General features: G+C 38.0%; 177 protein-coding genes, 2 tRNA genes and 4 pseudogenes. 75 read left to right on the forward strand and 108 right to left on the reverse strand.

Features of this window, described 5'->3' with window-relative positions:
* The 5 genes from CRO15_RS19865 to CRO15_RS13980 all read right to left on the reverse strand — a co-directional run.
* Window positions 1-205, reverse strand: a 205-nt coding sequence (locus tag CRO15_RS19865; protein ID WP_207763894.1) for a hypothetical protein, incomplete at its 3' end; no start/stop codon positions are given.
* Window positions 206-374: 169 nt separating this feature from the next.
* Complete coding sequence (gene fabD, locus CRO15_RS13965) at window positions 375-1,256, reverse strand: ACP S-malonyltransferase (RefSeq protein WP_097046453.1); 882 nt, start codon at window positions 1,254-1,256, stop codon at window positions 375-377.
* Window positions 1,257-1,342: 86 nt separating this feature from the next.
* Complete coding sequence (locus CRO15_RS13970; RefSeq protein WP_097046454.1) at window positions 1,343-1,852, reverse strand: gamma carbonic anhydrase family protein; 510 nt, start codon at window positions 1,850-1,852, stop codon at window positions 1,343-1,345.
* Window positions 1,853-1,867: 15 nt separating this feature from the next.
* Complete coding sequence (locus CRO15_RS13975) at window positions 1,868-2,599, reverse strand: LytR/AlgR family response regulator transcription factor (RefSeq protein ID WP_097046455.1); 732 nt, start codon at window positions 2,597-2,599, stop codon at window positions 1,868-1,870.
* Window positions 2,599-4,803: a tetratricopeptide repeat-containing sensor histidine kinase gene (locus CRO15_RS13980; RefSeq protein ID WP_097046456.1), complete on the reverse strand. Its 2,205-nt coding sequence runs from the start codon at window positions 4,801-4,803 to the stop codon at window positions 2,599-2,601. Before CRO15_RS13980 ends, CRO15_RS13975 begins: the two co-directional genes overlap by 1 nt.
* 207 nt (window positions 4,804-5,010) lie before the next feature.
* Between CRO15_RS13980 and CRO15_RS13990 the strand changes: the two genes are divergently transcribed.
* Entirely contained in the window at window positions 5,011-6,180 is a 1,170-nt protein-coding gene (locus CRO15_RS13990) for a VWA domain-containing protein (protein WP_097046458.1), read from the forward strand.
* Window positions 6,181-6,232: 52 nt separating this feature from the next.
* Here the strand turns inward: CRO15_RS13990 and CRO15_RS13995 are convergent, their stop codons facing one another.
* Window positions 6,233-7,228 (reverse strand): PorP/SprF family type IX secretion system membrane protein, encoded by a 996-nt coding sequence (locus CRO15_RS13995; RefSeq protein WP_097046459.1) that lies wholly within the window; start codon window positions 7,226-7,228, stop codon window positions 6,233-6,235.
* A gap of 126 nt (window positions 7,229-7,354) precedes the next feature.
* Between CRO15_RS13995 and CRO15_RS14000 the strand changes: the two genes are divergently transcribed.
* From CRO15_RS14000 to CRO15_RS14015, 4 genes are all read left to right on the forward strand, one after another.
* Entirely contained in the window at window positions 7,355-8,251 is an 897-nt protein-coding gene (locus tag CRO15_RS14000; RefSeq protein ID WP_097046460.1) for a NifU family protein, read from the forward strand.
* 70 nt (window positions 8,252-8,321) lie between these two features.
* Window positions 8,322-8,522, forward strand: a complete 201-nt coding sequence (locus CRO15_RS14005; protein WP_073178959.1) for a dodecin family protein — start codon at window positions 8,322-8,324, stop codon at window positions 8,520-8,522.
* Window positions 8,523-8,589: 67 nt separating this feature from the next.
* Window positions 8,590-10,692 carry a thioredoxin domain-containing protein gene (locus CRO15_RS14010; protein WP_097046461.1) on the forward strand — a complete coding sequence of 701 codons (2,103 nt, stop codon included), beginning with the start codon at window positions 8,590-8,592 and terminating at the stop codon, window positions 10,690-10,692.
* 66 nt (window positions 10,693-10,758) lie between these two features.
* Window positions 10,759-11,580: a mechanosensitive ion channel family protein gene (locus CRO15_RS14015; protein ID WP_097046462.1), complete on the forward strand. Its 822-nt coding sequence runs from the start codon at window positions 10,759-10,761 to the stop codon at window positions 11,578-11,580.
* Here the strand turns inward: CRO15_RS14015 and tsaB are convergent.
* From tsaB to cyoE, 17 genes and pseudogenes are all read right to left on the reverse strand, one after another.
* Window positions 11,577-12,254 carry a tRNA (adenosine(37)-N6)-threonylcarbamoyltransferase complex dimerization subunit type 1 TsaB gene (gene tsaB, locus CRO15_RS14020; protein ID WP_097046463.1) on the reverse strand — a complete coding sequence of 226 codons (678 nt, stop codon included), beginning with the start codon at window positions 12,252-12,254 and terminating at the stop codon, window positions 11,577-11,579. The two genes, CRO15_RS14015 and tsaB, sit on opposite strands and share 4 nt — an antisense overlap.
* Before the next feature lie 16 nt (window positions 12,255-12,270).
* Window positions 12,271-13,620 (reverse strand): TolC family protein, encoded by a 1,350-nt coding sequence (locus tag CRO15_RS14025; protein ID WP_097046464.1) that lies wholly within the window; start codon window positions 13,618-13,620, stop codon window positions 12,271-12,273.
* Between the two features lie 146 nt (window positions 13,621-13,766).
* Window positions 13,767-14,774, reverse strand: a pseudogene (locus CRO15_RS14030) (efflux RND transporter periplasmic adaptor subunit); the annotation flags it as partial.
* 26 nt (window positions 14,775-14,800) lie between these two features.
* Window positions 14,801-16,000, reverse strand: a complete 1,200-nt coding sequence (locus CRO15_RS14035; protein WP_243396973.1) for an ABC transporter permease — start codon at window positions 15,998-16,000, stop codon at window positions 14,801-14,803.
* A gap of 59 nt (window positions 16,001-16,059) precedes the next feature.
* Window positions 16,060-17,289, reverse strand: a complete 1,230-nt coding sequence (locus CRO15_RS14040; RefSeq protein WP_097046467.1) for an ABC transporter permease — start codon at window positions 17,287-17,289, stop codon at window positions 16,060-16,062.
* Complete coding sequence (locus CRO15_RS14045) at window positions 17,282-17,983, reverse strand: ABC transporter ATP-binding protein (protein ID WP_097046468.1); 702 nt, start codon at window positions 17,981-17,983, stop codon at window positions 17,282-17,284. The genes CRO15_RS14040 and CRO15_RS14045 overlap by 8 nt, the downstream gene beginning before the upstream one ends.
* A gap of 97 nt (window positions 17,984-18,080) precedes the next feature.
* Window positions 18,081-19,193: an efflux RND transporter periplasmic adaptor subunit gene (locus CRO15_RS14050; protein WP_097046469.1), complete on the reverse strand. Its 1,113-nt coding sequence runs from the start codon at window positions 19,191-19,193 to the stop codon at window positions 18,081-18,083.
* A 36-nt stretch (window positions 19,194-19,229) separates the two neighbouring features.
* Window positions 19,230-20,489 carry an ABC transporter permease gene (locus CRO15_RS14055; protein WP_097046470.1) on the reverse strand — a complete coding sequence of 420 codons (1,260 nt, stop codon included), beginning with the start codon at window positions 20,487-20,489 and terminating at the stop codon, window positions 19,230-19,232.
* Window positions 20,490-20,516: 27 nt separating this feature from the next.
* Complete coding sequence (locus CRO15_RS14060) at window positions 20,517-21,761, reverse strand: ABC transporter permease (RefSeq protein ID WP_097046471.1); 1,245 nt, start codon at window positions 21,759-21,761, stop codon at window positions 20,517-20,519.
* Window positions 21,762-21,877: 116 nt separating this feature from the next.
* Window positions 21,878-22,090, reverse strand: coding sequence for a hypothetical protein (locus CRO15_RS14065; RefSeq protein WP_097046472.1), 213 nt, complete (start codon window positions 22,088-22,090; stop codon window positions 21,878-21,880).
* 10 nt (window positions 22,091-22,100) lie between these two features.
* Complete coding sequence (locus CRO15_RS14070; protein ID WP_097046473.1) at window positions 22,101-22,637, reverse strand: DUF420 domain-containing protein; 537 nt, start codon at window positions 22,635-22,637, stop codon at window positions 22,101-22,103.
* Window positions 22,634-23,380 (reverse strand): SCO family protein, encoded by a 747-nt coding sequence (locus CRO15_RS14075; RefSeq protein WP_097046474.1) that lies wholly within the window; start codon window positions 23,378-23,380, stop codon window positions 22,634-22,636. The genes CRO15_RS14070 and CRO15_RS14075 overlap by 4 nt, the downstream gene beginning before the upstream one ends.
* Window positions 23,361-23,999, reverse strand: a complete 639-nt coding sequence (locus CRO15_RS14080; RefSeq protein WP_097046645.1) for a hypothetical protein — start codon at window positions 23,997-23,999, stop codon at window positions 23,361-23,363. The genes CRO15_RS14075 and CRO15_RS14080 overlap by 20 nt, the downstream gene beginning before the upstream one ends.
* A 174-nt stretch (window positions 24,000-24,173) precedes the next feature.
* Window positions 24,174-24,557, reverse strand: coding sequence for a cytochrome C oxidase subunit IV family protein (locus tag CRO15_RS14085; RefSeq protein WP_097046475.1), 384 nt, complete (start codon window positions 24,555-24,557; stop codon window positions 24,174-24,176).
* A 48-nt stretch (window positions 24,558-24,605) separates the two neighbouring features.
* On the reverse strand, window positions 24,606-25,580 hold the full coding sequence (locus tag CRO15_RS14090; protein WP_097046476.1) for a cytochrome c oxidase subunit 3: 975 nt from the start codon (window positions 25,578-25,580) through the stop codon (window positions 24,606-24,608).
* Between the two features lie 92 nt (window positions 25,581-25,672).
* Window positions 25,673-26,254 (reverse strand): cytochrome c oxidase subunit 3, encoded by a 582-nt coding sequence (locus CRO15_RS14095; RefSeq protein WP_097046477.1) that lies wholly within the window; start codon window positions 26,252-26,254, stop codon window positions 25,673-25,675.
* A gap of 6 nt (window positions 26,255-26,260) precedes the next feature.
* Window positions 26,261-27,163, reverse strand: coding sequence for a heme o synthase (gene cyoE, locus CRO15_RS14100; RefSeq protein WP_097046478.1), 903 nt, complete (start codon window positions 27,161-27,163; stop codon window positions 26,261-26,263).
* Between the two features lie 125 nt (window positions 27,164-27,288).
* Between cyoE and CRO15_RS14105 the strand changes: the two genes are divergently transcribed.
* Window positions 27,289-28,176 carry an MBL fold metallo-hydrolase gene (locus CRO15_RS14105; RefSeq protein WP_097046479.1) on the forward strand — a complete coding sequence of 296 codons (888 nt, stop codon included), beginning with the start codon at window positions 27,289-27,291 and terminating at the stop codon, window positions 28,174-28,176.
* A gap of 84 nt (window positions 28,177-28,260) precedes the next feature.
* Here CRO15_RS14105 and CRO15_RS14110 read toward each other — a convergent pair whose 3' ends face one another.
* The 10 genes from CRO15_RS14110 to ruvB all read right to left on the reverse strand — a co-directional run bounded on the left by CRO15_RS14110 (window position 28,261) and on the right by ruvB (window position 44,768).
* Entirely contained in the window at window positions 28,261-28,965 is a 705-nt protein-coding gene (locus tag CRO15_RS14110) for an energy transducer TonB (protein WP_097046480.1), read from the reverse strand.
* Window positions 28,966-29,017: 52 nt separating this feature from the next.
* On the reverse strand, window positions 29,018-29,419 hold the full coding sequence (locus tag CRO15_RS14115) for a VanZ family protein (protein ID WP_165769959.1): 402 nt from the start codon (window positions 29,417-29,419) through the stop codon (window positions 29,018-29,020).
* Window positions 29,412-29,792 carry a glycine cleavage system protein GcvH gene (gcvH, locus tag CRO15_RS14120; protein WP_097046482.1) on the reverse strand — a complete coding sequence of 127 codons (381 nt, stop codon included), beginning with the start codon at window positions 29,790-29,792 and terminating at the stop codon, window positions 29,412-29,414. Before gcvH ends, CRO15_RS14115 begins: the two co-directional genes overlap by 8 nt.
* A gap of 112 nt (window positions 29,793-29,904) precedes the next feature.
* A complete protein-coding gene (gene sov, locus CRO15_RS14125; RefSeq protein ID WP_097046483.1) occupies window positions 29,905-37,026 on the reverse strand; it encodes a T9SS outer membrane translocon Sov/SprA in 7,122 nt (2,373 codons plus the stop codon).
* A 5-nt stretch (window positions 37,027-37,031) separates the two neighbouring features.
* The gene (gene ruvA, locus CRO15_RS14130) at window positions 37,032-37,613 is read right to left on the reverse strand and encodes a Holliday junction branch migration protein RuvA (protein WP_097046484.1); all 582 of its coding nucleotides are present in this window, start codon (window positions 37,611-37,613) and stop codon (window positions 37,032-37,034) included.
* A gap of 51 nt (window positions 37,614-37,664) precedes the next feature.
* Window positions 37,665-39,962, reverse strand: a complete 2,298-nt coding sequence (locus CRO15_RS14135; protein WP_097046485.1) for an NADP-dependent malic enzyme — start codon at window positions 39,960-39,962, stop codon at window positions 37,665-37,667.
* A 91-nt stretch (window positions 39,963-40,053) separates the two neighbouring features.
* The gene (locus CRO15_RS14140) at window positions 40,054-41,364 is read right to left on the reverse strand and encodes an MFS transporter (RefSeq protein ID WP_097046486.1); all 1,311 of its coding nucleotides are present in this window, start codon (window positions 41,362-41,364) and stop codon (window positions 40,054-40,056) included.
* Between the two features lie 137 nt (window positions 41,365-41,501).
* The gene (queG, locus tag CRO15_RS14145; protein ID WP_097046487.1) at window positions 41,502-42,419 is read right to left on the reverse strand and encodes a tRNA epoxyqueuosine(34) reductase QueG; all 918 of its coding nucleotides are present in this window, start codon (window positions 42,417-42,419) and stop codon (window positions 41,502-41,504) included.
* A 4-nt stretch (window positions 42,420-42,423) separates the two neighbouring features.
* Window positions 42,424-43,746 carry a cytochrome P450 gene (locus CRO15_RS14150; protein WP_097046488.1) on the reverse strand — a complete coding sequence of 441 codons (1,323 nt, stop codon included), beginning with the start codon at window positions 43,744-43,746 and terminating at the stop codon, window positions 42,424-42,426.
* Window positions 43,746-44,768 carry a Holliday junction branch migration DNA helicase RuvB gene (gene ruvB / locus CRO15_RS14155; protein WP_097046489.1) on the reverse strand — a complete coding sequence of 341 codons (1,023 nt, stop codon included), beginning with the start codon at window positions 44,766-44,768 and terminating at the stop codon, window positions 43,746-43,748. The genes CRO15_RS14150 and ruvB overlap by 1 nt, the downstream gene beginning before the upstream one ends.
* A 130-nt stretch (window positions 44,769-44,898) precedes the next feature.
* On the opposite strand from ruvB, the gene CRO15_RS14160 reads away from it, so the two are divergent.
* On the forward strand, window positions 44,899-47,163 hold the full coding sequence (locus CRO15_RS14160) for an acyl-CoA dehydrogenase family protein (protein ID WP_097046490.1): 2,265 nt from the start codon (window positions 44,899-44,901) through the stop codon (window positions 47,161-47,163).
* Window positions 47,164-47,165: 2 nt separating this feature from the next.
* Here CRO15_RS14160 and CRO15_RS14165 read toward each other — a convergent pair whose 3' ends face one another.
* The 9 genes from CRO15_RS14165 to CRO15_RS14205 form a co-directional block, all read right to left on the reverse strand.
* Window positions 47,166-47,990: a GIN domain-containing protein gene (locus tag CRO15_RS14165; protein ID WP_165769960.1), complete on the reverse strand. Its 825-nt coding sequence runs from the start codon at window positions 47,988-47,990 to the stop codon at window positions 47,166-47,168.
* 114 nt (window positions 47,991-48,104) lie between these two features.
* The gene (locus CRO15_RS14170) at window positions 48,105-49,910 is read right to left on the reverse strand and encodes a cytochrome c oxidase subunit I (RefSeq protein WP_097046492.1); all 1,806 of its coding nucleotides are present in this window, start codon (window positions 49,908-49,910) and stop codon (window positions 48,105-48,107) included.
* Between the two features lie 41 nt (window positions 49,911-49,951).
* Entirely contained in the window at window positions 49,952-51,010 is a 1,059-nt protein-coding gene (locus tag CRO15_RS14175; protein WP_097046493.1) for a cytochrome c oxidase subunit II, read from the reverse strand.
* Between the two features lie 27 nt (window positions 51,011-51,037).
* On the reverse strand, window positions 51,038-52,375 hold the full coding sequence (locus tag CRO15_RS14180; RefSeq protein WP_097046494.1) for a quinol:cytochrome C oxidoreductase: 1,338 nt from the start codon (window positions 52,373-52,375) through the stop codon (window positions 51,038-51,040).
* Between the two features lie 17 nt (window positions 52,376-52,392).
* Window positions 52,393-52,962 (reverse strand): c-type cytochrome, encoded by a 570-nt coding sequence (locus CRO15_RS14185; RefSeq protein ID WP_097046646.1) that lies wholly within the window; start codon window positions 52,960-52,962, stop codon window positions 52,393-52,395.
* Window positions 52,963-52,966: 4 nt separating this feature from the next.
* Window positions 52,967-53,494 carry a DUF3341 domain-containing protein gene (locus CRO15_RS14190; protein ID WP_097046495.1) on the reverse strand — a complete coding sequence of 176 codons (528 nt, stop codon included), beginning with the start codon at window positions 53,492-53,494 and terminating at the stop codon, window positions 52,967-52,969.
* A 2-nt stretch (window positions 53,495-53,496) separates the two neighbouring features.
* Window positions 53,497-55,224, reverse strand: coding sequence for an NrfD/PsrC family molybdoenzyme membrane anchor subunit (nrfD, locus tag CRO15_RS14195; protein ID WP_097046496.1), 1,728 nt, complete (start codon window positions 55,222-55,224; stop codon window positions 53,497-53,499).
* Between the two features lie 32 nt (window positions 55,225-55,256).
* Complete coding sequence (locus CRO15_RS14200; protein ID WP_097046497.1) at window positions 55,257-58,388, reverse strand: TAT-variant-translocated molybdopterin oxidoreductase; 3,132 nt, start codon at window positions 58,386-58,388, stop codon at window positions 55,257-55,259.
* Window positions 58,389-58,420: 32 nt separating this feature from the next.
* Window positions 58,421-59,779: a cytochrome c3 family protein gene (locus CRO15_RS14205; RefSeq protein WP_097046498.1), complete on the reverse strand. Its 1,359-nt coding sequence runs from the start codon at window positions 59,777-59,779 to the stop codon at window positions 58,421-58,423.
* Window positions 59,780-60,014: 235 nt separating this feature from the next.
* On the opposite strand from CRO15_RS14205, the gene CRO15_RS14210 reads away from it, so the two are divergent.
* Entirely contained in the window at window positions 60,015-60,386 is a 372-nt protein-coding gene (locus CRO15_RS14210; RefSeq protein ID WP_097046499.1) for an SPOR domain-containing protein, read from the forward strand.
* A 56-nt stretch (window positions 60,387-60,442) separates the two neighbouring features.
* On the opposite strand, the gene infB is transcribed toward CRO15_RS14210, so the two are convergent.
* The 4 genes from infB to CRO15_RS14230 form a co-directional block, all read right to left on the reverse strand.
* Window positions 60,443-63,211, reverse strand: coding sequence for a translation initiation factor IF-2 (gene infB / locus CRO15_RS14215; RefSeq protein WP_097046500.1), 2,769 nt, complete (start codon window positions 63,209-63,211; stop codon window positions 60,443-60,445).
* A gap of 43 nt (window positions 63,212-63,254) precedes the next feature.
* Window positions 63,255-64,487 carry a transcription termination factor NusA gene (gene nusA, locus CRO15_RS14220; protein ID WP_097046501.1) on the reverse strand — a complete coding sequence of 411 codons (1,233 nt, stop codon included), beginning with the start codon at window positions 64,485-64,487 and terminating at the stop codon, window positions 63,255-63,257.
* Window positions 64,488-64,500: 13 nt separating this feature from the next.
* Window positions 64,501-64,962 carry a ribosome assembly cofactor RimP gene (gene rimP / locus CRO15_RS14225; RefSeq protein WP_097046502.1) on the reverse strand — a complete coding sequence of 154 codons (462 nt, stop codon included), beginning with the start codon at window positions 64,960-64,962 and terminating at the stop codon, window positions 64,501-64,503.
* A gap of 159 nt (window positions 64,963-65,121) precedes the next feature.
* Window positions 65,122-66,708 carry a sulfatase family protein gene (locus CRO15_RS14230; RefSeq protein ID WP_097046647.1) on the reverse strand — a complete coding sequence of 529 codons (1,587 nt, stop codon included), beginning with the start codon at window positions 66,706-66,708 and terminating at the stop codon, window positions 65,122-65,124.
* 304 nt (window positions 66,709-67,012) lie between these two features.
* Here CRO15_RS14230 and CRO15_RS14235 point away from each other — a divergent pair, with 304 nt between their 5' ends.
* Window positions 67,013-67,849 carry a DUF5694 domain-containing protein gene (locus CRO15_RS14235; RefSeq protein ID WP_097046503.1) on the forward strand — a complete coding sequence of 279 codons (837 nt, stop codon included), beginning with the start codon at window positions 67,013-67,015 and terminating at the stop codon, window positions 67,847-67,849.
* Between the two features lie 24 nt (window positions 67,850-67,873).
* Here the strand turns inward: CRO15_RS14235 and CRO15_RS14240 are convergent, their stop codons facing one another.
* Window positions 67,874-69,487, reverse strand: coding sequence for an alanine/glycine:cation symporter family protein (locus tag CRO15_RS14240; protein WP_207763908.1), 1,614 nt, complete (start codon window positions 69,485-69,487; stop codon window positions 67,874-67,876).
* Between the two features lie 114 nt (window positions 69,488-69,601).
* On the reverse strand, window positions 69,602-70,705 hold the full coding sequence (locus tag CRO15_RS14245; protein ID WP_097046505.1) for a hypothetical protein: 1,104 nt from the start codon (window positions 70,703-70,705) through the stop codon (window positions 69,602-69,604).
* A 529-nt stretch (window positions 70,706-71,234) separates the two neighbouring features.
* On the opposite strand from CRO15_RS14245, the gene CRO15_RS14250 reads away from it, so the two are divergent.
* The 10 genes from CRO15_RS14250 to CRO15_RS14295 all read left to right on the forward strand — a co-directional run bounded on the left by CRO15_RS14250 (window position 71,235) and on the right by CRO15_RS14295 (window position 84,848).
* Window positions 71,235-74,864: a DUF1592 domain-containing protein gene (locus CRO15_RS14250; RefSeq protein ID WP_097046506.1), complete on the forward strand. Its 3,630-nt coding sequence runs from the start codon at window positions 71,235-71,237 to the stop codon at window positions 74,862-74,864.
* The gene (locus CRO15_RS14255) at window positions 74,861-76,204 is read left to right on the forward strand and encodes a DUF1552 domain-containing protein (RefSeq protein WP_097046507.1); all 1,344 of its coding nucleotides are present in this window, start codon (window positions 74,861-74,863) and stop codon (window positions 76,202-76,204) included. The genes CRO15_RS14250 and CRO15_RS14255 overlap by 4 nt, the downstream gene beginning before the upstream one ends.
* Before the next feature lie 23 nt (window positions 76,205-76,227).
* On the forward strand, window positions 76,228-77,553 hold the full coding sequence (fucP, locus tag CRO15_RS14260; protein WP_097046508.1) for an L-fucose:H+ symporter permease: 1,326 nt from the start codon (window positions 76,228-76,230) through the stop codon (window positions 77,551-77,553).
* Complete coding sequence (locus CRO15_RS14265; RefSeq protein WP_097046509.1) at window positions 77,543-79,492, forward strand: PQQ-binding-like beta-propeller repeat protein; 1,950 nt, start codon at window positions 77,543-77,545, stop codon at window positions 79,490-79,492. The genes fucP and CRO15_RS14265 overlap by 11 nt, the downstream gene beginning before the upstream one ends.
* Window positions 79,493-79,706: 214 nt before the next feature.
* On the forward strand, window positions 79,707-80,819 hold the full coding sequence (locus CRO15_RS14270; protein WP_097046510.1) for an alkaline phosphatase: 1,113 nt from the start codon (window positions 79,707-79,709) through the stop codon (window positions 80,817-80,819).
* Between the two features lie 55 nt (window positions 80,820-80,874).
* The gene (locus CRO15_RS14275; protein WP_097046511.1) at window positions 80,875-81,192 is read left to right on the forward strand and encodes a hypothetical protein; all 318 of its coding nucleotides are present in this window, start codon (window positions 80,875-80,877) and stop codon (window positions 81,190-81,192) included.
* A gap of 71 nt (window positions 81,193-81,263) precedes the next feature.
* On the forward strand, window positions 81,264-82,343 hold the full coding sequence (locus CRO15_RS14280) for a serine hydrolase domain-containing protein (protein WP_097046512.1): 1,080 nt from the start codon (window positions 81,264-81,266) through the stop codon (window positions 82,341-82,343).
* A 7-nt stretch (window positions 82,344-82,350) separates the two neighbouring features.
* Window positions 82,351-82,797 carry a hypothetical protein gene (locus CRO15_RS14285; protein WP_097046513.1) on the forward strand — a complete coding sequence of 149 codons (447 nt, stop codon included), beginning with the start codon at window positions 82,351-82,353 and terminating at the stop codon, window positions 82,795-82,797.
* Window positions 82,798-82,855: 58 nt separating this feature from the next.
* On the forward strand, window positions 82,856-83,728 hold the full coding sequence (locus CRO15_RS14290; protein WP_097046514.1) for a glycoside hydrolase family 16 protein: 873 nt from the start codon (window positions 82,856-82,858) through the stop codon (window positions 83,726-83,728).
* Between the two features lie 16 nt (window positions 83,729-83,744).
* Window positions 83,745-84,848, forward strand: a complete 1,104-nt coding sequence (locus CRO15_RS14295) for a serine hydrolase domain-containing protein (RefSeq protein ID WP_207763897.1) — start codon at window positions 83,745-83,747, stop codon at window positions 84,846-84,848.
* A 164-nt stretch (window positions 84,849-85,012) separates the two neighbouring features.
* Here CRO15_RS14295 and CRO15_RS14300 read toward each other — a convergent pair.
* Window positions 85,013-85,084, reverse strand: a tRNA-Gln gene (locus CRO15_RS14300).
* 169 nt (window positions 85,085-85,253) lie between these two features.
* Here CRO15_RS14300 and CRO15_RS14305 point away from each other — a divergent pair.
* Window positions 85,254-88,583, forward strand: coding sequence for a glycosyltransferase family 117 protein (locus CRO15_RS14305; RefSeq protein WP_097046516.1), 3,330 nt, complete (start codon window positions 85,254-85,256; stop codon window positions 88,581-88,583).
* A 201-nt stretch (window positions 88,584-88,784) separates the two neighbouring features.
* Here CRO15_RS14305 and CRO15_RS14310 read toward each other — a convergent pair whose 3' ends face one another.
* The 3 genes from CRO15_RS14310 to CRO15_RS14320 form a co-directional block, all read right to left on the reverse strand.
* Window positions 88,785-89,081: a thioredoxin family protein gene (locus tag CRO15_RS14310; RefSeq protein WP_097046517.1), complete on the reverse strand. Its 297-nt coding sequence runs from the start codon at window positions 89,079-89,081 to the stop codon at window positions 88,785-88,787.
* 91 nt (window positions 89,082-89,172) lie between these two features.
* The gene (locus CRO15_RS14315) at window positions 89,173-90,408 is read right to left on the reverse strand and encodes a metallophosphoesterase (RefSeq protein ID WP_097046518.1); all 1,236 of its coding nucleotides are present in this window, start codon (window positions 90,406-90,408) and stop codon (window positions 89,173-89,175) included.
* A 54-nt stretch (window positions 90,409-90,462) separates the two neighbouring features.
* Window positions 90,463-91,185, reverse strand: coding sequence for a copper homeostasis protein CutC (locus tag CRO15_RS14320; protein WP_097046648.1), 723 nt, complete (start codon window positions 91,183-91,185; stop codon window positions 90,463-90,465).
* A gap of 40 nt (window positions 91,186-91,225) precedes the next feature.
* On the opposite strand from CRO15_RS14320, the gene CRO15_RS14325 reads away from it, so the two are divergent.
* The 3 genes from CRO15_RS14325 to CRO15_RS14335 all read left to right on the forward strand — a co-directional run bounded on the left by CRO15_RS14325 (window position 91,226) and on the right by CRO15_RS14335 (window position 96,095).
* Complete coding sequence (locus CRO15_RS14325) at window positions 91,226-92,221, forward strand: isoaspartyl peptidase/L-asparaginase family protein (protein WP_097046519.1); 996 nt, start codon at window positions 91,226-91,228, stop codon at window positions 92,219-92,221.
* 161 nt (window positions 92,222-92,382) lie between these two features.
* Window positions 92,383-95,220, forward strand: a complete 2,838-nt coding sequence (polA, locus tag CRO15_RS14330; protein WP_097046520.1) for a DNA polymerase I — start codon at window positions 92,383-92,385, stop codon at window positions 95,218-95,220.
* A gap of 14 nt (window positions 95,221-95,234) precedes the next feature.
* Window positions 95,235-96,095: a YihY/virulence factor BrkB family protein gene (locus tag CRO15_RS14335; RefSeq protein WP_097046521.1), complete on the forward strand. Its 861-nt coding sequence runs from the start codon at window positions 95,235-95,237 to the stop codon at window positions 96,093-96,095.
* Between the two features lie 10 nt (window positions 96,096-96,105).
* Here the strand turns inward: CRO15_RS14335 and CRO15_RS14340 are convergent, their stop codons facing one another.
* Window positions 96,106-96,564: a MarR family winged helix-turn-helix transcriptional regulator gene (locus CRO15_RS14340; RefSeq protein WP_097046522.1), complete on the reverse strand. Its 459-nt coding sequence runs from the start codon at window positions 96,562-96,564 to the stop codon at window positions 96,106-96,108.
* Window positions 96,565-96,768: 204 nt separating this feature from the next.
* Between CRO15_RS14340 and hppD the strand changes: the two genes are divergently transcribed.
* The 5 genes from hppD to CRO15_RS14365 all read left to right on the forward strand — a co-directional run bounded on the left by hppD (window position 96,769) and on the right by CRO15_RS14365 (window position 102,480).
* Complete coding sequence (gene hppD / locus CRO15_RS14345; protein WP_097046523.1) at window positions 96,769-97,902, forward strand: 4-hydroxyphenylpyruvate dioxygenase; 1,134 nt, start codon at window positions 96,769-96,771, stop codon at window positions 97,900-97,902.
* 69 nt (window positions 97,903-97,971) lie between these two features.
* Complete coding sequence (locus CRO15_RS14350; RefSeq protein ID WP_097046524.1) at window positions 97,972-99,129, forward strand: homogentisate 1,2-dioxygenase; 1,158 nt, start codon at window positions 97,972-97,974, stop codon at window positions 99,127-99,129.
* 92 nt (window positions 99,130-99,221) lie between these two features.
* The gene (fahA, locus tag CRO15_RS14355; RefSeq protein ID WP_097046525.1) at window positions 99,222-100,442 is read left to right on the forward strand and encodes a fumarylacetoacetase; all 1,221 of its coding nucleotides are present in this window, start codon (window positions 99,222-99,224) and stop codon (window positions 100,440-100,442) included.
* A gap of 32 nt (window positions 100,443-100,474) precedes the next feature.
* The gene (locus tag CRO15_RS14360; RefSeq protein WP_097046526.1) at window positions 100,475-101,386 is read left to right on the forward strand and encodes a flavin reductase family protein; all 912 of its coding nucleotides are present in this window, start codon (window positions 100,475-100,477) and stop codon (window positions 101,384-101,386) included.
* A complete protein-coding gene (locus tag CRO15_RS14365; protein WP_097046527.1) occupies window positions 101,386-102,480 on the forward strand; it encodes a pyridoxal phosphate-dependent aminotransferase in 1,095 nt (364 codons plus the stop codon). Before CRO15_RS14360 ends, CRO15_RS14365 begins: the two co-directional genes overlap by 1 nt.
* A gap of 8 nt (window positions 102,481-102,488) precedes the next feature.
* On the opposite strand, the gene CRO15_RS14370 is transcribed toward CRO15_RS14365, so the two are convergent.
* On the reverse strand, window positions 102,489-105,140 hold the full coding sequence (locus tag CRO15_RS14370) for a DUF5916 domain-containing protein (protein WP_243396976.1): 2,652 nt from the start codon (window positions 105,138-105,140) through the stop codon (window positions 102,489-102,491).
* Between the two features lie 248 nt (window positions 105,141-105,388).
* On the opposite strand from CRO15_RS14370, the gene rplM reads away from it, so the two are divergent.
* From rplM to tsf, 4 genes are all read left to right on the forward strand, one after another.
* Complete coding sequence (gene rplM, locus CRO15_RS14380; RefSeq protein ID WP_097046529.1) at window positions 105,389-105,844, forward strand: 50S ribosomal protein L13; 456 nt, start codon at window positions 105,389-105,391, stop codon at window positions 105,842-105,844.
* Window positions 105,844-106,230 (forward strand): 30S ribosomal protein S9, encoded by a 387-nt coding sequence (gene rpsI, locus CRO15_RS14385; protein ID WP_097046530.1) that lies wholly within the window; start codon window positions 105,844-105,846, stop codon window positions 106,228-106,230. The genes rplM and rpsI overlap by 1 nt, the downstream gene beginning before the upstream one ends.
* Window positions 106,231-106,475: 245 nt before the next feature.
* On the forward strand, window positions 106,476-107,630 hold the full coding sequence (gene rpsB / locus CRO15_RS14390; RefSeq protein ID WP_097046531.1) for a 30S ribosomal protein S2: 1,155 nt from the start codon (window positions 106,476-106,478) through the stop codon (window positions 107,628-107,630).
* Between the two features lie 80 nt (window positions 107,631-107,710).
* A complete protein-coding gene (tsf, locus tag CRO15_RS14395) occupies window positions 107,711-108,535 on the forward strand; it encodes a translation elongation factor Ts (RefSeq protein ID WP_097046532.1) in 825 nt (274 codons plus the stop codon).
* 73 nt (window positions 108,536-108,608) lie between these two features.
* Here tsf and CRO15_RS14400 read toward each other — a convergent pair whose 3' ends face one another.
* Genes CRO15_RS14400 through CRO15_RS14415 form a run of 4 tightly spaced genes read right to left on the reverse strand, consistent with a single transcriptional unit; the run spans window position 108,609 to window position 111,664 of the window.
* A complete protein-coding gene (locus CRO15_RS14400) occupies window positions 108,609-109,424 on the reverse strand; it encodes a DUF4097 family beta strand repeat-containing protein (protein ID WP_165769961.1) in 816 nt (271 codons plus the stop codon).
* 4 nt (window positions 109,425-109,428) lie between these two features.
* On the reverse strand, window positions 109,429-110,292 hold the full coding sequence (locus CRO15_RS14405; protein ID WP_097046534.1) for a DUF4097 family beta strand repeat-containing protein: 864 nt from the start codon (window positions 110,290-110,292) through the stop codon (window positions 109,429-109,431).
* 45 nt (window positions 110,293-110,337) lie between these two features.
* The gene (locus tag CRO15_RS14410) at window positions 110,338-111,132 is read right to left on the reverse strand and encodes a HEAT repeat domain-containing protein (RefSeq protein ID WP_097046535.1); all 795 of its coding nucleotides are present in this window, start codon (window positions 111,130-111,132) and stop codon (window positions 110,338-110,340) included.
* 4 nt (window positions 111,133-111,136) lie between these two features.
* The gene (locus CRO15_RS14415) at window positions 111,137-111,664 is read right to left on the reverse strand and encodes an RNA polymerase sigma factor (RefSeq protein ID WP_207763899.1); all 528 of its coding nucleotides are present in this window, start codon (window positions 111,662-111,664) and stop codon (window positions 111,137-111,139) included.
* Between the two features lie 188 nt (window positions 111,665-111,852).
* On the opposite strand from CRO15_RS14415, the gene pyrH reads away from it, so the two are divergent.
* The 6 genes from pyrH (at window position 111,853) to CRO15_RS19950 (ending at window position 119,255) form a co-directional block, all read left to right on the forward strand.
* Window positions 111,853-112,560 (forward strand): UMP kinase, encoded by a 708-nt coding sequence (gene pyrH / locus CRO15_RS14420; protein ID WP_097046537.1) that lies wholly within the window; start codon window positions 111,853-111,855, stop codon window positions 112,558-112,560.
* A 42-nt stretch (window positions 112,561-112,602) separates the two neighbouring features.
* Window positions 112,603-113,157 (forward strand): ribosome recycling factor, encoded by a 555-nt coding sequence (frr, locus tag CRO15_RS14425; RefSeq protein WP_097046538.1) that lies wholly within the window; start codon window positions 112,603-112,605, stop codon window positions 113,155-113,157.
* A 75-nt stretch (window positions 113,158-113,232) separates the two neighbouring features.
* Window positions 113,233-115,629 carry an efflux RND transporter permease subunit gene (locus CRO15_RS14430; RefSeq protein ID WP_097046539.1) on the forward strand — a complete coding sequence of 799 codons (2,397 nt, stop codon included), beginning with the start codon at window positions 113,233-113,235 and terminating at the stop codon, window positions 115,627-115,629.
* A gap of 87 nt (window positions 115,630-115,716) precedes the next feature.
* On the forward strand, window positions 115,717-117,150 hold the full coding sequence (asnS, locus tag CRO15_RS14435; protein WP_097046540.1) for an asparagine--tRNA ligase: 1,434 nt from the start codon (window positions 115,717-115,719) through the stop codon (window positions 117,148-117,150).
* Window positions 117,151-117,192: 42 nt separating this feature from the next.
* The gene (gene rpoN, locus CRO15_RS14440; protein ID WP_097046541.1) at window positions 117,193-118,650 is read left to right on the forward strand and encodes an RNA polymerase factor sigma-54; all 1,458 of its coding nucleotides are present in this window, start codon (window positions 117,193-117,195) and stop codon (window positions 118,648-118,650) included.
* 266 nt (window positions 118,651-118,916) lie between these two features.
* Window positions 118,917-119,255, forward strand: a complete 339-nt coding sequence (locus CRO15_RS19950) for a hypothetical protein (protein ID WP_243396977.1) — start codon at window positions 118,917-118,919, stop codon at window positions 119,253-119,255.
* Here CRO15_RS19950 and CRO15_RS14450 read toward each other — a convergent pair.
* The 11 genes from CRO15_RS14450 to CRO15_RS14500 all read right to left on the reverse strand — a co-directional run bounded on the left by CRO15_RS14450 (window position 119,250) and on the right by CRO15_RS14500 (window position 126,231).
* Window positions 119,250-119,939 (reverse strand): porin family protein, encoded by a 690-nt coding sequence (locus CRO15_RS14450; RefSeq protein WP_097046543.1) that lies wholly within the window; start codon window positions 119,937-119,939, stop codon window positions 119,250-119,252. The two genes, CRO15_RS19950 and CRO15_RS14450, sit on opposite strands and share 6 nt — an antisense overlap.
* A gap of 71 nt (window positions 119,940-120,010) precedes the next feature.
* Window positions 120,011-120,490, reverse strand: coding sequence for an ExbD/TolR family protein (locus CRO15_RS14455; RefSeq protein WP_097046544.1), 480 nt, complete (start codon window positions 120,488-120,490; stop codon window positions 120,011-120,013).
* 11 nt (window positions 120,491-120,501) lie between these two features.
* A complete protein-coding gene (locus CRO15_RS14460) occupies window positions 120,502-121,122 on the reverse strand; it encodes an ExbD/TolR family protein (protein WP_097046545.1) in 621 nt (206 codons plus the stop codon).
* 183 nt (window positions 121,123-121,305) lie between these two features.
* Window positions 121,306-121,788 (reverse strand): ExbD/TolR family protein, encoded by a 483-nt coding sequence (locus tag CRO15_RS14465; protein WP_097046546.1) that lies wholly within the window; start codon window positions 121,786-121,788, stop codon window positions 121,306-121,308.
* A gap of 12 nt (window positions 121,789-121,800) precedes the next feature.
* Complete coding sequence (locus CRO15_RS14470) at window positions 121,801-122,406, reverse strand: ExbD/TolR family protein (RefSeq protein ID WP_097046547.1); 606 nt, start codon at window positions 122,404-122,406, stop codon at window positions 121,801-121,803.
* A gap of 12 nt (window positions 122,407-122,418) precedes the next feature.
* Window positions 122,419-122,856: a hypothetical protein gene (locus CRO15_RS14475; RefSeq protein ID WP_097046548.1), complete on the reverse strand. Its 438-nt coding sequence runs from the start codon at window positions 122,854-122,856 to the stop codon at window positions 122,419-122,421.
* Window positions 122,857-122,882: 26 nt separating this feature from the next.
* Complete coding sequence (locus tag CRO15_RS14480; RefSeq protein WP_097046549.1) at window positions 122,883-123,617, reverse strand: MotA/TolQ/ExbB proton channel family protein; 735 nt, start codon at window positions 123,615-123,617, stop codon at window positions 122,883-122,885.
* Window positions 123,618-123,695: 78 nt separating this feature from the next.
* Window positions 123,696-123,783 (reverse strand) — tRNA-Ser (locus tag CRO15_RS14485).
* 66 nt (window positions 123,784-123,849) lie between these two features.
* Window positions 123,850-124,881, reverse strand: coding sequence for an asparaginase (locus CRO15_RS14490; protein ID WP_097046550.1), 1,032 nt, complete (start codon window positions 124,879-124,881; stop codon window positions 123,850-123,852).
* 1 nt (window position 124,882) lies between these two features.
* Window positions 124,883-125,650: a TatD family hydrolase gene (locus CRO15_RS14495; protein ID WP_097046551.1), complete on the reverse strand. Its 768-nt coding sequence runs from the start codon at window positions 125,648-125,650 to the stop codon at window positions 124,883-124,885.
* Between the two features lie 5 nt (window positions 125,651-125,655).
* Window positions 125,656-126,231, reverse strand: coding sequence for a hypothetical protein (locus tag CRO15_RS14500; protein WP_097046552.1), 576 nt, complete (start codon window positions 126,229-126,231; stop codon window positions 125,656-125,658).
* Window positions 126,232-126,283: 52 nt separating this feature from the next.
* Here CRO15_RS14500 and CRO15_RS14505 point away from each other — a divergent pair, with 52 nt between their 5' ends.
* Window positions 126,284-126,727: a retropepsin-like aspartic protease gene (locus tag CRO15_RS14505; RefSeq protein ID WP_097046553.1), complete on the forward strand. Its 444-nt coding sequence runs from the start codon at window positions 126,284-126,286 to the stop codon at window positions 126,725-126,727.
* An 82-nt stretch (window positions 126,728-126,809) separates the two neighbouring features.
* Here CRO15_RS14505 and odhB read toward each other — a convergent pair whose 3' ends face one another.
* From odhB to CRO15_RS14535, 6 genes are all read right to left on the reverse strand, one after another.
* Window positions 126,810-128,033: a 2-oxoglutarate dehydrogenase complex dihydrolipoyllysine-residue succinyltransferase gene (gene odhB, locus CRO15_RS14510; protein WP_097046554.1), complete on the reverse strand. Its 1,224-nt coding sequence runs from the start codon at window positions 128,031-128,033 to the stop codon at window positions 126,810-126,812.
* A gap of 27 nt (window positions 128,034-128,060) precedes the next feature.
* Window positions 128,061-130,856, reverse strand: coding sequence for a 2-oxoglutarate dehydrogenase E1 component (locus tag CRO15_RS14515; RefSeq protein ID WP_097046555.1), 2,796 nt, complete (start codon window positions 130,854-130,856; stop codon window positions 128,061-128,063).
* A 98-nt stretch (window positions 130,857-130,954) separates the two neighbouring features.
* Window positions 130,955-131,287 (reverse strand): hypothetical protein, encoded by a 333-nt coding sequence (locus CRO15_RS14520; protein WP_243396978.1) that lies wholly within the window; start codon window positions 131,285-131,287, stop codon window positions 130,955-130,957.
* A 57-nt stretch (window positions 131,288-131,344) separates the two neighbouring features.
* Window positions 131,345-132,622: a metal-dependent hydrolase family protein gene (locus tag CRO15_RS14525; RefSeq protein ID WP_097046557.1), complete on the reverse strand. Its 1,278-nt coding sequence runs from the start codon at window positions 132,620-132,622 to the stop codon at window positions 131,345-131,347.
* Between the two features lie 125 nt (window positions 132,623-132,747).
* Window positions 132,748-133,764, reverse strand: a complete 1,017-nt coding sequence (gene galE, locus CRO15_RS14530) for a UDP-glucose 4-epimerase GalE (protein ID WP_097046558.1) — start codon at window positions 133,762-133,764, stop codon at window positions 132,748-132,750.
* Between the two features lie 2 nt (window positions 133,765-133,766).
* The gene (locus CRO15_RS14535; protein ID WP_097046559.1) at window positions 133,767-134,903 is read right to left on the reverse strand and encodes a DegT/DnrJ/EryC1/StrS family aminotransferase; all 1,137 of its coding nucleotides are present in this window, start codon (window positions 134,901-134,903) and stop codon (window positions 133,767-133,769) included.
* A 79-nt stretch (window positions 134,904-134,982) separates the two neighbouring features.
* On the opposite strand from CRO15_RS14535, the gene CRO15_RS14540 reads away from it, so the two are divergent.
* Together CRO15_RS14540 and CRO15_RS14545 are read left to right on the forward strand one after the other, a co-directional pair.
* The gene (locus CRO15_RS14540) at window positions 134,983-136,227 is read left to right on the forward strand and encodes a 3-deoxy-D-manno-octulosonic acid transferase (RefSeq protein WP_313788823.1); all 1,245 of its coding nucleotides are present in this window, start codon (window positions 134,983-134,985) and stop codon (window positions 136,225-136,227) included.
* Between the two features lie 30 nt (window positions 136,228-136,257).
* A complete protein-coding gene (locus CRO15_RS14545; RefSeq protein ID WP_097046560.1) occupies window positions 136,258-137,649 on the forward strand; it encodes a sugar porter family MFS transporter in 1,392 nt (463 codons plus the stop codon).
* Between the two features lie 445 nt (window positions 137,650-138,094).
* Here CRO15_RS14545 and CRO15_RS14550 read toward each other — a convergent pair whose 3' ends face one another.
* From CRO15_RS14550 to CRO15_RS14570, 5 genes are all read right to left on the reverse strand, one after another.
* Window positions 138,095-138,406, reverse strand: a complete 312-nt coding sequence (locus CRO15_RS14550; protein WP_313788825.1) for an HPF/RaiA family ribosome-associated protein — start codon at window positions 138,404-138,406, stop codon at window positions 138,095-138,097.
* Between the two features lie 92 nt (window positions 138,407-138,498).
* Window positions 138,499-139,815, reverse strand: a complete 1,317-nt coding sequence (locus tag CRO15_RS14555) for an ATP-dependent 6-phosphofructokinase (RefSeq protein WP_097046561.1) — start codon at window positions 139,813-139,815, stop codon at window positions 138,499-138,501.
* A gap of 12 nt (window positions 139,816-139,827) precedes the next feature.
* On the reverse strand, window positions 139,828-141,456 hold the full coding sequence (gene pckA, locus CRO15_RS14560) for a phosphoenolpyruvate carboxykinase (ATP) (RefSeq protein WP_097046562.1): 1,629 nt from the start codon (window positions 141,454-141,456) through the stop codon (window positions 139,828-139,830).
* A gap of 16 nt (window positions 141,457-141,472) precedes the next feature.
* A complete protein-coding gene (locus CRO15_RS14565; protein WP_097046563.1) occupies window positions 141,473-143,308 on the reverse strand; it encodes an SLC13 family permease in 1,836 nt (611 codons plus the stop codon).
* Window positions 143,309-143,327: 19 nt separating this feature from the next.
* A complete protein-coding gene (locus tag CRO15_RS14570; RefSeq protein ID WP_097046564.1) occupies window positions 143,328-144,119 on the reverse strand; it encodes a universal stress protein in 792 nt (263 codons plus the stop codon).
* A 283-nt stretch (window positions 144,120-144,402) separates the two neighbouring features.
* On the opposite strand from CRO15_RS14570, the gene CRO15_RS14575 reads away from it, so the two are divergent.
* The gene (locus CRO15_RS14575) at window positions 144,403-145,110 is read left to right on the forward strand and encodes a DUF2490 domain-containing protein (protein ID WP_097046565.1); all 708 of its coding nucleotides are present in this window, start codon (window positions 144,403-144,405) and stop codon (window positions 145,108-145,110) included.
* A gap of 103 nt (window positions 145,111-145,213) precedes the next feature.
* Window positions 145,214-145,939, forward strand: coding sequence for an energy transducer TonB (locus tag CRO15_RS14580; protein ID WP_097046566.1), 726 nt, complete (start codon window positions 145,214-145,216; stop codon window positions 145,937-145,939).
* 24 nt (window positions 145,940-145,963) lie between these two features.
* Here the strand turns inward: CRO15_RS14580 and CRO15_RS14585 are convergent, their stop codons facing one another.
* Window positions 145,964-147,184: a succinylglutamate desuccinylase/aspartoacylase family protein gene (locus CRO15_RS14585; RefSeq protein WP_097046567.1), complete on the reverse strand. Its 1,221-nt coding sequence runs from the start codon at window positions 147,182-147,184 to the stop codon at window positions 145,964-145,966.
* Between the two features lie 2 nt (window positions 147,185-147,186).
* Entirely contained in the window at window positions 147,187-149,031 is a 1,845-nt protein-coding gene (locus tag CRO15_RS14590; protein WP_097046568.1) for a glutamate-cysteine ligase family protein, read from the reverse strand.
* Between the two features lie 157 nt (window positions 149,032-149,188).
* Here CRO15_RS14590 and hemN point away from each other — a divergent pair, with 157 nt between their 5' ends.
* Both hemN and CRO15_RS14600 read left to right on the forward strand, forming a co-directional pair.
* Window positions 149,189-150,547 (forward strand): oxygen-independent coproporphyrinogen III oxidase, encoded by a 1,359-nt coding sequence (gene hemN, locus CRO15_RS14595; RefSeq protein ID WP_097046569.1) that lies wholly within the window; start codon window positions 149,189-149,191, stop codon window positions 150,545-150,547.
* 18 nt (window positions 150,548-150,565) lie between these two features.
* Window positions 150,566-151,387 (forward strand): universal stress protein, encoded by an 822-nt coding sequence (locus CRO15_RS14600; RefSeq protein ID WP_097046570.1) that lies wholly within the window; start codon window positions 150,566-150,568, stop codon window positions 151,385-151,387.
* Window positions 151,388-151,467: 80 nt separating this feature from the next.
* On the opposite strand, the gene CRO15_RS14605 is transcribed toward CRO15_RS14600, so the two are convergent.
* The 11 genes from CRO15_RS14605 to CRO15_RS14655 form a co-directional block, all read right to left on the reverse strand.
* A complete protein-coding gene (locus CRO15_RS14605) occupies window positions 151,468-151,965 on the reverse strand; it encodes a ClbS/DfsB family four-helix bundle protein (protein WP_097046571.1) in 498 nt (165 codons plus the stop codon).
* Window positions 151,966-151,977: 12 nt separating this feature from the next.
* Entirely contained in the window at window positions 151,978-153,249 is a 1,272-nt protein-coding gene (locus tag CRO15_RS14610; RefSeq protein WP_243396980.1) for an acetyl-CoA hydrolase/transferase family protein, read from the reverse strand.
* A gap of 11 nt (window positions 153,250-153,260) precedes the next feature.
* A complete protein-coding gene (locus CRO15_RS14615) occupies window positions 153,261-153,971 on the reverse strand; it encodes a sulfite exporter TauE/SafE family protein (RefSeq protein ID WP_097046573.1) in 711 nt (236 codons plus the stop codon).
* A gap of 3 nt (window positions 153,972-153,974) precedes the next feature.
* Window positions 153,975-154,421 (reverse strand): FixH family protein, encoded by a 447-nt coding sequence (locus tag CRO15_RS14620; RefSeq protein ID WP_097046574.1) that lies wholly within the window; start codon window positions 154,419-154,421, stop codon window positions 153,975-153,977.
* Between the two features lie 10 nt (window positions 154,422-154,431).
* Window positions 154,432-155,841, reverse strand: a complete 1,410-nt coding sequence (ccoG, locus tag CRO15_RS14625; protein WP_097046575.1) for a cytochrome c oxidase accessory protein CcoG — start codon at window positions 155,839-155,841, stop codon at window positions 154,432-154,434.
* Between the two features lie 100 nt (window positions 155,842-155,941).
* A complete protein-coding gene (locus CRO15_RS14630; RefSeq protein ID WP_097046576.1) occupies window positions 155,942-156,826 on the reverse strand; it encodes a cbb3-type cytochrome c oxidase N-terminal domain-containing protein in 885 nt (294 codons plus the stop codon).
* A gap of 4 nt (window positions 156,827-156,830) precedes the next feature.
* A complete protein-coding gene (locus CRO15_RS14635) occupies window positions 156,831-157,016 on the reverse strand; it encodes a CcoQ/FixQ family Cbb3-type cytochrome c oxidase assembly chaperone (protein ID WP_097046577.1) in 186 nt (61 codons plus the stop codon).
* Between the two features lie 2 nt (window positions 157,017-157,018).
* Complete coding sequence (gene ccoN, locus CRO15_RS14640; protein ID WP_097046578.1) at window positions 157,019-159,217, reverse strand: cytochrome-c oxidase, cbb3-type subunit I; 2,199 nt, start codon at window positions 159,215-159,217, stop codon at window positions 157,019-157,021.
* 2 nt (window positions 159,218-159,219) lie between these two features.
* Window positions 159,220-159,429 carry a cbb3-type cytochrome oxidase assembly protein CcoS gene (gene ccoS, locus CRO15_RS14645; protein WP_097046579.1) on the reverse strand — a complete coding sequence of 70 codons (210 nt, stop codon included), beginning with the start codon at window positions 159,427-159,429 and terminating at the stop codon, window positions 159,220-159,222.
* A 58-nt stretch (window positions 159,430-159,487) separates the two neighbouring features.
* Window positions 159,488-159,943 (reverse strand): hypothetical protein, encoded by a 456-nt coding sequence (locus tag CRO15_RS14650; protein ID WP_097046580.1) that lies wholly within the window; start codon window positions 159,941-159,943, stop codon window positions 159,488-159,490.
* Window positions 159,924-162,341: a heavy metal translocating P-type ATPase gene (locus CRO15_RS14655; protein ID WP_097046581.1), complete on the reverse strand. Its 2,418-nt coding sequence runs from the start codon at window positions 162,339-162,341 to the stop codon at window positions 159,924-159,926. The genes CRO15_RS14650 and CRO15_RS14655 overlap by 20 nt, the downstream gene beginning before the upstream one ends.
* A 119-nt stretch (window positions 162,342-162,460) precedes the next feature.
* Here CRO15_RS14655 and CRO15_RS14660 point away from each other — a divergent pair, with 119 nt between their 5' ends.
* The 5 genes from CRO15_RS14660 to CRO15_RS14680 all read left to right on the forward strand — a co-directional run bounded on the left by CRO15_RS14660 (window position 162,461) and on the right by CRO15_RS14680 (window position 167,605).
* Window positions 162,461-163,150: a Crp/Fnr family transcriptional regulator gene (locus CRO15_RS14660; RefSeq protein WP_097046582.1), complete on the forward strand. Its 690-nt coding sequence runs from the start codon at window positions 162,461-162,463 to the stop codon at window positions 163,148-163,150.
* 83 nt (window positions 163,151-163,233) lie between these two features.
* Window positions 163,234-164,142, forward strand: a complete 909-nt coding sequence (locus CRO15_RS14665; RefSeq protein ID WP_097046583.1) for a universal stress protein — start codon at window positions 163,234-163,236, stop codon at window positions 164,140-164,142.
* 91 nt (window positions 164,143-164,233) lie between these two features.
* Entirely contained in the window at window positions 164,234-165,169 is a 936-nt protein-coding gene (locus CRO15_RS14670) for a pyridoxal-phosphate dependent enzyme (protein WP_097046584.1), read from the forward strand.
* A 35-nt stretch (window positions 165,170-165,204) separates the two neighbouring features.
* Window positions 165,205-166,341, forward strand: a complete 1,137-nt coding sequence (locus CRO15_RS14675) for an aldose epimerase family protein (RefSeq protein WP_097046585.1) — start codon at window positions 165,205-165,207, stop codon at window positions 166,339-166,341.
* A gap of 136 nt (window positions 166,342-166,477) precedes the next feature.
* The gene (locus CRO15_RS14680; protein ID WP_097046586.1) at window positions 166,478-167,605 is read left to right on the forward strand and encodes a sialidase family protein; all 1,128 of its coding nucleotides are present in this window, start codon (window positions 166,478-166,480) and stop codon (window positions 167,603-167,605) included.
* A 60-nt stretch (window positions 167,606-167,665) separates the two neighbouring features.
* On the opposite strand, the gene pdxR is transcribed toward CRO15_RS14680, so the two are convergent.
* Window positions 167,666-169,171 carry a MocR-like pyridoxine biosynthesis transcription factor PdxR gene (gene pdxR / locus CRO15_RS14685; RefSeq protein WP_165769962.1) on the reverse strand — a complete coding sequence of 502 codons (1,506 nt, stop codon included), beginning with the start codon at window positions 169,169-169,171 and terminating at the stop codon, window positions 167,666-167,668.
* 107 nt (window positions 169,172-169,278) lie between these two features.
* On the opposite strand from pdxR, the gene CRO15_RS14690 reads away from it, so the two are divergent.
* The 3 genes from CRO15_RS14690 to CRO15_RS14700 all read left to right on the forward strand — a co-directional run bounded on the left by CRO15_RS14690 (window position 169,279) and on the right by CRO15_RS14700 (window position 172,885).
* Complete coding sequence (locus CRO15_RS14690) at window positions 169,279-170,274, forward strand: NAD(P)H-dependent amine dehydrogenase family protein (RefSeq protein ID WP_097046588.1); 996 nt, start codon at window positions 169,279-169,281, stop codon at window positions 170,272-170,274.
* A 35-nt stretch (window positions 170,275-170,309) separates the two neighbouring features.
* Window positions 170,310-171,182, forward strand: coding sequence for an aminotransferase class IV (locus CRO15_RS14695; RefSeq protein WP_097046589.1), 873 nt, complete (start codon window positions 170,310-170,312; stop codon window positions 171,180-171,182).
* Between the two features lie 131 nt (window positions 171,183-171,313).
* Entirely contained in the window at window positions 171,314-172,885 is a 1,572-nt protein-coding gene (locus tag CRO15_RS14700; RefSeq protein ID WP_097046590.1) for an N-acyl-D-amino-acid deacylase family protein, read from the forward strand.
* Window positions 172,886-172,986: 101 nt separating this feature from the next.
* Here the strand turns inward: CRO15_RS14700 and CRO15_RS14705 are convergent, their stop codons facing one another.
* From CRO15_RS14705 to CRO15_RS14735, 7 genes are all read right to left on the reverse strand, one after another.
* Window positions 172,987-174,408 carry a SusD/RagB family nutrient-binding outer membrane lipoprotein gene (locus tag CRO15_RS14705; RefSeq protein ID WP_097046591.1) on the reverse strand — a complete coding sequence of 474 codons (1,422 nt, stop codon included), beginning with the start codon at window positions 174,406-174,408 and terminating at the stop codon, window positions 172,987-172,989.
* A 13-nt stretch (window positions 174,409-174,421) separates the two neighbouring features.
* Window positions 174,422-177,655: a SusC/RagA family TonB-linked outer membrane protein gene (locus tag CRO15_RS14710; RefSeq protein WP_165769963.1), complete on the reverse strand. Its 3,234-nt coding sequence runs from the start codon at window positions 177,653-177,655 to the stop codon at window positions 174,422-174,424.
* 23 nt (window positions 177,656-177,678) lie between these two features.
* On the reverse strand, window positions 177,679-178,929 hold the full coding sequence (locus CRO15_RS14715) for a M14 family metallopeptidase (RefSeq protein WP_243396981.1): 1,251 nt from the start codon (window positions 178,927-178,929) through the stop codon (window positions 177,679-177,681).
* A gap of 479 nt (window positions 178,930-179,408) precedes the next feature.
* Window positions 179,409-181,217 (reverse strand): arylsulfatase, encoded by a 1,809-nt coding sequence (locus CRO15_RS14720; RefSeq protein WP_097046593.1) that lies wholly within the window; start codon window positions 181,215-181,217, stop codon window positions 179,409-179,411.
* A 72-nt stretch (window positions 181,218-181,289) separates the two neighbouring features.
* Window positions 181,290-182,609 (reverse strand): sulfatase-like hydrolase/transferase, encoded by a 1,320-nt coding sequence (locus tag CRO15_RS14725; protein ID WP_097046594.1) that lies wholly within the window; start codon window positions 182,607-182,609, stop codon window positions 181,290-181,292.
* A gap of 21 nt (window positions 182,610-182,630) precedes the next feature.
* Entirely contained in the window at window positions 182,631-184,097 is a 1,467-nt protein-coding gene (locus tag CRO15_RS14730) for a sulfatase family protein (RefSeq protein WP_207763900.1), read from the reverse strand.
* A gap of 178 nt (window positions 184,098-184,275) precedes the next feature.
* Window positions 184,276-185,631, reverse strand: coding sequence for a sulfatase family protein (locus CRO15_RS14735; protein ID WP_097046595.1), 1,356 nt, complete (start codon window positions 185,629-185,631; stop codon window positions 184,276-184,278).
* A gap of 295 nt (window positions 185,632-185,926) precedes the next feature.
* Here CRO15_RS14735 and CRO15_RS14740 point away from each other — a divergent pair, with 295 nt between their 5' ends.
* The 8 genes from CRO15_RS14740 (at window position 185,927) to cls (ending at window position 192,299) form a co-directional block, all read left to right on the forward strand.
* Complete coding sequence (locus CRO15_RS14740; protein ID WP_133067251.1) at window positions 185,927-187,009, forward strand: glycoside hydrolase family protein; 1,083 nt, start codon at window positions 185,927-185,929, stop codon at window positions 187,007-187,009.
* Window positions 187,010-187,157: 148 nt separating this feature from the next.
* Window positions 187,158-187,592, forward strand: a complete 435-nt coding sequence (locus tag CRO15_RS14745) for a MarR family winged helix-turn-helix transcriptional regulator (protein ID WP_097046597.1) — start codon at window positions 187,158-187,160, stop codon at window positions 187,590-187,592.
* A gap of 105 nt (window positions 187,593-187,697) precedes the next feature.
* Window positions 187,698-188,477, forward strand: a complete 780-nt coding sequence (locus tag CRO15_RS14750; RefSeq protein WP_097046598.1) for a hypothetical protein — start codon at window positions 187,698-187,700, stop codon at window positions 188,475-188,477.
* A 9-nt stretch (window positions 188,478-188,486) separates the two neighbouring features.
* Entirely contained in the window at window positions 188,487-189,017 is a 531-nt protein-coding gene (locus tag CRO15_RS14755; protein ID WP_097046599.1) for a cytochrome b, read from the forward strand.
* Window positions 189,018-189,128: 111 nt separating this feature from the next.
* The gene (locus tag CRO15_RS14760; RefSeq protein ID WP_165769964.1) at window positions 189,129-189,686 is read left to right on the forward strand and encodes an HdeD family acid-resistance protein; all 558 of its coding nucleotides are present in this window, start codon (window positions 189,129-189,131) and stop codon (window positions 189,684-189,686) included.
* Window positions 189,687-189,721: 35 nt separating this feature from the next.
* Window positions 189,722-190,195: an anthrone oxygenase family protein gene (locus CRO15_RS14765; RefSeq protein ID WP_097046601.1), complete on the forward strand. Its 474-nt coding sequence runs from the start codon at window positions 189,722-189,724 to the stop codon at window positions 190,193-190,195.
* Between the two features lie 82 nt (window positions 190,196-190,277).
* Window positions 190,278-190,817, forward strand: coding sequence for a hypothetical protein (locus tag CRO15_RS14770; protein ID WP_133067252.1), 540 nt, complete (start codon window positions 190,278-190,280; stop codon window positions 190,815-190,817).
* A 78-nt stretch (window positions 190,818-190,895) separates the two neighbouring features.
* Window positions 190,896-192,299 carry a cardiolipin synthase gene (gene cls / locus CRO15_RS14775; RefSeq protein ID WP_243396982.1) on the forward strand — a complete coding sequence of 468 codons (1,404 nt, stop codon included), beginning with the start codon at window positions 190,896-190,898 and terminating at the stop codon, window positions 192,297-192,299.
* Window positions 192,300-192,306: 7 nt separating this feature from the next.
* On the opposite strand, the gene CRO15_RS14780 is transcribed toward cls, so the two are convergent.
* On the reverse strand, window positions 192,307-192,648 hold the full coding sequence (locus CRO15_RS14780) for a hypothetical protein (protein ID WP_133067253.1): 342 nt from the start codon (window positions 192,646-192,648) through the stop codon (window positions 192,307-192,309).
* Window positions 192,649-192,743: 95 nt separating this feature from the next.
* Here CRO15_RS14780 and CRO15_RS14785 point away from each other — a divergent pair, with 95 nt between their 5' ends.
* From CRO15_RS14785 to CRO15_RS14815, 7 genes are all read left to right on the forward strand, one after another.
* Window positions 192,744-193,784: an AI-2E family transporter gene (locus CRO15_RS14785; RefSeq protein WP_097046605.1), complete on the forward strand. Its 1,041-nt coding sequence runs from the start codon at window positions 192,744-192,746 to the stop codon at window positions 193,782-193,784.
* 98 nt (window positions 193,785-193,882) lie between these two features.
* Window positions 193,883-194,251, forward strand: coding sequence for an antibiotic biosynthesis monooxygenase family protein (locus CRO15_RS14790; RefSeq protein WP_165769965.1), 369 nt, complete (start codon window positions 193,883-193,885; stop codon window positions 194,249-194,251).
* A 244-nt stretch (window positions 194,252-194,495) separates the two neighbouring features.
* On the forward strand, window positions 194,496-196,472 hold the full coding sequence (locus CRO15_RS14795; RefSeq protein WP_097046607.1) for a heavy metal translocating P-type ATPase: 1,977 nt from the start codon (window positions 194,496-194,498) through the stop codon (window positions 196,470-196,472).
* A 263-nt stretch (window positions 196,473-196,735) separates the two neighbouring features.
* Window positions 196,736-197,164, forward strand: a complete 429-nt coding sequence (locus CRO15_RS14800) for an antibiotic biosynthesis monooxygenase family protein (protein WP_207763902.1) — start codon at window positions 196,736-196,738, stop codon at window positions 197,162-197,164.
* Window positions 197,165-197,247: 83 nt separating this feature from the next.
* Window positions 197,248-198,081, forward strand: coding sequence for a UbiA prenyltransferase family protein (locus tag CRO15_RS14805; RefSeq protein WP_097046608.1), 834 nt, complete (start codon window positions 197,248-197,250; stop codon window positions 198,079-198,081).
* 14 nt (window positions 198,082-198,095) lie between these two features.
* Window positions 198,096-198,557 (forward strand): hypothetical protein, encoded by a 462-nt coding sequence (locus tag CRO15_RS14810; RefSeq protein WP_097046609.1) that lies wholly within the window; start codon window positions 198,096-198,098, stop codon window positions 198,555-198,557.
* Window positions 198,558-198,868: 311 nt separating this feature from the next.
* Complete coding sequence (locus CRO15_RS14815) at window positions 198,869-200,092, forward strand: site-specific integrase (protein ID WP_097046610.1); 1,224 nt, start codon at window positions 198,869-198,871, stop codon at window positions 200,090-200,092.
* Between the two features lie 52 nt (window positions 200,093-200,144).
* Here the strand turns inward: CRO15_RS14815 and CRO15_RS14820 are convergent.
* From CRO15_RS14820 to CRO15_RS14835, 4 genes and pseudogenes are all read right to left on the reverse strand, one after another.
* Window positions 200,145-201,023 (reverse strand): annotated as a pseudogene (locus CRO15_RS14820) (IS982 family transposase).
* 272 nt (window positions 201,024-201,295) lie between these two features.
* Window positions 201,296-201,922, reverse strand: coding sequence for a NeuD/PglB/VioB family sugar acetyltransferase (locus CRO15_RS14825; protein WP_097046611.1), 627 nt, complete (start codon window positions 201,920-201,922; stop codon window positions 201,296-201,298).
* Window positions 201,919-202,758 (reverse strand): annotated as a pseudogene (locus tag CRO15_RS19955) (sugar-transfer associated ATP-grasp domain-containing protein). Before CRO15_RS19955 ends, CRO15_RS14825 begins: the two are co-directional and overlap by 4 nt.
* A 166-nt stretch (window positions 202,759-202,924) precedes the next feature.
* Window positions 202,925-203,536, reverse strand: a complete 612-nt coding sequence (locus tag CRO15_RS14835; protein ID WP_097046612.1) for a sugar transferase — start codon at window positions 203,534-203,536, stop codon at window positions 202,925-202,927.
* A 291-nt stretch (window positions 203,537-203,827) separates the two neighbouring features.
* Between CRO15_RS14835 and CRO15_RS14840 the strand changes: the two are divergent.
* The 3 genes and pseudogenes from CRO15_RS14840 (at window position 203,828) to CRO15_RS14850 (ending at window position 207,377) form a co-directional block, all read left to right on the forward strand.
* Window positions 203,828-204,677, forward strand: a pseudogene (locus CRO15_RS14840) (IS982 family transposase).
* A 996-nt stretch (window positions 204,678-205,673) separates the two neighbouring features.
* A complete protein-coding gene (locus CRO15_RS14845; RefSeq protein WP_097046613.1) occupies window positions 205,674-206,558 on the forward strand; it encodes a DUF488 domain-containing protein in 885 nt (294 codons plus the stop codon).
* Between the two features lie 180 nt (window positions 206,559-206,738).
* A complete protein-coding gene (locus CRO15_RS14850) occupies window positions 206,739-207,377 on the forward strand; it encodes a hypothetical protein (protein WP_243396983.1) in 639 nt (212 codons plus the stop codon).
* Window positions 207,378-207,454: 77 nt separating this feature from the next.
* On the opposite strand, the gene CRO15_RS14855 is transcribed toward CRO15_RS14850, so the two are convergent.
* Window positions 207,455-207,796, reverse strand: coding sequence for a YegP family protein (locus CRO15_RS14855; protein ID WP_097046655.1), 342 nt, complete (start codon window positions 207,794-207,796; stop codon window positions 207,455-207,457).
* Between the two features lie 64 nt (window positions 207,797-207,860).
* Window positions 207,861-208,037 (reverse strand): hypothetical protein, encoded by a 177-nt coding sequence (locus tag CRO15_RS19785; protein WP_165769966.1) that lies wholly within the window; start codon window positions 208,035-208,037, stop codon window positions 207,861-207,863.
* A gap of 176 nt (window positions 208,038-208,213) precedes the next feature.
* Here CRO15_RS19785 and CRO15_RS14860 point away from each other — a divergent pair, with 176 nt between their 5' ends.
* From CRO15_RS14860 to CRO15_RS14875, 4 genes are all read left to right on the forward strand, one after another.
* A complete protein-coding gene (locus CRO15_RS14860) occupies window positions 208,214-208,873 on the forward strand; it encodes an RNA polymerase sigma factor (protein WP_097046615.1) in 660 nt (219 codons plus the stop codon).
* A complete protein-coding gene (locus CRO15_RS14865) occupies window positions 208,870-209,172 on the forward strand; it encodes a hypothetical protein (protein WP_097046616.1) in 303 nt (100 codons plus the stop codon). The genes CRO15_RS14860 and CRO15_RS14865 overlap by 4 nt, the downstream gene beginning before the upstream one ends.
* Window positions 209,159-209,974 carry an ImmA/IrrE family metallo-endopeptidase gene (locus tag CRO15_RS14870; protein WP_097046617.1) on the forward strand — a complete coding sequence of 272 codons (816 nt, stop codon included), beginning with the start codon at window positions 209,159-209,161 and terminating at the stop codon, window positions 209,972-209,974. The genes CRO15_RS14865 and CRO15_RS14870 overlap by 14 nt, the downstream gene beginning before the upstream one ends.
* Before the next feature lie 64 nt (window positions 209,975-210,038).
* Window positions 210,039-211,376: an ATP-binding protein gene (locus CRO15_RS14875; RefSeq protein WP_097046618.1), complete on the forward strand. Its 1,338-nt coding sequence runs from the start codon at window positions 210,039-210,041 to the stop codon at window positions 211,374-211,376.
* Window positions 211,377-211,755: the final 379 nt, after the last annotated feature.

Below are 211,755 nucleotides of genomic sequence, written 5' to 3' on the forward strand. Positions count from 1 at the left end.
CATATGTCGAACCTATCTCCGCTCCGGCAAAGGTGAAGCCCACAGATGTCTCGTTGCCCGCGTTGATGGGGTCCTGGTCGATCGTCGCGGTATAGCCTGATGGAACTTGCCCAAACCCAAAACTACAAGTAAAAAGGGTAAATGCTATAAACAGTAATGTGTTGTATCCATAGCTGGAAAACTGTTCTAATGAGGTTTTTTTCATGAAGGGCAACATTACCTGTTCAAATAAATTTGAATATCGTTTTTATTCCATTTGGATTGGTGATTTGGGAAGAATCAATATTACTAAAAATTAAAGGAACACCACAACTTAACGGATTAAATCTAAGTTTCTCGGGTGAAATGCCCGGAAGGTCAGAAAAATCTTATTTTTATAGCGCTGCAGAAGAAGTTTCTGCTCCAGAATCAATCTTTCTGACCAATCCTTGAAGTACTTTTCCAGGGCCAACTTCAACAAAAGACCTCCCTCCATCTTTGACCATCTGCTGAACGCTTTGTGTCCATTTTACGGGAGCAGTCAATTGTGAAATTAAATTGGCTTTAATTTCATTGGCATTTGTGACAGCTGTGGTTGGAACATTTTGATAAATTGGACAACTTGGTTCACTGAAATTTGTGGCTTTAATAGCAGCAGCCAACTCTTCTCTTGCCGGCTCCATTAAAGATGAATGGAAAGCCCCTCCAACAGGAAGCAACAATGCTCTTCTTGCTCCTGCTTCCTTTAATTTTTCACAAGCTGTATTTACCGCCTCTATCTCTCCTGAAATCACTAATTGACCCGGGCAATTATAGTTTGCCGCTACTACAATTCCTTCGGTTTCATTGCATATTTTTTCAACAACCTCATCTTCCAATCCTAAAACAGCCGCCATTGTACTTGGTTGTATTTCGCATGCTTTTTGCATGGCCGAAGCTCGTTGGGAAACCAATTTTAGTCCATCTTCAAAATTTAAAGTTCCGTTGGCCACCAAGGCGGAAAATTCGCCCAAAGAATGACCCGCAACCATATCAGGCTTAAAATTATCCCCAAGAACCTTGCTCAAAATTACCGAATGCAAGAAAATTGCAGGTTGGGTAACTTTGGTCTGTTTCAAATCTTCAGGAGTGCCCTCAAACATGATATCCGTTATGGAAAACCCTAAAATATCATTGGCTTTTTCAAATAATTCTTGGGCCAAGGGATGGTTTTCATAAAGATCGAGTCCCATACCTACAAATTGAGCTCCTTGTCCGGGAAAAATATATGCGTTCATTAGTTCAGGTTTTAGTGCTGCAAAAATAGCCAATATTAGATAATTGGATTATTGAATAATCAGATTATCTAATCTCTTAAAAAAGACTACTTAAACCAACTGGAATAGGTAACATAATTATTGGCGATGCGGTCTATCTCCCCAGAACTCAATTCAGGGCTTACATCTTTTATTTTTTTAGCAGGCATTCCAGCATAAATGCTACCTGCCTCTACATGGGTGCCTTGGGTCACCACAGCACCTGCAGCTATTATAGAATTGCTCTCTACTACGCAGTCATCCATAATAATGCTGCCCATTCCAATGAGCACATTGTCTTTTACTGTACAACCATGCACAATGGCATTATGGCCTATGGAAACATTATTACCAATTATAGTTGGTGCTTTTTTATAAGTGCAATGGATAATGGCTCCATCTTGCACATTGACCTTGTCACCCATTTTAATAAAATGTACGTCTCCCCGAATTACGGCATTGAACCATACACTACATTGATTTCCCATTGATACTTCACCAACAATAGTTGCATTTTCGGCAATAAAGCAATCTTCGCCAATTTCTGGGGATTTCCCTTTTACTGATTTAATAATCATTTGTGATTCTTGTATTTATTTAAAAAAGGATAGCAATGCAGCTTTCTTGGATGCTGAAACGGATAGTTCCTTACCATTGGAAAGTACAACACTCCCGCCTTTTCCTTTTTTATATTTTACGACCTCGCCCACGTTCACCAAATACGACTTGTGGATTCTGGCAAAAGCATAGCTTGACAAGGCATCTTCAAAATATTTAAGGGTTTTGCTTACCACAATTCTTTTGTTCTCCAGATAAATTTCCGTGTAGTTGTCATCTGCCTTGCAAAAATAAATATCACTTACATCCAAAACCTGAAAACCATCTTGTTGCGGCAAAGTTATCTTGCCTTCTGTTCTTATGGTCTTGGCTTCCAAAACCTGCCCTTCCAATGCATCTTCTTTTTCTTTTATTTCTTTTACATAATCCACAGCCTTTATCAATTCATCAATATTGATGGGTTTCATCAAATAATAGGCGGCATGGTTGTTTAAGGCATCCATGGCATATTGATTATAGGCTGTAACAAAAACAGTTTCAAAAGTACGATCAGGCACCTTATCCAATAGATCAAAGGCATTACCAAAAGGCATTTCTACATCCAAAAAAACCAAATCTGGTTGCTGTTTCTGAACCAACTCCAATCCTTCTGTAATATTGGAAGCTTCCCCTAATAGTTTGACCCCGTTACAGTACTTGGCCAAATAATTACGGAGTATTTCCCGGCTATTTGCCTCATCTTCCACTATGATAGCGCGTAATTCCATTAATCTTTTTTGAGTTTTAGGGACACTTTGGTTCCTGTTTGGTCATCGTACAAATCTGAAATGGAAACATCAACCTTATTTTTATACATATCATTAAGGATTTGAATTCGTTTTTTGATGTTCCCCATTCCTTTTGATTTTTGTTTCTTCTGATTGGCAGTTTTAAGTTCCGCCGATCTCTTTCTGCCCACACCGTTATCTTCAATGTTGATTTCCAATGTTTCTGCATTGATTTGGTCAATCTTTATTTTCAGGAAGCCTTTTTCTTCTTTATATCGTAAACCATGCCAAATAGCATTTTCAATATAGGGTTGAAGTAACATAGGTGGTATTTCAAATGCTTCGATATCAATTTTGTCATTTATGTCTATTTCAAAATCGAACTTATCCGAAAAACGGGAATGTTCCAATTTTACATAGAGCTCCAATAATTCCAATTCTCTGGAAAGTGGAATAAAATCTTCCTCAGAATTTTCCAGTACGCTACGCATTAAAACTGAAAAATCGCTCAAAAATCGGTTTGCGCTTCGTTCGTCACTCTTGGCAATATAATTATTGACAGAATTGAGGGCATTAAAAATAAAATGTGGATTCATTTGAGTGCGCAGTGATTTTAGTGCCAACAGATTGTTGGCCAATTTCTGTTGTTTGCCATTGCGGTAGTATAAAAACGTGATCAATGTCATCAACACAATCCCAAAAATCAAGGAATAAATAATCCATTTTTGCCTTTTACTGGTTTCTTCAAACAATTGCTGCTCTGTCAACGCTAAACTATACTTGCTCTGTGACAGTTCCCTTTCCTGTTCCAAACTGGAAATTCTATTTTGTTTGGTAGCTATTTCTCTATTAAATCTGGCAGCTCTTGAGATTTCCTGCTCTTTTCTAACATATAAACTGTCAACTACAGCAACATAGTCTTGATATGATTCCAATGCCTTGGTAAAATCACCTTTATAGCGGTATACTTCGGATAATTTCCTTGTCGCATCTTTTTGAACCACCAAATCATCTTCATTATCTGCCTCTACAATACTGCGCTCCAAATATGGGATGGCCTCATCCAATTTATCCTGTGCTATATAAGCATTGGCTATTTTGTAGTTAATACGTTGAGAAGTTATGGAGTCTGGCCTCCCTAAACCTTTGTTCTCTGTGGCAACGGATTGTATGGGCAATTGCTGTAGTTCGTTCAAGCTCTTTTTGCGTAATTGGATTTCATCATCGTACCTATTTTCATCATTATAAAAATCAGCGACTTTTTCATTCTCTTCTATTAACCGTTCTGGAGCAACTGCTTTGGACAAATTCAAAGAGTTGTTATAAAAACCTTCTGCCTCAATAAAACGATCTTCACTGGCATAGGCATCTGCAATTTTAGAATTAAGGTCAATGACTTTTGGGGAGATTTGATTTTTTTGGGCGATTTGGAGTCCTTCTTGATAAAAATCCAACGCCTTCTTTAAATCTGATAACGCTCTATATGTATCCCCCAATCCTTCATACAATTCTACGCGTTGATAGGGCACCATGTTTTTGACAGACACCAAAGGTAAAAGTGAAGATTCTGCCTTTTGAAAGTCGTTGTTCAATATATAAGCCTTGCCCAACAACAATGTTGGTTTTATTGATTTTTGTGTGGCCAATGCATCCTCAAAATTGGTTATGGCCAAATCATATTGTTTATGGTAAAGGTAAATTTCCCCTAAAGTGGTAAACGAGGAAGCCAGTTCCTTTTTGTTCCCACGTTTTCCTAAAAGCGTTATGGACTGGGCAATAAAATCTATACTCTTTTCAAGATCAGTTCTTTTATAAAAATCCGCAGAATCCAATAGTTTTTGATGATTGATCATGTTTCTAGAACTTGACCGCTTTTCTTTTTTGGACGTTTCATATTCGTATCCAGCAACTCTGACATCTACATCTTCATCCGATTTTATGCGATGTCTCACGGTTTCAAACTCAGGACTCTCAAAAATGAGATAATCCCCTATGGAAGCCTTTATCTTAAATTCTCCTAGTCCATTGGTGGTTGTAAAACTTCCTGTATCGGTTGACACTTGAACCCCAGATATTGGCACAAAATTCTCCTTGCCTTTTACCGATCCTTTGATCTCTACCTGAGAACTATTATTGTTCACCTGAGAAAACCCTGAGTAAAGTGCAATTAAAAAGAGAAATACAACGTGCCTTTTTTTAATCATGGCTTTAAATGTTCAGGTAAACTTAATTCATCTAAGGCGTACTAAAAAATGGCCTTTCATTGAATTTCCATTAAAATTTAGATCATACTACCACTTCACAAAACCAATTGGTCCATTCACTCATTACAACTCCTTGTTCGCTCATTCCAGGTTTTTATTGAAAAAAGTTGGGAATACTTTTAGCCCATATTTTAAAAACATTGAACTATGAAATCTTTTAAACACCTATTAGGAATTGCACTTTTCACCATGATAACTGGAACAGCATATGGTTGCGATTTAAAATCAAAGGAATCTCAAAACACAGCTCTAGTTACAAAATCCATTATTCACAAGCCTGCCAAGCAATATGTAAAGATTGCTCTGTTATTGGATACCAGTAATAGTATGGACGGGCTCATTAACCAAGCAAAAGCACAGCTTTGGGATATTGTGAACGAGTTTACCCACGCCAAATGTGGAAATGAGTCTAGGCCTTCATTACAAATAGCACTCTATGAGTATGGCAATGACAATCTATCCTCCAATGAAGGATACATTAGACAAGTAATCAATTTTAGCAGTGATCTAGATGAGATTTCTGAAAAACTATTCTCCTTAACAACAAATGGGGGTGAAGAGTATTGCGGAGAGGTTATCCAAACTTCTTTAAAACAGTTAGATTGGGGCAAAAGTGCGGATGATCTCAAAATGATTTTTATTGCAGGAAACGAACCTTTCACACAAGGCAAATTGAATTACAAAGATGCTACATCCAATGCCAGAGAAAAAGATGTCATTGTTAATACTATTTTCTGTGGAAATTATGAGCAAGGTATCTCAACCAGTTGGAAAAATGGGGCCACTCTTACCGGTGGAGAATATATGGCCATAGATCACAACAGGCAGGTAGTTCATATTGAAACTCCTTATGACGATGTAATTATCAAGCTTAACTCACAATTGAACAAAACCTATATTTCTTATGGTGCTTTGGGTAGAGAGAAAAAAGCAAAACAGAGCATGCAGGATAGCAATGCCCAAGAGATGGCAGCGGCCGTGGCAGTAAAAAGAACTGTAAGCAAGGGTTCCAGACTCTATAAAAACTCTACATGGGATTTGGTAGATGCTGTTGAAGATAATGAAGAAGTACTTGAAGAGCTAGAGGTAGAAGACCTTCCTTCCGAACTTAAAGAAAAATCAGAAGGTGAGATCAAAAAATACCTTAAAGAGAAAAAAACGGAGCGTGAAAAGATTCAAAAACAAATTCAGGAGTTGAACAAAAAACGTGAGGCCTTCATCGCCAAAAATCAAAAAGAGGAAACTGGTGAATTGGAAAATGCACTATTATCGGCTATAAAGGCTCAAGCCTCTAAGAAAAATTACAAGTGGGATTAACTTCTATCTTGAAGATTTAAAATCTGGTCTATCCTTAAAAGGATAGGCCTTTTTAATTGTTGGCAGCAGGGCAATAGCAATCATATCGTTTTCCTTGGTCACTCTGTCCCCAATCATACCCTAAAGTAATTTGATGGAACCCTCCATTATCAAAACGTATATCACCAGATTGATAAGAATAATTGTAGGAGAACATAAATTTATTGACATTAACTCCAATTATAGGCGTAAAAAGCTGTAAGCGTTGTTCCCCAAAACCTCCGTTGGTTTGGAATTGAGCGCCGTCAAAGCTCCTTCGGTAGGATAATCCTGCCCATACGGTACCAAAACTTACATCTTTGTACACTTTTGCATTAAAGTCAATGGTTTTTTCCTTGGTAAGGTCCGTCATCTGCAATAGTATGGAAGGTTCTATTCTTGTCTTTTTCCCAAAAACGTAACCAGCAGATAGCAAATACCTCCTAAGGTTATCAAATCTTGCAACAGTATATAAATCACGTCCACTTCCCAGCACATTCAAAACTGCAGCATGTGCATAGAACTCAAAAAGGTTATAAGATGCTCCAAAATCCACGTTAAAATAGCTAGCTGTATTCTTGGTACCTGTTATAATTGGGTCAGGTATTACAGATCTAAATTCTGTTTCATCCAAACTGCTCAAAATTACTCCTGCACTAAGACCAAACGATATTTGATTAAGGGTTCTAAAATCTCCTGCTAATTGTAAATGATGTGCATAGGTAGCCTTAAATCCAGTTTGAGAATGATATCCATTGGAGTCGTTAAACAAAATAGCACCAACACCACTGCGTTCACCTGCTCTAAAGTTAACATTCAAAGTCTGTAAGCTGGGTGCCTCATCAACATTAAACCATTGTTTCCTGGCCGTTAATCTAATTTTGCCTCCTTCGGCAATACCTGCCATAGATGGATAAACTAAATAATAGTTATCGGCTAAATAATCAAAATATACAGGTATTCCCTCTTGGGCCTTAGCTGTCAGCCCAAAAACTAGGGTTATGATCAATGGGGTTAAATAGCGTCTCATGCAACGATTTTGGGCTCTAGTTGAGATTTAAAGGTAATCAAACATTTAGATAACGGTTGTAGCGGTACATTATTATATATTTTGCCCCTCATTATTACTTTGGTATTTTTGCACCAAATTCCTGCTATGAAAGAATTCAATATTACAGTTGTTCCAACAAACAACTCCAAAATACTAAAATTTGAGGCCAATCATTTTTTGGTCAAAGGCAATTATGAGCTAAAAAACATCGATGAGGCCAAAAACTCTCCGCTAGCACAGCAGTTATTCTACCTACCATTTATCAAAACAGTTTACATTTCTGGAAATTTTATAGCCCTTGAACGTTTTGATATTGTAGAATGGGATGATGTTAAAGATGAAGTGGCTCAGCAGTTGGTTGAATACCTGAATGCCGGGCAACCGGTAGTTAACGAAGATGACACCAAAAAAAAGGAACCCATTACCGTTTATGCAGAAGTAACACCAAATCCGGCGGTAATGAAATTTGTTTCCAACAAACGTATTGTTCCAACCACATACGAATTCAAGAATATTGATGAGGCCAAGGATTCACTATTGGCCCAAGAGCTTTTTCATTTCCCTTTTGTAAAAGAAGTATTTTTTGATGAAAACTATGTTTCAGTATCAAAATATGATGTTGCCGAATGGGAAGGAATTACTATGCAGTTACGGGAATTTATCCGGGATTTTTTGGCAGATGGTAAAGAAGTAGTCTCACAAGCAGCAATTCAGAAATCAAAAGAAACGGAAGAACAGAATAGTGCACAGGTACATTATGATGACACTTCCAAACAGATTATTGATATTTTGGACGAATATGTTAAACCGGCCGTGGCAAGCGACGGAGGCAATATTCTTTTTCAATCTTACGAAGAAGACACCAAAACCGTAAACGTGATTTTGCAGGGTGCCTGTAGTGGATGTCCTTCCTCAACATTTACCCTTAAAAATGGTATTGAGACCATGCTCAAAAACATGATGGGGGACAAAGTCAATGAAGTAGTGGCCATTAATGGTTGATTTCTAGCCTTTATACTGCCCTTATGCTCAATTTTTCATAAATTGGATAAATTTAAAATCATTAACTATTATGGCAGTATTAAAAGTAATCGAAGTGTTGGCAAACTCGGACGAAAGTTGGGAGCAAGCCGCAAAAAATGCATTGGACCAAGCCTCCAAATCTGTTAAAAACATCCGTTCGGTATACATCAATGAGCAAAGTGCCTCTGTAAAAGATGGTAAAATAGATGATTACCGAGTCAATGTAAAAATCACCTTTGAAGTAAAATAAACCAAAGGGTGTCAAATTAAAAAATGCGCCCAAAAAAGGGCGCATTTTTATATTCTAAACAATTAGTATGATAAAAAGAATTTCCTTTTTATGGGTTTTTTTGACCTTAACCCATGGTTGTACCCAAAAATCAAATAAAGTGACTCATAAACATACCAATGCACTGGTTCATGAAACCAGTCCCTATTTGTTACAACATGCGCATAACCCGGTAAATTGGGAAGCTTGGAAACCGGAAGTTTTAGAACGTGCAAAAAAGGAAGACAAACCATTGCTCATAAGCATTGGATATGCAGCTTGCCATTGGTGTCATGTAATGGAAAAGGAATGTTTTGAAGATGAGGAAGTGGCCCAAATGATGAATGAAAACTTCATCAATATTAAAATAGACCGAGAAGAAAGACCTGATGTAGATCAAATATACATGGACGCCATCCAAATGATGTCCGGAAATGGCGGCTGGCCCTTAAATATTGTTGCCCTACCCGATGGACGACCTTTTTGGGGCGCTACCTATGTTCCAAAAGACAATTGGATCAAATCCTTAAAGCAACTGACCGACCTATATAAAAACGATAGAAACAAGATTGTGGAATACGCCACAAATCTTTCCAATGGAATCAACGCTATCAATTTGGTGGAAAACAAAACCGATTCCGGCATATACAATCTTGAACAATTGGATGAAGCCGTTACCAATTGGTCACAGTACTTCGACAATTATTTGGGAGGGCACAAACGCGCACCAAAGTTTATGATGCCCAATAACTGGGATTTTCTGTTGCATTATGCTACTGCGAACACTAAACCTGAGTTATTGGAGCAAGTGAATACCACATTAAAACGTATGGCCTACGGAGGTATATATGACCATGTGGGCGGAGGGTTTTCAAGATATGCCGTGGACACCAAATGGCATGTACCCCATTTTGAAAAAATGCTTTACGACAATGGGCAATTGGCAAGCCTTTATGCCAAGGCCTATGCCGTAACCAAAAATGAACTTTATAAAAATGTTGTTAAAGAGACCATTGGTTTTGTAAAAGAAGAGCTCCTAGACAAAAGTGGAGGGTTCTATTCCTCTTTGGATGCAGACAGTCTGGATGAACATGGAGAATTGGAAGAGGGGGCATACTATGTTTGGACCAAGGAAGAATTGGAACAATTGCTGGGCGATGATTATAAAGTTTTCAAGGATTACTACAACATAAATTCATATGGCCATTGGGAAGAAGGGAATTATGTACTCATCAGGGATAAAACCAATGAGGAAATAGCCCAAAAACATAATATTTCAGTTACAGATTTAAAGAAAAAACTGAACAACTCCCTTTCTACCTTAAAAAAAGAAAGAGCAAAACGTTCCAAACCTAGATTGGATGATAAAATACTCACTTCATGGAACGGATTGATGCTTAATGGACTCGTAGATGCATATCGCTATTTAGGGAATGAGGAATACCTTCAATTGGCGTTGAAAAATGCAAAATTTATTGAAAAGGAAATGATAAAAGATGATCATGCCCTATTCCGTAACCATAAAAAAGGAGAAAGTAGCATCAATGCCTTTTTGGAAGATTATGCAACAGTAATTGAAGCTTATCTTGGACTTTATGAAGTTACCTTTGATGAAAAATGGCTAAACCACTCCAAAAGACTTTTGGATTATGCCAAAATACACTTCTTGGACAAGGAATCCGGAATGTTCTTTTTTACATCAGATGATGACCATTCATTAATAAGAAGAAGTATAGAGACCAATGATAATGTTATTTCCGCCTCTAATTCCATCATGGCCAAAAATCTATTGAAGTTCCACAAACTGTTTCCAGATGATGGTTATGGTGATATGGCCAAACAGATGGTCAAAAATGTCCAGGACGATTTTGCCGAAAGTGCACAGGGTTTTACCAATTGGATGCATTTAATCCTTTATGAAAACCAGAATTTTTATGAAATAGCGGTGGTTGGTGACAACTACAAAGGAATTGGAAAAGAAATAAGCAGCAACTATTTACCCAATAGCATATTGGTAGGTTCTAAAAAAGAAGGAGGTATTGATTTATTGAAAAGCAGATATAATGAAGGGCAAACCTTAATCTACGTCTGTATTGAAGGGACTTGTAAACTTCCTGTAACGTCTGCCAATGATGCACTTGGACAACTATAAAGATTAACCAAAAACCACGGGGCTGCAGGTAAAAGGAATTTACTTTTGCTTTTAATCCAAAACAATATGGAAGAGTTACGCAATTTTGAAAAGCATTTAGAGAATGCCATAGATTGGTTCTGGGGCTTTATGCCCGATTTAATCCTGGCAGTTGTCATCTTTTTTGTTGGATTATGGATTGTACGATTCATAAACAAAATGGTTCATCGCTTTTTTGAAAGAAAAGATTATGACCCAACCTTGGAAAGTTTTCTGCAAAGCTTTATAAGTGTAGCATTAAAAGTGCTGTTGTTTGTTATTGTCGTTACCCAGTTAGGAGTAAAATCCTCGTCATTGGTAGCTATGGTAGGTGCGGCCGGTTTAGCTATCGGACTTGCACTTCAAGGCTCCCTAGCCAATTTTGCAGGTGGTGTACTGATACTCATTTTTAAACCTTTTAAAGTTGGTGATTGGGTTTCCGCCCAAGGTGTGGAAGGTAGCGTAAAGCAAATAACCATATTCAGCACCAAACTGAACACTTTTGGAAACCAAGTGGCCATTATTCCAAATGGGCAACTTAGCAATGGTAGTATTATAAACTACAACCAAGAAGACACCCGAAGGGATAAATTTGATGTTGGTATTGGGTATGGCTCCAATATAAAAGAGGCCAAAGAAATTTTATTACAGATTTGTGCAGATAGTCCAGATATATTAAAAGAGCCCATTCCTGAAGTCTATGTAGGTGAATTGGGAGATAGTTCTGTGAATATTACACTACGTTTTTGGGCTAAAAACGAGTTTTTTTGGCCCGCACATTTTTATGTGATCGAGGAAACAAAACTACGCTTTGATCAAGCTGGAATTGAAATTCCGTTCCCGCAAAGGGTGGTACATGACCCAGACTAACCTTTCTTCTTTGTTTGAAGAACAAAATCCTTTAGATAATAAGGTTCAAAATAAGCCACATCTTCAAATAGGCCTTCTTGAAACTTCTTAAAGGAAAGTTGCGCCATTTCCTTGGCCGAAGGAATAATGGAAGTGTCAAAATTCATGTTGGGATGGTTCAAAACTTCAATGCATTTTTCTGCTCCACTGCCTACAAGATGGACTTTTGAACCAGCCAGAAATTTATCAAAGGAACTTTCATCTATGATTTCAGCCCTAGTTTCTCTTACCACCTCGTAGTTTGCATTAAAAACACAAGAATATACTTCCATCCTTCTAGCATCCAAAACGGGAATAACAATTTCTCCATCCAAAGCTTTGATTTGACTGGCCATACTTTGCAATGTTGGAACGGAAATTAAAGGTAGGTCCAAAGAAAAACAGAGTCCCTTGGCCGCCGACACACCAATTCGGAGTCCTGTATAAGACCCTGGCCCCTTACTCACAGCCACGGCATCCAAATCTAAAAATGACAAAGAAGCCTCATTCAAGGCTTCTTTTATAAAAACATGTAATTGTTCTGAATGCGAATAGTTCATCGCATTGTTTTCCTTCAAGGATACAATCTCATTGTCCTCAGATATGCTTACAGAACAATTTGTAGTTGCTGTTTCTAAATTTAGTATTCTGGCCATAGCGGCCACAAAGATACTAGTTTAATGAAATGGGAATACCAAAGTAGAACTCCAATATTTTCAATCGGAAAATATAATCGTACTTGGTCCGTATTACATCTGCTTCTGCATTATCCACTCTAGATTGTGCCTGACTAAAGTCAAAAGCATTCATCAAGCCAACGTCAAAACGTTCTTTGGCATAATTGTAGGCCAACCTTCTTGCCTCTGCAGTTTTTACTGCTGCCTCATAAGCTTTAAAAAAGGTGGTAACATCTACATAAGCCTGTTGAATATTCGTCTCCAAATCCAATTTGTCTTGTTCAAATTGCAGTTTGGCCTTCTCCAAGCTTATTTTTGATCGCTTGACATTATTTCGGGTACTCCATCCATTAAAAATAGGTACGCTTAGGCTTGCTCCATAAGAAACTCCATCAAAGATCCAAAGTTGGTCAGTAAAACTTGGAGTATAAAGAACATTGTTGGCATCCGGAATTGAGGTTGCATCTGAATACCTGGTTCCATAGTTAAAGTTTGCTGACAGGGTTGGATATCTTGCTCCTTTGGCTATCTCCAAATCTTTTTCTGCGAGTTCTACATTAGATTGGGAAAACTTAATATCATTTCTAAAAGTCAATGCCTTATCAAAGATAACTTTAGCTGAATTTTTTAGAATATCAGATGGTGGAATATCAAATTGCTCGTCAGCTATATCAAAATTTTCATAATCTGTTATCTGTAACAATTGTGCTAAATTGATTCTTGAAATTAAGACCAAGCTTTCACCGTTAACAATCTGCTGTTCTTGATTGGCCGCAGTGGCTTCAATCTCCAACAAATCCCCTCTTGGAGAAACTCCTGACTCTACCAACTCTTTGGTACGCTTTAAATCTTGTTCAGTGACCGCATATTGGGCCCTGAATGTCTTAAGCGACTCTTTATTGGAAAGCACTCGCAAATAAGCATTGGCCACATTTAAGCGAATGTCATCTTTTAAATCGTCCAACCTATATTGACTGGCAATAGCATTAAGTTTAGCCCTATTAAACCTGTGCACATTACGCATTCCATCAAAAATGGTCACACTTGTACTAAATCCACCATTTACACTAAAATTGGTTTCATTTGTAGGCTGATTAGTGGTAGGATTAATGGAAAACCCTGTGCTGCTTGAAATACTAGTTGATGCATTTAAATTTGGTAAAAAGTTGCCCAAAGCATCTGATTTGTCAATTTTGTCATTTTCCAAATCCAGTTCAAATTGTTCAATGGTCAAATTATTATCAACAGCATAGGTAACACATTCTTGGAGTGTCCATTTTTTCATTTGTGCGTTTGTGATGAACATGGCACAAATTATCATGAATAAAGTGATTCTATATTTCATTCGTTTTTTGATTTTTGTTTGTTATTAGGCTTGTTCTGTTAAGAATCTTCATCATCACTTTTCTTCTCCAATTTATTCCAAACCTTGATTTTAACGTCTTCTTCAAGTCCAGACAGTACCTCTACATCAATTCCATCGCTCACCCCTAATTCTAGTTCTTTTCTTTCAAATTCATTTTCACCGATCTCAATTTCAACATAGGGCTTTTCAGTTTCCTTATCAAACTGTAATAAAGCTTCTTTTATAGCCAAAACATCCTTTTTTTCTTCCAAGACTATAGAGGCATTGGCACTATATCCTGCTCTTACATACGTGCTGTCGTTCATTACCAAGTCGCCCTCAATCTTAAATTGGACAGCTCCTTCTTCCTCTATTCCTTTTGGGGCAATGAATTTAAGTTTAGCCTCAAATTTATTTTTTTCCAACGCTCCCAAACTAATCTCCAAAGGCATTCCTTCATGAAGTTTCCCTACTTCTGCCTCATCAACTTCACCTTCAAAAATCATTTTGGTCATATCTGCAATAGTAGCTATTGTGGTACCATCGTTAAAATTATTACTCTGGATTACCTGATCTCCCTCTTCTACTGGAATTTCAAGAATTGTCCCAGAAACTGTGGCCCTAATATTGGTGTTGGCACTTGAAGAACCTCCTGCAGAACCTTTTCTTATAATTTGATAATCGGCTCTAGAATTCTTCAATTCCTGCTGAGCTTGATCATAGGATAACTGCTGGTTGTTAAAATCTTGACTTGAAATAACTCCTTTATCAAACAATGCCTTGTTTCTATCGTATTCTACTTTTGCATTGTTCAACGCCAATTCCGCATTTCGAACCCTTCCAGCGGCCTGATTCAATGATTGTTCATTAGGAACCACCTTGATCACTGCGATTAAATCGCCTGCTTTTACATCTACTCCTTCTTCCAAGAGCACCCTATCTATAATTCCTGAAATTTGGGGTTTAATGTTAATCTCATCCTCAGGGATAACCTTTCCAGTAACAATTACCTTGTTGACAATATCCTTGCGTTCTACTGTTTCTGTTTTATATAGTTGTTGGGGTGTACTATTTTGTTTCAAGAAATAGACAGTAGCCGCCAAAATACCTATCACGACTATCCCTATCAATCCATACTTTACATATTTGTTCATTGCTGTTATTTATTAATTCTGATTGATTATTCTTCTCTCAATGCTTCAATTGGTCTTACTCTTATTGCTTTATTCGCCGGTAGTAACCCAATTAATACGCTTAGGGTTATCATAAGCAAAAATGAAATCACAAACTGGGGTATGTTTACCATGGGGTTGACAAAAGGAAAATCTTCTCCACTGCCCCATATTGAATTGAGTATCGCCAAAATTCCTACAGAAATAGCAAAACCAATGAGTCCCGCAAATGCGGTCAAAACTATGGCCTCTACCACGATCTGCCTTTTTACCACAACCGGTGTGGCCCCTAAGGCTCTCCTTACTCCTATTTCCTTGGTCCTTTCTTTTACTGTTATCAATAGAATATTACTAATGGCGATAACACCCGCTAACAGTGTAAATATTCCAATGAAAAATGAAAACCCTTTGAGCACATTGGTAAATGCGGAAATGTTGTTGAAGATTTCAGACATATTGAAACTTCCAATTGCTCTTTCATCATCTGGATGAATATCGTATTTGTTTTTAAGAATGGCCTTTATTTGTTTCTCAACAACGGCTACTTTGGTGTTGGGCTCTACAGCTATAGCCATCCATCCCATTCTGTCACCAGTATTAAAAGCCTTTTGAAAGGTCGTAAATGGAATAAATACTGCATTTTCTCCATCAATATTGATGTTTTTACTTGGTTTGTATATACCAACAACCGTAAAGAAAACACCATTGATTCGAATTTCACCGCCTATGGCATTCTCACCTTTTTCAAATAAAAGCTTATAGGTTTCCTCGCCAATAACACAAACTTTCTTTGAATGCTCTATATCATTGTTGTTCAAAAACCTTCCTTCAACCAGCTTCTTTTTGGTAATGTTATCAATCTCAGGATAATCTCCATAAACTGATGAGCCACTGGTCTGACCTTTCCTATAAACTGTTGTGACCGCCCTGTGGCTGCCCAGTTCTATTCGTGGAGCTAAAACCTCTATTTCAGGAATCTGTTCTTTTAAAATATGAGCATCTTCAATTTTATATCGAATCCTACGACCACGTTCAAAACCTTTATAGGGTTCTGAGGTGCTTTGCCCCCAAACAAAAAGACTGTTTGAGGCAGTACCAGCAAAAATCTTGTCAAATCCATTGCTCATTCCATTGGCAGAACCTAACAAAAGCACCAATATCAACATGGCAAAAATAACTCCGAGCATGGTCAAAAATGTTCTGAGCATATTTTTGCCCAGTGTATGAAAAATTTCAGACCATAAATCTTTATCTAATAACCACATAATTATTTATCACTTAATGCCACTATGGGTTTCACATTTGCTGCCTTTATTGCAGGTATCAATCCGGCCATTACGCCAGCAACTATCAAAACTATGGTCGCCGTAATAACTGTTGAAGCACTTACATTAGGGTTACTGAAAGCAGGTGTTTCTATATTAGGCCCAATTGCCGCCAGTATTATCCATGCAAACATCAACCCTATAAATCCTGAAAGAGTCGTTATAAAAATTGACTCTAAAAGTACTAGGTTAACTATCTGTCTTGGCCTTGCGCCCAAAGCTTTTCTAACCCCAATTTCCTTAGTTCGTTCCTTAATGGTAAAGACCATAATATTCCCAATGCCAACAATTCCCGCGATCAAAATCAAAAAGCCAACTCCAATTCCGATTGCCCTTAAAACAGCCGAAAAACTGCTTATGTCGTCAAAGGCTTCGGCATAATTCCAAACAAATAATCCAGATTGGTCATCCGGAGCGATTTTGTGTCTTCGTTTCATCAAATCTTCCAATTTTCCTGAAAACTCCAGTGCTTGAGTAAGATCATAGGTGGGGTTATAGGTAAGGAGAATTTGACTGATATAATTTGTGTTCCCGTAAATCCTTTGATAGGTACTAACAGGTGCGTAAATTACCCGTTCCGCATTATCATCGCCTTCATCTATAAAAACACCTATTACTTTAAAGGGTAGGTTGTTAAACTCCACAAACTTGCCAAGTGGATCTTCATTTTTAAAAAGATCTTCCGCAACCTTTCTTCCAATTACTGCAACTTTTGCCTTATTTATAAGGTCCGCTTCATTAATATATCTTCCGTTTGTGACTATTGTCTTTTCAATAACCTGATGATCCGGATGTACCGCTTGAACCCTATAAGATCCCGTTTCACTTTGATACTTGGCTGAAGTATTGGTATAATATCTAGCACTTATATATTCGATATCGTCCGGAAAGCTTTGCTTTATATAATCAATATCATCATTTTTGAACTGGATTCTCCTTCCGGCTTCAAAGCCCGCGTGCGCTTTTGCTGTAGTACCCGGGCGCACAAAAATGGAGTTCGTGGCATCATCATTGAATTGCCCCGTAAACCCATTTTGCATACCATTGACGGAAGCCAACAGCATTACCAAAATAAAGATGGCCCAACCAACGGAAAAGCCTGTCAAAAAAGTACGAAGCTTGTTCTTTTTGAGTGTGTTGAATATTTCTTGCCAGATATCCCTATCAAACATATTGTTCGGCCCTAACTTGGTTTACCTTTTTATCCTCAACAATTACCCCATCTTTTAAATGGACAATTCTTTTGCACATGTGCGCTATGTCTTCTTCGTGAGTTACCACTAGAATGGTGTTTCCTTCGTCATTGATTTTTTGTATCAAATCCATGACCTCATAAGAAGTTGTACTATCAAGAGCTCCTGTCGGCTCATCAGCCAAAAGCACCTTGGGTTCAGCTGCCATGGCCCTTGCGATAGCCACACGCTGTTTTTGACCTCCAGAAAGTTCACTTGGCAAATGAGTCGCCCATTCCTTTAAACCAACTCTTTCTAAATATTGGAGCGCCTTTTCTTGGCGTTCCTTTCTTGGAACTCCTTGATAATAAAGTGGCAACGCCACATTTTCCAATGCGCTCTTGTAATTAATTAAATTAAAGGATTGAAAAATAAAACCCAAAAACTTATTTCTGTACTGTGCCGCTTTGGTCTCACTCAAATCTTTGATCGGAACTCCATCCAAAGTATATTCGCCACTATCTGCTCCATCGAGCATCCCTAAAATATTCAATAAGGTGGATTTTCCAGAGCCCGAAGACCCCATAATTGCCACAAGCTCTCCTGCTTCGGCCTTAAAGTTGATTCCTTTTAAAACATGAAGGGAATTACTGCCCATTTGATAGGACTTGTGCAGATCTTTGATTTCTATCATGATTGGTGATGTTAGCTATCCGATGATTTAACTCTTGTAATATGACTTACAAGTTGTTAAAATGTTACAAGATTAATTGAAATATTTTGTTAAATAATTAATTAGCGTTTTCTTCTCCTGCTATTGCATTCCAAATTTTGATTTTATCATCGGCATTAAGACCGGATTTTACCTCAACAAAAATGCCATCGCTAACACCCAATTCTACATCTTTACGTTCAAATTGTTGTTCTGAGGTTTCTATTTCAACGAAAGGTTTTTTGGTTTCATCATCAAACTGCACCAAAGCCTCTTTCAAAGCCAAGACACTATCGGCTCGGGCCAAAATAATGGATGCATTGGCACTCAGGCCCGCACGGATAAAAACAGTGTCTTGTTTTTTTAGTGTACCTTTTATTTCAAATTGGATAGCTCCATTTTCTTCTTTTCCTTTAGGTGCTATATAATCCAAAACAGCATCAAAAACTTGGTTTTCAATGGCACCAACGGTAATCTCCAATGGCAAATCTTCTTTAATTCTCCCCACTTCTGATTCATCCACTTTGCCTTCAAAAATCATTTTTTCCACATCGGCAATTGCAGCAATGGTAGTCCCTTCATTAAAGTTATTACTTTCAATCACTTGATTGCCCACCTCAACCGGTACTTCTAGGATCATTCCACTAACTGTAGACCGAATAAGGGTATTGGCAGCATTCCTAAAACCACTTGTTGTTCCAGTTTTCACAATATCAAAGCGTTTATTAGCCGCTCTATACGACTGTTTTGCTTGATCAAAGGTTACTTGCGCACGATCCAAATCGGCTTGGGAGATTACGCCTTTATTAAAAAGGGACAATTGCCTGTCATAGTTTCTTTTTTGGTCATCCAAATTAATCTTGGCTTCATCAATTCCATTTCTGGCATCATTCAGTGCATTAAGATTGGGAACCACTTTTATTTTGGCCAACAAATCTCCCGATTTTACATAATCGCCTCCTTCAACATAAATCTCTTCTATTACTCCAGAGATATTAGGCTTGATCAATACTTCTTCCAAAGGAAGAATGCTTCCTGTGGCTACTGCTTTTTTTACAATAGTTTGTTTGGAAGGCTTCTCTGTTTCATAAACGATTGGGTCTTCTGAATTTTTCTGATACAAATAATACATGGAGCCACCGAATACGATAACGATGAGCAACAGGATGATAATGGTAACTGACTTTTTCATTTTATTCTATAATGGTTATTTTGATTGACTTTTGTTTTATTCGGTTCGTAATGCTTCTATGGGGCGCACCCTAATGGCACTGTTGGCTGGAATGAATCCCGCCAATAATCCCGAAGCCATCAATATGGTCAAGGCTCCGCTTACCACTCCCACACTTACACTAGGATTCAAGAACATATCCACAGGCCCTACACTATCCAACAGAGAATTGATTCCATAAATGACCAGAGAGCCAAAAATAATTCCTGTCATTCCCGAAATAAGGGTGAGAAAAATGGATTCCATCAGTATCTGTTTTTTGATAGACCATGGTTTCTCCCCCAACGCTCTTCGAATCCCAATTTCTTTGGTGCGTTCCTTCACTACTATAAGCATGATGTTGCTAACTCCAATAATTCCAGATAGTAATACCATAATTCCAACGATATAAGCGACTCCTTTTAAAGCCCCGAACAAACTCTCCACTCGGTTGTATTGCTCATATAAGTCAAAATATCCAATAGCGCGTTTGTCTTCCGGATGCACCTTGTGCCGCTCCCGCATTACATTGATAATATTTTCTTTAAGCTGTGATATGGAACTGCCGTCATGAGCAGTAATGGCCATCCATCCTACATCTTCACCTCTATTAAACGCTTGTGAAAAAGAAGTGAAGGGCACATAGATTTCTTTCTGGGCCTCCTCCCCGTCCCCATCACTATTGTTCTTTTTATAGGTTCCGATAACAAAGAAGTTAACTCCTTGTATTTTAATATAGGTTCCAAGTGCATCCTCTCCTTTTTCATAGAGGTCATTTTTAACTCCCTGTCCTATAATGGCTACTTTTCTTTTTTCACGAATGTCGTTGTAATTCAAAAAACGCCCAGAAGTAACGGACATGGGGTCTTGATTAATGATTTCCGGATAATCCCCATATACATTGTATGCTCCTGTTCTGATACCTCTTACCACATTTCCTCCTCCTCTAAATCCACCCAACTGATTTCTTGGTGACACGAACCTCATATTAGGCACATTGTCTTTAATGGCCTGCACATCATTTATCTTGAACTCAAAACTCCTTCCTTTGGGTAATCCTTCATAGGCCTTTGTGGTACTTCGGGTCCACATAAACATGGTATTGGTAGCTATATCGCCAAAATCTTTTTTAATTCCATTTTCCAAGCCCTTACCAGCTGCCAAAAGAACAATTAGGATGAAAATCCCCCAACAGACCCCAAACGCCGTAAATATGGTGCGCCAAACATTGGTGGTGAGCACCTCTATAATTTCTCTCCATCTATCTCTGCTGAACATAATTATATTTTGACAATGGATATTTGTTTATTCATCTCTTAGCGATTCTATAACTTGAACTTTAGCCGCCCTCCATGCAGGCACAAAACCAGCTAGGGTTCCTGCCAAAATCAACACCACTACTGTGGTAAATGCAACTTGAAAATTCACAGAGGGATTCAGAACATAATCAACTTCTATATGGGGGCCAACCAATTCCAGTAGTCCCATACTAAAAATTAGTCCTGTAAAACCAGAGATTGCGGTAACAAAAATGGATTCATGCATAATCATTCCCACAATGGACCACGGTTTTGCCCCTAAGGCTTTTCTTATTCCTATTTCCCTGGTACGCTCCTTTACCACAATAAGCATGATATTACTCACTCCAACCACTCCAGCTATAATGGTACAGATTCCCACAAACCAGAAAAACAGTTTTATATTTCCTGTTAGTCCATAGTATCGTTTGGCCTCTTCCATGGCACTCCAAACTTCCATAGCTCCATTGTCATTCGGTGCTACGGTATGTGCCTGTTGAAGATATGTTCTAAGGTTATTTTTAAAGTTTACTGCTTGTGCAACTGCCTGGTCAAAATTTTCAACAGGTGGAAGTGTATAGGAAAGACTATTCAATCTATCTCCACCATTAAAAACACGTTGAGCTGTTGTAATAGGTATATAAATCCTTTCCTCTTCACGATCTTCCATTTCACTAAAGACCCCAACAATCTTAAAGGGTATTCCAGAAATATCTATAAACTCACCTAACGGTGTATCAACTTTATTGAAAACATCTTTTTTAATCTTCTTTCCAATAATGGCCACTTTTCCAGTAGAGGTTTCATCTTGATAATTTATAAAACGACCTTCTATCATTTTTGGGCCTTCAATAAATTGAAATTCAGCTCCTACACCTTGAATACTGTAGACAAGTGCTTCTTTTCCGTAGTTTACAGTTATACCACGTACAAATATTCGAGGAGATTCATATTCAACGGTTTCCTTGAACATGGAACTGGCAGTTTCAAAATTATCATTGTTGAATTGTATGCGTCTTCCCGGGTTCAACCCCTTAAACTCTTTTGAGGTTACCCCTGGCCAAGCCCAAACACTGGTAGTCGCATCTTGTTTAAACTCATGCTCAATACCATTTTGCATTCCCTGCCCAAAGCCCAACAAAATAACAAGTATGAAAATACCAGAGGCCACGGAAAGCCCCGTTAAAAAAGTGCGTAATTTGTTCTTCCGGATGGTGTCAAATATTTCCTGCCATCTTTCAATGTCGAACATAGTGGTTGGTGTTTGATGATTGATGAAATACGTTAACGTACTTCTAATGAGACATAAGCTACACCAGATTGTTACACTTTTATGTTAAAAAAAATGTTAAAACTTAAGAAATACCTTTAACCGCGCATTTTTTTGTAAACAAAATAAAACAGCCCCCCAACCAATATGTAAGGTATAGCCATTAAATAGACAATTCCGTTGTTTATACCTTCAGCCGTTTTTCCATCGGCTTCACTTTCTACCACAGCACGACACATAGCGCATTGGGCATCGGCCATCTGAGGAAATGCTATAAAAATTAAAAGAAGTATAAACAGCTTTGTTCTCACTTTCTTGGGTTCAATATTGATAGTACGGGGAAATCATTAGATATACAATAACCCCAGTAACGGCAACATACAACCAAATAGGAAAAGTATACTTAGCCCACTTTCTATGTGCTTTATAATTTTCCAGATAGCCTTTTGAAAAGGTAATCAACACCAAGGGAATAACCGCTACTGAAAGTAGGATATGTGTAAGCAAAATAAAATAATATAGATACCGTACCGTTCCTTCACCCCCGAAAGGAGTACTTTGGGATGTCATATGATATGCCACATACATGATTAAAAAAAGAGCGGAAAAAACAATACAAGTAGTCATCAATCTTTGATGGAGTTTCTTCTTTCCATTTTTAATGGCCCATACCGCCACAATAAGAAAAATGGCCGTTAACCCGTTTATCGAGGCATAGATCGGAGGTAAAAACTTTAATGGTTTTGCATTAGGTATCTTGTACATAAATAACAATACCACTAGCAATGGTACAACGATAGATACTGCTACCACCCATTTTTTAAATTGCTTTTCACTTGCGGAAAGTACTTCCTTCATTTTTCCAACAATAATTTTTTAATATCTTCTTTTAACATGGTAATCTGTTGTGGTTCTCCCTCAGAGTTTACACCTTGTTTTTCCGTGATAGTTCCTCTATAATAGATCAATGGATTTCCATTTTCATCATATCTTGAGCGTATATAGCCATTTTTATCCACCAAAGCGAACATTCCAGAATGTTCAAATCCTCCTGGGGCATCTTCCACCTCGCTAGCTACTATGTAAAAACCTTCTTGTGCCAGTTTGTAGATTTCACCTTGATCACCTGTCATTAAATGCCAATCCGGATCGGTAATTCCATAGCGTTCAGTATACTTTTTCAACACAGTTGGTGTATCATACCTTGGGTTTATAGTGAACGAGGCAACACCAAAATTCTCAAACTCAGTAAACGTATTCTGTAACTCCACCAAATTTTTGGTCATAATTGGGCAAATGGTAGGACAGGTGGTGAAGAAAAATTCAACAACATATACCTTTCCCAAATAATCTTCATTTGAGATCAACAAACTATCCTGATCCAAAAAAGAGAATGGAGGTACTTTCCTTTTTTGCCCGTTGGCCAATATAAAGGATAGATCGTTGATTGACGAAGCTCCTGTTAACCTATCATCCTCAACCACTGTTCCTTCCTTAAGTCTTTTGGTGATTTCATAAACTGCAAAGATTCCAAAAACCAGAATAATGGTCGACACCCAAACATAGGTATATTTTCTCTTGCTACTTGCTCCTGTCGGCATTGTTTTTCTTTAAAGCGAGACGATATTCTGCTAGGATAATTTTTACATCGTCTTCCATTTTGTTATTAAGGTCCGCTACTGAAGTTGAATTGAAACCATATTTCATGCCCTCATCTTCATCATCCGTACGTCCTCTAAGATTAAGGTCCTTATCTATGATAAAAACATATGGGGTCCCTAAATTCTCATCCAAAGCTTTATCTGTTTTTAGTTGTTGAAAAAAGGATTTTACCTCTGAGTCTTCTACAAAAACAAAATACCATTTTTCAATATCAGATAGAGTTCCCAATTCAGCTTTTAATGATGTTACTTTCTCTTTATTACCATTTCCCTTGGGAACAATCATTACTATTTGAAAATCTTTAAACTTTCCAAATCGTTTGTAAATTTTTTGGTTGAGATTAAACGCATTTCCCTTTTTGAATTCAACTTCGTTACCCAAAAATCCCAAAATGGTAATTTTCCCATCAAGGCTTACATTGGTATCAAAACGTTCCAGATTGGAAATATTTTCGGTGAGAACCGGTAACCTTCCAAAATTATTTACACCTGAGGCAAAAAACAGATAGGCCACTAAGGGGAAGATGAACAAAACAACTAAAACAAAGGCCTTTTTCATGTGCTCATTTTTATCGTTTTTCAAAAGTCCCATGTAACCTTTGATGGACAAAAAATAATCATTCTCCTATATGTTTAATGATATTTTTGACCATGTCGGTTTCATTTTAATCTTACTATTGCAAAAATAAAAAAGACGGTTTAAAAACCGCCTTTTATACTTGTTAATACTTTATTAGAAGTTCCATGCTAGGAATCCATCTTTGAATACATTGTAGATATAATCCGCTTCAAAAAGCAAAATGAATATCAGGTAGCAAATCAAAAATACTGGCGTCCAGACTATTGCTCTGCGCAAAGAACTCTTTTCATCTCTTAAGTGCATAAAATCCCAAGCAATATAATAGGCCTTTACTAAGGTCAAGATGATGAAAATCCAATTCAGGAGCTTCATTCCGATAAAATAGTTCTTGGTCAGGAATTCTGGCTTATATATTCCAAGAATAACCTCTACAGCGGTAACCAAGGAAAGAAATGCCAATACTCCCCAAATTTTTTGCACATTGGATTTAAATTTCCAAAGTCCTCTAAAAATTTCCAGTTTATGTTCGTGTGCCATTTATCAGTTATGTTTGACTTCCATTTTTATGGAAGTGAAATTTAAAATTTATACCAAATAGAAGAATGTGAATACAAATACCCATACTAAATCAACAAAGTGCCAATAGAGTCCTACTTTCTCCACCATTTCATAATGTCCCCTACGCTCATAGGTACCAATAATGATATTGAAGAAGATAATGATATTGATCAATACTCCTGAGAATACATGAAAACCGTGGAATCCTGTAATAAAAAAGAAAAAGTCTGCAAAAAGTCGGCTACCATATTCATTACGGATAAGGTTTGCCCCTTCTACCACAAGTGCCGCATCTTTAAGCTTGGCCAAAGATTCTTGACGGGACAACAAAGTCTTCTCTCCCTCTTCATTTATGGTCTCAGTTCGAATCAAAATATTTGGAGTGGCCTTAAATCCTTCAACCACCTCATTTAAAGAAAAGGATGTTTTATAACCTTCTTTTTCAAACCAAACTCCTTCACTACTCAAATGCTTTACTCTGTCTTCTGGCAAAGTTGTGGAAAAATCGGCCAAAGCGGCACGTTTTCCTGTCTCGGCATTTACAAACTGAAGTATTCTTCCTCCTTTTGTCTCTATAGCTCCATAGTCTCCTTTAATAAACGTTGCCCATTCCCATGCTTGGGAACCAACAAAAATAGCACCACCAATTATAGTAGCGAACATATACCATATAACCCTGTTCTTCTTCATTTTATGTCCTGCATCCACAGCTAACACCATGGTAACCGAAGACATAATCAAAATAAAGGTCATAAACGCAACATAGATCATTGGATAGTTGCCGTGGAAAAAAGGAACGTGTGTAAATACCTCATCGGCTATAGGCCAAGTTTCAATAAACTTGAACCTTGAAAAGCCATAAGACACCAAGAACCCAGAGAAGGTCAAAGCATCCGAGACAATAAAAAACCACATCATCATTTTTCCATAGCTAGCATTTAGGGGCCTATTTCCGCCTCCCCAAACACTTTCTTCTGTACCGGTAGTCACCGTTGTATTCATAAAAAAGGACGTTTTAATAAAACTTTCACAAAAATACACCTTTTGGTGTATTGGAAAAGACAAAGTTTAATGAAAACTTTTTCTTCAAAAATTTATTTCACGAAATACATAAATAGTATTAGATACACCCAAAGAAAATCCAAAAAATGCCAAAAAGTGGCACCTAATTCAATTCCCAAAGTATTCCCAGGCTCGTATTTTTTTCTAAGCTGCTGTATCAAAACCACTAATAGTGAAATTAACCCCGCCACCACATGAACAATATGCACGGCTGCAATCAAAAACACATAGGACATTTTTATACTACTGGTAGGGCCGGTAAAATAGTATCCGTTCTCCAGCATTTGTGAAAATCCCATGAATTGCAAAACAATAAAGGAAATGCCCAAAACCAATGTAATCAACAAAAAAATGGTTCCTTGCTTTTGATTATTTTTTTTGACCGCTTGTTTGGCCATGAAATATGTTAAGCTGCTCAAAATAATGATGGCCGTGCTAACAAAGAATGCCTGCGGAAGTTCCAAGTCACTAATCCAATCTTCTCGCTTACTACTAACAATATAAGCGCTCGTCCAACCTGCAAAGCCCATGATCAGGCTCACAATACCAAACCACAGCATCATCTTTTTAGCCCGTTTGTTCTTCTCTTCAATATCTATTTGGGTCAAATCCATTTTTTATCAACTAATAAATTTATCTACAACATATATTATCTGAATCAACGAGATATAAGTGACACTGGCCAACATCAATTTTCTTGCCGATGGGTTGTCCCGCTTTTCATATAATTTAAATCCAAAAAAGAGCATTCCCAATCCTGCCAATAACACAATTATTGCAGCTGGAATGGATAAATGCAACCTTCCTGTAAACCCAAAAGCCGGCATAACAGAGATTACGATCATCCATATGGTATAAAGTATAATCTGAAATGCAGTTCCTGCATCTTTTCGTCCGGTTGGCAACATTTTAAACCCGCCCTTTTTATAATCTTCATCCAACATCCACCCCAAAGCCCAAAAATGTGGGAATTGCCAAAAAAACTGAATCATGAACAAGGTTCCAGGTTCTATACCAAAATCGTTAGTTGCAGCCACCCAGCCCAACATGAACGGTATGGCCCCGGGAAAGGCTCCAACAAATACAGCAAGTGGTGTTTTTGTCTTTAATGGGGTATACACACTGGTATAAAGAAATATGGAAATAGCTCCGAACATTGCCGTTTTTGGGCTCAATATGTACAATGACACTATCCCTAAAATGGTTAAAACTATAGCTATCGCCATTGCAGTAGCCACCGACATTCTTCCAGATGGAATAGGGCGGTTTTTAGTGCGGTTCATAAGGGCATCCAAATCCTTTTCTATAACTTGATTAAAGGCATTGGAAGCGCCAACCATGCAATATCCACCAAAACCGAGTAAAAAAAGAGAGCTTAAATCAATTTGATAAGCCCCTAAAAAATATCCGGCAATTGATGAAAAAACCACACTAACAGCCAATTTGGCTTTGGTGATTTCCTTAAAATCTGTAAAAATCAAGGACAAGGATGTACTTTTTACGGAACCTATGGCAGATTTCATCCACGTTTATATTGGCTGGCAAAGATAACGCCGTCATATTTCTTTTCCAACCTATTGAAGGTCTTTATGTTATTTTTGAACAAACGATACGTCTTACAGTTACATAAACTTATAAAAGCAACAGCATGCGTTACATTCTCATTTTTACACTTCTATTTGCCACTTTTGTCCAAAGTCAAGAACAAGAAGTAGTTATTTCTATTGACACGCTGTCCCAAAAAGTATATATGCTTACCGGAAGAGGTGGTAATATTGGTATATATATTGGAGAAGAAAAGGTGTTTATGATCGATGACCAATTTGCACCTTTGAGCAATAAAATAAAAGTTGCCATAAAAACATTGACCAACAAACCCATTACCTATTTGGTAAATACACATATGCATGGGGATCATACGGGAGGCAATGTAAACTTTAACACTGAAACCACAACCTTAGTAGCACAGGATAATGTTAGAAAACGATTGATGCAAAAAGGCCTTGCAAATGTAAAAGCCAACAAATTGAGCCAGCAAGATTATGAAAAAACACTCCCGGAGATAACGTATTCAGAAGATCTTACTTTTTATGATGGTGATGAGACCATAATGGCATTTCATGTACACAATGCTCATACCGATGGAGACACCATGATTTATTTTGTCAATGAAAATATACTGCATATGGGTGACACCTACTTTTCTGGACGCTATCCTTACATTGATTTAAATAGCGGAGGCAGCTTGAATGGATACATTGCAGCTCATAAAAAAGCATTGTTGGTGATTGATGAAAATACCAAAATAATCCCAGGGCATGGAAGGCCCTCCAAAAAAAGTGAATTGGAAACTTATGTGATCATGCTTGAAGATATTAGGGCGAGCATACAACAAGAGATTAACGGCAAAAAGTCTTTGGACCAAGTTAAGAATAACTCAGGTTTAACTGTCAAATATGATACCACGCATGGTAATGGTTATATCAATCCTGAGAAAATGCGGGAGCAGGTGTACAAAAGCTTAACAAAAAAGTGATCAATACAACAGTAGAAGAATAAAAAAAGCCCTGACGTTTCCATCAGGGCTTTTTCATTCCTGCCTCAACAGGAAGTATATATTTTATTGTAGTTTAAACGTAATAGGAATACTAAAAGGTACTTTTACTGCTCTTCCCCTTTGCTTACCCGGGGTCATCTTTGGAAGTTTGCTAATAATTCTCATTGCTTCCTTCTCTAAATTTTTGTCTGGCCCACGCATTCTAATATTCCCAATACTACCATCCTTTTGGATAACAAAAACTACACTAACCCTACCTTGAACACCCATTTCCTGAGCAATTTCAGGGTAACGGAAGTTTTTACGTATGTGCTTTTGCATCATTTCTTGGAAACATTGCTTTTTGTTACTTGATTTTTCACAACCAGGGAATACAGGCACATCTTCAATCACGGCAAAAGGAACTGAAATATCTTCTTCAACTTCCTCTACCTCCACTTCTTCAACTTCCATAACCTCTTCTTCCTGGCTGGTTTCAGTTGATTCAATTACAGTTTCTTCAACTTCCTCTTCATCTTCAACAACCTCTATAACTTCTGGTGCAGCTGGTGGCGGTGGCGGTGGCGGTGTTTTAATCTGCTCAGTCATCGGCACTTCTTCATCCAACTGATCTTCAACGTTCATTGAAATATCATAATCGTTGGACTTATCATATTTTTTCCACTCCATAGCTCCATAAACCAACCCCAAAACAGCGGCCAACCCTATTACAAAATAGAGCGTACTGTTTTTACCTACATCTGCTTTTGGATTCTTTTTTAGTTCCATCGTTTTGATTTTAGTGTTTGCTAATTTAATTATTAATTGATTAAATAAACAATTAAAATTTCCATTTTAACGGCCTTTCTTTAGAAAAATACCATTTAATTAAGCCAACTCCTACAAATGCCCCAAAAGTATTGGCAATAACATCGCCAAATTCTGCCATGCGATTTGTAGTAAGTGTATGTTGTAGTACCTCAATAAGCATACCATAAAAAACAGCAACAAAAACCATCAAGTTGATAGCTTTGTTAAGCCCTAAATTCCCTTTAGTGCGTTCTCGCAAAAACAGACATCCTAAAATGGCAAACATGGCATAAAAAGAAAAATGGGTAATCTTATCGGCATAAGGAATATTCACCCTACCTGTATCCAAATCTGAAAATGAAAATAAGCTGAGCACTGTAACAAACAGTACCCAGCTTATAAATAATAAGGTAAATATATAGTTTTTAAGCACCAATCAATGCCTTGTAATCTTCATCGCTCATCAAACCTTCAACTTCAGAGGTATCACTCATTTTGATTTTGATCATCCAACCTTCACCATAAGGGTCCGTATTCACTTTTTCTGGTTCATCTTCCAAAGCTTCATTGAATTCAATGATTTCACCACTTAACGGCAAAAACAAATCTGAAACAGTTTTTACTGCTTCTACTGTGCCAAACACCTCTTCTTTGTCCAAAGTTTCATCCAAAGTTTCCACTTCCACATATACAATATCTCCCAATTCGCCTTGGGCAAAATCCGTGATTCCAACTGTGGCTACATCACCATCAATTTTAATCCATTCATGGTCTTTAGTGTATTTTAGTTCCGCTGGTATATTCATTATTGTTTTTTGTTTTAGTAAAGTGACAAATGTAATGGATTGGATTTTGCTTTTCAAGCAAATTTTACAAGAAAATAATTGGCAATAAAAACTTTAAGTTACCCCATTGGAGTTAATTCCCAAAATTATACCTAATGGTGAAACCGGTATTGATTGTGGTTTGAGGGAAGGCTGTGGATACGGCAAACTGAGAAAATGAATGGTCATAAAAGAAAAGGGCATTTAAACTTTTACTAAGGGCATAATCTGCCGTGAACTTGACTGACATTAATTTTTGACCTGATGTTATTTGATTATTATCAATATCAAGATTGCGGATAATGGTAATGTTATCTCTCAGAGACACATCCGCTTTTAAGTTAAGATCTCCTTTCAATCGAGTTTTCTGCCCTCCAATATTGGTTACAAACTTCACATCCTTAAAACGATATCCTAATCCCAAGGTATATTCTTTTCCATTGATTTCCGTAAGCAGGTTATTATCAAAACTTAAGGACATTGTTCTATCTGTTCGCACCTCAGCCAAAAAACTAAAGGAATTCTTCATTTCAAAATCCATCCGCATTAACGGATTGAACTCATCATTAAGTACTACGTTATTGATAATGTTCTCTGGAAGGAAATCTCCAGTTTCTGGATCAGTAGCTGTGTTCTGACGCTCTAAGTTTGTTTGAAAAGAGTTAATACTGTATGCTGCACGGTACCCATGACTTAAAGAGAAACGTTTGAATTTCTTTTTAAACCATCTGTTTTTCATCAACCCGGTATACTTAACAGTCCAGTTGGGAATAGGTATCTCACGAAAGGCATCTAAATTGACCCTGTTCACGTCCTGACCTGTATAAGCAGCGAAGAACGCTGGCAACAACACTTCTTGCTGGGTCTTTCCATATCTCTCCGGGAATCCATCTTCATCCGGAGTCCCAGGGCTTTGCCCTCTATCCGAAACCAATCTGTTGGCTATGGTAATCCTGTTCTCCTTGAATTTTTCAAAAGTTTCTGAATTAAACTCGTCGCTTTTACTAAAAACGGTTCCTATCATCATTGTTGAGATACTGAAAGTACCAAATGTATTCCCTAGTAAATTCTCATATTCAAATTGCCCACTGCCTACATCATTAACGCGGAAATTTTCTTGATAACTATCCGACATCAAACGGTCAGCAGAAAGATCGATTGTTAAGTGCTGAGTTGGTTGGGCCGTAGCCGTAATATTCAATTGCTTTCTTGAATTCTGCATGTATTGCGAATTGAATTCTGGGAAAGTTGTCAACCAACCATTCCTTGCAGCTTCAAAACGAACATCTGCCTGACTTCCAAAGACAAAACCAAGATTTGGACGCGTAGTTCCAATAAACCCTATAGATTGGGTATAACCTGGCAAAACTTTTCCACTGTTCTCATTATAAGTTACATTAACCCGCTTTACCATGGTCAAAACATCAACCAAAGTATTAAAAGCTTTGCTTGTTTTTTTAGGTGAATTTTGATCTTCAGCTCCGGAAGCAGGGTTTCCAGCCTTGTCCCTTCTCACCTGAACTTGATTTGCAGTTACTTTACCGCTTCGCTTTTTCAATCCTAAAAAGTCATAAAAACGTTGCATGGTCAAATTAGCCGTGATACTATGGGTATTGGCATTTTGAACAGTATTAATGCTTTCTCCTGCAACTTCAATGAGTGCATCGCCGCCACGTTGCCAATCAAAATTACTGGTGTACGTATAATTTGCATCAATAAAGTTTAAAAATGGAAATTTATCAAAAGGCAATTTATAACCTATTTCCATTTCCTGATGATGGCGATTGGGTTCACCCACGTCAAAGAATCCATCCCAAAGATCCAACGCTTTGTCAATTCCTGAATCGGGATCATCATCCACATTGAAATAATTACGGACAATATTATTATTGGTAGCTGTCAACCTCAACCGTAACGATTTGGAAATACTATAATTTAATGCATATTGCCAATTGAACAGGTAATTGCGCTGTTGCAGTAAAGGCAGCTCCAAGGCTTCTACTCCAGGCTCCAATACATCTCTAAACCTTTGCTGGTTGAATGACCTGTTGTAGTTGGCATTTACAGATAAACTTGTGGGCAACACATTAAAATTGAGTTCTTTGAGCCATCGCCAATACTTACTCATAAAAAGCGAGTCTTTTTTAGCAAAAGGAGCAACCGGGGCTGGCTTAAAATTGTGATTATACACAAAACCCGTATTCACATTTTGATCGCGAAGGTTAGCCACTTCAAAATCCCGATGGTTTGTTTCATTATAGGAATAGTTAAAGGTGAAATTCTCTACATCAAAGAAGTTCTCTTTCGCTTCCTCTCCTCTATTTTTTCTTACTCCAATAAGATTGATGCTTGTTCTTTTGGTATAATCCTCGGCCTGTTTTTTAATGGTTTCTGCATCTTCTGAAGTTGCCGCTGCAGCAATCCGGTCGTCCAATTTTAAATCGTCATACACAGGATCAAATTCCGGAGTGATCAAACTCTCTGAGATTCCATAATTGAATGGAATCTGAATTCCCCATTTTTCGGGCAACAACTGACCTACATTAACATTGGTGACCACGTCATATGAAATAGCATCTTCCCTTGAACGCTCATTGGGCATTTGATCAATAGACCCAAAACCTGAAGTGCTACGACTTCCAGTTGCCGTTACATTTGCAAAATCAGCCATATTTGCATCCATAGCTGCTATGGCTGCCCAGCCTCCGTTATTGTCCAGTCCAGCTAAGCGAAGCTCATTAAACCAAACTTCTCCTCTTGCTGGCAGGTCATCAATATTTTTAATTCCCACCATCATTCCGCGTATGCTCCCCAAAGAAGGGTTACCTCGAATTCCAATACGAAGCCTACCCAAGGTTCTCGGAGCAAATTCGTCTACAAGGACCGCTTCACCGTCCACAATTTCATAATAGTTGATTTGGTTCAGTGTCTGCTCTGCTATTCCCTTGGATTTTACTTTGTTTAAATCACTTAAAGCAACATCTATCTGGTTTACATCTGGCCAAATCTCATCTGCCGAAGTAACATTGAAGGATGTTAATTGTAAGGGAAGTTCTATTTGGTAAAAATTTTCTGAAAAATCTGTTCCAATTCTAAGAAACCCAACCAAAGGAGTATCACTATCGGAATAATCACCATTCATTATTTTTTCAGCATGCATAAACATTTTAATACGTTCATACTGTCGCACATCAATATTTACATTTTTGAAAACGCCACGAGCATCTTGTGGTTCCAAATTCTCAACCACAAAAGAAAGTGATTGTTCATTCTGCCTGATAATGGTGTTGTTGTTATTGAGCTGTTCCCTAATTACTCCAGGAGGCAAAACATAAGGAATAGGTTGCCTACCAAAATTCTCTTCTATATTTACAGTATTCACATCGGTCACTGTACCATCATCTAAAGGATCGTTGTCCACATCTGGTTGTAAAGAGTTGGTATATGTTCTCCAATCCCCTCTTACCAAATCCAAGGTAGCAAAACGAAGCACTACGTCATCGGAAAATCCGGTCAGGTACATCCGCATGAAGCTTATGGAGCGAAAATCAGTTATTCCTCCAACAGCATCGGTAAAATCACTCAATGGAATCTTATATTGAATCCACCTTCTGTTCAACTGGCCACCGTTGGGAAGTGTTGGCGTAAGACCTTCACGAATATCCGTCACATATTGATCATTTATAGTGGTATTTGGTTTTATCTGAATTCGATATTCAAAATAACTATTGACCGTGTTCATGGTCAAGTCACGATCAATATCCTCCACATCTGGCAATGTGGTAGACCCTCTATTGGTATTGCTTACAGCTACAGGCGAGTTACCATCTGGATTATTAAAGTCCTGATACCGTTCCAAAATACTTCCCTCTCTATTCAGGTAATATTGGTAGTTATCCAATGCGGGATCTTCACTTGGGCCATTATAAATTGTTTGTTCGTTGGCATCATCCAAGCCGTCCAATCCAACATCTTGCAGAGCCCTGTTTCCTTCATCTGCATCAAAGGCATAAACCAATGACTGGGTTGAAGGTACCTGACCCCAAATTGTAGGTCTTGGTGTTTCATTATTTGTACTTGCCGGCAGACCATTTTCATATTGCTTGCGACCATCCCTTAATATATCCTCAGAGATATTCCCCAAATTAAATACAAGTTCACCTGCATTAGCACCATTGGTTTGGCCATCTACATATGGATCTAAAACCCAAAATTGCACAAACTCAACATTAGATTGCTCAAAATTGGTACTGCTCAGTGGGCGCATGATCCCAGCCCATTTATCTTCTGAAGTTTCCGTTGCAAAACTTGGATTTGCATTATAAGGTCCCTTTTGGTTGGGATAATAGACCATGTCCAACGTTCCTTGAACCTGCGTTTGTCCCTGCGCAATATCCGTTTCCGTAAATACTTCATTTATAAATACCCTACGAGTAGAGTTCAACGAGACATCATTATCCGATAATCCTGACGGTCTTTGGTTAGTATAAAAAATGGGATCTATGGTATACCATGCCATTTTTGCCCTTTCATAACCCACACTAATATCTGTTCTATCATCCAAAAATTCAACTGGCGGACTAGCCAAAGACCATCCCAAAGATGAACGGATATCTATCAAAGCCTGCGCTCCTTCAAAATCATCCAAATAGGTAGTAGTCTCACCCTGAAAATCTGCATTTTTGGGTGAGTTTGGCTTTAAAAAGGCCACTTCTCCACGTAAAGACAGGTTAGATGGCACGTCTGTATCTATATTTGGAAGCTTGTTCGCCAATCTTGTCAAGAAAGGAATCTCCGTACTAAAATTTCCGTTAAGCCCAAAAATGGTATTATTCACCGGCTCAACCCCAAAGTTTGATTTTTGTGTAAGCGGTCTTTCATTCAGGTTCAATAAAGTTCCTCCAAGTACAAAATTTTCATTGAATTTGTGTTCAACATTTATCCCTGTGAACCTTCTTGTTTGCTGCCCAAAAACAGCGTTGTTCTCTACCGAGATATTAATCGGGGTATTGGATGCCGCCAAACTAGGGTCCAAAATTTGTACCGTTCCAGCTTGGTAGTTCACCGTATAATCTATTCCTTCTTGCAATTGTCTTCCTCCAGCCGTTACTCTAACTGACCCTCTTGGCACATTAAATGCTCCAATTGGGATACCATTGTTTCCTTGGGATTTGTAACGTCCTTTTATTTGGAATCGGTTTTTTTCTGCATCTTGTAAAGAGGCAGCTTTAGTTTTGGCGTACATGTTTCGAAATACGTAACGCTGTTGATTGGCATTGTATCCTGCATCATTTTCCACGTCATAGGTTCCTCCTCCTAATTGTTCAAACAGAAATTTCCCAAAGGGTTCCACTTTTGTAAAAATGATTCGTCCAGATTGAGCATCTACCGTAATTCCAGGAACATAATCAAAGAAACCATCGCCACCGGGTTGTACATCATTGTAGATATTCAATCTATCCAGATTGAATACATCCAAAAGAATACGCTCTTCCAAACCTGTAGGCCAACCAATATTGGGATCAACCGGGGATATATAGTTTCTAGGAGTCGGGTCAGAATAAAGAATGTTCAGTTTAAAATCTTCTTGGCTCAATTGGAATGCACCTGTAGCATAAATATTTTTCATCATCAAATCCCAGATAGGATCTTCTACATTGGTGATGTTACTTTTTAGTAATTTCAAGATCAGGGTATTGTTTTCAATAATTGGGTTTACACCTCCTGACACTGTAGTTGCATCAACCCCTCCATTGGCAAATTCTCCTACTTGAAAAACCTCTCCATTTACGGTATACTGGAATGCCACACCTAAAACCTCGTCATTGCTCAATCGTTGATTCAAGGAAATATAGCCTAATTGGGGGTCGAACTGATAATCCCTTTGTTGTTCCAATTTTCTGGCGTTTTCCAGAATGGCATAATCAAAGCCTTGATTGACGGTATATCCTGGAACATTAAAACCTTGCTCTACCGTAGCTATATCTCTAATGGATTCTGTCAATGCACCAGTCCCAATTTGACCGGGATCAAAATTGTTGGCCCTGTTTTGAGGAAAGCCGGAAGCTATTGCCGCAGCATCAAAAAATCCGGCGGGGGCTCCTCCATTTATTCCAATTCGGGTTTTATTCTCCAATGCCTCACCCAAATCCTGAATGGCCACCACATTTCGCACATTCAAGGTCTGTTGGTTTCGGTTGGTAACCCAAACTTCCAACCTTGTTATCTGTACTTGACTTTGTATAAATGGATAATTTGTTAATGCGCGATCATAATTATCCCTAAAGTATTGGGCCAAGAAAAAGTGTTTATCCTCATCATAATCTAAAGCGGTCAATGCAAATTCATTAAGAGTACCTCCGCCTTGGGCCACAACGGTATTGTTTTGAGAACGTTGTTCCGAAAACACTGCCGTCACAGTTGTCTTTCCAAACTGCAATTGTGTCTTTACCCCAAAAAGGCTTTGTGCCCCGGTAATAAGAGAGCTGTTCAACGGCATGTTTACATTACCAATTTCAATCTTTCGTAGAATATCGTCTTCTGTTGGGGTATAATCCAACTTTACCAAATTCTGAAAATCAAAAGTGGCTTCAGTATCATAATTCGCTGTTACCTGAAGTCGTTCACCCACCTTTCCCAATAAACTCAAACTGATTCGTTGGTCAAAATCAAAAGACAGATTGGTTCGATTTCTAGGAGAGAGAGCTGGATTATCATTTTTTTGCCATAAAACCCCCAAGTCCATGGCCACAGAACCTTGTGGAATTACTTCTATGGTATTTCCGCCAAAAATTGATTCAAAAAAGTTGCTGTTCACATAAAAATTGGGCAATAAATTCTTTCGAGCTTCTTCACTTCCTGCTTTCTTTCCAGTAAAAGCATCTATTTTTTCCTTGAAATAGGATTTCATTTGCTCCTTGCGAACGAGTTCAAAATATTGTTCTGGGGTAAGTACAATGGGGTAATTTACATCAAAATCACCAACGCTTTCTGTATAGATATATCTATCAATTTTTGCGTCATATGTGTATTTTGCTATGATGCTATCAGGATTCTCCAATATCAACTTACCAAGCGCAACACCTGTTTTCACAGAATCTTGAGCTTGCTCATTGGTTTCTTGCCCCACCAAGGAGGTGGCCATCAGAAAGCATATAAAAAAGAAAAAATGCTTAAATCTTATCGATTTAAGTATTGATTTTGCCCCTCTTTTCAAACTAGTTACAAATTTTTCAGCGCCTGTTTAATAATGTTCTCAACGCTTAGTGAAGGATCATTGGATAACACCTTGTCCACAACCTTTTCTGATTGTCTCCGGACAAAACCAAGAACCTCTAAAGCAGATAACGCTTCTTCTTTGCTAGTATTGTTTGATTGGTAGGAAACTTCGCCCATATCGTAGACTTTTAAAATCTTGTCTTTCAAGTCCAATATAACACGTTGCGCCGTCTTGGCTCCTATTCCCTTGATTGCCTGTATAGAAGGGACATCACCATTAGCAATTGCATCCCTAACTTGAATGGGAGACAGTGAAGATAACATGGTACGGGCAGTGCTAGATCCTATTCCAGAAACCGAAATGAGCAGTCTAAATATTTCCCGTTCCGTTTTTTCAACAAAACCAAACAAGGTATGCGAATCTTCTTTTACTTGTAAATGGGTAAAAAGTAGAACATTCTCCTCATCCTTTAATTGTGAATATGTGTGCAGTGAAATATTCAAAAAATATCCAACTCCATTGCATTCGATGATAACATAGGTTGGGTTCTTTTCTACTAATTTTCCTTTTAGGTGGGTAATCATATCTACTTGGATATTGGATTATTAGATCAGTGACTTTTAGGATTTAAGGCCCTACTCTTTTTCCAATTTTGCTTTTCGTCTTTTTTCACGTTCTTGGGCATCAATCACCGCAACAGCTGTCATATTCACCATTTCATCAACACTGGCGCCCAATTGAAGGATGTGTGCCGATCTCCTTAAACCAACCATGATTGGCCCAATAGATTCAGCATTATGCAATCCCTTGAGTAATTTATAGGTAATATTCGCTGAATCCAAATTAGGAAATATCAAAGTATTGACCTTTTTACCTGCCAGCTTGGAAAATGGAAAGTTGTTATGACACAATTCTTGATCCAGCGCAAAATCGGTTTGAATCTCTCCATCTACCAATAACTCTGGATTACGGTCATGTAAAATTTTAACCGCCTCTCTTACTTTTTGTGCATTAGGATGGCTTGATGATCCATAGTTAGCATAGGACAGCATAGCCATTACCGGGTTAAACCCAAAAGTACTGGCAACATTTGCAGTCATTTGGCCTATTTCTGCCAGTTCCTCTGCATTGGGATCAACATTGATTGAGGTATCTGCTAAGAACAATGGTCCTCTGTCTGTAATCATTATGTTCACAGTTGAGGCATTGGTTACTCCTTTGGCACGTCCCAAAACTTCAAATACGGGTTTCAAAACTTTTGGATAGGATCTAGAGTAACCAGAAATCATCCCATCTGCGTCACCTTCCAAAAGCATCATGGCTCCAAAATAATTTCGTTTGCCCATATTGACCCTAGCGCTATATTGAGTCTCTCCTCTTCGTTTTCTTATTTCCCAAAGCTTAAGTGCGTATTTTGTTCTGACTTCACTAAACTCGTCAGCACGTGGGTCAATTATAGGTACCTCAGCATCAAAATCCAGTTCTTTCTTCCAATTTTCGATAATCTCTTTGTTACCAAGCAAAATGGGAGTTGCAATGCCTTCTTCATAAACAATTTGGGCAGCTTTCATCACATCCAACAACTCAGCTTCTGCAAAAACAATACGTTTGGGGTTAAGTTTAGCTCGATTGTGCATTAAACGCACCACCTTGTTATCGTTCCCTGATCTTTGATAGAGTTCTTCCTCATATCTTTTCCAGTCCTTAATTGGAGCTTTGGCCACACCACTTTCTATAGCTGCTTTGGCTACTGCAGGTGGAATTTTGGTAATCAATCTTGGGTCAAATGGCTTGGGAATGATATAATCTTTACCAAAAGCCAGTCTAGTGGTATCATAGGCAATATTCACCTGTTCAGGAACAGGCTCCTTGGCCAAATCTGCCAATGCCCGCACTGCTGCCATCTTCATTTCTTCATTGATCTTGGTAGCCCGCACATCTAAAGCTCCCCTAAAAATAAATGGGAACCCCAAAACATTGTTTACCTGATTTGGGTGATCTGATCGCCCCGTGGCCATGATAATATCTTTTCTTGTTTTGCACGCTAGGTTAAATTCAATTTCCGGATCTGGATTGGCCATAGCGAATACAATGGGGTCTTTGGCCATAGATTTGAGCATTTCAGGGGTCACTATGTTTGCAATGGACAAACCTATAAAAACATCGGAACCTTTCATGGCCTCTTCCAGGGTATCTATCTTCCTGTCCGAAGCAAATTCCAATTTTTCTTTAGAAAGGTTTTCCCTATCGCTTCGGATTACCCCTTTACTATCCAGCATAACAATATTTTCTGCTCTAGCTCCAAAAGCTTTATAAAGCCGCGTACAAGAAACCGCAGCAGCTCCTGCCCCACTGACCACAATTTTGACTTCCTCTATTTTCTTATCAGCTATTTCTATGGCATTCAACAAAGCGGCAGCAGATATTATTGCTGTTCCGTGCTGATCATCATGCATCACCGGAATATCCAGTTCCTCCTTTAAGCGGCGTTCAATTTCAAATGCCTCCGGTGCTTTTATATCTTCTAGATTGATTCCACCAAAGGTGGGTGCAATGATTTTTACCGTTTCCACAAACTTATCTACGTCCGTAGTATCCAGCTCAATATCCATTCCATCAATATCCGCAAAAATCTTGAAGAGCAGACTTTTCCCTTCCATTACAGGCTTAGATGCCTCTGGACCTATATTTCCCAGTCCCAAAACTGCAGTCCCGTTGGAGATTACGGCAACAATGTTTCCTTTAGCCGTGTATTTGTATACATCTTCCTTATTCTTTTCAATCTCCAGACAAGGCTCTGCAACTCCGGGGGAGTAGGCCAAGGCCAAATCCCGTTGAGTAGCATAGGGTTTGGTAGGAACAATTTTTATCTTACCTGGTTGGGGTTTAGCATGATAATGTAATGCTTCCTGACGTTGTTTTTCTTTGCTCATACCTTATAATTGAATGGGCAAATTTAATAGTATTATATCGATATGTGCTATAAAAATCAATCTGCTTTACCAGCGACACTCTTTAGCTGTACTAGCCACTATTTTCTTCTTTGGAAACATTCAACCTCATTGCCAAAATTGAAGCAATGGCAAAGAACACTCCTGCAAACAAAATAGCATTAACAGAGTTTGCGCCCAAAAGATTCTTAAAAATAGAACCAAACGTCAACGTTTGTATTCCCATTGGGATAACAATCATCATATTTAAAATACCCATATACACTCCTCTTCTCTCTTGGGGAACAATTTTGGAAACCATGCTATATGGGATTCCCATCATAGCTGCCCAACCAATACCGAATAAAACCATTGGAATCAATACATAAACTGGGTCCGAAATATGGGGAATGGCAAAAAGAGCCAATGCTGTACCAAAAAGACTCAGGGCATAAATTTTCTTTCCTCCATATCTTACCGTCAATGGCACCAATATTAAAGCTACTACTGCTGTTACAATGTTATAGGTAGTACTCATTTTTGCAGCTTGAGCTGCGGCTTCGGAAGTATCATACCCCATTGTTGCTTTAAACAATGGAGTAATAAATTGCCAATAAATGAACAATGCATACCATTGAAATAGATAAACCGCGGAAAGTTTCCACATAAATTTTGGCATTTCCTTGACTGCCTGGGAAATCTCAATAAATGGCATCTTAAAACGCTCTATAAAAGGCAATGCTTTATGTTTATTTATTTCTTTGAGTTCTTCATCACTTGGAGGAATCTCCGGTGTTTTTAAAACGGACCATAAAATAGTAGCCACAGACAGAAAAGAACCAATGAAGAATGAATAATACAACCATTTGGGAATGGTTCCTTCCACTTCTTGGCCTCCACCAAACCAATCCTGAAATAAAAAGATAGATGCATTAGCTAAAAGAATTCCTGCACCAACAAACAAACTTTGCATCTGATACCCCATACTCAATTGTTTATCGGGTAATTTATCCCCAACAAAAGCCCGGTAAGGTTCCATGGCCATATTGTTGCCAACATCTAAAATCCATAACAAGCCAACTGCGAACCACAATGCTGGACTCAGTGGAAAAGCAAACAAACATAAGCTACCCAAAACGGCACCTATCAAGAAAAAAGGCTTTCTCCTACCCCATTTTGCTGACCATGTTTTATCAGAAATAGCTCCAATAAGAGGTTGAACAATTAAACCAGTAACCGGTCCGGCTATGTTTAAAATGGGAAGGATTTCCTCTTTTGCCCCTAAAAACAAAAAGATAGGATTGATGGCACTCTGCTGGAGTCCAAAACTATATTGGATTCCCAAAAATCCAACATTCATGTTCCAAATCTGCCAAAAGCTTAGTTCAGGTTTTCTAATCTTCATAAGATGATCGGTGGTAAAAGTTAGTTATATATACACTGTACATCTCATCAAGATACTGTTTTCTTTCTTGTTATGATAAAAAATCCAAGCGCAAAACAATCAAAATGGAATGGCAATCGATTTCGATGTAATAAGATTTATTTTAGAAATTTGATGTTTCGCTGCAAACCAGCGAATTTGGTTCGCTTAACTGCTGATTTTTTGAAGATTTGCCTAAAAACATCCTCTGTGATTTCTTCCCAATCTTTTTTATCCATGGAAAGTAATTCTGGGTGAGGGTTAAAAAGTGGTTGGCTATGGGGTTTTGAAAATCTGTTCCAAGGACAAACATCTTGACAAACATCACATCCAAACATCCAATCATCAAATTTCCCTTGAAACTCGGTAGGGATTTCATTTTTTAACTCTATAGTGAAATAAGAAATACACTTGCTGCCATCCACAACATAAGGTTCCACAATGGCTTCGGTAGGGCAAGCATCAATGCAGGCGGTACAGGTGCCACAGTGGTCTGTTACTGGAGCATCGTATTCCAATTCCAAATCAATTATCAATTCGGCGATGAAAAAAAACGACCCCACTTGTTGTGTAAGTAGGTTACTATGTTTTCCAATCCAACCCAATCCACTACGTGCAGCCCAAGCTTTGTCCAAAACAGGAGCGGAATCCACGAATGCCCTTCCATGTACCTCGCCTATTTCTTCTTGGATAAAATTCAAAAGACTTTTGAGTTTATCCTTTATCACAAAGTGATAATCGGTCCCATAAGCGTATTTGGAAATCTTGTAAGCTTCTGGGTTCTGTTCTTTCGCCGGATAATAATTCAAAAGCAAGGAAACCACCGATTTTGAACCTTCCACCAATTTTGTAGGGTCCAATCGTTTGTCAAAATGGTTCTCCATATACTGCATTTCACCATGCATGTTTTGGTTCAGCCATTTTTCCAGCCTGGGGGCTTCTTCTTCCAAAAACCCAGCTTTGGATATACCACAAGACAAAAAACCGAGGCGTTTTGCCTCAGCTTTTATGAGTTTTGTATTTGAATGGATACTCACAGATTTATCTTGGATTAAAGCTAGCAAAAACCTCTTTGGGCTTTAGGGTTATCATAGGGTTTATCTCAACCTCGCCCATTTCAGTGGAAAGATTATACTTTCTAATTATTTCAACTACAGCAATAATCATTTCATAGGTAGCAAAAGCATTTCCAATGCACATTCTTGGACCAGCGCCAAAAGGATAATAATAATGATTGTATTCCTTAGGGTCAAGTCCAACAAAACGATCTGCCACATATTTTTCTGGGTCCTTCCAAAACTTAGGATGTCTATGAAGTTCATAAAGGGAAAGCAGTACCATGGTATTTGTTTTAAGCTCCAACCCATTTAAATCGTGTGCTTCCAATGCCACTCTATCAATAAAATATGCAGGTGGGTATAAACGCATCGCTTCTTTGATACAGGAAGTAGTCAAGGGTAATTTTGCCAAATCTTCCCAATCATAATCCTCATTTTCCAGCGACTTTACTTCAATGAGCAATCGCTCCTGCAACTTTTTGTCCTTTGCAATAAAGTAAAGTGTAAAAGCAAGTGCATTGGCTGTTGTTTCATGTCCAGCAGTGAACAAAATCATCAATTCGTCGATCAATTGTTTTCTTGGCATGTTGGTTCCATCTTCATAGGTTGTGGACAGCAACATATCCAACAAGTCATTCCCTCCACTGTCCTTTGAAAGTCGTTGTTCAATCAAGTCATTAAGAATGTTCCTGGCCTTATCCCCTTTGCTTAACTGTTTAGATATCTCTCCTGACAATGCAAACCACCATTTCAAATAGGGCTGTCTCATCTCTTTGACCAACATTTCCTGATTTTCCTGGGTAATCTGTTTGAGTCCCGCCATGGGTTCCCTGATATCATTGTTGCTAAATAAAGATTTTGCAACCACCTGAAAAGCCAAATCCCCCATTAAGGTAAAAACATCTTGGTTGGTACTTGGCACAATGCGATTTAATTCCTCCTTGACTGCATTTCGCATAATCTCAAAAAGCCCTTTCAACTTTTTCATGTGAAAGGCTGGCTGAATCATTCTACGATGTGTACGCCAGTGGTCTCCTTCAGAAGTCAACAGTCCATGACCTATATATTTTGCCAAATCCCTGGTCTGCAACTTGGATTTGGAATAATACCTGTGTTTCTTTTGAAGTACCTGCTTAACCAATTTGGGGTCTCTTGAAAAAATCACTTTTCCCTCAGCAGGAATGGAAACACAAAAGGTATCTCCCAACTTTTGAAAGTTCTCGTGATGAAAGGGCAAAGGATTCTTCTTTATTCTTTTTCGGTTGGCAATCACCTTAAGGGTAGAAATGTGGGGCAATCGCTTCATTAAAAAAGTCCTTCCTGAATCCCTCCTTTTAATTTACCCAGATGTTTATAGGCCAATTCTGTCACTTCACGTCCGCGAGGGGTCCGCATGATGAATCCTTGTTGAATCAAAAAGGGTTCGTATACTTCTTCAATGGTTTCAGCACTTTCCGAAACGGCAGTAGCCAATGTTGTAATCCCAACTGGGCCTCCTTTGAATTTATCAATTATGGTACTCAGTATTTTGTTGTCCATCTCGTCCAGGCCATGCGCATCCACATTCAAGGCTTTGAGTCCAAACTTTGAAATATCAAGATCTATATTTCCATTACCTTTTATTTGCGCAAAATCACGAACCCTGCGTAAAAGTGCATTGCAGATTCTTGGAGTCCCCCTACTGCGGCCCGCAATTTCAATTGCAGCATCATTTGTGATAGGTACTTTCAGAATCTCGGCACTTCGCTCAACAATGGTTGAAAGAAGCTCATTATTGTAATACTGTAATCGACTTTGAATACCAAATCTTGCTCGCATTGGAGCTGTCAACAATCCAGAGCGTGTTGTTGCCCCCACCAAGGTAAATGGACTTAGATTGATTTGCACCGTCCTGGCATTGGGGCCAGTTTCTATCATGATGTCAATTTTGTAATCCTCCATAGCGGAATAGAGATATTCTTCCACAATAGGGCTTAGCCGATGAATCTCATCAATAAACAGTACATCCCGCTCTTCCAAATTGGTCAGGAGTCCGGCCAAATCCCCTGGTTTATCCAAAACAGGACCTGAGGTGATTTTTATACCCACCCCCAATTCATTGGCCAAAATGTGCGCGAGCGTTGTTTTACCAAGTCCGGGAGGGCCATGAAACAAGGTATGGTCCAAAGCTTCCCCTCTAAGATTTGCCGCTTGAACGAAAACCTTTAGGTTTTCCAACACCTGTTCCTGACCGGTAAAATCATCAAAAGTAATGGGCCGTAAGGCTCTTTCAATATCCAGTTCTTCTTGTGAAAAATTATCCTGTGTTGGATCTAGGTTCTCATTCATATCCTAACAAATATAGTTGAAACCCGATGCACTTGAAACCAATTTGAATAAAATAAGCCACCATATTAGGTCTTAAAAATCTAAAGCTTAAATTAGTTACATAAAAACCAATTCCTCAATTACCTGCATAATGGCATTACCCAATTATACCATAGGTATTTTACAGTATATACCTTTTTTTTATGTAATCTGGTCAGATGATTTGCTTTCTGCTTCTGAAGTTTCCGTTGTTAAAAAAACAATCGAAGATGATTCAGTATTAAATTCAGATGAAAAGAAACAATTATTGTCTTGGTTAAATAAGGGACAGCCACCATCGGATACTGAATTTAAGCAGTGGAAACAAACCATCACCTCTTCACAGGTAAAACTAGTTGAGAGCGACATCTACCCCTTGACATCTTTCAGTCAACGGTTGGGGAATTTGTATTGCGAACAATGTGATCATAATGAGCATTTAAAGCATATTGAAATCAACCTTGGTATACAGCCCAATCATTACAATCATTTGTTTAATGTGGAAGTGGTTCATGAGAAAACCTCTAATCATTATGCTTCCAAAAACTTAGATGCTTTGCTTAAAGGTGCTCACGCGTCAGAAGTTGATTCCTTCCGTTCTTTTCTTAATCAAGATATTTTTAAATGGACCATATCACGAAACAAGGAAGAATTCAGGAACAAGGTTTTAAGACAAGTTTCCCTTTTAGGTGAGAAAGGATATGGCGCAATGGCTTATCCAAAAGCGTACGGAGGCACCAATAATATGCCGTCTTACGCGGCCATATTTGAACATTTGATGTTTATTGATGGTAGTCTCGCCGTAAAATTTGGAGTACAGTTTGGGCTTTTTGGGGGAAGTATTCAAAAACTAGGTACAAAAAAGCACCATGACCAGTATTTGGGAGATACAGGAAAAACAAAATTATTGGGCTGCTTTGCGATGACAGAGACGGGGCATGGTTCCAATGTAAGGGGTGTAAAAACAACAGCCACTTATGATAAAGAAACGGATTCCATAGTAATACATACACCTGGTAAAAATGACAATAAGGAATACATAGGTAATGCCCTGCACTCAAAAATCGCTTCGGTTTTTGCGCAACTTATTGTTGATGGAAAAAATGAAGGAGTCCATGCCATTTTGGTTCCTCTGCGGAATGAGAAACATGAGTTGCTTGATGGAATTATTGTTGAAGATAATGGCTACAAGCTTGGATTAAATGGTGTGGACAATGGAAAAATATGGTTTAACCAAGTTAGGGTTCCCCGTGAAAATTTATTGGACAAGTATGGGGAAATTAAGGACAATGGCACTTATTTTTCTACCATTAAAAATCCCAATAAACGTTTCTTCACCATGTTGGGAACTTTGGTGGGCGGACGAATCTGTGTGGCCAAAGGTGCTCTGGGAGGAGCAAAAATGGCGTTGAGTATAGCTGTAAAGCATGCACTGAACCGAAGACAGTTCAATGATAGTGTCAAAATCCAAGAAGATTTAATCATGGATTATCCTACACATCAACTTCGGCTAACGCCAGCTATTGCCAGCGCCTATGTTTACCATTTCACACTTGAAGAAATGATGAGTCGATACAGTGATGACTCCCAACCCGACAAAAGAAAGGTAGAGACTCAAGTGGCTGGGCTAAAAGCGGTAATCACATGGTTTGCCAACAGTACTATTCAAGAATGCAGGGAAGCGTGCGGCGGAAAAGGGTATTTATTAGAAAACCGCATTGCAGACCTGAAAGGAGATGTGGATATTTTTACCACTTTTGAAGGAGACAACAATGTATTATTACAACTTGCCGCCAAAGGAATTCTGTCTGATTTTAAGGCTGAATTCAACAGTGCAGGGTTTGTTTCGGTCTTAAAGTTATTAAGCACACAATTGTCCGATAAAATAAGCACTCTTAATCCTATTTATTCGAACAAAGTTGATTCGGAACATTTGTACAATCCAAAGTTCCACAAGCACGCCTTTAACTACAGAACACGCAGATTAACCTACACCTTGGCGATGCGTATTCGAAATTATATTAAAAAAGGGGTTCCGTCATACCAAGCCTTTTTAAAGGTTCAAACTCATTTATTGGCTTTGGGAAAGGCATACAGCATTGAACTTTCCTATAAAATATTTGCAGAGTATTGCGCAACAATAACCGATGAAAAATACAGGGTTCTAATGGAAAAATTGGGAACATTATATGCGTTGCACCAGTTGCACAATGATTCCAGATGGTATTTGGAACAAGGCTATTTTGGAGGCACTAAGTCCAAAGCCATTCGACAACGGGTAGAACGTTTATCAACCGAATTTCGTCCGCATATTGAGGTTTTGGTAGATGGATTTGGGATTCCGGAGCATTGTCTCAGTGCACCCATTTCAAAATAGAATTACTCCATTTTCTTTATCAATTGCGAAGTATCCAAAAACTCCAATACAGTAATTTTTGGGTTTCCAAACAGGTAAGTTTTTGAATTTCCTTTCGCGCTAAGTTCTAAATCTCTAAACGCATAGATTCGGGCATTGGCCGCATTCTCTAATCTCGCCTTTATAACTGCAGCTTCCATTTTTTCCGCTTTTAGCTTGGCATTTCCTGTTAGATTAGTTTGAATGGTATCCGAAGTACCCTCAAAGGTCAGAGAACCATTTCCATCTATATCCACCAAACTGGTTCCGTTAACGGCATAAATATAAGCCTCAGACCGGTTACCCAAACTAACATTCAAAGAATCCACATCCACATTAAAATCTCCCTTGCTTGTGTCCTCCATATTAATATCCATTACAGCAGCACTTGCTTTCAAATTCAACCGTGTATTTGCAAAAGCATCAACAAAGAGTTCATCACTGTTGATTATATCATCAGTAACAATACTACCATCTTTTAAAGTGATGGCCCTTAACTCCGTATAATTTATTGTGATATCGAATTGTTTTTTTGCAGTGACATTATAAAATGAGCTAACAACCAAAGTACTGTCCTCAACCTTAAATTTTAATATATCAATGAGGTTATCATCTGCAGTAATTTCATAACCTGGTCCAAATGATTTTTTAAGTACAATATCTAAATTATCATTAAGCTGCACGGCATTAAACGCTGGAAGCTCCTCATTGACCTCGGTAACGATTCGACTCCCTTTTATTTTAGGTTTACGTTGGGCCAACAGAGTGATATGGCATAGCAAGAGAAGAAGTAATATTAGATTTTTCACAAGTGTTTGCTTTTGGGTTATTAAAGATATTACAATTACGGCTAACAATTGCCGTACCAAACTGCGCAAACAAAAAACCCATCCTGATTGGGATGGGTTTCAACATTCTTTTAATTAATGATGGAGTTCTTCCTCATTATCTTGTAGCGGAATATGTTGAGGGACAAAATCTTGTCCAGGCAAAATATAATCGCCATTTTCATAAGTTTTGCTGTAATCGTATGCCCATCTGTGTACATGAGGAATAGCACCAGGCCAGTTCCCGTGTATATGCTCTTGCGGTGCAGTCCATTCTAAGGTGGTAGCTTTCCAGGGGTTTAAAGGTCCCTTCTTTCCGTAGAAAATGCTTCGGATAAAGTTGAAAGCAAAAACCAACTGAACAGATGCTGTTATTATGGCAAAAACTGTCATTAATACCTGTACATTGGTCAAGTCATCAAACATTGGAAAGGCAGTATTTTCATAGTATCTACGTGGAACACCCGCCATACCTACAAAATGCATTGGGAAAAATATTCCGTAAGAGCCAACTGCTGTTACCCAAAAGTGAACATACCCAAGGTTTTTGTTCATCATTCTACCCTGGAACATTTTAGGGAACCAGTGGTATACTCCAGCAAAAAGTCCATATAGTGCTGATATACCCATTACCAAATGGAAGTGAGCCACAACAAAATAGGTATCGTGCACATTAATATCAAGTGTACTATCTCCTAATATAATTCCGGTAAGACCTCCAGTAATAAAGGTTGATACCATACCTATGGAGAAGAGCATTCCCGGATTCAGTTGTAGATTTCCTTTCCACAAAGTCGTAATCCAGTTAAATGCTTTTACTGCCGATGGAATAGCTATCAATAAGGTTGTAAAGGTGAAAACCGATCCTAAAAATGGATTCATCCCTGAAATGAACATATGGTGACCCCATACAATGGTAGATAAAAACGCAATTGCCAAAATTGAAGCAATCATAGCCCTGTAACCAAAAATAGGTTTACGTGCATTAACTGCCATTACTTCCGATACAATACCCATTGCAGGTAGAATAACGATATAAACTTCCGGGTGACCCAAGAACCAAAACAAGTGTTCAAACAATACCGGAGATCCCCCTTGGTAATGTAATACTTCACCTTGAATAAAGATATCCGAAAGGAAAAATGATGTTCCAAAACTTCTATCCATAATCAACAACAAAGCTGCTGAAAGTAATACCGGGAAAGAAATCACACCAATCACAGCTGTCACAAAAAATGCCCAAATAGTCAATGGTAGACGTGTCATGGACATTCCTTTTGTTCTAAGGTTAAGAACGGTTACTATATAGTTCAACGAACCTAATAAAGAAGATGCAATGAATATTGCCATGGAAACCAACCACAATGTCATACCTGCACCAGATCCAGCTTGTGCCATTGGCAAAGCACTTAAAGGTGGGTAGATTGTCCACCCTGCAGATGCGGGTCCAGCTTCAACAAAAAGTGAAATGACCATGATTACAGCCGATACAAAGAACATCCAAAAGGAAAGCATGTTCAAGAAGCCTGAAGCCATATCACGGGCGCCAATTTGTAATGGAATCAATAAGTTACTAAAGGTACCACTTAGTCCCGCTGTAAGAACAAAAAATACCATAATGGTTCCATGCATGGTCACTAAAGCCAAATAGATATCGGCATCCATTACACCATCAGGGGCCCATTTCCCAAGCAACGCCTCAAAAACAGGAAAAGATTCACCTGGCCAGGCCAATTGCATTCTAAACAGCAATGACATTGCTATCCCAATGAATCCCATAATCAAAACACCGGTGATAAGATATTGCTTGGCAATCATCTTATGGTCTTGACTAAAGATATACTTGGTTATGAAAGTTTCTTTATGATGATGTCCGTGATCGTCGTGTCCAGTAGCTGACATAATCTCTTTTAAATTTTTAATTTAGTTTTCTTGCTCAGTTTTTATTCAACCGAAGCAATGGTTTCTTTAAATGTTGCCTGTTCAGCAATCCACTTGTTATACTCTTCCTCCGTCTCCACAATAATTTTCATCTGCATGTTATAATGGGACTTTCCACAAATTTTATTACAAAGTAGTACATAATCGAACTCCCATGGATCTGAATTTGGTTCTCCCTTGGCCGCTTTTTTTGCGCGTATCCCGTTTATCCTTTTCACTTTTTCCACTACATCTGGGTTCAACCTCATTTCTGCGGTGGTGACAGTTGGCGTAAACGAAAATTGTGTAATCATACCTGGCACACAGTTCATTTGCGCTCTAAAGTGTGGCATGTAGGCTGAATGCAATACGTCTTGTGAACGCATCATAAAGTTCACTTTTCTACCTACAGGAAGGTGAAGTTCCTTAACAAGAATATCATCGGCAGCATTAGGATCAGATTCATCCAAACCAAGTACATTGGCGCGATCAATATCAATCAAACGCACACTTGCATCTCCAAGAACATTATCATCTCCACCATAGCGCGCTGTCCAGTTAAACTGTTGAGCATAGAGCTCAACAATCAATGGATCATCCTCATCATTTATTTCCATGATGTTGGTCCAGGTATATAAACCCCAAAGAATCAATCCTGCAAGAACTATAACTGGGATAATGGTCCAAATAAATTCTAATCGGTCATTGTCAGCAAAGAAAAGTGCTTTCTTTCCTTCTTCTCCACGATATTTATATCCGAAGTAGTGCAATAAAGCTTGGGTGATGAACTGCACAAAAAAGATAATGGCGAATGACACCCACATTAATTGGTCGTACTCTCCACCATGCGCAGACGATGCTTCTGGCAACAATACTTTTGAATACTTGGCAAAGCTAAATATGGTAATGCCGTAGATAAAAATCAGGAACCCAAATAATAGATAGCCATTGTACTTGTTATCAGAATCAGTTGCTATCTCAGCGTTTTCTGCTTTTAGTTGGGACAATTCGAAAATCTTGGTCATTTGCCAGATCGCAATTGCTACCAGTACTAAAACAGTCAATGTTAATAATGCAGTCATTGTATATCTTTCTAAGACTTAATCGTATTAATAATGAAATTGTCTACTTTCCTCAATAAATGGGTTTCTTTTGGGTTGCAATGGCGCTTTTGTAAGTGCGTTGAACACCCAGTACACAAATAGCCCTCCAAAAAACAATATTCCTCCAATTTCAGGTAATCCTATATACCATTGATCACCTACAGTTGCAGGCATGATCATATTGAAAACATCCAAATAATGCCCCAAAAGCACTATTATACCAGCCATAATTACAAACCAATTGACTCTTTTATAATCACTGTTCATCAGCACTAACAATGGAAATATGAAATTCATGGCCAGCATTCCAAAGAACGGCAATCTATAGTCTTCCAGTCTGGCAACAAAATATGTTACTTCTTCCGGAATGTTTGCATACCAAATTAACATGAACTGGGCAAACCATAAATAGGTCCAAAAAATACTGATACCGAACATGAATTTTGCCAAATCGTGAATGTGACTATCGTTTACATTCTCCAAATATCCTTTGGATTTAAGGTAAATGGATATCATGGCAATAACAGTTATTCCTGAAACAAACATACTTGCAAACACATACCATCCAAATAGGGTACTGAACCAGTGTGGATCCACACTCATAATCCAATCCCAAGACATCATTGATTCCGTAACCAAATAGAATACCAAAAAGGCGGCGGACCATCTAAAGTTCTTTACAAAATTGGTGTTGTCCTCAGATTCGTCTTGTGCCAAAGAAAGTTTTCTGGAATATTGTCTGTAGAATATCCAACCACCCAAGAAAATGGCCGCTCTTACCAAAAAGAACGTTGGATTCAAATATCCTGCTTTTCCTTGTAATAATTTATCATGTGCCACTACATCGGCATCCATCCAGACAAACATGTGGTTCATGTGCAATACGGAAAGCACCAATATTACAAATACAATGATTCCACCTGGAACCAAATAAGCGGTTATTCCTTCCATAACGCGGAACAGCAATGGGGACCAACCGGCCTGTGCAGCGCGTTGGATTGCATAAAAGGCCAAAACACCCAATGATATCATGAAAAAGAAAAAGGCTGCAACGTATAGAGCAGACCACGGCCTATTCTGAAGTTGATGCAATAAATGTTCATCATGTGCGGCATCATGGCTTTCATCATGTGAAGCTGCAGCTCCGTGAGCATCCTCTTCGGTATGACCGGTAGCTTCTTCTCCATGACCTCCACCGTGACCATCGTCATGTGCTGCTGCTACAATTGCCTTAGCTTCTTCAACAGTGCTTGGAGCAGTTACAAAACCAATTGTTAAGCAAATGAATCCAACTGCCATTGCAATAAAAGATCCTATTTTTAGATTGTTTGAAAACGTGTACATAGTATACTCTTATCCAATTATTTTGTTAGGTCTTCCTTTAATTTCATTACGTATTCTGATACTTGCCACATCTCTTCTTCATTAGCAAATTGAGATGCGTAAGAGCCCATTGAATTTAATCCGTAATAGACTGTATGGTATGTGCTACCCACGGTAATGTTACGTGCAACATCCGCATAACTGGGAACACCCAATATTTTTTCCCTTTTCACCAAAGTTCCCTGGCCCTTACCTTTTGATCCATGGCAAATGGCGCAATAGATATCATATAACTCCTTACCTTTTGTCAAGTTGGCCTCACTTTGAAGTGAATCTAAAGGGCTTGGTTGTAATCTCGCCAATTCTTTTCCTTCCAATGTGTTTTCAAATTGATATGGCATATAACCTCTGGCAATGGTGTTCTCCGCTGGAAGCATAGCTTCAGTACCTTGTGGGAACAATCCATTATCCACTCCTTGATAGGTTTCGTATCCAACAGGTTCGTACATGTTGGGCATATACTGATAGTTTGGACTGTTCTTATCGGCACAGGATGCCATAGACAGAACCAAAACCAGAACAATACTTAATTTACCTAAATGCTTCATATTTTTACGACTCCTTTTCTGTAACATTTATTTCCACAGCTCCAGTACCCCACAATAAATCTGTAAGTTCTTTTTCATTATCATGAATTCCTATTTCCATTAAAAAATGGTCATCTGTAGTTCTAACATCTGGGTTTTCCGCTTTTTTAAACGGCCACATCCTACTTCTTAGATAAAATGTAATTACCATTAAGTGAGCTGCGAAGAATACCGTTAACTCGAACATTACCGGAACAAACGCCGGCATATTTTCAATGTAGCTAAAACTTGGCTTACCTCCAATATCCTGCGGCCAATCATCAATCATAATGAAATTCATCATCACAATGGCCACTGTCAATCCCAAGCAACCATATATAAAAGAGGTGATTGCTATGCGAGTATCTTCAAGACCCATTGCCTTGTCCAAACCATGCACGGGAAAAGGGGTGTACACTTCCTCTATATGATGGTGTTCTGCCCTTACTTTCTTTACAGCATGCATCAACACATCATCATCCGTATAAAGTGCCTGTATAACTTTTGATGCCATAACTATTTTTTATCGTTTAATTTTTTTGCTTGCCCCGCCCAATCGTCTCGTTGTGCCCTTCCTGGGAACGAACCGGTGATTGAATCCAACAAATCATATTCTTTTTCGGTCATTTTGCTTACTTGTGCAAACGTAAATATTCCTATTTGATTCAACGTCTGTTCCATTTGTGGACCAATACCTTTTACTTTTTTCAAGTCATCGGCTGTCTCTTTGTCTGCATCAAATGTTCCTATTGAACCTAGTAATGAGGAAACCTTTTCTTGATCAACTTCTTCCTTTTCTTCTTTAGAGGCGGTTTTTTCCTTTTTAGCTCCACCATTAGAAGGCATTTCATACAAAGGCCTTCCAGCTTCACGTAGTTTCTTGTATTTCTCTCCTGATGCTTTCAATATGGATTTCACCTCGGCTTGTGCTATTACCGGAAAAGTCCTAGAGTATAGCAAGAACAGTACAAAGAAGAAACCTATTGTTCCAATAAATATTCCAATATCAACAAAGGTTGGAGAAAACATGGTCCATGAGGATGGTAAGTAATCCCTATGCAATGAGGTGACTATAATTACAAATCTTTCAAACCACATTCCTATGTTCACCACAATTGAGATAAAGAATGAGAACATGATACTGGTACGTAATTTTTTGAACCACATAAACTGTGGAGAGAACACATTACAAGTCATCATTGACCAATATGCCCACCAATAAGGCCCTGTTGCCCTGTTCAAGAAAGCGTATTGTTCGTATTCAACTCCTGAATACCATGCAATGAACAGCTCAGTAATATAGGCACACCCTACAATAGAACCCGTGACCATGATCACAATATTCATCAATTCAATATGCTGTACGGTGATATAAGCTTCCAGACTGCACACTTTTCTCATAATAATGAGCAGTGTGTTCACCATGGCAAATCCAGAGAAAATAGCACCTGCAACAAAATAAGGTGGAAAAATGGTCGTATGCCATCCCGGAATTACCGATGTAGCAAAATCAAAAGATACAATAGTGTGTACTGAAAGTACAAGCGGTGTTGCCAAACCTGCCAAAACCAAAGATACTTCTTCAAAACGCTGCCAATCTTTAGCCCTGCCTGTCCAACCGAAACTCAATAAGCTATAGATTTTCTTTTGGAATGGCTTAATCGCCCTATCTCTGATCATCGCAAAATCGGGTAATAAACCAGTCCACCAGAATACCAAGGAAACCGATAAATAGGTAGAAATCGCAAATACATCCCAAAGCAGGGGTGAGTTAAAGTTTACCCATAAAGAGCCGTATTGATTTGGAATTGGCACTACCCAATAAGCCAACCAAGGACGACCCATGTGAATAATCGGGAACAATCCTGCCTGGATAACCGAAAATATGGTCATCGCTTCGGCAGAACGGTTAATGGCCATTCTCCATTTTTGTCTAAACAATAACAAAACCGCAGAAATCAATGTTCCTGCGTGACCAATACCTACCCACCAAACAAAGTTTGTAATATCCCAAGCCCAGTTTACAGTTTTATTAAGACCCCAAACTCCAATACCTGTAGATACGGTATAAATAATACATCCTAAACCCCAAAGGAATGCAACCAAAGCTATGGTAAACACAATCCACCAATGCTTATTGGCTTTTCCTTCCACAGGAGCTGCAATATCAACGGTAACATCGTGATATCCTTTATCTCCGAGTACTAAGGGCTTTCGAATAGGTGCTTCGTAATGCGACGCCATAATTTATCTTCTAATTACTTCTTATTTATTGATTAAGCCTCGTTGGTGTTTCTCACCTTAACATGATAGAACACATTTGGTTTTGTTCCCACATGCTCCAACAGGTGATACATTCTATCATCTTCCTTCAACTCAGAAACTTTGCTATCCTTGTCATTAACATCTCCAAATACCATTGCCCCACTACTACATGCTGCGGAACAAGCTGTTTGGAATTCGCCATCTTTAATGGCACGTCCATCTCGCTTAGCATCCAAAATGGTCTTTTGCGTCATTTGAATACACATAGAGCATTTTTCCATTACCCCTCTTGAACGAACGTTAACATCTGGGTTAATGACCATTTTACCTAGATCATTATTCATATTGAAATCAAACTCATCATTATCAAAATACAAGAACCAATTGAATCTACGTACTTTGTAAGGACAGTTGTTAGCACAGTAACGAGTACCAACACAACGGTTATATGCCATCTGGTTTTGACCCTGTCTACCATGCGATGTTGCCGCAACAGGACAAACTGTTTCGCAAGGAGCATGGTTACAATGCTGGCACATTACCGGCTGAAATGCTACTTGAGGGTTTGCAGATGCATCTTCCATCTCCCTAAATCCACCCAAGGAGCCGTTATCTCCCCAAAGACCATCCATTCCTTCTTTTTTCTCATCATCCTGCTCAAAGGTCTCTTCAGAAGAATAATACCTATCAATACGCAACCAATGCATATCTCTAGATTTTCTAACTTCTTCTTTCCCTACTACCGGAACATTATTTTCAGCATGACATGCTATTACACAAGCACCACAACCGGTACAAGCATTTAAGTCAATGGATAAATTGAAATGATGCCCAATAGAACGATCAAACTCTTCCCACATATCTGCATCTGGAGAGGTAACCGGAATTTCCTGGTGGTTTAAGGTAACCTGAGGCATATGGTTCCACTCTTGATGGTCTTTTGTATTGAAGATTTCCAAGGTAGTTTCCTTGATAATATCCCCTCTACCCATCAATGTTTTATGCAATTGAACACATGCAAATTCATGTACACCCTCCGCCTTTTCAATTTTTACAGATTGTACATCGGAAAAATTCTTATATAAGGTATAGGCATTTACACCTGTTGCCATTTCATATTGCATTCCGGCTTGCTTGCCATAACCAAATGAAAGACCAACAGTATCTTTTGCTTGACCAGGTTGAATAATAACCGGAACATTATCCAAAACCACACCATCAACAGTAAGCTTTGCATAACTTCCATTTAAACCACCATCAGCCACATTAAAGTTTTCCATTTCCAGTGCTTCCGCATCAGCTTTGGAGATTGTCATATAGTTATCCCATGATACTCTAGAAATTGGATCAGGGAATTCCTGAAGCCATGGGTTATTGGCCTGACGACCGTCTCCCATACCCACTTTGGAATACAAAACCAATTCAGTTCCGGAACTGGTTGAATTTACCAGGGAGCGAATTGCTGATGCAATAGGAGCAATTCCCGATTGCACTTCCTCAACTTCACTGGAATCAATAGTAGCTTGCTCAGCATCATCAGAAGCAACCTCCGTTATAGCCCCTATAAAAACTCCATCTTGGAGCGCTTTATTCCAATCCGAACCTTGCAACAGAGATGTGCTCCAAGTTTCCTTAATATAATCGTAGTAGGTTTGCTCACTACCCATCCAAGTTAGTAACGCATTTTGAAACTGTCTTGTATCAAAAAGCTCACGGATAGCAGGTTGCATTAAACTATAATGTCCCTTCTTTAATTGCGCATCACCCCAAGATTCCAAATAATGGGGAGCGGCAGCAATATAATCGGATGACTGTGCAGTTTCATCATTATTAAAAGCAAAACTTACAGATATACCTACCTTATCAAGTCCCGATACAAAATCAGCAGAGTTTGGCAGCGAATAGACAGGGTTCACACCATCCATAATCAATGCACCTACACGCCCAGCATTCATATCAGCAACCAATTTATTCACTTTGGCCACATCTCCTTGACGCACATATTTTGGATTCTCCGTATCAAAAGCCTCACTTGCCAATAATTCATTAATGGCCAATACTACAGCTTGTGCGTTCACATCATTAAGTCCAGTGACCACTACCGCTTTGTTTCTAGCTTTCTTAATTTGGGCTGCAATATTTTCTACAGCAGCATCAACATCAGAAGTACCTCCACCTACATTGCTTCCGTTTAATTTGCCATACAATTTGGCCAAAGCAATTTTTTGCTGTGTTGGAGTCATTGGATAACGCTTATCTGCATTACCTCCTGTAAGGGTCATATTGGACTCCAGTTGAATATGCTTGGACATTTTTCCATTTTTTGGAACTCGCCCTTTAGCATATCCTCCATCATATCCTCCCCCTTGCCAATCTCCTAAGAAATCAGCTCCAAAAGAGACAATTACATCTGCTTTTTCAAAATCATAATCTGCAAGGGCACGCTCACCATAAGCGGCATTAAATGCATTTAGAGCTGCATCTTCAGAAATGGCATCATAAACAACATGGTTTACATTGCCACCATACTCAGCTTTAAAATCAGCAATCAGCTTATCTGTAGAAGGACTTGCATAGGTTTGAGTCATCAAAACAATCTGTTTACCAGACCCTTTCAAGCTCCTTAATTTTGCTTTTACAGCATCATCCAATTCTTTCCAGTCAATTGGCTCACCATTAGCCATTGGCCCCTGAACCCTCTTGCTATCATACAACGTAAGCACTGAAGCCTGAACACGGGCATTAGCACTTCCGCCTACTTTAGCCTCTGTGTTGTTTTCTATTTTTATTGGTCTTCCCTCACGGGTTTTTACCAAAATACTTGCAAAATCATACCCATTAGCAATAGTAGTTGCATAATAGTTAGCAACTCCTGGCACTATATTATCTGGCTGAACCACATAGGGTATAGACTTATGAACAGGCCCTTCACAGGCAGCAACGGTAGCTGCCGCAGTACTGAACCCAACATACTTTAAAAAGTCCCTTCTATTGGTAGTTGTAGCTGAAAGGTTTTCTTTATCACCCAAAAACTCATCTACTGGGATTTCCTCTGCAAATTCATTTTGTCTTAGCGCCTCAACAATGGAATCGTTCGGATTTAACTCCGCTTCGCTTTTCCAATATTTTTTGTTTGATGCCATACGATATATCTCAGATTATCTTCTTTAAATTCTTAATAGTGACACTTACCACATTCCAAACCACCCATCATTGCAGCGGTAAGTTCCTCAACACCATATTTCTTGGAAAGTTCTGCATGAATAGCTTCGTAGTATTCATTGCCTTCCATTTTAACATTGGTCTCCCTGTGACAGTTGATACACCATCCCATCGTCAATGGAGCAAATTGTTCCATGATTTCCATTTCCTCTACCGGACCATGACAGGTTTGACATTCGATTCCAGCAACTGAAACATGCTGAGAGTGGTTGAAGTAGGCAAAATCGGGAAGATTATGCACCCTCACCCAAGCAACAGGCTGTGTCTCACCAGTATATTTTTGATTTTCCTCATCCCACCCAACGGCTTTGTATAATTTCTTGATCTCTCCGGTATAGAATTCATTGGTGTAGCCATTGGCTATATCCTCAGCACTAGGTCCTTCAGGATTACCTTTATACTCATATATGGACTTGTGACAATTCATACAAACGTTCAAGGACGGTATCCCTGAAGTTTTTGACACCCTAGCAGATGAGTGACAATACTTGCATTCTATTTTATTGTCTCCTGCGTGAATTTTATGAGAGTAATGAATGGGCTGAACAGGAGCATACCCTTGATCAACTCCTACTTGCATCATCCACCCGTAAGCAAAATAAGCACTTGCCAACAGCAAGAAAATAGCGCTCACTAACACCAAGAATTGGTTTTGGGCAAAAGCCTTCCATACAGGAGTTCGTTTTTCTGCTTTTTCTTTTTCCAGAATAACACCGTTGGCCTCTGCTATCCTTCTAAGTGTGCTATTGACCAAAATCAACATAACCACCAACAAACCAAACACAAGCGCAAGTGCACCAAGTATGATTTCATTGGAAACCCCTCCTTCTGATCCAGCACCTTCACCAGTAGCATCTGCAGCAACTGCCACTACAGGAGCAGGAGGTGGAGCCGCCGTATACGCCAAGATATCATCAACATCAGTATTGGACAACGTAGGAAAAGCCGTCATTGCCGCCTGATTGTATTCTGCGTAGATTTTATTGGCATAAGCATCTCCAGCCTTAATCATTCCCGGACTGTTCTTAATCCACTCATAAAGCCATTCCTTATCCAATCCTTCATCTTCAGACAGCCTGGCCTCAACATTTGCCAGTGCAGGCCCGGTCATCTTACGATCTAGCGAGTGACAAGCAGCACAGTTTTGATTGAACAATTGTTTTCCTTTTGCCGCATCTCCTCCACCTGAAGCTTCAGCAACAACTTCAGCCGAAACTGCTTCTTCCTCTTGAGCATAAGATGAAATGGAAAAAAATAGGAGGGAAAGACCTAAAACTTTAGAAAATAGATGGCGGTATAAAACCTTTTTCATATTAACGAAATTTCTATCGAAATTTTTGGCACGATATTTACTTCTGATACTGAGAACAATAGGGTTCCAACGTGCTAAAATCGGTGACAAAAATACAACATAGACTTATTTTTTTAAATGTTAAGGTATTTATAATAACTAATTTATAAACATTCTAAATAAATAGAGGCCAAGCTCCTTAATACATAAAAAATTACATTTGTATATCAACAAAACAAAAAAGCATCAATATATCATGAGAACCCCTGCATTTATAGCACTTTTGATTGGTTTAACATTTCAGGTTTCTGCTCAGGAAGGCAGTGTCACCATTGAGCAAGACCCTCGGATTGAAGAGCTGGTCGCACTATACACTGAGGTAAATTCCAAATCTGATTTTTACCAAATCCAAGTAGGTTTTGGAAGCTATCAGAGAGCTCAAAACCTTAAAACGAAAGTAGATATAGATTTCCCTGGATGGCAGTCTAAAATTGAATTTGAATCTCCTACGTACCGTGTACGATTAGGTAAGTTTAAAACAAAACTGGAGGCAGAACGGAAATATTTAGAGGTTCGCAAAAAATACCCTGACGCAATGCTCTTAAAACCAGAAAAGAGCTCTAGGTAAAAAAATAAAAAAAAGCCGCTTAAGCGGCTTTTTTTATTTTTTGGACACCTTCTTTTCTATAGCTTTTTCTTAACTGCTACTTCCTGGAAGGCCTCAACAATATCTCCTTCCTTAATGTCATTATAGTTTTTAATCTGGAGTCCACAGTCATACCCTTTGGATACTTCCTTAACATCATCTTTAAATCGTTTTAAAGAAGTTAACTCCCCTGTAAAGATTACCACTCCATCACGTATCAATCTAATTCGTGAATTCCTGAATATCTTACCACTGGTAACCATACAACCTGCAATGGTTCCAATCTTGGATATTTTAAAGGTCTCTCTTATTTCCGCATTACCAGTGATTTCCTCCTTCATTTCTGGTGACAACATACCCTCCATGGCATCTTTAAGGTCATTGATAGCATCATAAATAATTGAGTACATTCTGATATCTATCTCTTCCTTATCGGCAACCGCTCGAGCATTACCCATTGGCCTAACATTAAATCCAATAATAATGGCATCAGATGCACTAGCCAACAGAACATCAGATTCTGTTATGGCACCAACACCTTTATGAATGATGTTTACCTGAATCTCATCAGTAGATAATTTTTGGAAGGAATCCGTCAATGCCTCCACAGAACCATCAACATCACCTTTAAGGATAATATTGAGTTCTTGGAAATCACCCAAAGCAATCCTTCTACCTATTTCATCTAAAGTAATATGACGTTGTGTTCTTACTGATTGCTCACGTTGTAATTGCGAGCGCTTGGTTGCAATTTGTTTTGCCTCCCGCTCATCATCCAGCACATTGAACCTATCTCCTGCTTGTGGAGCTCCATCCAATCCTAAAATAGAAATTGGTGTTGCGGGACCAGCTTTTTTGATATTTTTTCCACGTTCATCCTGCATGGCCTTTACCTTACCACTACAAGTTCCCGCCAGTACATAATCTCCAATTTTCAAGGTTCCGGTCTGCACCAATATAGTGGACACATATCCCCTACCTTTATCCAAGAAAGCCTCTACAACAGTACCTGTGGCCAAACGATCTGGATTTGCCTTTAGCTCCAATAATTCAGCCTCTAACAAAACTTTCTCCAACAGCTCATTTATACCTTGCCCCGTTTTTGCAGAAATATCATGGGACTGAATCTTACCTCCCCAATCTTCTACCAATAAATTCATGGAAGCAAGACCTTCTTTAATCTTATCTGGATTGGCCGTAGGCCTATCAATCTTATTTATAGCAAAAATGATTGGCACATTTGCAGCTTGGGCATGACTGATAGCTTCCTTGGTTTGCGGCATAATATCATCATCTGCCGCAACCACAATAATTGCAATATCAGTCACCTGAGCACCCCTGGCACGCATTGCGGTAAACGCCTCGTGACCCGGTGTATCCAAAAAGGTAATTTTTTGCCCATCTTCCAATGTAACACCATAGGCACCAATGTGCTGGGTAATACCCCCACTTTCACCTGCAATTACATTTTCTTGTCTTATATAATCCAGCAACGATGTCTTACCGTGGTCTACGTGACCCATTACCGTTACAATAGGCGCTCTTGGTTTTAAATCTTCCGGAGCATCTACCTCTTCCTCAATAGATTCTTCAATTTCAGCAGTAACAAACTCCACCTCATATCCAAACTCCTCCGCAACAATAGAAAGTGTTTCTGCATCCAAGCGCTGGTTCATAGTAACCATGATTCCCAACGACATACATGCCGAAATAATCTGTGTAGTGGAAACACTCATCATGGTAGCCACTTCATTAACAGTAACAAACTCTGTTACTTTAAGGATTTTGCTTTCCAATTCTTGCTGTTCAAGATCTTTTTCTGTCTGCTGACGATGCTGATCTCTTTTCTCCCTACGGTATTTGGCACCTTTACCTTTACTGGATTTACCCTGAAGTTTTTCAAGAGTCTCCCTTACCTGTTTTTGTACTTCTTCTTCGGTAGGCTCAACTTTAGGAACGGATGATCTCTGACCACCTCTCCTTCCGGCAACATTATTACCTGCTCTATTACCAGGACGGTTTCCTCCTCCTTGCGAAGGGTTTTTGCTAACAATCCGCTTTCTACGTTTTTTCCTATCCGCAGATTCAGCAGGCTTTTTAGGCTCTTCTTTCTTCTTCTTAGGTTTATTGAATTTGGAAAGATCAATTTTATCCCCAGTAATCTTTGGACCACTAAGTTTTTTATATTGTGTTTGAATCGCCTCTGGTTCCTTAGGCTGTTCAACCACTTCCTGTTCTTTTTTAACCTCAGCAGGCTTGACCTCTTCTTTTTCCTTTGCCTCAACTTTGAGCTGTGTAGCAGGTTCTTCCTCAACCTTTGGCTTTTCTTCAACCTTTGGTTGCTCCACCTCCTGTTTAGGCTGCTCTACTTCTTTTGGCTCTTCAGCATTTTTCGGTGCTTCCACAGTTTTAGGCACTTCCACAGCTTTAGGCGCTTCCGGCTTTTTATCCAGATCAATCTTACCAACTGTTTTAGGGCCTGAAAGCTCCGCTTTGGCCTTGATCACCTGCTCTGCACTTCTTCGTTCCCGGGCAAGTCTTCGTTCTTCCTGTTCTTGTTCAATTTGGATTCTGAGTGCTTCTTTCTCCTTACGTTTTTCCTCTCCTACTTCTTTGGAAGCTACCTTTTTACTCTTATCCGTTTGAAACTCATCCAACAGTACTTGATACACTTCACCTGTTATTTTAGTTGTAGGCCTCGCCTCTACCTCATGCCCTACGGATGAAAGGTAGTCTACAGCCCTATCCAGTGAAATGTTCAATTCTCTGAGAACTTTATTAAGTCTTATTGTTGGGTTTCCTGCCATAAATTGTATTTCCTTGCCCTAAAATTCGCTGCTAATATATAGCTTAATCTTCAAATTCTTCTTTAAGAATTCGTACCACATCTTTAACGGTTTCCTCTTCCAAATCAGTTCTTTTGATCAGGTCGTTCACATCTTGCTCCAGAACACTACGAGCTGTATCCAATCCAATTTTCTTGAACTCATCAATAACCCATGCTTCTATTTCATCCGAGAATTCAGTTAATTCCACATCTTCCTCAACACCCTCTCGGAACACATCAATCTCATAGCCAGTTAATTGACCAGCCAAACGAATGTTATGACCACCTCTACCAATTGCTTTAGAAACTTCTTCCGGCTTAAGGTATACCTGAGCCGTTTTCTTTTCATCATTCAACTTAACAGATGATACTCTTGCAGGACTCAAAGCCCTTGTCACCATCAATTGTGAATTATTGGTCCAGTTGATCACATCAATATTTTCATTGCCCAATTCACGAACAATTCCATGTATTCTAGATCCTTTCATCCCCACACAAGCACCTACAGGATCAATTCTATCATCATAAGAATCCACGGCCACTTTAGCTTTCTCCCCAGGAATTCTTACCGCTTTTTTAATAGTAATCAACCCATCAAAAACTTCAGGAATTTCCTGAAAGAACAACTGCTCCAAGAAAATCGGTGATGTTCTTGACATGATAATTGCTGGCTTGTTCCCTTTCAATTCCACGCTTTCAATTACCCCGCGAACATTGTCTCCCTTACGGAAAAAGTCGGACGGAATCTGTTTTTCCTTCGGGAGAATGATCTCATTCCCTTCGTCATCCAACAAAATGATCGCCTTGTGACGAATATGATGCACTTCAGCAGTGTATATCTCACCCTCCAAGTCCTTAAATTGCTTGTAGATGGTAGTATTATCATGCTCATGGATTTTAGATATCAGGTTTTGACGCAACGCCAAAATAGCCCTTCTACCCAAATCCATAAGTTTCACTTCCTCAGACACATCCTCTCCAACCTCAAAATCAGGCTCTATTTTCCTGGCTTCAGTCAATGATATTTCCTCGTTGGGCTCTTCCACTTCGCCATCTTCGACCACAATCCGGTTTCTCCAAATCTCTAAATCTCCTTTATCTGGGTTGATAATGATGTCAAAATTCTCATCAGAACCAAATTTCTTCTTAAGTGCATTTCGGAATACATCTTCCAAAATTGCCATAAGGGTTACCCTATCTATAAACTTATCGTCCTTAAATTCTGAAAAGGATTCGATGAGCGCTAGGTTTTCCATTTTTGAACTACAATTAAAATTTTAATATAACTTTTGCTTCATGGATATCAGAAAACGCAATCTCTTGTTTCTTCTGAACTGTAACTTTTCCTTTACCCACGGGTTTGGGCTCGCGTGCCTTCCACTCCAGGGTAATACTATCTTCGGTGGCTTGGGTCAGGTTTCCCTCTAATTCTTCTTCACCTGTCCTAACCTTTAATTTTCTTCCAATATTTTTTTTATACTGACGTGGCAATCGCAATGGTGATGAAGCACCTGCAGAGGTAACTTCTAAAGAAAAATCCTCTTCCTCCCGATCCAAATTGTGTTCAATGGCCCTACTAACATTCATACAATCTTGAAGATTGACACCTTCGTCACCATCTAAAACTACTCGAATCGTATTATCTCCACCTACAGTAAAATCAATTAAAAACAAAGATGGATACTCATCCAAAGCCTTGTTCAATAATGATGTTACTTTCTCCTTTAACATAAAACCAAGTAATAAAAGAGGGGACTAGAAGTCCCCTCATGAATACTTTTATATCCGTTCAGTGGCGCAAATATACAATAATTATGGAGTTTGCAAAACTGAAAGAAGCATTGCAACCCTTTATTTCAATGAGATTTTTTTTTGATACTTTAATTAAGGTCAATTCTCATTATCCATCCACCACAACTGCTTCCAAATTGCATCTTCACCATCGTTCCTTTGGGCTATTCCTTCCGTACTTCTACCTTCTATGATATATTTGGTGAGCAGCCTTCTGAGTTCTTCTACTTTTTCGGTATTTGATGCCTGTAGATTGTTAGATTCAGCAGGGTCATTCTTTAGATTGTACAACTGCACTTTGGGCAACCCATCCAAAGCCTTTTTATTGTTTGGTGTTGGAAAACTCCATCCACCAGAATCTGGACACATAATCAATTTCCAATCTCCTTTTCTAATAGCAAAGCTACCATTGATGGAATGATGCACCGTAGCTTCCCTAAAATCACCCTTAATAGGCTCTTGATTCAAAAGCGGTAGCATGTTATAGCTATCCTCTGCTTCATTTGCTTTTAGCTCATACCCTACAATGGCCGCACAAGTTGCCGCAAAATCTGTTGTACAAATAGTTTGAGGGTTAACGGAGCCTTTTTTTACCTTTTCTGGCCATTTCACTATATAAGGTACACGGTGGCCTCCTTCAAATATATCCGCTTTATGCCCCCTGTAAATATAGCTAGGGTAATGGCCTTTTTCCGTAAGTTCTTCAATTTTTGCGGCAGGAGAACAACCATTATCACTTGTAAATACAATTATGGTATTATCTTCAATTCCAGCATTCTTTACAGCGTCATTTAATTTACCCATGTAGTCATCAATCATCATCATGAAATCTCCATAAGGATTAAGACCACTTTTTTCTTGCCATTCTTTGGTTGGCAAAATGGGAGTATGCGGTGATGGTAATGCCAAATAGAGAAAAAATGGATCTTCTTTATCAGCTTGCTCTTTTACATATTTAATCCCCCTTCGGAAAAAATTAGGCGTAACGTCTTCATGGATAAAATCTTTGGAAGTAGGTCCTTTTCTCCACCAAGAGTATTTCCCAGTATTAACTGTTGTAGAATCTGGTATTTGAGTGGCCATACCATTTTCCACATATACATAGGGAGCCATATCCAAAGAACCACTATGCCCATACGCATAATCAAAACCAAGGTCATTTGGAGAATTCTTTACAGGTTTGGTATAATCAATATTGGTAAAGGTGGTGTCTTGCCAACCAGTAGTAGCTTCCAAATCAGGGTTTTTCAATGCCCAGTCCCATCCTAAATGCCATTTTCCAATAAATGCAGTACTGTATCCATTCTTTTTAAGAATAGAAGCCACAGTTGTTCTTGTTTTTGGAATCAACGCTTTAGAAGCCCCAATTAAAACTCCTTCTTTTAAAGTGCTCCTCCAATTATATCTTCCCGTCATAATTCCATATCGCGTTGGGGTGCAAACGGCGGAGGAAGTATGGGCATCAGTAAATCGCATTCCTTCTTCTGCAAGCTGATCCAAATATGGGGTACTTATTTTACAATCGTTATTAAAGGCTGATATGTCACCGTAGCCTAAATCATCAGCTAGAACAAAAATAATATTAGGGTGTTGTTTGGGTTGTACTTCTTTGGTCTTCTTTTTAGAACAACTGAGAGCAAAAAGTGCTAAACAAACAAAAAGAAAGGTTTTTTGGGAATTCTTCATAACCATTTATCAGTTTACAGGCGGAATGTACCCAAATAACCTTAAATAAAAAACCTTGATTTTGTTTAAAATTGGAATTCCATTCTGTATTTGGACTAAGGTTGATTCACAAAAACCTACGAAAAAACCATATCTTTTTAAAAAATAATATTGGCCAGACAACTATTCCATGAAATATTGCGTCCATATGTGTAACAGAGTATCACAAAAAAACAATGGAACAAGATTCTCCATTTCATTTACCAAACTATAACACCCTAAGATAATTATCCCTGAAATGGATATTCACCAAATTGCTTCGATAATGAAACACTTAATTTTTATAACGGCACTATTTGTGTTAAGCTGTAATGAGAAAACACAACATACTGCTCAAGGAAATCTCCAAGAGGACTCACAAGAATCCGATAAAATAAAAGTACTGAATTTTGCAACCTTCCATATGGGCAACACATCAGATTCCAAGAGCGTCGAATTTGATGAGCAAAACAGAAAAAACCAAGAAGACGCCAAGAAAATTGCACAAATGATTTCAGCTTTCGGGCCCACTGTTATTTGCGTAGAGGTTCCTGCAAGTGAAAGTGAAGAATTGAATACCGAATACACGAAATATCTAAAATCCCCAAATAAGGCATCTACATATTATGGGGAGGTTGGACTGGTTGCTTTTGAGGTTGGCCGTATCAATAACGTAGAAAAACTTTATGGTATTGATTACCGATTAGAGTATAATTACAATATCAACAACGATTTGAAAAATGAAATTGATTCGGCAACATTTAATAATTTCCAATCCAATCCATTTGCATCAATTCCAGAATTGAACATATTTGAAGAGGGGTTGTCCTTGGCAGAAAAACTATCAAGGATGAACCATCCTAAATTTTTAGATTTTCTGATTACCGCCAACGCAGACATATTGACCTATGTTGGTTCCAAAAATGGTTATGAGGGCGCCGATGAAGCTGCAGAATACTATAAAAGAAACCTAAGAATCTATTCAAACTTAAATAGGCTCCCACTAACAAAAAAGGATAGGGTCTTTATTTTATCTGGAGGAAGTCATACTGCATTTTTAAATGAGTTTATGCAACGGAGCCTTAAGTATGAAGTTGTAAACACTTTTGATTATTTAAAATAAGCATTGCATTTCATGGACATTTTTTTAATCCGATTTGTTTTTTGAAATAAGAACAATGTATTTCTTGAACTCATTCTTCACATTAGGGAACAGAATAAGCAGACCTATCATATTTGGAAAAACCAATGCCAATATCATGGCATCTGAAAACTTTATAACGGCATCCAAAGTAATTGCAGCTCCTAAAACCGTAAACATGAGGAACAACACCTTATAAGTTAAATCAGTGAGTTTTTCTCGCCCAAAAAGATACTTCCAAGCTTGAAGGCCATAGTACGACCAAGATAAAATAGTAGAAAATGCAAATAAGCATACTGCGATCATCAAAACATAAGAAGAGCCCTTTATTGAATTTTCAAAAGCTAGGGATGTAATGTTCACCCCTCCTAAACGGCTTCCATCCTTAAATAGCGCTTGTCCATCCAACACATCTCCATATATAAATGCTCCATCCATGTTAAAAAGGATAATAACAACCGCAGTCATTGTACATATCAATACAGTATCAATAAAAGGTTCCAGTAGCCCAACCAATCCTTCAGAAGCTGGATATCCAGTGCTTACTGCCGAGTGAGCAATGGCAGCTGACCCAGCACCAGCTTCGTTAGAAAATGCAGCCCTCCTAAAACCCTGTATCATGACACCTACAAACCCTCCTGTAATTGTTGCTTTAGGAGTGAACGCTTCAGAAAAAATCTGTCCAAAGACTTCACCCATCAATTCAATTTTGGAAAAAATAATGAACAGCGCGGCACCCACATACAAAATTGCCATAACAGGGACTACTTTTTCAGTCACCTTGGCTATCCTTTTGATTCCTCCAATAATCACAATTCCGGCCAAAATAGCAAACACCAACCCTATTATGCTTCCCGTAGCAGAACCAGAAAACTCAAATAAACCTATTATCTGTGCTGCTGCCTGATTACTTTGAAAAGCATTGCCACCGCCAAAAGATGCTCCAATGCATAGCACAGCAAAAACAACAGCCAAAAACTTCCCCAAATATCCAAGTCTTTTCTCTTTAAGCCCTCTAGATAAATAGTACATAGGCCCTCCAAAAACGGTCCCATCTTTATCAATATCACGGTACTTTACGCCAAGGGTGCACTCCACAAACTTGGTGGACATCCCTAATAAACCGGCCAACACCATCCAAAAAGTAGCTCCAGGCCCACCAATGGATATAGCCACTGCCACCAGCGCTATATTACCAAGGCCAACGGTACCGGACACTGCAGTTGCCAAAGCTTGAAAATGATTCACTTCACCTAAATGCCCCTCATCCTTAATAGTTCCTTTTAAATCCCCGTCAACTTCATGAACAATAGTTTTTAGCTTTACGCCAGCGTTCTCTAGTTCATCATATTTTCCACGAACCACTTGTATGGCTGTAGGAAAATGACGAACGTTTACAAATCCAAAGTAAAGGGTAAAAAACAAGGCCCCTATGATCAAAACTATTAAAACTACAGGAATTCCATAACCCAATATGGATATTTCCGATAAGATCAAATTTTCCCACCATACCGCAAAAGGCATAAAGGCATTATTGATTCTTTCATCCAGTCCTTGCGCTGATGAAAAAGCAACTACAGATGTAATTGAAAACAGTTGAAAATTCAAAAAGTAAAGCATTCCCATAATCCAAAAAGTTTCTGAAATTTCATTAGCAGAATTGAATTAATGGGGTAATGTCGGAATGAATCTGAAAATGTCAGTAGTTCAAAAACTGACAAATTATGGAATACATCAGTTATCCTCAATGATGATGCTCTCTTTTGGCAATAGCAGCCTTATTCTCCTCTCTCTATTTTCTGACATTTCAAATAACGCGTCTTTCAAGGGAACATAGTGCATATCTTTGGTCCAGCATTGTTTGCCAAACAAACTATCCAACATGGATACAATCAGCCTTTTTAGCTCATTATGATCATTAATATCGTAAGTTTTGGATACATCAAAGTTTTTGGGTTTAATCTCTAACCATCCATTTTCCGAGCTAAGTCTGCGCTCAGCAAAAAGCCTTAACAATTTATAAAGTGCTGGTGTAAGTTGAACAATTCTGTCCTTAGTTCCTGAAAAGCCTTGTACAGAAACCTTAAAATTATCCTTGTTCCCTAATTTATCACTTTTAAAGAAATAAAGCTTTAGTTGGTGAGGGTTTGGAATTAAGGTCTCAGTAAGTTCTTTAACCCAACTCAAGGCAAGCGCAAAAAACACCATAATCAAGGATGTCTTAAATATAGCAGAGAACAACAATAGATTAATTGTATCATCCAAAAGCTTATACATTTGGGCCAATAAGGTCACAAAAACCGTGATTATTGATAGCCAACCCAACAAAGGAAGCCTTCTTTTAACAAATGATTCCCACAAAACAAAGCCCAAAAAAAACAATGTCAGCAAAGCATAATAAACATCCAGTTCACTTATTGTTGAAGCTGCTTTTGCAAGAAACATTTTATGAAGTGTAGGGAAAAGGGCAAACACAAATGGTATACCAATCACATAAGGCCAAAAATTGGACTTTATCAAAGGTTCAAGTGGCTTGGGGAGGTATCTGAACCATGGCAAGGACAGGAGAATAAAAAGACTGTTCAATAGTGAAAATACACTTGTAAATCCTTCTTTGAAATGTATATCCAATCCAATGTCCGCTTGGTATAGTATTTCAACTAAACCGGACAGAGACCAACAAAGAATTGAAAGTGCCAACCATACTTGACCAAAATCATCTTGTTTTTTGCCAATATGATACCAAATAGACAATAAAGCAAGAAATGCAAAAAGACATACTGAAAACTGCCACCAACCGTAGAAAGTTGAAACCTGGGTTAAAAAAACAATATCCAAATTGTAATAGATTAGTTTAAGGTGAAGCTAATTTACTTGACTTCAAAACGATAAAGGTATTTGTTAAAAATAGTAAAAGTTTAAATAAACAATTTGGCGCGTGCTATTCTTAAAATTCGTTTTGTTCACGGCAACAACAATGATGTTTAAAATAACCACAAGAAAAACAAAAGAATTAGATCCTTCCCCAGTATTTTGACCTGTTTATTTGACATAATACCCCCATCTTAGAAGCTCCTTTTTTTGGTAAATCCGGGTTTTCTGTTAAAAAAACCACTTCATTTTGCTTTTTACCGTCAAATTCGCAAAAATAGTATCAATATCAGTCAGATTTGGTGGAGATTTTATCTTTCTTAATTTATAATATTGTTTTTTGAGTGATAATAATCTCTCAGAAATCAAGCAAAAAAATCCTGTTGAATTCATTGATTTTGAGGGATGTTTGAAAACATTAGTGCTTATATCAAGAAAGATTGCCACTAAAAATTGGTTTTAAAAAGATAAATATTATAAAACTATTTAAGTTTTTATGAAGCATAAACTAACAATTGTAATTGTTTCCACAATAATACTCTTTGGACTTCTTTTTATCCCAATGTTTGGTGAAATTGAAAATACCTCGGTTTCTTTTCTTGGTCGTTTTCACCCTTTGATATTGCACCTTCCCATAGGTGCTTTGATCGCCTTGTCCTTAATGGAGTTTATCAACATACGCAGACCAAATTTGAATTTAGATTCTGCATGTGCCATTTTACTTTGGTTTTCAGTTTTGACCATCGTTCCAACCGTTATTGTTGGGTTCTTTTTGGCTTATAGCGGCAATTACAATGATGAGGCCTTGGGCCGTCACCAATGGCTTGGTTGGTTTACTGCGTTAATATGTGTTTGGCTGCTTGTTTTACGCCAGAAAAAAACATCAAAAACAGGCAATAAAGCAGGTAAACTGTATAGAGTGTTTTTATTTGTCAATGTTGTTTTATTGTCAGTTGCAGGGCATTATGGGGGAACTTTAACCCATGGTTCAAATTACTTAACCAAATACATGCCATCTGGATTGAAGACTTTTTTGGGAGTGACCCCTTACGATGGATACATGGCAATTAACAAACAAGGAGATTCAACCTCTATAGAAGCCCAATACTTTGCCAAGGAGGTAAAACCTATAATGGACAAGTATTGTTTTGAATGTCATGGCCCCGAGAAAGAAAAAGGAGGTATTCGTTTGGATGTTTTAAGTTGGGATATGATCAACGGACCGGACGCAGAGGGATGGCACTCAGCTTTAGATATGATAAATTCTGGTGAAATGCCTCCAGAAGAAGAACCTCAACTGAAAGATGATGAACGTAGAAAAATAGTTGAGTGGATGACCAATAATTTGGAACAAGCAGCTATTGCCAAGCAAGATGCGGACAAAGGTATCATGCGAAGGTTAACAAAAGAACAATACACAAACACATTAAATCAATTACTTGGTGTTGCAGTCAATTTTGGAGATGTTTTACCAGACGATGGAAAATCAAAAATGGGATTCAGCAACAATGGCAATGTATTACAAGTATCATCTTTACATATAGATTATTATCAAAAAATAGCCCGTGAAGCTTTGGATAAAGCCATAGTTTTTGGAGAAAAACCTGAATCAAAAAGGTACAAAGTCACTTTGGGAAAACAAATTGATAGTAATGAAACTGGGGCCGAATACGGAGGCTATCAAACGGCCGCTATCAAAAAAGGAGATTTTTTGATTGAAGTACTGGATGACGATGGAAAGCAAGTTGAGTATATAACAACTCAAGAAAAAGACACCTTAATTGCCCTAAAAAATAAGATAGGAATCGGTATGAGAGGTTCGGCGAGTAATCGTTATACCATTGTAGAGGAAGGATTGTTATTAAATTCTGCATTGCCAGCAAAGGAAGTAGCCCCAAAATCATGGCAAGGGCCATCCCCTAATTTAAAGATGTTGATTAGAGAGGATTTTCCTCGAATCGGAGATTTTGTTTTTAGGGTTGAGGCATCTCGAGGTTATAGCTCTTGGTCTCCAGACGATGAACGTTTAATAGATTTAAGAAAAAACGATGTAGCACCTCAATCCTCAGAAACCATACATATCTCTGCTAAAGATGTTGAAAGGTCCCAAAATTTGACATTGGATAGTAATAAATGGTTAATACCAGAGAATGTTGCTGATAATTCATTTGCTCAATTCAGATACAACGTTCCCAAAACTGGAATATACCAAGTTGATTTAATTCACCCATATGCATCAGAAGATGGCATGCCATCTTACCAATTAAACCTTTTTGGAGGAAACAAAAATGGCATGGTGAGTAAGCGTTTGTATATGGATAAAACCCAAAATGCCGTTGATCAAGTTATCACTCCGGTTACATTGGCATATTTGTCCGAGGGAGACCATAGAGGCTTTATTGGAGGTAAGTTTTTTGTTGGATTTAGTGATATATTGATCACTCCATTATCAAAAGATGATCTGTCTCCAAAAATTCTAGAAGAAGAAGCAAAGAGAAATGATTTAAAATATGAGTCCATCAACCCTTCCATTCAGGCATTTGCCGGTTCCAGAACAGATGATGGAATGGACTATAAAACCTTTGACCTTAGCAAAGAAGTAACTGCACCCTTGGGAGAATCTCAGTTTTTTGAATTTAAGGGAAGATTGGAGAATTTGCCAATTCCGTTAGCCGCTTCCCAAGTAAGTGGTGATCTTGCCAATATGATGACCATTGGGCTTTGGAACAACCACTTGGTAAAAGAAAGTAATTTTAGCGGTCCTCCGTTACTTATCAAATCAGTAGAATTTGAAGCTCCATACCACCCAGTTTGGCCTCCAAAAAGTCATACGGACATCTTTTTTGATTCACCAAATAAAGCAAATGAAGAAATCTATACGCAGGAAGTTTTGGGCAATTTCATAGAACGGGCTTATAGGCGTAAACTTAATGACGGTGAATTATCACGTTACATGGATTTTTGGAGGAACATCAAAGATGATTTTGATCGCTACGAGGATGGTGTCAAAGAAGTTTTGGTTGCCATTTTGTGTTCTCCCAACTTCATTTATATCTATCAACCAGAAAAACATGAAGAAGAAAACTTCGAAAATGAGTTCTTTTTAGCATCGCAACTATCTTACTTTCTATGGAACTCGCCCCCAGACGAAACATTGATTGCTTTGGCAACCGAAGGTGAACTGTACGATGAATTGCCAGAGCAAATTGAACGCATGATAAAAGACCCAAGAGTGTCCAGAATGGTACGCTCATTTGCCTATGAATGGTTGCGATTGGATAGGCATAAAATGATGGATACGGATGTTGGCGAGTATGAAGATTACACCAGGTTTGTAAAAGAAGACATGACCAAAGAAACCTATGAGTTCATCAATTACGTCTTAAAGAATAATATGAGTATTTTGAATCTTATAGATTCAGATTTTGCCATGCTCAATCAAAATCTAGCGGAATTTTATGAAATTGAAGGAGTGCAAGGGAATGCATTTCGCCCAGTAGCAGTAACAGAAGAAATGAATAGGGGCGGGTTACTTTCACAAGGAGCTTTTTTAAATGGGCACTCTGATGGTGTACAGGCCCATCCAATAAAACGAGCTGTTTGGTTAAAAGAAAAAATATTAGGGGATGTACCGCCACCGCCACCGCCAAATGTTCCAGAATTGGATCCAGAAACCCCTGGTTTTGAAGACCTGACCTTAAAAGAACAGCTATTTTTACACAGAAATAAGGCATCCTGTTTAGATTGCCACCGTAAAATTGATCCTTTTGGGGTTGTTTTTGAAAATTATGACGCAGTTGGTAGATTTCAATTAACTTCCAAAGGAAAGTCCATAGACACTAAATCCAAATTACCTGATGGAACCGAAGTTGAAGGCATTCAGGGAATCAAGGATTATATTTTAGAATTGAAGAAACAAGACTTTACAAGATCTTTGGTAGAACATCTTTATGCATATGCATTGGGACGGGATGTTAGTTTTGCCGATGAAAAAGAGATTGATCATATAGTAGAGGAAGTTATGGAGAATGATTTCCGCTTTCAGACGGTTATAGCTCAAATCATTCAGAGTCCGTCATTTTATAAAAAAGAACAAAACTGGTTTCAAAAAATATTTGGGTCATGAGCAAAAAACCTTGGCATTTAGATCGTCGTACTTTTTTAAAAGGATTGGGAGTAACATGTATGCTTCCGTATTTTGAAGGCATGGGAATGAGTAGCATTTCAAAATTTATGGATCCCATGTCCCCAAAACGTCTATGCTTTCTTTATTTTCCAAATGGTGTAGGGTTGCCACCTGTTGAAAGTCCGTATCACAAAGATTGGAGCTGGTTTCCAAATGGCGAAGGCACCGATTACAAATTGACCAAATCATTATCACCCTTAACACCCCATAGAAATGATATTTCAATTATGGGAGGCCTTAGCCACCCCTATAGTCGCCAAGTATTGGGACACATAGCTGGAGACACATGGTTAACTGGAGGAGATTTAAGAGGGGAATACAGAAACAGTATTTCCGTAGACCAGGTAGCCGCAAAGAAATTGAGTCGCTACACCCGTTTTCCATCACTTTCATTATCAACAGATGGTGGGGTTGGTTACAAATCAAGGGTGTCAACCTTATCATTCAATTCATCAGGAAGACCTATTCCTTCAGAACATAGGCAACGTGAAATTTTTGAGCGTTACTTCTCTCCTGGCGGAGGAGCCTCAACCAATGAGCGACGAAAAAGTTTGCATCAAGGCAAAAAAATAGTTGATTTGGTTTTGGAAGACAGTAAAAGTCTTCAACATCGTTTAGGATCAAATGACAAGGCAAAATTGGACGAGTACTTAACATCTTTGAACCAGGTAGAAGAACAATTGAGTCGTAATGAAAAATGGCTGGATGTCCCTATGAAAGATTTTGATGCCAGTTTAATCAATCTGGATGTAGATCCAACTTCGGCACCTCAAGATTACGTGCGTTCCATGTTAGATTTAATTGTACTAGGGTTTCAAACAGATTCAACCAGGGTAATTAGTTACATGATGGCAAGGGAAGATGGTATGGGGTTTGGTGATAGTTTTTCAAAAATAGCTCTGGGGCTGAAAAGACACCATGGTATTTCCCATGATAAAAGCAGGGGACATTGGGAAGAATGGGGACGCTATGATCAATGGCTGTCCAAGCAGTTTGCATATTTTATTGACAAAATGAAAAACACTTCAGATGAGCATGGTTCATTATTGGACAATACGCTTATTCTATATGGTAGTGCTTGTAGTTCAACACACAATGCAAGGAATTACCCTCTTGTTTTAGCTGGCGGTTCCAATTTAGGGGTAAATCATGGTAGCTACACCAAATTTGATGAAAAACATGTGCCTTTATCCAATCTATTTGTAAGTATGTTAAACAAAGTAGATGTTGAAACAGAACAATTTTCGGATAGTACTGGCCCCCTACCCTCAATTCTTTAAACATCAGTTATACAAAATAGTGCATGAGCAATACTAAAAGAGTACCTATAGTAAGTAAAGACCTATTATTTCCATTTATAATAATTACATCACTATTTGCCTTATGGGGAATTGCCAATGATTTAACAAACCCCATGGTATCCGCTTTTAAAAAGGTAATGCCAGAGTTGTCAAACATTCAAGCGTCCTTAATTCAGTTTGCATTTTATTTTGGGTATTTTTTTATGGCTCTTCCTGCCGCTCTCTTCATTAGACGTTTTAGTTATAAGTCTGGCATTCTTTTAGGTCTTGTGTTATACGCAATTGGAGCATTTTTGTTCTACCCAGCTGCCTTGTACGAAGAGTATACATATTTTTTAATCTCATTATGGGTAATTACATGTGGATTGGCGTTTCTGGAGACAACAGCAAATCCTTTGATTTTGGCATTGGGAGACAAAAGAACTGCTACACAACGTCTAAATCTATCTCAAGCCTTCAATCCGGTAGGTTCGTTAACGGGAATGATCATTGCACAAGTATTTGTTCTTGCTGCTTTGCGTTCAGACGACTATACTACGGAAGCCTATAGCGCTTTATCGGTAGCTGAATTGGCTGTAATCCGTGAAAATGACCTCAATATTATCAGTATTCCATATTTGAGTTTGGGAGTTTTGGTTTTAATAATAATGACTATTATTTTCTTTACTAGAATTCCAAAAACATCAGTTGAGGATAAAATGACTTTGTCCCTATCCTTTAAAAAGTTGTTTGAGAACAAAATTTATTTAAAAGGCGTTTTGGCGCAGGCGGCATGCGTAGGATCTCAAATAATGTGTTGGACCTATATATTTCAATACGTAGATAATTTAAATGAAAGTACGGGATGGAATATAACAGCAACAAATTATAACATAGCTGCAATGGTATTGTTTTTAAGCGGCCGTTGGATAGGCACAGGCATAATGAAAAGAGTTAACCCTTCAAGGGTTTTGATGCTTTTTGGTACAGGTGGTGCTATTGCTAGCATTGGCGCCATAATACTACCTGGCATTGCCGGATTGATTTCTTTAGTGGCTATTTCTGTATTTATGTCCATTATGTTCCCAACAATTTATGGTATTGCTTTAAAAAATATGGGAGATGAAGCCAAAATTGGTTCGGCAGGACTGGTAATGGCAATTGTTGGAGGTGCTTTGATGCCCATTGCCCAAGCAGCCATTTTAGATCTTGGAGGCGATGGTTTTGCTGATATAAAACTATTGGGTTACATTCCTGAAGTTAACTTCTCTTTTATTCTTCCCGCTCTGTGTTTGGCCTTTGTTGGATATTATGGATATAGCACTATAAAAACCATAAATGGCAATTAATTTTATGAAATTCAATAATACCAAGAGAACCTACTTTCCGAATGCCATAAATTTTGCATTACTTATCATATTTTGTTCTGTATTCATTTCCTGTGGTGAAGATCATAGCAGTATAGTTAAGGTCGAAAATAGTGATAATCAATGGCCAATGTCAGGTGGGCCAGATGGTAGTTGGAAAATAAAGACTTCTTCAAAAGTACCCACAAAATGGTCAGTTCGTACAGGGGAAAACATTAAATGGAAAAAAGCTCTGCCTGCTGGAGGTCAAAGCGGCATCGCAGTTTGGGGCAAGAAAATATTTTTTACCATAAACCCCCCATTGGATACGCCTTCTTTTTCAGAACTACAGAATCAACATAATAAAGCAAAGAATGCGTATGATACGTACTATGATGTTGTGCTAAATGATTTAAAAAAAGAAAGGGACCCAGCATTTCAAAAAACACTGAACACTTATAGCACTGCTAACAAAAAATGGACAGCTTTTTTAGAAAAGGACGAAAACTATCAAAATGCTTCCAAAGAAAATAAAAAAGGTATTGCTAATAAATTGAAAAGAGAGAATGAGTTAGGTAAAAACCTTTCAGCAACTGCACAAAGCCTCGTTGATTTTGTTCACTCAACATCTGACAAATTGATTGAATACCATAACAAACTGAATGAGACCTCTGATGCTTTAAAGACCAGAGCATATGGAGCGGACATTATTCTTTATTGTATGAATGCCGATAATGGAGAAACTCTTTGGACCAAAAGGATTAAGGGAGAACTTCCCAGTGAATATAATTATGGTTTTAGTGATTCAACATCACCCTGCCCCATAACGGATGGAGAGCATGTTTGGGCAATTAATGCAAGTGGAGGCATGGCATGCTTTTCCATGGATGGAGATTTAATTTGGGAAAGGACTTGGATGCCCACAGTGGGTAGACCATTCAATAAACAATTTGATTCTGCTTTGTACGATGATTTAATTTTAAATGTAGAACCTCCTGAAAAAAATGATTCAACGAGAATACAAGAATGGAACTATCTACATGCTTTTGACAAAAACTCAGGAAAACGCCTTTGGGTAACAGAGGAAGCCATAACACATTACAATACACCAATATTGGGTGAGACAATTGATAAAAAACCTGCAATATTAATTGGTCGAGGAGGGCCTCACGGGGTTCCAGAACGCCCTGTAGGGTTAAGTTTGATCGGTTTAGAGGGGGAAAAAGCGGGTGTTGCCCTATGGAACTGGGAATCCAAAGTTCCAAATGAAATCTCTGGCTATGGAGCACTTAACACACAGCATTGGGATAAACATAAAATCTCTTGGACCAACAAAGGAGAAGATAATGTGGTCATTGATTCAAATACAGGGGAACTTATTGGACAAAATCCGCTCAACTTTGTAAATCAATATATCTATGATGAACAAACAAAACAGCATGTTTTAAAAGAAAATGTGGAGCTAAAAAATTTAGAAAATGAGTTTCATTGTAACATGTCTGTGAATGACCATACATTTTATATGGTTATGCACCAACCCTTTGTTGCTCGTCATAATATTGAAACAGGCAAGAACGAGCATTTAGAATTGCCTCGTGAAATAAATCCAGATGGTAGTTTTATTTGGAAAACACCTCAAAAAAATGATGGCCTAAATTCAAGAGGGCAACTTCATAGCACTGACTCCAGAATTTTGGGAGACGGGTTTCAAAGATCCTTTTTGGGCTCTCCAACCATGATCAATGATTATCTATTTTTCACAAATGCTTTGGGGATTGTTTATGTAATTGATACAACCACTGAAAATTTTGACGAAACTGCGATAGTGGCAATTAACGATTTAGGGGAAAAGGGAAAAACTTGGACGGTAAATTCTTTAAGTTTTGCAAATGGAAATATATACCACAGAACTCTTAAAGAAATCATTTGTATTGGCAAGTAAGACCAAGAAACATAACACTTTTTTTAGAGAAGTTATCCTATTCATTCATTAGTCCGTATCACTTCCTTTGGTTCTCCTGAGCTATTTATCTAAAACATTTTTAGGTAGATATTCGAAAAAATTAATTCCCAAAACATATTTGCCCCTTAAAACAATTCAATGAAGTTCTTATTACCTTGTAAAAAAATTAAACGAACCATAAATTGAAAATCGAATGAGCTTTGGAAAAATTGTTTTAGCTTTTATTGCAACCACATTTCTTGCTTGTAAATCTGATACTACAATAAACAAGGAAGTTACCACTCCCAAAAACGTTATCTTACTGATTAGTGATGGTACGGGATTATCGCAGATTTCCTCTGCTTTCTATTTCAAGGAGTCTGCACCAAACTATGCTCGATTCAAGAGTATAGGTCTTATAAAAACCTCATCATCTAGGCAAGACGTAACAGATTCTGCCGCCGGAGCTACCGCTTTCGCCTGTGGGGTAAAAACATACAATGGGGCTATTGGCGTTGCAGATGATTCCACAGATGTAAAAAATTTAGTGGAGATTGTTTCCTTAAAAAACATTAAAACCGGAATGGTGGCAACATCCTCCATTACGCATGCCACTCCTGCAAGTTTCTTTGCTCACACCTTAAATAGAGGATTGGCAGAGGAAATAGCTTTGCAATTGACGCAATCTGAAGTGGACTTTTTTGCAGGTGGAGGTTTGCAATTTTTCAATAAACGTAAAGATGGTCAAAACTTATTGAATGATTTAACTGATAATAAATTTACAATTGACACCACCTCTCTCGGGAATTTTTCCAAAATCAAATCAAGTGAAAAAGCAGGATATCTTTTAGCTCCAGATGATATGTTACCAGCAGCTGAAGGTCGAGGGGATTTCCTTGCCAAAGCAACTACATTGGCCATTCAATTTTTAAGTAAAGATGATCATGGTTTTTTTATAATGGCCGAAGGTTCCCAGATAGATTGGGCCGGACATGAAAACAACGGACCATATTTAGTATCCGAACTAATTGATTTTGATGATACTATAGGCAAAGCGTTGGATTATGCCCAGAAAGATGGAAATACTTTGGTTATTGTAACCTCTGACCATGAAACAGGTGGTTTTACCTTGTCCGCAAAAAAGAAGAAAAGAGAAGATGGAACCGAGTATAGTGATTACAGTGAGGCGGGCATGACATTTTCAAATGGCGGGCATTCTGCCACTTTAATTCCCGTATTTGCCTTTGGGCCTGGCTCAGAAGAGTTTGAAGGAATTTATGAGAACAATGATATTTTTCAGAAAATACTAAAAGTCACTAATTGGTGATGGCAAGACTTTCTTTAAAAGGGTGTTTTCTTTTTAATAATAGTTCAAATAGACGATGAAAAAACTCTGGTGTTGGAGATGTAAAATGGAAATTCCAATGTTGAATGAAGAGGAGTATGCAATCGCCCACAAACTGTATCTTAAATCATTCAAAAGAAGAATATCCGGAATGACGAGAGAGGAAGGGTTTAAACCATTGCTCGATTATTACAGAGAAATAACTGGATTTGAAGAAACAGAGCCAAATGCGATTATGCATCATAGAATTGCTCAATATGGACCTTCGTGCCAGAACTGTGGTAAGCCATATAGAACTCCAGAAGCAAAAATGTGTGCAGATTGCGGAAATAAAAGGTCACAAAAAAATCAATAAAACAATCTCCCAATTTGGGTATATGACGTATCTTGTTAAACTCCTCACTTTCAGCAACATCAAATAATCTAATGAACAACCATTTTTTTAAACTAATTCTCCTTTTGGCATTCCATATTGGAAATGGTCAAGTTGACCTTACAACTGAATTAACTAAGGAACAATCTGATTTAATATTTGAAAAGGTCAAAGGATTTCCAAATAAGGCACAAATTTCAATAGCGATCATTAGTAACGGGAAGGCCAAATATTATGGGGCAAAACGGGCAAACGACTCTATTTTGACTATTGAAAATCACAAAAGTGTATTCGAAATTGGGTCTATTACCAAAGTATTTACCGCGACACTTCTTGCGGACTTTGTCATTGAAGGTAAAATAGAGCTAGACGATAATATCAATGATTTTATAGATTTCACAATTAAGGACAATGTCCCAATCTCCTTTAAACAACTTGCCACCCATACGTCCGGACTACCTCGGTTACCGGAAAGTTTGAGCTCACCTTCCATCGATTTGACAAACCCCTACAAAGATTATAATGAAGAAAAGTTAAAACTAGATCTCTCAGAAAAACTGGTTATGTCTGAGAAACCAGGAACAAAATCTGAATATTCAAATTTAGGAGTTGGATTACTTGGTTGCGTATTGGGTGAAATTGACAACTCGACCTATGGTGATTTGGTTCAAACCAAAATATTTGACAGACACCAGATGTCCAACTCAACTACTATTAGATCCAAAGTAATGGACAAGCTCGTTTTAGGTATTAACGAAAATGGGCAAGAAGTTTCCAACTGGGACATGTCCATATTAATGGGTGCAGGGGGAATTTTATCTACAACTGAGGATTTAACCAAGTTTGCCATCGCCCATTTCGATGATAACAATAAAGATCTTGGCTTGACCAGAACCCCTTTTCATAAAGCAACAGATAACTTCTCTACCGGATTGGCATGGGGCATCATAACAACAGAATCAGAAGCCATTTGGTATTGGCACAATGGAGGAACAGGAGGATATACCTCTTCTATGATAATTGATACTGAAGAAGAAAATGGGGTCATTATTTTATCCAATATTTCTGCTTTGGGTACAATGGCCAATAATGTCATGAGTTTGTGTCCTGAGCTTATGAAGACACTAGAATAAAAATGAGATGAAAAAACTAAAACTGTTGGTACTGATAAACCTAGTGTTGTTCCCACAATTTTTAAAAGCTCAAGAAGTGTCTAAATCAGAAAGAGCAAAAAGTATTGTAAGGGCTGTTAATCAAAAAGATGCCATGCTATATGTTGAGAATTTCAGTAAAGATGTAAAAGTTTATATGTATGGTGAGAACAGCAAATTTACACTTAGGGTTGATGGCATTCAAGCTCTTTACAAGAACAGAGCGGAACATCTCCAAAGATATCCCCATATTAGAAATGAAATCCAACACTTGGCTGAAATAGATAACAGACTGATTATGCATGATAAAGTTTGGCTTACTCCAGATCAAGAAGAAGGAAGTTCTGTGGTAGAAATTTTCACTTTTGACGAAACAGGAAAAATTATGCGTGTTGATGTCATACAGCAAAAAAATCTTTTCAATCAAAACGACTAGGGCACAAATAGTCCAGTTTAAACGATTAGCATAGCAGAATACTTAACATTTGACAACAATGAAACGGGGATTATTAATTATTGCGATAACGATAGGGATAGTACTTTTTTCCTATACAATTTTCAACAAGAACCTTCCCAATGATAATAATTTAGCCGGTACTACAACTGATTCTAGGGACTCTAAATTTAACACGCTGGTTTGGGCAGATGAATTTGAGGGTGAAGGAATGATCGATTCCAACAAATGGTTTCACCAAACTCAGCTTCCCCCAGGAGGTAATTGGTGGGGAGGATTGATTCAACATTATACAGATAGAGAAACCAATACCTATTTGAAAGATGGATATCTACACCTTGTTGCTAAAAAAGAAGAATATGAGGATCAGGGAAAAATTAAGCAGTATACAGCTGCCAGACTTAATTCAAAATTTGCTTTTACCTATGGAAAAGTAGAAGTCAAGGCGAAATTACCAACAGGAACGGGCACTTGGCCTGCTATTTGGATGTTGAATAAAAATATTAATGAAGATGGAGCCTATTGGGACAATAAAGGGTTTGGCACTGTTAACTGGCCTAATTGTGGAGAGATAGATATCCTAGAACATTGGGGGAAAAATCAAGACTATGTATCCAGTGCTGTCCACAATGGGTCAAGTTATGGTGATATAGTAAAAAACCTAGGTGGCCAAAACATAAAAAACGCTTCAACTGAATTTCACATTTATACGTTGGAATGGACCAAGGAGAAAATGATTTTCAGTATTGATGGGGTTGAACATTTCCAATACAATCCATCTACAAAAAATATTGATACCTGGCCTTATGATTCTGATTATTACTTGCTATTTAATATAGCAATAGAGCCAGATATTGACCCAGAGTTTACTGAAAGCTCTATGATAGTGGATTATATCAGGGTGTTTAAATAAATTTAGCTTTATCGAAGTGAAGAAATATTACTATCTCAAAATCATCACACTAGTATTTTCGCTTTCCTTTGCAAGTTGTTTTTCTCAGGATGACATTGAAATAAAGTCATATATCGGAGTCTATGTTCCAAAAGATTCATTGGATAGTTATATCTTATCAAAAATGAAAGAACTGGATATTCCAGGGGTATCTTTTGCAATAATCAATGACGGGAAAGTAGCATATCGCAATACTTTCGGATATGCTAATAAAGAAGAAAAAATAGCAGTTTCAGATAAAACCATATTTGAAGCCGCCTCGTTATCAAAATCCGTTTTCGCATTTTTCGCTATGAAATATGTTGAGGAAGGTAGGTTGGATTTGGATAAACCTCTATTTGAGTATTTACCTTATCCTGATATTGAGCATGATGCAAGATATAAGAAAATAACCGCTAGAATGGTGTTGAGTCATCGGTCAGGTTTTCCAAATTGGAGAGAAAATGAAACTGATCGCAAATTGAAGATAAAGTTTGATCCAGGGACAGGTTATGAATACTCTGGAGAAGGTTATCAATACTTGGCCAAGGTTTTAAAGCATCTGGACAATACCGATTGGATGGGGCTCGAAAATTCATTCCAAAATATGGTGGCGAAACCGTTGGACATGAAACACACCGTCTTTGTCCCGAACTCATACATAATGAAAAAAAAGGCGGAGCCTTATAATAAAAATGGCAAACGGGTAGATTGGAAAAACAGTTATTGGTATAAAAAAGATAAAGATAAGTTTGTAGCTCCATCTTCAATGCACACAGAGTCCCTTGACTTTTCAAAATGGATGATTGCCATTATGAACAAAGAACTATTATCCTTGGAAAGTTATGACGAACTGTTAAAACATCATTCAAAAACAGCTACAACAAGTACTGGAATGAATATTTATTACACTCTGGGCTTCCTTAACCCAGATGGAAAATACAGCACCACATATATTCATGACGGCAACAATGAAGGCTTTACGAGTTGGTTTCTGATAGATACTGAAAAAGATTGGGGATATGTTCTTTTCACAAATTCGGATAATGGCGGAGGATTAGGAAATAATTTATGGAATTACCTTGAAAAGGAAAAGTACTAAGTAAAGGTATGATCCAACAATTATAAACTTCAGGACATAAAGAAATTTCCAATGCAGAGAATGCTGTTTTAGTTTTGGGAATAAGAACTCTAGCCACTTCAACAGTTTTTTTTATAATAAAAAATCCCTATCTAATTGAAAATCAACTATCAAGGGATTTCTTGTTGACCCACTAGGACTCGAACCTAGAACGACTGGACCAAAACCAGCTGTGTTGCCAATTACACCATGGGTCATTTACCAATAAGAGGGTGCAAATTTAAAACAAACTTTGGTTTCGACAAATAATTTAATAAGAATCCAGACATATTTTTCTCAAGCCCCATTGTTAAAGCTTTTCCAAAATTCAATAGTCGTCTCTACTATATTTACTAAATTCGCCCCAACTTGGTAAACGCCATCTTTATGTTTGCAAAAGACTTCAAGAAATGGGATACCATCTTAGGATGGGCTTCCTTTGCCATTGCATTTATTGTTTATGCCCTAACCGTTGAACCTACAGGAAGTTTTTGGGATGCTGGGGAATACATTACCACCTCTGCTAAATTACAGGTAGGCCACCCTCCCGGAGCTCCACTTTTGCAAATGATAGGTGCCTTCTTTTCTATTTTTGCCTTTGGAGACGAAACCAAAATTGCCTTAATGGTGAATGCCGTATCAATTGTTTCAAGTGCATTTGCCGTACTTTTTACTTTTTGGACAATTACCAATTTGACCAAAAAGATGATTTCAAAGAAAAAAGCCATAACCAATAGTAAGGCCATTGCAATTTTTGGAAGTGGACTGGTTGGAGCTTTGTCCTTTACATTTTCCGATAGTTTTTGGTTCAATGCCGTAGAAACGGAAGTGTATGCTATGGCCAGTTTAATCATGGCTCTTTTGCTATGGCTGGGCCTAAAATGGGTGGACAATCTAGATGAATCAAGAGGTAATCGCTGGTTATTGCTTATCTGTTTTTTGATAGGATTGACCTTTGGAATACAGTTTATGGGCTTTTTGGCCATTCCCTCCATAGGGCTTCTGTTCTATTTCAAAAAATATAAAACAACTACTGTAAAAAACTTTTTACTGGCCAACATTTTGGTTATTGCCCTTTTAATGCTGGTCTATAAATTCTCATTGACCTATGTGTTAAAACTGTTTGGTTGGAGTGAAGTGTTCTTCATCAATAGCATAGGCCTACCATTTAATTCAGGAACCATCATAATGGGACTGCTTTTTATTGCAGCCTTTTACTTTGGACTGCGCTATACAAGAAAGAACAATTTCCAGACCGGAAACACTATAGTATTATGCATAATGTTTCTGATTCTTGGTTTTTCTTCATGGTTAATGCTCCCCATTAGGGCCAATGCAAATACCGTAGTGAACGAAAATGACCCATCAGATGCACGTTCCCTTTTGGCCTATTACAATCGTGAACAATATCCCGGAGTGGAGAGTCCTTTCTATGGAGCCTATTACTCAGATGCATTTGCCCCGGCAGGTGAAGACAAAGATGATCGTCCAAAGTATGAAAAGGACCTAAAGCTGGGCAAATATGTAATTGTCAACAATTATAAAGATGCAATGCAGGGGCCCAACAAAAAGCATGTTGGACTACTTCCAAGACTATGGAGTGACCAGCATGCCGAAAACTACATGCGCTATTTTGGAGTTTTGGAGTTTCGGATAAAATCAGAATACATCTCCAACAATGACCTTAGAGAGGCGGTGGCACAGTTTAAAAATGCTTATGGCCAAGGTGAGCTGGACTCTGAGCAATACATTCGCTTTTTACGAGAATTTGGGGAGTATATTGAGGTAGAGCCTCCTACCTTAGGCCAGAACCTTCGCTACATGTTCGAGTTTCAGTTTGGCTACATGTACATGCGCTACTTTATGTGGAATTTTGTAGGCCGACAAAATGATATGCAGGGCAGATATGATGAAAACGGGAACTGGCTAAGTGGTATTGGTTTTATAGATAGTTTGCGGTTAGGAAGTCAAAATAACCTTCCAAGTGATTGGGAGAATAACAAGGGAAGGAATACATACTTTTTCTTGCCATTATTGTTAGGAATCATTGGAATGGTATTCCAAATCTCCAAAAATCCAAAACATTTTTGGGCGCTATTTGTTTTTTTCCTATTTACTGGACTCGCCATTCAATTTTACACCAATCCCTATATTTTTCAACCTAGGGAAAGGGACTACTCTTTAGTGGGTTCTTTCTATATTTTTTGTATCTGGATCGGAATTGGGGTTTATGGACTTTTTGATGAGTTTAGAAAACTTTTATCGGCAAAAATAGCTGCTCCGGCAATTACCACAATCTGCCTATTGGCTGTTCCACTGCTAATGGCTTTCCAAAACTGGGATGACCATGACCGTTCTGGAAGATATACTGCAAATTCTACCGCAAAAGCCTATTTGGATTCCTGCAAAGAAGATGCCGGCTCCATTTTATTCACCATAGGAGACAATGATACATTTCCATTATGGTATGTTCAAGAAATTGAAGGACACCGAACTGATGTCCGTACTGTGAACACCAGTCTCTTTGCCACAGATTGGTATATTGATCAAATGAAACGCAAAGCGTATGAAAGTGACCCTATTCCTTCGCAATTAACGCATGACAAATATCGATATGGTTCAAGAGACGCCGTTTATTATCAAGGGGTAACCGAAAACAGATGGAATATCAAAGATTTCATTAACTGGATTGGCAGTGACAAACCTCAGACCAAGTATAAATATCTTTTAGAAAAACAAGGAGCGGATATCAGTGAAGTTCCAGAGGGCACTTTGAATATCATTTACTATCCTACCAATAAAATCAGGATTCCCGTAAATAAAAAGAATGTTTTGGAAAGCGGATTGGTCAAAGAACAAGATTCTGCCTTAATAGTGGATTACATAGACATTGACCTTCCAAAAACAGCTTTGCCCAAAAATAGAATCCTAATGTTGGACCTTATTGCCAACAATGATTGGAAAAGACCTATTTACTTTTCCGGAGGTAGTTTTGACAATGCCGAATATATTTGGATGAAAGATTATCTTCAACTGGATGGATTAGTGTACAAACTTGTCCCTATAAAAACAAAAAATGAGAGTTCATTTGAAATGGGGCGCATTGATACCGAACTCATGTACGATATTGTAAAAAAATGGGATTGGGGCAATTCATCAAGTGATAAAATCTATCATGACCCACAAACGCGTTCGCAAGGATTATCATTTAGGAGTAATTTGGCCAGATTGATGGAAACCTTGATCAACGAGAACAAAATTGACAAAGCCAAGGATGTTATTGATATAACCATGACCAATATGCCCGTTGAGCATTATGGCTTTTATGCATTTGTTGAGCCATTTGTTGATGGATATTATAAAGTAGGCGAAACCGAAAAGGCGAGGTCACTTTATGAAAAACTAAAGAAGGTATATCAGGAACGGTTAGAGTATTATTCTCAAATACCACTGGATGAGCAATATGAAAAAATTGATGATATTTTGACGGACATGCAGGCCTATCGAAGAAACATCGATATTCTTATTCAAAACCGAGATAGAGAACTTGCCGAATCAGAGACCATCATCTTTAATGAATACATTGACAAGTTCTCACAGTTTGTTGGAGAGGAAGAAGATTCTTTTGAAGAAACTATTCCAGACCCAGATATGGGAGACTCCATACCATTGGATACCATTCCTGAGGTAATCGATTCGGCAACTGAAATTCAATAATACGAATAGATTCCCAGATTGTTGGGTATTTGGAACTTGGATAATCCGCATTTTTTTACCATTCTGAAATAAACGAAGTGATTAAAAAATCCCAAAAACAGACTGGAGGTTTTTCGATTTGCCCTAAAATGACAGTTCTATCTAAATCCAAAGAAAGCCTCCTTCTTTTTAAGAGGAAGTTGTTTTTGACAAAAAAACTTGTTAAATATATTCGTTCAGAATACCTATAAGTGTATTGGCATCTTGCTCCCCACTCTGACGCCAGACCATCTCCCCTTTTTTGTAGATCATTAAGGTGGGAAGACCTTTTATCCTAAGTGCCTGCGAAAGCTCTTTATTTTTATCAACATCAATCTTGATTACTTTTCCTTTGTCACCAAGTGCAGCGGCAACATCACGCAACACAGGGTGCATGGAAGTGGATTGATCGTTCCATTCTGCATAAAAGTCCAGCAACACTGGTACTTTTAAATCTATAAGTTCACCAAATTTGGACATGTATACTTCTTCAGTTTACCTATCAAAAGTAAGAAAATTTGTTAAAATTTGAATTACCTCAAATTTCTAAGGGAAAAGAACGGCGTTAAATTTAGGTTAAACCTTTCTTTTTGAGAGTAATCACAGAAATTTCTGGCCAAATCCCCACACGTCCAGGATAGCCAATAAACCCGAAACCACGATTGACATTGATAAACTGTCCCAGTTCCTCATAGATGCCCGCCCAATACTTATATCTCCATTTCACCGGACTCCATTTTACCCAACCCGGTATTTCCACCCCAAACTGCATTCCATGGGTATGTCCACTCAAGGTCAAGTGAAAATGATAGTCATCTTTAAGTACTATGTCCTCCCAATGAGACGGATCATGACTCATCAAAATCTTAAAATCGTCTTTAGAAATCCCTGTTTTGGCCTTTTCAAGATCTCCTGCTTTTTTAAAACCTCCGCGGCCCCAATTTTCAACTCCAAGCAGCGCTATTCGCTGTCCGTTTTTCTCTAGATATTTATGGGTATCCAATAATAGGTCAAAACCCATTTCTTTCTGTAGGTTTTTAAGATCTTCCAGGTTTTGGGCTTTAGCCTCATCAGACGGCCACGAAGTGTAATCTCCATAATCATGGTTGCCCAAAATGGAAAACTTACCATCTTTGGCTTCCAAAGTGGAAAATAAATCTGCCCAAAGTTCCATTTCAGAGCTTTTGTCATTCACCATATCACCAGTAAACAAGATTACATCACTTTGTTGCTTGTTGATCAAATCAATACCGTAAGCTACTTTTTCCCTATTATCAAAACTTCCGCTGTGCACATCAGAAATCTGGGTAATCTGGTATCCGTCAAAAGCATCAGGGAGATCATCAAACTCCAACGCGTATTTCAGTACTTTATAATTGTATTTTCCTTTGTACATTCCATAGAGCAAAGCTCCAAAAGGTAATGCCGCAATTCCTAAGGCAATACCACTAATAAATTTTCGGCGGGAGGGAAAAAATTGGGTCTGTGTTTCGGAAAGGCCGGCAATTTTGTTATAACCAAATACAAACAATCGCACAATATCTTCAAGCAACAAAAAGATTCCAAAAACCAATCCCAACAGCAAGAAAGCAAAGAAAATACCTCCAGCATTGGCTACTTGGCCTCGTACTCCATCCCCTGGAACATAATTTATAACACGGATGATAAAGTTGGTCAATGCCGCCAAAAATAGCAGTCCATATGCCCAGTGGAACCACACATTCCTAAAGAGTGTTTTAAAGCCCTGAAAACCATAAAAGGCAGAAACAATGTAAATGATTGATATGATGATCAAAAATCGGGTCATGCAGTTTTTTTAACAAAGATATTTCTTTAGTTCTGGAACTGAACTATTTAGTGATTATTTAACGCTGCGTACAATTTGACGAACCTTTTCTAGATTTGTTACAGCTATCTGGTCTTCTCGTAGATGGGTTGACGAATTCATTGGGATTTTTTCCGAAATAGGAAGTTCATTTCCAAATGACGTCCCAGAAAGGTGAATAGCTCGCAATCCAACTGCCTTAAACTTTTCGCAATTATCTAGTCGAATTCCTCCACCAGCCATTACAATGTTTTTTTCTGAGATAGCATTCAGCTCATTAAGCAAATCCAATCCTTTTTCAGCAGAAGTTTCTAGACCAGAAGTCAAAATGTAATCCACTCCCAATGCCTCCAGTTGCTGCAACGTTTTCTTTGGATTTGGAACCCAATCAAAAGCGCGGTGGAAAGTAAATTTCAATGGTCTCGATGCTCCAATCAAAGCTTCGGTCCGTTCCTCATCCAAATTGCAATCGGCCAGAAGTACACCTGAAACAATTCCATCCACACCATTTTCAACACAAAAAGCAATGTTTTTTAACATAACTTCAAACTCCAAATCGGAATAGGTGAAATGACCACTTCGTGGCCTAATCAAAACATGGACTGGGATATCCAATCTTTCACGTACCATCTGAATCAATCCATAAGAAGGGGTTATCCCTCCAACGCCCAATTCACTGCAAAGCTCAATTCGGTCGGCTCCAGCCTCTTGCGCAACAAGAGCAGATTCCAAAGAATTGGCACAAACTTCTACAAGCATATTGCTATCTTTAGCGGGATTAAAAATAAACATCCAAATCATGCAAAGACGCAAATTCCTTAAAAAATCTGGCCTTACCACTGCTGGACTTATGTCAGCCTCCGTTTTGGCCTCATGTAAAACCGAAAACAAACCTGAAAAAGCTGCAACCCCTACCCCTCCTGCAATAAAACCAATTGCCATTTGCACTTGGAATTTCATGAATGCAACGGCCAAAGCTTGGGAAGTGCTTAACAAGGGAGGAAATTCACTTGATGCCGTTGAACAAGGTGTTATGATAGAGGAAGCAGATGTAACCAACGAAACTGTGGGCAAAGGTGGTCGCCCGGACAGGGATGGCAATGTGACTTTGGATGCGTGCATCATGGACAAAGATGGCAATTGCGGTTCTGTAGTGTATTTGCAGAACATTGTGCATCCAATCTCCGTAGCAAGAAAAGTAATGGAGGAAACCCCTCATATTATTCTAGCAGGAAAGGGTGCTGAGCAATTTGCCTATGAGCAGGGTTTTAAGAAAGAAGATCTCTTCACGGAAAGCACCCGAAAACAATATGAAGAGTGGAAAAAAACTTCCAAGTACGAGACTACCATCAATATTGAAAACCACGATACCATTGGCATGTTGGCTATTGATGAAAAAGGTGATATTGCCGGAGCATGTACCACAAGTGGTATGGCTTACAAGGTTGCCGGACGTGTGGGTGATTCTCCAATCATTGGAGCAGGACTTTATGTGGATAACGAAGTTGGAGGAGCCACTGCAACCGGTGTAGGGGAAGAAGTCATTCGCACCGTGGGCAGTTTTTTGATCGTGGAACTGATGCGACAAGGAAAAAGTCCGCAAGAAGCCTGTGAGGAAGGAGTAAAAAGAATCATGAAAAAGAATGAAGGTCGTAAAGACTTCCAAATTGGATTTTTAGCCATTAACAAACAAGGCGAAACCGGAGGGTATTGCGTACATCCCGGATTTACTTATCGGGAATATTCCGAAAAAGGGCATGAAAATAGGCAGGTGGAGAGTTTTTATAAGGGCTAGGTTTGAGATGTTAGCCTTGAGATATGAGACTCAAGAATTTACAAGTTCAACACCTCACATCTAAAAGCAAAGCGATCTCAATTCTAACATCTTTTTTCTACTTTTAAAGACTGTACGCTGAAAAGCCTATACTTCTAATATTATACTTCTAATTTTTAACCATGTCTGACCAGAAACGACTTTTTCTTCTTGATGCCTATGCCTTGATATTCAGAGGTTATTATGCCCTTATCAAAAACCCAAGAATCAATTCCAAAGGAATGGACACCTCGGCCATTATGGGATTTGTGAATTCTCTTTTTGATGTAATCAAGCGCGAAAAACCAGACCATTTAGCGGTATGTTTTGATAAAGGGGGCAGTGTGGAACGCACCGAACTTTTTGAAGAATACAAGGCCAACCGAGATGAAACTCCGGATGCCATCAAAATTGCGGTGCCTTATATTCAAGATATTTTAAAGGCCATGCAAATTCCCGTGGTTGAATTGGCCGGATATGAAGCTGATGACATTATAGGAACCTTGGCCAAACAGGCCGAAAAAGAAGATTACAAAGTCTTTATGGTAACTCCAGACAAGGACTTTGGCCAATTAGTCTCTGAAAACATTTTTATGTACCGCCCGGCGCGAATGGGCAACGGAATTGAAATTTGGGGCATCCCTGAAGTACAAAAACGTTTTGGCGTGGAGCGCCCAGAGCAGGTAATAGACTATTTGGGGATGATGGGAGATGCCAGTGACAACATTCCCGGGCTTCCAGGAGTTGGTGACAAAACAGCCAAAAAGTTTTTGGAACAATTTGGCGATATGGAAGGCCTTTTGGCCAATACCGACAAGCTCAAAGGAAAAATGAAGGAGAAGGTAGAGCAAAATGCAGAGCTGGGTCGACTTTCAAGAAAATTGGCGGAAATTAAACTGGACTGTGAGGTCACTTTCAAAGCAGATGACTATGAAATGTCCGAACCTGATGGTTCAAAAGTCCAAGAGATTTTTGAGGAGCTAGAATTTAGAAGGTTAAAAGATCAGTTTATTAAAATCTTCTCTGAAGAAACTGCAGAAGTACCAGAAACGAATTCAGCAGCGCCAAAAACTCCTGAAAAGCCTCAAGTGGCAGGCAGCGGGCAATTCAGCCTATTTGGTGGAAGTCCGGCTGATGCTCCTGCAACCATCAAAGATGCCAACAGCAGAGACACCATTTCCGATGTTTCCCATTTATACCAAAACATTCAACCTGGACTGGGACTAAAACTTTTTATTGAAAAATTGATGCAACAAACCTCGGTCTGTTTTGACACGGAGACCACCTCAATAAATCCGTTGGAAGCAGAGCTTGTGGGCATTGCCTTTAGCTGGGAAGCAAAAAAAGGGTTTTATGTTCCAATTCCGGAAGAGAATGAATCAGCAATGGAAATTTTGGAACAACTACGTCCATTCTTTGAATCTACCGCCATTGAAAAAATAGGTCAAAACCTGAAGTACGACATTAAAGTGATGAAAAATTACGGAGTCGAGGTTAAAGGAAAACTGTTCGACACCATGCTGGCTCACTACCTCATCAATCCCGACATGCGCCATAACATGGATGTATTGGCAGAAACTTATCTGAACTATACTCCTGTTTCCATTACTGAACTTATTGGCAAAAAAGGTAAAAACCAGCTCAGCATGCGTCAGGTTCCTTTGGAAAAACAAACGGAGTATGCTTCTGAGGATGCTGATATTACCCTACAACTGGCCCAACATTTTAGACCTGAACTGGAAGCGGCCAAAACTAATGAACTTTTCCAAAGTATTGAGATTCCTTTACTCCGGGTATTGGCTGATATGGAAACCGAAGGCATCAATCTTGACAAAGGTTTTTTGAATTCCCTTTCTGAGGATTTGAACAACGATATCAAAAATCTTGAAACTAAAATATATAAAGAAGCAGGACAAGAATTCAATATAGCTTCGCCAAAACAATTGGGCGAAATTTTGTTTGACAAGCTAAAATTGGTAGACAAGCCGAAAAAAACCAAAACGGGTCAGTACTCTACCGCTGAAGATGTGCTTTCCTATTTGGCCAAGGATCATGAAATTATTCAAAACGTATTGGACTTTAGGGGACTTAGCAAGCTAAAAAGCACTTATGTGGATGCCCTGCCCAATGAAGTACAGGAACATAGCGGCCGTGTGCATACAGATTATATGCAAACCGTGGCGGCAACGGGTAGATTGAGCAGCAACAACCCCAATTTACAGAACATTCCAATCAGAACAGAGCGTGGACGACAAGTACGCAAAGCTTTCATCCCTCGAGATGAAAATTACACCTTGTTAGCTGCAGATTACTCTCAAATTGAGCTTCGTATTATTGCGGCCTTAAGTGAAGAAGATACCATGATCGAGGCTTTTAAAAATGGGGAGGATATTCATGCCTCCACCGCTTCCAGGGTTTTTAACGTACCCATTAATGAAGTGACACGGGAGCAACGTGGCAATGCAAAGACCGTAAATTTCGGAATCATTTATGGGGTTTCGGCCTTTGGACTGAGCAATCAGACCGATTTGAGTCGTTCCGAAGCCAAAGAACTCATTGAAACCTATTACAAAACCTACCCGAAATTGCGCAATTATATGGGGGAACAGGTCGACTTTGCTCGGGATAATGGTTATGTGCAAACCGTTTTGGGTCGAAGACGATATTTAAAGGATATCAATGCGGGCAATCAAGTGGTGCGAGGTGCAGCTGAACGAAATGCCGTAAATGCACCAATACAGGGAAGTGCCGCAGATATCATTAAAATTGCAATGATCAACATCCATAAAAAACTTACCGAAGGTGGATACAAGACCAAAATGTTGTTACAGGTACATGATGAATTGGTGTTCGATGCCTATAAACCCGAGTTGGAAGAAGTAAAGGAACTCATCAAATCCGAAATGGAAAATGCATATAAATTAGCGGTTCCATTGGATGTTGAAGTGGGGATCGGTGACAATTGGTTGGAGGCGCATTAATTTAATCGCCAGATATGTTTAAATTTTTTAAGCAAGTTTTCAATCATTTTTTTAATAGCAATACCTTTCAAAAAGGTGCAGCTTTGGCTTATTATGCAGTGTTTTCCATTTTTCCCATCATCATTGTTTTAATTTCGGTATTGGGAATGGTCTTTGGAAAACAAGCGGTTGCAGGAGAGATTTTTGGACAATTAAAAGATATTTTGGGCGGTGATGCTGCTTTACAGATTCAGGACATGATAAAAAATCAACATGTCCAACATAACTCACTTTGGACCACCATAATAGGATTTGTGACCCTTGCATTAAGTGCTTCGGGTATGCTTAATCAAATACATAATGCTTTTAATGATATATGGGAAATCAAAGCAAAACCTAAGAGCAGTATCATTCGATACTTCACCAAACATTTGGCCTCGTTCGCAGTACTTATTTCTCTATTTTTCATTTTGTTGATAAGCACCTTGGCAAATTCCTTTCTGGTTAAATATGGAGCAAATCTCTATCCTGATTATAAATTTTCGTTGCTATTTGAGCATCTAACCTCCTTTTTTATTATCTCTCTCATATTTGCCATCTTGTTCAGATTTTTGGGTGATACCAAAGTGCATTGGAAACCTGCTTTAATAAGTGGCTTGTTTACCGGACTCCTCTTTGTATTTGGAAAAATTGGAATAGGAATGTATTTAGGGAAGGCCCATCTGACCACAACCTTTGGTTCAGCCAGTGTTTTGGCACTAATCATGCTTTGGGTCTATTATACCTCTCAAATCATATTTTTGGGAGCTTCCTTTGTGAAAATTTTGAGCGACAAAATGAATTATGAAATCTTACCGAATAAAAATGCGGTTAAGGTTCAAAGCAAAGAGATTTAATCCAAATAGCCTATTTGTCTTCAAATAGATTATCGTAGTTTTCCCCAATTTGGTTCAATACCTTAAGAAAAATCTCAAACTCCTCCGTACCCAACCCTTTAATTGCCTGTTTACGCAGAATTTGAGCGTGTGGTTCAATTACTGCTATCACTTCTCTTCCTTGAGGAGTAAGCTCCAGCTTAAAACGTTTCAAATCACCTTCAAAACGGGTTTTGGTAATCCAGTCCTTCTTTTCCATTCCACCAATAACACGTGAAGTAGTGGCACGATTTCTAAAGTTCGATCTCACAATATCAGATTGCGAAACATTATCTCCTAGCTGGTAAATACGATAAAGAATCACCCATTGCTCTATAGTGAGGTCAATCTCCAACTCTTTAAATTTCCTCAGGTAAGCATCCTGAACTTTGCGAAGCACTAGATCCAAATGCAATCCAATTCCAGATATTTCATCAATTCTGTTGAGCATAAATCTATTCTTTATGTAATGCTGAATCCGTCAAAGCATGAATGTCTATATATCACACTTCGGAAAGCTAAGTGTAACAATAACCAGCTTCACATAACAATTTTAACAAAAATTTGCGCCACCCCGCCCAAAAATCATTTCAAAATTACTATTTTTGTTGCATCAACAACAATAATTTGATTAAACAATTAAACTATAGCATCCATGGAAACATCTGCATTACCCAAATTGCACAAAACAGCGAAAGATTTTATGCCGATCAATGGCACCGACTATTTGGAGCTTTATGTGGGCAATTCTAAACAGGCTGCACATTTTTATAAGACCGCCTTCGGGTTTCAGTCCATGGCCTACGCAGGTCTGGAAACAGGTCTAAAAGACAGGGAAAGCTATGTAGTGGTTCAAGACAAGATTCGCCTGGTCTTAACTTCACCTTTAAAAAGCGGTACTGATATTGGACGCCATATTGATCAACATGGCGATGGAGTTAAGGTAGTAGCTCTTTGGGTTGATGATGCAACTTACGCCTATGACACAGCTATGGAAAGAGGGGCTAAATCTTATATGGAACCACAAATTGAGGAAGATGAAACTGGAAAAATAGTCCGCTCAGGTATTTACACCTACGGTGAAACAGTGCACATTTTTGTTGAACGCAAAGAGTATAATGGTATTTTCATGCCTGGATTCAAAAAATGGGAAACCCCTGATTATAATCCTGAACCCACTGGTTTAAAATATGTAGACCACATGGTAGGTAACGTTGACTGGAACAAGATGAACTATTGGGTAGAGTTCTACGAAAACGTAATGGGCTTTGTGAACATTCTTTCCTTTGATGATGATGACATTTCAACCGAATATACAGCTTTGATGAGCAAGGTCATGAGTAATGGCAACGGGCGAATCAAATTTCCCATTAACGAACCTGCAGAAGGAAAGAAAAAATCTCAAGTAGAAGAATATCTTGATTTTTACGAAGGTGAAGGCGTCCAGCACATTGCCGTGGCAACAGATGATATCATTTCAACCGTAAGGCAACTAAAAAGTCGAGGAGTTGAATTTTTAAGGGTTCCTGACACTTATTATGATGCCGTTACGGATCGCGTAGGTAAAATTGATGAGGACATCGCCCCTCTAAAAGAATTGGGAATTTTGGTGGATCGGGATGATGAAGGGTATTTGCTTCAAATTTTTACCCGTCCTGTGGAACCTAGACCCACCATGTTCTTTGAAATTATCCAAAGAAAGGGTGCACAATCATTTGGAAAAGGTAACTTTAAGGCACTGTTTGAAGCCATTGAGCGCGAACAAGAGGTACGAGGCACGCTTCATTAGAGTATATTTTATGATTTAAGATTTATTGAACTTAGTTTTTAAACCTGAGTTTGAACTTAAAAAACAACTATGCCTATTTATCATAAACTCGGAAAAATTCCGCAGAAGAGACATACCCAATTCACCAAACCCGATGGGAACCTTTATTATGAACAATTGTTTGGCACCATCGGTTTTGACGGAATGTCATCTCTGCTTTATCAAAACCACAGGCCTACCCAAGTCAAAGAAATTTGTGCAGCTATTGATGTAAGACCCAAAATTGCTGTGGAGAAAAATATAACCTCTAGAAAACTGATCGGGTTTGATGTGGCGCCAAAAGACGATTTTCTGAATGCCCGTGAACCACTCTTGGTAAATAATGATATCATTATTGGGTTGGCAGCACCGAAAAAATCATTGACATCTTACTTTTACAAGAATGCAGATGCCGATGAGATGCTGTTCATTCATAAAGGGTCAGGAACATTACGAACTTTTGTTGGAAACATCCCATTTGAATATGGAGATTACTTGATTATTCCCCGTGGTATGATCTATCAAATCGAATTTGATACAGAGGACAACCGAATCTTGTATTCAGAATCTTTCCGCCCAATTTATACCCCAAAGCGATACAGGAATTGGTTTGGGCAATTGTTGGAACACTCACCTTTTTGTGAACGAGACTATAAATTACCACAAGACTTGGAGACCTATGATGAAAAGGATGATTTTTTGATTAAAGTAAAAAAACAAGGAATGTTGCACAACATGGTTTATGCAACGCACCCTTTTGATGTTGTGGGTTGGGATGGATACAATTACCCCTATGGATTTTCCATTCATAATTTTGAGCCCATTACAGGCCGTGTTCACCAGCCACCTCCTGTGCACCAAACATTTGAGACGGATGCCTTTGTTATCTGCTCCTTTTGCCCAAGATTGTACGATTATCATCCAAAGGCCATTCCTGCTCCATACAATCACTCCAACATAGATTCAGATGAAATGCTCTATTATGTGGATGGGGATTTTATGAGTAGAACCAATATTGGTCCTGGTCATATTTCCTTGCATCCGGCCGGAATTCCCCATGGGCCACACCCTGGAACCTATGAGGCAAGCATTGGTAAAAAGGAAACCTTGGAACTGGCTGTTATGATAGATACATTCAAACCACTGCAAGTAACCGAAAATGCCCTAAAGATTGATGATGGCAGTTACTACAAGTCATGGGTAGAATAAAATCGAAGCACAATGTCACCTCGAGCGCAGTCGAGAGGTCTTAAACAGTTCTCGACTGCGCTCGAACTGACAAATTTCATATCCAAACAAAAATGATTATAAACATACCTGAAAATTCAGATTTTTCAATTCATAATATTCCCTTCGGGATTTTTTCAACTGCTGACAGAAGTCCAAGAGCGGGGGTGGCCATTGGCGAACATATTTTGGATTTGGTCGCCGTAGCTGAACTTGATGTTTTCGATTTCAACACAGCAGTACTTGAAAAAGAAGTACTCAACGATTTTATTTCCTTAGGAAAAACCATAACAAATAGGGTTAGAAAGGATATTCGACATTGGCTGCAAGATGAAGATTCGGTTTTGGCAGGAAAGCCAGAGCTTTTTGTCCTCCAATCAGAAGCTCAAATGCATATGCCAGTCTATATTGGTGATTATACCGATTTTTATTCCAGCATAGAACATGCCACCAATGTAGGCACAATGTTTCGTGATCCGGCCAAGGCACTGATGCCCAATTGGAAGCATATCCCAGTAGGATATCACGGTAGGGCAAGCTCTATTGTGGTAAGTGGGGAAGCCATTCACAGACCAAAAGGCCAAACACTTCCCAAAGATTCTGACGCTCCTGTTTTTGGCCCTTCACAACGTTTGGATTTTGAGCTGGAAATGGGATTCATCACAGGAAAAAACACTTCTCTCGGCCAATCTGTTTCAACAGACGAAGCAGAAGATTATATTTTTGGAATGGTATTGCTCAACGATTGGTCAGCTCGTGATATACAAAAATGGGAATATGTCCCTTTAGGCCCATTTTTAGCCAAAAACTTTGCGTCGCACATCTCACCATGGATCGTAACCTTGGAAGCTCTAGATCCGTTCCGCGTTTCTGGCCCAGAACAAAATCCAAAGGTGCTGCCTTATTTGGAATTTGAAGGAACCAAAAATTACAACATCAACTTAGAGGTTGGGATAGCTCCAGAAAATACTGAAGAGCAAATTGTCTGTAACTCCAACTTTAAATATATGTATTGGAACATGGCACAGCAATTGGCTCACCATACCATAAACGGTTGCAATATCAATATTGGAGACCTGTATGGTTCTGGCACCATTTCTGGAAAAGATGAGAATTCCTATGGATCTATGTTAGAATTGGCATGGATGGGCACCAAACCATTGAAAATGAATGATGGTTCAGAACGCAAGTTCATTCAAGATGGAGATACTGTGATTATGAGAGGTTATGCTGAAAAAGATGGTAAACGGGTAGGTTTTGGTGAAGTTTCTGCAAAGGTGCTTCCTGCAAAATAGGTTTTATCTTTACACAAACTAAAGAACGTTTAATGTCTGCAACAAAAACAATAGATCCAACAGCCATTCCGCAATCCGATTTGCACGCATGCTTGCTCTCCGCGGTGGCACCACGCCCTATTTGCTTTGCAAGTACAATTGATGCTGAAGGGAATGTTAATTTGAGTCCTTTCAGTTTTTTCAACGTGTTCAGTTCCAATCCACCCGTGATGATTTTCTCACCAGCTCGAAGCGGCAGGGACAATTCGCTGAAACATTCCCACCAAAACGTAAAGGAAATACCGGAAGTGGTCATCAATATTGTAGACTTCCCTTTAGTGGAGCAAATGTCCCTTTCTAGCACTGCATATGAGAAAGGAGTAAATGAATTTGTAAAATCTGGATTGACAGAGGTGGCCAGTGAGAAGGTACGCCCTCCGCGAGTGGCCGAAGCACCAATTTCTTTTGAATGTACTGTAACCGAAATTATTGAACTGGCTGATACACCTGGAGCAGGAAATCTAATTTTAGCCAAAGTAGAACTCATTCATATAAATTCTGGATTTTTGGACAACAGTGGAAAATTGGACCCCAAAAAGTTGGATTTGGTAGGCAGAATGGGAGGTAGTTGGTATACCCGAGCAAGTGGAGATTCACTTTTTGAAATACCAAAACCCATCAAAAACAAGGGAATAGGTGTTGACCAATTACCCAAAGGTATTCGCAACAGTTCGGTATTGACAGGAAACAATTTAGGACGACTAGGAAACATGGAACAGCTTCCTATAAATGGTCAAATTGAAGAAATTGCCAAAGATGATGAAATTAAAATGCTCACCAAAAAGTTAAAAGACAATCCAAGTAAATTGAAAAAGGAATTACATTGGGTGGCGCAGCAGATTTTAAACGAAAACAACACTGAAAAAGCATTGGCTATATTGATGTATGCCGAAAAATTAGGTTAATGAGCAAGGAAATCGAATCTATTTTCAAATCCTATTTACAACCCAAAAAAGCTTACGAAGGGGGCAAAGGGATTCCTTCCAAAGGTGAAAAAAAAATTTATAAACTTTCTTCCAATGAGAATCCTTTGGGTCAGTCGCCCAAGGCTACATCAGCTTTAATCAACGCTGCCAAAAACATCCATATTTATCCTGATCAAACTGATATTCGATTACGCAAAGCATTAGTAAGGGACTTCGATGAACAACTTGCCGAAGATCAGTTCATCTGCGGAAATAGTGGTTCAGAAATCATAGATATGATTCTGAGGGCTTTTGTAAATGAAGATGATGAGGTTATTTTTTCCAACCCGTGTTTTTTGCCCTATTCGGTTTTTTCAAGATGGTATGGTGCCGAACAAATAGATGTTGCCTTAAGGGAACCTGACTATTCATTGGATGTGGAAGGTATTTTGGCTGCAATTAATAATCGAACAAAAATCATTTTTCTGACCAGTCCCAACAACCCGACCGGAACATATATTCCAGAAGCTCTTATGAATGATTTCCTATCCCGAATCCCAAAAAACATAATTATTGTTTTGGATGAGGTCTATCGTCATTTTGCAGATGCAGAAGATTTTGTTTCAGGTTTACCTTATGTAAAAAAAGGTCATAACATCATTGCCGTCAATAGTTTTTCAAAAACCTATGGTTTAGCTGGACAACGAATTGGATATTGTTACACCACACTCAAAATAGCACAATATATTAGGCAAATCCACAAGCCATTTCTATTACCGCACACCTCAACGGAAGCTGCGATTGGGGCATTAAGCGACATTGAATTCATCCAAAAAACTGTACAAACCGTATTGGATGGTCGTAAATTTCTTTCTCAAGCTTTTGATAGACTTGGAATCAAGTATTGGCCCACTCAAGCGAATTTCTTTTTGGTTGATCCTCCGCTACCAGAGTTTGAATTTACCGATTTCTTAATGCAACAAGGTGTTATGGTCAGGCCAGTTTCCCAATTTGGCGCACCAGGAAAAGTCCGAATTACTATTGGGGATTCAGAAGCCAATGAAGCATTGATTCAAGCTCTTGAAAAAATGTAAGACCAGTCTTATAACACAAATCTATAGGTAGCCTTCAAAAGGAAAATATTCTGAGGTTTTTGACCAAAAATATTATCTCCTAAACTGGATAATAACCCTTCAGAAGGATTTCCATCTTGTGAAACATCTTGTGACCATACCAAAAAAATCTCCGACCCTGGTATATACTCCCAACGTATTACCAAATTGGAGCGAAATTGCACAAAGGAAAAATCTGGGTTATCAAAACTAAAATCTTCTATTCCATTTAAATTTTCGTCAACAGAATAGGTATCATCCACTAACGATACTTGATTCTCATTATAAAGTTGAAATCTATCATCAAATTGCTTCGCTATAGGATTGGTGACTTGTTTAAAATTAGAATACCTGCCTCTTGATATGAACGGTTGTCCCCAATATTGAATGGTTAAATTGGGGTTAATGGTATAATTCAACCGGAAAGACATACTCAAAGTTCGCTGCTCTATTTCTCCGTTGAGGTATCTTGGCGAACCATTCACATCGTCAAAGTTATCTATAAACTGTAGCTTATCATTATTAAGGCTTAATGAGGGAAAAGCGGAAACACTTAAAGCATTGATCGGTTGATAGGTAGCTCCAACTTCTACGTAATGGAAATGACGTGAATTATCAATGGCCCGATTCCCTCTTTGAAACATGTTGAACCTAAGCTTCTTTCTTCTATCTGTGCTTATGCTATTCCAAAAATTAATCCCAGGTGATTGCCGTAACCTTGGCCCTCCCCTAAGCGCAAAATTGGAGTGCTGAACAATCGTATAGGTAGCTCCCAGATTGGAAAACCAATTATTCTTCCAGTTTTGCCAGCTATTGGTATTAAATCGCAATGCATTATGATTTCCATCAAAGTCCCATGCACTCCAATGGTTATAATTGATTCCAACCCTTCTGAAAGTATTATCCGGTTTCAAGGTTTGATACCCAATCCATGTGTAATGGCGAATATCATCTGCCTGACGTTGAAACCCAATATCGTTCAACTCCAATTCCGGTGATCTCCATGTAGCTCCAGATTCAAATTTCCAGTGACCATTCCCTACTTTCCCAATTTGGATGTTACCCCCACTCCCTGTCAAGGAAGTTCTGGTCGAATCCAAGGTAACATGGTTGGCCCCCACACGTTGAAACAGGTGTGTAATGGATTCCTGTGTGTTTTTTATAGCTTCTTCACTTCCTATTACATGACTCAATGTCACATTTCCTGCAACGTACCAATCTCTATTGTTCCATTGATGTTTAAAGTCAACTCCACCTGTGAAAGCAGATTTATGAAGAAAATCCAATTCCGTTGTCAGATTATCCCTGTTGGTTGCTGTAAAAATCCCGCCAATATATGAGTTGCGGTCGTTAAAGTCTTTTTGCAGTCTTCCCACAAAATAATTCGTTAGCGGCTCCACCAACTCTCTTCGCCTATCACCATTTTCTTCACTTATCACCGCATATCGTTTTGCAGTGACGCTTTCCAATACTCCAATGGCCCATCCATTCTTGGTTTTACCACTAAACTTTGCTGCTCCAATAATTGGGGTATTATCTGGCTGATCCACAAACTCATTATCTTCGGTATCCGGAGAACCTTGTGGACTTCTTCCAATACGTCTGGAATAAAAAATGTTATCAAAACTAAAGGTATCCCCTGCTTCTGATTGTGAAACCCTGAAATCAAAAATATTCTTGTTCTCCACAAAAAAGGGCCGTTGCTCTCTAAAGAAAATCTGAAAACCATCCAGCGCAATTGCGGAAGGGTCCGCCTCCACTTGACCAAAATCGGGATTGACCGTTAAATCCAAAGTTAAATCATTTGTCACTCCAATTTTAGCATCTAAACCCACAGTAATGTCATTTTCACTACCATCTCTAAACGGATTCCCTTCTTCGGCTTCATATGTTTCCGCACTAGTAACGGTATACGGTTGAATTTCCAATTGGTTTTGGGGCTCTATGTGCTTGAGTCCATGAAGTTCCCCAAACTCACTAACCCACCCTGGCGTATCAACAGGTTTTCGTTGCCAAAGTGAACGCTCCTCTGCCCTAAAAAATCTTCGTGTGGATTGCAATCCCCAAACTTGCTCATCTCCTTTCCCAAATTTTAACTGACTAAGAGGTATACGCAACTCAGCTGTCCAGCCTTCTTCATCAATATTTGATTTGGTGTACCAAATGGGATTCCAACTTTCATCCCAATTATTACCATTGTTAGAAATAAACTCATCACCTTTTACCCCAGCTGCGGTTACGGTAAAGGAAAATGCTGTTCGCTGATCATGATAGCTATCAATATTGAATTCAATCCAATCTCCATCAAAATCATCTCTTCTGGATAAGCGCTCAACTATTTCATCTGGTTCAGAATCATAACATCTTACACCTATATACAGGTTTTTCTCATCATAGACAATTTTAAACTTGGTCTGATGGCTTGGTGGAGTATTCTCATCAGGCCTAAACTCAATAAAATCCCCTCCCCATTCAACTAGGTTCCATACCTCATCATTAAGAAGGCCATCGATCAAAGGAGGCCCACCTTTCTCAATTGATTTTGTAACATAGATTTTTTTAGTGACCACTTCGGTAGAATCTTGTCCACTTACATAGATTGAGAATAATATAAGTGTATAAAAAATGATTAATTTTTTCACTTAGTTTCGTTTTTTGATTTGATTAGCCACCCTAAAGACCTCAAAAAAATCAAACAGTTACACTCCCGTATGGTTCTGTTCCATTTTTTAACATTTTACCACAAAAAAGCCACGGTTGTTTTTGTCACAATGACCATAATTGAAAAAGTGAAAAATATTCCCAACCAACCATTTGTAATTCAATCTAATAATTGTACATTTGCAGCCCGTTTATCGGGATAGGTATTTAAATCAATAATATTCTAGAAGTGGATACATTAAGTTATAAGACTATTTCTGCCAATAAATCTACCGTTGACAAACAATGGTTGTTGGTTGACGCTGAGGGACAAACGCTGGGAAGATTGGCATCAAAAGTAGCTAAGTTACTTAGAGGAAAACATAAGCCCAATTTCACCCCTCACGTTGATTGTGGTGATAATGTAATCGTTATCAATGCCGAGAAAATCAATTTGACCGGAAACAAATGGGCTGACAAAACCTATTCAAGGTATACAGGTTACCCTGGTGGACAACGTTCCACTACGGCCCAAGAATTATTGGAAAAGCATCCAGAACGAATCGTTGAAAAATCTGTAAAAGGAATGCTTCCTAAAAATAAATTAGGAGCAGATTTGTTCAGAAACCTGAAAGTATATGTTGGCGCTGAGCACGGTCAAGAAGCTCAAAAACCAAAGGCAATAAACATAAACGACTACAAATAATGGAAGTGGTTCATAAGATAGGTAGAAGAAAAACTGCGGTAGCAAGAGTTTATGTTTCTGAAGGAAAAGGAAACATTACCATAAACAAGAAAGATTTAAAAGAATATTTCACAACTGCTACATTACAATATAAAGTAAAACAACCTTTTGCATTGACTGACACTGAAGATAGTTACGATGTAAAAGTGAATGTATACGGAGGAGGAATAACCGGTCAGGCTGAAGCTGTTCGTTTAGCATTGTCCAGAGCAATGTGTGAGATCAATGAGGAAAACAGAGCTGCCCTAAAACCTGAAGGATTATTGACAAGAGATCCAAGAATGGTGGAGAGAAAGAAATTCGGTCAGAAGAAAGCCCGTAAGAAATTCCAGTTCTCTAAACGTTAATATTATACTGGATTTATTTTCAGTATCTATTATAAAAACATCCTGAATTTATTTTCAGGATTAAGTTCATTGAAAACCCTGAAACAATTTCAGGGTTAAATTTTTAACCAAGTTGTCGTTGTTCCAAAGAGCAAAACATATCGACTTTTTGGAATTTAGTTTAGCATCTAAATGGATAGGGCGCGCAAATTTTGCAACCACCAATCCATTGCTACTACAACGGAACGTAAACTAATTACAAAAAAATGGCAAGTAAAATTGAAGTCAAAGACTTATTAGAAGCAGGTGTGCATTTTGGACACCTAACAAGAAAGTGGAACCCAAACATGTCTCCTTACATCTACATGGAGCGTAATGGGATTCACGTAATCAATCTCTACAAAACTGTAGCAAAAATTGAAGAGGCCAACGAAGCTCTTAAAAAAATTGCTGCATCCGGAAGAAAAATTCTTTTTGTAGCTACAAAAAAACAAGCAAAGGATATTGTTGCAGAAAAAGTTTCCAATGTAAACATGCCCTACATCACTGAAAGATGGCCAGGTGGCATGTTGACCAACTTTGTAACTATTCGTAAAGCTGTTAAGAAAATGGCAGCTATCGATCGTATGAAGAAGGATGGTACATTCAACACCCTTTCTAAAAAAGAACGATTGCAGGTTGACCGTTTACGTGCCAAGTTGGAAAAAAACTTAGGTTCCATTGCAGATATGACCCGTTTGCCAGGTGCAATCTTTATCGTAGACACTATGCGTGAGCATATTGCAGTAAAAGAAGCTCAAAAATTGAACATTCCAATTTTTGCGATGGTAGATACAAACTCCGACCCAAGACCAATCGACTATGTGATTCCTGCAAATGATGATGCCGGTAAATCCATTGAGGCGATTATGACAGAAGTTACCAAAGCTGTAGCTGAAGGTTTGGCAGAGCGCAAGAACGAAAAATCAGCTGAAGCAAAAGAGGCTCCCGCAGCAAAAGAGGAAACTCCTGCCAAGGCAAAAAAAGAGTCTGCTAAAAAAGAAGAAAAAACTCCTGCTAAAGAAGTAGCAGCAAAACCTGCTGTTGAAAAAACCGAAGAACCGGTTGCAGAGAATAAAGCTGAAGCCAAAGAGGAGCCTAAAGCCAAAAAAGCTGATGCTAAAGCAAAAGTCGACGACCTAACAAAAGTTGAGGGCGCTGGACCAAAAGCCGCTGAAGCATTAGTTGCAGCTGGCATTGATACTTTTGCCAAACTTGCAAAAGCTGATCCTGAAAAAATCAAAGAAATCTTGACTGAAGCTAGCTCAAGAATGGCACATTTAGACCCAACTTCTTGGCCAAAACAAGCTCAAATGGCAGCAGATGGCAAATGGGACGAGTTGAAAGAATGGCAAGACAACACCAAAGGAGGAGTTGAGTAGTCAATATTTGATTTAACATTCACCAAAAACAAAACACTCCACAGTGTTTTACTTTATATAAATTTTTAAATAGAGAAAAAATGGCAAAGATTACCGCCGCAGAAGTAAATAAATTAAGAAAGACCACGGGAGCTGGAATGATGGATTGCAAGAAAGCTTTGGTTGAAGCTGATGGTGATTTTGATAAGGCAATAGAAATCCTAAGAAAAAAAGGTCAAAAAGTAGCAGCCAAAAGAGCGGATAGAGATTCATCTGAAGGTGCAGCTATCGCAAAAGTAAACGCGGATAACTCAGCTGGAGTAATCATTTCTTTAAATTGCGAAACTGACTTTGTGGCCAAAAATGAGACCTTTGTAAGTCTAGCAAACGATTTGGCAGACCTTGCACTTGGTTTTGACAGCAAAGATGCTTTTCTAGCCGCTTCATTCAATGGAATGACAGTAGCAGAAAAACTTACTGAGCAAACTGGCGTAATTGGAGAGAAAATTGAAATTGGAGGTTTTGAAAAATTGAACGCTCCTTTTGTAGGTTCATACATTCATGCAGGTAATAAGATTGCCACCCTAGTTGGTTTATCAGCGTCAGTTGACGGAGCTGCTGTTGCTGCAAAAGATGTTGCTATGCAAGCTGCTGCAATGAACCCAGTTGCACTTAACGAAGAAGGTGTTGACCAATCTGTTATTGACAAGGAAATTGAGATTGCAAAAGATCAGCTGCGTCAAGAAGGAAAGCCAGAAGCTATGTTGGAAAACATTGCTAAAGGAAAATTGAAGCGTTTCTTTAAAGACAATACTTTGGTAAACCAAGCTTTTATTAAAGATAGCAAGCAAAGTGTTTCCCAATATGTAAAATCTGTAGATTCTAGTTTAGAAGTAACTGGATTTTCAAGAGTAGCTTTGGGATAATAAAAAGCACATAGAATAAAATTAAAAAACCGCTACTTACCGTAGCGGTTTTTTTATACCAATAACCTTTTTTTTACTTTGATTTAATCAAAATATCTCCATTAAAAGTCTTGAACAACATTTCAGGTCCACCTCCATTAATCTTACCCCTTACCCACTGCTCTATCTTCACCTTATAGGTCCCTGAAGAACTGTTTTTATTTACTTCAGGTTGATTGGAAGAAATTTGCATATCAAAATCTGTATAAATTTCACCCATATCCGTCTTAGCTTTAACATCTGCTTTTAAAGTACTTGGAAAAGTAATATCCAAATCCCCGTTCAAACTACTGAAAGCCATGTTCGCATCATTAGCAATACTATTAAAATCAACTTTGATATCACCATTTACCGTATCGGTAGAAGCTGAGCCACTTACCGATTCCAACGTAATCTCCCCATTAACATTACTAATTTCCATCTCGCCACTAACTCCTTTTACATAAATATCACCGTCGTTCACGGTAGCTAGTTTAAGTGAAAAATTCTTAGGAACATTCACTTGCAGATTAGTTGCCCTATTCCATTGCTCATTGATTACACGTACCACGTTATTTTTCTCCTCCGCACTAATATCCAAGGATGAATTTTTTATTTTTTTCATCCCATTCCGTTTGTGATCTTTTCCATAATGCTCCTTCCTATTCTCAAAAGAGGCCTTAATCACCACCTCTTTTCCATCATATGCCACTACATCTATAGATCCTGAGAGTTGGCTTATAATTAACTTCCCAGGTACGGAAGAATCACTTAAAGGAATTGAAAATAAATCTATATTCGTTTCTTGAGCAGTTAAATTGCCCGTTAAAATTGACACTATCAATACTATACCTAATTTTAAGCTTTTCATGACTTTATATTTTTTTGATGAATACATTTCCGTTTAGTGTTTCAAAATCAAAATCTACTTGACCATTGCCTATCTGCACTATTGGCCGGGCCTCATACTTATACTTTGGTTTATTTTCTTCGCTTGACTTTTTCTGAGCTCTCATATATTGCTTATTAATGTCAAAGTCCGTAAACATTTCTCCATTCATACTTTTAAAGGAAATATTGGCCGATAGTGATTTCTGGTACGAAATATTGATATCACCATTTAACGAATAATACTCTGATGAACTTGTAGGATTGTTGGCATAGGATATGTTCACCGGTCCATTTATACAATTTACAAGGGTTTTCCCTGTAACATTCTTCAATGTAATACCCCCATTGATATTCCGGGCTTTAATTGAGCTTCCTCGAGTATTTTCCACCAAAACCTCGCCATTGTTAACAGTACCCACATCAATCTTTGCATTATAAGGAACTTTCACACTATAAGTTAACTTGTGTTCATAGGGTAGTTCTTCATTATTGTTACACCAGTTATACCTTAGATTATTTTTATCAAACTCCATATATGGTGCGTCTGGATATAAAATCACGCCTTTTTTATCCTGAACAATCTTTAATTGAAGTTCTTGCTTTCCCAATTCCAGTCCTTCCAAATCATCTGAGGTGATTGTCCTATCCACTTCAACCAAAATTTTGTCCCCATTATATCCTTCTACGGATATGGACCCAAAAATATTTCTGATTATCACACTGTTCTCTGATTCTCCCGAAAAGGAGATTTCCTTTTTAATTTTTTCTGTAAACTTTTTTTGTTGCGCTCTTAGACCAGGTTTCCCCACCAAAAAAGCAATACATGCTATTGCAATTAACTGTTTCATCTTTTTAAATTTGACTGTTCGTTTTTTGATTAATGATTGATTTATCTAGATAATAGATTCTATAGAGTTTTTGATTTTCTTCCGCACTGTGGTATCTAATTTCTTTTCTTGCATCAATTGTTTAAAAGGCTCAATAGATGACTTTTCCTGTAGGGCAACCATCAAATTAGCCAAAGTAACCTGTAAAATCGGTGATTCTTGATATGGAATTGATTTCACCAATCCCTGTCTCACCAATGGATTGTGAACATAATTGGTCAAAGATTCAACCGCCGCCAACCTAACATTCACATTAGCATCGTTATTTAAGGTTTGAAGCAGGGCCGTAATCACCTTCTCATCAACTCCCTCAAACTTGTTTGCCTCACTAACACCTTGCAATCTCTGATTTGCAGAAGGCTGCTCCAAGAGTGTCAAAACCAATTTTTGACGCATATCCCCTGTTTCCTTACTTACTATCGCAGCATTTACACCTGTTGCATCTCCACCAAAATTCATATAGTACCCAATTGCTACACCAACCCCCAGCAACATCATTCCATAAACAAGTTGTGGTCTAAAAATCATTGGAAACCACCCAGCAAAAACCTCCCAAGTACTTTCTTTTTTAGTTTTCTCTATTTCCGAGGAAAGCATTGAAAAGAAGGTTTCATCCATTCTCGCAGATACTTCGGGAGCATCCAAGCTATTCACCATTTTCCAGGTATTCGACAATGCTATAAATTCAGATTCATATTCAGGGTTTTTATCAAGAAAGTCTATAAAAACTTTTCTTTTATCTTCAGACATTTGCCCGGATATGAAATCCATTGCTTCTATTTCAAACTGCTCTTTATTCATAATTTCATGCAACTTCTAATTGTAAAAAAATCGCCCTTAAATCCTTAAGGGCACGATGCACCCTAACCTTGGCTGCACCCTCAGTACATCCAACAATTTTGGCAATCTCACTAAATTTTAGCTCTCTGTATTTACTCAATACCAACATTTCTCTTTTTTCATCTGGCAGTAATGACAAAGCTTTTTGGAGCAAAACCTTGTTCCCTTCATTTTCGTAACCATCATTTAAATGATCCTCCGCCCCAACTTTCATATCATCTGGAGACATGCCAAGTGAAATACTTTGTTTTGCCATTGCTTTATGGTAATCATAGTTAACATTCCTTGCCATCCTAAACATCCAAGCAGCAAACGAACCATCACCAGAATAAGATTTTCTATATTTTAAAACCCTTACAAAAACATTTTGAACCAAATCTTCGCTCACCGATGGGTTGTTTCCAAGATTGTAGAAAAATCCAAAGAGTTTTTTCTTATGTCTCTCATATAGCAACCCCAACTTATCCAAGTCTCCACTTTTTACTTTCATCATTAATGTATTATCGGTTAGGCTATGCAATTGGATGCTATTTTTGGATGTTTGTAGGGTATACCTTTGTTTTTGAAAAAGGTTACAGAATGTATGGTTTTTTTAACCATTTTATTCTTTAGAGATCTCTTTTTTCAGTAGTTCGCCATAAATAATTTTGATTATTTTTGTCCGGACTTCAAATATCCTCAATGCAATACAAGAGAATTTTATTAAAATTAAGCGGAGAAGCTTTAATGGGCGAGCAACAATATGGTATCGACCCAAAACGATTATCTGAATACGCCGAAGACATTAAAGCAGTTATTGAGAAGGGTGTTGAAGTAGCCATTGTAATAGGTGGAGGCAATATATTCAGAGGATTATCAGGTGCCAGTCAGGGAATGGATCGGGTGCAGGGAGACCATATGGGCATGTTGGCAACCGTTATTAATGGCCTGGCCCTACAAAGTGCCTTAGAAATCCAAGATGTGGAAACGAGATTACAATCTGCCATTAAAATCAATGAAGTTGCAGAGCCCTTCATAAGAAGAAGAGCTATTAGACACCTTGAAAAAGGTAGAGTGGTAATTTTTGGTGGCGGTACAGGTAATCCATATTTTACAACAGATTCCGCAGCTGTTTTAAGAGCTATTGAAATAAAAGCCGATGTTATCTTAAAAGGGACCCGAGTAGATGGGATTTACACCTCTGACCCTGAGAAAGATAAAACTGCCACTAAATTTGATAGCCTGTCCTTTAACGATGTACTCTCAAAAGGGTTGAAAGTAATGGACACAACAGCTTTTACATTAAGTCAGGAAAACGAGCTTCCCATTGTTGTTTTTGATATGAACACAAGAGGAAATTTGATGAAAATAGTATCTGGAGAAAATATTGGAACAGTAGTCAATATATAGATTGGCATACGTCTTGATTCCGTTTATTAAATTTTTAAAATTATGGAAGAAGAAGTAACATTTATACTTGATAGTGCCAAGGAAAGCATGGATGGCAGCATTTCCCATTTAGAAAAAGCCTTGGTTAAAATCCGAGCTGGAAAAGCAAGTCCCGTAATGCTATCAACGGTTATGATAGAATATTATGGGTCACTTACTCCCCTTTCTCAGGTTTCAAACATCAATACTCCCGATGCAAGGACAATTTCCGTTCAGCCATGGGAAAAGAATATCCTTGCAGATATTGAAACTGCCATTATGAATTCCAACTTGGGGTTCAATCCTATGAACAATGGTGAAATGATAATTATAAATGTCCCACCATTAACGGAAGAACGGAGAATACAATTGGTAAAACAGGCCAAAGGAGAAGCAGAAGATGCAAAAGTAAGTATAAGAAGTGCGAGACAAGAGGCAAACAAAGAACTTAAAGCACTGGAAGTATCTGAAGATCGGCAAAAAAATGCAGAGGTAGATATTCAGGAACTCACCGATAACTATAGTAAAAAAGTAGATGCCATTCTCTTGGTTAAAGAAGCTGAAATCATGAAGGTTTAAATCTTAAGATTTACTCCTTGCATTCCTTAGGAACACAGCCAATCATTTTTTACCTTTGCGCCCAATTAAACCCATATGGTAGCTAAGCTTACTAAAGGATTTTGGCCTAAAGTTGCACGTATTATCCTTAGAAACAGAATCCTTATTCTTCTAGGGGTTGCTGCTTTCACAGTTTTTTTGGGACTTCAGTGGAAAAACATGCAATTTTCCAATACTGAAGCAAACATTCTACCTGATGACCATCCTGCAACCGTTCAGTATAACGCGTTCAAAAATATATTTGGAGAAGAAGGAAATGCCATTGTTCTGGCCGTTAGGGATTCATCGCTCTTTACCCCAAGTAAATTTAATCGCTGGAACAAGTTGAGCAAACAACTGGAAGCGTTTCCAGAAATAGATTTTGTAGTATCTACCGACAACCTTAAGGTTTTGCTCAAAGACAATGACAAACAAGAGTTTGTCATGGAACATTTTGTAAAAAATCCTCCTAAAACCAAAGATGAGGTTGAACAATTAAAAAACCATCTATTTAAAGAACTTCCCTTTTACAACAACCTTATTTATAATGCTGAAAGCGGCACCATACAGACCATAGCCTATTTGGATAAGGACATTATGAACACAGCCGTGAGGAATGAATTTATTCTGAACGACCTGGGAGATTTAGTAAAGAACTTTGAAGAAGAGACCAATCTTGACGTTAGGGTTTCCGGAATGCCATACATCCGTACATGGAACACTAAATCCATAGTAGATGAAATAGGAATATTCATAGGTGCCGCGCTATTGGTCACCTCCATTATTTTCTTTTTCTTTTTTAGAAGCTTTAGGGCCACCTTTATTTCGATGGTCGTTGTAATTATTGGAGTAATGTGGGCTTTTGGAATATTAGGTCTTTTCAGGTATGAGATTACCATCCTAACAGCACTCATTCCACCATTGATTATTGTAATTGGAATCCCAAATTGTGTTTTCCTAATCAATAAATACCAGCAAGAAGTCAAAAAACACGGAAACCAAGCTTTGTCATTGCAACGTGTTATTTCCAAAATTGGAAATGCCACCCTTATGACAAACATAACCACAGCTTCAGGGTTTGCAACCTTTATTATTTTGGATAGTGATTTGCTTAAAGAATTTGGCATTGTAGCATCCATAAACATTATCGGGATTTTCATCTTGTCTTTATTGATCATCCCTATCATCTATAGTTTTATGCCGCTTCCCAAAACCAAGCACTTAAAACACTTGAATAAAAAATGGATTGATATTTTTGTTAGTTGGATGGAACGTATGGTGAGGCATCATAGGATTGCCGTCTATATAACCACTCTTTGTGTTTTGATTCTGAGTATTATAGGTATCTACCAAATCAAGATTACGGGAAGTAGAATTGAAGATCTGCCAAAGGACACTCATTACTTTAAGGATATCCGTTTTTTTGAAGAAGAATTTGATGGTATCATGCCCATGGAGATTGTAGTGGATACAAAACGGAAAAATGGAGCCATAAAACCCTCTACTTTAAAACGAATGGATCAATTGGGAACAGTAATTGACGAAACCCCAGAGCTTTCCAGACCCATATCACTCGTTAATTTAATCAAATATTCAAAACAAGCTTTTTACAACGGAATCCCCAAATATTATCAATTGCCCACATCTCAAGAGAATACATTTATTATGGATGTAGCACGGAAGTCACAGAATGATGGCAACCTTTTGGATAGTTTTGTGGACAGTACCGGCCAAACTGCTCGTATAACCACCTTTATGCGCGATGTGAAAATTGACCGTATGGAAGAGATTGAGAAGGATATGCAACAAGCAATTGCCAAATTCTTCCCTAGCGAACGTTATAATGTCTTCATGACTGGAAAAGCGCTATTGTTTTTAAAGGGCACTAAATATCTGGTCAAAAATCTTTTGTTGTCCCTAGCCCTCGCCATTGGACTCATTTCTCTCTTTATGGCCTATCTGTTCCGTTCATTTAGAATGATTATAATATCTCTCGTTCCTAACCTATTACCTTTGGTGATCACAGCGGGTCTGATGGGTTATTTGGGCGTTCCAATAAAACCTTCTACAATTCTCGTGTTCAGTATCGCATTTGGAATTTCTGTGGATGACACTATTCACTTTTTAGCTAAATACAGACAAGAGCTCGCTACCCATAAATGGCATATAAAAAGATCTGTATACGCAGCACTTCGTGAAACTGGGGTGAGTATGTTCTATACTTCCATTGTGCTTTTCTTTGGTTTTTCGGTCTTTATCATTTCTAGCTTTGGTGGAACCAAGGCATTGGGCGGATTGGTTTCCGCAACACTTCTTTTTGCCATGTTGGCCAATCTTATCCTGTTGCCTTCACTTCTTCTTTCTTTAGAAAGAAGCATAGCCAATAAAGAAGTACTCAAAAAGCCGCAAATTGATATTTTACCCAAAGAAGAGGACAATATCAAGGACAAATAGCTCTTTATACCACCATAAATCCTGGTTCTATTGCTATCATTTTTCGCCAAAAACCTATCTTTACCGCTTAATTTACGATAGCCTAAAATGAATTCTTATTCTATTAAAGAACTGCTTAAAAAGCAACCGACTGGAGATACAGTTGAAGTAAACGGATGGGTAAAAACCTTTAGAAGCAACCGCTTTATTGCATTGAACGATGGGTCAACCATACATAACCTACAATGCGTCGTAGATTTTGAGAACTTCGATGACACCTTGCTTAAGCAGATTTCCACAGGTGCAGCCTTGAGGATTTCAGGTACGCTCGTAGAAAGTCAAGGAAGAGGACAAAGTGTAGAAATACAGGCTAACGATATTTTTGTTCATGGTGAAGCTGACCCAGAAACATATCCAATTCAGCCAAAAAAGCATTCTTTGGAATTTTTAAGAGAGAAAGCACATTTGAGGGTACGTACCAATACCTTTTCCGCAGTAATGCGAGTGCGCTCTGCTTTGGCATTCGCAATACACAGCTATTTTCAACAGAATGGATTCTATTATATGCATGCTCCCATTGTTACCGGTTCAGATGCTGAAGGTGCCGGTGAAATGTTTAGAGTGAGTACATTGGATTCCAAAAATCCTCCTTTGACTGAAAATGGAGAAGTTGATCATTCGCAAGACTTCTTTGGTAAAGAAACCAATCTTACAGTATCTGGCCAATTAGAGGCTGAAACATATGCCATGGGATTGGGAAAGGTATATACTTTTGGCCCCACATTTAGAGCTGAAAACTCCAACACTTCCAGGCATTTGGCCGAGTTTTGGATGATTGAACCAGAAATGGCGTTCTATGACCTGGATGCCAACATGGATCTGTCCGAAGATTTTATTAAATGGATCCTACAATACGTCTTGGACAACTGCCAAGATGATTTGGAGTTTTTAGAAAAACGCCTTTTGGATGAAGAAAAATCCAAACCTCAAGCTGAAAGGTCTGAAATGCCCTTGATAGAAAAACTCAAATTTGTTGTGGAAAACAACTTTAAAAGGGTATCCTACACTGAGGCCATTGATATTTTACGAAACAGCAAGCCCAACAAAAAGAAAAAGTTTCAGTTTCTAATCAATGAATGGGGTGCTGATCTGCAAAGTGAGCATGAACGCTTTCTTGTGGAAAAACATTTTAAGTGCCCAGTAATCCTGTTTGATTATCCTGCCGACATCAAAGCATTTTATATGCGATTGAACGAAGATGGGAAAACAGTTCGCGCTATGGACGTCCTCTTCCCTGGCATTGGCGAAATTGTTGGCGGATCTCAGCGTGAAGAACGCTTGGAGGTACTCCAACAAAAAATTAAGGCCCTGGATATTGATGAAAAAGAACTTTGGTGGTATTTAGACCTCCGAAGATTTGGCACAGCAGTTCACAGTGGCTTTGGGCTTGGTTTTGAGCGCATGGTTCAATTTGCCACTGGTATGGGAAACATTAGAGACGTAATTCCTTACCCCAGAACCCCCCAAAATGCCGAGTTTTAAATTGATTGCTTAAATTTAACTAAAGGAAGATCGTAAGTCTTTATGCTAAAACAACATCTACAGTTTAAGCTTTCCCAAAAACTGTCGCCGCAGCAGATACAGCTCATGAAGTTGATACAGTTGCCAACGCAGGCTTTTGAACAACGTTTAAAGCAAGAGCTAGAAGAAAATCCTGCCCTTGAAAGCGGTAAAGATGAAAGTGACACACTGGATGATGGGTATGAAGATGTTTATGATGATTCTACGGATAGTGAAACCATTGCCGCAGATGAAATCAATATAGATGATTATCTGAGTGATGATGAAATTCCGGATTATAGAACACAAACAAGTAACTATAGTCCTGATGATGATGAAAAAAGTATTCCATATGCTTCCGGAACTTCCTTTAACCAATATTTGATCAACCAGCTCAATACCATTTATTTGGATGACGAAGAATGGGCCATTGCTGAGTTTTTAGTAGGAAGCGTGGATGAAAGTGGGTATATACGTAGACCATTGTCCGACATTATGGATGACTTGGCCTTCACCCAAAATATTTATGTAGAAGAGGATAAGATTGAAAGTGTTCTTAAAACAGTTCAAGAACTTGATCCACCAGGTGTGGCAGCCAGGTCTTTGGAAGAATGTCTTACCATTCAACTAAAGCGGAAGGAAAAATTTCCTGCCATTGAACTAGCTATCTCGATCTTAGAAAAATCATTTGAGCAGTTTACTAAAAAACACTATTCCAAATTGCAGCAAAAGCATCACATAAGTGAAGAGGAACTTAAAGATGCCATATCAGAAATAGAGAAGCTCAATCCTAAACCAGGCGGGTCATATGCTGGAAACACTAGAATAATTGAACATATTGTTCCAGATTTTTCCATTAAAATTGTTGAAGGTGAGTTAGAACTCACCCTTAATGGAAGAAATGCTCCTGAACTTCATGTTTCCAGAGATTATAACAATATGTTGGAAGGTTATAAAAACGCTAAGGAAAAATCAAAGTCGCAAAAGGATACTGTCCTCTTCATCAAACAAAAATTAGATGCTGCAAAATGGTTTATTGATGCCATTAAGCAACGCCAGCAAACACTCTTCATTACCATGAGCACTATCATGAACTACCAAAGAGAGTATTTCTTAACTGGTGATGAGCGTAAATTGCGCCCCATGATCTTAAAAGACATTGCTGATCAAATCCACATGGATGTATCCACAGTTTCAAGGGTTGCAAACAGTAAATATGTAGATACACCATACGGGACCAAATTGATCAAGGAATACTTTTCCGAAGCCATGAAAAATGAGCAAGGTGAAGATGTCTCCACGAAAGAGATCAAAAAGATACTGGAGACCGTTATTGGCGAAGAGGAAAAGAAAAAGCCCTTAACAGATGATAGATTGGCAAAAATTCTGAAGGAACGTGGCTACCCCATAGCTAGGCGTACTGTTGCCAAATATAGGGAGCAGTTGGGAATCCCCGTTGCTAGGCTAAGAAAGCAAATTTAATGCGCCATCTCCTAAACATCATTTCCTATATCTTTCATCCATTGTTCATACCCATTGGTGGCACTGTTCTTTATTTTTTGGTAACACCAAAGTTTAGTTCATTGGAAATACAAAGCGGAAATATTCTTCCCATTTTTATTCTCACTGTGATTATTCCTATTATTTTCTTCCTGATCCTTAAAAATTTGGGGGTGATAAGCTCAATATTTCTACCCAGCGTACAAGAGCGAAAATATCCACTTTATATTAGCTGCATATTGTTGTTAATGATTTTGTACAAAGTAATCCCAAACAACTATATCCATGAACTTTTTTTCTTCTTTGTTGGTCTTTTGACCGCGACAGGAGCCGCACTCATCCTTCTTTTTTTAAAATTTAAGGCAAGCATGCATCTTCTTGGAATGGGCAGTCTTTTAATGTTCATGATTGGGTTGAGCATCCATTTTGAGATAAACATTACATTGGCCATCAGTGTATTTACTTTGCTCAGCGGATTGGTAGCTACATCGAGATTATATCTAAGAGCCCACAGCAGAATTGAACTGCTCATTGGTTTTCTAATTGGAATTTGCTCCCAATTGATTACATTAAAGTATTGGTTATAGAATATAGAAAATGACCCCAATTCGTAATGGCCTAATATTTATTGGAGACCCATTTTCCATACTTGTGCCATCTTTCAATATTGGGTTTAAACCATAATAAGCATGTAGGTTCCACGTGTTATAACCAAAGCTAAGTGTGAGTCCATACTGTAAGTTTTCAATGTCATCATTTGAAAACCCTTTAACTTCCATTTCACTTACCAATTTAGATCTTCCAGAAAATACATAACCCAGTTTAGCTCCCGCATAAACTCGCCAAAATTTGTATTCATCTGAAGTGGAAGTTCTCCATCTTAATTCAAAAGGCATTTCAACAGTATGGATTTCAAACTTGCTTCTTTTAAGTTCTTCATCATTCTTAATTTCATAGGTAATTTCATCACCGTTTTCCTTAGCCTCTATATTACTGTAATAAGAGTTTGCTGCATACCCCAACCCTAAACCAAAACCAAAATTTCTTCTTTTGTTCAGTGGCACATCTTTTATAAAACCAACTTGCAAATTGTAGGACAGATTTCTTTGAACAGCATTATCAGGTCTTTTCAATAAAATATTATACCCCACACCAATATAAAATTGATCTTCAAGGTATTTATCCAAACTTGACTGATCACCAAGGGTTTCCTGCGCCATTAAGCCCTTGCATGAAAAAATCAATACTACAAAAACCAAAAAAAACTTCATCTAATACACTATAACTTAAAAACAATCCAAATTAAGCATTTGGATTGTTTTTAAGCTAACTCTGTTATAGGTTATTGCATATTTCTGAAAGCATCTCCTTCATAAGTAGTATAGTTTACTTTTAGCAAGTTCACCTTACGGAGTTCTTCCTTTATGTCTGAAACCACGCCAACTTTAACTTCTTTGTCCACTTTAAGCGAAACAGTCACATAGTTTCTAATGCTTTCTGGCTTCTTTGCCAATTCTGATAAGACATATGTACTTACCTCTGTTACGCTGGCCAATCTATCATCAAGCTGAATTTTAGGCTCTGAACCTAGTACACTTGCCAATTCTGGAGCGGGTTTCCCCACAAATATTTCAATAATCCTATCCTTCTTTTCCAGTTTTTTAACCTCGGTGGCATTGGGTAGGTTATTGTCCACCAATAATGTATTGTCTTTAATTGTAGTTACGGTCATAAAAAAGAACAGAAGCATAAATACAATATCTGGTAATGAAGCAGTTGAAATAGCGGGCAGCTTACTCTTGTTATTTCTAAAATTTCTCATGTTGATTGCTTTTACAGATTCATATTGGTTTTCGCTTCTGATAGATTCATGGGGTACATATTCCGTATTTGGTATATGTTCTTTTTTAGTTCAATTTTCTCTTTAGCTTTTGTTTTCGCGTCAAAATAAGCCCTTTCCATTTCAACAAAATCACGACCGAACAATCTTTGTGCTTCCCTATTTCTGAGTTCATTATATGCCGCTGTAAGCTCATTCTGGACCATAACATACATACCATATGTTGCCTCCCTATCGCTTGCAAATGATATTATTGCCTTTTGCGGATTATCAGATGCACTTGAGCTTGCGTTCCCCTGACAATAGCTACAATGGTTTTCATTACTAATTGGGTTTCCTCCGTTATCCAAGAAGGCAATAGCTTCAGATTTTAAATCTTCTATCTTCCTTAGATCACTTTCTATCCAAAGTTCATTGTTCTTGTTAAGGCTTACCCTAAAAATATTCCTCTCATTTACAGGCAACGGAGGTGTAGTGTCTTTTGGAGGCAGTTTTCTATCCAAACCTACATCGGTCTGAATTGTAGTTGTCACCAAGAAAAAAATCAATAGTAAAAAGGCAATGTCTGCCATTGATCCAGCATTCACTTCTGGAACTTCATTGTTTCTAACCATACTAAAATGTTTTGTTGGAAATTAATGATTCAGTTATACCCAAAAGGGCTACAGCATTAATCACAACAACTATTCCAAAACATTATATTATACTGAGAGCAAAACGGTTAAAAGTTTTTGGGCATAAAAAAACGTCCCTAATTATATAAATTAGGGACGTTTTCACTAAATCTAAGTTATTAGTTACTGCAGATTGTTAAAAGCATTTCCTTCATAGGTAGTATAATTCACCTTTAAAGCATTTACCTCTCTTAACTGTTGTTTAATATCAGCGATAAGACCCATATTGGCATCTCTATCAACCTTTAATGCAGTAGTTAATACATTCTGTAATTCTTGTGGTTTTTTAGCTCGCTCAGCCAAAATATAAGAACCAACTTCCTCTACACTAGCAAACTTATCATTTAACTGAATTTTTGGTTCTGTACCAAAAACCTTTTGATATTCTTGCGTAGGTTTACCTACATAGATATAGATAACTCGGTCTTTTTTCTCCAACTTTTTGATTTCAGTTGCGTTTGGAAGCGTATTCTCTACCAACAAAGAACTATCTTTCATCGTAGTTACTGTCATAAAAAAGAACAGTAACATAAATACGATATCAGGCAACGATGCGGTGGAAACCGCAGGCAAATCGCCATCTTTCTTTTTTGCAAACTTTGCCATACGTTAATTACTTTAGTTACTTGTTGTTTCCGCTTCAGATAGTTTCTGAGGAAACTTATCTTGAATCTGTTTTACTTTATCCTTTAAATCATCTCTAACATTTGATGGTGTTTCAGGGTTCAGATACTCTGCTTCCATATCTGTGAAATCACGACCAAACGATTTTTGAGACTCCCGATTTCGTAAATCATTATACGCACCTACCAATTCGTTCTGAACTGTAATGTATGTACTATACTTTGTTTCACGATCATTTTTTAAAGAGATAATAGCTTTTGTTGGATTATCTGAAGAAGATTCATCTTTTCTACCCTTACAATAGTTACATGAACCATCTGCCCCATTTTCCAGAAAGTCCATTGCGGCTTTCCTTAGATTTTTCAAATCCATTAATTCGTCTTCAACCAAGAGTTGACCATTTTTATTGATATTCACCGTAAAAATGTTCTTTTGCTTGATCACTACATCCTCCTCTGGCGGTTCCATAGGTGGCAACATACGATCTAATCCTGCATCCGTTTCAATGGTTGTGGTAACCAAGAAAAAGATAAGTAACAAGAAAGCTATGTCTGCCATAGAACCGGCATTCACTTCTGGTGCTCCTTTTCTTCTAGGCATAACTTTGGTTTTTTACTTAACAAACATTTTTTTCAACCCCGGCAATACCATGAGTGCAACAGCAATAGCGGTAAGGATGAAGAAAACATTCAGCCCCATACCAATATTCTTAACCGTGCTTTCAGTTGCTCCTTTATCAGCCATAGCATCTGCTACCGCTTTTGCTTCAGCTCCTGATGAAAGTCCATAAGATATTGCCACAACAATTGCCAAGCCACCTATTGCAAATAATGCCTTTTTAAGGCTACCAGGTGTAGATAGCAATTTTTTAAGTCCAAAAAATACTGTTGCAATCACTGCAACGGCCAATAACAGATACATGATCAAGAACATAAAGTTCATAGAACCGCTGTTTATTGCATCTGGATCATCGCTTGATGGCATACCGAACCATAGCGCTGTAGCAACCAGCCCGATGACTATCAGTATTATTTTAATTATTTTATTCATGATTCTCGATAGTTTTAATTTCGTAATTATTTCTTGTGCGCCGCCAACATATCTATTAAAGATATAGAGGAGTCTTCCATGTCATTTACGATACTATCGATTTTTGCAATGATATAGTTGTAGAAAATCTGAAGGATAATTGCAGTAATCAAACCAAATACGGTTGTCAATAACGCCACCTGAATATCTCCAGCAATAAGAGATGCACTCAAGTTACCTACCGCAGCAATTTTCTGGAAGGCCGCAATCATACCGATTACTGTACCCATAAACCCAAGCATAGGAGCAATAGCGATAAATAAAGATAACCAAGAAACGTTTTTCTCCAATTGTCCCATTTGAACACCGCCATAGGCCACAACTGCTTTTTCTGCAGATTCCAATCCTTCACCAGCTCTGTCCAACCCTTGATAGAAAATAGAAGCAACAGGTCCTTTTGTGTTCCTGCACACTTCTTTAGCGGCTTCTACTCCACCAGATGCCAAAGCATCTTCTACTTGTTGTTTAAGCTTAGCAGAGTTTGTACTTGCCAAGTTCAAATAAATAATTCTCTCGATTGCAACCGCCAATCCCAAGATCAAACATAACAATACAATTCCCATGAAGGCAGGCCCCCCTTGAATGAACTGTTCTTTTAACACTTGAGTGAAACCTTTGCTGGCTTCGGCCGCAGCTCCGTCTTGTAAAATAGCTGCTGATGCATTTGTGGTTCCCAAAACAAACATTCCGGCAGCAGCCAGAGTAAAGGATATTTTTTTCATTTCTTTCAAACTTAAATTTAGTTAGTTAATAATGTTAAAGATATAAAAATTTTATAATTGAATAATTAAAATACCTAGCAGAGAGGAAGGGATTCGAACCCTCGATACACTTTTGGTGTATACACACTTTCCAGGCGTGCGCCTTCGACCACTCGGCCACCTCTCTATTGTTCTAGTTAGGCCGCCCAATAAACAAAAAAATAATTAGTTAATGAAATTTGAGGCGTTAATTTTAGTGCATTTCACCGCGAAGCGATGTCTCAAAAATTGTCTTAAAGAGCTCATCGGAAACTTTACTTCCTAACAGATACATTGCTTTGGTTATGGCTGCTTCGGTCGTAATATCCTTTCCATTAATCAATTGCATCTTTTTTAAACGCTCACTAGTCTCATAATGTCCCATGTCAACACTCCCTCCAGAACACTGTGTAACATTTATAATATGTAACCCATTTAAGGTTGCTTTTTTTAACGAGCTTAAAAACCAATTGTCCATTGGCGCATTCCCGGCCCCGTATGTTTCCAAAATCAATGCCTTTAAATTGGGTATTTCCAATACCGACTTCAAGACCGACTCATTTAACCCAGGAAACAATTTTAGCACTGCGATATTGGTGTCCATATTTTTATGGACCTGTAGGAACTTGTTTTTGGTAGATCTTTTGAGAAGGTTAGAATAATGCACATTTAGATGAACTCCGGATTCTACCAAAGGTGGATGGTTCAAGGAGGCAAAGGCTTCAAAATGCTCAGCGTTTATTTTGGTTGTTCTATTGGCCCTGTATAATTTATACTCAAAATACAGCCCCACTTCCCGAACAACCGGTTTCCCTTTTTCTTTAAGCGCTGCAATCTGTATGGAAGTAATCAAATTCTCCTTCGCATCCGTACGTAAATCACCAATGGGAAGTTGTGACCCCGTAAAAATTACGGGCTTAGCTAGGTTCTCCAACATAAAACTCAATGCAGAAGCCGAATAGCTCATAGTATCGCTACCATGCAGTACCACAAACCCATCATATCTATTGTAATTTTCCTCAATCATTGTCGCAATTGTTGCCCAATGCTTTGGATCCATGTTAGATGAGTCAATAGGTTCTTCAAATGAGATACCTTTTAATTTACAATCTAGTTGATTCAGCTCAGGAATATTAGAAATTAGTTCTTTAAAATCAAAAGCTTTAAGCGCTCCTGTTTTATAATCCTTTACCATACCGATTGTGCCTCCGGTATAAATAAGCAATATGTTGGTTTTGTCCTTCATATTATATATCAAAAATATCCTTGGAATTCTTTGTGGTTATTGCAGCTATTTCTTCCATGGATAATCCATAAATCGAAGATAACTTTTCCAATACCTTTATTATATAAGAACTTTCATTCCGTTTTCCCCTGTATGGAACAGGAGCTAAATAAGGTGAATCGGTTTCAAGTACAATATGTTTTAAATCTATTTCATTTAGAAACTGATCTATCTTTCCATTCTTAAAAGTAGCCACTCCTCCAATTCCCAGTTTCATATTATAGGATATAGCCTTATGCGCCTGCTCCAAAGTACCTGTGAAACAATGAAAGATTCCATATAAATCTTCGCTCTTTTCCTTTTCAAGTATTTCAAAAATCTCATCAAATGATTCCCTGCTATGAATTACAATTGGAAGTTTATATTTTTTTGCCAATTGGATTTGATGTACAAATGCCTCCTGTTGCTGCTCTAAAAAAGTCTTATCCCAATAAAGGTCAATACCTATTTCTCCTACGGCATAAAAATTTCTTTCCGAGAGCAATTGCTCCACATGAGCCAATTCCTCTTTATAATTCTCCTTTACATGAGTGGGATGCAGACCCATCATCAAGAAAATATTTTTGGGGTATTTTGATTCCAAATCCAACATAGCATCCGTATAGGTAGAATCTATTGCCGGGATAAAGAAGCGTTCCACTCCAGAGTCCAATGCATTTTGAATCACTTCACCACGATCATCATCAAAAGCTTCACTATATAAATGTGTATGCGTATCTGTAATTATCATTTGTCCTATTGCGCTTCAGTTTTATTGTTTTGATATAGATCCATGGCCTTTAAATAATTTAAAGCACCTTTTTTACTTTGATCAACTAAAAATCCATCCAATTCAGGATTGTTAGCCTTTACCCATGAAACCAAATCTGCCCTATTATCACTCCATTTTTCACCATTAAAAACCTCATAATCCGTTATTGTAATGCTATAAATCTGGTCGTTTTTAAACTTGACCACCTCTCTTGTGACAATCGGCTCCTCATTTAAAAAAAGAATTCGCGTGCATTCTTTGGAAACTTTCATTTCAACATCTTCTCCTTTTTGGGCAATTTCAAGAATCTCATATTTGGGTGCAAAAGTAGAATCCCATTGAAACAGGGAAAGATAATCTTCTTTGGAAAAAGTACTCTTGTAAACCTGTTCGTTTAACCTAACACTATCCAAAAAGGATTGGATTATCATATTATAACTCCCTTCATTGAGAGCTTCGATATAATTTTCAACAATTTGAACTTTATTTATCTTGCTTTTCTTCTCTCGACAAGAAATGACAAGTATTATAACACACAGTAATATGAGAATCTTGTTCATTACACTTATGGTTTAAGCACAAAAATAGGTTTATCTTTAGGAAAAATAGTTAATGAAATCTCTCAAAAAGTTCTTGAAGCACAAAAGCTATATAAGCATTCCTTTGGTATTCACAGAAACCAACCACTTTGAGATATCGGCAAAGATCAACGGGATTTCCGGAAGGTTTATTTTGGACACCGGCGCTTCCAATACTTGTGTTGGGATGGATAAAATTGACTTTTTTAAAATGGTCTCGGAAGTTTCCGAAATAAAAGCTGCCGGAGCCGGAGCTACCGAGATGGAAACCTTGATTTCATCTAAAAACAAAATTCAGATTGGGGAGTGGAAAAAAAACAAGCAAAAAATTGTGCTTTTTGATTTGGTCCATGTCAACCATGCCTTGACCTCTCACAATTCCCTTCCAGTAGACGGTATTATCGGGGCCGATGTCCTAAAAAAAGGAAAGGCTGTAATTGATTATGATAAAAAGCTTTTATTCTTAAGAATAAAATAGCATTTGGTCAGTTCGAGCGCAGTCGAGAACTACAAGTAAAATACTCTAAGGCATCTCGACTGCGCTCGATGTAACAATTGACCTATAATTCCAATGCCTTCTTCACATTACCGTCCATCAACAATTCTTCTGGATTTTCCAATGCTTCTTTTACAGCCACCAAGAATCCTACGGATTCTTTTCCATCAATAATTCTATGATCATAGGAAAGAGCTACATACATTATTGGTGCAATAACTACCTGGCCATCTTTGGCAACGGGCCGCTCCACAATATTGTGCATTCCTAAAATTGCGCTTTGTGGCGGGTTGATAATGGGTGTGGATAACATAGAACCAAAGACACCTCCATTGGTAATGGTAAAGGTACCTCCGGTCATTTCATCCACCGTAATCTCACCTTCCCTAGCTCTAATTGCCAGTCGTTTTACTTCAGCTTCAACTCCCCTAAAAGTCAAATTCTCTGCATTTCTGATTACAGGAACCATCAATCCTTTAGGGCCAGAAACTGCTATACTGATATCACAAAAATCATAGGACAACATTTCCTTGCCATCAATCATGGAGTTTACGGCCGGATACATTTCCAATGCACGAACAACCGCTTTGGTAAAAAACGACATAAAGCCTAAACTCACCCCATGCTTTTCCTTAAAAGTTTCTTTGTATTGTTTACGTAACTCAAAGATTGGAGACATATCCACTTCGTTGAAAGTGGTCAACATGGCCGTTTCATTTTTGGCAGCAACCAAACGCTCCGCTACTTTTCTGCGCAACATGGACAATTTGGAACGGGACTCACCCCTATTTCCACCAGTTGGAGTACCCATGGAAGGGACAGCTTTTACAGCATCATCCTTAGTGATTCGCCCATCTCTTCCGGTTCCAGAGACGGAAGTGGCATCAATACCTTTTTCATCCAAAATCTTTTTGGCCGCAGGGGAAGGAGTTCCAGAAGCATAGGTTTCTTTTTTAACCTCAGCTGGCTTTGCATCTTCTTTTTTAGCAGGCTCTTCTTTGGCTTCTTCCTTCTTTTCCGTTACTGGTGCAGGATCCCCTTCGGGTTTGGCAGCGCTTGTATCTATTAAACAGACTACCTCGCCAACGGCAACGGCATCACCTTCTTCAGCTTTTAGGGTTATAATTCCACTTTCTTCAGCCGGAAGTTCTAAAGTTGCCTTATCTGAATCCACTTCGGCAATTGCTTGGTCTTTCTCTACATAATCGCCATCTTGCACCAACCATTCTGCAATTTCCACTTCGGTTATCGATTCCCCTGGTGAGGGAACTTTCATTTCTAAAACCATTATATTCTAGTTTTACGCTTTTGTAATTTATCTTCTTACCGTGTTGTCTTTTGTCTTATCAAAGACATATTCTATAACTTGGGCATGTCTTCTTTGGGACCGTACGGCACTACCTGCAGCAGGAGCTCCGTAAAATCTTCGAGATGCCACCCTAAATTGTTTTGCCTCATCAAAATGCATCAACAAGTGCCCCCAAGCTCCCATGTTTCTCGGTTCTTCCTGTGCCCAAACAACATCATCGGCGTTTTTATATTTTTTCAGGATGCTTTGTATTTCCTTGGTTGGCAATGGGAATAATTGTTCCAATCGCACCAAGGCCACATCATCCCGTTTCAAGCCTTCTTTTTTATCCAATAGATCATAGTAGAACTTCCCAGTACAGAACACCAATGTTTTTACTTTGGATGCGGAAGCTTCTGCATCATCAATGACCATCTGGAAACTTCCTTTGGCCATTTCTTCTTTTGTGGACAATACTTTAGGGTGTCTCAACAAACTTTTAGGAGTAAAGACCACTAAGGGTTTTCTAAAACCAGCTTTCATTTGCCTACGCAACAAATGGAACATATTCGCAGGAGTAGTCACATCTGCCACATACATATTATCCTTTGCACAAAGTTGCAGGTAACGTTCCATCCGTGCGGAAGAATGCTCTGCTCCCTGACCTTCATATCCATGAGGCAGTAAAAGCACCAGTCCATTTTGAAGCTTCCATTTATCTTCTGCTGAGGATAGGTATTGATCTATAATAATTTGTGCGCCATTGCTAAAGTCACCGAATTGCGCCTCCCAAATTGTCAATGTTTTTGGACTAGCCATGGCATATCCATAGTCAAAGCCCATTACAGCATATTCAGAAAGTAAGGAGTTATAAATGTGGAATTTTCCATTTTGGTTAGCACCTAATTCATTAAGCAAAGTAACCTCCTCTTCGTGCATTTCGGTCTTGATTACGGCGTGTCGGTGCGAGAATGTTCCACGCTCCACATCTTGACCTGTCATTCGCACATCATAACCTTCTTCAATTAAGGAACCATAAGCCAACAATTCTCCCATGGCCCAATCCAATCGGTTATCCTCAAAATACATTTTGTTCCGAGCTCCAACCAATCGCTCCAACTTCCTTAGGAACTTTTTCCCTTCGGGAAGTGCTGTAATGCTTTTTGCAATTGCATCCAGTTTTTTCTGTGGATAGGAAGTTTTTATTTCACCCAACATGGCATCTTCGGTTACTTGACCAAAGCCTTCCCATTCATCTTGCATGAAAGGTGTGATAACTGTCTTTTCCACTTTACGGGAATCCAACAAATTCTCTTCTAAGTTTTTCTTGTATTCCGCTTCCAAGCCTTTCACATAATCCTGATCTATGACACCTTCCGCAATCAATCTTTCTACATAAATATCTCTTGGATTTTTATGTTTAGATATGGATTTGTACAATAAAGGTTGGGTGAACTTGGGCTCATCTCCTTCATTATGCCCATATTTACGGTATCCCAGCAAATCCAAAAAGACATCTCTTTTGTAGCGCATGCGATATTCCAATGCAAAAGTTGCTGCGTGCACTACGGCCTCAGCATCATCTGCATTAACATGAAGTATGGGTGATAAAGTAACCTTTCCCACATCCGTACAGTAGGTGGATGAACGTGCATCTAGATAGTTAGTGGTAAACCCAATTTGGTTATTGACCACTATATGTATGGTTCCACCTGTATGGTATCCATCCAAGCGAGCCATTTGTATAATTTCATAAGCAATTCCCTGTCCTGCAAATGCCGCATCTCCATGTACCAAAATAGGTAGTACTTCTGAAACATTTTCTTGATGGTAACGATCTTGCTTGGCACGAGATATTCCCTCAACAATAGAATTAACAGTCTCCAAGTGCGAAGGGTTTGGGGCAATGTTCATATTGACAACTTTCCCCGAATCAGTTTCCCGTCTCGATGTCCAACCCAAATGGTATTTTACATCCCCATCAAAGATGGTTTCTTCATAATCTTTCCCATCAAACTCGCTGAAAATGTCCTTGGGTGACTTTCCAAAAATATTGGTGAGCACATTCAAACGTCCTCGGTGTGCCATCCCCATCACAAATTGCTTCACTCCAGCATCGGCTGCTTTTTCAATGATAACATCTAAAGCTGGAATCAAAGATTCTCCACCTTCCAAGGAAAAACGCTTTTGCCCTACATACTTGGTGTGCAAAAATCCTTCAAAGGAAACCGCTTCATTCAGTTTTCGGAGGATATTCTTCTTCTCGTCCGGAGTGAAATTTGGACGATTATCATTAACATTCAACCAATTCTGAATCCATTGTATGCGCTCAGGGGTACGGATATACATGTATTCCACCCCAATGGCATCGCAATAAATCCGCTCTAAATGGTCAATTATTTCCTTTAGGGAACTTGGCCCTTTCCCAATAACTTTTCCAGCATCGAATACCGTATCCAAATCCCCTTCTGAGAGTCCAAAATTGGACAAAGCCAAAGTGGGCTCATACTTTCTTCTTTCTCTAACTGGATTAGTTTGGGTGAACAAATGCCCCCGAGTTCGATAGCCATCGATCAACTTAATGACCTGAAATTCTTTTTGAAGGGATTGTGGAACCTCTACTTTTTGCCCATTGGCCAACGCCAAAGTACCATTGGCAGAGGCAATATCGAGCTCATCCAACGAGCTTTCCAAACCAAAATCAAAGCCTTGAAAAAAAGCCCTCCAACTGGGCTCAAGGCTATCGGGGCTTGTTAGGTATTTATCGTACAGCTCCGCAAAAAATGAAGTATGCGCAGCATTTAAAAATGAATATTTATCCATTGACAGTTTTTAGCTAAAACCTATCCAAAAATTTAGTCAAAAATACAACAAATACAATAGTTAGGTCAACAAACTTGGGCATATTTGACAAAATCGACCTAAGAGTTATATTTGTTTTTAAACCAAACCTTCTGCCACTCCCTTTTCAATATTAAAAAACATACTTCCGTAGCCGCATCCACAGCATCCACGGAATGTATTTTCTTCATTTGCTTTTCTGGGATGTCTACCACATACAAAAGGTTTAGATATTCTTGAAATTTCTCCAACAGCAAAAAATAGATTTTCTCACGAAGTACAGCCTTTAGTTGCGTCGGTTCAATTCCTTCAGAAATTTTCAACTCCACATTGGCCAAGGTGAAATCTTTTGTAATCTGTTGCAACAATTTATTATACAGCAATTCCTCTTGTGCCGATTGCAGTATTTCCATGCTCGATTTAAAATTGGGGCCCATTATGATATATACGTCCAATTTCTTGGACAAGACTTACTCCGATTTATAAATTTTTCCTTCCTTCATAACAAAATTTACATTTTCCAGGGTCTCAACATTCTTTAATGGGTTTCCATCAACAGCGACAATATCCGCAATAAAACCCTTTTTTAGTTGCCCCAGCTCATTTTTCATACCCAAGAGTTCTGCATTGGTTATCGTAGCGGAACGCAATGCATCAATCACTGGCATACCCGCTTCATACATATACGTAAATTCTTTTCCATTGTCACCATGGGGTGATACACCAGCATCAGTACCAAAAGCAATGGGCACTCCTTTTTCATATGCTTTTTTGAAGTTCTTTTCACTTACCGGACCAATCTCTTTAGCTTTTTTGGCAACAATAGGGGGTAAAAAGCCTGGAATTTCCGCCATTTGTGCAGCAGCTTTACCTGCAGAGATAGTTGGCACTAGGTAGGTGTTGTGTTTTATCATCAAATCCATGGTAGGCTCTTTCATTAACGTACCATGCTCTATCGTTTTTATACCTGCTTGGATAGCTCTTCGCATACCTTCATCGCCATGGGCATGAGCAGCGGTAAGCATTCCATAATCTTTCGCTGTGTCAACGATAGCCTTGATTTCCTCAACAGTAAATTGAGGATTCTGTCCGTTTTTAGCTACACTCATAACCCCTCCAGTAGCTGTTATTTTAATAACATCGGCCCCGTCTTTATAACGTTGCCTAACGGCTTTTCGAGCATCCTCCGTGGAGTTGACCACACCTTCTTTTGGACCGGGGTCACCCATTAAGGCAATTTTCATTCCATTGGTTGGGTCAGCATGTCCTCCAGTGGTACCAATGGCTTTTCCAGCTGTAAAAATTCGTGGTCCGATTACCACGCCTTTTTCTATAGCTTTACGAAGAGCAATATTTACTCCAGAGCCTCCTAAGTCTCTCACCGTAGTAAAGCCAGCCAATAAAGTTCGTTTTGCATACACTGTGGACTGAAATGCCACATCAGCATCATTTTTAGTAAAACGATCTAAGTAACGAGTAGGACTTGATTCTCCTTCGATATGAACGTGCATATCTATAAATCCAGGAAGAACGGTTTTGGTTTTTAAATCGACTACTTTGTCTTCAGAACCACCGGTTTGATATCCATTTTGAATGGATTTTATGGTTTTTCCAGAAACAACAATGGTTTTTTCTGAAAGTATCTTTCCAGAATTTACATCTACAATATTACCACAATGCAGGTAAGTGTCCTGTGCAAACATAACGCCGCAAATAAGAGACATTATTAATAAAAGGGAGGTTTTCATATTACTTTGAGTTAGCTAATTATGGTTCTAAATGTAAGAATAGATTTTGTGATAGCCATAAAGTAGAAGTGGCAGTGCCAAACAATAAAAAAGCCCATCTTAAAGATGGGCTTTTTTATTGTTTTCTAATTCCGGATTTTCTGCTCCCAATCCCAAGCTGATTTCATGGAATCATCCAAGGTTGATTTTGCTTTCCACCCCAGTACATTGTTTGCCTTTTGCGTATCAGCATAGGCCTGTATAACATCTCCGGCCCTTCGGTCCACTATTTTGTAGTTCAACTTTTCTCCTGATACTTTTTCAAAACTCTGAATCACTTCCAAAACTGAGCTTCCTTTTCCGGTTCCCAAATTGAAAACTTCATAATTGGATTCATTCTTTTGATTGAGTAACCGTTGTAACGCCACAACGTGGGCTTTGGCTACATCCACTACATGAATATAATCACGTATACAGGTCCCGTCTTCCGTTGGGTAATCGTCTCCAAAAACAGATAGTTGTTCTCTTAACCCAACTCCTGTTTGAGTAATAAAAGGCACCAAGTTCTGTGGCACTCCAATGGGCAATTCCCCAATTTCAACCGTAGGATGGGCTCCAACCGGGTTAAAATAACGCAATGCTATTGCAGATAGTTCCGGATTCACATGGCACGTATCCTTAATAATTTCTTCACCTACTTGTTTAGTATTACCATAAGGGGATTCTGCAGGTTTAACAGGTGCATCTTCAGTTATAGGCAGTTTATCTGCCTGACCATAAACTGTACAAGAAGAACTAAATATGAAATTGGCCTTATCCATTTTCGCAAGTTCTTGCAGCATGTACACCAAAACCCCTAGGTTATTTTCATAATACAGTAAAGGATTTTCGACACTCTCACCCACAGCTTTGGAGGCTGCAAAATGAATAACTCCTTGCACATCATTATGTCTTGCAAAGAAATCTTGAACATCAGATTTATCCCTAAGGTCAAATTTCTCAAAAATGGGTTGTTGCCCGGTAATTGCAACAATTCCATCCAGAACATCTTCTGAAGAATTGGAAAGATTATCAATAATCACCACTTCAAAGCCTTCGTTTTGAAGCTCAACAACAGTATGGGAACCTATAAATCCCAGACCTCCTGTCACTAGTATTTTCATTCTTAGTTATTTACAAAGTCAATGACCAAGTTGGTCATAAATTCAATTTGTTCATCATCCAGCTCCGTATGCATAGGAAGTGAAATCACTTCTTTGACCAATTGATTGGTTACAGGAAAATCAGCCTCATTATATCGTTCATCAACATAAGCCTTCTGTAAGTGCAAAGGAATTGGATAATACACTCCACATGGAACGCCATTATCATTTAAATGTTGCACCAAACTGTCTCTTTTTTCGTTCAAAATTCGAAGGGTATACTGATGAAAAACATGACCATCCAGACCTTCAGCTAGTATTTTTGGAACAACAATGTTAGGTTGTCCTTCAAAAGCTTTGGAGTATTTATCTGCTGCCTCTCTTCTTTTTTTGTTGTACTCATCCAATTTGGGAAGTTTTGCCCTTAAGACCGCTGCTTGCATAGAATCCAATCTTGAATTCACCCCAACTACATCATGATGATATCTTTTGTACATACCATGATTCACCATTCCCCTAATGGTATGGGCCAAATCGTCATCATTAGTAAAAATGGCACCACCATCTCCATAACAACCTAAATTTTTGGATGGAAAAAAAGAGGTTGAAGCTACATGCCCAATGGTCCCGGCTTTCTGTTTTTTACCATTTTGAAAGGTATGGGCAGCTCCTATTGCCTGAGCATTATCTTCAATTACATAAAGATTATGCTTTTTGGCCAGTTCCATAATGGCATCCATATTTGCACATTGTCCAAACAAATGTACTGGCACTATGGCTTTGGTTTTGGATGTGATGGCTCTTTCAATTGCATCCGGGTCAATATTGAATGTATCGGGTTCCACATCAACCAAAACTGGGGTTAGGTTTAGCAAGGCTATTACCTCAACAGTAGCAGCAAAGGTAAAATCTGCAGTAATTACCTCATCACCGGGTTTTAACCCAAGGCCCATCATACAAATTTGAAGTGCATCTGTCCCGTTTGCACATGGAATCACATGTTTTACATCCAAGTAGTTTTCAAGTTCTTTTTGAAAAGCATGAACCTGTGGTCCATTTATAAAAGCTGAGGAATCGAGGACTTCTGAAATAGAGGTGTTTACCTGTTCTTTTATCCCCTCGTATTGACCTTTTAGATCAACCATTTGTATTTTCTTCATCCGAAAAATATATGAGTAAACAAAATTAAGAAATAAAGCGGCCGTGACCTATTGTCGAAAGAATGTATTTTAGCGGAAAATGATTCTAGTGCGCGCACTTTATAACATCTTATTGCACTTTTCATGGATAGTGTTACATATAGTAGCACTTTTCAATACAAAAATCAATCTTTTTGTTAAAGGGCGAAAACAGACAATAGCACTTTTAGGTAAAAATCCAGCAGCAGGTAAAAAAGTTATTTGGATGCATGTTGCCTCTTTGGGAGAATACGAACAAGGGCTTCCCATTTTGGAAAAACTTCGAACAAATTACCCATCGCACAAAATCATTCTCACTTTCTTTTCACCTTCCGGTTACGAGGTAAAAAAAGATACACCGTATGCAGATATGGTGCTTTACTTACCCATGGATACCAAATACAATGCAAAAAGCTTTTTGGAATACGTGAATCCTGAAATGGCAATTTTTGTGAAGTATGAAATCTGGCCCAATTATCTTCATGAATTAAAACGAAGAAACATTCCAACCCTTTTAGTATCGGCCATTTTTTCTCAAAGACAGGTTTTCTTTAAATGGTATGGGCGCTTTATGCGAAATAGCCTCAAAACCTTTTCCCATTTCTTTGTCCAAAATGAAAACTCAAAAGAATTGCTCACATCTATTGGATTCAACAACACCACAATTAGTGGGGACACTCGTTTTGATAGGGTTTCCAAAATAATGGCACAGGATAACCAATTGGATTTTATGAGTCATTTTAAAAACAATACTTTCTGTGTGGTAGCGGGTAGCACATGGCCAGAAGACGAGGAGGTATTGATAGATTACATTAACTCTTCTGAAACTTCTCTAAAATTTGTTATTGCACCTCACAATATAAAACAACCTCATATTGATACGCTAAAAAATAAGGTGACTAAAAAGTCCATTTGCTATTCCGGAATTTCAGATAAAAACTTATGCGATTTTGATGTAATCATCATAGATACCATTGGACTTTTAACCAAGATTTATAGTTATGCAGATGTTGCCTATGTTGGCGGAGGATTTGCCACCGGACTTCACAACACTTTAGAACCGGCCACTTTTGGGATTCCAGTAATCATTGGACCAAAGTTCAAAAAGTTTAAGGAAGCGGAGGATTTAGTGAATAAAAAAGGAATCCAGGTGGTTACAAATCAATTTGACTTTGAAAATTTGATGAACCAATTTGTTGTTGATTCTGATTTCAGAAAAAAAACAGGCTTAATCAATTCAACCTATGTGACTGAAAATAAAGGGGCCACTGGATTGATTTTCGACCATATCAAAACTTTTCTCTAACTTTTGTCCGCTTTAGACAAACCACCCATCATGAAAAATCAGGTTTTCAGAATTTCCCTCACAGCCGCCTTGGCAGGTTTTTTATTTGGGTTTGATACTGTGGTAATAAGTGGAGCCAATCAACCTATTAAGGAAATTTGGGATACCAACTGGTTTTTGGGAGATTCAATTTTTACCTTTCACGGCATCTTTATCATGTCAATGGCATTATGGGGCACTGTTTTAGGTTCTCTTTTTGGAGGTATTCCTTGTGATCGATTAGGAAGAAAGAAAACATTATTATGGATAGGCATTCTCTACTTTATTTCTGCCATGGGGTCAGCTTTGGCTGCCGAACCTTATAGTTTTTCCTTTTTTAGATTTATAGGAGGAATTGGTGTTGGAGCCTCATCTGTAGCGGCTCCTGTATATATTTCGGAAATATCCTCGGCCAACAATAGAGGCAGGTTAACCGCTATGTACCAATTCAATATTGTTTTTGGAATCTTAGTGGCATTTATCTCCAATTATCTTATTGGTGTTCTCTTCGAAGAGAATATAGCCTGGAGATGGATGCTGGGCATTGAAGGGCTACCGGCATTAATATATACTTTGATGGTATTTAGAATTCCCAACAGCCCTAGATGGTTATTGATGAAAAACCGCGAAGAGTTCATCATTCATAAATCTCTGATGTTATTGGGAATTAAAAGTGAAGAAGCTTCCGCGCGCCTATCTAAAATAAAGGCGTCTTTGCAAGAAACCACAAAAGAAAAAAAAGAAAAGCTGTTCTCCGGGAAATACAGAAAAGTACTTTTACTAGCATTTTTCATAGCATTTTTCAATCAGTTGTCAGGAATTAACTTTGTATTGTACTATGCTCCTGAAATTCTGGAACGAGCTGGTTTGGCTTCAGGCGAATCTCTTTTTAGTTCTATTTCAATAGGAATTGTCAACCTGCTTTTTACATTTACAGGCATTGCGTTAATTGATAAACTGGGCCGCAAACAATTGATGTATATTGGCTCAATTGGATATATTATAAGTCTGGCCATGGTAGGTTGGTGCTTTTATTCAGGAGCCAGTTCCATACTATTGTTGATATTCATTTTAGTGTTCATTGCCTCACATGCTGTGGGTCAAGGCGCGGTAATCTGGGTCTTTATTTCCGAAATATTCCCCAATAAGATAAGGTCTTATGGACAATCTTGGGGAACAGGCACACATTGGGTGTTTGCAGCTTTAATAACACTAATTACACCCACCTTTTTGGATGCGGAAATTGGGATTTTCAAGGAAAACCCTTGGCCCATATTTTTATTTTTTGCATTTATGATGGTACTCCAGTTATTATGGGTCCTATTTATGATGCCTGAAACCAAAGGAGTGAGTCTGGAAGAATTGGCCAAAAGACTGATCAAAAAAGATTCCGCATCTGATTAAACTGATACAGGACATACCCAAAAGTGTTCATTTAATCGAATAACGGACAATGATTTATTATCAATAATTGAATAATTCCGTACATTGAAGGAAATTACACTATTATGAGCAATGAAGTTTCTTTTGGCAACAAAATGCTTGTTGGCTTTTTACGATTGATGGTATTTGTCCTAGTCTTAATTTTGGTGGCCATCCCAGTCTGTATCCTGTTGGATTTTATTGGTATTTTATAGAAAGTATATCAACAATTCCTTAGAGTGGGGTTCACTTTTTGCTTAGAACAATAAGAACAAAAGGCAACCCATTCTCACACCACTAAACCTGCGATTCTGGATTACCTTTCAACATAAGTACGCCTAATACTACGTTGCTTTGTTTGATTATTGCAAACAGAACTTCCTAAAATTTAGTTCTGAATTATTCGCTTTTAAATCACCTTATCTTTTCAGTGAGTTGCAAACATACCCTGTCTTTTTTCCAATTGTTTTTTAAGTTCATCTACCGTTTCCGACATAGATTTTTCAAAATCGTTGGTCTTGGCTTTAGCAAAAAGTCGGGGACCCGGGGCACTCAATTCAATCTCACAGATTTTATCTTCCCCAGCTCTATCATTTTCAATTTTAAAAATCACATTGGCCTTGATCAACCAACTGTATTTCTTTCCCACCCTATCCAGTTTCTTCATTAGAAGCTCGCTCAAGGTTTCACTAGCTTTCATTTTTTGATATTGTATGTTTACTACCATGACATTTTGCATTAATATTTACACCAAATTACTCTCTTGGGCATGGGAATAAAATGACATTTGTCAGTGTTTTAAAACAACTATTTGGAAATAGAAAGACCAGATCATTTAAGAGAAAAGGGTTGGCCCGAGCTTTGTAAAACAGAAAACCAAAATTCACTTTCGAGGTCTATTTTTTTTCGTTTTTTGGTTACCTCAGAAATAGGAATATACACATACCTATTATTAACCTTGCTCACCACAAATCTTGTTTTACCTGCCATTGCCCCATGTACTGCATGATAAGCTAACCTCCCACAATAAACACTGTCACTAGAATTTGCCGGAGCGCTTCTAACAATATAACTGGGATCTATATATTTTATAGTGACGGGGATATCCGTAAAATACTCCTCTATTTTCTCCTTTAGAAAAACCCCAATATCTGCATGCTTAACATTTCCAGATGCATCTTTGACCACATCTGTTTGTTGGAGCAAATGTTGTCCTGCACCTTCTGCCACAACAATAACGGCATGTTTTTTACTTTGAAGTCTTTTTCTTAAAGCTTCCAAAAAACCATTTTCACCTTCCAATGCAAAATCCATTTCCGGAACCAACACAAAGTTTACCACTGGCATAGCCAATGATGCAGAAGCTGCAATAAATCCACTATCCCTTCCCATCAATTTCACTATGGAAATTCCATTATAAGCTCCTGTTGCTTCATTGTGGGCATCTCTTAAAATAGGACTGGCCACATCAAATGCAGTTTCAAAACCAAAGGATTTATCAATAAGATCAATATCATTATCTATAGTCTTTGGTATACCTACCACACTTATATTCGCATCTCTTTTTTTGATTTCCTCTCCTATGGCATCCACACCTTTTAAGGTGCCATCTCCTCCTATCGCAAAAAGTATGTTCACCTCATTTTTAACCAGAGTATCCACCATGGTTGAAACACTTTGTCCACCTCTGGACGAACCCAAAAAGGTTCCTCCAAATTGATGAATATCTCTTACCTTATCTGGATTCAACTCAATCAATTCATGTCCAAATTCGGGATTTAGGCCTTCATAGCCATATGGAACCCCCAATGTTCGTTTTATACCATAGAAATAATGGAGTGCCATGACCACGCCCCTGATAACATTATTAATACCAGGGCAAAGACCTCCGCAAGTAACAATTGCGGCGGTAGTTTTTGGTGGTTCAAAAAATATATTCTGCCTGGGGCCAGCTTTTTCAAGACACAAAGGGGCCTCTTGATTAGCAATACATTTTTGATAATGCTCAAAAGAAAGGTCAAAAACCAACCTATCATTCTCACTTATGAAGTTAAAAATACTATCTCCCCTAACAGTACTTAACTGTAGGGGAGATTTAAATTTGGGTTTTCCCAAAGTATCAATATCAAATGTTGCCGTATTGTTCACTATAGTCTTAGATTAAAAATGCCCCTCCAAACCATGGTGAGAATCAATCAATGGCCCTCCACTTAGTATTTCTTCGGATGCTTCACTAGCAAACTTATCAAAATTTATATGGAATGAGTGCGCCAATTGAATTGCTTTGCTCACATATGCTCCTTTTTGTAACCATGTGTTCATAGGATCCAATATTTCCGTAGGCACTCCCGGACAATACTTTGGCATATGCAATCCAAAAATTGGATGCACTTCCAATTCTACATCTTCCAATTTCCCTTCTAAAATTGCAGAAATCATAGCTCGAGTGTATTTTAGTTTGATTCTTGAACCAACACCATAAGGGCCACCACTCCATCCAGTATTAATCAACCAAACGTTTACACCTGCTTCGGTCATCTTATCACTCAACATTTCAGCATACACCGTTGGATGTAACGGCATGAAGGGTTCTCCAAAACATGCAGAGAACGAAGGTACAGGCTCGTTAATTCCGGCTTCCGTACCAGCTACTTTTGCCGTATATCCTGAAATAAAATGGTACGCAGCTTGACCAGGGGTCAATTTAGATACTGGAGGCAACACACCAAAGGCATCACACGTCAAGAAAAAGATATTCTTTGGGTTTGCAGCATAAGAAGGTTCCTGAATATTATCAATGTGGTAAATAGGATAACTTACCCTAGTGTTCTGGGTAATGGTACTATCAAAATAATCCACTTCTTTTGTTCCTTCCTTAAACGTTATATTTTCCAACAATGCTCCAGGACGGATAGCACGATAAATATCCGGTTCTTTTTCTTCTGTAAGATCAATAACCTTTGCATAACAACCTCCTTCAAAATTGAAGATGGTGTTTTCTTTGGTCCATCCATGTTCATCATCTCCAATTAGCTTACGATTGGGATCAGCAGACAATGTTGTTTTTCCAGTTCCAGAAAGTCCAAAGAAAATTGCTGTATCCCCATCTTCTCCAACATTGGCAGAACAGTGCATGGGCAACACATTTTTATCTACTGGCAAAATAAGGTTCAAGGCAGAGAAAATACCTTTCTTCATTTCTCCGGTATAGGCAGAACCGCCTACCAAAGCAACCTTTTTGGTAAAGTTGAGGATGGAAAAATTACCGGCAATAATCCCAAATTCAGATGGGTTTGGAGCTTCATAACCTGGAGCACATAATACCAACCATTCTTCTTCAAAATCCTTCAATTCATCCTCATTTAATCTCAAGAACATATTCTTGATGAAATAATTGGACCAAGGATATTCGGTAATGGTTCTCACATTCATTCTATAACTAGGGTCGGCACAAACCGCGCCATCTCTAACAAATACTTCTTTTCCATTCAAATAGTTTACCACTTCGGCTTGTAGCTTATCAAAATTCTTTGGAGAAATGGGCTTGTTTATTCTGCCCCACCAAACTTTGTCCTTGGTGTACTCATCCTTCACCAAAAATCGGTCTTTTGGAGAACGGCCAGTGAACCTTCCGGTTTTTACACTCAAAGTCCCATTTTCAGTTTCTTCACCCATACCTTTCTCAATGGTAATCCTTTGTAAATCTTCAGCACTTAGGTTCCAATGTGCTGTAACATCTTTTAGACCATATTTGTCCAAATCTCTCGTTTTTTCCATAATTCCGTTCATAACTGTTGTTTTAAGGTTAAAAGCTCCATATTAATGGAACGACTAATAATGTGGCCACAAAGAACAGGAGCAATAATGGGCCTCCCACCTTTATGTAATCTGTAAACTTATATCCGCCTGAAGACAAGACCATAGCATTGGTTGTTGTCCCTACCGGGGTTAAAAAAGCAGTTGATGCACTAATTGCAACGGCTATCATAAATGGTTTGGGGGATACTCCTAAAGTTGTCGAAGCCATAATGGCAATGGGTGCCATAAGAACTGCGGTAGCCGAATTGTTGATTGCTTGACTAAATGTTGTTGTCAATAAAAATATTCCTGCCAAAAGCATAGTGGGGCTTATACTCCCAAGTGTTTCCACCATACTGTTGGCTGCCATTTGGGCCACTCCTGTTTTTTGTAAGGCCAATCCCATGGGAATCATAGCTGCAATCATAATTACACTTGTCCAACTAATACCTTTATAGGCTTTTGTAATAGGCACACACCTGGTCAACATCATTATGCCTGCGCAGATAAGTGCCGCTATGGCTCCTGGCAATATTTTAAACACTAACATCAAAATCATTAAGACCAAAGTGGCGAGTGCTATGTAACTTTTTGGGGTCAACACATCCACATTTTTTGAAAGTGCTTCGGGACTACCTGAAATCACCAAATTTTCATATACTGATTTCAAAGCGTCAATATTTTCCCATTGCCCCCGAATTATAAATGCATCTCCGGCTGCAATCTTAATCTTCCCGGTTAATGGCATATTATTTCTTGACGCTGCCAACAGCTGCACTCCGGTTTGTTTTAGGTAATGCCCTAACGGTACTGTCTTACCTACAAAAACCGACTTTGGGGTAATAATCATCTCCGCCATACCTACTTCCTGATTGATAAACTCATGTTTGAGTGTATCTTTTTCAGGTTTTAAGGGAATTACACCTAAGTGAAACTTCAATATGAATTTATCCACATCCTCAACTTCCCCTTTAATTGTAATGATATCATGATAGCGCATTTCAGTTTCTGAATCGGGTAATTCCACAAATTGATGAATTCCCTGTAGTGGATTAGGATGTCTTCTTTTGAGCCTCATCAAGGAAACATTGTAGGCCCCTTCAAAATCCCACTCCCCCACTTTGGTATTGATGAGCGGCGACATTGACCTTATACGCAGGCGATATAAATTATCACCAATACTGTAGTTTTCTATCCACTTGTGCATTTCTTGGTCAATAGCCATAGGTTTATTTTTTGTTCTATGGTTTGGAAGCAACCTAAACCCAACATACCTGAAGTATAGAATGGATATCAATAGCAAGGGCAGCCCTATAAGGGCAAATTCAAAAAAGGAAAATCCCTCAAAACCGTTTTCTACCAATGCATTACTGGCAATAATGTTTGGAGGTGTTCCCGTAAGGGTTAGCAATCCCCCAGTATTGGACCCAAATGCAACCGGCATTAATAATTTGGATGGCAATGTCCCTGCGTTCCAAGCTGCTGTGACAGTCACCGGTAATAAAGCAGCCACGGTTCCAGTATTGCTCACAAAACCCGAAAGCAAACTAGAGCCCAAGGTTACTATAACCAATAACTTGGGAACACTATTTTTTGCCCATTGCACAAAACATCTGCCCGCAACAGCCGTCCAGCCTGTTCTGGAAAGCCCTTCACCTATAATAAACAGGGCAGCAATCATTATAACCGTGGTATTGCTAAACCCTGACAAGGTCTCCGTGATATCCAAAATTCCCGAAAGATAAAGGGACAGCATGGACATAAGCGCAACAACATCAGGTGGAAACTTTCCCCAGACAAATAGAATGATGGTAATACAGAGTATTACAAGTAATGTAATCATAGTTCTTGTGTTGGCTTCATCAATCCAATGTCAAAACTGGAATCTCTGAATGCAAGGTCAACAGTTTTGTCAATCTACCTTCGGATGGTGTACTTAATCTGGTATGATTTCTTGGCAGAATAGCTAAAAGATCAATGTTTTTCTTGGTGATATAATCCAAAATCCCTTCTTCCACATCTTGACTTTTATTGAATGCATGTTCCACATAAAAGTGTTCCAAATAGTACTCTAAAAGATTTTCTGTCCTATCTACAATAGACTCCTCGGCATACACAGATTCCTTGTATATAGTAAGTACATGTACTCTTGAATCAAAGGTTCGAGCCACATCTAGCAGGGTTTTGAGCACCTCTTTGTCCTCTATCTCTTCTCCTCCCATAACCAAGGCAATATCTTTTGGTTCTTTTATTGTGCATCCGTATGGAATGGAAATAACAGGGCAATTGGCCTCCAAAACCAGTCTTGATGTATTGGTAATGGCCTCATCTGTACTTTTATCACCCATGGTCCCCATCATAATCAAATTTGTACTTTGTTTTTCCTGGATGGTGAGTATCGATTCTATTACATCACCTGTAATGGCAATAAACTCAGGGCTTTTTTTAATTTTCTTATGAAAGGATTGTATCACCTTTGCAAAATCCATTTTTAACATATTCTCTTCAGATTCTGCTGTAGGCATAGCTGCCACATATAATGCAAGAATATCTATATCTCTATTGGGGCCTACAAAATTGACCACATATTCAAGGGCACAAACTGATGATTCTGAAAAATCAAAAGGAACTAAAATTTTGTCAATATTGCTCATACCTATTAATTTAAAATGATTAAGATTTTCACTTCAAAATTAGAGTTGGGGCATAACCTAAAATATGACGGAAATCAGGTTTTAAGTTTTAATTGCACTTCTTTACTATTGACCAATCAAACTCCTACTAATTCTATCACATACGAACTCCTCTTATACAAAAAAAACATATGAAATTGCGGTATTTGCACCGTATGAAAATTTGAATATACCCTGACAAGTATCATATTTTACACCGTCATTATATCGGAAACTTTGTGCTATAACAAGCAACCATTACATCATGGAGTTTAAAAGGAGATCGCTTTTCCTAATTTCCATTTTCATATTCTTTATTTATACTACCAACCACGCTCAGTTACCTAATGAAAATGGTTCAGGGTCTTGGTTGGAAATTTATGGAAACAATAAAATCAGTAATGACTGGAGCATTCCCATAGTAGGAATTCTTAGACATCATGATATGCTGGAAAAATATGATTTTTCTTTTGTAAGAGGAGGAATCTCATATCAGCTCACCAATTCTTCCACACTTACCGGAGGAGTCGCTTTTCTTAGCTCTAAAAATTATACCGACACCCACAAAACTACCAAAGCCAATCAATATTGGGTCTATGAACAATTCACTTTAAAATCTAGGTTTAAGCGGAATACCATTGCCCATAGATGGCGGTTGGAAAACCGATGGATTAAAGATGCAAAAAAAATACGTTTCAACAACAGATTTCGCTATAGACTACAATTTGTAAGACCTCTATATAACGACACTTATGTAAGGGCTTTCAACGAGATTTTTTTAAGTTTAAATAATTCCTTTTTCAACCAAAACAGATTCTATATTGGATTTGGCCAAATTGTTTCTCCATCTTTCCAGATTGACTTGGGATATTTAAAGAATCATTTTAAACATACGGATCGTGATTTTGTTAGAATATCGGTGACTTTTAAAACCAATTTCTTAACAACTGAAATTGCCGAACATGATAGATAAACACCAAAAACCAACAAACCCTGTTTAACATATCAAACTGATTATTATCATATTTTTTGGCAACCATGACTTCTAATTTTATAGGACTTAAATAAGAAAGGTCATGAAACCAAAAAAGAATCCAAACGCAGATATAGGGCGCAATAGCAGCCTCTATTTTATGATAGGTTTAACTTCTGTTCTGTTTGTTACCTGGCAATCATTTGAGGTTAAGACCTATGAAAAAGAAACTGAACTTACCGAAGTTGCTCAGTTAACTGACGATCTTAAGGAAGATGTTCCTGTCACAGAGATCATAAGAACAACGCCACCCCCACCACCTCCAGCGGCTCCAGATGTTATAGAGGTTGTGGAAGATGTTGAGGATATTGAGGAAACTCTGATTGAAAGTACCGAAAGTAGCCAAGAAGTTTATATTGAAGATGCTATAGTAAATGTTGATGACATTGAAGTTGGAGAAGTTGAGGAGGAAGAAATTGTTCCTTTTGCCGTAATTGAGCATGTCCCCGTATTTCCGGGATGTGAGGTCTATGAAACCGAGGAAGAACGGAAAAATTGCTTTAACAAAATGGTTCAAGAGCATGTAAGAAAGACTTTTAAATACCCTCAAGCCGCATTAGAAATGAAGATATCGGGTAAGGTCTTTGTTCAATTTGAAATTGACACTAAGGGTAGGGTCAGAAATATTCAACAAAGAGGTCCAGACAGACTTTTGGAACAAGAAGCCGTACGTATTATTTCAGCTTTGCCACAAGTAAAACCAGGAATACAAAGAGGAAAACCGGCAAAAGTACGGTATGCAATCCCAATAAAATTTATGATGAAATAGAATATCAGAATATTGAGGCCCATATTAATATGGGCCTCTTTTTTTGTCCATAAACCAGCTTGTATTAAAATATTCCGCTGTTTTAGAGGCCTCTTCCCTACTTTTTACCACTAAATGTGTTTCATTGTATTGTCTGGCACGATAACCCAACAAATGAAAAAAAGATTTTGCCATAAACCTGGCAATTCTTTGATCAACAATCAAAGTATCTTTTTTTCCGGATTTCCATCTAATACCTGGCAATCTTACCAAAAGATGGTCCGCTTTAAATGTTCTGAGCTTTTTTGATAACCAAAGAAGTATTTTCGAAATTGGCCTTATAAAATAAAAACCCTCACTTCCTTGATTTTGGTATAATGGCATAAACATCTGTCTTTTACGATTAGCTATAATAGCTGTCTCATTACAGTGCGCAAATTTTGTTCCTTTAGAAATTTGTTGAAAATTCACAAAACCTGGCAGCATTTTAAATTTGCATTCTGAACTTATTTGATATTGAAAGTATATTTCATAAAATGCTTGAATGGGCTTTGCCAATTTCCGGATACTATCCTCCAAAAGTCTCTCTTTCTTTCCATCCAAACTTATCGAATCAGACATCAATAAGGTATAATTGATAAAATTCAGGCAATTCTCAATAGCCTTAGGATCATCATGCTGTCCACTTTCATACCCCAATGACACATAACCCAAATCATTGATATAACTCAAAAGAGCTCCAACAAGGTATTCCTCAATTCCCAGAATAATGGGCATTGGGTACTTGGAAGCAAATTTCCTGTTTAGTAAGCTATCATTTAATACAATAAAGGGCAAGGTGTCACTAGAGGTCGTATGTAGATCGATAAAATAAAATGGCGGTTCACCGTTCTCCAAAATTTCGCACAATAGATTGTAGAGGCCAAGCATTTCAATCTCTTCATCACTGCATTCGTCATTTTTTGATTGTATTGCCGCTATCCGTTCTGGAAGCCATATCCTGTTTAAATCTTCTGTTTGAAATCTTACATTTTTCTCAAGAGCCTTAAGATTTCCAGCAATGGCATATATTTCTCCGTGTATTGGGGTTTCATCAATCTGTAACTTTTGCATTACCTGTTTTAGTGCAACAACCCCAGCATGTTCATTGCCATGGATTCCCGCAAAAAAAACAAGAGTAGGGCCGTTTTTACTTCCTTGTAAGCGACCAATCATACGTTCAACCTTTATACCCTCATCCAACTGTGAACTAGAATTTTTCAACATACTTACAGGTCAACTTTGCTAATTATACCTACTAAACTAGAACCTGAACAAACGGGCAAACACCCAATCTGGTAATCGTCCATTAGTTTTTTTGCAGTTTCTATTTTTGTCCTAGGTCTTACAGTAACAACTTTTTTAATCATGATATCAGAGACCTTGGCATCATTATCCTGAAGGTTTCCAAAACTTTCAATATGGCTCCAGGTCAAAAGTCCTACCAATTCCCCTTTGCTATTTTCCACTGGTAGATGGTGTATATTGTTCCATTGCATAATGGATATGGCCAAATTGGCAAAATCATCTTCATATAGTTTCCTTAGTTTTGTAGACATTATTTGCCCTACCCATTGTAGAGATTCGCTAGCCTGCTGAATTCCTTCTATGGCTCGCCATTGATGTACTGGCAAATTATTTTTCTGATTGGTATAAATAGCCTTAGTCAATTCTACCATCGCACTATCCAATTTTATCTGCTTTCTTAACCTCCTAAAATTCTTTACCTGCCATTCTGCGCCAGTACCTCCTTTTGTTCTGGCTTCTATGATTCCCAAAAGTTTGTTGATATCCTTGCTATCAACATCATATTTTTTTAATCCTTCATAAGCAATGGGCAAAAGCTCTTCACGTACAACTTTCTTTAAGGTCATAGGCTTTCCTAGCCAGGAGAATATGGTTTGTCTGCCATTGGTAGCTGATTTTAAAAAGTTAAGCTTTGCTTCCCTGAAATCCATTACACTAGCAATATCATCGTACTTCTTGGGCCTACCCACCATTAATCCCACCCAAAAAGCAAAATTTGCCATTTGATCAATAACAGATGGACCTGAAGGAATATATCTGTTTTCAATACGCAAGTGTGGCTTTCCATTTCCCACACCATAACACGGTCTATTCCATCTATACACCGTACCATTAAAAAGATTCAGTGCCTCAAGTTTGGGAATAGCTCCATTTTCCAACAACAAAAGTGAATTTTGCTCTATAGGCTTGGTCAAAAGAATTCTATGTGTTGAAATATCTTCTTTAAAGATTTCCACCACTGAGTCTTTCTGCCAATGCTCTCCAAAACTTACCCTGGCCACCTGTTCTTTTGGTGCATGGCTCCATTTACGGGTATCCAAACTTTGTTGAAATAGGGCAATGCGGGTTTCTTTCCAAAGTTCTCTGCCCAACAACAACGGGGAATTACAGGAAATCCCCAAAACAGGACCCGCAACGGCCTGTGCCCAATTATAGCTTTTGATAAAATCTTCTGGAGAAATCTGCAGATGTAATTGAAAGCTGGTATTGCAAGCCTCGAACAGCACCGAGTCATGGTGTAATGACAATTCATCCACACCCTTTATTTTCAATGTAAAATGATCTCCCCGCCAAGCAGATAGAATATCGTTTATCTTGTAATACCGCGGAATGGGGGTCATAAAATCTATCCCCATCTCGTTTTTACTAATTGTTGGCAATATTCCCGTCAATACCACCTTCGCACCCATTTTGTTCGCTTCAATCTCTGCTTTTCGCAGCAATTCCCTAAGTTGTTTTTCCACATTGGCAAAACCATTTCTATCCAACTTAAAAGGATCTAAATTGGCTTCCAGATTATAGCTTGCCAGCTCGGTAGTATAATGTGGATCATCTATTTTTTCAATAAGATCAAGTGATATGGCAGAAGGTCTAAAATCATTATTTACCAAACACATTTCTTGTTCCGCACCAATTCTCACCACATTACTTTCAATCATGTCCTGCTCCATAAGAATTTCCAGAGCCTTGACATCGTCAATTAAATATTGGACAAACGCTTTGCGTTCGGCTTGGTCGAATTTGCTATGTAAAATGTGCTCTCCCATATGAACGTACAGACCACGGTTTAGACATTTACTAAACTACAAAGCTTACAATCCCTAAAACATGATACTTGTCAGTTCACATTTAACCCATTAATGACAATTATCATGTTTTTTGCTGATAGCTAGGACTAATTTTGACTCATATCATTTAAAAACTATGTGTCATTTAGTACAAAAATATAATGTCCCTGGCCCCAGATATACCAGCTACCCCACCGTACCTTACTGGGATTCAGATGGTTTCTCAGGAAAACTATGGAAAGACAGCGTGTTAAAAGCATTCCAAGAAAATCCTGAAGATGGAATCAGTCTTTATATACATTTACCATTTTGTGAGAGCATGTGTACTTTTTGTGGTTGCCATAAACGCATCACCAAAAGGCACGAGCTTGAACTTCCCTATATTAAAACAGTAATTAAAGAATGGCAATTATATTGTGATCTTTTCGGTTCTAAACCGGTGATCAAAGAAATTCATCTTGGTGGAGGCACCCCAACCTTTTTCTCGCCAGAACATCTAAAATTATTGATTGAAGGAATCCTACGCAGAGTGAAAAAAGCCGATGACCCACAATTTAGTTTTGAAGGTCACCCCAACAATACTACAAAAGAGCATCTACAAGCACTTTATGATGTTGGGTTCCAAAGAGTGTGTCTTGGTGTTCAAGATTACAATGAAACTGTTCAGAAAGCCATAAACAGAATACAGCCTTTTGAAAATGTAAAAAAAGTCACTGAATGGGCCAGAGAAATAGGCTATACTTCTGTAGGGCATGACATTATATACGGTTTGCCTTTTCAAACCAGTACAGATGTAAAACAGACCATACTAAAAACAAACGCCTTAAAACCAGATAGAATTGCCTTTTATAGTTACGCCCATGTTCCATGGTTAAAAGGAAACGGACAACGTGGATATAAGGATACAGACCTTCCTACTTCTGTAGAAAAAAAGAAACAATATGAGCTGGGAAAAAAGATGTTGGCCGATTTTGGCTATGAAGATGTGGGCATGGATCATTTTGCACTCCCTACGGATAGCCTTTGTTTAGCTATGGAACATGGAACCTTACATCGCAATTTCATGGGCTATACTCCATCCAAAACCAAATTAATGATTGGGCTTGGTGTTTCAAGTATTGGTGATAGCTGGTATGGGTTTGCTCAAAATGTAAAAAGTGTGGAAGAATACGAACATCTGGTTTCCCATGGGGTCATCCCAATTTATAGAGGACATATTTTGACCGAGGAAGATCAGCTAATAAGAAACCACATCCTTAATCTTATGTGTCGTTTTGAAACAAATTGGGAATTTGGCGAAACAAGAATAACAGACTTCCAAAAAGTAATTGAAAACCTATCAGAGCTGGAATCGGATGGCTTGGTTTCAATTGGACCTACCCAAGTAAAAGTCACAGAAAAGGGAAAACCGTTTATTAGGAACATAAGCATGGCTTTTGACTTGAAGCTACATCGAAAAAAACCTGAAACCCGATTATTCTCAATGACTGTTTAATCTTTAAAACATAGACAAATGAAAAGTATTATTATACCCATAGATTTCTCGGAACAATCAGAAAAAGCCTTAAAAATTGCCGCTGCTCTGGCCAACGATCATGATGCAGAGCTTTTGGTTCTTCACATGTTAGAACTTTCACCTGCGATTATGAGCGAGTCTGGATATGTATCTCAAGAACAGGTGGTACATTTAATAAAGATTGGCGAAAAACGCTTTGCCAATTTCTTGGACAAACCCTACCTAAAAGGTTTGAAAATCACTCCTATCATTAAACATTACAAGGTTTTTAGCGAGGTGAACGAAATTGCCCAAAACCATAATGCAGATCTTGTTGTAATGGGGTCCCATGGAACCGATGGATTAAAAGAAATATTTATAGGGTCGAATACGGAACGGGTAGTTCGTACATCGGACATCCCTGTTTTGGTGGTTAAAGACGATATTGAGAAGTTTAAAGTAGATCGATTTGTTTTTGCTTGTGATTTTAAGGAAGAAAACATCAATGCTCTTAAAAAAGCTGTTGAAGTGGCCAAACTTTTTGAATCCCAATTGAACTTAGTCTACATAAATACTCCTGGGGATGAATTTTTAAGCACCGAAGATGCATATACCCGAATTTCAAAACTCTTAAACATGGCCACTTTAGGATTAGAAGTGGAAATTTATAACGATTATACGGTTGAAAAAGGAGTATTGAATTACAGTGAGTCGGTTGCTGCAGATTTAATTGGCATTCCAACCCATGGCAGAAGAGGGTTATCACATTTCTTTATGGGAAGTATTGGTGAAGATATTGCCAACCATTCCACTTCGCCTGTAATTACATTTAAGATTTAATTGGTTGAGTTTTTTGATTAGTTACTTACGGATTTTTCAAAAAGCGAAAGGGAAGCTATAATGGCTTCCCTTTTTTTGTTTTACTTTTTAGCTTTCTTAATCAATTTGTATCCCCAATCATAATGACTACTCAAAACACCGATAGCATATGCTGATATCGCATTGTTTCCCGTCCACGCATATCTCTTTTTTTGGAATAATTCCTCACAGGTATGCTCCGTAATCAAATCCATTGTTTTTTGATGTGAACCATTAAATCTTTCACGCACTTCATCAAGACTTATGGATAGATAATCTTCTCTTATTTCCCTATTTAATTCAGGTAATGTACGCCAGTTATAGCCATGAGCTGGAATATGAGGTTTCTTACCATCCATTCCAATAGTGTACCATTCAAAAAACATTAGATGCCAATGGTGTAAATGAGCCAGAACATCTCTTATATTTCTGTTCATTGTACCTTCAGGAAAATCTTTTTCTTGCTCACCCCGAGAAAAGGAATCAATATAATTGTTCAGTTTTTTAAAATTAAAACTGCTCAGATTCAGTAATTCTTCCTTGGTTTTTGGCCTAGCCATTAAAAATTAATTCTATCGTCCATTGAACCTATCGTAAGCAGCTTTTTGCAGTAACTCACGATGTTCTGGATGTGCTATGGAAATCAATGCTTGGGATCGTTGCTGTAAATTTTTACCGTATAAGTTCACCACACCATACTCGGTAGCTACATAGTGAACGTGAGCCCTGGTCGTAGTTACTCCAGCACCTTCCTTTAAAAAGGGAACTATTTTAGAGGTCCCTTTTTTTGTTGCTGAGGATATAGCAAAAATAGGTTTACCTCCTTCAGACAGAGAAGCGCCACGAATAAAATCCATTTGCCCTCCTACACCGGAAAATTGATAGCTTCCAATAGTGTCCGCACAAACCTGACCGGTTAAATCAATCTCAATTGCACTATTGATGGCTGTTACCTTTGGGTTTCTTCTGATCCTTGCCGTATCATTAGTATAGCCAGAATCCCTAAAATCACATATGGGGTTATCATCAATAAAATCATACAACTTTCCAGATCCTACTGCAAAACAGCTTACAATTTTTCCATTTTTGACCACTTTATCCTCTCCTGTAATAACACCGCTTTCTATCAATGGCAGTACTCCGTCAGAAAACATTTCGGTATGTATTCCTAAGCGCTTGTGATTGTTCAAATTAGCCAATACTGCATTGGGAATATTACCGATACCCATTTGTAAGGTAGCACCGTCCTCTATTAAAGAGGCCACATTAGCACCTATTTTATGCTCTAATTCCGATATTTCCCCAGCTTCATGTTCATGAATAGGACGATCTACCTCTACGGCAAGCTCGATTTGATCAATGTGGATAATGCCCGTTCCATGTGTCCTAGGAACGTTTGGGTTGATCTGCGCAACTATTTTCTTTGCAGTACGTATGGCAGGAAGAGCGACATCAACAGATACTCCCAAAGAACAATACCCATGTTTGTCCGGGCTTGAAACCTGAACAAATGCAACGTCCAATGGCAAGATGTTTCTTTTGAACAGCCATGGAATCTCACTCAAAAATATGGGAATATACCCTGCATGGGGAGTATTTACACTTTTCCTTACATTTCCACCAACAAAACAAGAATTCAACGTAAAGGCATTACTAAAAGGTTCCTGTGTGTATTTGGCACTTCCTTCTGTATGGATTGAGATAATCTCTACATTTTCTAATTCTTTATACCGTTCACAAAGCCCATCTATTAGTTCATTAGGAGTCATTGCGGCCCCTTGTAAAAAAACGCGATCACCAGACTTTACTATACTTACAACTTCTTCAACAGATGTGATTTTCACTTTTAAATATTTTAAGGTTGATGGCATTCTATTGCCGATGATGCCAAATTTGTCTGCACTAGTTTAGGTGACACATATGGAATACCAAGTCCCAGTCCCCTTATGATAAACAATGCTCCAATGAGCACAACAAATACCGGAATTAATTTTCTTACGTGGGATTTCAAGGAATTGCCAAACAAGCCTTGTGAAAAAACAACTAAGCTCATTAGTGGAATGGTTCCCACACCAAACAACACCATGTAAAACCCTCCTTGCAATGGTGTTGCCAGAGCTATTGCTCCCAACAAGGCCATATAGACCAATCCACAAGGTAAGAATCCGTTCAAGAACCCGATAGTTAAAAAAGCATCTGGGGTTTTCTTTTTGAGCTCTACCCCAAGTCTTGATTTCACCTTGCCCAAAATGGAATATATTGGTCTTGAAAATTTATAAGCATTCAAATATTTACCTGGTATCACCACCAAAAGAATCATGAACACTCCTACTCCTATAGATAATTTTTGCTGTATCCCAAAAACATAAAGCCCCTTACCCAAAAGACCAAAAAGTACCCCAATGATACCATAGGCCAAAAGTCTTCCAAAATGATAAATAAAAAGTTGAATTGTTTTTTTAACCTTGTTTTCTCTATCTAAAGGCAACATAAAGGCTATGGGTCCGCACATTCCCAAACAGTGCAGACTTCCCAAAAATCCAAGTGCCAAAGCAGATAACAACATGTTTTAATAGGTCAATTTTTCTTTATGCATAAAGGTATTACCTTCATATTTCCATTTTACGGTAATGTCCCAACGACCGTCCACCAAGCTATTGTCAGGTATGAGCAAATGTGTTTTGGACAAACTTATTGGAAAGTCAATATCCAAATGCTTGTTAGACGGTCTATAAAGGGACACTGTTCCTTCAATTTTTTTAGGGTCAAACTGGTCTGGGAAAATAATGGTCAGTCCAGCTTCAGATTTCTCAACCTTAAGTTTGGCGTTCATCTCAGACGCTGACCTGGACGCATCAATCTCTTTTTGATAGGCCAATTCTTGTTTATAGTACTCCTCAGTTACCAAGTCATGGTTAGCCCTATCATCGGTGCTCATTCTATACACAAAGAATAGGATGAAACTGATAAATGCCACAAAGGCCAATACTATTGCTGTTCCCCAATTTATTTTCATTGCACTTTTTTTAATTGTAACTCCTTGGAGCCAAAAATTGTGTTACGGTTGTTTCAATTAGCTTTTCTCCGCTATATACTCCAATTTTCAGCTTATCCTTATCTCCTGTTAATGCCGAGCTATTGATCTCTATAAACAGGGTGCCTTCCGCCAATTGTTCTGCTGAGACCTTGAAACTATCCTGCGAAACCATTTTGATTTCTCCTTTATGGGATATTAACTTGAAGCTCACCTCATCTATATCCTTGCTTGTTTTATTCACCAATTTATAGGTATATACATTGCTGATGATATTGTTGGCCTTACGTTCGTATAACTGTCCCGGTAAACGGAGGATATTGGCTTCTATCTCGTTCCTAAGGAAGAGCATTCCTATCAAAATCCCGGTCAACACAGTCAAAACAGCTGTATATCCCTTCATTCTGGCAGTGAATCTGAACTTGGTATTTTTGTTTATTTCATCTTCACTTGCATAGCGAATCAAACCTTTCGGTTTTTTGATACTTTCCATAATGTGGTCACATTCGTCAATGCAAGCAGTACAATTAACACACTCTAATTGGGTGCCATTACGAATGTCTATTCCCGTAGGGCAAACGTTAACACATTGAAAACAATCAATACAGTCTCCATGTCCCAAGGCGTCCCTGTCTTCATTTTTACGGAATTTTTTGCGTCCATTATCTCCTTCTCCGCGTTTATGATCATAGGCCACAACAATAGATTTGTTATCCAGTAATACTCCCTGCAGCCTTCCATAAGGGCAGGCTATGATGCAGACCTGCTCTCTAAACCATGCGAAAATAAAATAGAATACGGCTGTAAATATCAGTAGGGGAATCATTGTTCCCATATGCGCCAAGGGTCCATCAGCAACATATCTTATCAACTCATCACTTCCTATTAAATAGGCCAAGAACACATTGGCTATTAAAAACGAAATGATAAAAAAAATGGTCCACTTCAATACTCGTTTTCTTATTTTTTTACCATTCCATGGGGCTTTATCCAATCGTATTTGAGCTCCGCGGTCACCATCTATCCAATACTCTATTCTGCGAAAAACCATTTCCAAAAAAATGGTCTGGGGACACATCCACCCGCAAAAAATACGTCCATAAGCTACCGTAAAAAGGGCAATAAATATTACGCCCGCAATCATGGAGACCACTACAAGGTGAAAATCTTGTGGCCAAAAGGGAAATCCGAAAATATTAAATCTTCTGTCAAGTACGTTAAACAATAAAAACTGATGACCTTGAATCTTTACAAAAGGCGCAGCAATTAAGAATATTAAAAGTGCATAACTAACATACTTGCGATATCTATAAAATCTACCACTTGGTTTCTTAGGAAAAATCCATGCCCTTTTTCCTTCCTCGTTTATCGTTCCTATGGAATCCCTAAAGTTTTCTTCCATTGCGATTTTAATTATTCATTTCTTGTCAGAAGGACATTCCCCCTCCCCTCCTTTTACCTATTTAAGGAAAACAAGAGGAGAAATTGTTCTATTCAATTGACTATTGAGAATCCGGATCTACCCAGATCTCACCTTCCGCCTCCTTTGGATTAGCTGGGGTAGTACCTTGCATGGTTAACAGATAACTTGCTACTTGCGCAATTTCGGCAGGTTTCAAGGTCTGTTTCCATGCCACCATTCCTTTTCCATCTCTTCCTCCTTCTGATATAGTGCTGAATACATTCTTGATTCCTCCACCCAAAATCCAATACTCATCGGTTAAATTGGGGCCTATACCTCCACCTCCATCAGCCATGTGACAGGCCACACAATTTGCCGTGAATATTTTCTCACCCGAACTCAAGTCAGCTGCATCCGTCAAAAGTTCCACAGTATTTACATCCACCAAATCTTTGGCTGTTCTCTTATATTCTTCTATTTCAATTTTAGCCGCAGCCACCTCGTGTTCATATTCCAACTTTTGGTCATATTCTTCAATTATGTGAAAACGTACAAGATATATTACTCCAAAAACGATAGTTGCATAGAACAGATATACCCACCAAGGTGGCAATACATTGTCCAATTCACGGATCCCATCATAATTATGGTCCATGATTATCTCACTTTCTTTTTCTATCTCTCTACTCTTGGTAAGGCGTTTTGACCAGTCCTTTGCCCATTTCCATTCTCCCTTTTTGCTCTTAGATTCAAGATAACGTTCTTTTGCTTCAGGCGAAAGTGTTTGGAACATTACATTTTCAATTGATTTCAAAATCAATTCTATGGCAATCAAGATCATTAAAACCAACAGCAGGAAAAACTGCGTAATGGGATATTCGATAATGGCGGGTTTTTCGCCAGAGTCTATAAAATATTCCATTAATCCGAAGATTAAAAAGAATAATACGGGAATTCGTATCCACCAAGGTGTTCTTGTACTCATAATACTATAGTTTGTTATGTTGATCGTTATCTAATGGCAATTCTCCCATTTCTTTTATGTGTTCTTTGGTCGCTGTAAAGACCCACCAAAAAAGAATGACAAAGAACACGAAGAAAATCATTAAGGATATCATAGGATAGCTTGCTATCCCTTCTATACTCTCCATATGGTTTTTTACAAATTTCAACATGGCTATTGGTTTTGTGATACTTCTCCGTTATCCTTAACTTTTATATCTGTACCTAATCGTTGCAAATAAGCAATCAGGGATACTATTTCACGGTTGCGCATTTCAACAAAATCTTCCCCATTTTCTTGCGCATACTTTTTATCTGCCTCATAGGTTCTAACAAATTCTGGGTCTGAATACAGATTTTTTTCAATCTGTTCTGCCTGTTCTGTCATGGATTGCTGTGCATTGGCAATATCCTCATCCGAATAAGGAACCCCTAATTTGACCATGGCTTCCATTTTGCCCTGAACTCCAGTTCTATCGTGCTCATCATGAATCAACCATTGATAAGCTGGCATAATCGATCCTGCGGAAGTGCTCTGAGGGTCATACATATGATTCAAGTGCCAATTATCAGAATACTTTCCTCCAATTCGCAATAAATCTGGACCAGTTCGTTTACTTCCCCAAAGGAATGGGTGATCATAAACAAACTCTCCTGCTTTTGCATATTCTCCGTAACGTTCCACCTCACTTCTAAAAGGCCTAATCATTTGGGAGTGACAACCTACGCAACCTTCTCGTATGTATAGATCGCGTCCTTCTAATTCTAATGGCGTATACGGTTTTACACTGGTAATAGTAGGAATATTGGATTTCACCAAAATGGTTGGTACAATCTGAACAATTCCACCAATCAAAATGGCAACAGTGGCCAAAATGGTCAACTGTACCGGTCTTCTTTCCAACCAATTATGGAAAGTCTCACCAGCAACACGTTTTTTAGAAACTCTAGATAAAGCAGGTGCTTCGGCCAATTCGTCCTCAACACTGCTTCCTTTTCTAATGGTCACAATCACATTATAGACCATAATGAGCATTCCCACTAAGAACAGACTACCGCCAATTGCCCTCATCCAGTACATTGGTATAATCTGGGTCACTGTTTCCAAGAAGTTTCCATATACCAAAGTTCCATCTGGATTGAATTCTTTCCACATCAAAGCTTGGGTAAATCCTGCCACATACATAGGCAGAGCATAAAGTATAATTCCCAGGGTACCTATCCAGAAATGGAAATTTGCCAAGCCCTTGGAATGCAATGTTGTCTTGAACATTTTTGGCACCAACCAGTAAATCATACCAAAGGTGAGGAATCCATTCCAAGCCAAAGCTCCTACATGTACGTGGGCAATAATCCAGTCACTAAAATGGGCGATGGCGTTTACATTTTTCAGGGACAGCATTGGACCTTCAAAAGTTGCCATACCATATCCCGTAATGGCCACTACCATAAATTTCAATGTAGCATCGCTTCGTACTTTGTCCCAAACTCCTCGAAGGGTCAACAAACCGTTGATCATACCACCCCAAGATGGGGCAATCAACATAATGGAGAAAACAACACCCAAGTTTTGAGCCCAATCTGGCAATGAAGAATACAACAAATGGTGTGGTCCTGCCCAGATGTAGATGAATATCAACGACCAAAAATGGACAATTGACAGTCTATATGAATAAATTGGTCTATTAGCTGCTTTTGGAACAAAATAATACATTAACCCAAGGAAAGGGGTTGTTAAAAAGAAAGCAACTGCATTATGTCCGTACCACCACTGCACCAAAGCATCTTGCACCCCTGCGTAAACAGAGTAGCTTTTTAATGCTGATACCGGTAATTCCAAACTATTGAAAATATGGAGCACAGCTACGGTAACAAAGGTGGCCAGATAGAACCAAATGGCCACATATAAGTGACGTTGTCTTCGTTTTAAAATGGTTCCTATCAGGTTCCAACCAAAGCCCACCCAAACTAATGCAATCGCCAAATCAATTGGCCATTCCAGCTCCGCATATTCTTTGGAGGTAGTATATCCCAAAGGCAATGTAATGGCTGCAGCCACAATGATCAATTGCCATCCCCAAAAATTAAAATTACTCAATGCATCACTGAACATTCTGGTTTTCAATAACCTTTGGGTAGAGTAATAGACCCCGGCAAAAATGGCATTTCCCACAAAGGCAAAAATCACCGCGTTGGTATGCAACGGACGTAAGCGCCCAAAACTCAACCATGAAATGCCATCGGTTACATTGGGAAACAAAAACATAAATGCCAGTAGAAGTCCTACCAGCATTCCAACAACACCCCAAAGCATGGTGGCGTATAAAAACTTTTGTACGATCTTATTATCGTATCGGAATTGTTGTATTTCCATATTTATTGGTTTGTATTATTAGTTTGCTCGATTTTGTTATTGTTCGTATCTACTTTGCCCACATCTTCTAACAATTCATCTTCAAAAAGCATACGAACAGATGGGGTATAGGAATCGTCATATTGTCCACTTCTTACTGAAAAGACAAATGCTACAAAAAAGACAATCGCAACAGTAATGCTAATTGCCAATAACACATAGATGACGCTCATACCTATTTTAATCTGCAGTAAAACTACTTTGATGGTTCATTGAAAAAAATGACATATATCAGCTTTTGTTTTTTATTATCGTTGTTGTAAATGACCTCTTTTGCATTATTGTCAATAAAGCTGCCACAATGATTAAGTTCTTCCCTATGTACTGCCCTAAAAGCGTAGGCACCAAAGGTGCATCTTGAAAGGATTCGGAAGGAAAAAGTAACAGGGGTGCAAAAGTCAGAGCCATATGAAATAAGGCAACCATTGTTGTGGTTCTTCTCCAAATATTAAACAATAGAAAAACGCCAATACATACCTCCATAATGGCTAACAAAAAAATAGAAAGGGAATCTGGTAAAATACCAAATGTCAATTCACGAATGGTATTGATTGCCAAACCTTCTGCCGGGCTAAGGCTTGGAAAAAATTTCAGGCTTCCAAACCACAAATACACCACTCCAATACTCATTGCCAACATATTTGGCTGTACTTTTTTCTTTACATTTTCAAATATGGCCTTGATCATCATCATTTCGTCTTTCCTTATTTGGTTTGGCTAGTTTTCTTGCAAGCAAGTTGGTCATCAATGTTGTAAAAACCACAATACTGATAGAGCTCAATGGCATTAAAATGGCAGCCACAACAGGTTGTAACTGACCAGTGACGGCAAAGTATAACCCCACAAGGTTATAGCAAAGAGAAAGCAAAAAACTCATCTTGATTATTTGAATGGACTTTTGCGATAACTTTACAAAAATGGGTAGTTTGGTAAGTTTTGAAGCGTCCAAAATCCCATCACAAGCGGGTGAAAAAACATTGATATCTTCTGAAACGGAAATTCCTACGTCACTTTGGGCCAATGCACCGGCGTCGTTGAGTCCATCACCTACCATGAGCACACTATGCCTGTTCTGCAGTTGTTTTATATAATCCAACTTATCTTTAGGTTTTTGATCAAACAACAATGCTGTTTTTTTAGGCAGTTTTCGTTGCAATCTTTTTCTTTCGCCATCATTGTCCCCAGAAAGAATCCCAATCTCCATTGACCTTCCCAATTCTTCAAATAACACATCAACACCTTCCCTGTAGCTGTTTTTGAAAACAAATCGCCCTTTATAGTCTTCATCTGCATTTATAAATACCGATGTATTCTCCTGTGAAACAGTTCCATCTTTGCCCACATAAGTTGCAGATCCCAATTTAATGCTATGTCCATTCATTCTTCCCTCAATTCCCATACCCGTATGTTCCTGGAATTCATCAAGAGTTTCAATATCATTGGACTTAAGAATGTTATATAGAGATCTGCTCAAAGGATGGTTGGAAGCTCTAAGGGTAGTCTTCAGCAATTTTGTTTCTTCATTGTTCAATGCTACACCTTCATAGGTTATAGTTTCTTTTTTTGAAGAGGTAATTGTCCCTGTTTTGTCAAAAATTGCAGTATCTACTTTAGCCAATCGCTCTATTACATTGGCATTTTTTAGATAGAACTTGTGTTTCCCAAATATGCGAAGCATATTACCCAAGGTAAACGGCGCTGCAAGTGCTATGGCACATGGACAAGCAATAATCAAAACGGCTGTAAATACGTTAAGAGCCATGCTAGGCATATAAAACAACCAAAAAATACTCGATATAATGGCAATACTCAAAACAGCAGTGGTAAATCGCTTACCTATACTATCTGTCAAAGATTGAAAAGCTGAGACCTTGTCTTTCTGAAAAACGGAATTGCCCCATAATTGGGTCAAATAACTTTGGGATACTGATTTTAACACCTCCACCTCCAAAACCCCAGAAAGTTGTTTGCCCCCTGCAAAAAGTTTATCTCCCGAGTTCTTGAAAATAGCCTGTGATTCTCCAGTAACAAAACTATAGTCAATTTCCGCCGTACCTTTTATCAAAATACAGTCAACGGGAATGATCTCTTGGTTCCTTATCAAGATTCGATCTCCTTGTTGGATTTTATATACCTGAACATTCTCCTCTTCTCTTTCGGCATCCAATCGTGTTACCGCAATAGGGAAATACGATTTATAATCCCTCTCAAACGAAAGAAAGGAATATGTTTTTTGTTGAAAATATTTTCCAAGCAACAGAAAGAACACTAATCCGGTGAGGCTGTCAAAAAACCCAGACCCCAAATCAAAGATTATATCAATGGTACTTCTTAAAAACAAAGTCAAGATACCCAAGGCTATGGGCACATCAATATTTAATAATTTAGAACGCAGGCCTTTTATGGCCGATACAAAATAATCCTGGGCCGCATAAAACACCACTGGCAGGGAAAAAGCGAACATCAACCATCGAAATACTTGTTTGTATTGTTCCAACCAAAATTCCTCTACTTCAAAATATTCCGGAAAGGACAACAACATAACATTACCAAAGGTAAAGCCCGCAACTCCTAGTTTATAAATAAGGGAACGATCTACTTTACCATCCTTTTTACCGTATTCTTCCAAAGAAATATAAGGTTCATAACCAATACTGCTCAAAAGCAATACAAGCGTCCTCAGAGAAAAATTATCGGTTTTATAGGTAACCCGGATGGTCTTCTTTGGAAAGTTTACCTGGGAGTTTGAGATAGAGGAATGTAATCTATTCAGATTTTCCAAAACCCAGATACATGAACTACAATGAATAGTGGGAATACTTAAATTAACAACCTGAACTCCTTCTTCATCAAATTCAATAAGCTTGGAGGCAATATCCTTGTTATCCAGAAAGTCGTACTTCTTTTGTACCTCATTTGGGGTAGTACCCGCCCTTGCTTCTATCTCATAGAAATTTGACAGACCATTGGTAGTGAAGATTTCATAGACCGTTTTACAACCGTTACAGCAAAAGTTTTTTTCATCAAAACTTATGCGACCACTGTCACAATTATCACCACAATGATAACATGTCATGTTTGTCATTTACATTTGCTTTACCCAAGACAAAGTTGAAGTACAATCCTTATTTAAAATATGATATTTATCAGTTTCCGTTCAAGACTTAAGAGGTAATTTTGCCATATCAGGTAAATCAATCGATTATGGAGAGTAGGTGTGAAAGTTGTATCATCAGGCAGTTTAACTCCCTCAGAGCCATGAGCAAAGAGGAATTAAAGGAAGTATCAGACTCCAAAACCATAAAAAAGGTAAAGAAAGGGGATCCACTTTTTGAAGAAGGTGATAAACTTAACGGGGTCTATTGTGTTCGAAACGGGGTTTCCAAGCTTTCAAAACTTAGTGCCAATGGCAAGGATCAAATTGTAAAATTGGCCACAAAAGGGGAAGTTATTGGGCAACGCTCTGTTATTTCTGAAGAATCTGCAAACCTGTCTGCCATTGCCGTTAATGATATGGAGGTTTGCTTTATTCCAAAAGAGACCATTATAAATACACTGCAAAAAAACCCCAACTTTACTTTAGAGGTATTGCGCCATATGGCACATGACCTTAAAGAAGCTGATGATGTTATTGTCAATATTTCACAAAAAACCGTAAAGCAACGTATTGCAGAAGCTTTTCTTTATCTTAAAAACAACTTTGGCGAAGACGAAGAAGGCTTTTTAGCCTTGACACTTTCGAGGGAAGATATTTCCAATGTTGTTGGTACTGCTACAGAGTCCGCTATCCGAATCATTTCAGAGTTCAAGAAAAAAGGTCTCATCCATGCATCAGGCAAGAAAATTGGAATCAAGGATGAACGTAAACTTCAAGAGCTGGTGGAGGGTTTCTAAATCCAACTTTTTAAAAAGCTGATAATTGTCATAGTATTCCCTTTGACATAGGACTAATTTTATTCCATCTTATTTTTACTCGGATGCAAAAAATTTTAATACCTACGGATTTTTCAGAGAATGCATGGAATGCGATTGACTATGCCATGCAATTGTTCCGAAACAAAAAATGCACCTTTTACTTACTCAATACATATACTCCTGTTATACCTAGCAGCAGATTCATGGCAAAGATGATTGATGGGGTGCGAATAGTGGACGCTGTCAGAAACTCTTCTGAAGAAGGGCTACAAAAAACCGTAGACCGTATTAAAAGTAAGTTCAGAAATACAAAACATAGTTTTGAAACCTTCTCTTCTTTCAATCTTTTGGTTGAGGAAGTAAAAGACCTAGTTGATCAACATAAAATAGATTTGGTAATAACCGGTACTAAGGGAGCTTCTGGCATTGACGAAGTTTTTATGGGCAGTAATACAGTTCGTATTATTAAAAGCATTAAAAAATGCCCGGTTTTGGCCATTCCACAACATTTTGATTTTATTACGCCCACTGAGATAGCTTTCGCAACTGATTTCAATCGTTTTTACACAGCCTCTGAACTAAACCCATTGTTGGAGCTTGCCAATATGTTCCAAGCTACCATTCGTATCGTACATGTGCAATATGGAATTAAAGCCTTATCTGAATTACAACAGTTCAACCTTAATATGCTCAGGAGGTATTTGAATGGCACGGAACATTATGTGCATACCGTTTCAGAGCTTCATTCCGTTTCGCAGACACTTGAAATGTTTTCAGAGGAATTGGACATTCATTTACTTGCCCTGCTGAACTATCAGCATAGCTATATGGAAAAAATGACCCGGGAGCCCATTGTAAAGAGAACGGCCTTTCATACACAAATCCCATTATTAGTTATTCCTGAATTGGGAATGGACGGGACTTCCAACAAGCCCGAAGAAAAAGAAAAGGAAAAAGCTGTTTCACGCTGAAAATAAACCCATTTATTCCTTTGGAAAAAATGGTGATTTAAATTGCCATTCACTTCCTATCTTTATACAGTTCATGGTATAAGGTAATTTGATGGATAAATCTGAATTTATTGAATGTCACAAAAGAATAAAGCCCTTTATTCATAATACCCCCGTGCTAACCTCGCACCTTATTGATGAAATGGTTGGTGCCTCTATTTTTTTTAAATGCGAGAATTTTCAAAAAATGGGGGCATTTAAAATGCGCGGAGCCACCAATGCCATCATGCTATTATCTCATGAACAAAGACAAAAAGGGGTAGTTACACATTCCTCTGGAAATTTTGCTCAAGCACTTTCACTCGCCGCCAAAAGTTTAGGGGTAAAAGCTTTTATTGTAATGCCTTCCAACGCGCCACAGGTTAAAAAAGATGCCGTTAAAGGTTATGGAGGCATTGTCATAGAGTGTGAGCCAACTCTTAAGGCTCGTCAAAGTGAATCAAAATCTCTTCAGGAAAAAGAAGGGGCCACGTTCATACACCCTTCCAATGATGACAATGTAATAGTAGGACAGGGTACCGCATGTAAGGAACTATTGGAAAAGCATCCAGGCTTGGATTATGTGTTTGCTCCTGTAGGTGGTGGCGGACTGATTGCAGGAACTGCATTGGCAGCTAAGTATTTTGGCTATAATTGCAAAGTGGTTGGAGGCGAGCCCTATGAAGTTGATGATGCATACAGATCCATGTTAAGTGGGATAATTGAAACCAACAAAACCACCAATACTATTGCTGATGGCCTAAAGACCCAATTGGGAGATAGAAACTTTCCTATCATCCAAAAACATGTACATTCCATTACTAGGGTTGCCGAAGATGAAATATTATACGCCATGCGAATGATATGGGAGCGTTTAAAGATTGTATGCGAACCATCTTCTGCAGTAGCATTTGCAGCGGTCATAAAGGAAAAAAACCTAATAGCAGGAAAAAAAATTGGTATAATCATTTCGGGAGGGAATGTTGATTTAGGGATTTTGCCCTTTTAAAATACCATTATAGATTTCGAATAAAATGTATTCTCATGAACAACAAGATATTGATTATTATATTTTTATTCACGAGTATAATAGCAAAAGTACAAATGAATCTAAACAAAGAAATCAAGCTTATTGAGAAAACAGCTTTTGAGAAAACAGTAGACGGTAAAAAAGTAGCCCTATACACTCTTAAAAATACTTCGGGCACTGTTTGTCAAATAACAAATTATGGCGGAAAAGTAGTATCCTTATGGGTTAAGGATAAAAGTGGCGTTTATGAGGATATTGTTCTGGGCCATTCAAACATTGATGATTTTCTGACCACCAAAGAAAAGTATTTTGGAGCATTGATAGGACGTTACGGAAACAGGATTGGGCAAGGCAAATTCTCTTTGGATGGAAAAGAATATACCTTGGCTACCAATAATGGGCAAAATCACCTGCATGGAGGAAATAAGGGATACGATGCAGTAGTTTGGGATGCCAAGCAAGTAGATTCAAACACACTTGAGTTGGGCTATGTATCCAAACATATGGAAGAAGGTTATCCTGGCAACTTGACCATTAAGGTAAAATACCGATTAACTGATAAGAATGAGCTAAAAATAGAATATTGGGCCTCTACTGACCAATCAACCATTGTAAATCTGACCCATCATTCCTTCTTCAATTTGAAAGGAGCTGGAAATGGAACCATCAATGACCATTTATTACAGATTAATGCAGCTTATTTTACCCCTGTAGATGAAGGATTGATTCCGACAGGCGAACTACTTGAAGTAGAAAACACATCTATGGACTTTCAAAAACTTACTTCTATTGGAGAACACGTGAATGAAGCATATGAGCAACTCCAATATGGATTGGGTTATGATCATAACTTTGTATTGAATCAAACCAAGGATGGACTAAATTTTGCCGCTAAAGTAGTCGAGCCCATTTCTGGTAGGATTATGGAAGTATATACCAATGAACCCGGCCTACAATTTTATGGTGGTAACTTTTTAGATGGTTCGGTAACGGGGAAATATCACAAAAAATATGACTATAGGACTGCATTTTGCTTGGAAACACAACATTTTCCAGATAGTCCTAACAAACCGCAATTTCCCACTACTAGATTAGACCCTAAAGAAGAATATTACTCCATTTGTGTTTATAAATTTTCAATTATGGAATAATCAAAACCCATTTTTATCTTTTCAGAAGGAATTGATTTCATCAAACCGTGGGGTTTTATTTTTGTAATTTCAATCTAAACCTTGAAAGGGAGATTAAGAGCGTTACTTTTTGTTACCAACTTATTTAATATAAACAATGAAAATATTGTTTGCCATATTTTTTTGGGTGTTCATGACTGTGGGCTACTCACAGAATTCAAAAATGCCTGTTAAGGATGATTCCCTAAAGTTCACAAATTTGTTTGACACCAAATTGAAGCCTAGTGTTTCTTGCTATAGAATACCTGCTATGGTAACCGCACCAAACGGAGATTTAATAGTTGCCATTGACGAAAGGGTACCTTCTTGTGGTGACTTAAAATGGAACAATGACATCAATATTGTTGGGCGACGCAGCACAGACAATGGAAAATCTTGGTCCAACATTGAGACTATCGCAGATTACCCTATAGGTAAATCGGCTTCTGACCCATCCATGATTGTTGACAAGATTACAGGAACCATATTTCTTTTCTTTAATTACATGGATTTGGACAATGAAAAGGACATCTATTACCTTATGGTCACAAAAAGTTTTGACAATGGTAAAACCTGGAGCCCCCCAATTGATATTACCCCCCAAATTTCAAAGCCCTATTGGCATAAGGATTTTAAGTTCATTACCTCAGGCAGGGGAATTCAAACAAACTCTGGAAAACTATTGCATACCCTTGTGAACTTGGATAAGGGCCTTTATCTGTTTGGTAGTGACAACCATGGTGAAAATTGGCATTTAATTGACAACTCAATTATTCCGGGAGATGAATCCAAGGTTGTTCAACTGATAGATGACACTTGGATGGTTAATAGCCGAGTAAATAACAAAGGATTAAGATTTGTCCATACCTCAGCGGATCAGGGTACAACATGGTTTTCAAAACCTGATTCAACCCTAATAGACCCAGGTTGCAATGCCAGTATTATAAGATATACCAGTGTTAAGGACGGCGCCAACAAAAACCGGCTCCTATTTTCAAACGCAAAAATGGAGTCCGAGAGAACAAACCTGACCTTAAGGATCAGTTATGATGAAGGAAAAACCTGGACAAAGGGCAAAACCATTTACACACAAGGTTCAGCCTACTCTTCGTTGAGCATTCTCTCCAATGGAAACATTGGACTGTTCTTTGAAAAGGATGGTTATAAAGAAAATGTTTTTACCCAGTTTTCTTTGGAATGGCTGACTGATGGCAATGACAAACTCACTATCACTCCAAAAAAATAACTGCTCTAGGTCTCAATCACTGGGCACAATTTATAACACGCTTTAAGTCGATAATACTTTTCAAAAGTTCAAATTTGTTTGGTGCTCATAAAAAACTCGCGACATTTTTTCCAATTTTTGCTTAATAATGGGCTTACTTACAGATGAAAAACCCATTACCAGACCCTTTTCCTTTTTCTTCCGCTTTTTGATAAAATATTTACTGTAAGGAAAGGATATGATTTCTTCTTCAATCAACATTTTTGAAATCTCAATATCACAAACATCATCCGGAAGCTTGGCCATTAGATGTAACCCTTGATTTGCTGGCTGTATTTCAAAACTATCATCAAAAACATTTTGAAACTGATCAACAAAAAACTGCTTGCGCTCATTTACCACCTGCACTACTTTCCTCAAATGTTGATTGAGATAATCTTTTTCTATAAAATCCGACATGACTCTTTGAGTAACAGGCGATATAAATCTAAAAGATTGTTCAAACATTGCCTTAATGCTATCAACGTAATGTGGGGGAACAATCAAATACCCCAATCTAATAGAAGGGTGCAAGATTTTGTTAAAGGTGCCTTGGTAAAAAACTCTATTTCCATTATCCAAACCAAATATTGAGGTAATTGGACTTTCCCAATTGCTAAATTCATTATCATAATCATCCTCAACAATGATCATGTTGTTTTCCTCGGCCCAATCCAGAAGCTCCAATCGTCTTTTAAGACTCATTTGAACTCCTGTTGGATATTGGTTGGAAGGAGTAGTGAAGATTAACTTCCCTCTTTTCAATTTAACATGACCAAGACTATCCAAAGACAATCCTTCCGAATCAATCTCTGCTGGAATAATTTTAGCCTTTAAACTTTTAAAAACAGCCAAGGCATTTGCATAGGTCGGGTTTTCAACAATTACCTCATCTTTTTTGTCCAACAGCAAATCCCCTATTATGGATAAAGAATGTAATGACCCGGTAACAATTATAATCTGGGAAGAGTCACATTGTATGTTCCTGTACAGTTTTAAATAGTTAGCTATGTTTTTCCTTAAGCAATCCAAACCAAGGGTATGTCTGTATGACATATCGGAATACCTAATATCCCTCCAATAATTATTAGTTAGATTTTGCCACTGTTTTACAGGGAAAACATCCAAAGGGGGCAATCCAGGCCTAAACGCTATACCTTTGTTGTCTCCCCGATTCATAATTGTAACGCTAGAGCTAAAATGTACGGCTCTTTCAGAAATTTCAGGGTATTTGGTAGTTCTTTTTTGAGTTCTTAAACTATACTTTATTTTCTTGCCCTTTATGTCATTTACATAATATCCAGAACCTTGGACCGCATACACGTAATTTTCCCAACAAAGTATTTCATAGGCCTTTATAACCGTACTACGGGATAATCCCATATCCTGAGCCAGCAATCGAGTTGGTGGCAGTTGATATCCCTTTACCAGTTTTTTTTTCTTGATGGCACTTTTAAAAGCATTTGACAACCTCATGTAAAGGCTTTGTTCTCCATTATTTAGATTAAAACCATGGGATATTAGCAAGCTGTTGAGTTTTGTCTTCAAAATTGAAATGTATTGAAAAAAAAAATTGGTATGTGAAAGGTAGAAAAACATTTTATAATATTGATTTATAAGTTATAAATGACTAGATATTAACTATTTAAAAAAACATGATAACAGCATTACAAATTGGATTGGGGCCCTTGGGGCAGCAAATTGGTAGGTACATTTCAGAAAAAACAAGTATCGGCACAGTAGCTGCTGTAGATATAGACAAAGAACTAAAGGGAGTTGATTTTGGAAAACTCATCAATGGAAGTCCATCAGATATTCTAATTGAAAACTCTGTGGAAAGTGCATTACAGAAACTAAAAGAGAAACCAGATGTTGCGATCATAACCACTGTTTCAAGCATAAAAAAACTGGAATCTCAAATTGAAGAAGTTGCTCAACATGGAATCCCAATAGTTTCTACCTGCGAAGAGCTCGCATTTCCTTGGGAAGAAAATCCAGGGTCTAGTAAAAATATTGAGGCTATATGTAAAAAGTACAAAGTAGCCTGTCTGGGTACTGGAGTAAATCCAGGTTTTTTAATGGACTATTTGCCATCTGTCCTTAGTTCCGTTTGTAAGAATATAGATAGTATTTTAGTTGAAAGAATTCAAGATGCAACACCTAGACGAATTCCTTTTCAGCGAAAAATTGGAGCAGGGTTAGACCTAAAAGCATTTAAGAGCAAAGAGGACGAAGGCACTCTTAGACATGTTGGACTTAAAGAATCCGTATATTTCCTTGCCAAAAGCCTAGGTTTTGAACTTGATGAGGTAACAGAAAATCTTACTCCAGTAATTGCCGAAAGTAATTTAAAGACACCTTCAATGGAGATTCAAAAAGGAGATGCCCGCGGTGTACAACAGATTTCCCAAGGTTATAAAAACGGACGATGCAAAATAGAAATGCATTTTAAGGCCGCTGTAGGCGAACCTAGATCTTATGATAAGATTACGGTTAAAGGGATTCCATCATTTACCTCTGAAATAGATACGGGCATAAATGGAGACATTGCCACATGTGCAATTACCATAAACGCGGTCAAGAGTATTTTAAAAGCCGCTCCCGGTTTACATACTATGGCAACAATTAGAGTTCCCGGATATTTAAATTAAAAAGAAATTAATAACTATATTTTTTAATTCTTAAAATGGCCAATTATCCCGAAAAGGTATACGTAAACGGAAAAATAGTTCCTCATCAAGAAGCCCAGATATCAATTTTTGACAGAGGCTTTTTATTTGGTGATGGGGTTTATGAAGTAATGGTTCAAATAGGAGATAGCTTTTTCTACGGCCAAGAACATTTAAATAGGCTAATAGATTGTCTAAAGAAAATAAATTTGGATTTTGATGTTTCTACCTTGCCCAAAGAGGTTGAAAAATTGTTAGTAGCCTCTAAATTAGAAGGTAAAGATTCTTTGGTTTATATTCAGGTTACACGAGGGGTTGCCATTAGAAAACATGCATTTCCTAAAACCACAAAACCAACGGTCATTATGTATGCCATTCCTTTCACCCTGCCAAGCATCAACCAAAAAAGTATTGCTACAATTACCACAACAGACAATAGGTGGCACAGGTGCGATATAAAGGCAACTTCTCTTTTAGGCAATGTAATGGCAAATGATCAAGCAGCAGAGCAAGGAATGTACGAGTCCATTTTTATAAGGGACGGAAAAGTAACTGAAGCATCTCATTGCAACGTCTTTTTTGTAAAAAACGATATTGTGTATACCCATCCTGCTGACACCTATATTTTAAATGGTATCACCAGACAAATTGTAATACAGTTATGCAAAAAGCTCCATATAGAAATTAGGGAAGAAGCTATCTTAAAAGTGAACATGGTTACTATGGATGAAGCTTTTTTGAGCGGGACAACTACTCAAATTGCTTCAATAGGGAGGATTAACAATCATTATTATAGTGCGGATGGCACTGTAGGTCCTATAACTAAAAAATTACAACAAGCATTTTTGAAATTGAAGGAAACCCATGTGGAAGCAACAATAAATGTGTAAAGCTTTTTTTTTCGAAAAATCAATATAATCTTGAGAATCAAAATGCTAAATAAATGATAACCGTTTCAAAGCAACAAAAGGGCTATGCCCCATTTTAGTGGAAACGGAAATTTCCAAATAAACATATACAAATGAAAAGTAAAGTAGTATTTCAATTGGTTTTAGGGGTAATTTGTTTTTTTGGTTGCAATAACCAAGATTATGATATCCTCATTTTAAATGGTGAGGTTTATGATGGATCAGGTAATGCTCCTTTTAATGCGGACATAGCCATTAAAGACTCCACAATTGTTAGTATTGGAGATCTGTCAGGATCAAATGCCATCAAAATAATCGATGCAAAAGGTATGGCCGTTGCCCCCGGTTTTATAGATATGCATGCGCATTTGGACCCTATATTGAACTTGTCAGATTGTGAAAGCCATGTACGACAAGGTGTGACCACAGCCTTAGGAGGGCCTGATGGCGGAAGTCCTTGGCCTATTAGGGCACATTTAGATACTTTGGAGCAAATAGGTGTAGGGATGAACATAGCCTATTTGGTTGGCCATAATCAAGTACGTAAAAACATTATGGCTCTTGAGAATAGGGCACCCACTCCAGAAGAATTGGAACAAATGAAAGCGCAGGTAAAATTGGCGATGGAAGAAGGTGCTTATGGCATTTCAACTGGATTAAAATACTTGCCCGGAGCCTTCTCTAATGTAGATGAAGTAATAGAACTGTCCAAGGTAGCTTCTTCCAAAGGAGGTATTTACACATCTCATTTAAGGGAAGAGGGTTTAGGGCTTTTTGACGCCGTAGCAGAAGCAATAAGCATATCAGAAAAAGCAGATATTCCAGTAATTCTAACACATCATAAGGCAATTGGAAAACCTATGTGGGGAAAAAGTACTGTGACCTTGGCCATGGTAGATTCTGCAAGGACAGCTGGTCTTGACATTAAAATTGATCAATACCCATATAGCGCCAGCCACACGGGGATTTCTGTGCTCATCCCAAGTTGGGCAAGAGCGGGCGGAATTGAGGCATTCAAAGAAAGAGTGAACACCCCACAACTTAGAGATAGCATTAAAGCTGGAATAATTTTTAACATTCTTAATGATAGAGGTGGAGAAGATTTGGCGCGCATTCAATTTGCCAAAGTGAAATGGATGAAGGAGCTAGAGGGAAAAACATTGAAGTATTGGTGCGAGTTAAGGGAACTAGAGCCAACACTTGAAAATGGAGCTGATTTGGTTATTGAGGCCCAGGTAAATGGAGGGGCATCATGCATATATCATGCCATGCATGAAGAGGATGTGGAACGTATTATGAAGCACCCCCAAACCATGATCGCTTCAGATGGCAGACTTGTAAAACCTGGCCAAGGACATCCACACCCAAGGTGGTATGGCACATTTCCACGCGTTCTTGGTCATTATGTAAGGGAAAAGTCGGTCATAACATTACCCGAAGCTATCTATAAGATGACAAAGCTGCCTGCTGTTTCTCTAGGATTAACCGATAGAGGACTGATTAAAGAAAATATGAAGGCTGATATTGTTGTTTTTGACCCAAATACCATAATTGATAAAGCAACATTTGAGGAACCCCATCAATATCCGGAAGGAATTTATTTTGTATTGGTCAATGGTCAAATTTCCATCGATGAATCAAAGTTTAAGGGAATAAAGGCAGGTAAGGTCTTGCGAAAAAAATAACTAGACAGGTAAGATATCAATAGAAAGAAAAAAGGGATGCAAATTGCATCCCTTTTAGCATGAGAAAACAAAGCTAACTCAAAACTAACTACTAATCTTTCTCATTGATTAACAGGTGTTGGAGTAAACAAATCCGGTATTGGATCTGGTAAATTACTGTTATTGTTAATTTCCTCTTGAGCGTACAGAAAACGCTGAGGATTAACAGTAGTTGTTGCATTGTTCAAAGGAAATGGCACTAATAAATCCGTTTCTGATCGCAATCTTCTTACATCATTAAAAGGCATATAGGTACTGAAGCCGGTAACATAGCGTTCTTCAATAATTTCCCTCAGCACTGCTCTGTCTGTAGCAATATTGTCTGGATTTTCCATCCCACCTGCTTCAAAATCAGCTAGAACATAAGGATCATAGTTGAAGGTTTCATCTCCATTTATCAGATTAAAGGCTGCACCAGTATCCAAATAAGCTCTAAGTTCGTTCAATTTGTCTATAGCTCCCTGTACATCATCATTGGCTCTTATCAAACATTCTGCCCAGATAAGAAGGTTTTCCTCAAAACTTACCAACTTCATAGGAGTAGTAGCATCATCGATACCCCCAGTCTGATTTCCATCTCCACTTATATAAGAGTAGTTTCTACGCGCAGTTTCATCAGTTTTAGCGTTATTTCGGCTTCCAACGTTATCCGGGTCCATTAAATCTCTATAAAATGCCCCATCTCCTGTCATATCTCCTGCTCTACTACTGTTTACAAAGTTGAAAAGGATATTGCTATTTCCTGGAACATCGCCTATTGGGTTGTATGCCATTGTTCCAGCACTGCTATTAATTCCATTTGCAACATTGGCCAATGCCTGGGAATACTGTTTTGTTTGCAAAAAGTAGCGTGCTTTTAGGGTATATGCAGCAGCTATCCAACTATCTGCATCGCCTCCAAAATAGTTGTCCTGGCTATTGGTAACACTCGTGGTTGACCCATTTTGCAGTTTGGGAATTGCACCATCTAGCAGTGTTTGCATAGCTGCATAAACATCAGCTTGCCCATCTAAAGTAGGGTCTTCTGAATCCACTCCGGGATTATCAGGTGTAGCCGTAGAATAAGGGATATCTCCAAAAAGAGATGCTGCCGTACCTACTGCCAGAGCTTCGTTAACATCTATAATTCCTTGTAAGAGGGTTATATCTGGAGAAATTCTTCGAATTTCCTTGTTCTGGACCAATATTCCATTGTAAAGATGTCCCCAAACAGCATTAGAGTCCCCTGGAGTATAGTCATAGTTATACAAGGTCTGTTGCACCAATTGCAACCCTATTAAACCTCCTGTATAATACATACCTGTTCTGGCCAATTGTCCCTGCTGTACCTGAGCATTTGCCAGTAATGTTCCCGCTAGCAGCAAATCTCCTGAAGGAACTTCCACTAATTGATTTGGATTATCATTAACATCTAAATAATCATCACAAGCTGTTGCTGATATTAGAAAAATCAATGATAAAATTATTTTATATATAGATTTCATAATTTCCTATTTATTAAAAATTAAAATTGATTCCAAAAGCATATGTTCTTGAACCGGGATTGGAGAAGTAATCCAAACCACGAGCTCTACCAACACCAAACTGATTTATGTCAGGATCAATCCCTACAACATCTGTCCAGATAACCAGGTTACGACCAGAGGCAGTAAACTCTACCGAACTTAAGCCTGTCGCTTTTTTGAAATTATCAGAGTCAATTTTATATGATAATGACAATTCTCTAAGTCGGGTCCAGCTGCCATCTTCAACGGCAAACTCATTTAATTTTCCATCTCCAAAACCATATAAAGAGGTATAATATTCTTCGTCCAACAAGACATTGCCTCCGCCAAAATTGCCTACATTACCTCTAACCACTGAGCCTGTAGGAAATACATCTCCATCAAAATTCACCAAGTCCTCTGTAAGTGTAATTGTGTTACCCACATCTGCATGTGTTCCAAAGAACGACAAGATAAACCTGGTTCTCTGGGCTAAATCATTCCCTTGGCTCGTATCAAATGATGCTGCAAATGACAAATTCTTGTATGACAAGTCAAATTGTAGACCTCCTCTCCAGTCCGGATTAGGGTCTCCAACAATAAGATTTCCACCTGTATCCACTTGTGGAAATCCATTGGCATCCAATATCAGACTTCCATCATCATTTCTTAGAGCACCTTGGGTATACAATACTCCTAACGGCTCTCCATCAATAGCAACAGACTCAATGGAAGTTCCTTCTGAGAATTCCTGAATAAACTCACCGGTGCCGTCCACCCCTCTCACAATATTTTCGTTTGTGCTATAGTTTAGGGCGACAGAACCTCGCCAGTCTTGATTTCTAAGGAAATCATATCTTAACTCGATCTCAAGACCGTCATTTTCTATTGTGGCTCCATTAGCATATATTTCATCAAATCCCAGGGAAGGAACAAGGGCAAGATCCAATAAAACATCTTCTGTTTTGTTGGTATAATATGTGGTTGATAATGCAAGTCTATTTCTTAAGAATCTTAAATCCAAACCTACTTCATACTCTGTTTTGATCTCTGGCTTTAGGTTGGAATTTCCTAAACGTTCATCCAACTGAAAACCACCTCCAAAATTTTCAAGGGCAATTTGATCTGAGAAACTTGAAAATGTCCCTACTTCAAAAACAGTCTGCTCTCTATGTGCAATGGGAACATTTGCCACTTGACCGTACGCCAATCTTATCTTACCAAACGATAAAGGTCCTGAATCTTTTAATGCCTTTGTGAATGTCCAACCCAATTCTGCACTAGGATAAAAGAAACCATTGTCTGATGCAGGTAAAACTGAATGTTTTTCAAATGCACCCCCAAGTTGCAGGACCAATTGGTCTGCATAGTCAAAATTGGCAGTACCATAAAAACGAATGTTTCTTCTATTGGTTCTTGTAGTTTCCGAACCTATATTTTCTTTAGCGGAAAGTTCAGCCGCATCCAAAGGATTTCTGAAATTTGCTATAAAATTATCAGCTTCTGTAAAAACTCGTTTACGTCTTCTGTCATTAATACCAAAACCAACAACAATATTGGTGTTTAGATTATCGGTTAACTCGTAGTTAAAATTTGTCAGTAAATCTCCATTATACTCCTCGTTATTGATGGTCTCATCATTTAAAAGACCATACCTTCTTGCTGAACCCGCTGTATAATATGGGAAAAAATAAACCCTGGTATCAACATAAAAATCAACACCACCTCTTACAATAGTACTTATGTTATCGTTCCATTGATAAGAAACTTCTCCAGTACCAATCAATCTGTTTACATTGGCTGTACTTTTTTGTTCATTTATGGTCCAAAGCGGGTTGTTGTAAATAACATTATCGCTATTGGCCAAATACCTTCGATAACCCCTATGTCTATTGGGTGTTATAGATCCTGAACTGCTAGTATAATTACCAATATAATCGGTTTGGTCAAAATCTGCTGGAGTACGCAACAATCCTAAATACAAACCTGCGGTATTGGAACCTTGCTGCGTTCTATTTGAACCCGTATGCACGTAATTAGCCTTAAAATTGGTTCTTAATTTGTCCGTTAGGTTTTGGGTCATGTTAATAGTGAAGTTTGTCTTTTTATAAAAACTACTCTTAATAATACCTTTTTGATTCACATGCCCGGCACTTATATAATAAGTACCTTTTTCGCTACCACTACTTACAGCAACTTTATTATCGTAAGTAATGCCCGTACCAAAAACTTGATCAAAATTTCTGTTGGTATAAACTTCTCTTGAGTTCTTTTGGGTAATAGGGTAAATGATATTATCCGAAACCAAGGATTCAAAGAATTGACCCGAGGTATCAACCTCATCAGCTCCTCCTGATCTTTCAGAAATTCTATCCCCCCATGATCGTTGTGCAGTAGGACTATAGCTACCTCCGTTACCTTGCCCAAAAGTTGTTTGCAATGGATGTTCATATGAAATTTTATCAACAGAAATACCTGAAGAATAGCTCACATTAAACTTACCTGCTTTACCTTTTTTTGTGGTGATTACAATAACACCGTTTAGAGCTCTTGATCCGTACAAGGCCCCAGCCGAAGCTCCTTTAAAAACCTGAAATGATTCAATGTCTTCAGGGTTAATGTCATTTAATCTTGATTGCTGGGACACCCCTGCCGATTGGTCGTCATCCCCGGAACCTGCTAAGTTATCGTTGTTTAATGGAATCCCATCCACAACAATTAAAGGTTGGCTTGAACCACTCAATGAACTTGTTCCCCTAATTTGGATATTGGATCCAGCTCCCGGATCACCTGATGTTGCATTAATGGACACACCTGCCGCCTTACCTGCTATACCATCAATAATTTTATTTTCTACAGGTTGTACAAGTTTATCTGCATCAATCTTTGAATAGGTAGATGCCATCTTATCCCTTTGTTCCACAAAACCTAAGGCAGTTACTACTACTTCTTTTAAACTTTCAGCATCTTGTTGAAGTACAAAATTCAACAAAGTCTCTGAGCCAATAATCCGCTCTTCAGTTCTATAACCAATAAAAGAAATAACCAATGTTTCTCCTTGATTAGCTTCAATAGTATAATTTCCATCAAAGTCCGTTATGGTTCCATTGTCAGTTCCTTTGACAAAAACCGATGCTCCTGGTAAAGGCCCGGTCTCATCCGAGATCGTACCGGAAATCGTAATTTGGGAATACCCAATCCCTACTGTAAAACATGCCAGCAAGAACGTTAAGAATGATTTTCTCATAAAATTAGTAATTAGATAGTTAGTCATTTTAGTTGTTGTTCCGTTAATAGTTTCATCATTTCATACGCTGATACTTTTCCTTTTAGTGTTATAAAATCTCTGGGGGTCTCATCACCTATTTCGTACGTAATTCCGACTGCATTGAATCGTTTTAAAAACCAACCTTTGGATACTGGCCTTGTACTAATAGCACTCTTTTCATTAACCTCATAATCCGGAATGTTAGCTTCCAACTGAGCAAACCAATCTGAAACAAAATTTGGTAAGTTGGTACTTTCTCGTTCAACATTGGTATAGAAGACATCATGCCAAGTTGAATGAAAATCCAAGCCCAATAGTACCCTAACCTCTTCTTCCTCAATAATCTGTTCTATTTGATGGGCCACCGCATAAACTTCAGGCTGTCTGTATTTGCTCCAATCCCTATTTAAATCAACCCCTCCTGCGTTATGTCTCCAATGCCCCAAGTCCACTCCATCAGGATTCATTAAAGGAAAGGCCAATACTCTATATTTTTCAAGAAAAGCATCAGATAGCTCTCCGCTTTCCAAAACTGTTTCCAAAAAGCTTTGGAATGCCAAATAACCGGTAACTTCTGGCGGATGTTGACGTGTAAGTAATACGATAATATCCTTATTATCCTTTGTGCCTTTATAGATATCCATCATCGGAATATCTTTCCCTAAATGTGTTTTCCCTACAACTTTCAATCTTGATACATCGCTATTTTTTTGGGATATATTAGTATACCAATCTTTGACATTGTTAGTAGTTTGTAATTCTTGCGCGGCTATAAGTGCTGTATCTTTTGATATATTAAACCTAAGCGTCGCAATGCTGTCTTTAACTGCAAACATCAAAGAGTCTGCTTGTACCCAAGGCCCTCTAGCTATTTGATATTTAGGAACATATCTGTGCTTATAGCCTTCGGGGTATTCAAATTGAAAGTTGACGACCTTATTTGATGTCGCCCAAGTTTTAAAGGCAAAGTAAGCACTGTTGTTTATAGGTGCGTTTTCAGGTTGAATTCTCAAAATCAAGGTGCTATCGTTCTTAACACTCAATTGATTCAATCTTGCACTTGGAAAGTCATTGCTTATATAAATACCCATCTCGGGCACAAACTCAACCCGTTTCTGCTGAAGGGCTATTGGTTTGTCTTTAGTATCAACTGGGTTTGTAAACGTAATACGTCGCGGACCGGCGCAAGAAACGATGATGGCAGCAAAGCACATTACCAAAATAGCACGGTTAAATCGCATGAGGCTCACCATGGATTTCTAGGGTTTTGAGTTAGTCAGTTATCATAAAATAAAGTTAAATTTTAACACACCCTGCAGACCAATTATTGGTTTAAAAGCATACCAATTTGAATGGACACATGCTAAAAAGTAAGTCCCGATGCACTTTAACCTTTTTAAGGTAGATTATTAATAATCAAATCATTAATAACAACGGACGAACTGTCTGAAGTAGAAAACATTCCTATAGACTTTCAAGAACGTACTTCTATTGGAAAAAGAGTTGATGAAGAATATGAAAAACTCAAATATGGAAAATTTTAAGATTACCGAATTGCGTTTTGTTCAGAAGCGCAGCATTCCCCTGATAGCCCTAACAAGCCACAATTTTCCTCTGTAAGATTAGACCGGGGTCAAAAATACCACTCCATTTGCCTTTACAAATTTTCCGTTACGGAATAGACATAATTACAGTTGGATAAAAGAATACGTTTAGTAATCAGCCTAGATTATCAATCTATCTTTTCAACATTTATGTAAAAAGCATTTGTTTTTCCACCATTCTCCATATCAAAATAGGCCAAGAGTTTGGTAGCTCCTTTCGGCACATCCATTTCAAACATTGCTGATTGAGCTTTGTTATCGATCTTTGCCGATTTTTTTTGATTTGCAACCTCCAAATGCGCATTTACAAATTTCATGGCTCTTCCTTTTACCCTCGCATTTTTAAAAGATGTTGGAGGGATGGAGTCATTTATGTATGCTCCAAGGGCAAGCTTGCTTTCGGCGGGCCACCTTCTCAAATGAAAACGGTAAGTGCCAGGACTTACAAAATTTACCGAAAAAGGAGCTGGTTTCATAGCTTTTCCTTTTCGTACCATAGTCTGATTCCAAGGTGGGTACTCATCTTTGGTATGGGCGTCATGACAAGTTATAACATCAACGGCCTTAGAGGTTCCGAGATCAATTGTTGAGTATTTTGTTTCCTTGGCCACATCGTCCCACCATTCCTGATAAAAAGCACTCATTTCCTTAACTCTTTCTTTATGCTGGTCGGCAATGTCATTCTTTTGACCCGGGTCTTCAGAAATATTGTAAAGCTCTTTTCCTTTGACCAAACGCCAATTTCCATTCATAACGCAACTTTGCTTTCCTTTTATGGGCCAAGGAACTCTCTGGGTGTCCGTAACCAAATACCTATCCATAATCTCTTCCTTGCCCAAAAGATAACTGCTAATATCCTTGCCGTCCATTACTTTTTCCGGCGCAAAGGGTGATAGTCCGGCAAGAGCCATAAGAGTAGGAAATACATCAACGTGAGCCGTAAGTCCATCCAAACTTTTGCCTCCTTCAAGATTTCCTTTGGGCCACCGCGCTATAAACGGAACACGATGTCCACCATCATACTCACTTCCCTTCATTCCGCGCATACCGGCATTATAGGCACCGGCGCCCGAAGCGGTCCCATTATCGGTTGTGAAAATTATTAAAGTATTGTCAGCAATTCCCAGATTCTCTATTTGTCCTAATAACTTGGAAAAGTTATCATCGATATTGGTAATCATACCATAAAATCGTTTTTGCCTTTCCGAAAGCTCCTCTTCCTTATACAGGTCGTAATACTCCTGAGGGACATTGTAAGGGCCATGCGGGGCGTTGAGACTCAGATAGCACAAAAAAGGATTTTCTTTTTGGTTTGTAATGAACTTCATCGCCTCATCGAACCAAACATCGGTGCAGTACCCATTTTTCTTTTCTGGAACTCCATTCCTAAAATAAGTATCGTCAAAATAATCGTTGTTCCAATAATCGGGAGTTTGGCCAACTCCACCGCCTCCATGGTAAAAGGCTTCTTGAAAACCTCTGTCCTGTGGCAAGAATGGGTGGTTGTCACCAAGGTGCCATTTCCCAAACATTCCAGTGGCATACCCATTGTCTTTAAAGACATCAGCAAACGTAGTTTCGTCCTTGTTAAGAATAGAGGCCCCCATAATAGTATGCCAAACACCATTTCTATTGCAGTTTCGACCTGTCATAAGGCCCGCTCTAGTAGGGGAACATGTAGTGCCCACATGATAGTTTGTGAGATTAACTGCCTCTTTGGAAAATTTGTCAATATTTGGTGTCTTAATGGTTGGGTTACCCGTATGACCTAAATCTCCATAGCCCTGATCATCAGTTATAACAATAATGATATTGGGTTTGTTTTTACTGACTGTTTCTGGCACTTTTTTATCCCCGCAGGAAGATAAAAAGACAAATACCGCTAACAAAAACAGGAATCCAGGAGTTGACACATACTTTACTTTCACTTTTTCCATGGTACTTTTTGCATTAATTTTCTGATTTCTAATTATCCCAATATAAAAACTGCCTTTTGGTATTCTAGTTCATCAAGGTGAAATCCTTTTGACTCCTCTTGAAATCTTTTCTTCCCAATCTTTTAATTTGAAATGTAGTTTTTCTGTTCTATCAGGATACTTGGAAGCTACATCAATATTTTCTGAAGGATCATCTTTTAAATTGTATAACATTGGAATGGTTTCCTTCTGCAACCTCACCAGTTTCCAATCACCGTCCCTTACGGCGGCACGATTACTGCCTCCTTGTCGCCAGAACAACTCTCTTTTTGCAAGAGTTTTATTTTCCAATAATGTTTGGGAAATATCTGTTCCATCAAAGGAATATTCTCTTGTGCTTCCAGATAAGGATACCATGGTGGGGAACAAATCCATGGTCATCACGGTTTGATTGCATACCTGGCCCGATTTTATTTTTCCGGGCCACCAGGCTATCCCGGGCACCCTATGTCCTCCTTCCCAAATTGATCCTTTTGCACCCCTGAACCTACCACTACTGCCAAGTTTGTTCGGTCCATTATCAGAGCAGAAAAAAACTAAAGTGTTTTTATCAAGTTTTAGTGCTTTCAAGGTTTTCAGAATCTTACCAACACCCTCGTCCATTATCTCTATCATTTCTTTATGAACCGCACGAACATTCTTCTCTGGATTTTTGTTGGATTCCTTATCACCGATTATCCTAAAGGCCTTTGATTTTCTCCCTTGAAATGGTCCATGTGGAGCCTCATGAGGAATGTAGAGGAGAAATTTTTCGTCCTTATGTTTTTTAATAAAATTTATGGAGTGTTTGGTAATTAGATCTGTGGTATAACCTACTTCTTTTTTAAGGTTGTTCTGGAACCACCAATCTTCATAAGCCTCTTGATCTACATGGGAGTAGTAATCCACATTACCGCTCACATAGCCAATAAATTCATCAAACCCTTGATGAACAGGATTGAGTCTTTCTGGATATCCAAGGTGCCATTTTCCCATGATACCAGTCCTGTATCCCTCTAGTTTTAGTGCATCGGCAAAAGTAACCTCTTCAATGGCAAGACCCACATCCCGGTGGTTCAAAGCGGTTATTACCCCTTCAATCCCGAAACGTTGTTGATACCTTCCAGTGAGTAGAGCTGCTCGAGTGGGGCTGCATACCGTTCCATTAGAATGAAAATCTGTAAACTTCATACCCTCTTGGGCCATCCTGTCCAAATTGGGTGTATTAATCGAAGAGCTGCCAAAACCGCTCAAATCTCCATATCCCATATCATCCGCCATAATGATAATGATATTGGGGGACTTACTTTCTTGAGCACAGGAAGAAAAAACCATAAGTATGACCAATATGCTCCAAGTTAACCCGTTTTTCATTGCTTTAGCTTTTATATTTTGTCATTGTTTATTGTTGGTTATCAGCATCTTTTCCTCCCAGGTCATACCCCTGTCGAACAACACACCATACTGTCCATAACCATTTGATTTTACACCCTCCTTTTTCCAGTGATCTAATTGCTGATCATATAATGTCCTCATTTTAGCCAAGGGAAATTCATAGTTAGGTTGATTTGCCAAATTTATCATTTCATAAGGGTCATCTTTTATATTGAACAATTCCTCGCTGGCAACTATTTTTTCATCCTTGTTTTCGTAATACCAATAAATATATTTGTATTCCTCGTCCATCACCGTTAAGCAATGTGTGGCATTTGATCCCCAAACCTGAATAATTGGCAAGGATTTCCTAACATGCTTATTGGGGTTTTGTAATAGGGGCAAGAGGCTTTTCCCATCATAAACAGATGGTATTTCTATGCCGGCAATATCCAATATTGTAGCAGCTATGTCCACATTGCCCGAAAGCGAATTTGTTTTTTTGATTTCCTTTCCTTTTTCAATGCGCGGGTCAACTATGATCATTGGAACCCGAGTTCCTTCTTCATAAGGAAGCACTTTTGACCCCAATCCATGTGAACCATTGAAATACCCATTATCAGAAGAGAAAATAATAATGGTATTGTCATCTATTTTTAACTTTTTGAGTTCTTCCAAAACCATCCCGATGGCATAATCAACACCATAAATAAGCTGATTGTATTTGCGTAAGGCATGTTGATAGGATTCCTCTTTATCATAACCCCATTCCATAAATCTGGGATATTGCCTTCCCATTCTAGATTGAAGTGCTAGATGTTCCCCTGCTCTCCGTCCATAATTAGGAAGTTTTCTGAAGTCAGTATTCCTATAAACGGTATCAAATATAGGATCGGGTTGAACTGGTCTGTGTGGTGCTTTAAAAAACAAGCTCATGCAAAATGGTTGATCTTTAATAACCGATTCCCTAATAAAATCTATGGTTGCAGCTCCATAAGCACGTGTGCTGTGGGGATACTTTTGGGCATATTTGGTCAAGGTTTTGTTTTGTGACGTGGTATATGATGTTTGACCAGGATTGCCAACCCAGAAATCAAAATAGTGTTGGGCCACTTCACCTTCCTCTCCTACATTTAGCGTATCATCTGAAACGGAAAAACCAAACTTACCTCCAAAACCAACTCTATACCCTGATTTCTTTAAATGGACAGGGTAAGAATCTAGCCATTGTTCTGTACCTAGCGGCCCATGATCAAAGTTGCAACCTGTTTTGTATTCATATTGACCTGTCATGACATTTGCTCTACTTGCCATACAGATGGCCGTAGTGTTATAATGCCTCATAAACACAGTGCCCTTATCGGCCAACGAATCCATGTAAGGCGTTTTCACATTTGGATTGCCATAAGCTTTTTGGGTATCGTAAGCTTGGTCATCAGTGAAGAAGAATATAATGTTGGGCCTATTCGATTCGATATTTTTTGACACTTTCTTATTTGCGCAAGAGCATAAAAAAATCAAGGTTGAACCTAAGAATAAGAATCTATGGGTTAACACTTCTCTGCTTTTTTTCATCCCCAATTGGTTAAACATCAATTTGTCAATTGTACTGATTATTTGTGCCTCCTAGAGCAGCTTACATTTGCATGAAACCGGACCTTTATGCTTACAAACTCCCTACAGTTCTTCTCTCCAAGGTTATAATGGAATCCAGTTTTTTCATTTTTTCTCTGAGAGCGTTCACTTTTTCAGAGTGCTTTTCGAATAAATTATACTCCTCGGATATATCGCTCTCCAAATCAAAGAGAAAAGTACCTTCGTCAAGTACTAAGAGTTTGTACTTTCCATCTCTGATGCCTTCCAGTTTTCCATTGGAGGCATAGTATAAAAATGGCGAACTTTCCAGTTTCCGATCTGCTCCTAAAAGAGCTTTGGAAACATCACGCCCATCAATCTTCCTTTTTGGAAGCTGTGCTCCACATAGATTCGCGACAGTGGGCAACAAATCCATATTAGTAATGACCTGTCGTTGTACATATCCTGCTGGGACCTTCCCGGGCCACCTAACAATACATGGGACACGCTGTCCTCCTTCCCATGTGGTCCCTTTGGCGCCTCTTAAAGGACCCGCAGAACCTCCCTCGGTCTTGAACACTTTCCATGGGCCATTATCTGAAGTGAAAATGACAAATGTATTTTCATCGATTCCTGTTGTTTTCAAAGTTTCTAGTATCTGCCCAACGCTCCAGTCAATTTCTTCTATGGTATCACCATATGGTCCTCGTACACTTGTATTTTGAAATTTTGGAGAGGCATATATGGGAATGTGGGGCATTGGGTGTGCCAAATACAGGAAGAAAGGTTTTTCACTGTTCTTTTTTATAAAAGTCATTGCTCTCTCCGTAAGCCTTTTGGTCAGTGTGGTCTGATCTGGGTCCAGTTCCAGAGTATCAGATTGCGATAGTAAGGGCAATTGCCATTTGTAATCATTCCTCCCCATATATTCCTGCTCCTTTTTGCTCATGTCGTTACTAAAAGGAATACCAAAAAACTCATCAAACCCTTGGTTGTGCGGAAGAAATTTTTCTTGATGGCCCAAATGCCACTTACCTATACAGGCTGTAGAATATTTTTTCCCCTTAAGAACCTCTGCAATAGTTTGTTCTTCTGGATTAAGACCAGTCACAGATTGCGGGAAGAGCACTCCTTTTTCAAGTCCCACCCGTTTTGGGTAAGCTCCTGTTAACAGTGCCGCTCTTGAGGGACTACATACGGGTGCAGCAACATAAAACTGTGAAAGTTTCATCCCTTCAGCAGCCATTTTATCCAAATGGGGTGTATAGACTGTAGGGTTACCAAAGCTACTTAGATCCCCATAACCCATATCATCCACATAGATAATTATGACATTCGGGTTTTGGTCGTTTTCTTTTTTATTTGAAGTAGCCTTGCCATTGCATCCAAAGCATAACAACAAAACAAAAAACAACAACAGGCTGTATATAGTTTGTTTAGTTTTCATAATAAGAACTCGTAATTATCTGTTTATCTGTTATAATCAAAAAGAGCTTTTGCCAAAAGTTAAATGTAGTGAAAGGAGTTAGTTCTTACCTGTTGATAGATTGCCATATTCTATACTTTTTTTGCCATTTACAATCATTTATTGCCATATCTAGCAGAAAAGGATGAATAATAAAAAAATACCTATTACTTTTTGGCCATCTTTTATCTCAAGGACAACCCAATGATATCATTTTAATTGACCATGGGCAGCACTATAAAAGACAATACAACGGTAACCACATAAAATTCGTTAAATGAAAAACAGACAGCTATTACCTTTGATGATATTTTTATCATTGACCTTATCATGTAAGGAAAAAGAAGAAAGACAAAAAGAGATAAATAACACCTCACACCAACTTGCTCTCAGTAATCTTGTACAGCCTACTCCTTTACATTCGGTACTTAAAGATCCTAATTATTATATATGGGGAGCTTCAATGGTAAAAGGACACGACCAAAAGTATCATTTGTATTATTCAAGATGGCCTAAATCCGAAGGGTTTCCAGGGTGGTTGGACCATTCTGAAATTGCCCATGCAACAGCTGATTCCCCAGGAGGACCATATAAACATGAAAAAGTAATATTAGAAGGGTTTGGCAAGGGGTATTGGAACGAGCAGTCGGCACACAATCCACATATAAAAAAATTTGGAAGCAAATACTACCTATACTTTATTTCACATGTCAATACTGATTTTGGCAGAAAGAATAAAATGGAAAACCATCGTTGGGGCCAAAGGATAGGTGTTGCGGTTGCAGAAAACCCTTCAGGCCCATGGAAGGTATCTCAGTCTCCCTTGATAGAATATCAAGAGGGAAAAGGAGCTGAAGGATACATGGTAAACCCAAGTGTTTGTCAAAAACCGGATGGTACTTTTCTTATGATTTTCAAAACCCGCTCAAACGTTCCTGAGCTTGAAAACAGAATGATTCATTGTACCGCAACATCATTGAATCCGGATGGTCCTTTTGTTATTGCAGAGAACCCTATTTTAACTGAAAAGGAGGCTGAAGATCCTTTTTTATGGTTCCAGGACGGGAGATATTATGCTATACTTGATGATCAACGTGGTCTTTATACCGGAGAACATGGATTGGCGCTTTTTACGTCCAACAATGGTGAGGATTGGGAAGCTGCGAAGAATCCAAACGTTATGACCCCAAAGATTAAATGGGAAGATGGTACAACCAGTGACCTAAGATATTTGGAAAGACCTCAATTGTGGCTAAACGAGCATGGTAAACCGGCTATGCTCTTTTGCGCGGCCCAATTAAAAGATGGAAAGGGAAGTAACCTTCCTTTTAATGTACACATTCCCATTAAAACTGAGTAAGTTTTTAGTCAGGAACCACTTCCATTGTCTTCCCGTTTCATTGAACCCAAAGCTCTCTATGCTAGGCTATATTTTCAAAATATTTAAATAATGTTCTGAAAAAAGAATGATATATATTTGTTATGTGAATTAATAACATGACAAATAAATGAAGTCGTTTTTGGATCAATCCGCTGGATATCTCATCAATATGACTGCGCTCTTGCTAAAAAGGGAAATGACAGGTGCACTGAGTGCCAATGAAATTAATGTTACTCCTGAACAATGGGCCATTTTGAATAGATTAAGTGAAACTTCGGGGCTATCTCAAAAGGAAGTCGCAAGACGTACGTTCAAGGACAACGCCAACATTACGCGCATTTTGGATAAATTGGAGAAAAAGGGATATGTGAAACGTCAAATGGATGCTAAGGATCGGCGAGTGTGGAAAATTTATATTACCAAAGAGGGTAAATATGTTCGCAATCAAATTGAGCCTTTGGCCAAAGAAATCTTAAAAAAAGCTACCAAAGGTATTGATACCAAGGATGTGGAAGTATTCAACGCTACAGCTGAAAAAATGCTCCAAAATTTGGGGCAATAATTTTTTCCCATATATTTGCTATGACAATTATTGATTAATACCATATTTGTTGTGTCAATTTAGATTTTTTTCCTATCAAGTTTATAACCAATAATTACAACCCATATGTTGATTAAAAAAGTGATAACCATATTATGTATTCTTACGATTGTATTTTCATGCAAGAACAAATTGCAAGAAAACGAGAAGCTCAACGAAACCGAACAGCAACAAGAGATTGAAGCCAAGAATGCTAAAATCGGGAGACAGAATTATGCCATTGCATGGAAATGGGCAACTGACAATAAACAGCTAGTGGAGGAAAATCTTGTCGTTATAGCGGACCAAGTAAACCAACTTTGGAAAGAGGATATTATTGCGGATGCCTACTATAATTCCAATGCAACAATCGACAAGTTTGAATACTTTCCGAATGTCTTTTTCTTTCTAAAAGCGCAATCCGAGGAGGACGCTATAACTATTCTGGATGAATTAACCCTGGTAAAAAAAGGAATAGCATCTTATAAAATATATCCTGTAGGACTTAAATGGATGGGACGTGATCACGATGAAATTCGGGAAAAAGGAATAACCAATTCCTATGCGGCAGTCTGGGCATCCGATAATTGGGAAAATACCACGGATAGTTTGACCAAATCACAAGCAGATGCCATTTTAGACTTATGGAATGATGGAAGTATTGAGAATATCTATTTTGACATAGAAGGCACCCAAAAGGCAAATGATAAGACTGACTTTGTGTTTTTCATCAATGCGAATACAGAAAAGGAAGCGAAAGAACTCTGTGCTGCGCTCCCTTTCGCAAAAGAGAATATTGCCAATTACGAAATATACCCAGTTGGTGTCTTCTGGTTGGGAGATTTTAAAGAATTTAATAAAGAATGAGGCAAACACATGAAAGAAGGAATCCAGAACAATTTAGGTCAAAAATATAATAAGGGAACCATTGCCATACATTGGATTACTGCACTACTAATAATTGCATTGTTCCCATTAGGGAAGTATATGTCCGGACTTGAACCTTCAGAAAAAATGGGATTACTGAAAGTTCATGCTTTTCTGGGAGTAATCGTGTTTCTCTTAACCATAATACGGAGTTGGTTGTTCTTTACCAAGCCTCGTCCAGATGATTTGAAAACCGGTTCCAAACTCAACGATAAGCTGGCCGTTTGGATTCATAATAGCTTTTATTTTCTTCTTTTTGGGTTAGCCATTTCAGGAATCGCCACCGTTGTATTAGGCGGCTACGGTGAAGCGTTGACCAGTGCAAACCCAGAATTGATCATTAATAGAGAGGAAATAAAACCCCTAAAGGGCCATGGAATACTGGCCATGGTTATGATGCTACTCCTCACCATCCATGTTTTCGGGGTTATCAAACATTATATTTTACTAAAAGAAAATACCTTAAAACGTATGATTTAACAGAACGGTTATATACATAATTACAAGCTTGACTCTAATGGGCCTGTGATGGCTATTATTTTCAACCAAAAGAAAATCAAAAATCGATTAAATAACCAACACACTGTAAAAATGAAAAGTAGCACAAATTTAATTGAAGGCCCTGTTAATTACTGGTACCTTCCAGTCATTACAGGTTTAATTTTAATATTAATTGGTATATGGACATTTGCGTCACCAGAAGAAGCGTATTTAGGTTTATCAATTCTGTTTAGCCTTTCATTTTTGTTTGCAGGTTTAGTGGAGACTGTATTTTCCTATGCAAACAGAAAAAACATAAACAATTGGGGTTGGCATTTGATTTTTGGGATGGCTACATTATTATTGGGGGTATTTTTGCTTACCCACCCTGAAATCACAAAAACTAGTTTGGCCCTGTTTATCGGTTTCACATTGTTATTTAGATCTTTTAACTCGATTGGAATCGCCCTTGATTTAAAAAAATCCAAAACTTCTGGCTGGGGAATATCATTGTTTTTCGGGATTTTAGGAGTCATACTTTCATTTATCTTAATACGAAACCCACTTTTCGCAGGTATGTCCATAATTATCTGGACCGCAATTTCATTATTAACTGCTGGAATATTTAGCGTGTTTTTTGGCCTTACAATGAAGAAAATCAATAAGTAAAAGTTCCCAATTTGTTCTAGTGATAAGTATTTAAAATGAGAAAAATTTCAATATTGATCCAAGTTATAAGCATTGCATGCCTAGGAGCTTTTGCAGGTGCAATGATTATGCTTAACACCGCTATATTGTCTTTTTGGAAAAAAGCAGCACCCGAAGATTTTCTCGATTGGTATGCTGATTATGCATCCGGTATAATGGATGCTACCGGACCACTTGTAATGTCCAGTCTTATTTTACCGCTTGTCTGCTTTTTTCTGGTCATAAAGAACAAACAGAGTAGAATCTATTGGATTATTTCTTTTTCATTGAGTGTTATTATAATGATAATTACCATGGGGTATTTTGTTGGTGTGAACACCTCTTTTGCGGAACAATCAATCGAGTTGGTACAGATTAAAGAAACCTTGGATACTTGGGGAAGAAATCATCTTATTAGAATCTCTTTGGCATTTGCCTCTGCCCTTTTTGCAGGAATAGGGCTGGTAAAATATCTACCCAAAAACAAATAGAACAATTACAGAAAACATACAAATTGACAGGCCTGGAGGCTGACTTAAAAACAATCTATTCACTTATAACCCTACAAAACAAATGAAAAAACTTGGACACTTAAATTTAGTTGGCCTTTGCCTTATTGTTGTTGGAATTACAATAATGACATCAAAAAGTTTAGGAGTGGACTTTGCAAAAATCGTTGTGCCCTTATTATTTGTGCTATCCGGTATTTTTAGCATTACTTACTCAAGAGCCAATAAAGAAGTAGAAGTTATTTCAAAATTCCAACTAATAAAAGGTATAGGTTTACTGGCTTTTGCGGGATTGCTTTCTTTTTTATCAGATGGTTTAACTGGCTTTTTAATGTATACCGCTTATTTTACATTAATGTATGGTTTGTTAGAAATTACATTTCCTTTTGCTGTGCTCAACTCAAAAAATAAGGTAGTAAAAATTATGCTTGGCTACAGAATTATAGCTGGGTTTGCAATTGCTATTGGGGCAGTGGTTTTGCTATTTACAACAATCTTAAATGACGACGAAGGACTCATTACAGCTGGTGCCTTAACACTATTTATAGGATTGTCCAACCTAATTTATGCTGCAAAATTGAAAGGCTCAAATTCTGAACAATAGGTATTAATTTCATGGAGTTTTGATGCGATGAATTGGTTTCCTGCACTACAAATAGCCTATATTCTTATACTTATAGTGGTGACTATAAGAATTCTGTACGAAACCAGAAGTAGCACAAAGACCTTAGGTTATATTCTATTTATTGTACTTGTTCCAATTATTGGGATACTATTTTATTTTTCATTTGGGGTCAACTATCGAAAACGAAAGCTCTACTCCAAGAAAATCATACAAGACAAACCGCTTTACAAAGACATAAAAGATAGAATAGAAGCCTATTCCAATTTAGCTTTTAAATCCGCTTTGGCCGCTAACGGCCACCAAAGTTTAATGGAGTTTATTCGCAAGTCCGGGAGTGGTCATTTAACCTCAAACAACGAATTAAAATTATTGGTAAATGGAGAAGAAAAATTTCCTGAACTATTAAAAGCACTAAAAAAAGCCACTTCACATATTCATATAGAATATTACATTTACGAAGATGACCTTACTGGAAATCAAGTTGCGGATATTCTAATCGACAAAGTAAAAGAAGGTGTTGAAGTGCGCCTTATATACGATGATTTTGGTAGTCATGGGCTGGGAAAAAAATTTATTGAAAAATTAAACAATGCCGGTGTTTTAACTTCTCCTTTCTATAAAATAAAGTGGTATGCCTTTGCCAGTAGGATAAACTACAGAAACCATAGAAAAATTGTCATTATTGATGGAAAGGTTGGTTTTGTTGGAGGCATCAATATGAGTGATAAATATCGTAATGATCTAAATGAAGAAAAGCATTTGTTTTGGCGGGACACACATTTAATGATACATGGAGGGGCAACTTCACATTTACAATATCTGTTCATTTGTGATTGGAACTTTTGCAGTTCGGAAAATATCGATTATAACGAGAGCTACTTTCCCTATATAAAAGAATCAGAAAACATCCAAGGGGAAATGGTACAAATTGCGGCCTCTGGTCCGGACAGTTCTCAACCGGTTATTTTCTACTCATTGTTAAAAGCAATTGGTTCGGCTAAAAAAAGCATTTACATTACCAGTCCTTATTTTATTCCAGGAGAAAGTATAATAGACGCTCTAACAGTTGCTATCCAAGGTGGATTGGATGTTAAGATCATAGTTCCTGGCATTTCAGATTCAAAAATGGTCAATACAGCCGCAAGTTCTTATTATACAGAATTATTACCATATGGTGTAAAAATCTATAAGTACAACAAAGGCTTTGTACATGCAAAAACAATGGTCATAGATGATGATTTGGCTATTGTTGGTTCCGCTAATATGGATTATAGAAGCTTTGATCTAAATTTTGAAGTGAATGCAGTTATGTATAGCCGAAGAATTGCACAGCAATTAAAGGATGTTTTCAACAGTGACCTAAAAGAATCTGAACTGATAGATACAAAGGCGTGGTTAAATAGGCCAAAGTACATTCATTTATGGGGAAAAGTGGTGAGATTACTATCGCCTTTCCTATAAAGGGAATTTAAAAAAGTAAATCACCATAACCCCAAATTAATGTGCCCAATAAACTTGTTAAACCAGAAACAATAAATACAGTTTTATGTAAAGAATTATCATCCTTTATAGTTTTCAATTTTTCATGTATATCAAGATCGGATTGCATTATTTTTTCTGCTTCCTTCTTTTTTATACTTGCCAATTGAAATTGTACAACTACAGATATAAAAGTCAATATAGAACCGGATCTGGCAAACCAATTGCCATTTGAATTCAAAGAAATAACAGCAGATACAGTACAAAAAATAATTCCAATTAATAAAAGAGAGATAGAAATCAAATATGTTTTGTTGTTTACAGTCATCATGTTATTTGAGATAGGCAAAAAACAAAAATATTCTTAAAAAGAAAATAATGCCACATAACTAATCATTTTTATTGAAAAGCAAAAATAACCCTTGCATGCATATAAATACCTTATCAAAATCTGCGCAGACCTGTATTGTCATAGCCCTTATAATCATTGGCTTGATATACGGAAAAAGCCTTCTATTACCCTTGGTTTTTGCCATGATATTTTGGGTATTGATACGAAAACTTAAATCTACAATAAACAAGATTTCCCTATTTCGTAAGTACGTTCCAGATTGGGCAAAAAACATGTCCCTTACCATTGTTATTGTTGGGGTCATTTATTTTGTCAGCTCTGTCATCTCCCTAAACATTGAAACCCTTATAAATGGATATGACATGTACGAGAAAAATGTTCAAACTGTGCTTGACTCCATAAATACCGCTTTCGGAATGGACATAAAAGCCAATATCCTAAATGAACAAGATATAAGTGCAACTATCAGTGGTCTTGTAGAGACCGTGGCTTCATCGCTCACCAATATGGTAAGTAATGTCTTTATGATTCTTTTGTACATGCTGTTTATTTTTTTGGAAGAAAGCAATTTCAACGAAAAGTTAAAATTAATCTTTGTTGAAAATGGCAAATATCAAGACATTTCTTCCACATTGATAGAGCTGGAAAACTCTGTTTCAAACTACTTGGGAGTAAAAACTCTAGTGAGTTTAATAACTGCCAGCTTAAGCGCCATTGCACTATTGTCAATAGGTGTTGATGCACCAATATTTTGGGCCTTGATTATCTTTATCCTGAATTATATACCTACTATTGGCTCTTTGATAGCCACACTGTTTCCCACTATTTTTTGCCTTTTTCAATTTGGGGAGGTTACTCCTGCCCTATTAACGCTCATTGTTGTGGGATCGATACAATTGATCATAGGAAATGTACTTGAGCCCAAGTTAGTTGGAAACTCCATGAACATTAGCGCTCTTGTTGCAATTATAGCGCTCTCGTTCTGGGGGCTTATCTGGGGAACAACCGGTATGATCTTAAGCGTTCCCATTACGGTTATAATGGTTATTGTTTTCTCAAAATTTGATAAGACCAGAGCCATTGCAATACTATTGTCCGATAAAGGAAATGTATGATGTAGATACCCGAAAGAGATTCGTGGAAAGGTACCCGATTTCCGATTCTTGCAATTTTAGGGTTATTGAATTTTAAACCATAAAAACAACAAATAATTATGAAAATTAAAGAATTAGATGAATTAGTAAGTTTAAGTCAACAATTCAAATCAAACGAAGATGGTACAATTGTGTTAATAAATGTCTTTAACATTGAACCTTCAGAAGAAGAGGCGTTATTAGAAGCTTGGTCTGCAGATGCAGATTTCTTAAAAACACAACCAGGTTACATATCTACCCAAATGCATAAAGGCATTGGGGGAAGTGGATGTTATATTAACTATGCCATCTGGGAAGATCTTGAAAGTTTTAGCACAGCTTTCGCAACACCAGAGTTTCAAGCATTGCTTAGAGCATATCCAGAAAGTGCTATTGCAGCGCCACATCTGTTCAAAAAACTTGCTGTAAAAGGACATTGTGTATCATAACCATGAGTTTGTATAGGCGAGCCTTAACTCCAAGTTGATTAATTTTCATTAACTGTTTCCTGTATAAAATCTCGTGTTTAGAAGAAACAAGTGGGGGAGCATTTATTCCGCACACAGATAAATTGAAACGAAGTGGTGCATAACCGCTTCGTTTTTAATTGTGTTTAGAATCGATAAAAAACAGCTATTTAAAAAAACGGCAAACCATAAATAAGACAAATGCAACAATAAAAACCTAGAAAAAATGAGCAAAGAACATTCTGAAAACGAGGAACATAACCACAAGCACGGCGGTGTTTTTGGTAAAAAGACAGAACTGTATTTTGCCATATTGAGTGGTGTGTTCTTTTTCATGGGTCTAATCATAGAAAAACTTACCAATTTACCAGAGTCAGCCTCACTTGGCAGTTTTATTGTTGCTTACTTCTTTGGTGGTTATTTTACAACACTTGAAGCCATTGGCAAAATTCGAAAAGGTGAGTTTGAAATTGACTTTTTGATGCTGGTTGCTGCGGCCGGAGCAGCCTATATAGAAAGCTGGGAAGAAGGAGCATTGCTACTATTCTTATTTAGTATTGGGCATGCTTTGGAAAGCTATGCCGTGAACAAGGCCAAAAAATCCATTGAGTCCTTAGGCAATCTATCCCCAAAAACAGCTTTGGTAAAAAAGGGTGATAAAATTGAAGAAGTTCCCATTGAAGAACTCCAGCTAAATGATATCGTTGTAGTAAAGCCAAACACCAAAATTGCTGCCGATGGTATCATTGTAAAAGGAAACAGCAGCATTAACCAGGCTTCTATAACTGGTGAGAGTATGCCTGTGGACAAAGTGGCAATTGGCAATACCACAAACCTGCCAGACTTTGATAACATTGAGAAAAACAATATTGTATACACTGGCACCATAAATGGAGATAACGTTATTGAAGTTCAGGTTCTAAAATTAAGCGCTGATAGTACCATCTCTCGCCTGGTGAAAATGGTGAGCGAAGTAGAAACACAAAAATCACCAACACAATTACTGACCAAAAAATTTGAAAAATGGTTTGTTCCTGTCGTAATCCTTTTGGTTACCGTTTTGTGCTTTTCCTATTTAGTAATTGATGAGACCTATAAAGAGAGTCTCTATAGGGCAATAAGTGTTTTAGTAGCTGCAAGCCCTTGTGCTTTGGCCATTTCAACACCCAGTGCCGTATTAAGTGGCATTGCGAGAGCAGCAAAAAGCGGTGTTTTAATCAAAGGAGGACGAGCCTTGGAAGATTTAGGGAGTTTAACAACAATTGCTTTTGATAAAACTGGGACTTTAACCGAGGGTAAACCAAAGTTGACAAATGCCATTGCGTTAAATAATTTTGAAGAAGGTGAGTTTCTTGATATAGTCTTGGATGTAGAGAAATTAAGCAACCACCCCTTGGCAAAATCCATTGTCCAAGATTTAAAATCGCAACTTAAAGTAGAAGGTAAAAATCAGGCAGCAGATATTAAAGCAATCCAAGGAAAAGGCGTTAACGCAAATTATAATGGAGATGTGGTTTTGATTGGAAATGAAAGATTGATGATTGATGAGGCAATAGCAACATCCAAAGCTATAAAAAATCAAATGGACAATCTATTACAGAGCGGGCATACAGCAATGCTCGTTGCCTATAAAAATGAGTTAATAGGTTTATTAAGCGTAATGGATGTGCCCAGAGAAAGCGCGGCACCTACTTTAAAGCGTCTAAAAGATATTGGCATTAAAAAAATGATTATGCTCACAGGGGACCATCAAAATGTCGCAGATTCCATTGCAAAACAAATTGGTTTGTCAGATGCAGAGGGGAATTTATTACCAGAAGACAAAGTCACAGCCATCAAAGTACTAAAACAACAATATTCAAAAATTGCCATGGTAGGTGATGGTGTAAACGATGCGCCCGCAATGGCAACAAGTACAGTTGGCATTGCAATGGGAGCAGCTGGAAGTGATGTTGCCTTAGAGACGGCTGACGTTGCCTTAATGTCCGATAAAATTGAGAACCTTCCCTTTGTAATAGGTTTGAGTAGAAAATCCAAATCCATAATCAAACAAAACCTATGGGTGAGCTTGGCAATAGTGGCTTTTCTAATACCAACAACAATTATGGGCGGAACAAGTATTGGAGGAGCCATAGCTATTCATGAAGGTTCTACATTATTGGTGGTTATAAATGCATTGCGATTGTTGAGGTACCAATTATAAGTCAAATTCCCTTCGACATACAGCTCAATAAGCGAAACGGCGCATAGATAATGTACAAATAATGCAATTATTTTTTATATTTGTCATAACAATTTTTGTTATAGCAAAATACTAAGGATAATTATTAAAGAAGCTAGGGCCTCATAAAGATTTCGGGTTGGTAACAACAATGATGACAATACAACTCTATTGCGTGTTTTATAACTTATATGTATCGCTCATTTACAAAACACGCTTATGAAGAATAGTAATAAAATCACATTATGAATACAAAAGAACTTAGTAAAAAATCACTGAAAATTTCAAAAATAGTTTTTACAATATTATTTCTAACCGGTATGAGCTCTTGTAACAATGAAGCAAACCAAAAAAACAAATCGAATATGGAAACCAGTAACTCAGAACATGTTGTTCTTATAAATCCATTTGAAGTACCAGAAGGAAAATTGGAAGAATCCATAAAATATTGGGAAGCTTGCCGAGATTTCCTTAAAAAAGAACCTGGCTACATTTCTACAGAATTGCATCAATCAATAAAAGATGATGCTAAATTTGAATTAATAAATGTTGCCGTATGGGAAAGTCCAAAAGCATTCATGGAAGCTAGCAAAAAGATGGGGAAAGAACTAGGAGTTGCTCCTACAGAAGGACTTAAAGCAAATCCATCACTCTACACTATTATTAGAGAATAAATGATTCCCTATTAAACAAAATGTTCGTTCAATCCATTGAAACTCTTTCTCATTTGTATACATAAAGATCCTGTAATCCAAACTTGCCAACTCTATTGTTCAAGTTGATTCTAACATACATTTCGCATTTAAATATTGTTATAGCAACTTCTGCAGGTCTTCTTGCAGCTGGAATTGCCAACATTTTTAATCTAGACCAATATTTGTCCTATGGACAATTTGCTTTTTTCTCCACATTATGCGTATACAATCTTCAACGGGTAGTCAAAGTAAATTTAGAAACCAAAACACCTTGGCTCAGTTGGGTAGGTCAGCATAGGACATTAATAATTCTCATAAGTATCGTTAGTGGGCTCCTCGGGGGATACTTTTTCGTCCTATTATTGAATGAGATAACACCTATTGTAATGATGTTAATGGTTGGAGCCACAACTATCTCTTTTTACTATGTAGTTAGAATAGGGAGCAAGAATCTACGTGAATTACCCCATCTTAAAATTCATTTAATTGCTCTAACATGGACCATAATTATAGTAGTGTTTCCAATGCTAAATGAAAATATTCATAATTGGGAGACATTCATAATTTTCATTCCAGCTCACTATTTATATTTTGCGGCAGTGGCAATTCCTTTCGATATTCGAGATTTGAAATATGATTTACCATCACAACGAACAATCCCACAGGTAATTGGCATTCCAAAGGCCAAGATAATTTCAATACTACTGTTGATTCTTGTATTGATAAGTTTAGGAGTTGTTTCCTCTTATTCAATATCAACACCTCTTTTTGTGCTTGCCATTATTGTACAAATGCTTTTGATTTTATACTCCACAGAAAAGCGTAAAGATTTTTATTACTCCATACTTATTGATGGTGCGATTGCCCTATTAGGAGTTAGCTACTTAATTAGATAAGAAAAAAACTAAAAATGAAAAGAAAGAATTTATTGGCATTACATATTGCCGCAACTATAATAGGGACAATAACAATCAGCACATTTTTTATCTTATCATTAAGAGCAGAATTAGTAGCGGATAAAATGCAGATTAAAGCTGTGAAAACCGGCATCCTGTATGCCTTACCAATTCTTGTAATTGCAATGCCCTCTTTGGCAATTTCGGGAAAAAAATTGGCCGGAAAATCAAAACATCCAATCATTCTGAAAAAACTAAAAAGGATGAAATTAGTAATGATCAATGGTATTATATTGATTTCACTCGTTATATTCCTATACTATCGTGCCATCTATAAATCCATTGACAATATATTCCTCTATGCGCAAATTGCAGAATTAATATTTGGACTTAGCAATTTAACTTTGATTGGAATAAACATTAAATCCGGGCTACAACTTTCAGGGAAATTGAAAAATAAAGTCAAGGGCCCCTAAGCAAACTCAATCGGTCCTCATTAAGACAAAGCGTACAGCCAAGAAGTCTGATACAGATTAGAGTGAGACAAATAAAAAAGCTCTCAAAATTTGAGAGCTTTTTGTGCGGGTGAAGGGAGTCGAACCCCCACGCCTCGCGGCACTAGATCCTAAGTTTAGTTCTTTTTATAATCACACACCTCGAAACCCTCATATTTATTGATAGTTTGATTTTAATATTCACATATAAGACCGTATAAAACCATATAAAACGTTCATTTGTTTGACCATTGTTTGACCAAAAATATTTATCTTTATATAAATTATTAAAAATGGTAACCATTGAGGCATATATGCGAAAAAGGAAAAGCAAAGCTGGCCTTTGCCCTTTAAACATTCGCATTACCAAAAATAGGAAATCTTCATACATTCAAATCGGACAACGAATCGACCCAAAATATTGGGACCCCATAAGAAGAAAAGTAAAGAAAAATCATCCAAATTCCACCCGTTTAAACAATCTTATTTCTTCTAAACTGGTCGAGATAAATAAGTCCCTACTGGATATTGAATCCGGTACAAAGCCAATCACGCAAGCAGCGGAAATAAAAAAAACTATTTCGGGAAAACATAAAAGTCATTCATTTTACACCTTTGCCGAAACCTATTTTATAGAATTAGAAAAAAACAAAAAATTTTCCCGCATTAATAGCGAACGGCCATTATTGAATAGGATAAAAGAATATCCAAGAGCGAAAGACCTAACCTTCCAAGATGTCACCCCTCTTTTTTTACGTGCCTTTATTTCCTATTTAAGAAGTAATAAAGATTCCATTGGTGAACGGAGTATTGTAAACACACTGATTTTCATACGTACGCTATACAATAGAGCTTCACAACAGAATATTATCTCAAAGGAAAATTATCCTTTCGGAAATAACGATGGAAAGATTAAGATAAAAATCCCCCAATCTATCAAAATTGGTCTTACCGCTGTGGAAATAAAATCAATAGAGAGCCTAGATCTTTCAGAGCATCCGAAACAACATCACTCCCGAAATGTTTTTCTTTTTAGTTTCTATCTTGCCGGTATGCGGGTTGCCGATGTACTTAAAATAACCTGGGCGAATATACAAGGAGAAAGGATATATTACACCATGAATAAAAATCAAAAAAACCTGTCTCTTAAAATTCATGATAAACTTCAAAATATATTAGATGAGTACGAAGCTGATAAAGCTTCGCACACTGATTTTATCTTTCCCGAATTAAAAGAAGCCACCAAGGACCCCAAGGATATTTTGAGAGTCACCAAAATAGCGAACAAAAGACTTAACAGGTATTTAGGGCAAATCACAGAAAAAGCTGAAATAAAAACGAAAATCACCATGCATGTAGCCCGTCATTCCTTCGGAAATATTTCAGGGGACAAAATTCCTTTGCAAGTTTTGCAAAAATTATATAACCATTCAGATATTAAAACAACTATCCAGTACCAGCAGAATTTTATGAATAAAGATTTGGACGACGCATTAGATAGTGTGGTTAACGGTTAACTAAATTTCAGTTAAATATTAATGTTTTTAATTAAAATAGCCCGTTGTGCATTTAGGTAATGTTGATTTTTAAATTATTGATGTTTCTGTCAAAGACAAATTTATTGATGTATTGAATTACTGTCATTGCTGTGATTTTAGATAAGACTCTGTTTTTGAATCCATCAAAAGATTTTGCATAATTTCTTCTTATCATGAACTGGTCGCATAATTGAGAGAACAGCGTCTCTATTCTTTTTCTGGACTTCTTAAAAATATAAGGCTGTTCCTTATAATTGTTTTGGTTCTTGCGCATGGGTGTCTCCAGTCTGATATTGGCCACCTCGAACAAGTCGATCTGATACTTTGCCGATAGATAACCTCAGTCTCCTAGCAGTGTACAGTCTTTCATTTGGTGGCGTATGTCTTTTAAAAAATGTATGTCGTGTACAGATTCAGGGCTTATATCCATACTGCCTATTACACCTTTTACAGAACATACCGCATGAAGCTTGTAACCATAGTAATGCACGCCTTGGCTGGCACAGTGCCCTTTATTAGGACTGCTATGAACTTTTTCTTTGCATATAGAACTCCTTGTGCTACGAGCGAGTTTACAAACCTCCAAAGGCATACTGTGCACTATGTGACAGTTCTCGAACTTGTCGATTCGTTCGACAAGCTTCAATCTAAGATCATCCAAGTGGTAGAAGAGTTTTCGCTTACGACGATTGTATACCGAGCGTTCGATGCGATTTCTCAATGATAAAGGCAAAGACCTGAAAAGCTGACACTCACTGTCAATGCCCATATATCCAGCTGTTAATCCAATGGCCATTAGTTCCTTGTCCTTCAATTTTGGTTTACGCATCTAGTTTATAATATCGTATTTTGGTTCTATCTCGTCCAAAATCTCAAGGATTTTATCGTAATTTGTTCTAAAGTTGTGCATTTTAAATTGTTTTGTCGTTACTACAATTTACTGCTATTGAGCAGCTCGCACAACTTTTTCTATTTAAACCCTAAATGCACAACGGGTTATAACAATAAAAAAGCTACGTAAATCTAATAGGTAGTTTTTAAAATATGATTTATTTTATCACTAAAACTCTTCTTCACCATCCCTTTTAGGAATTATTTGTGAAGTTAAATCTTTCACACTGTCAAGTGCGGTGGTGATAACCATATTTTTTCTTTCATTTATTTATAAAGTCAATAGGTCTATTACAATTCTTTCTTTCTTGCCGGAACACCAATATAGGTAGCATAGGCTTCTGTATTTCTAACGACCATACTCTGCCCACCAATAATCGAACCTTCACCAATTTTAATTTGTTGAATAGTAGAAACTCCTATACCAATTTCAGTATAAGGCTCTACATGCGTAAATCCGGCAAAGTTGACCCCAGGCGCTAAGGAACTGCATTTTTCAATTTTGGTATTATGACCAATTGCACAATTCATATTTATTATTACAAATTCTCCTAGTTCCGATTCATGATTAATCGAAACTCCCGGATAAATGATGATTCCTTTTCCGAAATTAACACTATTAGAAATCCATGTATTTTTAGATATAAAGTTCGGAAACTTATGATTATCTCCTATTTTTTGGAGTATTTTCTTTTTTACCAACGGTTTTGCAATTCCGATAACCAGCGCCGCATCTGGGTATTTATGCAGGTCATCTAAGGTACCTAATACTGGTATATCCCAATAGGATTTATCTTTTTTTTCAACTGCATCGTCAAGAAATCCAATGATATTGTATTGTGTACTAAAAAGTTCTTGATTCAATACTAAAAAACCACCAACGTTACCTGCACCAATAATAATTAAACTTTCTTTCATTTATATGCTTTTAATTTATTTTTAAGCCCTTTCTTAACTGGTAGTTGCCATAATAATTTACACCAGTTATGATTACCTTCTAACAATTCTGGTCCTTTATTGGTAATCGCCACATCCCAACTTATTGACCTATTCTCTTTATGCAATAAGGCGGCTTCCTTAACCATTCGAAGAGATTCTTTCCAAAAAGGAACTTGAAATCCGACAATACCAATTCCAGTAATGGGATGTTTATGCTCCTCATTTTTGGTAATATCACTATTTACACCTCCGCCATATACAATTCCAGAAATTTCATCTATGGGAGTCGCAATATTCCCTACAGCCAAATTATCAACATATGAGTTGATTGTTATTCTTAGTCTACATCCTAAAATGTCAACTTATTCATTTTCATACAATTGAGTGGAAATTCTAACAGTATTCGGTCCAGAAGGAGACAATTTAATCAGTGAATCATGTTGTATTATGAATTCTTCTATCAAGCCATTATCCGTTTTCTTAAGTGTTGACACTATTTCTTTCTCTCCCATTTTATAGATATCCAAAACGATAATGCCTTCTCCACATTGACCATCTGAAGATTTTACTACTAACTTACGAACGGAGTTTTTAAGTAAACCACCAGAAACTGTTGTATCAGTTAAAAAAAGTTCTTTACTTGCATATTGATGCGATATTAAGCGTGCATACTTATCTAAAAAGATCAATTTATTTTCTAAAATATTTCTTTCTCTTTTTGGGTTCATTCGTAACTGATACTTAATCATGTATCCCGTACCAGCATATGTCCGTTTTTCTAACTTAGTACGTTTATAAAATTTAAAATAATCCATTAAAGAAATATTATATTTCAAAGAAGCACCGATTATATTAAGAATGAGTTCAGTTTTTGATATGCCACAACTACGAGTTACAAAACCACTAAACGTTTAAAATTTCTTTCTATCTAGTTTTCTATAATAGAACCCTAAATATAACAATCTTATTGACCATTACACATTAATTATTGCCGTTAAATCGTTGCATCGGGCGCTCATCACTTTGATTCACACTTTCTCTTTTCAAAACCTTAATCACAGTTAACCATAAAATTTTCACATCAAATAAAAATGACAGTTTGTCGATGTATTCTACATCATAGGCAAACTTTTTTGCCCAAGAAATACTATTTCTTCCATTTACCTGTGCCCAACCGGTAATACCAGGCCTTACTTCATGACGTCTCGCCTGATTTTTAGTATAAAGGGACAAATACTCCGGCAGCAAAGGTCTAGGGCCTACGAAACTCATATCGCCTTTAAGTACGTTGAGTAATTGAGGGAGTTCGTCTACTGAAGATTTGCGCACCAATTTTCCTAAACGTGTTAATCGCTCTGCATCGGATAAGAGCTTTCCTTGGGCATCTCGCTCGTCTGTCATGGTTTTATACTTAATAATCCTAAAAAGCTTTTCGTTTTGTCCTGGACGAATTTGGAAAAAAAAAGGGGATCCATCGTTGACAAAATACAACCCGATAGTTGAAATAATCAAAATAGGACTTAATAAGGATAGGAGCAAAAATGCTGCTAAAAAGTCTGCTACTACTTTTAAGCGGTTTCTATAAGAAATCATAAGCTGTCAATATTATTAAGATATTTTTTTCCTAGGGTTTCGTAATTTAAGGTATTAATTAGATACTCTTTTCCATACCCATCTCATCTTGCCCATATTACTAAATTCTTGAGTAGATTCCGCTATTACTTCCATATTGTCCAAATCAATAAATTTTTTACAATTAGCCTTACTTAACCCGTTGTGCATTATGATTTAAAAGAAAAAAGTTGTCCATCTTACTGATAATCAGTAAATTGTTTTAGCCATAAAACATTAACAAAGAACAACTTAAGTGCAAATTACGAAAGAATATTGAAGGTTTTAAGAAAAATATCAAAAGATCAACTTTTGCCCTATCAAAGAAGAAAACCAAAGCCTAGTGATTTAGAACTCGTTAGTTTGAGTCTAACTGTTGAATTTATGGGAATAGACAGTGAAAACGATATATTCAGAAAGCTTCCCAAGTCTATTGGTTAAAAAATAGAGCGAAGTGTTTACAATAAAAGAAGACGAAAATTGGTAGACGAGCTGAATACTATTCGTTTAAAATTAGCTTGTCATTTTAATGAATTCGAAAATTATTTCGTTGTTGATAGCATGCCCTTGGAGGTTTGCAAACTATCCCGAAGTTCGCATTCCAAGATTTGCAGGGAAGTTCCTTATTCTTTGCCAGACAAAGCGTATTGTACAGCACAAAGTTATAATTATTATGGTTATAAACTACACGCAGTTTGTTCTGTAAAAGGTGTAATAGGCAGTATGGATATAAGCCCTGCATCTGTACACGACATTAATTACCTTAAAGACATTAAGATGCAAATAAGCGATTTTACATTAATTGGCGATAGAGGTTATTTATCAGCAGAAATTCAACTCAACTTGTTCGAATCCTGTAACATAAAAATGAATACCTCTATGAGAAACAATCAAAAAAGCGTATAACAAACAGGCTTATATTTTTAGTAAAAAGAGAAAAAGAATAGAAACATTGTTCTCTCAGTTATGCGACCAGTTTATGATAAGACGTAATTATGCCAAGTCTTTTCAAGGGTTTAAAACAAGAATATTAGCAAAAATAACAACTTTGACAACTATTCAATATATCAACAGGTTTATATTTAACAGGAGAATAAACAACATTAAAATTAGCATTATTTAAAATGCACAATGGGTTTAGTTTATATTTTTTTAATTACTCACAACGTTTAGCTATGCATAATTGTGACCGTTTAGGGAGCACTATGGGATATAAATACTGCATTACATAAAAATCATTTCGAATTGATTAGAGAAGGCTTTAATCACATTTTTATTGTTGATGACACAATTGCGTTAAAGTTGAAGGCCAATAAGGGAGATCCCTTTGTTTTTTCTGACAATTATCTATTCTATACAGAAGAACTCATCTTGATGGAATCTAATTATTTGGAGGCGAATTATATACGATATAGATTTAGATAAAGTGTTTTTGGAATACAAGAACTAACCTTGTTACCCTCCCCGGCTCTCGCTAGTCTGCGACTAGTGGCATGCAAGAGTGAAAGCTAAACAATAAACAAGCCAGTTCCATTGTTAGGAGCTGACTTTTTCACCCGCCCAACCCCTCAGTTAGTTAAGAGGACGAACTACTTCCAATGTTGTTGTTTTAGACAACTGTGGAAATTTGAGTGGACTTCAAACAATATTGCTTATTGTAGCATTTAAATAGAGTTTTGCTATTAATCTTCCTATATTTAAGCAAATTAACCGTACACAATACCGTACACGATTTTGGATAAAATAGACCGGGATAACTAAGAAAATGCGTCCGCTTGGAAGCTCATAACCCGAAGGTCCCTGGTTCGAGTCCAGGTCCCGCTACTAATAATCAGGCAGTTACGAACAAGGTAGCTGCCTTTTTCTTTTTACCTAAAACATACCTAAAACAATTTAGGGTCATTATATAGCCTATATCGTTCCAGTTATGACTACTTTATTCTGAGGTCAGGCTGGTTTTAGAATAACCAAAGGACTAAAACCTAGCATAATTTACTGGAATCTGTCCCGGTTTTTGGATAAGATAGAACATTACCAAAATTGTCTTTCGTAGTTTTGAAGAAAATTAATCGCGCGTTTTTCGTAATAATTCAGCTTAAAATAGGTTTCCTATATAAGAATGTACTACAGAAGAAAATATATACTTGCACTATTGCAACAGTTCGATGGGACTTTGGACAACCTAAATTTTCAAAAACTCCTGTTCCTGGCCACTAGAAAACAGGAAAAAAAGGCATTTGATTTTGTCCCCTATAAATACGGCAGTTTTTCCTTTCAGGCGAACCAAGACCTTCACACGATGATTAAGCTCGGCAATGTGGAACGGGAAGACCGCAGTTGGAAATGTTTGGACAGTTCCGATTACAAGTCCCAGCTCAAGAAAGAGGACGTGAGTTCCTTAAACTGGGTCCATCGGACCTATAAAGATTTTAACGGGGAAGAGCTGATAAAGGAGACGTACCGCAAATACCCTTTTTTTGCCATAAACAGCAAAATTGCCAACAAGGTCTTGACCGTAAAAGAAATGGATAAGGTCAATGCCCAGAGGAGAATCAAGGATGGCCCCATGTTTTTCACCATTGGCTATGAAGGGATTAGTTTGGAGACCTACCTGAACAAGCTGATAATAAATGATGTCAGGCTATTGGTGGATGTTCGGAAAAACTCGTTCAGCATGAAATACGGGTTTTCAAAAAAACAGCTATTGAACTCCTGCGAAAGCTTGGGCATCAAATTTTTGCACATGCCCCAATTGGGAATAGAATCACAGGAACGTAAAGAATTGCATTCGCTCAATGATTATAAGGAACTATTCGATAATTATAAGAAAACCACGCTCAAGGAAAACAAAAGCTATCTCGCCCAACTGAAAGATCTTTGCGAAGAGTACAAAAGGGTTGCGATAACCTGTTTTGAAAAAGAGGTATGTATGTGCCATAGAGGTGTGGTGGCAAAGGAACTGGGAAAAATGAAAGACTGGGAAATAGTTCAAAAAAACCTTTAAACAACCCTGAAGACCAAAGTCCTAATAACGGTAAAGACCTATCCTACTTTATCCACAAAGTACGATGAGCTGGTATGTACCGCTGGATTCACCGAGGATGGTTCATGGATACGTATCTATCCCGTTGAATTTCGAAAAAAAGCCTACAAGGACCAATATAAAAAATATGACTGGGTCGAAGTGGATCTGGTGAACAACGATTCGGATTTTAGGCCTGAAAGCCATCGCCCCAGAACTGCCGATACCACTTTTGAAAAAGTTGGCGAACTGGACACCAAGGGCAATTGGGCCAAAAGGAAAGACATTGTCCTCAACAACGTCCATGAAGATCTGACCCAACTCATTGAAGAAGCCCAGAACAAAGAAGTTGGTACTTCGCTTGCCGTGTTCAAACCTGCGAAAATCATTGATTTCGTAATCGAACCCGTGGACCGTGAGTGGGACGAAAAAAAACTGGCCAGTCTCAAGCAGTTCAATTTGTTCGAAAGTACCGAAAAAGGTTTTGAGGTGGTCAAAAAACTGCCTTTCAAATTTTCATATACCTTCGAAGATATCAAAGGTCGTAGAAGCACCTTAATGATAGAGGATTGGGAAATAGGCCAACTATTTTGGAATTGCCTTAATAGGAGCGGCAGTGAAGAAAAGGCCTGTGAATTGGTCAGACAAAAATATATGGACGACTTTGCCAAGACCAAGGATCTATATCTCTTTCTGGGAACAACAAAACGATTTCATTTTACGGGCAAAAACCCATTTGTAATAATAGGAACGTTTACACCTAAAATCGAAACGCAATTCAAACTGGACCTGTTCCAATAGAATCCACAAATAGCACTGAACCACTAAAGTGGATTTTGCTCGAAGAAAAAAAAGGAGAGTAAGAACTCTCCTCCTTTCTAGGTCAAGTCTTCTGTTGGCGCTGTTGGAGCAACGCTTTTTACAGCTGCTATACCATTTTCCCGTGCCGCGGTTGTGGTATAGGTTTCACTTACTCCAATAGGCTCTCCATTTGAAGCTTTCAAAACGAAGTAATATTGCCCATTGGTAGCAACTTTACGCTCATAACGCCTGTCATATGGGGCATTACGTTTTACCGAGTCAATTCCGTTCAGACAACTTTGCTTTGTTGTATATCCTTCGCCGTGAAGGATAATCTCACCATTTCTCGCTCTTAATCGGTAGCGATATTCCGAACCAGATCTGTAGATCTGGAATTTAGGGTTTGTTACTGTACTCATGATCTGAGGTTTAGTATTAATAAAAATGTTTTTGAATCTTTTAAGGTCTTCTTCAGGACCTGTACTAATTCTCTTTGGTAACACCCTTAAAGGGCTTCCTACTTGATGTCTTTACATCCATAAAGCGGCCAGTATCGCCATTCCTTTTAACCCATTGATTAGTTTTGGGGTTTTTCACCTGTGAGCGATTTTTCACTGCTCCGTGTCTTCTGTTATCACCTGATTTTCCATTAGTTGCCATAGTTGTTGGGTTTAAATTTTCTTACATCTTCATATATAAAAAACCGTGACCTAGGTATGGTTGTCACGGTTTTTTATATATCTTATTAGAAAGTAATCAGTATTAACTAATCAATCTAAACATGAAAATTATGAAAGCAGCCCAACACCAGACCGAACCACTAAAACTTGAACACTTTGAAAAAAGCAGAACTTGAAGAGATCCTATTAAAATTCTCTTACCAGGAAGACGATGAGCAAGAAGCTCATAAGGCATTTACCATATATTACCATGAATACTCAAGGTATCTCCATACGGTCATATTCGAGGCGAAAAAGTCCGCGACATACTTTTATGACGACCTTGTTGACATTGTAGCGGAGAATACTTTTTTGAAAATTTACAATAAGCCATTGGATTTCATTATTGAAGACCACGAGACAGATCTGGACGTAGATAAGAAAATGAAGGGCTATTTGGCCACCATCGCCAAAAACGAGTTAAAAGGCCTTTTGAATAAAGGATATTGTGCACAGGAGCACGATTTAACAATAGATGACGATAGTGTTTTCTTTGACCCTCCGGAAATCATCCTACCGGAAGAAAATGAAATTGGCCATTATCAAAAAGTGCTTCAAGAAGTCCTATTGACCTTTTCGGAAAGAGACCGTTTAATACTTTTATCGGTATACGATTGCCACCAAGAGGGTAAAAAGAGACCCAAGGAAATAATGGCATGGCTCGCTGAAGTACATAGCACAAGTGACATGAATATTAGAAAAATCAAGTCAAGATGTGATAAAAAAATCAGAGAACACTTTGAAAAAAAAACTACACTTAAACCCTTAAAAAGGTGACAAAAAGCAATAACATATTAAAACTGCTGGAATCACTTGGGTATTTATTCCCGACCGATCCGGAGAGCATAACTGAATTTGAAAAGCGATATAAGAAAGAAATTGCACAGATCCAGCCCAAGCATTGGGACAATCCCTTAGAGATACTACAGAAAGGCAGAACTGAGCAGCTTCCAATAGAAAAAGAAGTTGAAAACCCCAGTTACGAAGGTTTGGCGCAAGCCGCTAGGCATGGTAAAACCATTCCAGTTGAGATGAAAAAGAAGATGTTAGAAGACCGTAATAATGCTAAAGACTAGGGAGAAATACCTATCAGGTTCTAGAAAAAAGGAAATCTCTGAACTCGCTGAATTCATTGCGGAAGCATACTGTCCAAACAACTTGGTAAATCCAGAACTTATTGCACAAGAGAGGGGCATTTCATATAGTGAGAATGATTATGGAAATTACTTTGATGGTTTGATCGAACATCTGAATGACAAATTTCATATCTATATCAATACGGGCAGGTTAGGCCATTCATACACTACTAGGGCCAGATACACCTTCGGACATGAACTTGGTCATTATTTTTTGGACGGTCATAGAAATGCACTTGTCTCCGGTGAAACCCCGGCACACTCCTCATTTACCAATTTCAGATCCGAAATCTACACGGAATGGGAGGCCGATTATTTCTCCGCCTGCCTTCTAATGCCAGAGAACCGTTTTAAAAAGGACTGCATTGGTCGAAAATTTAGCTTCAATCTTCTCGATGGACTATCAAAAAAATACCAAACGAGTTTAACGTCCACCTGTATTCGATTTGCCGAAATTGGCAACCACCCTTTGATGATCGTCTATTGTGAAAACAATAAAATCAAATGGTACTGGTACAGTGAGGACTTTCCATACGTCCACTTACTCCATGGAAAATTCAAAATCCCCAATGATACGACCATTGGAGAATATTTCAATGAAGGTAAAAGATATGAAAGGACACAAGAGGTATGGGCAATTGACTGGTTCAATTATGTTCCGAATTATAGAACGAGCCAGAAATTCAAGGAGCATTGTATCCCATATAAGGACAAGGCCTTGAGCATTATTTGGGAAGATTGATTCTTTAGTGGTATTTTAATGACTTAACTTTGATACTCTCCAAAAACAGTATTACGATACATACATGCCCGAACAACAAAACATAGAATGGAAACAATCTTGGCGAGACGAATATTTACAATGGGTCTCTGGATTTGCCAATGCTGATGGCGGTGCAATCTATATTGGAAAAAATGATAACGGGGATGTAGTCGGTTTAAGTAATTACAAAAAATTGCTTGATGAGTTGCCAAATAAAATCAGGGATACAACCGGTATCGTGTGCCAGGTTAATCTCCTTGATGAAGATGGTAAGTTTTTTATTGAAATACTGGTAGATCCATTTTCTTCGCCTGTGTCCTATAGAGGCAAGTTCTATTTAAGGAGTGGTAGCACGAATCAGTTGCTCAATGGCGCTTCACTGGAAGATTTTATCCTCAAGAAAGGCAATTTGAGTTGGGACGAAGTAACAGTTCCCAATGCCACTATGGACGATATTGACCTCAACGCTATTGAGAGCTTTAAGAACAGTACAATAAAAACAGGTCGTATCCCCTCTATCAAGGAATCGACCACGGACGATTTTATTCTAAAGAATCTTGGATTAATAGATGATAATGGGACTTTAAACAGGGCAGCCATTCTTTTGTTTGGAAAAGAACCAACAAAATACTTTACCAGTGCTTATCTGAAAATTGGAAAATTCGGGGATTCCCCTACCGAACTGCTTTCCCAAGACGTTATTGAAAGTAATGCCTTTGAACTTGCCGACGCAACGATCGAAGTCCTGAACAATAAATACATTGTTAGGGATATCAGTTATGATGGCCTACAAAGAATCGAGACCCCTGAATATCCGTTCGAAGCTCTTCGGGAGGCCTTGTTCAATGCCATTGTCCATCGTTCCTATCAAGTTACGCCAATCACCATAAGAATTTACGATGATAGGATTGCCATTTGGAACATTGGTGAACTCCCGGAACAACTATCCGCAGAGGATTTAAAAAAGGAACATGGGTCATACCCTAGAAATAAATTGCTGGCCAATGCTTTTTATAAAGGTGGTCATATCGAGTCATGGGGACGGGGGACATTAAAGATCATTGAAGAGTGTAAAAAGCATGGACTTGTTGAACCTCTCATCCATGAACATGGCGGGGGGCTTTCAGTTACCATTTTTAAGGATATATACAATGAAAAGTATTTGTCCAAATTGGATTTGAACGATAGACAAAAAATTGCCATTAAAGCTGTCAAAAAAGCTGGCCATATTACGAACCTTGAATATCGGGCATTATTCGATATTACCGATAGAACGGTCTTACGGGACGTTGATGAACTAATAAAACTCTCCATATTTAAAAAAGAAGGTGAAGGGAGAGCCACCAAATACGTTATTGACATTAGCGGTTATACCCTTTAGAAAGCTAATATAATGTCGGGGTTTATGTCGGGATAAAATCCTTATTTCATAGGGGTTTCCGTAAAAATGTCGTGATTAATGTCACGATTTTCGATATATGTATAAAGTCACGTTCGGTTTTCTATTTTTTTTTCGAATAGTAGCCAAAACATGAAGTGAAGAGGTCCTATGTGATACATTAAAAAGCACAACATCTTAGGCCTTTTTTATCGGCAAATGAGAGTATAATTAAACTTGGGATTTCTTACTCGGGATTCCATTTGGTGTTTTCCTATAAATCGTTCGTGGCTGTTGCAGAACTCCGACAAACATCAATTCTTGCTTTTATAAATCTGCTGAAATCCGTAAATTAAAGGTATGCAAGGCAGAAAGAACTATA

This window comes from Flagellimonas pacifica, from assembly GCF_900215465.1.
Classification (GTDB): domain Bacteria; phylum Bacteroidota; class Bacteroidia; order Flavobacteriales; family Flavobacteriaceae; genus Flagellimonas; species Flagellimonas pacifica.

What these genes read in the sequence shown, in the direction of transcription:
- fabD (WP_097046453.1), bottom strand. Translation starts at nt 1,256, where the DNA reads ATGAACGCATATATTTTTCCCGGACAAGGAGCTCAATTTGTAGGTATG.
- CRO15_RS13970 (WP_097046454.1), bottom strand. Translation starts at nt 1,852, where the DNA reads ATGATTATTAAATCAGTAAAAGGGAAATCCCCAGAAATTGGCGAAGAT.
- CRO15_RS13975 (WP_097046455.1), bottom strand. Translation starts at nt 2,599, where the DNA reads ATGGAATTACGCGCTATCATAGTGGAAGATGAGGCAAATAGCCGGGAA.
- CRO15_RS13980 (WP_097046456.1), bottom strand. Translation starts at nt 4,803, where the DNA reads ATGATTAAAAAAAGGCACGTTGTATTTCTCTTTTTAATTGCACTTTAC.
- CRO15_RS13990 (WP_097046458.1), top strand. Translation starts at nt 5,011, where the DNA reads ATGAAATCTTTTAAACACCTATTAGGAATTGCACTTTTCACCATGATA.
- CRO15_RS13995 (WP_097046459.1), bottom strand. Translation starts at nt 7,228, where the DNA reads ATGAGACGCTATTTAACCCCATTGATCATAACCCTAGTTTTTGGGCTG.
- CRO15_RS14000 (WP_097046460.1), top strand. Translation starts at nt 7,355, where the DNA reads ATGAAAGAATTCAATATTACAGTTGTTCCAACAAACAACTCCAAAATA.
- CRO15_RS14005 (WP_073178959.1), top strand. Translation starts at nt 8,322, where the DNA reads ATGGCAGTATTAAAAGTAATCGAAGTGTTGGCAAACTCGGACGAAAGT.
- CRO15_RS14010 (WP_097046461.1), top strand. Translation starts at nt 8,590, where the DNA reads ATGATAAAAAGAATTTCCTTTTTATGGGTTTTTTTGACCTTAACCCAT.
- CRO15_RS14015 (WP_097046462.1), top strand. Translation starts at nt 10,759, where the DNA reads ATGGAAGAGTTACGCAATTTTGAAAAGCATTTAGAGAATGCCATAGAT.
- tsaB (WP_097046463.1), bottom strand. Translation starts at nt 12,254, where the DNA reads ATGGCCAGAATACTAAATTTAGAAACAGCAACTACAAATTGTTCTGTA.
- CRO15_RS14025 (WP_097046464.1), bottom strand. Translation starts at nt 13,620, where the DNA reads ATGAAATATAGAATCACTTTATTCATGATAATTTGTGCCATGTTCATC.
- CRO15_RS14035 (WP_243396973.1), bottom strand. Translation starts at nt 16,000, where the DNA reads ATGCTCAGAACATTTTTGACCATGCTCGGAGTTATTTTTGCCATGTTG.
- CRO15_RS14040 (WP_097046467.1), bottom strand. Translation starts at nt 17,289, where the DNA reads ATGTTTGATAGGGATATCTGGCAAGAAATATTCAACACACTCAAAAAG.
- CRO15_RS14045 (WP_097046468.1), bottom strand. Translation starts at nt 17,983, where the DNA reads ATGATAGAAATCAAAGATCTGCACAAGTCCTATCAAATGGGCAGTAAT.
- CRO15_RS14050 (WP_097046469.1), bottom strand. Translation starts at nt 19,193, where the DNA reads ATGAAAAAGTCAGTTACCATTATCATCCTGTTGCTCATCGTTATCGTA.
- CRO15_RS14055 (WP_097046470.1), bottom strand. Translation starts at nt 20,489, where the DNA reads ATGTTCAGCAGAGATAGATGGAGAGAAATTATAGAGGTGCTCACCACC.
- CRO15_RS14060 (WP_097046471.1), bottom strand. Translation starts at nt 21,761, where the DNA reads ATGTTCGACATTGAAAGATGGCAGGAAATATTTGACACCATCCGGAAG.
- CRO15_RS14070 (WP_097046473.1), bottom strand. Translation starts at nt 22,637, where the DNA reads ATGAAGGAAGTACTTTCCGCAAGTGAAAAGCAATTTAAAAAATGGGTG.
- CRO15_RS14075 (WP_097046474.1), bottom strand. Translation starts at nt 23,380, where the DNA reads ATGCCGACAGGAGCAAGTAGCAAGAGAAAATATACCTATGTTTGGGTG.
- CRO15_RS14080 (WP_097046645.1), bottom strand. Translation starts at nt 23,999, where the DNA reads ATGAAAAAGGCCTTTGTTTTAGTTGTTTTGTTCATCTTCCCCTTAGTG.
- CRO15_RS14085 (WP_097046475.1), bottom strand. Translation starts at nt 24,557, where the DNA reads ATGGCACACGAACATAAACTGGAAATTTTTAGAGGACTTTGGAAATTT.
- CRO15_RS14090 (WP_097046476.1), bottom strand. Translation starts at nt 25,580, where the DNA reads ATGAATACAACGGTGACTACCGGTACAGAAGAAAGTGTTTGGGGAGGC.
- CRO15_RS14095 (WP_097046477.1), bottom strand. Translation starts at nt 26,254, where the DNA reads ATGGATTTGACCCAAATAGATATTGAAGAGAAGAACAAACGGGCTAAA.
- cyoE (WP_097046478.1), bottom strand. Translation starts at nt 27,163, where the DNA reads ATGAAATCTGCCATAGGTTCCGTAAAAAGTACATCCTTGTCCTTGATT.
- CRO15_RS14105 (WP_097046479.1), top strand. Translation starts at nt 27,289, where the DNA reads ATGCGTTACATTCTCATTTTTACACTTCTATTTGCCACTTTTGTCCAA.
- CRO15_RS14110 (WP_097046480.1), bottom strand. Translation starts at nt 28,965, where the DNA reads ATGGAACTAAAAAAGAATCCAAAAGCAGATGTAGGTAAAAACAGTACG.
- gcvH (WP_097046482.1), bottom strand. Translation starts at nt 29,792, where the DNA reads ATGAATATACCAGCGGAACTAAAATACACTAAAGACCATGAATGGATT.
- ruvA (WP_097046484.1), bottom strand. Translation starts at nt 37,613, where the DNA reads ATGATTACCCACCTAAAAGGAAAATTAGTAGAAAAGAACCCAACCTAT.
- CRO15_RS14135 (WP_097046485.1), bottom strand. Translation starts at nt 39,962, where the DNA reads ATGAGCAAAGAAAAACAACGTCAGGAAGCATTACATTATCATGCTAAA.
- CRO15_RS14140 (WP_097046486.1), bottom strand. Translation starts at nt 41,364, where the DNA reads ATGAAGATTAGAAAACCTGAACTAAGCTTTTGGCAGATTTGGAACATG.
- CRO15_RS14150 (WP_097046488.1), bottom strand. Translation starts at nt 43,746, where the DNA reads ATGAAGCGATTGCCCCACATTTCTACCCTTAAGGTGATTGCCAACCGA.
- ruvB (WP_097046489.1), bottom strand. Translation starts at nt 44,768, where the DNA reads ATGAATGAGAACCTAGATCCAACACAGGATAATTTTTCACAAGAAGAA.
- CRO15_RS14160 (WP_097046490.1), top strand. Translation starts at nt 44,899, where the DNA reads ATGGCATTACCCAATTATACCATAGGTATTTTACAGTATATACCTTTT.
- CRO15_RS14170 (WP_097046492.1), bottom strand. Translation starts at nt 49,910, where the DNA reads ATGTCAGCTACTGGACACGACGATCACGGACATCATCATAAAGAAACT.
- CRO15_RS14175 (WP_097046493.1), bottom strand. Translation starts at nt 51,010, where the DNA reads ATGACTGCATTATTAACATTGACTGTTTTAGTACTGGTAGCAATTGCG.
- CRO15_RS14180 (WP_097046494.1), bottom strand. Translation starts at nt 52,375, where the DNA reads ATGTACACGTTTTCAAACAATCTAAAAATAGGATCTTTTATTGCAATG.
- CRO15_RS14185 (WP_097046646.1), bottom strand. Translation starts at nt 52,962, where the DNA reads ATGAAGCATTTAGGTAAATTAAGTATTGTTCTGGTTTTGGTTCTGTCT.
- CRO15_RS14190 (WP_097046495.1), bottom strand. Translation starts at nt 53,494, where the DNA reads ATGGCATCAAAAGTTATACAGGCACTTTATACGGATGATGATGTGTTG.
- nrfD (WP_097046496.1), bottom strand. Translation starts at nt 55,224, where the DNA reads ATGGCGTCGCATTACGAAGCACCTATTCGAAAGCCCTTAGTACTCGGA.
- CRO15_RS14200 (WP_097046497.1), bottom strand. Translation starts at nt 58,388, where the DNA reads ATGGCATCAAACAAAAAATATTGGAAAAGCGAAGCGGAGTTAAATCCG.
- CRO15_RS14205 (WP_097046498.1), bottom strand. Translation starts at nt 59,779, where the DNA reads ATGAAAAAGGTTTTATACCGCCATCTATTTTCTAAAGTTTTAGGTCTT.
- CRO15_RS14210 (WP_097046499.1), top strand. Translation starts at nt 60,015, where the DNA reads ATGAGAACCCCTGCATTTATAGCACTTTTGATTGGTTTAACATTTCAG.
- infB (WP_097046500.1), bottom strand. Translation starts at nt 63,211, where the DNA reads ATGGCAGGAAACCCAACAATAAGACTTAATAAAGTTCTCAGAGAATTG.
- nusA (WP_097046501.1), bottom strand. Translation starts at nt 64,487, where the DNA reads ATGGAAAACCTAGCGCTCATCGAATCCTTTTCAGAATTTAAGGACGAT.
- rimP (WP_097046502.1), bottom strand. Translation starts at nt 64,962, where the DNA reads ATGTTAAAGGAGAAAGTAACATCATTATTGAACAAGGCTTTGGATGAG.
- CRO15_RS14230 (WP_097046647.1), bottom strand. Translation starts at nt 66,708, where the DNA reads ATGAAGAATTCCCAAAAAACCTTTCTTTTTGTTTGTTTAGCACTTTTT.
- CRO15_RS14235 (WP_097046503.1), top strand. Translation starts at nt 67,013, where the DNA reads ATGAAACACTTAATTTTTATAACGGCACTATTTGTGTTAAGCTGTAAT.
- CRO15_RS14240 (WP_207763908.1), bottom strand. Translation starts at nt 69,487, where the DNA reads ATGCTTTACTTTTTGAATTTTCAACTGTTTTCAATTACATCTGTAGTT.
- CRO15_RS14250 (WP_097046506.1), top strand. Translation starts at nt 71,235, where the DNA reads ATGAAGCATAAACTAACAATTGTAATTGTTTCCACAATAATACTCTTT.
- CRO15_RS14255 (WP_097046507.1), top strand. Translation starts at nt 74,861, where the DNA reads ATGAGCAAAAAACCTTGGCATTTAGATCGTCGTACTTTTTTAAAAGGA.
- fucP (WP_097046508.1), top strand. Translation starts at nt 76,228, where the DNA reads ATGAGCAATACTAAAAGAGTACCTATAGTAAGTAAAGACCTATTATTT.
- CRO15_RS14265 (WP_097046509.1), top strand. Translation starts at nt 77,543, where the DNA reads ATGGCAATTAATTTTATGAAATTCAATAATACCAAGAGAACCTACTTT.
- CRO15_RS14270 (WP_097046510.1), top strand. Translation starts at nt 79,707, where the DNA reads ATGAGCTTTGGAAAAATTGTTTTAGCTTTTATTGCAACCACATTTCTT.
- CRO15_RS14275 (WP_097046511.1), top strand. Translation starts at nt 80,875, where the DNA reads ATGAAAAAACTCTGGTGTTGGAGATGTAAAATGGAAATTCCAATGTTG.
- CRO15_RS14280 (WP_097046512.1), top strand. Translation starts at nt 81,264, where the DNA reads ATGAACAACCATTTTTTTAAACTAATTCTCCTTTTGGCATTCCATATT.
- CRO15_RS14285 (WP_097046513.1), top strand. Translation starts at nt 82,351, where the DNA reads ATGAAAAAACTAAAACTGTTGGTACTGATAAACCTAGTGTTGTTCCCA.
- CRO15_RS14290 (WP_097046514.1), top strand. Translation starts at nt 82,856, where the DNA reads ATGAAACGGGGATTATTAATTATTGCGATAACGATAGGGATAGTACTT.
- CRO15_RS14305 (WP_097046516.1), top strand. Translation starts at nt 85,254, where the DNA reads ATGTTTGCAAAAGACTTCAAGAAATGGGATACCATCTTAGGATGGGCT.
- CRO15_RS14310 (WP_097046517.1), bottom strand. Translation starts at nt 89,081, where the DNA reads ATGTCCAAATTTGGTGAACTTATAGATTTAAAAGTACCAGTGTTGCTG.
- CRO15_RS14315 (WP_097046518.1), bottom strand. Translation starts at nt 90,408, where the DNA reads ATGACCCGATTTTTGATCATCATATCAATCATTTACATTGTTTCTGCC.
- CRO15_RS14320 (WP_097046648.1), bottom strand. Translation starts at nt 91,185, where the DNA reads ATGCTTGTAGAAGTTTGTGCCAATTCTTTGGAATCTGCTCTTGTTGCG.
- CRO15_RS14325 (WP_097046519.1), top strand. Translation starts at nt 91,226, where the DNA reads ATGCAAAGACGCAAATTCCTTAAAAAATCTGGCCTTACCACTGCTGGA.
- polA (WP_097046520.1), top strand. Translation starts at nt 92,383, where the DNA reads ATGTCTGACCAGAAACGACTTTTTCTTCTTGATGCCTATGCCTTGATA.
- CRO15_RS14335 (WP_097046521.1), top strand. Translation starts at nt 95,235, where the DNA reads ATGTTTAAATTTTTTAAGCAAGTTTTCAATCATTTTTTTAATAGCAAT.
- CRO15_RS14340 (WP_097046522.1), bottom strand. Translation starts at nt 96,564, where the DNA reads ATGCTCAACAGAATTGATGAAATATCTGGAATTGGATTGCATTTGGAT.
- hppD (WP_097046523.1), top strand. Translation starts at nt 96,769, where the DNA reads ATGGAAACATCTGCATTACCCAAATTGCACAAAACAGCGAAAGATTTT.
- CRO15_RS14350 (WP_097046524.1), top strand. Translation starts at nt 97,972, where the DNA reads ATGCCTATTTATCATAAACTCGGAAAAATTCCGCAGAAGAGACATACC.
- fahA (WP_097046525.1), top strand. Translation starts at nt 99,222, where the DNA reads ATGATTATAAACATACCTGAAAATTCAGATTTTTCAATTCATAATATT.
- CRO15_RS14360 (WP_097046526.1), top strand. Translation starts at nt 100,475, where the DNA reads ATGTCTGCAACAAAAACAATAGATCCAACAGCCATTCCGCAATCCGAT.
- CRO15_RS14365 (WP_097046527.1), top strand. Translation starts at nt 101,386, where the DNA reads ATGAGCAAGGAAATCGAATCTATTTTCAAATCCTATTTACAACCCAAA.
- rpsI (WP_097046530.1), top strand. Translation starts at nt 105,844, where the DNA reads ATGGAAGTGGTTCATAAGATAGGTAGAAGAAAAACTGCGGTAGCAAGA.
- rpsB (WP_097046531.1), top strand. Translation starts at nt 106,476, where the DNA reads ATGGCAAGTAAAATTGAAGTCAAAGACTTATTAGAAGCAGGTGTGCAT.
- tsf (WP_097046532.1), top strand. Translation starts at nt 107,711, where the DNA reads ATGGCAAAGATTACCGCCGCAGAAGTAAATAAATTAAGAAAGACCACG.
- CRO15_RS14400 (WP_165769961.1), bottom strand. Translation starts at nt 109,424, where the DNA reads ATGAAAAGCTTAAAATTAGGTATAGTATTGATAGTGTCAATTTTAACG.
- CRO15_RS14405 (WP_097046534.1), bottom strand. Translation starts at nt 110,292, where the DNA reads ATGAAACAGTTAATTGCAATAGCATGTATTGCTTTTTTGGTGGGGAAA.
- CRO15_RS14410 (WP_097046535.1), bottom strand. Translation starts at nt 111,132, where the DNA reads ATGAATAAAGAGCAGTTTGAAATAGAAGCAATGGATTTCATATCCGGG.
- CRO15_RS14415 (WP_207763899.1), bottom strand. Translation starts at nt 111,664, where the DNA reads ATGATGAAAGTAAAAAGTGGAGACTTGGATAAGTTGGGGTTGCTATAT.
- pyrH (WP_097046537.1), top strand. Translation starts at nt 111,853, where the DNA reads ATGCAATACAAGAGAATTTTATTAAAATTAAGCGGAGAAGCTTTAATG.
- frr (WP_097046538.1), top strand. Translation starts at nt 112,603, where the DNA reads ATGGAAGAAGAAGTAACATTTATACTTGATAGTGCCAAGGAAAGCATG.
- CRO15_RS14430 (WP_097046539.1), top strand. Translation starts at nt 113,233, where the DNA reads ATGGTAGCTAAGCTTACTAAAGGATTTTGGCCTAAAGTTGCACGTATT.
- asnS (WP_097046540.1), top strand. Translation starts at nt 115,717, where the DNA reads ATGAATTCTTATTCTATTAAAGAACTGCTTAAAAAGCAACCGACTGGA.
- rpoN (WP_097046541.1), top strand. Translation starts at nt 117,193, where the DNA reads ATGCTAAAACAACATCTACAGTTTAAGCTTTCCCAAAAACTGTCGCCG.
- CRO15_RS19950 (WP_243396977.1), top strand. Translation starts at nt 118,917, where the DNA reads ATGATTTTGTACAAAGTAATCCCAAACAACTATATCCATGAACTTTTT.
- CRO15_RS14450 (WP_097046543.1), bottom strand. Translation starts at nt 119,939, where the DNA reads ATGAAGTTTTTTTTGGTTTTTGTAGTATTGATTTTTTCATGCAAGGGC.
- CRO15_RS14455 (WP_097046544.1), bottom strand. Translation starts at nt 120,490, where the DNA reads ATGAGAAATTTTAGAAATAACAAGAGTAAGCTGCCCGCTATTTCAACT.
- CRO15_RS14460 (WP_097046545.1), bottom strand. Translation starts at nt 121,122, where the DNA reads ATGGTTAGAAACAATGAAGTTCCAGAAGTGAATGCTGGATCAATGGCA.
- CRO15_RS14465 (WP_097046546.1), bottom strand. Translation starts at nt 121,788, where the DNA reads ATGGCAAAGTTTGCAAAAAAGAAAGATGGCGATTTGCCTGCGGTTTCC.
- CRO15_RS14470 (WP_097046547.1), bottom strand. Translation starts at nt 122,406, where the DNA reads ATGCCTAGAAGAAAAGGAGCACCAGAAGTGAATGCCGGTTCTATGGCA.
- CRO15_RS14475 (WP_097046548.1), bottom strand. Translation starts at nt 122,856, where the DNA reads ATGAATAAAATAATTAAAATAATACTGATAGTCATCGGGCTGGTTGCT.
- CRO15_RS14480 (WP_097046549.1), bottom strand. Translation starts at nt 123,617, where the DNA reads ATGAAAAAAATATCCTTTACTCTGGCTGCTGCCGGAATGTTTGTTTTG.
- CRO15_RS14490 (WP_097046550.1), bottom strand. Translation starts at nt 124,881, where the DNA reads ATGAAGGACAAAACCAACATATTGCTTATTTATACCGGAGGCACAATC.
- CRO15_RS14495 (WP_097046551.1), bottom strand. Translation starts at nt 125,650, where the DNA reads ATGATAATTACAGATACGCATACACATTTATATAGTGAAGCTTTTGAT.
- CRO15_RS14500 (WP_097046552.1), bottom strand. Translation starts at nt 126,231, where the DNA reads ATGAACAAGATTCTCATATTACTGTGTGTTATAATACTTGTCATTTCT.
- CRO15_RS14505 (WP_097046553.1), top strand. Translation starts at nt 126,284, where the DNA reads ATGAAATCTCTCAAAAAGTTCTTGAAGCACAAAAGCTATATAAGCATT.
- odhB (WP_097046554.1), bottom strand. Translation starts at nt 128,033, where the DNA reads ATGGTTTTAGAAATGAAAGTTCCCTCACCAGGGGAATCGATAACCGAA.
- CRO15_RS14515 (WP_097046555.1), bottom strand. Translation starts at nt 130,856, where the DNA reads ATGGATAAATATTCATTTTTAAATGCTGCGCATACTTCATTTTTTGCG.
- CRO15_RS14520 (WP_243396978.1), bottom strand. Translation starts at nt 131,287, where the DNA reads ATGGAAATACTGCAATCGGCACAAGAGGAATTGCTGTATAATAAATTG.
- CRO15_RS14525 (WP_097046557.1), bottom strand. Translation starts at nt 132,622, where the DNA reads ATGAAAACCTCCCTTTTATTAATAATGTCTCTTATTTGCGGCGTTATG.
- galE (WP_097046558.1), bottom strand. Translation starts at nt 133,764, where the DNA reads ATGAAAATACTAGTGACAGGAGGTCTGGGATTTATAGGTTCCCATACT.
- CRO15_RS14535 (WP_097046559.1), bottom strand. Translation starts at nt 134,903, where the DNA reads ATGAAGAAAATACAAATGGTTGATCTAAAAGGTCAATACGAGGGGATA.
- CRO15_RS14540 (WP_313788823.1), top strand. Translation starts at nt 134,983, where the DNA reads ATGATTCTAGTGCGCGCACTTTATAACATCTTATTGCACTTTTCATGG.
- CRO15_RS14545 (WP_097046560.1), top strand. Translation starts at nt 136,258, where the DNA reads ATGAAAAATCAGGTTTTCAGAATTTCCCTCACAGCCGCCTTGGCAGGT.
- CRO15_RS14550 (WP_313788825.1), bottom strand. Translation starts at nt 138,406, where the DNA reads ATGCAAAATGTCATGGTAGTAAACATACAATATCAAAAAATGAAAGCT.
- pckA (WP_097046562.1), bottom strand. Translation starts at nt 141,456, where the DNA reads ATGAACGGAATTATGGAAAAAACGAGAGATTTGGACAAATATGGTCTA.
- CRO15_RS14565 (WP_097046563.1), bottom strand. Translation starts at nt 143,308, where the DNA reads ATGATTACATTACTTGTAATACTCTGTATTACCATCATTCTATTTGTC.
- CRO15_RS14570 (WP_097046564.1), bottom strand. Translation starts at nt 144,119, where the DNA reads ATGAGCAATATTGACAAAATTTTAGTTCCTTTTGATTTTTCAGAATCA.
- CRO15_RS14575 (WP_097046565.1), top strand. Translation starts at nt 144,403, where the DNA reads ATGGAGTTTAAAAGGAGATCGCTTTTCCTAATTTCCATTTTCATATTC.
- CRO15_RS14580 (WP_097046566.1), top strand. Translation starts at nt 145,214, where the DNA reads ATGAAACCAAAAAAGAATCCAAACGCAGATATAGGGCGCAATAGCAGC.
- CRO15_RS14585 (WP_097046567.1), bottom strand. Translation starts at nt 147,184, where the DNA reads ATGTTGAAAAATTCTAGTTCACAGTTGGATGAGGGTATAAAGGTTGAA.
- CRO15_RS14590 (WP_097046568.1), bottom strand. Translation starts at nt 149,031, where the DNA reads ATGGGAGAGCACATTTTACATAGCAAATTCGACCAAGCCGAACGCAAA.
- hemN (WP_097046569.1), top strand. Translation starts at nt 149,189, where the DNA reads ATGTGTCATTTAGTACAAAAATATAATGTCCCTGGCCCCAGATATACC.
- CRO15_RS14600 (WP_097046570.1), top strand. Translation starts at nt 150,566, where the DNA reads ATGAAAAGTATTATTATACCCATAGATTTCTCGGAACAATCAGAAAAA.
- CRO15_RS14605 (WP_097046571.1), bottom strand. Translation starts at nt 151,965, where the DNA reads ATGGCTAGGCCAAAAACCAAGGAAGAATTACTGAATCTGAGCAGTTTT.
- CRO15_RS14615 (WP_097046573.1), bottom strand. Translation starts at nt 153,971, where the DNA reads ATGTTGTTATCTGCTTTGGCACTTGGATTTTTGGGAAGTCTGCACTGT.
- CRO15_RS14620 (WP_097046574.1), bottom strand. Translation starts at nt 154,421, where the DNA reads ATGAAAATAAATTGGGGAACAGCAATAGTATTGGCCTTTGTGGCATTT.
- ccoG (WP_097046575.1), bottom strand. Translation starts at nt 155,841, where the DNA reads ATGGAAGAAAACTTTAGGGATTCCATAGGAACGATAAACGAGGAAGGA.
- CRO15_RS14630 (WP_097046576.1), bottom strand. Translation starts at nt 156,826, where the DNA reads ATGAGTACAAGAACACCTTGGTGGATACGAATTCCCGTATTATTCTTT.
- CRO15_RS14635 (WP_097046577.1), bottom strand. Translation starts at nt 157,016, where the DNA reads ATGTTGAAATTTGTAAAAAACCATATGGAGAGTATAGAAGGGATAGCA.
- ccoN (WP_097046578.1), bottom strand. Translation starts at nt 159,217, where the DNA reads ATGGAAATACAACAATTCCGATACGATAATAAGATCGTACAAAAGTTT.
- ccoS (WP_097046579.1), bottom strand. Translation starts at nt 159,429, where the DNA reads ATGAGCGTCATCTATGTGTTATTGGCAATTAGCATTACTGTTGCGATT.
- CRO15_RS14650 (WP_097046580.1), bottom strand. Translation starts at nt 159,943, where the DNA reads ATGATCAAGGCCATATTTGAAAATGTAAAGAAAAAAGTACAGCCAAAT.
- CRO15_RS14655 (WP_097046581.1), bottom strand. Translation starts at nt 162,341, where the DNA reads ATGACAAACATGACATGTTATCATTGTGGTGATAATTGTGACAGTGGT.
- CRO15_RS14660 (WP_097046582.1), top strand. Translation starts at nt 162,461, where the DNA reads ATGGAGAGTAGGTGTGAAAGTTGTATCATCAGGCAGTTTAACTCCCTC.
- CRO15_RS14665 (WP_097046583.1), top strand. Translation starts at nt 163,234, where the DNA reads ATGCAAAAAATTTTAATACCTACGGATTTTTCAGAGAATGCATGGAAT.
- CRO15_RS14670 (WP_097046584.1), top strand. Translation starts at nt 164,234, where the DNA reads ATGGATAAATCTGAATTTATTGAATGTCACAAAAGAATAAAGCCCTTT.
- CRO15_RS14675 (WP_097046585.1), top strand. Translation starts at nt 165,205, where the DNA reads ATGAACAACAAGATATTGATTATTATATTTTTATTCACGAGTATAATA.
- CRO15_RS14680 (WP_097046586.1), top strand. Translation starts at nt 166,478, where the DNA reads ATGAAAATATTGTTTGCCATATTTTTTTGGGTGTTCATGACTGTGGGC.
- CRO15_RS14690 (WP_097046588.1), top strand. Translation starts at nt 169,279, where the DNA reads ATGATAACAGCATTACAAATTGGATTGGGGCCCTTGGGGCAGCAAATT.
- CRO15_RS14695 (WP_097046589.1), top strand. Translation starts at nt 170,310, where the DNA reads ATGGCCAATTATCCCGAAAAGGTATACGTAAACGGAAAAATAGTTCCT.
- CRO15_RS14700 (WP_097046590.1), top strand. Translation starts at nt 171,314, where the DNA reads ATGAAAAGTAAAGTAGTATTTCAATTGGTTTTAGGGGTAATTTGTTTT.
- CRO15_RS14705 (WP_097046591.1), bottom strand. Translation starts at nt 174,408, where the DNA reads ATGAAATCTATATATAAAATAATTTTATCATTGATTTTTCTAATATCA.
- CRO15_RS14710 (WP_165769963.1), bottom strand. Translation starts at nt 177,655, where the DNA reads ATGAGAAAATCATTCTTAACGTTCTTGCTGGCATGTTTTACAGTAGGG.
- CRO15_RS14715 (WP_243396981.1), bottom strand. Translation starts at nt 178,929, where the DNA reads ATGGTGAGCCTCATGCGATTTAACCGTGCTATTTTGGTAATGTGCTTT.
- CRO15_RS14720 (WP_097046593.1), bottom strand. Translation starts at nt 181,217, where the DNA reads ATGGAAAAAGTGAAAGTAAAGTATGTGTCAACTCCTGGATTCCTGTTT.
- CRO15_RS14725 (WP_097046594.1), bottom strand. Translation starts at nt 182,609, where the DNA reads ATGAAAAACGGGTTAACTTGGAGCATATTGGTCATACTTATGGTTTTT.
- CRO15_RS14735 (WP_097046595.1), bottom strand. Translation starts at nt 185,631, where the DNA reads ATGAAAACTAAACAAACTATATACAGCCTGTTGTTGTTTTTTGTTTTG.
- CRO15_RS14740 (WP_133067251.1), top strand. Translation starts at nt 185,927, where the DNA reads ATGAAAAACAGACAGCTATTACCTTTGATGATATTTTTATCATTGACC.
- CRO15_RS14745 (WP_097046597.1), top strand. Translation starts at nt 187,158, where the DNA reads ATGAAGTCGTTTTTGGATCAATCCGCTGGATATCTCATCAATATGACT.
- CRO15_RS14750 (WP_097046598.1), top strand. Translation starts at nt 187,698, where the DNA reads ATGTTGATTAAAAAAGTGATAACCATATTATGTATTCTTACGATTGTA.
- CRO15_RS14755 (WP_097046599.1), top strand. Translation starts at nt 188,487, where the DNA reads ATGAAAGAAGGAATCCAGAACAATTTAGGTCAAAAATATAATAAGGGA.
- CRO15_RS14760 (WP_165769964.1), top strand. Translation starts at nt 189,129, where the DNA reads ATGAAAAGTAGCACAAATTTAATTGAAGGCCCTGTTAATTACTGGTAC.
- CRO15_RS14765 (WP_097046601.1), top strand. Translation starts at nt 189,722, where the DNA reads ATGAGAAAAATTTCAATATTGATCCAAGTTATAAGCATTGCATGCCTA.
- CRO15_RS14770 (WP_133067252.1), top strand. Translation starts at nt 190,278, where the DNA reads ATGAAAAAACTTGGACACTTAAATTTAGTTGGCCTTTGCCTTATTGTT.
- CRO15_RS14780 (WP_133067253.1), bottom strand. Translation starts at nt 192,648, where the DNA reads ATGATGACTGTAAACAACAAAACATATTTGATTTCTATCTCTCTTTTA.
- CRO15_RS14785 (WP_097046605.1), top strand. Translation starts at nt 192,744, where the DNA reads ATGCATATAAATACCTTATCAAAATCTGCGCAGACCTGTATTGTCATA.
- CRO15_RS14790 (WP_165769965.1), top strand. Translation starts at nt 193,883, where the DNA reads ATGAAAATTAAAGAATTAGATGAATTAGTAAGTTTAAGTCAACAATTC.
- CRO15_RS14795 (WP_097046607.1), top strand. Translation starts at nt 194,496, where the DNA reads ATGAGCAAAGAACATTCTGAAAACGAGGAACATAACCACAAGCACGGC.
- CRO15_RS14800 (WP_207763902.1), top strand. Translation starts at nt 196,736, where the DNA reads ATGAATACAAAAGAACTTAGTAAAAAATCACTGAAAATTTCAAAAATA.
- CRO15_RS14810 (WP_097046609.1), top strand. Translation starts at nt 198,096, where the DNA reads ATGAAAAGAAAGAATTTATTGGCATTACATATTGCCGCAACTATAATA.
- CRO15_RS14815 (WP_097046610.1), top strand. Translation starts at nt 198,869, where the DNA reads ATGGTAACCATTGAGGCATATATGCGAAAAAGGAAAAGCAAAGCTGGC.
- CRO15_RS14825 (WP_097046611.1), bottom strand. Translation starts at nt 201,922, where the DNA reads ATGAAAGAAAGTTTAATTATTATTGGTGCAGGTAACGTTGGTGGTTTT.
- CRO15_RS14835 (WP_097046612.1), bottom strand. Translation starts at nt 203,536, where the DNA reads ATGATTTCTTATAGAAACCGCTTAAAAGTAGTAGCAGACTTTTTAGCA.
- CRO15_RS14845 (WP_097046613.1), top strand. Translation starts at nt 205,674, where the DNA reads ATGTACTACAGAAGAAAATATATACTTGCACTATTGCAACAGTTCGAT.
- CRO15_RS14855 (WP_097046655.1), bottom strand. Translation starts at nt 207,796, where the DNA reads ATGAGTACAGTAACAAACCCTAAATTCCAGATCTACAGATCTGGTTCG.
- CRO15_RS19785 (WP_165769966.1), bottom strand. Translation starts at nt 208,037, where the DNA reads ATGGCAACTAATGGAAAATCAGGTGATAACAGAAGACACGGAGCAGTG.
- CRO15_RS14870 (WP_097046617.1), top strand. Translation starts at nt 209,159, where the DNA reads ATGCTAAAGACTAGGGAGAAATACCTATCAGGTTCTAGAAAAAAGGAA.
- CRO15_RS14875 (WP_097046618.1), top strand. Translation starts at nt 210,039, where the DNA reads ATGCCCGAACAACAAAACATAGAATGGAAACAATCTTGGCGAGACGAA.